At 43.5% G+C, this 230,686-nt stretch carries 170 protein-coding genes, 1 pseudogene and 1 riboswitch (2 of these 172 running past the window's edge); of the genes and pseudogenes, 93 read left to right on the top strand and 78 right to left on the bottom strand.

Translation table 11 applies throughout. From position 1 onward, the window contains the following. On the bottom strand, positions 1-1,354 hold the 5' portion of the coding sequence (locus AC1RM2_RS31930; RefSeq protein WP_492989175.1) for a RagB/SusD family nutrient uptake outer membrane protein. It extends 206 nt beyond the left edge of the window; 1,354 of the gene's 1,560 nt are visible here — the first part of the coding sequence; it begins with the start codon at positions 1,352-1,354; the stop codon falls past the left edge of the window. A gap of 21 nt (positions 1,355-1,375) precedes the next feature. Beyond that, positions 1,376-4,534: a SusC/RagA family TonB-linked outer membrane protein gene (locus AC1RM2_RS31925; protein ID WP_492989174.1), complete on the bottom strand. Its 3,159-nt coding sequence runs from the start codon at positions 4,532-4,534 to the stop codon at positions 1,376-1,378. A gap of 1,129 nt (positions 4,535-5,663) precedes the next feature. Here AC1RM2_RS31925 and AC1RM2_RS31920 point away from each other — a divergent pair. After that, positions 5,664-7,280: a hypothetical protein gene (locus AC1RM2_RS31920; protein ID WP_492989173.1), complete on the top strand. Its 1,617-nt coding sequence runs from the start codon at positions 5,664-5,666 to the stop codon at positions 7,278-7,280. A 98-nt stretch (positions 7,281-7,378) separates the two neighbouring features. Beyond that, the gene (locus AC1RM2_RS31915; protein WP_492989172.1) at positions 7,379-9,403 is read left to right on the top strand and encodes an alginate lyase family protein; all 2,025 of its coding nucleotides are present in this window, start codon (positions 7,379-7,381) and stop codon (positions 9,401-9,403) included. 115 nt (positions 9,404-9,518) lie between these two features. On the opposite strand, the gene AC1RM2_RS31910 is transcribed toward AC1RM2_RS31915, so the two are convergent. Then, entirely contained in the window at positions 9,519-9,911 is a 393-nt protein-coding gene (locus tag AC1RM2_RS31910) for a hypothetical protein (RefSeq protein WP_492989171.1), read from the bottom strand. Positions 9,912-9,965: 54 nt separating this feature from the next. Here AC1RM2_RS31910 and AC1RM2_RS31905 point away from each other — a divergent pair, with 54 nt between their 5' ends. Continuing rightward, entirely contained in the window at positions 9,966-10,349 is a 384-nt protein-coding gene (locus tag AC1RM2_RS31905; protein WP_492989170.1) for a hypothetical protein, read from the top strand. Positions 10,350-10,526: 177 nt separating this feature from the next. Here the strand turns inward: AC1RM2_RS31905 and AC1RM2_RS31900 are convergent, their stop codons facing one another. Both AC1RM2_RS31900 and AC1RM2_RS31895 read right to left on the bottom strand, forming a co-directional pair. Then, positions 10,527-11,858, bottom strand: coding sequence for a HupE/UreJ family protein (locus tag AC1RM2_RS31900; RefSeq protein WP_492989169.1), 1,332 nt, complete (start codon positions 11,856-11,858; stop codon positions 10,527-10,529). A gap of 17 nt (positions 11,859-11,875) precedes the next feature. Then, positions 11,876-13,306, bottom strand: a complete 1,431-nt coding sequence (locus AC1RM2_RS31895) for a DUF3500 domain-containing protein (protein WP_492989168.1) — start codon at positions 13,304-13,306, stop codon at positions 11,876-11,878. Between the two features lie 529 nt (positions 13,307-13,835). Between AC1RM2_RS31895 and AC1RM2_RS31890 the strand changes: the two genes are divergently transcribed. Further along, entirely contained in the window at positions 13,836-15,329 is a 1,494-nt protein-coding gene (locus tag AC1RM2_RS31890) for a glycosyl hydrolase family 28 protein (RefSeq protein WP_492989167.1), read from the top strand. Between the two features lie 6 nt (positions 15,330-15,335). Here the strand turns inward: AC1RM2_RS31890 and AC1RM2_RS31885 are convergent, their stop codons facing one another. Beyond that, on the bottom strand, positions 15,336-18,047 hold the full coding sequence (locus AC1RM2_RS31885; RefSeq protein WP_492989166.1) for a YncE family protein: 2,712 nt from the start codon (positions 18,045-18,047) through the stop codon (positions 15,336-15,338). A gap of 155 nt (positions 18,048-18,202) precedes the next feature. Here AC1RM2_RS31885 and AC1RM2_RS31880 point away from each other — a divergent pair, with 155 nt between their 5' ends. Next, positions 18,203-19,129: a hypothetical protein gene (locus AC1RM2_RS31880; protein ID WP_492989165.1), complete on the top strand. Its 927-nt coding sequence runs from the start codon at positions 18,203-18,205 to the stop codon at positions 19,127-19,129. Positions 19,130-19,154: 25 nt separating this feature from the next. After that, positions 19,155-19,907 (top strand): hypothetical protein, encoded by a 753-nt coding sequence (locus AC1RM2_RS31875; RefSeq protein WP_492989164.1) that lies wholly within the window; start codon positions 19,155-19,157, stop codon positions 19,905-19,907. A 49-nt stretch (positions 19,908-19,956) separates the two neighbouring features. Here AC1RM2_RS31875 and AC1RM2_RS31870 read toward each other — a convergent pair whose 3' ends face one another. After that, on the bottom strand, positions 19,957-20,832 hold the full coding sequence (locus tag AC1RM2_RS31870) for a glycoside hydrolase family 25 protein (RefSeq protein ID WP_492989163.1): 876 nt from the start codon (positions 20,830-20,832) through the stop codon (positions 19,957-19,959). A gap of 49 nt (positions 20,833-20,881) precedes the next feature. Continuing rightward, the gene (locus AC1RM2_RS31865; protein ID WP_492989162.1) at positions 20,882-21,274 is read right to left on the bottom strand and encodes a group III truncated hemoglobin; all 393 of its coding nucleotides are present in this window, start codon (positions 21,272-21,274) and stop codon (positions 20,882-20,884) included. A 174-nt stretch (positions 21,275-21,448) separates the two neighbouring features. Between AC1RM2_RS31865 and AC1RM2_RS31860 the strand changes: the two genes are divergently transcribed. Together AC1RM2_RS31860 and AC1RM2_RS31855 are read left to right on the top strand one after the other, a co-directional pair. After that, on the top strand, positions 21,449-22,309 hold the full coding sequence (locus tag AC1RM2_RS31860) for a YitT family protein (protein ID WP_492989161.1): 861 nt from the start codon (positions 21,449-21,451) through the stop codon (positions 22,307-22,309). A gap of 173 nt (positions 22,310-22,482) precedes the next feature. Then, positions 22,483-22,911 (top strand): VOC family protein, encoded by a 429-nt coding sequence (locus tag AC1RM2_RS31855; protein WP_492989160.1) that lies wholly within the window; start codon positions 22,483-22,485, stop codon positions 22,909-22,911. On the opposite strand, the gene AC1RM2_RS31850 is transcribed toward AC1RM2_RS31855, so the two are convergent. The 6 genes from AC1RM2_RS31850 to AC1RM2_RS31825 all read right to left on the bottom strand — a co-directional run bounded on the left by AC1RM2_RS31850 (position 22,912) and on the right by AC1RM2_RS31825 (position 30,220). Next, positions 22,912-23,682, bottom strand: a complete 771-nt coding sequence (locus AC1RM2_RS31850; RefSeq protein ID WP_492989159.1) for an SGNH/GDSL hydrolase family protein — start codon at positions 23,680-23,682, stop codon at positions 22,912-22,914. 80 nt (positions 23,683-23,762) lie between these two features. Further along, complete coding sequence (locus AC1RM2_RS31845; RefSeq protein WP_492989158.1) at positions 23,763-24,149, bottom strand: acyl-CoA thioesterase; 387 nt, start codon at positions 24,147-24,149, stop codon at positions 23,763-23,765. Positions 24,150-24,247: 98 nt separating this feature from the next. Further along, positions 24,248-25,252, bottom strand: a complete 1,005-nt coding sequence (locus AC1RM2_RS31840; RefSeq protein ID WP_492989157.1) for a beta-ketoacyl-ACP synthase III — start codon at positions 25,250-25,252, stop codon at positions 24,248-24,250. A gap of 58 nt (positions 25,253-25,310) precedes the next feature. After that, positions 25,311-27,617, bottom strand: a complete 2,307-nt coding sequence (gene metE, locus AC1RM2_RS31835; RefSeq protein ID WP_492989156.1) for a 5-methyltetrahydropteroyltriglutamate--homocysteine S-methyltransferase — start codon at positions 27,615-27,617, stop codon at positions 25,311-25,313. Between the two features lie 167 nt (positions 27,618-27,784). Continuing rightward, positions 27,785-27,987, bottom strand: a riboswitch (cobalamin riboswitch). 217 nt (positions 27,988-28,204) lie between these two features. Further along, entirely contained in the window at positions 28,205-29,521 is a 1,317-nt protein-coding gene (locus AC1RM2_RS31830; RefSeq protein WP_492989155.1) for an IPT/TIG domain-containing protein, read from the bottom strand. An 81-nt stretch (positions 29,522-29,602) separates the two neighbouring features. Next, a complete protein-coding gene (locus AC1RM2_RS31825) occupies positions 29,603-30,220 on the bottom strand; it encodes a phosphatase PAP2 family protein (RefSeq protein ID WP_492989154.1) in 618 nt (205 codons plus the stop codon). 184 nt (positions 30,221-30,404) lie between these two features. On the opposite strand from AC1RM2_RS31825, the gene AC1RM2_RS31820 reads away from it, so the two are divergent. Genes AC1RM2_RS31820 through AC1RM2_RS31810 form a run of 3 tightly spaced genes read left to right on the top strand, consistent with a single transcriptional unit; the run spans position 30,405 to position 32,392 of the window. After that, the gene (locus AC1RM2_RS31820) at positions 30,405-31,166 is read left to right on the top strand and encodes a dioxygenase family protein (protein ID WP_492989153.1); all 762 of its coding nucleotides are present in this window, start codon (positions 30,405-30,407) and stop codon (positions 31,164-31,166) included. Between the two features lie 10 nt (positions 31,167-31,176). Continuing rightward, on the top strand, positions 31,177-31,728 hold the full coding sequence (locus AC1RM2_RS31815; protein WP_492989152.1) for a hypothetical protein: 552 nt from the start codon (positions 31,177-31,179) through the stop codon (positions 31,726-31,728). Then, positions 31,691-32,392, top strand: coding sequence for a pirin family protein (locus AC1RM2_RS31810; RefSeq protein WP_492989151.1), 702 nt, complete (start codon positions 31,691-31,693; stop codon positions 32,390-32,392). The genes AC1RM2_RS31815 and AC1RM2_RS31810 overlap by 38 nt, the downstream gene beginning before the upstream one ends. Positions 32,393-32,958: 566 nt before the next feature. On the opposite strand, the gene AC1RM2_RS31805 is transcribed toward AC1RM2_RS31810, so the two are convergent. The 5 genes from AC1RM2_RS31805 to AC1RM2_RS31785 form a co-directional block, all read right to left on the bottom strand. Then, positions 32,959-33,114, bottom strand: coding sequence for a Sec-independent protein translocase subunit TatA/TatB (locus AC1RM2_RS31805; protein WP_147052303.1), 156 nt, complete (start codon positions 33,112-33,114; stop codon positions 32,959-32,961). A 141-nt stretch (positions 33,115-33,255) separates the two neighbouring features. Beyond that, the gene (locus AC1RM2_RS31800; protein ID WP_492989150.1) at positions 33,256-34,512 is read right to left on the bottom strand and encodes an aspartate kinase; all 1,257 of its coding nucleotides are present in this window, start codon (positions 34,510-34,512) and stop codon (positions 33,256-33,258) included. Further along, complete coding sequence (locus tag AC1RM2_RS31795; protein WP_492989149.1) at positions 34,513-35,319, bottom strand: DUF3298 and DUF4163 domain-containing protein; 807 nt, start codon at positions 35,317-35,319, stop codon at positions 34,513-34,515. Positions 35,320-35,575: 256 nt separating this feature from the next. Beyond that, positions 35,576-36,043: a GNAT family N-acetyltransferase gene (locus AC1RM2_RS31790; RefSeq protein WP_492989148.1), complete on the bottom strand. Its 468-nt coding sequence runs from the start codon at positions 36,041-36,043 to the stop codon at positions 35,576-35,578. A gap of 134 nt (positions 36,044-36,177) precedes the next feature. Beyond that, positions 36,178-36,867 (bottom strand): YggS family pyridoxal phosphate-dependent enzyme, encoded by a 690-nt coding sequence (locus tag AC1RM2_RS31785; RefSeq protein WP_492989147.1) that lies wholly within the window; start codon positions 36,865-36,867, stop codon positions 36,178-36,180. A 43-nt stretch (positions 36,868-36,910) separates the two neighbouring features. Between AC1RM2_RS31785 and AC1RM2_RS31780 the strand changes: the two genes are divergently transcribed. From AC1RM2_RS31780 to AC1RM2_RS31740, 9 genes are all read left to right on the top strand, one after another. Continuing rightward, positions 36,911-37,519, top strand: a complete 609-nt coding sequence (locus tag AC1RM2_RS31780) for a DUF4296 domain-containing protein (protein WP_492989146.1) — start codon at positions 36,911-36,913, stop codon at positions 37,517-37,519. Next, positions 37,503-39,866 carry an endonuclease MutS2 gene (locus AC1RM2_RS31775; protein WP_492989145.1) on the top strand — a complete coding sequence of 788 codons (2,364 nt, stop codon included), beginning with the start codon at positions 37,503-37,505 and terminating at the stop codon, positions 39,864-39,866. The genes AC1RM2_RS31780 and AC1RM2_RS31775 overlap by 17 nt, the downstream gene beginning before the upstream one ends. Before the next feature lie 19 nt (positions 39,867-39,885). Beyond that, a complete protein-coding gene (locus tag AC1RM2_RS31770; RefSeq protein WP_492989144.1) occupies positions 39,886-40,404 on the top strand; it encodes a hypothetical protein in 519 nt (172 codons plus the stop codon). 100 nt (positions 40,405-40,504) lie between these two features. After that, positions 40,505-40,867, top strand: a complete 363-nt coding sequence (locus tag AC1RM2_RS31765) for a DUF8817 family protein (protein WP_492989143.1) — start codon at positions 40,505-40,507, stop codon at positions 40,865-40,867. A gap of 238 nt (positions 40,868-41,105) precedes the next feature. Beyond that, the gene (locus tag AC1RM2_RS31760) at positions 41,106-42,191 is read left to right on the top strand and encodes an SGNH/GDSL hydrolase family protein (RefSeq protein ID WP_492989142.1); all 1,086 of its coding nucleotides are present in this window, start codon (positions 41,106-41,108) and stop codon (positions 42,189-42,191) included. A gap of 183 nt (positions 42,192-42,374) precedes the next feature. Continuing rightward, complete coding sequence (locus AC1RM2_RS31755) at positions 42,375-43,070, top strand: CoA transferase subunit A (protein WP_492989141.1); 696 nt, start codon at positions 42,375-42,377, stop codon at positions 43,068-43,070. A gap of 56 nt (positions 43,071-43,126) precedes the next feature. Then, positions 43,127-43,477 (top strand): four helix bundle protein, encoded by a 351-nt coding sequence (locus tag AC1RM2_RS31750; protein WP_492989140.1) that lies wholly within the window; start codon positions 43,127-43,129, stop codon positions 43,475-43,477. 57 nt (positions 43,478-43,534) lie between these two features. After that, the gene (locus AC1RM2_RS31745) at positions 43,535-44,191 is read left to right on the top strand and encodes a 3-oxoacid CoA-transferase subunit B (protein ID WP_090648966.1); all 657 of its coding nucleotides are present in this window, start codon (positions 43,535-43,537) and stop codon (positions 44,189-44,191) included. 93 nt (positions 44,192-44,284) lie between these two features. Then, positions 44,285-44,620: a superinfection immunity protein gene (locus tag AC1RM2_RS31740; RefSeq protein ID WP_090648970.1), complete on the top strand. Its 336-nt coding sequence runs from the start codon at positions 44,285-44,287 to the stop codon at positions 44,618-44,620. A 170-nt stretch (positions 44,621-44,790) separates the two neighbouring features. Here AC1RM2_RS31740 and AC1RM2_RS31735 read toward each other — a convergent pair whose 3' ends face one another. From AC1RM2_RS31735 to AC1RM2_RS31725, 3 genes are read right to left on the bottom strand one after another with little or no spacing between them, the layout of a single operon-like run. Beyond that, positions 44,791-45,423: a uridine kinase family protein gene (locus AC1RM2_RS31735; RefSeq protein ID WP_492989139.1), complete on the bottom strand. Its 633-nt coding sequence runs from the start codon at positions 45,421-45,423 to the stop codon at positions 44,791-44,793. Further along, on the bottom strand, positions 45,416-46,450 hold the full coding sequence (locus AC1RM2_RS31730) for a LysM peptidoglycan-binding domain-containing protein (RefSeq protein WP_492989138.1): 1,035 nt from the start codon (positions 46,448-46,450) through the stop codon (positions 45,416-45,418). The genes AC1RM2_RS31735 and AC1RM2_RS31730 overlap by 8 nt, the downstream gene beginning before the upstream one ends. Positions 46,451-46,456: 6 nt before the next feature. Next, positions 46,457-47,236: a DUF4905 domain-containing protein gene (locus tag AC1RM2_RS31725; protein ID WP_492989137.1), complete on the bottom strand. Its 780-nt coding sequence runs from the start codon at positions 47,234-47,236 to the stop codon at positions 46,457-46,459. 95 nt (positions 47,237-47,331) lie between these two features. Between AC1RM2_RS31725 and AC1RM2_RS31720 the strand changes: the two genes are divergently transcribed. Both AC1RM2_RS31720 and AC1RM2_RS31715 read left to right on the top strand, forming a co-directional pair. Beyond that, positions 47,332-47,811: a Dps family protein gene (locus tag AC1RM2_RS31720; protein ID WP_477364984.1), complete on the top strand. Its 480-nt coding sequence runs from the start codon at positions 47,332-47,334 to the stop codon at positions 47,809-47,811. A 195-nt stretch (positions 47,812-48,006) separates the two neighbouring features. Then, complete coding sequence (locus AC1RM2_RS31715; RefSeq protein WP_492989136.1) at positions 48,007-48,414, top strand: DUF6855 family protein; 408 nt, start codon at positions 48,007-48,009, stop codon at positions 48,412-48,414. 90 nt (positions 48,415-48,504) lie between these two features. On the opposite strand, the gene AC1RM2_RS31710 is transcribed toward AC1RM2_RS31715, so the two are convergent. The 6 genes from AC1RM2_RS31710 to AC1RM2_RS31685 all read right to left on the bottom strand — a co-directional run bounded on the left by AC1RM2_RS31710 (position 48,505) and on the right by AC1RM2_RS31685 (position 51,886). Beyond that, positions 48,505-48,603, bottom strand: coding sequence for a hypothetical protein (locus tag AC1RM2_RS31710; protein WP_492989135.1), 99 nt, complete (start codon positions 48,601-48,603; stop codon positions 48,505-48,507). Between the two features lie 35 nt (positions 48,604-48,638). Beyond that, the gene (locus AC1RM2_RS31705) at positions 48,639-48,914 is read right to left on the bottom strand and encodes a PIN domain-containing protein (RefSeq protein WP_492989134.1); all 276 of its coding nucleotides are present in this window, start codon (positions 48,912-48,914) and stop codon (positions 48,639-48,641) included. Then, complete coding sequence (locus tag AC1RM2_RS31700; protein ID WP_492989133.1) at positions 48,889-49,125, bottom strand: UPF0175 family protein; 237 nt, start codon at positions 49,123-49,125, stop codon at positions 48,889-48,891. Before AC1RM2_RS31700 ends, AC1RM2_RS31705 begins: the two co-directional genes overlap by 26 nt. An 88-nt stretch (positions 49,126-49,213) precedes the next feature. Next, positions 49,214-49,570, bottom strand: a complete 357-nt coding sequence (locus tag AC1RM2_RS31695; RefSeq protein ID WP_492989132.1) for a hypothetical protein — start codon at positions 49,568-49,570, stop codon at positions 49,214-49,216. 80 nt (positions 49,571-49,650) lie between these two features. Continuing rightward, the gene (locus AC1RM2_RS31690; RefSeq protein ID WP_492989131.1) at positions 49,651-50,583 is read right to left on the bottom strand and encodes a helix-turn-helix domain-containing protein; all 933 of its coding nucleotides are present in this window, start codon (positions 50,581-50,583) and stop codon (positions 49,651-49,653) included. A gap of 214 nt (positions 50,584-50,797) precedes the next feature. Further along, complete coding sequence (locus AC1RM2_RS31685) at positions 50,798-51,886, bottom strand: DUF695 domain-containing protein (protein ID WP_492989130.1); 1,089 nt, start codon at positions 51,884-51,886, stop codon at positions 50,798-50,800. A 202-nt stretch (positions 51,887-52,088) separates the two neighbouring features. Between AC1RM2_RS31685 and AC1RM2_RS31680 the strand changes: the two genes are divergently transcribed. The 6 genes from AC1RM2_RS31680 to AC1RM2_RS31655 all read left to right on the top strand — a co-directional run bounded on the left by AC1RM2_RS31680 (position 52,089) and on the right by AC1RM2_RS31655 (position 60,403). Next, positions 52,089-52,517, top strand: coding sequence for an SRPBCC family protein (locus tag AC1RM2_RS31680; RefSeq protein ID WP_492989129.1), 429 nt, complete (start codon positions 52,089-52,091; stop codon positions 52,515-52,517). Between the two features lie 419 nt (positions 52,518-52,936). Further along, positions 52,937-53,521: an RNA polymerase sigma-70 factor gene (locus AC1RM2_RS31675; RefSeq protein ID WP_492989128.1), complete on the top strand. Its 585-nt coding sequence runs from the start codon at positions 52,937-52,939 to the stop codon at positions 53,519-53,521. A gap of 60 nt (positions 53,522-53,581) precedes the next feature. Then, positions 53,582-54,655, top strand: coding sequence for a FecR family protein (locus AC1RM2_RS31670; RefSeq protein ID WP_492989127.1), 1,074 nt, complete (start codon positions 53,582-53,584; stop codon positions 54,653-54,655). A gap of 223 nt (positions 54,656-54,878) precedes the next feature. Then, a complete protein-coding gene (locus AC1RM2_RS31665) occupies positions 54,879-58,226 on the top strand; it encodes a SusC/RagA family TonB-linked outer membrane protein (protein WP_492989126.1) in 3,348 nt (1,115 codons plus the stop codon). A gap of 11 nt (positions 58,227-58,237) precedes the next feature. Next, positions 58,238-59,686 carry a RagB/SusD family nutrient uptake outer membrane protein gene (locus AC1RM2_RS31660; RefSeq protein ID WP_492989125.1) on the top strand — a complete coding sequence of 483 codons (1,449 nt, stop codon included), beginning with the start codon at positions 58,238-58,240 and terminating at the stop codon, positions 59,684-59,686. A 24-nt stretch (positions 59,687-59,710) separates the two neighbouring features. Beyond that, positions 59,711-60,403 carry a fasciclin domain-containing protein gene (locus AC1RM2_RS31655; RefSeq protein WP_492989124.1) on the top strand — a complete coding sequence of 231 codons (693 nt, stop codon included), beginning with the start codon at positions 59,711-59,713 and terminating at the stop codon, positions 60,401-60,403. Between the two features lie 52 nt (positions 60,404-60,455). Here the strand turns inward: AC1RM2_RS31655 and AC1RM2_RS31650 are convergent, their stop codons facing one another. From AC1RM2_RS31650 to AC1RM2_RS31625, 6 genes are all read right to left on the bottom strand, one after another. Next, complete coding sequence (locus tag AC1RM2_RS31650) at positions 60,456-62,279, bottom strand: glycoside hydrolase family 35 protein (protein ID WP_492989123.1); 1,824 nt, start codon at positions 62,277-62,279, stop codon at positions 60,456-60,458. An 83-nt stretch (positions 62,280-62,362) separates the two neighbouring features. Continuing rightward, the gene (locus tag AC1RM2_RS31645) at positions 62,363-63,700 is read right to left on the bottom strand and encodes a vanadium-dependent haloperoxidase (RefSeq protein ID WP_492989122.1); all 1,338 of its coding nucleotides are present in this window, start codon (positions 63,698-63,700) and stop codon (positions 62,363-62,365) included. 4 nt (positions 63,701-63,704) lie between these two features. Beyond that, entirely contained in the window at positions 63,705-67,040 is a 3,336-nt protein-coding gene (locus AC1RM2_RS31640; RefSeq protein ID WP_492989121.1) for a VCBS repeat-containing protein, read from the bottom strand. Between the two features lie 102 nt (positions 67,041-67,142). Further along, positions 67,143-68,990, bottom strand: a complete 1,848-nt coding sequence (locus tag AC1RM2_RS31635; protein WP_492989120.1) for a RagB/SusD family nutrient uptake outer membrane protein — start codon at positions 68,988-68,990, stop codon at positions 67,143-67,145. Between the two features lie 10 nt (positions 68,991-69,000). Beyond that, positions 69,001-72,300, bottom strand: coding sequence for a SusC/RagA family TonB-linked outer membrane protein (locus AC1RM2_RS31630; RefSeq protein ID WP_492989119.1), 3,300 nt, complete (start codon positions 72,298-72,300; stop codon positions 69,001-69,003). A gap of 512 nt (positions 72,301-72,812) precedes the next feature. Beyond that, on the bottom strand, positions 72,813-76,919 hold the full coding sequence (locus AC1RM2_RS31625; RefSeq protein ID WP_492989118.1) for a hybrid sensor histidine kinase/response regulator transcription factor: 4,107 nt from the start codon (positions 76,917-76,919) through the stop codon (positions 72,813-72,815). Positions 76,920-77,360: 441 nt separating this feature from the next. Between AC1RM2_RS31625 and AC1RM2_RS31620 the strand changes: the two genes are divergently transcribed. Further along, entirely contained in the window at positions 77,361-80,522 is a 3,162-nt protein-coding gene (locus AC1RM2_RS31620) for a GH92 family glycosyl hydrolase (RefSeq protein ID WP_492989117.1), read from the top strand. A 511-nt stretch (positions 80,523-81,033) separates the two neighbouring features. Here the strand turns inward: AC1RM2_RS31620 and AC1RM2_RS31615 are convergent. The 4 genes from AC1RM2_RS31615 to AC1RM2_RS31600 form a co-directional block, all read right to left on the bottom strand. Continuing rightward, positions 81,034-83,307 (bottom strand): GH92 family glycosyl hydrolase, encoded by a 2,274-nt coding sequence (locus AC1RM2_RS31615; protein ID WP_492989116.1) that lies wholly within the window; start codon positions 83,305-83,307, stop codon positions 81,034-81,036. Between the two features lie 195 nt (positions 83,308-83,502). Further along, positions 83,503-84,912: a sugar porter family MFS transporter gene (locus AC1RM2_RS31610; protein WP_492989115.1), complete on the bottom strand. Its 1,410-nt coding sequence runs from the start codon at positions 84,910-84,912 to the stop codon at positions 83,503-83,505. A gap of 46 nt (positions 84,913-84,958) precedes the next feature. Continuing rightward, positions 84,959-86,770, bottom strand: a complete 1,812-nt coding sequence (locus AC1RM2_RS31605; protein WP_492989114.1) for a class I mannose-6-phosphate isomerase — start codon at positions 86,768-86,770, stop codon at positions 84,959-84,961. Positions 86,771-86,850: 80 nt separating this feature from the next. After that, positions 86,851-87,585, bottom strand: coding sequence for a GntR family transcriptional regulator (locus AC1RM2_RS31600; protein WP_274209623.1), 735 nt, complete (start codon positions 87,583-87,585; stop codon positions 86,851-86,853). A gap of 290 nt (positions 87,586-87,875) precedes the next feature. Between AC1RM2_RS31600 and AC1RM2_RS31595 the strand changes: the two genes are divergently transcribed. The 31 genes from AC1RM2_RS31595 to AC1RM2_RS31445 all read left to right on the top strand — a co-directional run bounded on the left by AC1RM2_RS31595 (position 87,876) and on the right by AC1RM2_RS31445 (position 145,097). Further along, positions 87,876-89,174 carry a glucosidase family protein gene (locus tag AC1RM2_RS31595; protein ID WP_492989113.1) on the top strand — a complete coding sequence of 433 codons (1,299 nt, stop codon included), beginning with the start codon at positions 87,876-87,878 and terminating at the stop codon, positions 89,172-89,174. A gap of 683 nt (positions 89,175-89,857) precedes the next feature. Then, on the top strand, positions 89,858-93,004 hold the full coding sequence (locus AC1RM2_RS31590; protein ID WP_492989112.1) for a SusC/RagA family TonB-linked outer membrane protein: 3,147 nt from the start codon (positions 89,858-89,860) through the stop codon (positions 93,002-93,004). Between the two features lie 22 nt (positions 93,005-93,026). Next, positions 93,027-94,970, top strand: a complete 1,944-nt coding sequence (locus AC1RM2_RS31585; protein WP_492989111.1) for a RagB/SusD family nutrient uptake outer membrane protein — start codon at positions 93,027-93,029, stop codon at positions 94,968-94,970. A gap of 53 nt (positions 94,971-95,023) precedes the next feature. Further along, the gene (locus AC1RM2_RS31580; protein ID WP_492989110.1) at positions 95,024-96,196 is read left to right on the top strand and encodes a DUF5000 domain-containing lipoprotein; all 1,173 of its coding nucleotides are present in this window, start codon (positions 95,024-95,026) and stop codon (positions 96,194-96,196) included. Between the two features lie 18 nt (positions 96,197-96,214). After that, the gene (locus AC1RM2_RS31575) at positions 96,215-97,426 is read left to right on the top strand and encodes a DUF4998 domain-containing protein (protein WP_492989109.1); all 1,212 of its coding nucleotides are present in this window, start codon (positions 96,215-96,217) and stop codon (positions 97,424-97,426) included. A 529-nt stretch (positions 97,427-97,955) separates the two neighbouring features. Further along, the gene (locus AC1RM2_RS31570) at positions 97,956-100,307 is read left to right on the top strand and encodes a GH92 family glycosyl hydrolase (protein ID WP_492989108.1); all 2,352 of its coding nucleotides are present in this window, start codon (positions 97,956-97,958) and stop codon (positions 100,305-100,307) included. Between the two features lie 107 nt (positions 100,308-100,414). Continuing rightward, positions 100,415-102,112: an RICIN domain-containing protein gene (locus tag AC1RM2_RS31565; RefSeq protein ID WP_492989107.1), complete on the top strand. Its 1,698-nt coding sequence runs from the start codon at positions 100,415-100,417 to the stop codon at positions 102,110-102,112. A 552-nt stretch (positions 102,113-102,664) separates the two neighbouring features. Beyond that, positions 102,665-104,050, top strand: a complete 1,386-nt coding sequence (locus AC1RM2_RS31560; protein WP_492989106.1) for an SGNH/GDSL hydrolase family protein — start codon at positions 102,665-102,667, stop codon at positions 104,048-104,050. Positions 104,051-104,077: 27 nt separating this feature from the next. Further along, positions 104,078-104,899: an alpha/beta hydrolase gene (locus AC1RM2_RS31555; RefSeq protein ID WP_492989105.1), complete on the top strand. Its 822-nt coding sequence runs from the start codon at positions 104,078-104,080 to the stop codon at positions 104,897-104,899. Between the two features lie 310 nt (positions 104,900-105,209). Beyond that, on the top strand, positions 105,210-106,934 hold the full coding sequence (locus tag AC1RM2_RS31550; protein WP_492989104.1) for a RagB/SusD family nutrient uptake outer membrane protein: 1,725 nt from the start codon (positions 105,210-105,212) through the stop codon (positions 106,932-106,934). A 24-nt stretch (positions 106,935-106,958) separates the two neighbouring features. Beyond that, positions 106,959-107,402 carry a DUF5004 domain-containing protein gene (locus AC1RM2_RS31545; protein ID WP_492989103.1) on the top strand — a complete coding sequence of 148 codons (444 nt, stop codon included), beginning with the start codon at positions 106,959-106,961 and terminating at the stop codon, positions 107,400-107,402. A 34-nt stretch (positions 107,403-107,436) separates the two neighbouring features. Beyond that, positions 107,437-108,438 (top strand): DUF4961 domain-containing protein, encoded by a 1,002-nt coding sequence (locus AC1RM2_RS31540; RefSeq protein WP_492989102.1) that lies wholly within the window; start codon positions 107,437-107,439, stop codon positions 108,436-108,438. 108 nt (positions 108,439-108,546) lie between these two features. After that, the gene (locus AC1RM2_RS31535) at positions 108,547-111,642 is read left to right on the top strand and encodes a SusC/RagA family TonB-linked outer membrane protein (protein WP_492989101.1); all 3,096 of its coding nucleotides are present in this window, start codon (positions 108,547-108,549) and stop codon (positions 111,640-111,642) included. Between the two features lie 27 nt (positions 111,643-111,669). After that, the gene (locus AC1RM2_RS31530; protein WP_492989100.1) at positions 111,670-113,379 is read left to right on the top strand and encodes a RagB/SusD family nutrient uptake outer membrane protein; all 1,710 of its coding nucleotides are present in this window, start codon (positions 111,670-111,672) and stop codon (positions 113,377-113,379) included. Positions 113,380-113,415: 36 nt separating this feature from the next. Beyond that, the gene (locus tag AC1RM2_RS31525; RefSeq protein WP_492989099.1) at positions 113,416-116,535 is read left to right on the top strand and encodes a SusC/RagA family TonB-linked outer membrane protein; all 3,120 of its coding nucleotides are present in this window, start codon (positions 113,416-113,418) and stop codon (positions 116,533-116,535) included. 333 nt (positions 116,536-116,868) lie between these two features. Further along, positions 116,869-118,032 carry a prolipoprotein diacylglyceryl transferase gene (locus AC1RM2_RS31520; protein WP_492989098.1) on the top strand — a complete coding sequence of 388 codons (1,164 nt, stop codon included), beginning with the start codon at positions 116,869-116,871 and terminating at the stop codon, positions 118,030-118,032. Positions 118,033-118,061: 29 nt separating this feature from the next. Further along, positions 118,062-119,258 (top strand): DUF5005 domain-containing protein, encoded by a 1,197-nt coding sequence (locus AC1RM2_RS31515; protein ID WP_492989096.1) that lies wholly within the window; start codon positions 118,062-118,064, stop codon positions 119,256-119,258. A 457-nt stretch (positions 119,259-119,715) separates the two neighbouring features. Then, positions 119,716-120,249 carry a hypothetical protein gene (locus AC1RM2_RS31510; RefSeq protein WP_492989095.1) on the top strand — a complete coding sequence of 178 codons (534 nt, stop codon included), beginning with the start codon at positions 119,716-119,718 and terminating at the stop codon, positions 120,247-120,249. A 390-nt stretch (positions 120,250-120,639) separates the two neighbouring features. Beyond that, complete coding sequence (locus AC1RM2_RS31505; RefSeq protein WP_492989093.1) at positions 120,640-121,302, top strand: SGNH/GDSL hydrolase family protein; 663 nt, start codon at positions 120,640-120,642, stop codon at positions 121,300-121,302. A 103-nt stretch (positions 121,303-121,405) separates the two neighbouring features. Continuing rightward, a complete protein-coding gene (locus tag AC1RM2_RS31500) occupies positions 121,406-123,688 on the top strand; it encodes a GH92 family glycosyl hydrolase (protein ID WP_492989092.1) in 2,283 nt (760 codons plus the stop codon). A 709-nt stretch (positions 123,689-124,397) separates the two neighbouring features. Next, positions 124,398-127,325, top strand: a complete 2,928-nt coding sequence (locus AC1RM2_RS31495) for a discoidin domain-containing protein (protein WP_492989091.1) — start codon at positions 124,398-124,400, stop codon at positions 127,323-127,325. 123 nt (positions 127,326-127,448) lie between these two features. After that, entirely contained in the window at positions 127,449-128,684 is a 1,236-nt protein-coding gene (gene fucP / locus AC1RM2_RS31490) for an L-fucose:H+ symporter permease (protein ID WP_492989090.1), read from the top strand. A 137-nt stretch (positions 128,685-128,821) separates the two neighbouring features. Then, on the top strand, positions 128,822-129,850 hold the full coding sequence (locus AC1RM2_RS31485; protein WP_492989089.1) for a LacI family DNA-binding transcriptional regulator: 1,029 nt from the start codon (positions 128,822-128,824) through the stop codon (positions 129,848-129,850). Between the two features lie 203 nt (positions 129,851-130,053). Next, entirely contained in the window at positions 130,054-132,411 is a 2,358-nt protein-coding gene (locus tag AC1RM2_RS31480; RefSeq protein WP_492989088.1) for an alpha-L-rhamnosidase-related protein, read from the top strand. A gap of 286 nt (positions 132,412-132,697) precedes the next feature. After that, the gene (locus AC1RM2_RS31475; RefSeq protein WP_492989087.1) at positions 132,698-133,645 is read left to right on the top strand and encodes a BT_3987 domain-containing protein; all 948 of its coding nucleotides are present in this window, start codon (positions 132,698-132,700) and stop codon (positions 133,643-133,645) included. A gap of 246 nt (positions 133,646-133,891) precedes the next feature. After that, complete coding sequence (locus AC1RM2_RS31470) at positions 133,892-134,464, top strand: RNA polymerase sigma-70 factor (RefSeq protein WP_274212555.1); 573 nt, start codon at positions 133,892-133,894, stop codon at positions 134,462-134,464. A 242-nt stretch (positions 134,465-134,706) separates the two neighbouring features. Further along, complete coding sequence (locus tag AC1RM2_RS31465; RefSeq protein ID WP_492989086.1) at positions 134,707-135,672, top strand: FecR family protein; 966 nt, start codon at positions 134,707-134,709, stop codon at positions 135,670-135,672. A 203-nt stretch (positions 135,673-135,875) separates the two neighbouring features. Next, positions 135,876-139,223: a SusC/RagA family TonB-linked outer membrane protein gene (locus AC1RM2_RS31460; protein ID WP_492989085.1), complete on the top strand. Its 3,348-nt coding sequence runs from the start codon at positions 135,876-135,878 to the stop codon at positions 139,221-139,223. A 30-nt stretch (positions 139,224-139,253) separates the two neighbouring features. Then, a complete protein-coding gene (locus AC1RM2_RS31455; RefSeq protein ID WP_492989084.1) occupies positions 139,254-141,068 on the top strand; it encodes a RagB/SusD family nutrient uptake outer membrane protein in 1,815 nt (604 codons plus the stop codon). A 243-nt stretch (positions 141,069-141,311) separates the two neighbouring features. Then, positions 141,312-142,247: a hypothetical protein gene (locus tag AC1RM2_RS31450; RefSeq protein ID WP_492989083.1), complete on the top strand. Its 936-nt coding sequence runs from the start codon at positions 141,312-141,314 to the stop codon at positions 142,245-142,247. 267 nt (positions 142,248-142,514) lie between these two features. Beyond that, positions 142,515-145,097, top strand: coding sequence for a BamA/TamA family outer membrane protein (locus AC1RM2_RS31445; protein WP_492989081.1), 2,583 nt, complete (start codon positions 142,515-142,517; stop codon positions 145,095-145,097). Between the two features lie 162 nt (positions 145,098-145,259). On the opposite strand, the gene AC1RM2_RS31440 is transcribed toward AC1RM2_RS31445, so the two are convergent. Further along, positions 145,260-146,261, bottom strand: coding sequence for a hypothetical protein (locus AC1RM2_RS31440; protein WP_492989080.1), 1,002 nt, complete (start codon positions 146,259-146,261; stop codon positions 145,260-145,262). A 285-nt stretch (positions 146,262-146,546) separates the two neighbouring features. Here AC1RM2_RS31440 and AC1RM2_RS31435 point away from each other — a divergent pair, with 285 nt between their 5' ends. Beyond that, positions 146,547-147,116, top strand: coding sequence for a hypothetical protein (locus AC1RM2_RS31435; RefSeq protein ID WP_492989079.1), 570 nt, complete (start codon positions 146,547-146,549; stop codon positions 147,114-147,116). A 22-nt stretch (positions 147,117-147,138) separates the two neighbouring features. On the opposite strand, the gene AC1RM2_RS31430 is transcribed toward AC1RM2_RS31435, so the two are convergent. The 10 genes from AC1RM2_RS31430 to AC1RM2_RS31385 all read right to left on the bottom strand — a co-directional run bounded on the left by AC1RM2_RS31430 (position 147,139) and on the right by AC1RM2_RS31385 (position 157,043). Continuing rightward, on the bottom strand, positions 147,139-147,516 hold the full coding sequence (locus AC1RM2_RS31430; protein WP_090649138.1) for a DMT family transporter: 378 nt from the start codon (positions 147,514-147,516) through the stop codon (positions 147,139-147,141). Between the two features lie 2 nt (positions 147,517-147,518). Beyond that, entirely contained in the window at positions 147,519-148,478 is a 960-nt protein-coding gene (locus AC1RM2_RS31425; protein ID WP_492989078.1) for a sterol desaturase family protein, read from the bottom strand. Between the two features lie 3 nt (positions 148,479-148,481). Next, positions 148,482-149,921 (bottom strand): N-acetylneuraminate synthase family protein, encoded by a 1,440-nt coding sequence (locus AC1RM2_RS31420; protein WP_492989077.1) that lies wholly within the window; start codon positions 149,919-149,921, stop codon positions 148,482-148,484. A 14-nt stretch (positions 149,922-149,935) separates the two neighbouring features. After that, positions 149,936-150,742 (bottom strand): SDR family oxidoreductase, encoded by an 807-nt coding sequence (locus AC1RM2_RS31415; RefSeq protein WP_492989076.1) that lies wholly within the window; start codon positions 150,740-150,742, stop codon positions 149,936-149,938. A 56-nt stretch (positions 150,743-150,798) separates the two neighbouring features. Beyond that, positions 150,799-152,145 carry an aminotransferase class III-fold pyridoxal phosphate-dependent enzyme gene (locus AC1RM2_RS31410; RefSeq protein WP_492989075.1) on the bottom strand — a complete coding sequence of 449 codons (1,347 nt, stop codon included), beginning with the start codon at positions 152,143-152,145 and terminating at the stop codon, positions 150,799-150,801. Between the two features lie 12 nt (positions 152,146-152,157). Beyond that, the gene (locus AC1RM2_RS31405; protein WP_492989074.1) at positions 152,158-153,096 is read right to left on the bottom strand and encodes a transketolase family protein; all 939 of its coding nucleotides are present in this window, start codon (positions 153,094-153,096) and stop codon (positions 152,158-152,160) included. A 2-nt stretch (positions 153,097-153,098) separates the two neighbouring features. Further along, complete coding sequence (locus AC1RM2_RS31400; protein ID WP_492989073.1) at positions 153,099-153,968, bottom strand: transketolase; 870 nt, start codon at positions 153,966-153,968, stop codon at positions 153,099-153,101. Then, positions 153,958-154,800, bottom strand: coding sequence for a cytidylyltransferase domain-containing protein (locus AC1RM2_RS31395; protein ID WP_492989072.1), 843 nt, complete (start codon positions 154,798-154,800; stop codon positions 153,958-153,960). Before AC1RM2_RS31395 ends, AC1RM2_RS31400 begins: the two co-directional genes overlap by 11 nt. A gap of 16 nt (positions 154,801-154,816) precedes the next feature. Further along, positions 154,817-155,881, bottom strand: coding sequence for a hypothetical protein (locus AC1RM2_RS31390; protein ID WP_492989071.1), 1,065 nt, complete (start codon positions 155,879-155,881; stop codon positions 154,817-154,819). A 322-nt stretch (positions 155,882-156,203) separates the two neighbouring features. Next, complete coding sequence (locus AC1RM2_RS31385) at positions 156,204-157,043, bottom strand: phosphatidylinositol-specific phospholipase C/glycerophosphodiester phosphodiesterase family protein (protein WP_492989070.1); 840 nt, start codon at positions 157,041-157,043, stop codon at positions 156,204-156,206. 331 nt (positions 157,044-157,374) lie between these two features. On the opposite strand from AC1RM2_RS31385, the gene AC1RM2_RS31380 reads away from it, so the two are divergent. Next, on the top strand, positions 157,375-157,917 hold the full coding sequence (locus AC1RM2_RS31380) for a hypothetical protein (protein ID WP_492989069.1): 543 nt from the start codon (positions 157,375-157,377) through the stop codon (positions 157,915-157,917). A gap of 82 nt (positions 157,918-157,999) precedes the next feature. Here AC1RM2_RS31380 and AC1RM2_RS31375 read toward each other — a convergent pair. From AC1RM2_RS31375 to AC1RM2_RS31335, 9 genes and pseudogenes are all read right to left on the bottom strand, one after another. Continuing rightward, positions 158,000-158,302: pseudogene (locus tag AC1RM2_RS31375) on the bottom strand (PD-(D/E)XK nuclease family transposase); the annotation flags it as partial. Between the two features lie 74 nt (positions 158,303-158,376). Beyond that, positions 158,377-159,285: an Rpn family recombination-promoting nuclease/putative transposase gene (locus AC1RM2_RS31370; RefSeq protein WP_492989068.1), complete on the bottom strand. Its 909-nt coding sequence runs from the start codon at positions 159,283-159,285 to the stop codon at positions 158,377-158,379. Positions 159,286-159,402: 117 nt separating this feature from the next. Then, positions 159,403-159,924, bottom strand: coding sequence for a YceI family protein (locus AC1RM2_RS31365; protein WP_492989067.1), 522 nt, complete (start codon positions 159,922-159,924; stop codon positions 159,403-159,405). A 162-nt stretch (positions 159,925-160,086) separates the two neighbouring features. Beyond that, on the bottom strand, positions 160,087-161,070 hold the full coding sequence (locus AC1RM2_RS31360; RefSeq protein WP_492989066.1) for a hypothetical protein: 984 nt from the start codon (positions 161,068-161,070) through the stop codon (positions 160,087-160,089). Positions 161,071-161,104: 34 nt separating this feature from the next. Then, positions 161,105-161,470: a hypothetical protein gene (locus AC1RM2_RS31355; protein ID WP_492989065.1), complete on the bottom strand. Its 366-nt coding sequence runs from the start codon at positions 161,468-161,470 to the stop codon at positions 161,105-161,107. Between the two features lie 62 nt (positions 161,471-161,532). Further along, positions 161,533-163,692, bottom strand: a complete 2,160-nt coding sequence (locus tag AC1RM2_RS31350) for an LA_2272 family surface repeat-containing protein (RefSeq protein WP_492989064.1) — start codon at positions 163,690-163,692, stop codon at positions 161,533-161,535. 14 nt (positions 163,693-163,706) lie between these two features. Next, entirely contained in the window at positions 163,707-164,681 is a 975-nt protein-coding gene (locus tag AC1RM2_RS31345) for a FecR domain-containing protein (protein WP_492989063.1), read from the bottom strand. After that, positions 164,678-165,259 carry an RNA polymerase sigma-70 factor gene (locus tag AC1RM2_RS31340; RefSeq protein WP_492989062.1) on the bottom strand — a complete coding sequence of 194 codons (582 nt, stop codon included), beginning with the start codon at positions 165,257-165,259 and terminating at the stop codon, positions 164,678-164,680. Before AC1RM2_RS31340 ends, AC1RM2_RS31345 begins: the two co-directional genes overlap by 4 nt. A gap of 138 nt (positions 165,260-165,397) precedes the next feature. Continuing rightward, positions 165,398-166,162: a DUF4262 domain-containing protein gene (locus AC1RM2_RS31335; protein WP_492989061.1), complete on the bottom strand. Its 765-nt coding sequence runs from the start codon at positions 166,160-166,162 to the stop codon at positions 165,398-165,400. Between the two features lie 201 nt (positions 166,163-166,363). Between AC1RM2_RS31335 and AC1RM2_RS31330 the strand changes: the two genes are divergently transcribed. Together AC1RM2_RS31330 and AC1RM2_RS31325 are read left to right on the top strand one after the other, a co-directional pair. Continuing rightward, on the top strand, positions 166,364-167,071 hold the full coding sequence (locus AC1RM2_RS31330; protein WP_492989060.1) for an RNA ligase family protein: 708 nt from the start codon (positions 166,364-166,366) through the stop codon (positions 167,069-167,071). Beyond that, positions 167,043-168,170, top strand: a complete 1,128-nt coding sequence (locus tag AC1RM2_RS31325) for an AAA family ATPase (protein ID WP_492989059.1) — start codon at positions 167,043-167,045, stop codon at positions 168,168-168,170. Before AC1RM2_RS31330 ends, AC1RM2_RS31325 begins: the two co-directional genes overlap by 29 nt. Here AC1RM2_RS31325 and AC1RM2_RS31320 read toward each other — a convergent pair. The 4 genes from AC1RM2_RS31320 to AC1RM2_RS31305 all read right to left on the bottom strand — a co-directional run bounded on the left by AC1RM2_RS31320 (position 168,167) and on the right by AC1RM2_RS31305 (position 174,951). Beyond that, on the bottom strand, positions 168,167-168,967 hold the full coding sequence (locus AC1RM2_RS31320; RefSeq protein ID WP_492989058.1) for a hypothetical protein: 801 nt from the start codon (positions 168,965-168,967) through the stop codon (positions 168,167-168,169). The genes AC1RM2_RS31325 and AC1RM2_RS31320 overlap by 4 nt on opposite strands. A gap of 22 nt (positions 168,968-168,989) precedes the next feature. Next, positions 168,990-169,451: a DUF1569 domain-containing protein gene (locus tag AC1RM2_RS31315; protein WP_492989057.1), complete on the bottom strand. Its 462-nt coding sequence runs from the start codon at positions 169,449-169,451 to the stop codon at positions 168,990-168,992. Between the two features lie 102 nt (positions 169,452-169,553). Continuing rightward, positions 169,554-170,765 (bottom strand): alkaline phosphatase family protein, encoded by a 1,212-nt coding sequence (locus tag AC1RM2_RS31310; RefSeq protein WP_492989056.1) that lies wholly within the window; start codon positions 170,763-170,765, stop codon positions 169,554-169,556. Between the two features lie 112 nt (positions 170,766-170,877). Beyond that, the gene (locus AC1RM2_RS31305; RefSeq protein ID WP_492989055.1) at positions 170,878-174,951 is read right to left on the bottom strand and encodes a hybrid sensor histidine kinase/response regulator; all 4,074 of its coding nucleotides are present in this window, start codon (positions 174,949-174,951) and stop codon (positions 170,878-170,880) included. A gap of 724 nt (positions 174,952-175,675) precedes the next feature. Here AC1RM2_RS31305 and AC1RM2_RS31300 point away from each other — a divergent pair. Together AC1RM2_RS31300 and AC1RM2_RS31295 are read left to right on the top strand one after the other, a co-directional pair. Further along, a complete protein-coding gene (locus tag AC1RM2_RS31300; protein WP_492989054.1) occupies positions 175,676-176,092 on the top strand; it encodes a response regulator in 417 nt (138 codons plus the stop codon). Positions 176,093-176,190: 98 nt separating this feature from the next. Next, positions 176,191-176,757 (top strand): Crp/Fnr family transcriptional regulator, encoded by a 567-nt coding sequence (locus AC1RM2_RS31295; protein WP_492989053.1) that lies wholly within the window; start codon positions 176,191-176,193, stop codon positions 176,755-176,757. On the opposite strand, the gene AC1RM2_RS31290 is transcribed toward AC1RM2_RS31295, so the two are convergent. The 5 genes from AC1RM2_RS31290 to AC1RM2_RS31270 form a co-directional block, all read right to left on the bottom strand. Then, complete coding sequence (locus AC1RM2_RS31290) at positions 176,750-180,973, bottom strand: hybrid sensor histidine kinase/response regulator (protein ID WP_492989052.1); 4,224 nt, start codon at positions 180,971-180,973, stop codon at positions 176,750-176,752. The genes AC1RM2_RS31295 and AC1RM2_RS31290 overlap by 8 nt on opposite strands. A gap of 235 nt (positions 180,974-181,208) precedes the next feature. Continuing rightward, positions 181,209-182,429, bottom strand: a complete 1,221-nt coding sequence (locus AC1RM2_RS31285; protein ID WP_492989051.1) for a family 8 glycosyl hydrolase — start codon at positions 182,427-182,429, stop codon at positions 181,209-181,211. Between the two features lie 70 nt (positions 182,430-182,499). Next, a complete protein-coding gene (locus AC1RM2_RS31280) occupies positions 182,500-184,065 on the bottom strand; it encodes an ArnT family glycosyltransferase (protein ID WP_492989050.1) in 1,566 nt (521 codons plus the stop codon). Positions 184,066-184,230: 165 nt separating this feature from the next. After that, positions 184,231-185,538, bottom strand: a complete 1,308-nt coding sequence (gene murA, locus AC1RM2_RS31275) for a UDP-N-acetylglucosamine 1-carboxyvinyltransferase (RefSeq protein ID WP_090649199.1) — start codon at positions 185,536-185,538, stop codon at positions 184,231-184,233. A 462-nt stretch (positions 185,539-186,000) separates the two neighbouring features. Continuing rightward, entirely contained in the window at positions 186,001-186,753 is a 753-nt protein-coding gene (locus AC1RM2_RS31270; RefSeq protein WP_492989049.1) for a DUF4290 domain-containing protein, read from the bottom strand. Between the two features lie 351 nt (positions 186,754-187,104). On the opposite strand from AC1RM2_RS31270, the gene AC1RM2_RS31265 reads away from it, so the two are divergent. The 7 genes from AC1RM2_RS31265 to AC1RM2_RS31235 all read left to right on the top strand — a co-directional run bounded on the left by AC1RM2_RS31265 (position 187,105) and on the right by AC1RM2_RS31235 (position 195,131). Further along, positions 187,105-188,214, top strand: a complete 1,110-nt coding sequence (locus AC1RM2_RS31265) for a mandelate racemase/muconate lactonizing enzyme family protein (RefSeq protein ID WP_492989048.1) — start codon at positions 187,105-187,107, stop codon at positions 188,212-188,214. A gap of 421 nt (positions 188,215-188,635) precedes the next feature. Further along, complete coding sequence (locus AC1RM2_RS31260; RefSeq protein ID WP_492989046.1) at positions 188,636-189,094, top strand: GNAT family N-acetyltransferase; 459 nt, start codon at positions 188,636-188,638, stop codon at positions 189,092-189,094. A 79-nt stretch (positions 189,095-189,173) separates the two neighbouring features. Then, positions 189,174-189,500: a hypothetical protein gene (locus AC1RM2_RS31255; protein WP_492989044.1), complete on the top strand. Its 327-nt coding sequence runs from the start codon at positions 189,174-189,176 to the stop codon at positions 189,498-189,500. Positions 189,501-189,662: 162 nt separating this feature from the next. Next, positions 189,663-190,799, top strand: a complete 1,137-nt coding sequence (locus AC1RM2_RS31250) for an acyltransferase family protein (protein WP_492989043.1) — start codon at positions 189,663-189,665, stop codon at positions 190,797-190,799. A 287-nt stretch (positions 190,800-191,086) separates the two neighbouring features. Continuing rightward, a complete protein-coding gene (locus AC1RM2_RS31245) occupies positions 191,087-192,838 on the top strand; it encodes a sensor histidine kinase (RefSeq protein ID WP_492989042.1) in 1,752 nt (583 codons plus the stop codon). After that, entirely contained in the window at positions 192,835-193,593 is a 759-nt protein-coding gene (locus AC1RM2_RS31240) for a LytR/AlgR family response regulator transcription factor (RefSeq protein ID WP_492989041.1), read from the top strand. Before AC1RM2_RS31245 ends, AC1RM2_RS31240 begins: the two co-directional genes overlap by 4 nt. A gap of 11 nt (positions 193,594-193,604) precedes the next feature. Next, positions 193,605-195,131, top strand: a complete 1,527-nt coding sequence (locus AC1RM2_RS31235) for a TlpA family protein disulfide reductase (RefSeq protein ID WP_492989040.1) — start codon at positions 193,605-193,607, stop codon at positions 195,129-195,131. Positions 195,132-195,225: 94 nt separating this feature from the next. On the opposite strand, the gene AC1RM2_RS31230 is transcribed toward AC1RM2_RS31235, so the two are convergent. After that, positions 195,226-195,510, bottom strand: coding sequence for a hypothetical protein (locus tag AC1RM2_RS31230; protein ID WP_492989039.1), 285 nt, complete (start codon positions 195,508-195,510; stop codon positions 195,226-195,228). Between the two features lie 69 nt (positions 195,511-195,579). Here AC1RM2_RS31230 and AC1RM2_RS31225 point away from each other — a divergent pair, with 69 nt between their 5' ends. Further along, the gene (locus AC1RM2_RS31225) at positions 195,580-196,602 is read left to right on the top strand and encodes an LLM class flavin-dependent oxidoreductase (protein ID WP_492989294.1); all 1,023 of its coding nucleotides are present in this window, start codon (positions 195,580-195,582) and stop codon (positions 196,600-196,602) included. A 314-nt stretch (positions 196,603-196,916) separates the two neighbouring features. Here AC1RM2_RS31225 and AC1RM2_RS31220 read toward each other — a convergent pair whose 3' ends face one another. Then, positions 196,917-200,474, bottom strand: coding sequence for a sensor histidine kinase (locus AC1RM2_RS31220; RefSeq protein WP_492989038.1), 3,558 nt, complete (start codon positions 200,472-200,474; stop codon positions 196,917-196,919). A 144-nt stretch (positions 200,475-200,618) separates the two neighbouring features. On the opposite strand from AC1RM2_RS31220, the gene AC1RM2_RS31215 reads away from it, so the two are divergent. Beyond that, a complete protein-coding gene (locus AC1RM2_RS31215; RefSeq protein WP_492989037.1) occupies positions 200,619-201,788 on the top strand; it encodes a DUF2911 domain-containing protein in 1,170 nt (389 codons plus the stop codon). Positions 201,789-201,858: 70 nt separating this feature from the next. On the opposite strand, the gene AC1RM2_RS31210 is transcribed toward AC1RM2_RS31215, so the two are convergent. Beyond that, the gene (locus AC1RM2_RS31210) at positions 201,859-202,494 is read right to left on the bottom strand and encodes an SMI1/KNR4 family protein (protein ID WP_492989035.1); all 636 of its coding nucleotides are present in this window, start codon (positions 202,492-202,494) and stop codon (positions 201,859-201,861) included. A 205-nt stretch (positions 202,495-202,699) separates the two neighbouring features. Between AC1RM2_RS31210 and AC1RM2_RS31205 the strand changes: the two genes are divergently transcribed. Further along, positions 202,700-203,344: a hypothetical protein gene (locus AC1RM2_RS31205; protein WP_492989033.1), complete on the top strand. Its 645-nt coding sequence runs from the start codon at positions 202,700-202,702 to the stop codon at positions 203,342-203,344. A 193-nt stretch (positions 203,345-203,537) separates the two neighbouring features. Next, entirely contained in the window at positions 203,538-204,557 is a 1,020-nt protein-coding gene (locus tag AC1RM2_RS31200) for an LLM class flavin-dependent oxidoreductase (protein ID WP_492989032.1), read from the top strand. Between the two features lie 332 nt (positions 204,558-204,889). On the opposite strand, the gene AC1RM2_RS31195 is transcribed toward AC1RM2_RS31200, so the two are convergent. The 4 genes from AC1RM2_RS31195 to AC1RM2_RS31180 all read right to left on the bottom strand — a co-directional run bounded on the left by AC1RM2_RS31195 (position 204,890) and on the right by AC1RM2_RS31180 (position 208,196). Beyond that, positions 204,890-205,288, bottom strand: a complete 399-nt coding sequence (locus AC1RM2_RS31195) for a protease inhibitor I42 family protein (protein WP_492989031.1) — start codon at positions 205,286-205,288, stop codon at positions 204,890-204,892. A 124-nt stretch (positions 205,289-205,412) separates the two neighbouring features. Next, the gene (locus AC1RM2_RS31190; protein ID WP_492989030.1) at positions 205,413-206,216 is read right to left on the bottom strand and encodes a helix-turn-helix domain-containing protein; all 804 of its coding nucleotides are present in this window, start codon (positions 206,214-206,216) and stop codon (positions 205,413-205,415) included. 382 nt (positions 206,217-206,598) lie between these two features. Next, positions 206,599-207,570 carry an aldo/keto reductase gene (locus AC1RM2_RS31185; protein WP_492989029.1) on the bottom strand — a complete coding sequence of 324 codons (972 nt, stop codon included), beginning with the start codon at positions 207,568-207,570 and terminating at the stop codon, positions 206,599-206,601. 176 nt (positions 207,571-207,746) lie between these two features. Continuing rightward, a complete protein-coding gene (locus tag AC1RM2_RS31180; protein WP_492989028.1) occupies positions 207,747-208,196 on the bottom strand; it encodes a hypothetical protein in 450 nt (149 codons plus the stop codon). A 275-nt stretch (positions 208,197-208,471) separates the two neighbouring features. Here AC1RM2_RS31180 and AC1RM2_RS31175 point away from each other — a divergent pair, with 275 nt between their 5' ends. Further along, complete coding sequence (locus tag AC1RM2_RS31175) at positions 208,472-208,903, top strand: DUF1801 domain-containing protein (RefSeq protein WP_492989027.1); 432 nt, start codon at positions 208,472-208,474, stop codon at positions 208,901-208,903. A gap of 206 nt (positions 208,904-209,109) precedes the next feature. Here the strand turns inward: AC1RM2_RS31175 and AC1RM2_RS31170 are convergent, their stop codons facing one another. After that, positions 209,110-209,457, bottom strand: a complete 348-nt coding sequence (locus AC1RM2_RS31170; protein ID WP_492989026.1) for a winged helix-turn-helix transcriptional regulator — start codon at positions 209,455-209,457, stop codon at positions 209,110-209,112. A gap of 106 nt (positions 209,458-209,563) precedes the next feature. Between AC1RM2_RS31170 and AC1RM2_RS31165 the strand changes: the two genes are divergently transcribed. Next, positions 209,564-210,160, top strand: a complete 597-nt coding sequence (locus AC1RM2_RS31165; protein WP_492989025.1) for a short chain dehydrogenase — start codon at positions 209,564-209,566, stop codon at positions 210,158-210,160. Positions 210,161-210,357: 197 nt separating this feature from the next. Continuing rightward, positions 210,358-211,416 (top strand): acetylxylan esterase, encoded by a 1,059-nt coding sequence (locus AC1RM2_RS31160; protein WP_492989024.1) that lies wholly within the window; start codon positions 210,358-210,360, stop codon positions 211,414-211,416. A 189-nt stretch (positions 211,417-211,605) separates the two neighbouring features. Here AC1RM2_RS31160 and AC1RM2_RS31155 read toward each other — a convergent pair whose 3' ends face one another. Beyond that, complete coding sequence (locus AC1RM2_RS31155) at positions 211,606-212,493, bottom strand: dienelactone hydrolase family protein (RefSeq protein WP_492989023.1); 888 nt, start codon at positions 212,491-212,493, stop codon at positions 211,606-211,608. Between the two features lie 296 nt (positions 212,494-212,789). After that, complete coding sequence (locus AC1RM2_RS31150; RefSeq protein WP_492989022.1) at positions 212,790-212,918, bottom strand: hypothetical protein; 129 nt, start codon at positions 212,916-212,918, stop codon at positions 212,790-212,792. Between the two features lie 394 nt (positions 212,919-213,312). On the opposite strand from AC1RM2_RS31150, the gene AC1RM2_RS31145 reads away from it, so the two are divergent. The 3 genes from AC1RM2_RS31145 to AC1RM2_RS31135 all read left to right on the top strand — a co-directional run bounded on the left by AC1RM2_RS31145 (position 213,313) and on the right by AC1RM2_RS31135 (position 216,668). Continuing rightward, complete coding sequence (locus tag AC1RM2_RS31145; RefSeq protein WP_147052188.1) at positions 213,313-215,613, top strand: ATP-dependent helicase; 2,301 nt, start codon at positions 213,313-213,315, stop codon at positions 215,611-215,613. Positions 215,614-215,764: 151 nt separating this feature from the next. Then, on the top strand, positions 215,765-216,133 hold the full coding sequence (locus AC1RM2_RS31140) for a helix-turn-helix domain-containing protein (protein ID WP_492989021.1): 369 nt from the start codon (positions 215,765-215,767) through the stop codon (positions 216,131-216,133). Between the two features lie 232 nt (positions 216,134-216,365). Beyond that, positions 216,366-216,668, top strand: coding sequence for a hypothetical protein (locus tag AC1RM2_RS31135; RefSeq protein WP_147052186.1), 303 nt, complete (start codon positions 216,366-216,368; stop codon positions 216,666-216,668). A 158-nt stretch (positions 216,669-216,826) separates the two neighbouring features. On the opposite strand, the gene AC1RM2_RS31130 is transcribed toward AC1RM2_RS31135, so the two are convergent. Continuing rightward, positions 216,827-218,257, bottom strand: coding sequence for a tetratricopeptide repeat protein (locus AC1RM2_RS31130; RefSeq protein ID WP_492989020.1), 1,431 nt, complete (start codon positions 218,255-218,257; stop codon positions 216,827-216,829). A 564-nt stretch (positions 218,258-218,821) separates the two neighbouring features. Between AC1RM2_RS31130 and AC1RM2_RS31125 the strand changes: the two genes are divergently transcribed. From AC1RM2_RS31125 to AC1RM2_RS31080, 10 genes are all read left to right on the top strand, one after another. After that, the gene (locus AC1RM2_RS31125) at positions 218,822-218,968 is read left to right on the top strand and encodes a hypothetical protein (RefSeq protein WP_492989019.1); all 147 of its coding nucleotides are present in this window, start codon (positions 218,822-218,824) and stop codon (positions 218,966-218,968) included. Between the two features lie 65 nt (positions 218,969-219,033). Next, positions 219,034-219,177, top strand: coding sequence for a hypothetical protein (locus tag AC1RM2_RS31120; RefSeq protein ID WP_492989018.1), 144 nt, complete (start codon positions 219,034-219,036; stop codon positions 219,175-219,177). A gap of 52 nt (positions 219,178-219,229) precedes the next feature. Beyond that, positions 219,230-219,385, top strand: a complete 156-nt coding sequence (locus AC1RM2_RS31115) for a hypothetical protein (protein WP_477386940.1) — start codon at positions 219,230-219,232, stop codon at positions 219,383-219,385. Positions 219,386-219,448: 63 nt separating this feature from the next. Next, a complete protein-coding gene (locus AC1RM2_RS31110; protein WP_492989017.1) occupies positions 219,449-220,435 on the top strand; it encodes a hypothetical protein in 987 nt (328 codons plus the stop codon). Between the two features lie 48 nt (positions 220,436-220,483). After that, positions 220,484-220,654: a hypothetical protein gene (locus AC1RM2_RS31105; RefSeq protein WP_477368632.1), complete on the top strand. Its 171-nt coding sequence runs from the start codon at positions 220,484-220,486 to the stop codon at positions 220,652-220,654. Positions 220,655-220,918: 264 nt separating this feature from the next. Beyond that, entirely contained in the window at positions 220,919-222,292 is a 1,374-nt protein-coding gene (locus AC1RM2_RS31100; RefSeq protein ID WP_492989016.1) for a dipeptidase, read from the top strand. 148 nt (positions 222,293-222,440) lie between these two features. Beyond that, on the top strand, positions 222,441-223,394 hold the full coding sequence (locus tag AC1RM2_RS31095) for a hypothetical protein (protein ID WP_492989015.1): 954 nt from the start codon (positions 222,441-222,443) through the stop codon (positions 223,392-223,394). A gap of 155 nt (positions 223,395-223,549) precedes the next feature. Next, on the top strand, positions 223,550-225,367 hold the full coding sequence (locus tag AC1RM2_RS31090; protein WP_492989014.1) for a glycoside hydrolase family 2 protein: 1,818 nt from the start codon (positions 223,550-223,552) through the stop codon (positions 225,365-225,367). A 313-nt stretch (positions 225,368-225,680) separates the two neighbouring features. Beyond that, complete coding sequence (locus AC1RM2_RS31085; protein WP_492989013.1) at positions 225,681-228,170, top strand: hypothetical protein; 2,490 nt, start codon at positions 225,681-225,683, stop codon at positions 228,168-228,170. Between the two features lie 473 nt (positions 228,171-228,643). After that, a protein-coding gene (locus AC1RM2_RS31080) for a transferrin receptor-like dimerization domain-containing protein (protein ID WP_492989012.1) crosses the window boundary here: on the top strand, positions 228,644-230,686 show its 5' portion. It continues 174 nt past the right edge of the window; 2,043 of the gene's 2,217 nt are visible here — the first part of the coding sequence; it begins with the start codon at positions 228,644-228,646; its stop codon lies off the right edge, out of view.

Here is a 230,686-nt window from a genome sequence, read left to right as displayed (position 1 = left end):
TCACGTCGCTTTTTGTAGTAACCGGAAATTGAGCCGTTGGATAAGGAGGCATAGCAACGTCCTGTCTTGCGCGCACCATATTAAGATAGGTTACAGCTCCGGGGATATCACCCAGCTCAATATTGCATTCGGCAAGATTAAGCAGAATTTCCGAATAACGTATAATACGCTGATTGTTTCCGGCAGGGTGAAAGCCTGCCGTAGCAGAACTTTCCTGGTAGATAATCATAAATTTACGCCAGCTGATTTTTTTGGTAACGCCGTTAACCACGGAAGAATTACCGTTTTGATCTCCATCAGTTAATACGCTTTGGCCATTGTTATAAGTATCGCCGCTCTGGTAAACGCTGTATGAAAAACGCGGGTCTGTTTTGGCTGCGCCTGTTGCTGTGTTTTCAAATTCATTCAAATATTTGTTTGAAGGAATGAGGTTTCTCCAGGCAACAGGGCAGTATTCCTGGTTTCTGACTGTAGATTGTGGTTCAGTCGCGCTTTCGCCACCCCAGTTGTAATTATTATCGCCTTTGTCTACAAATACAACTTCGAAAATTGATTCTGAATTAAACTCGGTCGCTAACTCAAAATTATCCAGGTAACGTGCGGTTAAAGAATATCCATCTGCTCCTGAAGTTGGAATTTTAAGAAACGCTGCTTTGGCTCCGGCATAATCGCCTTGTTGCATCAATACCCTGCCCAGCATAGCATTGGCGGCGGAAGCGGTGGCCCGCCCCTTATCGGTAGCCGATTTTCCGGGCAATACTGCCGCGGCATCTTTCAAATCCTGAACAATTTGCGCGTACACTTCACTAACAGATGCACGTGGCTTATAATCGTTTGGACTTTTTGGCACTGTAGTTACCAGTGGAACACCTCCCCACATGCTAACCAGGTCAAAATAAGCCCAGGCGCGAAGAAACTTTGCCTCGCCAATTGATTGATTCTTATCTGCAACATTGTCAGTAACATTGGGCGCATTGTCGGTTACCACGTTGGCGCGGAATATTACTGTGTACCAGCCATTCCAAACCGAGTTCATAACCGAGTTGGTAGGGTCATCGGTATTTTCATACAGTTGTCTGCGCGGAATTTCCAGTTGGCCACCGCCAGGGAACACTTCATCGCTCCTGGTGTCATGCAAATAATACCACTCGCGCGATACGAGGTTGTTTTGATGCATAACAGCGTAGATGGCGTTAACTCCCGCCTTTAGTTGCGCTGCGGTTTTATAATAGTTACCTGTAGTAAGATTATTGGGGTCGGATGTATTTAGCGCTGTTTTTTTACAGGACAATACAATCACCGTTATCGTTAATAAGATAATGGTTGACAATAAATAAATTTTTCTATGTTTCATAATATATCAATTTAATGATTGTTAAAATGTTGCCTGTAAGCCTGCCTGGAACGCTCTTGGCGAAGGATATTGGCCGTAGTCTATACCATTTGTAAGTGTTCCGTTTTTGGAGCCAACCTCAGGATCAAGCCCGGTGTATTTTGTAATCGTGAACAGGTTTGTGGATGATAAATAAAACCTCACTTTGCTTACATGACCGTCAGTGGCCGATTTAAGCCAGGCTGTAGGCAAATTGTAGCCAAGCTGAAGGTTTTTTAAACGAAGGTATGAGCCGTTTTCTACCCAGCGCGACGAAGGCCTTACGTTGCCGTTAGGGTCGCCGGAAATAGCCCTCGGGATAGTAGTATTGGTATTGTTGGGTGTCCAGGCCTTAAGCACGTTAACTCCGGAGTTAAATAACCTTGGCATACCTTCAAGAATGATTTTTTCGGCATTAAATATTTTATTGCCGTAAACACCCTGGAAAAACAAAGCAAGGTCGAAATTTTTATAATTCGCCGAATAATTTAACGAATAGGTAAACTTAGGGAGGTAACTGCCCAGGTTAACCCGGTCATTGGCATCTATTTTACCGTCGTTATTGATATCCTTAAATTTAATATCGCCTGGCGCTGCATTGGTTTGAGTTGCGTGACCGCTTACATCAGCTGCATTTTGGAATATGCCTTCTACAACATAACCATAAAAATACTGGATAGATTGACCAACTACGGTGTTAGTAATCGGCCCGCCGCCACCGAAATCCGCATCGCCGCCTGCCACTATCGAACCGTTTGCGGTTCCTGTCAATGAGGTAACTTTATTTTTGTCTAAACCAAACACACCGGTTATATCAAATTTAAAGTCTCCGCTTGATTTATGGTAACCTGCGGTAAATTCAATACCTGTGTTTTGCATAGAGCCAACATTTGCAACCGGTGCACCAACGCCATCGCTTGGCGGTACAGGTACGGTTAAGATCAGGTTATTGGTCCTTCTCTTATAAACTTCCGCCGATAACGTAAACGTGTTTTGAAGTAAGCCAAGGTCAAGACCAATGTTTGTTGATTTGGTTATTTCCCAGTGAAGAAAATAATTACTTAATGCACTATAATAAGATCCGTTACCAGAGTTAGCACCAGTTGCCAAATTGCCAAAAGGGTACGTTGTGCCACCCGCAGAAACATTTGATACGTAAGGATAATTCCCCAACACAGTTCCATTTATCCCGGTAACGCCGTAACCGGCCCGTAGTTTTAATTCGCTGATTGTTTTAGAATTCTTCATGAAATCTTCCTGGTCAACCTTCCAGCCTACTGAAGCCGCAGGGAAGTTTTCATATTTGTGACCGGGGGCCCAAACTGACAAGCCATCGCGACGTATTGAACCGGAAATTAAATATTTCCCTTCAAAATCATAACCCACCCGGCCTACTAATGAATGCAGCACGTTGGTGCCATAAGTATAATTGGTGGTGATGTTGGTGGCGTTGTTAAGTGTGCGTATAATGTTGTTATTTTGATTACCAAAAGAGTTTTGGCTGTCACTACGGTTGGTTTGCACTTCGTAAACTGCCACAGCCGAAACGTGGTGTTTGGCGAAGGTCTTGTCGAAAGTTAATTGCTGAGTATAAAGCGTAGTAGTGCTGGTGCCGGTATTTTCGGTTATTGACGCAAGCGGGCTGCTTGAAGTACCCCCGTCGTTATATATAGGAGTGTATTGTTCCTGCCTGTTTGTTCCGTAATCAATCCCGTAAGTAGAATTGAATTTTAACCATGGAGTAAACTTTACGGTTAAATAAGCGTTGCCACGTATTCCGAAACCAAAATTACGGTTCTCGTTAATTAAAGCCTGTTCAATCGGGTTAACCGGGTCGGCGCCGTCAAAACTGTTTTGAGGGCCAAAAAAACCGCCAGGATTGTTTGGATTGTAAATAGGTATGTATGGCTGCATCCTTACCACATTGGTAATAGGCGTTCTGTTGCCCGGGGGGATTCCAAAACGTTGACGGGTTACCGAAACATTGAATGTTTCGCCGATGGTAATAAATTTATTCACATTATGATCAGAATTCATACGGTAGTTTTTCCGGCTGAAACTTGTACCTACGGTAATGCCATCCTGATTAAAATAACCGGCGGATGTAAAAAAATGTGAGTTCTCATTGCCACCGGTTAACGAGACATTATGCTGTTGCAAAACTCCTTTTTGGAAATAAGCGCTCTGCCAGTCTGTGTTGGTTTGGGCGAATGTTTGCGAAGAACCCGCATAAATAGGCAGATTAAAGTTTGCCGGTTGCAAACGTGGCGGTACTCCAATATTGGCAGCTCCGTCTAAAGCTCTTTCGTATTGGACATATTGGTTGGTGTTAAGGAGGTCATATCGTTTAACAACTTCCTGAAATCCCGCGTACGAATCAAAGTTTAACTGAACCTTACCACTGGAACCTTTCCTGGTTGTAATGATGATAACACCGTTAGTTCCTCTTGAACCGTAAATCGCCGCAGCGCTCGCATCCTTAAGTACATCAACTGATTGAATATCTCTTGGATCAAGAGCTCCGATAGAACCCGGAAAGCCGTCAATAATATACAAGGGATCGGATCCATAACCAACAGAACTCACGCCGCGTATCTGTACAATTGGAGCAGTACCTGGCGAGCCATTGTTGGTAACCGTTAAACCGGCTACCCGGCCTTGTAAAGCCTGATCGACACCGCCAACAGGTAAAGCTGATATTGTTTTGCCGCTTACTGACGAAACAGCGCCGGTTACACTGGCGCGCTTTTGTGTTCCGTAGCCAACAACAACAACTTCACTTAATGATCTGGAATCACTCCTTAACGATACATTAATTACCGATTTGTCGGAAACGGTAACTTCCTTCGAGACATAACCTACAAAACTAAAAACAAGCACCGCCTGGTCATTAGGTACTTCAATACGGAATACGCCATTGACATCGGATCCGACTGCAGTAGTGGTGCCTTTTAAGGTAACGGTTACGCCTGGTAATGCTAAGCCGGTTTCATCGGTTACCTTACCGGTTATAACCTTGCTCACGTTGGCTTTTATCACATCCGTATATGGCAGATTGGCCGGGCCATTAGCCGCAAACGCGGAACTTATAATAGTAATGCTTATAAATACTATTACAACCGTCATTCTCATGAAAGTACTTAGTAAATATTTTTTTTTCATATTTTGGTTTGTTAATTGAAAACATTGGTTTAGAAATTGGTAAGATTTAGCGCTTTTATCAAACATGTTCAGGTATTACATATGGTAGCTTATGGATGGATTACCCTTATTCATAGTTATAGATCATTTGGTTTGATAAAAGATCGGTTTACTTATATTATTGGCTTAACCGGTAGCTGTATCAGGATTGGATTTCTTGGTTACAAGGTAGATAACATGGATGCCGGTGTAGTTTAATGCGGGTCGCAATCTGCAACCGGCAAAACAAGATTTTTGATTTATTTTCTCATAAATATCCCTCATAAAAGGTTCGCAATCGATTGTGAAGCCGGGCCTGTTTGTATAATTCCTGGATACAACTAATTGTAATATACAGGCCGATCAAGATTTATAACTTAATCGAAACATTAACAGAACTTGCCGGTCGGCTTTATTGGTTTATAATTCAGCAGCTATTTAATTAGAATTGTAGCAGCTGTGCAGGAGTAAAATTACTTTTGAAGCAGGTTCACGTAACCAATTTTTTAACATAAAAACACAACATTTGTCAACTTATACCACAATTCTACCATACATACCACAAGTTTTGATTCTGTTGCGTCGTGGAAAGTATCTTTTGTTTAAGTTGATTAGCATACAATTACATTATAATTCATCGCCACCAGATAACAATACAAAGTTCAGTTGCAAAAATTGTGTTGGATTGGGTGGATAACGGATGGCTGGTAGGGCACCCATTTGCCAAATTTTAAAAAATATTGCTGAATTCTTAGTCAAACTCACTTCTTCTCCCCCTTATTTGACCTGTTGCTCCCCCTTGTGAATCTTTACTTAACACTACTTTCGAACTACATTTGGCTAATTTGTTATAAGCTATGAACAATAAGATAGTGTTTTTTTTGTTGGCCTATTGAGCGTTATATCGGTTACCTACAATGCGATAGCACAAATAGATCCTATCTCCAAAGTATGGGTATCAGATCAGCGAAACGGGACTTATAAGAACCCTGTTCTTTATGCAGATTATTCTGTATCAGCAAGCCTGATGTACGCATAGGAGGTTACGCCGATTTTGACTGGCTCAGGATAACGCCATAAATAATAAATAATAGAAATTAATTGTTTCTCCATGATCCATAAGATCACCCTTTTGTTGCTGACTGTTTTTGTTCTGGTTAGTAATTGTAAAGCTCAGTACAGACCTGAAGATCATGTTTACCAGTACAGTGTAAAGGTTGGTACCCGGAATGCTTATTTATGGATACCACCAAATTGCAAACAGGTTAACGGTATAATTATATCCCTGGCTAATTTGCTGGAACGTAACTGGTTGGAGGATTCGCTCATCCGGCGCACGGCTGCGGAGATAGGTTTGGGTATCATTTGGATTGGGTCTGCACAAAGGGGGGATCAGTCTTTAACTGCTGATATGAGACCCGGGATGGAAAAAGTATTTCAGCAAATGATGGATGACCTGGCCATGGAATCGGGTTATCAGGAATTAAAAACGGCCCCGGTTATACCCATGGGGCACTCGGCTAACGGGCATTTTGGCTGGACCTTTGCTAATGCTTTGCCAGGACGTACCATTGCATGCATCCCTGTTAAAACCATGCCGCTTCCAGATTCCCTAAAATTTAAAGGTATCCCGCTTTGTTATGTAGTGGGAGAAACCACCGAGTGGCCGCAATACCGTGTGCCCGACCCCACAACGAAACCCGGAGATCGTGACTTTTACTGGCCCGTGGTAAAGCAAGGCGCTTTAGCCTTGCGCAGCCAGGATGCAGATAATTTGGTTAGCGTAGTAACTGATCCGGGTGGAGGGCATTTTGACTGGTCAGCACACCTGGCAAGATTCATCGCGCTATATATCCGTAAAGCATGTCAGTACCGTTTGCCGCCACCCGGACAGTCGGCTTTAAAACCTATTGAAAGATTATCGGGATGGTTAACAGGTACAGGCGGTATGCAAAAGGATGAGTTTTTACCTGCCCCTTATAAATCATTTAAGGGTAATAGCGCCTATGGATATTGGTTTTTTGACCGGGAAATGGCCATGGCAGCTATGAGATTTGAAGGCGACCGTGTAAAGCGCAAAAGGCAAATGCTTACTTTTATACAAGATGGTCAGTTATTGCCGGTTGCTAAATTGGGTTTTGCGGCCATGAAGTTTGAACCAGGACAAAACGGTGTTTCATTTCAGCTAAAAGGAGGTTTTTTATCGGAAATGCCGCCAGAACTTATTGGTGGTGGCCAAAAATTGGGGCATGCGGCAGGCCCCATTAGTTTTAGGGTAATCACTGGTCCGGCAATACAAACAGGCCCCTCTTCATTCAGATTACAATTTGACCGGTCGGGTATGGGAGGTGATCTTTGGATACAGGAAGAAAATGCAGGCGATGACGAATATCGGCATGCGGTACAACCTGGTAAGATGACTATCCCTGCTAAATTAACAACTGGTAAGCCTCAGGAAATAACATTCCAAAAAATACAAGATGTTAAATATGGTACCAAAGAACTTGCTTTACATGCCACGTCAGATTCGACATTACCTGTGGATTATTATATTATTTCGGGACCTGCATATGTGGAAAATAGTGTCGTTAAATTTACACCTATCCCTGTCAAAAGTAAATACCCCGTAAAGATTAAAGTCGTAGCTTATCAATGGGGGAGGGTAACAGAACCTTTATATCAATCTGCGGAACCGGTTGAACAAACTTTTTATGTAACCAGGCGATGAACCTTATTGGTATATCGGGAAGCACAAGGCAAAAAGTTTTTAGCTATTACAATCATTTAAAATGAACATCTTATAAATTACAATACCATAAATAAATCATGAATTATATAAAAGGAATATGTTTACTTCTATACTGCTTTTTATTACTGTGCTTTGCTGATTTTGCAAAGGCGCAGTTGTTTACACATCCCGGATTATTGCAAAACTCGGAGGATATAGCACGGATGAAAACAGCAATAAAAGAAAAACTGGAACCTATATACAGCGGGTTCCTGGTTCTCCAGGTGCATCCGCAATCGCAAAGCACTTATCACATGCAGGGGCCGATGGAAATGGTAGGCCGGAATCCGACTATTGGGCAGGGTATTTATGATGCAGATGCTAATGCTGCTTATCAAAATGCATTGATGTGGGCGCTTACCGGTCAACAGGCTTATGCTGATAAAGCTATAGCAATTGTTAATGCATGGTCATCAGCATTAAAATCAATTACCGGGCGCGATGCTGTATTAATGGCCGGGCTTGGCCCATTTAAAATGGTGAATGCTGCCGAGATCCTGCGCTATACCCATTCGGGTTGGTCCGCATCAGACATTCAAAATACAGAGAAGCATTTTCGCGAAGTGATATACCCTGTTATCAAAAATTTTGCTCCGTTTGCCAACGGTAATTGGGATGCGGCTGCCATGAAAACCATGATGGCAATAGGTGTTTTTTGCAACGACCGCCCCATATTTGAACGGGCTTTACACTATTATATTGATGGCGCAGGTGATGGAAGTCTGGTTAATTATATTATTAATGACGCTGGTCAATGCCAGGAAAGCGGCCGGGATCAAAGTCATACGCAACTGGGCATCGCCCATTTAGGCGATTGCGCGGAAATGGGCTGGCACCAGGGATTAAACTTATATGCTTATGCAGATAGCCGTTTACTAAAGGGATTTGAATATACCGCCAGATATAACCTTGGGCAGGATGTGCCTTATGCACCCGCAATGGACAAAACGGGTAAATATTTGCATCAGCAGCTATCGTCAGAAGGCAGGGGGAGGCTACGGGCGGTGTACGAACAGATTTATAATCACTACGTAAACCGGATGGGTTTAGCAGCCCCCTATACCCGGCAGGCTGCCGAAAAGATCAGGCCGGAACAGCAGGGGCTACCGGGGGCCGATCATGTGGGTTTTGGAACGCTGCTTTATTCCAGAACGGCATCGGTAAACGGGAAATATGATGTCAATACCATTCCGGCAGCACCGGCGGGTCTGTTAGCTAAAACCTCATTAAACGGTAATACTGTAACCTGGATAGCCGCTGTAGGCGCGGATTATTATACTGTTAAAAGAGCAGGAAATAGAAATGGACCTTATTTGGTTATAGCCAGCCATATCACTCATGCGTTATACCAGGATAATAAAGTGTCAAAAGGGAAAACCTATTATTATATAGTTTCTGCGGCTAATAAATGGGGCAGGGGCGCAACTGCTTATCCGGTTAGCATCACAACGGGTTTCCGGGCAAATTGGGAACAGGCAGATATTGGAGATAACGAAGAACAAAAAAATACCGCGGTTTTTGATGGACAGCAATTTACTATAACAGCAAAAGGGATGGGTATCGACAGCTTACATAATCAGTTTAAATTTATTTACACTGCTTTAAACCGCGATGGGGCCATCACATGCCGGTACGTTCCCCAGGTCAGTTCACAGTTTACTGGTTTTGGCCTGGTTATCCGCGAAGGGTTAACGGTTAATGCGCTGCAGATAGCTTTGATAGTAAAACCTGAACCATCGGGTCAGGCGGAGGCGCCACGCTGGTACACCAGTCTGCTTTCCCGGGAGTTAGCAGGGAATGAAACAAAAACTGTTACATCAAACCAGTTGCTTACCGAGCCGGCAGTTACTTTCAGCCGCCTCACGGGGTATTATTGGCTCTGTTTACAGCGAAAGGGGGAGGTATTCTCCGGCTTCTCTTCAGTTGATGGAAAAAACTGGACAAAAATTGGTTCGGTGACCAGCCAAACAAAGAAATCGTTATTAGCAGGCCTGGCCGTTTCTTCCGGCTCAATAGCAACGCCCACTACCATTAGCTTTGATCAGGTAACTTTGGAGAAATAATCCCATTACTAATTGACCATGACCATGTTTATAATCATTTATAGGTCCAGCGCATAAACTAAGCAGTCATCCGAACATGCCCTCAAATTTGGGACGAGTGCATTTTATTGGCCGGCTATTTTCTTTTTCGTTTTTCCAGCATGTCTGCAATACTTATACCCGAACAGGCAGCGATCAGCGTGGTCAAGGCCGCGGCAGACATTTCGGATTCATCTTTAAAATTGATGCAACCCTTCTGGAATTTAGCATCCGGCAGCAGCTTTTCAAATTGCTGGTGCAGCGAGGGGTTCATGTACATGGGCAGGCAGTGTAACGACATGTAAGCCTTTGCACTGGCCAGCCCGTATTTCATAACGCCGCGTTCCTCGTATAAAATCATTTCTTTGCCCATCATTAGTTTGATGACAGGGATAATTGTTGGGTCGTTCGCTATGATCGCTTCATGCAGTGTAGTCAAAAAGGCCTGCCTTTCTGCGGGTGCATCGCTAATAAATTCCGTAATGCTCATATACTAAGATAAGCAAAACCAATTGATTATATTTAATGAACAAAATACTGCCCAATGAAAAAAGCAATGCCTTTTGACTTCCTGCTGGATTACCTGCCTTCCGGCGTTATCGTTAAGCCGGCTGTGGGGATGTTTTATCTTTATTTCGACGGAAAGATCGTACTGATCTTCCGGGAGACCGAAAAAAATCCGCAGCATAACGGCATCTGGGTATGCACAAAACGGGATGATCACGCCAGTTTGAAGGCGGAAATTGCGGCGATCACCAATTTTTCTTTTGATGAGGGCGAGTCATTTGATACAGCCTGGTTGCTGCTCAGCAACAGCCACGATGATTTTGAAAGTGCCGCCATACAGCTTTGTGAACTGGTATCGCGCAAAGACAAAAGGATAGGCAAAGTGACACCTAAAAGCGTGACTTTATTTAAAGGCTTTTAAAGCACGGTTTTTTGCTTGCGGCACGTTGATTCTTTCCTTGGTCAGCCGGTTAACAACGCCACAATTGATGTTTTATTTAGCCAGGCCAATCACCTTCCCCAAAAAACTGCAGTGTAATCTGGAACACAGTGTCGCCCCCACTTCCAATAATGTCGCCAACCTGCGGTACCTGTTTCATCATGAACAGGCAACACGCCTTTTTAACACGAAGCTTGCCAATGCCAAAATTGCTAACAGTAGTATGGCCCACATGGCTTGTTGCGCTGCTTTATTTACAAAAGCCGAAACAAAATTAGGCGTTTGTGTGGCACGCTCCAGCATCCATGCGATGGCAATTATACCCGAGATAACGGCGCCGCCAACCCGCACGTACTTATAAATTGACGTTTGGCTTAGTAAAATTAACCACGGAATAGTAATTAAAACAACAAACAGCTGCATTACCTCTATACCCAAATTAAAGCCTAAAATACTTAGGGCCATAGTACCTGCGCCCAGGTTAAGGTTAGCTAATATGGATGCAAACGCCAAGCCGTGTATTAAACCAAAGCCCGCTGCTACAAACATTTCTTTCCCCGGAAAAATGGGCTTTATGGCATGGACCGCGGAAACTAAAATGGAAAATGCAATCGCTATTTCTACCGGTTGCGCAGGCAGTTTTAACCAACCTAAGGCGCCAATGAGCAACGTAACAGAGTGGCCAATTGTAAACGAGGTGACAATTTTCAATAACCTCAGGATACTGTATTTTGTGCCGCCAAACTTGCCCCATTGCTTGTTTTTTGTCAATAATGCTGCAGGTAACAGCAAAACTATCAAAAACAGCAAATGATCGGTCCCCTCTTTAATATGCTGCATACCTAAGGCGAACATGCTTTTGAAACCCTTAAACCAGCTTCCCTGTTGCAAATTTATTTCCAATGGGTATATCACATTATCTTTGGTATTCCAGCTGATAACCATGGCATCAGCCGAGGGAGCATTTAAGTTTCCTGTCTCCCAATCGCTGCGGATGGAAAGAAGGGCTGCATGGTTTACAACCTGGTGCATAATAACGTCATAGTCGAGCATAAATTTCCGGGTACTTTCGCCCGGTTGCGGGATGATAATCACGTTGGCAACTACTTCCCAATAATCGATGCCATTTTCAATGTATTTCCCTTTATCCATTCTCAAAGCTACTATTTCAACATTCCAGGGAGCGGTCTTCTTCAAATAAGCGTGTATATGCGCTTTGAGGTATTCTGTTAACCGGGTGCCGAATTTATCAATAAGTGTTTCGGGATTTTTAGAGATGTTGTTGCCAAAAGCAAGTTCCAGTTCTGATAAGGGCATTTGGAGTTCCAGGGCAACCCTGTTCGGGCTTGCATCTAAAAAAACAAGCGTATTGGGCGTTTGATGGGCGCTTGAAATGGTTGGCCTTAATGCTGTAACAGCAAAAACGGATACAAAAATAAACAGCCGCCAACTGTTTTTATGGCGACTGTTTATCGAAAAGATGTTTTGCATAATTTCTATGATTCTTTTTATAAACCTATGTAATCACGGGTATGGTCTCTCATTACAGTGTGGTAGTGAATTCCCGAAAGCACCACACCTGTCTGGCAAATAAATTCTATCCAAACGCTTGGCCCGTCTATCCTCACATAATCGGTATTTGTTGTTAAAAATGAACTGGCGGTACCGGCAACAGCAGATGTATTGCTGGCATAGGTAACGTAAGTACTTGCAAGCTCATTTTGATAAATGGTTGTAAATGCGGCGGCAGCAGTAGCATCCACGTCGTTGATCCATGGCATCATGGCTGCCAGTACTTTTGCCTGTGCAGCAGTGCTAAGCGTGCTAACTTTAATTCCCTGTTTAGTGGTTGGGAAAGTGTTAGTAGTAGAGCCAGGTACCATCAGGCAGTCTGAAAAAGTACTGGATATTTTTGCCGAAGCCAATTCGGTACTTGTGAAAGAACCAAGCATATCCTGCATTGCGGTATGTTCTGATTCCAGCGGGCCGCTATAAGTAGTTCCGCTTAAAGTAAATGAACCTTTAGGCTCTACTCCCTGGTGTAAAGGTGTGATACTGGTAACGACACCCGCATCGTAGGTGATATTTTGTGCGTAATGGTGCCCGCCAATCTGTAACATCCATTTTCCTGTTGTACTTGGGGTGCCCAAAAATGCGATAATATAGTTACCGGAAGAATAGCCGGAAGCAGTTTGCCCCAGGTAATCATCGGCAGCCATAATTTGTGAAAACTCGTCATAACCTTCGCCGGTTGTTGTTCCAAAAGCTGCCGCTGCAACCGCTTTAGCTGCTGCTAATTGTGTGCTGCTTAAGCTGCTAAACGCCAATCCGTTTCTGCATGAAACCCCGCATGGCAGGTTCGACCATCTTTTTGCATTGGTGAGGTTAAGTGTAAGTACAACAGATGATTGCTGCGACGTGCTAAGCGTTGCTAAAAAAGCGTTGGCTAAGCATACTACTTTTGATGCAATGGTGCTTGAAGTAGAGCAACCCGTTGTAGATGTACTTGCTGCATTTACAGTGACTGTGAAACTACAGGTTTGCCCGCCAAAGGTAATTGAAAAAGAAGCGGTACCTGTTGATGTTGGTGTACCGGCAATGGCATATGTGATATTGCCCGCCCCGCTGGCCAGGGTGCCCGCAGCTAAAGTTGCCGTTAGGCCTGTAACACCGGTTGAAGAGATTGCGCTACCTGCGGTATAAGTAGCGCCGTTACCACCAGTATATGGTATGGTGGCACTACCGCTAAATACGGTATTAACAGTTGCAGTTGATGATACCACTGCCGAACCGCAGGTTAAAGCCGAAACTGAAGCGGTTGTGGTTGTTGTGGTGGTAGTTGTTGTTGTTCCATCAGTTGAGCTGCTTTTCTTACAAGCTACCAGGATGCAGACCGTCAGTAGCAAGCCCGACCCTACAGAAAGTATTAACTTTTTCATGATTTAATTAATTTAATATTTTGTTATCGTTTACTTATCCGAAAGTATTGCCAATATTTTGGGGACGATAGATGTTATCGATAAACGGGGCTATTGTGGTGATGAAAGGGCGGCAAGCGGCGATGTTTTATACAAAATATACAACAAGGGATTTGTTTAATCTGAAAAAATAAGCCCGGGAATTGGAGCTGCAACGATAGTTTGGTTAATCAAAAAAGTAAGCATTAAGTAATAACTAATACTTATGTTTTACGGACGCGTTATGTTTAAATATGAACAGATAGCTCATTTTTGCTTGTTTTTAACGGTGATGCGCTAAAAATACCCCCTGTATTTGGCCTGACTACCGCCTTCTTCTTCTTCTTTTTCGGGCGATTTTTATAAAATCTTCAATCGGTAACCATTACCAACCCATTTGCTTCTCTGGATACATCACCGGGGGCTACTTGAAGTTAGGTGTAGGTTGATTCGATGCGAAGATTTGTGCCGACGGGAGGTATGCGCCGGGAGTTTTAACTATTTATATTTAATGAAAAAAAGAATTATCACCCTGTTTTTATTGTTGTTATGTATTACTAACCTTGTAAAAGCCCAACTTATAACCTATAAGGCTCCTGACGGAGCAGCTTTAACAACCGATTTTACTGTAAGAATAAGGCAAAATGGAAAGGAATGGAAAACCGTGCCTACCTATATGGCCAAGGTTGCTAACGTTGTAAATACAAAAAGCGAATATCAGCTTAGCTCTTTTGCTTATTTTGATTTTTCTGGTGTAGTGGAGGTTGCCGTTACTTATAACAGAGGCACTGTGAAGCAAGCCCGGGTGAGGCCGTTGAGTTTTGGCATATCGCCGAAAATACAATCAAATGAAGTTAGCTTTTTTTTGGATAAACCCCGGAATCTTTCCATCGAGATAAACGGCGATATATTTCATAACCTGCAGTTGTTTGCCAATCCGCTTGAAACTTTCCACCCATCGTGGGCCGATACCAGTGTAACCTATTTTGGTCCGGGGATACATCGCATCGGGCTTTTAAAAGCCCGGTCGAACCAAACTATCTATTTAGCAGGTGGTGCCATTGTACAAGGGCAGATACTTATTGATAAAGTAGAGAACGTACGGATCCTGGGCCGTGGAATTTTGACTCAATTGCCCGTTTTACAAAAAACAGACATCAAGAAAATCAGCCCCGCCGCTATACCCGGTTCCCGTAACGACCAGCTGACCATCACGTTTTCAAAAAACGTTGAAGTAAGCGGAATCATTGTTTTGCCACATAAGTACAGTGTGCTTATCGGCCAGTCGGCAGGGGTGAAGATCAGTAATTTTAAGTCGTTTAGCTTTGAAGGAAATGCTGATGGGATTGATGTTTTTTGTAGCTCGGATGTTGCCATCAGCGATATTTTTATGCGAAATTCAGACGATTGTATCGCCATTTATGGCCACAGGTGGAATTATTATGGCAACACCAAAAACATAACTGTTACCAACGCAACGCTTTGGGCAGATGTTGCCCACCCGATATTAATTGGTACCCACGGAGACACCAACAACCCGGATACGCTTGAAAATATGACGTTTAAAAATATAGATATCTTGGAGCAGCACGAGCATCAGATTGATTACCAGGGTTGTATTGCGCTAAATGCGGGTGATAGCAATCTGCTAAACCAATTTAGTTTTGAAAATATCCGGGTAGAAGATTTCAGGGAGGGGCAGCTTGTTAATATCAGGGTAATGTTTAATCACTATTACAATACTTCGCCGGGCAGGGGGATACAAAATATTTATTTTAAAGACATTGATTTCCATGGCCGTCATTCCAATATCTCGGTGATTGCGGGGTATGATAATGACCGCCGTATAAAAAATGTTGTATTTGAAAATTTAAAGATTAACGGTATTGGCATTGCCGATGATATGCCCGGAAAGCCGCCCTATTACAAAACGGCAGATATGGCGAATATCCTCATTGGCGAACATACTGATGGTATACGGTTTATCTCGTCAAAAAATAAATAGCCCTGTTTAATCATCATCATCTTTGTCGGCTTTGCCGGTTAATTTTGCGGGGTAAGTTTTTTTACCTTTTGCGGCGTACCATAAAATGCGGTTCAGCATGTCGTCGTTGCCGCCATCGATGTGGTCAAACTCCGGTTTTGATGATGCTTTGGCAAAATACAAAGCCTGCCCTTTAAGCGCGGCAAGTTTAGGGTTGATGTTATTTAGCGGGATGCGGTTTGGCACAGCGTTGTAAGTGTAGGCAGTTGGCCTGTCGCTAAAGCAGCTGAACATGGGCAGGGCGGTTGCATCAATAATATTCATCGGCGGAATGCCCAATATTTGCTCTATCGACCGTACAACGCAAGTTTGGTTATAGTTGGTTGATACTGTTTTTTGCAGCTGGCTGTACGGACTTACCACAAAGCCTGTTGTACGGTAAGCAGATACGTGGTCCCACCCGGCTTGCGAGTCATCCTCGGTAATAAATATCACGGTGTTTTTCCAGAAACGGCTTTTGGATAAGGCTTCAATAATGCGGCCAAGGGCAAGATCGTTATCGGCCACCATAGCTTCCGGTTTAGGAAGGCCTGGCCGTGTACCTTGCGTGTGGTCGGTTGATAGGGCCATTACCACCAGTTCGGGCAATTCATCGCCGGCTTGTTTTTCATAACCTTTTAGCTCATCAATAAAGGCTGAGGCCCGTATCTGGTCGGTTATTTTCAACTCGTCCGATCCGGGGTAGTTTTGCGATAGCATGGGCCTCACCCTTGATATAGTACTGGTGTTATAAAATTTAAGCGGGATGCCGGCTTTATAATTATTGTACATATCCGTCCAGCTAAGTTTTTCATCATAATGCGGTGCCGAAGCCTCGCCGTAAATCCTTACTTTTTTACCATGGTCGGCGGCATTGTTCCATATAAAGCCTTTCTTATCGTACACCAATGCGTCTTCCTGCACATGGGGGTAGCTGCGGAACCAGGCGCGTACGTTTTTTTCTACATAGTCAGTCACCATGGCGGCATCAGTCCATTGATGCCCTTCGGCCGAGCATTTGCCCGATGCATAGTAGTTATCAAGCAACACAAAATCTTTGGCCAGTTTATGCTGATTTGGGGTGACGCTATCGCCATAAATACACAACGAGGGCATGCCTTTGCCTTGCGGCAAATCGCCTAAAACCTGGTCATAAGTGCGGTTTTCTTTGATGATATACAGTACGTGTTTAAATACCGATGGTTCGCCGATACGATCAGGCATTGGCTTTGGGGCTATGTTTTTGCGCGGCACCAGTTGTGCTATATCCTGCCTGAAGGTTAGGTTAAGCGTTTTAACACGGTTGGTATATGTTTTTAATAACTCATCATCAGGCAATGGAATGATAGATACCGTAGCCTTTTCGTGGTGCGAGTTATAAGCGGTAACATCATCAGGTACCTGCGGCCCGGCTTTAAACTCTTTGGTGCTTACCCTTGATCCTTCGCCTTCCAGGTTGGTTACAAAAAGGGTATTATCAACAACCAGTAAGCCGCCGGGATAAGCCTCGGTAGGGATAAAGCCTTTAACAACTGTTTTGCCCCTGCCATTGGCTGATGAAGTTGAGCCAAGCCGAACTACCGCAACCGCGTTATCAAGCCCGTTGGCAACGTACAATGTATAACCATCGTTGCCGAGGGCCAAAGCGTTTGGCGAATCGCCTATATAGCCGTTTTTATCCTGCATCAACCGTACAGGGATAGTTTCAATCACCTTAAAAGTTGCAGCGTTTATTACGGATACGTTATCGCTGTTGGCATTGGCAACATATAAAAAACGGTTGCTTTTATCGGCTATGATAACATTGGGGTGCAGGCCAACGGAAATTTCTTTCAGCGCATTGCCGCTTGCAATATCAAATACCTGTACGCTCCCGGAACTTGTCGCGCCGGTTTTTGGGTCGATGTAGGTTTTGCCATAAGGCACGCCCGCGGTTTCCCTGCCGGTTGTATCAGTTGGCTCGGCCCCGCCCCAGTTGGTGATGAACAGGCGCTGCCCAACAAGGGCAAGGCCATAGGGCGCTACCCCGGTTGGTTTAGTATAAACAGTTTGGCCGGTGCTTAGATTGATTTTTACAAGCTGGTTGTTGCCGTTTAAAGCCACATATAAATAATCGGTACCTGCTTCATTGTTAATAACCAGTTCATTGGGTAATGCCAATGGTGATGGCGAAGCTGGTTTAAATTCAAATGCGTTTTTAATACTGATATCTTGTCCGTTCCATATGGCTTGCATCACAAATGATTTATGCGAATCGCCATTGGCGGCGCTCCAGAAAATCTGTATTTCTGTGCCATTTTTATGGACTTTTAATCCCGAGTAAGTGCTCATCAGGCCGCCGTATTGTTTATCCTTGTTATAAGTCCATTGTGCTATAACCTTGCTGCCAACCGAATCTATGAGGGTAATGCCGTACCGGTCTTCAACGGCTAAAACCGAGGTTCCGGGGATCAGTTTGATATCAAGGCTATGGTTTTCAAAATTGGGATCGCCAAAGCGCACCACTTTGCCGGCAGGGTCAATCAGCCGGTTATAAGGCATCATAACAGGCAATATCTTATTGTTTAAGGTGCTATCGTCATACGTGCTGTGCATATTGGTTTGTTCCTGGTTGCCGCTGGCGCCATCGGTTATAACCGAATGACAGGCAGAAAACATCGCGATCAATAAAGCACAAAAAGATAATGTAGATATTTTCATAGTAAAAGATGTTCTGGATGATAGAGGCCTTTCAGCGCTAAAGATTTTGATATATTATGCACTTCCGAGGCATGTAGCGGAGTCATCGACTTATCGGTGCGCTTTCTGTTTCCAAACAAATTGCTCATATTTATGCAAGATACTTCCATTCTGCCATGAAAAACTGTGTACTCCTGTGTATGTGTTTAATTGTGTTGTGCGCTTGTTCACATAAAAAGCAACCTTCGGCAGAAACGAAACATGCTGTTAAGGCTAATAAGCCGGCAAAAACTTCAACCATCAATAAGCCGCAATATACAAACCCCTTGTTTAATCAGTATGTGGTATTTATTAAATCTTTAAATTTTACCGATCCTGAAAATGCCATGAAGGCCGCGAGAAGGTATGCAGATTTATTTAAAGGACAAGCACCTGCCTCTTGCGATACCGCTTTTTTGATTTTTAGCGCATACTATGATAAGCTGGATAATAGCCTGGATGATACCCATTTTAACCGTGCCGACCGAAGCGATACTATACTCATCAATAAAGTAAAGCCAGGTAAACTGCCGGTAAAAGTTGCAAAATACCTGAAGCAATTAAACGATAACGGTTTTACAATTATTATGGAAGAAGGGGATACCTATGTGGGGCAAGACAGGGATTTTATAGCCAGGTGGTTTTATGATTCCGTTTCGCCGGTCATGAAGGTGTACCTGGAGCAATTGAATAAGGAGAATAAGGCTATTTACGTGGAGGATGCTTCGATAATTATAAGCGCAAAGCAGTTGGTAGACAGGGAAATATGGTGGGAGCAATTTGTTAAGGACAACCCCGGTTTTATAAGTATTGCCGATGCTGCCATTAACCAAAAAAGTTATTTGCAGGCACTGCTCCAGGGAACCGATAACACCTGGGTTATGGATGATAAAAACAATTTAAGCGATTATTTTAAAGACGCTTACAGCTATCTGCTGGATAAATACCCCTCATCAGCTGCCGCTAAACTCGTAGCGCCATACTATACCTTTTTAAAGGAGGGACATAGGTACCGGGCCGATAGCTTGATGAATGTTTATAAGAAAGAAGGGGTAACGGGGTGATTTTTTAATTGTAAGTTTAATCCATATGAAGTTTTATGACCGTTATATAAATGGTGAAGACGGGCGCGCTGTTTATACCGATATCCATAGCTTAGGAAAAGATGCTTTTACCGTCGCGCATTTTGAAGATATTCAAAACGTTCTAATCGAAACATTCAACAGAGTCGTCTTTAACCTGAATGTTATTTTTTCGGAACTAAAGAAGCTCAACTATGCCTTTAAATCTGAATTTCAATGTAATTCAGATCGCCCATTGTTGGATCCGCTACCAAATACACACAAGTTATTAATTGAACTGGAAGAAGCTGTTAAGGATTTCGGATATATTCCTCTTTCTTTGAGGCTGTTTTATGAGATTGTTGGATCAGTTGATTTTGGATGGGGCTATGAGAATAAACCAGAGCTATTATGGTCATGTGCCGATCCTATACAAATTAACAGTCTTGATGATCTCGTTTCTTATGTTGCCGATGGTGATTGGGCGACATATATGGAGGAAGGTCTTGATGCCGGAGATTCTTTAGATGCGTATTTGGAAGTAGCGGCGGATTATTTACACAAAGATAATATTAGTGGTGGCCCGCCTTATTCAATTCAAATCACAAGGGAGCCAAGCATTGATAGCTTGTTTTTAAACGAGGGAAACGAAACTACGTTTATCGGTTATTTGAGAATTTGCATGGAAAATTGTGGTTTCCCCGGAATTGCCAAGCCTGAATTTAAGAACGACTATAAGGCATTTTTTGAACGGACAAGGCCACGGTTAAAAAATATATAAAAGAGAAAATCGATAATAAACTGTTAATATAAAATATCAGACCTCAACATTACTTCACCAGCAATTTTTCAAAAGCAGTAGTATCGCCTTTAAAAATACTCATATCAACTCTTTCGTTAATGCCATTGATATGGGCCCTGTCGGAGTGTTGCCAAAACTGCCAGTTGGTATTGCTGCTTACCTTTAACTGGGGTTGGTAATAGTGGGCTATCCACAGCGGGTACTCGTCAAAATAGCCTTGCAGGTTGTCCCGGTAAAAACTTAGGTTGGTGTAAATAATGGGTTTTACACCGGTTTTAGTTTCTATTTGGTGAATGAACAGCTTAAGCTGGATACGCATTTTTTCGGGCGTAGTACGGTATAGTCTTTCTACGTCAACAACCATCGGCAGGTCGCCTTTTTCAATTTTTACCGTTTGCAGCATGAATTTAGCCTGCCATAAGCCGCTTTTTTGAGGCAGAAAAAAATGATACGCACCACAAATGAGGCCGGCCTTCGGGGCTTCGCGCCAGTTGCGCTGAAAATAGGGATCAGTCATTAAAACGCCTTCGGTTGCCTTAATAAAAGCGAACTTGATGTGTACGCCATCCTCGTTCATTTGCTTTACCTTTTGCCAGTTTATTTTACCCTGGTACGATGACACATCAATGCCGTGCACCGTATAATTGGCCGGTATGCGCACGCCAAAACTTTTGTAAGTACGGTAATTGGTGGGTTCGCCGGCATCCAGGATCCATCGCCAGGTTGCGGTTGCCGTTTTTAAAACATAGCCATAATAAAAAGGAGAAAGCACTATGAGTAGTAAGCCAATAGCAGCAAATATCCATCCTGTAGGAACTGCGGACGATGTTTTTTTCTTCGCGGCAGCTTTCCGTTTTACCGGAACTGTGGTTTTGGCAGGTGTTTTTTTAACAGGTGGTGGCACAAGGCAAAATTACTAAAATGCACCCGCATATTGCCCGGTAAACAGATAGCTAAACAATATTAAGCGGATTATTTTTAAAATAGGCTATTTTATATTGGAACATTTCGGCCATTTTACCGGCACGCCATTTGGCTTCATCGGCCTTTTCGCCGGCAAAAAGACTGTCAACCGTAGCTGTAAATAAATTCAGCCATTCATTAAAATGCTTTTCGTCAATAGGCAAGCGCGCATGAGGCGGAAACGGGGCGCCGTTATACGTATGTTCCTGCAAGAGCAGGGTTTGCCAAAAGGTATACATTTTTTTAAGGTGCGGCAACCAGCTATCACCCAAACGTTCGTTAAAAACTGGGCCAAGCAGGGTATCTTCGGCAACTTTGGTGTAAAAGGCGTCGACTAACAGCTTGATATCATCTAATGAAGTTATATCATGTTTATTATCCATTGTCGAATCAAATTTAGATAGTAACTAATCAAAAATCGAACAAATCCGAAATTCTGACTCCCGAATCTCAAATAAGGGCAGGTTATGACTTTGAACAGATAAAATAACCAGTCCTTTTCTTGGTTATCTTCTTTATTAAAACCCATTTTAGCGCCGGATAAATTATATTTGGGCATGAAGGTAATGAAGATCATCAAAGAATCAATATCTATCGGGTTGGGTATTCTGGCAGCCGGTTTTGGTCTTAAGGGGTTCCTGTTATCGAGCCATTTTATTGATGGAGGTGTAACAGGTGTATCAATGCTGGTTGCAGATATCTCGGCCATACCCATTTCTTTACTTATTTTTTTAATTAATGTGCCTTTTTTGTGGCTGGGTTATAAAAAGCTTGGGCTGTGGTTTGCCATAAAAAGCACTATTGCCATTGGTTTGCTATCGGTAAGCCTGGTAGTTATCCATTTTCCGGATGTAACACATGATAAGTTGCTTACGGCGGTTTTTGGCGGCGTTTTTATAGGTACGGGTAGCGGCCTGGCCATGCGGGGCGGCGCCGTGCTTGATGGTACCGAGATAGCTGCCGTACTCATTAGCAAACGAACCCAGCTGTTAAAAGTGAGCGATTTTATTTTGCTGCTGAATGTATTGATATTCGGGCTCGCTGCTTTCCTTTTGGGCGTTGAGCCGGCCATGTATTCCATATTAACTTATATGTCTGCGGCAAAAATGATAGATTTTATTTTGAATGGTATTGAGCAGTATTCGGGCATCACGGTAGTATCTACCCATAGCGAAGCTATCCGCAGGGCAATTACGCATACACTTGGCAGGGGGGTAACCATTTACCAGGGCAAAAGCGGTTACGGTAAGGACGGGCACGTAAACGATCCACGGGATATTATTTTTACCGTTGCCACCCGGTTGGAGATTCCGTCGTTAAAACAAACCATCCTGCGGATAGATCCTAAGGCATTTATTGTACAGCAAAGCGTGGATGATACCACCGGGGGATTGTTAAAACGTAAAGGATTACATTGAGGAAGTCCTTAGTCGATAGTCTTAAGTTCTAAGTCAAGAAACAATATATATGATGGCACTAATTATAAGTGGAATTTTAAGTCATAAGTCAAGGAAGAATAGATTTTGATAGTAAAGTTATAAGTTTTTCTTTTTTGACTTAAGACTTTTGACTCAAGACTTTATACATAATTATGAGTAAAATAACACCTTTCCACGTTGCTGTGCCGGTTTATGACCTGGACGAAGCCCGCAAATTTTACCGCGAAGTTTTAGGTTGCGGTGAGGGCCGCAGCGATACTAACTGGACAGACTTTAACTTATATGGTCACCAGTTTGTTATCCATTTGAAACCTAAACCGGTTGATGATGCCAAACATCATTTTAACCCGGTTGATGGTCACGATGTACCGGTGCCCCATTTTGGTGTGGTACTGGAATGGAATGACTGGGTTGCGCTTGAGGCTAAATTAAAAAGCCTGAACGTGAAATTTGTTATTGAACCCTACATTCGTTTTAAAGGCCTGCCCGGCGAACAGGCCACCATGTTTTTCCTTGATCCATCCGGAAACGCATTGGAGTTTAAGGCTTTTAAGGATATGGGGCAACTGTTTGCAGTTTAACTAAGCCGGGAAACCGTAATTCTTTTTTGCTGCCTTAATCCATTCACGGGCTATCAATTCGTGCCCTGCCGGCATAGGGTGCACTCCATCCCAGATCCAGAATTCGGCTGGCGCTTTTTTGAGTGCCGCATTAAATATGGCCTGCAGCGGTATAAAAACGGCATTGTATTTTTGCGCCAGTTGTTTAGCCACTAATTGTCGCGGCGTTAATTCGTCCTGCCAGCGTTTTAAATCAGCATTTACCTGGCCAATCGGCAAAATAAATGGTTCGCAAATCAACAATTTTATATCGGGGAGCGCGGTTTTAGTTTGATTAAGCAGGGCATCATAATCGTCCCTGAACTGATCAACCGTTGTGGGATTGTTATTGTGGATTACATGGTGTACATCGTTTACACCAATCAGAATATTCAGGATGTCGGGCTTCAAATCTAAAGTATCCTTTTGCCAGCGCACCTGCAGGTCGCGCACGGTATGACCACTAATGCCACGGTTTAAAAACATCATTTGCTGGTCGGGATGATCAAACCAAAGCCTGCCTGCTACCAGGTACGGGAAACTTTGGCCCATAATATGGTTCCAATCTTTATCGTATGATCGCCCGCCGTCGGTTATGGAATCGCCCTGGAAGAGGATGGTTTTGGGTGAAACGTCCGCTTTAACAGTTTTTTGAGGAGATGCAAACACATAAGGCGTGGCCAGGGTGCCAATTGCACCTAAGCCAATTTTCCTGATAAAGTCTCGTCTTTTATTGGTGTTGTTTGTGCCCATTGCCAGAATATAACCTGTGTTGATTTTTACTAACGGGTATAAATATAGGCGTTTTAGTTAAAGCAGAGATTTTAATTACGTTAATCCACAACCTTTACCGGGTGTTTATGCTCGTCGATAGCCACAAAGGTAAATGTACCGGTAATGGCCTTTTCGCGTACAAAAGAGTACATCTCTTCTATGAAAATCTCGACCAAAACTTTCATACTGGTATTGCCAATGTGTGATACCGAGCCTACCAGTTCGATAATGGTACCCGCCGGGATCGGTTTATTAAAATCAATCCTGTCGGATGATACAGTAACCATTCTTTTTCGGGTGAAACGGGTGGCGGTTATAAACGCTACCTCATCCATCATGGCCATAGCCGAGCCGCCAAACAGCGTATCGTAATGGTTGGTATTATTAGGGAACACGGTTTTAAAAATGCGCGTTTCGGATGCTTTTATTCTTTTTTCGATGGTCATTTAGCCCCCTCTAAATCTCCCCCGGTAGGGGAGACTTGAATTAAATGTGTGTAAAATTTATAAAGCCCTCCCTTCCGGGGAGGGTTGGGTGGGGCTGCTTACGCTTTCCTCAAGGTGCCCCATTTTAACAGGGTTGCGCCCCATGAAAAGCCGGCGCCAAAGGCGGTAAAAATAACGTTGTCGTTGTGTTTGAAATCGTTCTGGAAATCCCAAAGGCAAAGTGGTATGGTGGCAGCTGTGGTGTTGCCATATCTGTCGATATTTACCTTAACACGATCTTCGGGTAAGCCCAGGTTTTCGCCAACGGCATGGATAATGCGGTAATTGGCCTGGTGAGGTATCAGCCAGTTTACATCATCTATCGTCATATCGTTGCGTTTTAATACCTCGGTACAGGTTTCTGTCATGCCTTTAATAGCTGCTTTAAAAACAATTCTGCCTTCCTGGCGAATGTAATGCTGATTCGCCTCAACAGAATCAACAGTAGCCGGAATTTTTGAACCACCACCAGGTACCAGCAGGTATTCGCGGCCATGGCCATCTGTTTTAAAAACGCTGTCAATTAAACCTATATCCTCGGTGGTAGGCTCCAGTAAAACAGCGCCGGCGCCATCGCCAAAAAGGATACAGGTATTACGGTCTTTATAATTAATGATAGCGCTGTTTTGGTCGGCGCCAATTACAATTACTTTTTTGTAGCGGTTGCTTTCCACCAGGCTTGCACCAAGCGTGTATGCATATAAAAAACCACTGCAGGCAGCGTTAACATCGGTAGCCCAGGCGTTGCTTAAACCAACCTTATCGCACACGATGCTGGCGGTTGATAAAAGCAGGTGATCGGGGGTAGACGTAGCTATAATAAGGCAATCAATTTCTTCTGCGGAAACACCTGTATTTTCTAACAAATTTTTCACAGCAGCAACGGCCATATCTGAGGTGGCAAGTGTAGGGTCGGTTAAAATCCTTCTTTCCTTAATTCCTGTACGTGATACAATCCAATCGCTGTTTGTGTCAACCATCTTCTCTAAATCACTGTTACTTAATATATTATCCGGAACAAAACCCCCAACCCCTGTAATAACCGCGTTACTTTTTAATCTCATAAAATGCCAAAAATCTGAAAAAACAGGCAAGTATACGCAAATTGCCTGTTTTTACCCGTCAGGATGCTATTGTTTCTACAACTAACTGACGAAGATGTTTCGCAGCGGCCACCATATTTATGAGCGCCACCTGGGTTTCCGGCCATTTACGGGTCTTCAATCCGCAGTCGGGATTAACCCATAAATTGCCGGCCGGGAGTAATTCAGATGCCTTTTCCAGCAGGCTTACCATTTCATCAACGGTGGGTACGCGCGGCGAATGGATATCATAAACACCGGGGCCAATTTCGTTTGGATATTTAAAATCGGCGAAGGCAGCTAACAGCTCCATTTGCGAGCGCGATGTTTCAATGGTGATCACGTCGGCGTCCATATCGGCAATGTTGCCAATAATGTCGTTAAACTCGCTGTAGCACATGTGCGTATGGATCTGTGTTTCGTCGCGAACGCCGCTGGCCGAAATACGGAATGCTTTTACCGCCCAGTTCAGGTAATTTTGCCAGTCTTTTTTACGCAATGGTAAACCTTCACGAATAGCAGGCTCATCAATCTGGATTACTTTAATGCCGGCTGCCTCCAGGGCCACAACTTCATCGCGGATGGCCAACGCTATCTGGTTGGTAGTTTCGGACCGCGGCTGATCATCCCGAACAAACGACCATTGCAGTATAGTTACCGGGCCGGTTAGCATGCCTTTCATCAGTCTATCGGTGTTTTGCTGCGCGAAGCTGCTCCACCTTACCGTCATATCCGCCGGGCGGCTTACATCGCCATAAATAACCGGTGGCTTAACACAGCGGCTACCGTAGCTTTGCACCCAGCCATTTTTGGTGAACAGGAAACCATCCAAACGTTCGCCAAAGTATTCAACCATATCGTTACGTTCAAATTCGCCGTGTACTAACACGTCCAGGCCTATCTCTTCCTGCCAGCGGATGGCGTCAATGGTGGCTTTTTCTATCTCGGCATCATATTGAGCTTCGGTTAGCTCTCCTTTTTTAAGCCTTGCTCTTAACGAGCGGATATCATCAGTTTGCGGGAACGATCCTATGGTAGTTGTAGGGTACAGTGGTAATTTAAAGCGTTGCTGCTGGATTTTTTGGCGGGTAATGAATCCGCTTTCTCGCTGCGCATCGGCATCGGTAATGGCTGCCACGCGTTGTTTAATGTCCTGCTTATGAATGAGTTTTGAAAGGTTGCGGCTGGTAAGGGCACGCAGGTTATTTTGTAGCAATTCGTTATTGCCGCCGATGATCTGCGCCAGCTCGCTTATTTCGTTCAGTTTCTGTTTGGCAAAAGCCATCCAGTTTTTTATCTCGGGGATGATGGCGGTTTCCAGCTCCAGATCGAACGGCGTATGCAGCAACGAGCAGCTTGGGGCTATCATCACCCTATCGGTGCCCAATACGGCAATAGCTTTTTTTACGTGGGTTAACGAGCGTACGTAATCGTTTTTCCAGATGTTACGGCCATCAACTACACCTAATGATAAACTCAGGCTATCGGGCAATACGGTGAGTACTTTGTACAACTGATCGGGAGCGCGAACAAGATCTACATGAATGGCGCTTACCGGCAAGGTTACGGCCAGTTCGGTGTTTTCGTGCAGGCTTTCGAAATAGGTAGTAAGCAATACTTTTATACCGGGGCATTGTTTGCTTATTTCCATATAGGCGTAAGCATAAGCTGCCTTTTCTTTGTCGGTAAGGTCAAGCGACAGGAAGGGCTCATCAAGTTGTACCCAAACAGCGCCATAACTTGCTAATCTTTTTAACACCTCGACGTAAACGGGCACCAGTTTTTTGATCAGGTCTATCTTATCAAAACCGGGTTGTTTTTCTTTGCCTAATAAAAGGTAGGTTACCGGGCCAATCAATACGGGTTTTGGTATGCTGCCGGTATGTTGTTTGGCCAGTATAAACTCGTCAAAAATCTTTTCGCTAAACAGTTTAAATTGCTGGTTTTGTACAAACTCCGGCACAATGTAGTGGTAGTTGGTATCAAACCATTTGGTCATTTCCATGGCTGTAACGTCCAGTCCATCCTTTTGATAGCCGCGGGCCATGGCAAAATACAGGTCGATTTCGGTATTGGACTTGTTTTGAGTTAATACGGGTGTGTAACGTTCGGGGATGTTGCCCAGCATGAGCGAGGTATCCAATACCTGGTCGTAAAAGCTGAAATCGTTACAGGGGATCAGATCGATACCGGCATCAACCTGGGTTTGCCAGTTTTGCAGGCGAATTTGCCTTGCGGCGGCAAACAGGTCTTCACGGCTAATTTTACCGGCCCAGTACTGTTCACTGGCTTTTTTGAGTTCACGGTGGGCACCTACACGTGGGTACCCGAGATTGTTTTTGAGCATACGCTAAAACGTTTTTGGTTAAACATTAAGTTGACTTAATGCTCCTTACGGTTTTCGGTATGCTTTCGGAGTAAATGGTAATAAAAGACAAAAGCGTAACATACAGGCACGTAACTACCATGCAGGTCATTCTTTTTTCTTCGACTACTGCTTCATTGCGCGAAAGCATTGTCTTTTACATAGGGGCAAGTATCCTGGCTTATAACATTGTTGCCGTCCTTCTCATTCGCGCGGGGGCGAACAATGGACTTTGTTAAAGGCAACAACCTTTTTGTGTTACTTACAGTTGCGCGACAGCCCGTGATTTACACACGGTTCCTTATTAATCCCTGTGTTTTAAACACCGGGAACCACTCTGCAGAAAAAAAGTAAAGAACTTTATTGGGGACAAAGATGGGAAAAAATGTGCAGATTTTTGATGTGCAGATTTCAGATTACAGATGTGCAGATGATTTTTGAATTCGTGGGTTGGAACTTGAAATTTTAAATAGGCTCCTGCCCAGCTTTAATTACATAGCGCCTATATGATAAAAATGCCCGGTTGTTGCCGGGCATTTTGTGATGTTTTGATGCGATAATATTAGGGATTATTCAAATGCAATTTTCCGGATTACGTTATTTTGAGTATCGGCCACAAAAACATTTCCGGATTTATCTACTGCTATTCCGGTCGGGTGATTAAATGTCGCAATACTTGCAGGGCCGTCAGTTGATCCAACGGTAGTTTCAATTCCGGCAAGCGTAGTTACCTGACCTGATGGCGTAATTTTCCGAATTAAGTTACTGTCTGTTACGTATATATATCCGTCTTTATCACTTGCCAGTAAAAACATTTCGTAAAAGCTTGCACTGCCAGCTGCTCCGTCATTGGTTCCTCTAATGCCGCTACCTGCAAAAACGGAAACAACACCACCCGGAGTTATTTTTTGAACTTTAAAACTGTAGGTGGTTGCATATAAATTATTGTCTTTGTCAAAGGTAATACCAAATGGAAAATTAAAAACATTACTGCCAACAGGTGATTTTATACTTACAAAGGTACTTACAAGACCATTTACAGTTATTTTCCTGATTGCTTCGTTGGTGAAGTCTGAAACATAAAGAGAACCCGAAGCATCGATTTTAATATCTGTTGGGCCATCAAAGCTTGCCGCTGTGCCTTGTCCATTACTAAAGCCGATACCTCTTTGGCCGGCGAAAGTCGTCACATTATTTAACGGATCTATTTTTCTTATCAGGTTGTTGGCATAGTCTGCCACAAAAATATTCCCAGTGTTGTCAATTGCTAATCCAGCAGGGTTCCAAAAACTTGCAGATGCTCCGTTTCCATTATCATTGCCCTGAGTTCGGTTGCCGGCAATTGTACTGACAAGTCCATCCGGTGTGATCTTCCTGATATCATCGTTTCCTTCTTCAGAAACAAATAAGTTTCCCGATCCGTCGAAAGCCAGTCCCGTTGGGAAATTAAATTCGGCTGTCGTTCTGGTGCCGTCTTTATAACTTTTTGCGCCGGTGCCCGCAAAAGTGCTTACCACCCATGATTGCTGATAAGTAAAAGTGGGGCCGGTAACCTCGGCGCTACCACTAACCTTCACACTTACCGGGCCCGTACCTGCAGCTAAAGGAACTTTTACGGTAAGCTTTGTTGCCGTTGCAGCAGTTATAGTTGCTGCTTTGCCATTGAAAAATACTTGATTGTTTGCTGCCGCGGTACTAAAGTTATTGCCAGTTATAATTACTTCGGTATTATATATACCAGTTGTTACGCTTAGCGCTGTAACTTTTGGAGTGTTATCAACAGGTGGCGTTGGGTCCGATCCTTTTTTTGAACAGCTTACGATAACCAGTGATAAAAAAAACAAGAATAAATAAGCAGGTTTTAGTTTTGCTAAAGAGAATGTCATGATAAGATTCAGTAATATTTTATCCTAAAATAACAAATATCTTGTAATGACGGATGATTAAATTAAAAATAGCCTAAAACACTACTTTTTCAAAAACAACATCGGCAAAGCGCTCGCAGCTCCCAGTCCTGCACCCGTTGCTACATCTGTAGGGTAATGTACCCCCAGGTACATCCTGGAATACGCGGTTGAGCCTGCCCATAAATACGCGGGAACTATTACATACCATTTGGGATAAGCGGCCGATAAAGCAGTTGCTGTGGCAAATGATGATGAGCTATGCCCCGATGGAAAAGAATAGCTTCCGGGGCGGTAAACAGGTGTAATGTGGATGTTTTGTACAAATGGCCGCGGCCGCTTTACCAGCACTTTGATCAGTTGGGTTAACCCGGCAGAAATGGCCGTGCTGCTGGCGACGTACAGGGCATTTTGCCGCATCTCCTTATTATTACCGATGATACCGCCAACCAGCAAGCCCGCAGGTACGCCAATATTGCCATATTCCAAGTTATTGCTCATGAACAGGAAAAAGCAGGTTTGCGCAGGGCTGCGGTGTTCCTGTAAATCTATCATGATAGCATCATCAAACCGTGGGGTGCGCAACTGGGCGGCAGCGGTGTTAATATGCAGGCATAAAAGCAGTTGCCATGGAAGCGCGATGACTAAAAATCTGAAACATGAATACCTGCGCACTGCCATTTTTAGTTTTAAGGATTTGTATTGCCCCAATATAGGGCTATTTACAACGAATTGTTCAGCTGGCTTATCTTTTCATCGACACAAAACTCTCGCTTACCGACACATGGTATGTCACTTTCCTGATACATTTTACTTTTGAATCGTTAACCAGCATCACAAAATATAAACTAAAAAGATTAAAATCATGGAACGTAAAAATTTCTTAAAAAGCCTGATGATAGGCGCAGTGTCTACATCGGTATTGGTTGAAGCCTGCAAAAAAGATTCGGTAACAACTACTACAAGCAGCACAACAGATACCAGCTCGTCGTCAGGTAGTACTTCCGGGTCGAGCAGTTCTTCCGGGTCAAGTTCCAGCTCAGGCACCTGCAGTGTTATTGAAACCGAAACAGAGGGGCCTTACCCAACCCATTCGCCGGCATCATACGTGCGCAGCGATATTACCAGCGACCGTACCGGCTACAAGTTGACTGTTAATATTACCGTTAACAACAGCAATAACAGTTGCAATGCCTTATCGGGCGCGCTGGTTGATATCTGGCATTGCGATGCCGAGGGTAATTATTCGGAGTATGGCGGCAGCGGCTCACAATCTACCAATTACACTTCGGTACATTTTTTACGTGGCAGGCAAACTACCGATTCCAACGGCCTGGTTTCTTTTACCTCTATCTTCCCGGGCTGGTATACCGGCCGTGCCACACATATTCATGTGCATATATACAACTCGGCAGGTACATCATTAAAAGTTACACAAATAGCTTTTCCTGAAGGAACGGGTACGGCTTTAGCTACTGTGGCAGGCTATAGTAAGGGAATGAGCGGTTATACCTATAACGCTACCGACGGCGTGTTCAGCGATGGTGATACCCTTGAGCTGGCTACCATTACCGGCAGTAAAACAGCCGGCTTTGTACTATCAATCAGCATGAGCGTACCTGCTTAACCGTATTAACATGGACACCCGCGTAATTACACTTTGCTACCGAAAAATTATCGACATAAACGCAACCAAACAATGGGATAAGGTGGTGTTTGAGGCATCGTACATGGAGTTTAAAATGCAGGCCCAAAACTACAGCCACGGTACCGCTTTTACCAGCTATGCCGACCTGCTAAAACACGCGCCAAACGCCAAAAGGCTTGCCGGTATGGTTACCCCGGCCATAACCGGGTATTTGCAGCAGTTAGGTGGTATAGTGCCCGATGTGCTTAATAACGTGGGTAAGCGTTTTTTAAAGTTCAATAAATTTCAGCTCGAGATCATCAACTCTGATATCAACGATAAAGCCCGGCACCAGGTGGCTGTTAATTTTTATACAGAGGCACTGGCCTGGCACGATACCATTGCCGATTTTTTGCTGGTAGCCGATTACCGGCCCGAAGCAACCGGCGGTGAAGAAGTGTTGAGCAACCTGTTTAAGCTGCCGCCATACGTAAATATTCATTCACTCCAAAAATTGCAACAACATGGAAAAGACCTCACCCGGGCAGATTCACCTTGCTGATCAGCGGGTAATTACCGAAAATAATACCTTCAGGCGGTGCAGCACTTTTAATTACGACGGGCATTTTAATGAGCACCGTAAGGCTTTTGGCCCCCTGCGTGTATTTAACGACGAGATTTTGGCTGCCGGTAAATCAATTTCCATACAGGTACAAAACGCCTGCTATTTTGTAGCGGTGCCGGTAACCGGCGCCCTGCTTGTTGAGGATGCCGAAGGGAAAAGTACGGTAGTTGATGTAGGCGAGGTGTATATTAATTACGCAAACAGCGGCGATATTTTAACTTTAAATAACCCCTACCCAAATGATTGGGTTAACTTTTTGCAGCTGCAGATAGACGCTGATACCGAAGTGTTCCCGTTTTTTAAGCAAACCTTCGGCTTTGACTTCGAGGGCAGGCAAAATGAATTGATAAGTATTATCCCCACTTTATTCAGGCTGCCTTTTAACCTGCACATCGGCCGGTTTGATGGACGTGCCGATGCGCTTTATCACCTGAAAACCCCTGGCTCGTTGTTTTATGCCTTTGTAATTGCCGGCGCCTTTGAACTGCAAGGCCGCCTGATGCACGAACGAGACGGCCTTGCTTTGTGGGGCCTGCAAGAAGCTGATATGGAAGCTTTGAGCAATAGTGCGGTGATGCTGGTTTTGGAGATGGAGGGATAAAAGGCGTTGCCGGGTAGAAAATATCCGAAATCTATTGCCCACCTCAAGGCCTTATGCCAATGCTATTAAAGTTAAGGAATTAAGGTCGATTTAAATATCGAACACTGAACGCCCAATAACGAATAATGAAGGGGAAACTTCGGTGTTGGACATTCATTATTCGATATTATTATATCCGTGTTTTTGTTTACTTAATGGCATAAGCAGGGAAATCGCGTTTAAGATTTCGGCGGCGATTTCTATAGCCTAATTGCACAACATCGGATTTGATATTAAGTCGGTTATTTTTTTCTCGCGCAAAGACGCCAAGAAGCTAAGAAAAATAAGCAAAACTCTTTGCGCCTTTGCTTCTTACCGTCTTTGCGTGAAATAAGCTATCCTTTTTACTCTCTTTTTTATTTGAGATGTTTAAAAGCGATTTGCCTGATAGCATAAGGCCTGTTAATGTTTATACGTATAACATTTATTGATGGTAATGCCTTAAAAGTTTGGCCGGGCTTTATAACCAAAAAAGGCGCATCGAGATAACTCATGCACCTTTTTTGGTTTTCCTTTTTTAAGTTAAATTATTCTTTAATGGCTGCGTCTTTTTCGGTTTTACCATCGTTAAATGCCTTTAAGCCCTGGCCCATGCCGCGCATCAGCTCAGGGATTTTTTTGCCGCCAAACAATAACAATACTGCGATGATGATGAGTATTATTTCAGGTGCTCCTAATCCCATAATTTTAAGTTTTTTTGATGAATGTTTTAATTACTAACCCTTTATTAACCTAAAAGTACCAAGGCACCATATTATACAGGGCATTGTATCGGCGAGGCGCTAATTTGTGCCGATGAATTGGTTGCCGCCCCCAAAAATACCTTACCGCACCACCATCTGTGCCGTATTCCTGCTGATTTGTTCAAGTAGTATTGTCTTTCCTGCCGTTAATTCCTTAAGCGAATTTTCATCGTAATGCCTGGTGGTAATCAGTGTTAAACCACTATTATACTTTACTTTAAACTCCGGCTTAAGATTGCTCAGTAGTTTTTCAAAACGCTCTTCATAAAAATCAAAACAAACCGTAAAACTAAGGGCCGAGGTTTGCATTACGTTTACCTTTACCTGGTTTTGGGCAAACAAGCCAAAAATGCCGCTCAGGTGATCTTCGGATATAAATGAATAATCAATTGGCGAAATGGAAAGTAATACCTGGTTTTGTTTCAGGATAATAACCGGCTTTTCAAACTTGTTGAAGCCATCTTCTTTAATCACGGTGCCGGGAGCATCGGGATGCGTGAAGGGTTTCACCAGCAAGGGTATTTTGGCGTTTTGTAAAGGCTTTATTGTTTTTGGGTGGATGACGCTGGCGCCGTAATAAGTCATCTCGATGGCTTCGGTATAAGATAGTTCATCAAATTTTACGGTATCGGCGAAATATTTGGGGTCGGCATTCAGGATGCCTGGAACATCTTTCCAGGTGGTAACCGATTCGGCACCCAGGCAGGAGGCGAAGATAGATGCGGTGTAATCGGATCCTTCGCGGCCTAAGGTAGTGGTAAAGTTTTCGGATGTACCACCTAAAAACCCCTGTGTTACCACCGCGCCTTTTTGCAGCATAGCAGGAATATCCTTGCTAATACTTGCCCGTGTTTTATCCCATTGCACAATGCCCTCGCGGTAGCTGTTATCGGTGTGGATATAGCCGCGCACATCAAGCCATTGGCTTTTTATGCCGGCTTTGTTAAGGTAAGCAGATACAATGCGGGTTGATACCAGTTCGCCAATGGATACAACCTGGTCGTAAATAAAGTCGTAGCTATCATGAGGCTCATCTTCAATGGCCCAGTCAATCTCCACAATAGTATTGGCCACATCATCAAAAACAGGATCATTGGCATCAAACAACTCATGCAAAATATCAAAGTGATATTGTTTAATACTGTCGAAGATGCTATGCATATCCTCAGTTTGATCTACATAAGCTTTGGTGAGCTTCTCCAGCGCGTTGGTGGTTTTGCCCATGGCCGATACCACGATGAGTAATTGTTGGCCATCGTATTGTTTAACAACACTGGCTAAATTGATAATACCATCGGCATCCTTAACTGATGCCCCTCCGAATTTAAATACAAGCATTTATTTAATGAATTTACCCACAACCGAATTTGGCCGAAGTAATGATTTAATTTGTGAATAGGGGATAAATAACCCGGTTATCCCCGCAGCATAAGGCTTAATTTCATATTGGTTATAGATGAATTTAAGCCCTATAGGTGTAACCGAAAAATTATCGTTCAGCGCGAATTTATTATCCTTAAAAAAATAGTCGCGCGCCAGGGATGCTGTGTCGCTTAGCTTTTCTTCCTTACGGAAAATTCCCTCGGCAATGGCCTTTAGTTTATCGGCATAACCGTCAATAAAAAGATCATTTAAGGTGATGCTTTTATTGGCTTTGGTATTCCAGTTGATAAAATATGTTCCCGATGATCCGTGTGCGCCACCCTGGTAGGTATAACCACCAACTTCGAGAGTGGTAATGCTGGAATCCTGCATGAGTACTTTGGCATGGCTGTCGAGGGTATAAAAAATGGCCGATTTTGGGTCGCTGTTCCTGAAATCGGTATATGACCTCAGAAAGTTCCGGGTCATTTGCTCAACAGTGCTGTCAGCCTTCTTATCTATCTGGAATAAGTTGGCAAGTTTAATGGTGATGAAATTGTTTAATGTTTTGGCACTATCAAAAACCGGGTAACTGATTTTTACCACGGTACAACTACTGTCGGGCTTGTTGCCACAATCGGCCGCCCGCTCATGAATAGTTTTATAAGTATAGGCAAGCGTATCTTTTACGGTTTGTTTATCTTCTTTTGGTTTAACACTCCATTGACATGATGCAAATGCAAATCCAACTAAAATAAAACAAAGCCTGCTGACGGTTTTCATGTTAGATGTTGTTTTAGTAGTTATAGCTTAATACACCAATAGCTTATTTGGTTTTACAAGGGCATTGTTTTGAACGCTGGTCACGACTCACCCCGGCTACGCTACGCTGGCCGACCCTCTCTCCGGCTTACGCCGCATAGAGGGTGAACTCCAATTTTTATTTTTTTATCGCCCCTCTATGCGACGCAGTCGGAGAGAGGGGTGACGGGCGCAGCCTCGTCGGGGTGAGTCTTCGCCGCTATGCAACGCCAGCTTGCTAATACTTCTCCAACTGCTCTTTCGACAACGACACATTAAGCCATCCGGCCTCAATATTAGCCTCGTATTTTTTGTAAAAGTTAATAGCCGGTTCGTTCCAGTCAAGCACTTGCCAAACCATGCCGCTAAAGCCAAGTTCTTTGGCTTCCACAATTAACCTTTCAATCAAAAGCTTGCCGATTTTTTGGCCGCGATAGGCCTCGGTAACAATTAAATCTTCAAGGTACAAGCGGCAGCCTTTCCAGGTTGAGTAGCGGATATAATAAAGCGCGAAACCCACTATCAGTCCGTCAACTTCGGCCACGTAAGCCTTCCAAACAGGTTTGGCGCCAAAACCGGCATCAATAAATTCATCTAAAGTAACGGTTACTTCCTCCGGCGCCCGCTCAAACAAGGCCAGCTCATGTACCAGTTCCAACAGCCGCGGGCAATCTTCAACAGTGGCAACTTTTATTTTTATGTTCATTAGTTCACTTGTTCATTAGTTCATTGGTACTGTCAGCGGCTCCCTGGCAAAATCAATCTGTTTTACATTAATCAATTATTTTAACTAAGGGCAACATTTTCAAATTTTCAAATTCTCAAATCTTCAAATCAACTTCAGTTATTCTTCCAATGTTTCACCACCCTTGTGCCAAAAATAGTGCTGCCCAGGCGTACCATGTTGCTGCCTTGCTCAATAGCTATTTTATAGTCGGACGACATGCCCATCGATAAAATGTTAAAACTATCATCTTTTCTGAAATAGCTCACTTTTATTCCGTCAAAAAAGGTTTTCAGTTCGTAATATTCGTCTTTTATTTGCTTTTCGTTATCGGTATTGGTGGCAATGCCCATTAACCCGCGGATGCGGATGTTTTTACAAGCTGCAAATTCATCAGATCGTAACAGCTCTATCGCTTCATCAAAACCCAGTCCGAATTTTGTTTCCTCGTCGGCAATATAAATTTGCAGCAGGCAATCAATTACCCTATCTGCTTTTTGGGCATGTTTGTTTATTTCCTGTAGCAGCTTTATACTATCAACAGATTGTATCATGCTCACAAAAGGTGCTATGTACTTTACTTTATTGGTTTGCAGGTGGCCAATCAGGTGCCATTCAATATCTTTGGGCAATTGCTCCTGTTTTTCAACCAGTTCCTGTACCTGGTTTTCGCCAAATAAACGCTGCCCGGCATCATATGCTTCCTGTACTTCGGCAGCGGGTTTTGTTTTTGATACGGCTAACAATATTACCTTGTCGGCCTCCGTTTCTTTTTTTAAGCTTTTGATATTATCTGCAATGCTCATTTATCCGTAAATTTGCTTAATTAATCAGCCGCTAAATTACAGAATGTATAAATACTTGACCTTGTTTTTTTCAGTAACACTTTTTTTGTGCGGTTGCAAAAGCGATAGTGTCCCCTCAAAATTTATCCAGCCCAAACAAATGACTGGCTTATTGATACAGATACACCTCATAGACGGTTCGTTATATAACGGTTTGCAGGGGGGCGATAGCCTGTACAAATATGGCATGGGTAAATATTTAGATGCTTTCAGGAAATTTGATACCGATTCGGCCCAGTTCAGGAAAAGCATGCAGTATTACGCCAGCGAACCCGACAAACTGTTTAAAATATATGATTCTGTTGAGGTTAGGATAAAAACCATGTCAGATTCTGTTAACCTGGCTCAAAACAAACAACGGGCAACTACCCAAAAGGCCGATTCGCTGAAAGCCGATTCGGTACGGAAAGCGTTGCTTAAACCGAAAACACCAGCCCAAAAAGCCGATTCGGTTAAGCAGGCAAAAATAAGGGAAAGGGTTATGGCCCGGAAGGCCGATTCGCTAAAAAACGATTTAGCTAAACAAGCAAAAACTAAAAGAGCGATGAAATCAAAAATCGACTCGGCAAAAAAATTAAAACATAGAAAAAAACTTAATGCTGTACCCAATTAATAGTGTAGATAAGCTTGGGTTTACCGAAGTAAAGGAATTAATAAAAGCTCATTGCCTGAGCGAGATGGGCCAGCAAATGGTTGATAAGATACAGGTGATGAGCAATTACGACCAGATTGCCAAGTTTTTAAGCCAGGCCAACGAGTTCAAAAACATCCTGGTAAACGATGCCGCACTACCCATTCACCATTTTTTTGATATTAAATCCCTGGCCAATAAAGCCCGTATAGAAGGTGTTTTTTTGAACGAGGAAGAATTTTACCAGGTTCAGGCTTCCCTGCAAACCGTATTTGCCGTTATAGCCTATTTTAGCGAACGGGAAGGCCTTTACCCCAACCTGGAGGCGCTTTTTGAGCACCTGCCTATTGAGAAAGCCATCCTGAAAAAGATTGACGCGGTTATTGACCCTAAAGGAAAAATACGCCCCAATGCATCGCGCGAGTTACAGGAAATAACATCGGGCATAGCCAAAGCCGAGCAGGAAGCCCGCAAAAAGATTGACCAGATATTTAAAAATGCGTCATCAAGCGGCTGGACGGCCGATGGATCGCTCACGGTACGCGATGGCAGGCTGTGTATCCCGCTGCTGGCCGAAAACAAGCGTAAGCTAAAAGGTTTTATCCACGACGAATCGGCCTCGGGCCAAACCGTTTATATGGAACCCGAAGAGGTTTTTACCCTCAACAACCGTGTACGCGACCTGGAATTTGAGCGTCGCCGCGAGATTGTAAAGATATTGACAGCGTTAACAACCGAGTTAAGGCCTTATGCGCCGCTTTTATTATCATACCACAGCCTGTTAACCAAGCTTGATTTTGTACGCGCCAAGGCCCTGTTTGCCATTGACATTGAAGGCGAAATGCCCCAGGTGGTGAACGAGCCGAAACTAAAATTATTTAATGCCCGTCACCCGCTGCTGTTCCTGAATTTTAAAAAGGAGCAAAAAACGGTGGTGCCTTTAAACGTACAGATTGATGAAGGTACACGCATTATTGTAGTATCGGGCCCTAATGCGGGCGGTAAATCTGTTTGTATGAAAACGGTTGGACTGCTGCAAATGATGGTTCAGGCGGGCTTGCTGATACCGGCTGCCGAAGCCAGTGTAATAGGTGTGTTTAAGCAGATGTTTGTTGATATAGGTGACGATCAATCTATCGAGAGCGATTTGAGTACCTATAGCGCCCACTTATCCAAAATGAAAAATTTTGTGGAGCAGGCTAATGGTAAAACCCTGATACTGATAGATGAGTTTGGTACCGGTACCGACCCGCAATTTGGCGGCCCCATTGCCGAGGCCGTGCTGGAATCGCTTAACCATAAAAAGGTAAGGGGGATGGTAACTACGCACTACAGCAACCTCAAGATCTTCGCCAGCAATACCGAGGGCATAGAAAATGCATCGATGCTGTTTAATAACGTAGAGATGAAGCCGCTTTACCGGCTGGAAGTTGGCAAGCCCGGCAGCTCATACGCTTTTGAGATAGCCCAAAAAATAGGCCTGCCGCCAAACGTACTTAACTTGGCACGGAATAAAATAAGCGAAGGCCAGAAAAAGGTAGACACCCTGTTGGTTGACCTGGAGCGCGAAAAACGCGAGATATTTGAAACCAAACAAAAACTGGACAAGCAGCAGCGTAAAGTAAACGAGTTACAGGCCGAGAACGAAAAGCTGAAAAGCTACCTGGACGAAAATAAAAAAGTACTGATACGCGAGGCTAAAGACCAGGCTAAAAACATCATCCTGAACGCCAACAAGCTGGTTGAAAACACCATATCCGAAATTAAAAGCAGCAATGCCGATAAGGAAAAAACACGCACCCTACGCGAAAACCTGAATATCGAGCTTAAAAAGAACACGGTAAAGGTTGAGCCTGTAAAACCAAGCCCGGCTGCTGAGGAAGAACTGAAACCTGGCGACTGGGTAAAACTAACCGATTCGGAAACTACCGGGCAGGTGATAGAGATTATCCGCGATAACGTGGTAATTGCCATTGGCGATTTGCGCACCGTAGCTAAAAAGAAAAAGGTGGAGCGGGTGAGCAAATCGTCGGTACCCAAAGAGGTGAGGCGTACCATGAACTCGCACACCAGCGATTTCGCTAATTTTAGTCCGGAGATTGACGTACGCGGCCAGCGCACCGAGGATGCCCTGCACAATATCGAAAAACTGTTTGACCGCGCCCTGATGATGGGTTTTGGTAACCTAAAAATCATCCACGGCAAAGGTGATGGCATTTTGCGCAAAATGATACGCCAATACCTCAAAAAATACGACCAGGTTGACAGATTGGAAGATGAGCACGCCGATAGGGGTGGCGATGGGATAACTTATGTATATTTGAAATAAAAGTCATTATTGATTTAGAATGAGATATTGGTTTGTCTTTTTTCTTTTAATAAATTTATCAGCAAAAGCACAAAGTGTCATTAAGCCTGATATATTAAGGAGTGACACCACGCTTAGTATCCGGGGTGAAAATTATTCTGGTTACGTATTCCCTGCTAAAAGTAAGGTTGATATAGATGCAGAACAAAAGGGAAGATTTACCCCTACGATTGATGATATTAAGGAGGCGGAACTGGCTTTAACTCACATTTCCAAACATCCACAAATAATAGATGGAAAAAAATTGTATGGACGAAAAGTTTTATCAGATGTTACGCCTGGCTTTAGTAATTACAAAAGGCAGTATGTGGGCTACATAAATGTCGAAAATCAGAAAGTATTGCTTATTAATATTTTGAATTTCAAGAATCGGACTGAAGCCAAGGAATATTTCAAAAATTGGGAACATCATTTTATTATGGGTTTTGATGGCTTTTATGAATATGACTACACCGGTTTTAGGTTTAATTTATCAACAAAAAAGATGGAGGATAATTAAACTGGTGAGTAACATGCTGTAAAAATTCCTCATCCCGGTTTAAGGAGTAACTTGTGTTTATTTGAAATAAGTTAGTATATTTTCCAAATATTATAAACCAATGGGCCTAAAAACTATCACTCCAATGTTATACACCCGGCAGGTACGGGAAACGGTAGATTATTACATTAGTAACCTGGGCTTTACATGTGTTGGATATGATGAGCGCTGGGGGTGGGCAACGGTTAGCCGGGACGATATCGAGATTATGTTTGCGTTACCCAATGAGCATGAACCATTCGGGATGCCCAAGTTTACCGGATCGCTATACATTCGTACCGATAAGGTTGACGAGTTGTGGAAGGAGTTGAAAGAACATGCCATTATTTGCTACCCGATAGAAACCTTTGATTTTGGCATGCGCGAATTTGCTATTTACGATTACAACGGTTACCTGTTGCAATTTGGTACACCGGTTGATTAGGGCTTCGCGTTATTGGTCATTAGTCATTTCGCTGCGCTGTCATTGGTCATTTTGCTTCGCGTCATTGGTCATTAGTTTGTGGGTGTTTCAATGGTGCTTGTAAGGGCATTCAAAGGTGCGGGGTTGGTGTTTAAAAGAGTATTGCAAGGTGTGCGAACGGTGCATGGCAGGAGGGGTATTTGCAGGCTTGTTTTACGTCGGCAAATTGCATAAATTAGGCCTGTAAACCGGCAAGAAAATGCGTAAACTTTACTTTGTAATCCTGTTCCTGGTATCGTCAGGATCCCTATCAACTTGCCAGGCGCAAAGCCTGGTGCTCAAAAGCAAGGATACCCATATCCGCTATACCGGCCGCATTAACATGACCGATGAGGCTGCGGAATTTTACTGGACGGGATCATCGGCCGTAATTAACTTTAAAGGTACCGGCGTATCGGCCGTGTTACAGGACGAGCGAGGCGAAAACTATTTTACAATTATTGTAGATGGTAAGGTAACCAACACCTTACACCTGGAAAATGCTCAAAAAACATACACCCTTGCCGAAGGCCTTCCCGACGGTAACCATAGCCTTGAACTATTCAAACGCACCGAATGGGATAAGGGTAAAACCACTTTTGTGCAGTTTATATTGGATAAAGGGGCATCAATATTGCCCCCACCGCCGGTTAAAAAACGCAAAATTGAATTTTTTGGTAATTCCATCACCTGTGGCTATGCTGTTGAAGATACTACAGGGCAGGATAGAGGGAGCGCCCCTTACGAGAACGGCTATATTAGCTATGCCGCTATAACGGCACGCCATTATGATGCCGCCTATGTGGCTACGGCTAAAAGCGGCATAGGCGTACTGGTAAGCTGGTTCCCGCTTATCATGCCCGAAATGTATAACCGCCTTGACCCAACCGACCCGACAAGCCTTTGGGATTTTACAAAATATACCCCCGATGTAGTGGTAATCAACCTGTTTCAAAACGATTCGTGGATAGTTAAAATGCCTGATAATCCACAATTTAAAGAGCGTTTCGGCACAAAGCCACCCGAGGCTGATCAAATCGTCAAAGCCTACCGGGAGATGGTAAAAAATATCCGCAAAAAATATCCCAAAGCTCAAATCCTTTGCATCCTGGGCAGTATGGATGCCACTAAAGAAGGTTCGCCATGGCCCGGATATATCGAAAAAGCAGTCGCTGGCTTAAATGACAAAGGTATTTACACCCATATGATTCCCTATAAAAATACGCCGGGGCACCCAAGCGCCAAAGAGCAGCAGGCAATGGCCGATGACCTGATAGCGTTTATGGATAAAACGGTTAAATGGTGACACGATTGACAGGATTTTGCAGGACGAACAGGATTTGTAGCCTATTGGATTGTCTTAAAAAGTGCAAATTTTTTGAGGTCGATGCTTAGCCTTTTGCTAACTCAGTTCGGGATAAAAAATCTTGATTCCTGGCTCTTGATTCTTGACTCTTATCAGTAGTTTTGAATTAACCAATTATAAAACATGAACAAAGTAGTAAGTGATGCCGATGAGGCCATCCGCGACATCCGGGACGGTATGACCCTGATGTTGGGTGGTTTTGGTTTATGCGGATTACCCGAAAAATGTATAGCCGCCCTGGTAAAAAAAGGGGTAAAACAGCTTACCTGTATCAGCAATAATGCCGGCGTTGATGACTTTGGCATCGGACTGATGCTGCAACAACGCCAGGTAAAAAAAATGATTTCATCGTACGTTGGCGAAAACGCCGAATTTGAACGCCAACTGTTAAGCGGCGAACTGGAGGTAGAATTGATACCCCAGGGCACACTTGCAACACGGTGTATGGCAGCTGGCTACGGCATGCCCGCCATTTTTACCCCAGCTGGTGTTGGTACCGAAGTAGCGATAGGCAAAGAAGTCCGCAATTTTAATGGTAAAGATTACCTGATGGAAATGGCCTTTGATGCCGATTTTGCCATTGTAAAAGCCTGGAAAGGCGATACCATGGGTAACCTCATCTATAAATCAACCGCCCGGAATTTTAACCCTGTTATGGCTATGGCCGGAAAAATAACCATTGCCGAGGTAGAGGAGCTTGTTGAACCGGGACAACTGGACCCTGATCATATCCATACGCCGGGAATTTATGTACATCGAATTTTCCAAGGCGGGGGTTACGAAAAACGAATCGAACACCGTACGGTGAGAGTAATTTGAAAATTTGAAAATTTGAAGATTTGAAAATGAATAAAAATTGGTAGAATATTATTTTAATGAGAGACGATAAAGAAAACCTGATTGTTAAATTGACTTTTGAGTTTGCACTCGATATAATTGAGTTTTCGGAAGAACTGGAATCGAATAGAAAATATGCTATTGCAAGACAGATTATCAGATCGGGTACTTCAATTGGGGCGAATGTTCGTGAAGCCCAAAACGCCGAAAGTAAAAATGACTTTATACATAAATTTAAGATAGCTGCCAAGGAAGCTGACGAGACTGAATACTTCCTGTTGCTTTGCCAGTTTTCGAAGGGCTATCCGTTTAGTGAGTCACTAATTGAAAAGTTGAAGGTGATCAAAAAATATTATCAAAAAATTATAGCGAGTGCAAAAAGTGGATAGTATGAAAATTAAATTCATCTTCAAATCCTCAAATTTTCAAATCCTCAAATTAATTTTATGTTAGATAAAAACGGCATCGCTAAACGCATCGCCAAAGAAATAAAAGACGGTTACTATGTTAACCTTGGTATAGGCATCCCAACATTGGTGGCCAATTACATCCCCGAAACTATGGATGTTGTTTTACAATCAGAGAACGGCTTGTTGGGGATGGGGCCATTTCCGTTTGAAGGAGAGGAAGACCCGGATGTAATTAATGCCGGTAAGCAAACCATAACCATGCTGCCTGGTTCGTCAATATTCGATTCGGCTATGAGTTTTGGGATGATCAGGGCCAGGAAAGTTAACCTGACTATCCTGGGCGCCATGGAAGTATCCGAAAACGGGGATATAGCCAACTGGAAAATTCCTGGCAAAATGGTGAAGGGCATGGGTGGCGCTATGGACCTCGTGGCATCGGCAGAAAATATTATTGTAGCCATGCAGCACGTAAACAAAGCGGGCGAATCGAAGTTATTACCTAAGTGCACCTTGCCTTTAACCGGCGTGCACTGTGTGAAAAAAATAGTAACTGAACTGGGCGTATTTGACGTTTTGCCGCAGGGCGGCTTTAAATTACTGGAGCGAGCCCCTGGCGTAACAGTAGAAGAGATAATAAAAGCGACTGCCGGAGAGTTAATAATAGAAGGGGAGGTGCCCGAAATTGTGCTTTAAAAAAATATCTGTAATGAGGTATAGCATTAATTAAAAAATATTTGCATCTTACAGATAAGTTATTGCGTATAAATGACAATATTAAATTAAGTTATGATAGATTATCCAGAACTGATACTAATATTCATTTTGTTATCCATTACAATGCCTGTTTATCTGCTGCCATCTATAATGGCCAGGGAAAAAAATAACTTCTTATCAGTGTTACTGTTGAACGTACTTTTAGGCTGGACTGTGATAGCCTGGATAATTTCGTTAGTTTGGGCGCTCCGCACAGATAAAGACCCGCTCCGCTCTTATAAACTTAATACCCACAATTGCTGCCCCAAAATCGAGGCTGAACTTACGAAGCTGAGAAATTTGTTCAGGGCCGGTGTAATTACAAAAACCGATTACCACAACGAAACCAGGAAAATTATAGGAAACTAATTATAATTTGAGGATTTGAAAATTTGAAGATTTGAAAATGCCTGATTAATTTGAAAATTTGAAGATTTGAAAATTCCGAGAATATCTTACTTGGTAAATGATGTTTGTTAATCATTTTCAAATTCTCAAACGGCGAAGCCCTCAACGAAGTTAATCTTCAAATTCTCAAATTAAAACAATTTTGTTCTTAAATCAGCTGATATTTCTTCTGTTACCGCGATGATATCGTCGGCAACGTGTGTGTTGTTGGTTATCACCTTATCGCATTCGTCTTTGTAAGGCAACAGGAACTCTTTATAGGCTGGTACCACATGGTTTACCCATTTGTACATCACATCATCGTGTGAGTAGCCACGTTCCTGCAAATCGCGTTTAAGGCGGCGCTGTAAGGCTATGTCATCTTCGGCCTCGATGAAAATTTTCATATCCAGCATGCCGGCAATCTCTTTAAAGTGCAATATAAATAAGCCTTCTACAATCAGGATAGGCGCAGGCTTTATTTCCAGTACTTTTGGGATGGCATCGGGGTTATTGAAGGTATACTCATGTTTAATGACAGGTTCTTTATTTAAAAGCTTACCAATATCATCATGAAAATGCCGGTCATCTATAGTCGAGGGCAAATCAAAGTTGTACAACTTATTCTCCTCCTTGGTCATATTATGCGCCACAGGGATGTAGTAGTCATCCTGCGATACCAGGGATACTTCATCGGCAGTAAAATGCTCCAGGAAACACTTCAAAAAAAAAGTTTTGCCAGATCCGCTTCCACCGGCAATTCCAATAATATAAGGTTTATTCATTCGGGCTTCCGTAGCTGATATTTACGTTAATGCGTTTATCTAAGGCGCCTAAAGCATCGGCAGTGTTCTTGGTCATTACAATAAGTACATTTTTTGTTGCCTCGCTATCGGTAAAACGGCCCACTACTTTTGCGTAAGTAGTATGGTTATTCATGGGGTTGGTAATTTTTATAACCGTGCCTATTGGCGCAGTACGGTGTAAAACCAATTCTTTTTTGGAATCGAGGCCGGTGTCATCGTTCCAGATAGCGACGCCACGTTCATTTTTTTCGTACAGGCCAAAACGGTTGGCTTTGAATTTTGCGTCGGCACTATCAATTGGCATGTTTGCCGAATCGGGTTTCAATACATCCTGCTTGGCAACCGTACGTTCTTCCGGCGGCATACCGGTGCGAACTTTGATGATCTGGTCGGCTTTTAGATCATCCGAACTTAGGTTGTTTAAATTCCTGATATCCTCAACTGAAGTATTAAATCTTTTGGCAATGGAGTAAATTGTCTCGCCGGCCGATACCTTGTACTGTTGTACGTTATCCATGTTTACCGCTGTAGCTGCTGGCTGCGTTGTTGCCGGCGCCGGTGTAGCTGGTTTTGGCGCTGCTGCCGCAGGTTGCTGTACTACAGGTGCCGGCTGTGGCTGTGCTACCGGTTGTTGTACTACAGGTGGCGTTTTGGAAACGGGGGGCTGAACCTGGGGCTTTTGCTGTACTACCGCTGGTTGCACCACTGGTTTTGTTGGCTGCGCTGTAGTAGCCGCTTGCGTTTCATCAAATGGCAGGTCGGTAGGTACTTTAATAGTACCGCCAATTTTTAGCGGGGCGTTGTTATTAAACTGGATGATAGTCTTTGGGCTTACTTTATAACGCCTGCCTATGGAATAGTAATTGTCTTTAGGATCTAATTTGTGGAGGATGATTTTTTTGCCATTCTGGTTTTCAACACCGATAGAATCTTTAGCAGTACTTGCAAAAACGGAGACAGAAATGGTGAGTAAGGGAGCGATCAATAAAAGGATCTTTAATTTCATAATATGTTATAATACAGTATTTTGTAAATTTAAAACTATTAACACCGACCTGTTTTTAAGGTAGATCAGTTTATTATTATGTACTACAAACGCCTCGGGCTGCAATTTTTGTATATCGGTTTGCAACAAATCATGATAAACCGTATCACCTTTATCGTCAAAAATATAAAGGACTTGTTTCAGTTGCCCGTCCAAAAACGTGTGCAAAGATACAATTCTAAAATTATTGTGTTCAAGGTAATCCACGGTATTTCCGTAGGCCTCAACCCCGTCCTGCAAACTTTTAAATGCTCGCGCCGGTAACAACTGTGGGCTTAAAATATGGTTGTTTAAACCCACATCAATAACAGGCTGATAGGTTCTTAATGTTGCCCCGGTTTTAATATCGGCCAGAACCGGCCTTTTAGGCTGGATTTGGGTATTGTAAACCACCGGGCCATTTACCGACAGATAATCAAATGCCAGGGTGTAATTGCTCCATAGGGTTTTTCCCGATAAACCGTCAATAGCCGTTAATCCCTTGTGGGCGGGCCCTTTTTCTGATTGATAATTATGCAGAACAAGTACCCCGTCAAATGCTGTCTCGATTCCTGTAAGCCATCGCTCAGGAGTTGTAAGGCCTTCAAAATTTACGATGCCACTATCCAGGCTGATTGATGTAAATGACACCAACTTGTCCGCGCTGTTGCGCACTTCCAGGAATATAATATTACTCAACTCGTCAATCTCCATACGCCACACTGGCCATGTACATTGATCTTGGATGAATGGTAGCAACTTTGTCATAAAGTGTGTAAAGATGCTTAATATCTTCAAAACAGTGGTAATTTTACAAAACATTGCCTTTGCGGCAGTGTTAAATGCACTAAATCACCACTACTATGAATGCTGAACAAATTAGCTTAGAAGAAACAAAAGTAAAGCCCGTTGTAGATCATTTGAACGATCTTTTGGCAAACTACCACATCCATTATCAAAAACTACGCGGATGCCACTGGAATGTAAAAGGGGCAAGTTTTTTTACATTGCACCTTAAATTTGAGGAGTTGTATACCGCTGCGTTATTAACCATTGATGAACTGGCCGAAAGGATCCTGTCGTTAGGTAAACCGCCATATAGTACGTTTAAAGACTATATTGAAACCGCGCAAATCAAGGAGATTCAAACCATTGGATTAAAAGATACTTTAATGGTTAAAGCCATTATTGATGACCTGGCTGCTCTGATAGCCAAAGAGCGGGAGATATTAGATATCACTGCCAAAGCCGGCGATGATGGTACCAACGATATGGTAAACCGCTTTATGCAATTTAATGAAAAAAACACCTGGATGCTGCGTTCATTTGTGAACGAGGATTAAGGCTTGAATAGCAGAGAATCAAGAATTAAGAGTCAAGAAAGAAAGCCGCTTGCATAGTAAGCGGTTTTTTTTAGAGATTTTTTTGCTGATGAATCATAGCAAAACTTACTGGTGTATCTGATTATCTCCTAACTTTAAAGTCAATAAACCAATTGATAAAATATTCAGACAGACCTTTAATTTAGCTTTGACAAAATGAAAGAACAAATTGGCACTAAAGAAAGCCCCTTAGCCCTTAAAACACCGCCATTGTCCTCAGAATATATCATGCACGCCGATGTAAAAGATGGTAAAGAAGTTTTGGTGTGCACCGTTGGCAAGACGGTGTTACTGTATGATTACCGTTGCCTTGAAGATTTGCACACAATGCTTAAGCAGCACGGCGACTGGATGGAACTGGGGAGTGCCGACGAGCAAAAGCCGGCCAAAGAAGGCACCGTTGAAGCATGGGGACGCTCTCCGGAAAATCCAGTTGGCGGCTGGTACGGGCTCAAGAAAGGTTTACGTGGCCGTTTTGGCATGTACATTCCGCCCCTAATGGAAGCATTGGGGCTTGCCGACGTAACGCATGAGGCAAAAGGGAATAAAATGCGGGCCAAATAAGGAGAGTTTGATAAGCCGAATTATAATTTAGCTGTCGTATTTGTCCAGTATTTCCTGCAATAACTCCGCAGGAATTCGGAAGTCAGTAGACTATATTTTTGCGAAAAGTACCTTTAATGAAGGGATGACACCATGTTTTTTGGCCAAAATGAGTACGCCAATAGTGCCTGTGTAAGCAATATTTAACATTTTGGCAAGTTTACGTCCTTTAAGGTCATCAAGAATTAATGATGGGAAACAACTTCCTGGGCTAAAGCGATTGCACTGGCTTCGCCCAGGTCAACGGTCTCGGCATAAGTATAAAGTAGCTCTTTGTTTTTTACAGTTTGAACAATTACCCACACTGGTAGTTGTTTGCCATACTCAGCGGCAATTTCGGGAGTTGTGAATACTTGCCCGTAAAGGTCATTGAGGATTGTAAAACAGTCAATTTTATCAAGCAAAATAAAACAGCTTGCATCGGTAATGATGGTATTAGCCTTTTGAAATTCTTTCAACATCAGCAATCACATCTTCTGCAGTATACTGGAAATAAGCCACATTAAATTTAGTTAGAATAGCGGGGAAATCCCACTTTTTTACTCCGCACATTTCGGCTGCCTGGCCTAAAGATAATTTATGGGCTTCATATAATTTTGCGGCTATCAACTGTACTGTTTCGTCGTGTTCTTTTTCAAGAGCATCCGGAATCTGGAGTGTTAGTGTAGTCATCTTGTTAAGATAAACATCTAAAGATACAGATTTTCTTTAAAAAAGTGTATGATCAAATTCAAATGTCAATCTGTTTTTAAATACTTTTTTACCCCAGAGGATATCTCAAATATATCAACACTAATGGGATAAGCAAAAAAGGTATCTCAATTAAAGCGGCTTTGAATTCACGTACATAAAAAAACATCACCATCAGAAAAAATATCAGGGCGGCGTTTAAAATGTTGCCTGCTACAAAAGTTTGCGGCATAAGGATAAGTATTCCACTTAACAGTGTCAAAACCGACAGCACTTTTAAAGTGGCCTGGCTTAAATTTAATTTGCCAAATAATTTTGCTTCGGGGCCAGTGGTATCTGGCTTCATAGTTAATCCCTGCCAGCCGTGTTTTATGCTCATAAAGGCTGCAAATAGGATAAGGGCACCACTAATTAATTTGAGAGTCATGATGTTACGCTGTTATAGGGCTAAGCTACGTTCCGTTGTTTATAACATGTTTGCAAGCATCAATCAGCTATTTATCAATTTCAAACAATTTTTGCGCGAATTTCAATTGGTGATAGCGACGTTTGTTTTTTAAAGAAGTTTGAAAAGTGCGATAGCTGTTCAAATCCAAGGCTGTACGCAATTTCTGATATGTTCCAATCGGTTTGTTTGAGCAGGATTTTGGCTTCCTGGATAAGCCGGTTTGTAATATGCTCGGTTGTGGTTTTGCCGGTATTTTCTTTTAAAACTTTATTAAGATGGTTACTGTGCACGGCCAGGCGGTCAGCATAATCGCGTGCAGTTCGCAAGGTTATTTTTTGGTGTGGAGATGCTATCGGGAATTGCCTTTCCAACAATTCGATAAACAAGGATGATACCCTGGCCGATGCATTATGCGCACTGTTATAGGTGGTTAAGGGCTCCAGCTTTTGGCCGTAATGAATTACCTCCATTACATAATTGCGGATAAGATCGTACTTAAATAAATAATTGGAGCTTATTTCCTGCTGCATTTTTTTAAACATCAGTTCCAGTTCGTTTGCCTGCGCATCGGTAACCTGGAAAACCGGGTAGCCGCCCGGGCGAAAGATAGGGAGCTCATCTAATACAGCCCCGCTTTTTGATTGTATTAAAAAATCGCTGGTAAAAATGCAGAAGTAGCCGGCCTGATCCATATCCTGTGGCACCCAGTTATATGGTATTTTAGGAGTAGCAAAAAGCAAAGCATTTTTGTCGATGTTGATCACCTTATCGGCATACTCCGCAATGTTTTTACCCCTCACCAGGCTTATTTTATAGTAAGCCCGCCTGTTGTAGGGCATATGCCCCGGGTCGTCTTTAAATCGGGGAATCAGTTCTTCCAGGTTGAATATATTAAAATGTCCTATTTCTTTATTGATGCCGGCTGGCAACAGCGATTCTACATCGTCTTTACCTACCTGTTTATAAAATTCGTCGATGGTGATGGCTTGCATAGCTGGTTGTTAAATACTAAGATAAAGGTATTAATTACCACACAATTAAACTGATAGTGATTTGAATATGATAAATATATGATGCTTTATTTCTTGATTTATATCCCCAATACTATGATTTTAAAACACAACACATTTGAATATAGTAAACAATGATTTTACTGGTAGCCCATCGATACTACATTAATTAATAGCTGTTCACCGCATGCCAAAATTATCTAAACCGCTCGAATGATTGCCAGTATTTATCTTTATAAACATCATACGTTATGTCAACCTGGCCGGAATACTTTTGTACAATACCATAAGCTACAATGGATGGTTTTCTGAAATCTTTACAGGCAAAATATATATCCCGGGTGTTTTCGGCAGTTTGGCGGCCGATGTTCAGGTAGCCGTCGAAGTCTTTTAATTCACGAAGTATATCCTTTTCAATATTATCCAACAGCTGATAGGTTTTGTTGTCGGGCATGCCGTTACTACCTGTACCCCCATATTTAATTTCAATACTCATAATCCAGGGGTGAGATGCCTTGCTGTCCCAGTCAAGTAAATCTGTGTTAATGATAGCCACCACAGGGTTGCCGCTGTTCAGGGTTGCTTCAAGCCCCGAATAAGTGTCATTTTCTGTGTTGTGCCTTACGCCTTCGTACTTTTCGATAAATTCTTTTTCGCGCCAGGTTAAAAAATCTTTTAGTTTCGCTATTGGTACTAATTCGTTTTCAGCCTCGCTTTTACCTATAACATTCACATTATCTATGGTTGTAGCAAAATTTAGTTCGCCAATGAAATTGTCAAGAAAAATGTATATCCCATTGATGATGGTATCTTTATTTTGTTGTGTAAGGTCGTCATGTAAAACGGTGATATCTATTTCATCAGGGAATTCATTCGAAGTGTTTGCATAAAAGTGGATATTTTCGTCGCCAAATTTATAGCCCGCCATTTCGATGTATACGTTTGTAATATCTAAAGCAGGTTTCAGTGCAGTAAACTTCCAACCATTTATTTGGGGGGCGGCTTTAACAAGGTCTTCTACAAAGGGAATGTTTTTGATAGCGCCATCGGCAGTCAAAACAAGTTCGACGGTATGCTCATCAAATATGCCGGTTAAAAAATAAAATCCATCTTTAAGCTCGTTAAGCTTTGGCGAAAGTTTGTCGAAAAAATCTTTGTGGATATCTCCTTTTTCTTTTACTACTCTGAAAAAAGCCTGTTCATTTTTTTGAAACCAAGTCCAAAAATCTGCGTAGGACCTAACAGGTTGTTCACCACCTTTAAATATATTTTTTAGAAAACTCATGGGCTATAGTTGTTTTTTTAATGATAGGGTAGGGTTATTGTGATAAAAGACGCTTGTTGTTGCACCAAATATAAAAACACAATTAATTATATTAAACATTTCTACCTGCAATTCACACCCGACAAATGTCGCATTTAGCCATATTCCGTTTTAAAATATTCTGCTAATTTTATCAAAAGGAAATCAACCAAAAAAATATAAGATGGAAACAGCAGCTAAAACGGCTATTACAGTAGAGGCAACGGTAAACGCACCCATAGAAAAAGTTTGGGAATCATGGACTAAACCGGAGCATATTACCCAATGGTGCCATGCATCAGACGATTGGCACGCGCCCTATGCCGATAATGACGCGCAAACGGGCGGCAAGTTTAAAACAACCATGGCTGCAAAAGATGGAAGTTTCAGTTTTGATTTTGAAGGTGTTTACAGTAATGTAGTGCAATATAGCGTGATAGAATATGGGCTTGGTGATGGCCGGAAAGTAAGAATTGAGTTTGTTAGCGATGGCAACACCACTAAGGTAACGGAAACATTTGACCCCGAAACACAAAACCCTATAGAAATGCAAAGGGGAGGCTGGCAGGCTATTCTGGATAATTTCAAAAAATATACTGAAACCAGCCTGTAACTATTTTTTGCTAAATATAGCCATACGTGTTATATTTGCACACCAGGCAGGTGTAAATCTGCTTGATTGTTATTTTCCTATGGTGTAATGGTAGCACTTCTGATTCTGGTTCAGACAATCGTGGTTCGAGTCCATGTGGGAAAACCTTGAGCGGACATAGACGGATTTTCGTCTTTGTCCGCTTTTTTTTGATACCATCGTTATAGCCGGAACGTATTTTATCAGGCGTAGAAACTTCCTGACCTTCTCTCCATATTAGCTTCAAGGCGCGGCTCAACAAGCGCTATTTGCACAATTGTAAAAGCAGATTAGTAATAAGCCATTATAGTTTACTTCTGCCTTGTTTTTCTCACCTAAATTTAGCGTAACCAATTATATGCATTTCCCCCTGCAAATGCGCTTACAAAACCTGCTTAACAATGTTGAACATTGATATCAAAGATCTGTTATTAAAAGTTGCGCGTGACAGTGACCTGGCATCTTTTAAAAAGATCTACTTTTTATATTACGAGAGGTTGTTAAAGTTGGCTTGCTCTTATGTGAAGTTAACCGAAGTGGGTGAGGAGATTGTTGATGATGTTTTTGTAAAAATATGGTCTAACCGGTCCGGATTGACAGAAGTGAACAATTTAACGGTTTATTTATATGTAGCTGTAAAAAACAGGGCTATAAATCATAATTTGTCAAATCGGATAACTTGTGTTGATATAGAGTCGGTTAGTTTTGAGCTTAAAGATGCCAAGGGCACTGTTGAAGATATATTTATTACCGATGAACTTGCAAAAACTATCAATTATACCATACAGCGGCTGCCTGATGAATGTAAAATAGTATTTAAACTGGTTAAAGAGGATGGCCTGAAATACCGGAAGGTGGCGGAGATATTGAATATCTCTGTTAAAACCGTTGAGTACCATATGAAGAACGCATTGAAAGCTATAGCTGCCGCAGTTTCCGCGTCGCCAAGCCATAAAAGAACAATTAAAAAAGCATCCTCAAATTAAATTTCATTTTTTCACTGGGGTATTTTCGTTTTCTCCTGTCCTTGTTTCTGAAACAAAAAAATGGATCAGGACACTATTTGGACACTTGTTGGGAAAAAACTTAATAACGAGGCTACTCCGGAAGAGCTTCGTCAGCTGCGTCATTTGCTCAGGCAACCATGGGCCGATGTTTATTCCATACAGATATTAGAGGCCATGTGGCGGCAAAATCCCAATAAGCCGCCACGTTTTATTCCACATAAACTTCAGCAAAAATGGGACAAACTCGAGAGCAAGCTCGAAACCGACAGTCCCCGAACTGATACCTTCCAGGGCCCGGCGAATGAGGCTGTTCCCCGGCTTAAAAACAAGAGGCATAGACTCATTTGGGCAGTAGCTACAGCGGCTTGTTTGGTTTTGGGCTTATTGGTTTTTTTTTACCGGAAAAGATATTCAGATACTGATAATGTTAAAACTTACCAGGTTGTAGCGGCAGGAGGTAACATCAGCAAGATTGTATTGCCCGATGGTACTAAGGTTTGGCTTAATGCAGGCAGCGAAATTTTTTATAAAACAAATTATGGCAGCAAATACAGGGAAGTACGCCTCACCGGCGAGGCGTTTTTTGACGTTGTGAAGGATGCCGAACATCCGTTTATTGTACATACGGCTACTATACGTATAAAAGTGTTGGGTACAGCTTTTAATGTAAGGTCATATGCAAACGATAATGTTTCTGAAACATCACTGATTAGGGGTAGAATTGAGTTGACTACCACTATGGGCCCAAGACAACGAATTATATTGAAACCCACCGAGAAATTAACAATTGTTAAGCGGAAAGGACCTCAAGACAATAAAGGCGAAGACCTTATTATCTTAAGTACGTTGCATACCGCAAAAACCGACTCATTGCCATCAGAAGCGCAATGGCTTGAAAATAAACTGGTATTTGATAACGAATATTTTGACGAGGTAACAAAAAAAATGGAAAGATGGTACGGTGTTTCTATTTCATTTAAAAATGACCGGCTAAAGGAAAAACGATTTAGCGCAAAATTCACAACAGAGTCGCTAAGTACAGCATTGGAAGCGCTTAAGGCAACCAGTAATTTTAACTTTTTAATAGATAAACAAAAGGTGATTATTTACTAACCAATAATGTTATAACCTAAAAAAATGCCTATGATAAAATTTGATCCTTAAAACTATTAAACCAAAAAAGCGGAGAATGTTGACGCATCCCCCGCAATACTTGGTACCGCAACTACGAGTGTTCTAAAACCAATAATTAAAGTAACCTAAATACTAAATTATGAAAAAAAATGCTTGCCGCATAAGTAATATGCGGTTGCAATGCCTATTAAAAATATTACTCATGACAAAGTGTACCCTAATCCTGATAATTATATCTGCATGTCAGGTTTTTGCCAAAGGCTACGCCCAGGATAAAATCAGTATTAACCTTCATGACGTTTCTATAAAAAAAGCGCTTACCGAAATTGAAAAAACAAGCAATTACCGTTTTGTTTATAATGACGACGCACTAAACGAAAAGCATATCGGCAATATAATCCTTAATAATGCCTCGATAAACCAGGTGATGGATGTGTTGCTGACCCAAACAGACCTCATATATAAGCTGGGCAATAACAACCTGGTTATCATTTCTGATAAAGCATTGCAGGCAGTGGCCCAACCCATTACAGGGCGGGTAACAGACGATAAAGGCGGCCCGTTGCCTGGCGTAAGCGTAAGGGTAAAAGGGGCGCAAACAGGCGTTGTTACTGATGTTGATGGAAAATTTACAATCAATGTGCCGGATAACAATGCAGTATTGACATTTTCGTTCATAGGCTTCACTTCAACCGAAGTAACAGTTGGTGATCGTAAAAACATCAACATAACACTGAAGGGATCATCAACCGATTTAAGTGAGGTGGTGGTAACCGGATATGGCCAATCGGTTGCAAAGCGCGATTTGACCGGTGCTATATCAACCGTAACTGCCAAACAGATAGAAGAACGCCATCCCATCAACCTTATCGATGCTTTACAATCGCAGGCATCGGGCGTATTGGTAATAAATGATTCGGGTGAACCGGGGGCAACCGGCTCCATTCAAATACGCGGTGGTTCTACCTTCTCAACTGCAGGCAACTCGCCTTTGTTTGTAATTGATGGTATTTTAAGCCAGAGCGCCGATAACGTGAACCCAAATGACATTCAATCAATTGAAGTATTAAAAGATGCTGCATCGGCAGCTATTTATGGGTCGCAGGCTGCCAACGGCGTTATATTAATTACCACTAAGCGTGGCCAGGCCGGTAAGCCACTTATTAACGCGCAGTACGCCCGTATTTTTGGTGTGATGGCCCACAAGCTGGAGCAGCCAAATTCAAAAGACCTGCGCGTTGAAAGAAATTTATACAACGGTAACAGCCCTGATAAACCAACCACCACCAACGATTCATTAAATGTGGTTTTTAACTCGGATAACGATAACCAAAGCGTAATTACACAACTGGCCAAAAAAGATATACTTGATTTTGGCGTGAGCGGTGGCGAAAAAAGTGTGCAATACTACTCCAGCATCAGGTATATTAATGATCAGGGCCTGATAGTTAACAGCTACTCAAAAACACTGCAGGTTAGGTTTAATTTGGATTACCAGGTGTCGCCAAAGTTTAAATATAGTAACCGTTTATCTTTTGGTTACAATACCAACAATAACATTAACGAGGGTAATACCATTAACCAGGCATTTCAGCGACCATCGAATTTAGCTTTGTATTATCCCGATGGCACCTTAACCGGCTACATTAGCGGGCGGCGTAACCAGTTGTCAGTTGCATTGCTGGAGGTTAACGTGACCAATACGTATACCGGCGATTTGTTTAACCAGGTTGATTATAGCATCACCAAGGACCTGCGCTTAACCAATAACTTCGATTTTGGTTTATCAACTCCTCATAATACTTTCTTTGATCCTAAATTACTGAGCAGCGCCAACCCACTGGTAAATTCGGGCAGGGAGAGTTTTGCCGTTAACACCAACTGGGCTTATCAGGGATTTTTAAATTACAATAAAACATTTGGCCAAAACCATTCCATATCTGCTGTAGCAGGTATAAGCGCCGAAAAAACGCAGAATAACAGCTTTAAAATAGCGGGTACAAACTATGCTAACGAAAGCATATATACCTCAAATGTTGCCGGAACTATAGATCTGACCAATACTGGTACTGACGCCGGGTCAACCAGTCGCGAATCATTTTACGCGCGTGCAGGTTACAACTACAAAAGCCGGTACATTATCAGCGCGGTTTATCGCCGGGACGGATCGTCAAAATTTGGTTCATCCAATCAGTTTGGTAATTTTTATGGCTCATCTGCAGCATGGCGTTTCTCCGACGAATCGTTCATGAGCTGGTCTAAAAAATTCCTGGGCGATGCCAAGTTGAGGGTAAGTTATGGGCAGGTGGGTAACGATCGTATTCCCGCCAACTCCAACCTGCTGATTTATACTTTTGGCTCGTCCTTTTATAATGCTGTCAATGGCGTAGTTTTAAGCAACCAGTTTGGCAATGCACAATTAAAATGGGAAAGTAACATTCAGAAAAACATTGGTTTAGATCTGCAATTCTTTAATTCCCGGCTTAATATAACAGCCGATTATTATCAAAAGGTAACAAAAAACCTGCTCTATCAGCGCAATATTCCGGTAGAGACGGGTTTCACCAACGTATATGTAAATGTTGGCGATATTTCAAATAACGGCTGGGAGTTTGCTGTAAACGCAACACCGGTTGCAGCAAAAAACTTTATCTGGAATATTAACGCAAGTTTATCTATCGAGCGCAACAAAATCAGGAGCCTGTATAATCATCAACCATTTTTGGCCACGGCGGGAGGTGCCACCTATCTGGTTCAGGAGGGCGGAAAAATCGGCGATTTTTACGGATACAAGGGCCTGGGCGTTTACCGGTATGATGTCTCAAATGCCTATGATGGTAATTGGAATAGGTTAACACCGGTAGGTGTTTCTGCTGATGGTAAAACTGCTACGGGCTATGAGCTGAATGGTAATACTTATACAGGTACCGTGCACCATATGTACGCCGGTGGTGCTTTATTGCTGGGTGGCGATATGATATTTGATAACGTTAAAAAGGATAGTGTGATTGATGCTAATGACAGGCAGATAATAGGCAACGCACAACCATCGTTTTATGGGGCCATCATCAATACGTTTACTTATAAGCAATTTAGTTTGTCGTTTACGCTCAATACCAACTGGGGTGGCGAGGCCTATGACAGCCCAAGGCAAACCTTAGATAACCTGGCAACATCGGGCATTGTGGCCGATAATAATACCACTTATAATTCGTGGAAAAACCAGGGCGATATTACCAATATACCTTATATGGGCCGTAAGAATTCAACAGCGAACTTCCCGGGCACGCAAACCAGGTTCCTGGAAAACACTTCGTTTATAAGGCTCAGTTATGCAAAGTTTACCTATAACCTGCCGGCAAATGTGGCCTCGCGTATTAAACTTAAAAATATCGGCGCATATGTATATGGGGCAAACCTGCTCACGTGGACTAACTATTCCTGGTACGACCCTGAGTTTTCTTCAAGTTCGGCATTAACGCCGGGGAATGATAGTGGACGGTATCCGCGAAGGCGCGAATATGGTTTTGGAATAAACGTTAATTTTTAATGAATTTAGTCATGAAAAAAATATTACACATTACTTTTTTGATGCTTTCCATTGCGTTGTTTAGCTGTAAAAAGCTGTTGGATCAGCCTCCTAAAAGCCAGTTGGCCAGCAGTAAATTTTGGAAAACAGCTGATGATGCCAAGGCCGGTATAGCCGGGATATACGATGGTATTCAGGATATGTTTAGTACCCAGTATATTTATTGGGGGGATGGACGGAGCGATAATCTCACTTTCCACCCCACTTATAATGATGGCCTGCCGCTTGCATTAAACGTCTTGACACCTACCACCACCGGTGCCGATTGGACGCTGATATATGCAGCTATAAGCCGGGCTAATTTTGCCATAAAATATATCCCTACTATTGATGGTATCGACCCTGTTTTGTCAAAAGATTTACTGGCGCAGGCCTTGGGTATAAGGGCCTACTGTTATTTCTGGCTGATACGGCTTTGGGGAAATGTGCCGGTATGGACAGAGCCTTATGAAGATTTAAGCACCGACCCGTACAAAAGTGTAACACCGGCAGCTGATATTGTAAAAAACGTTATCCTGCCCGATTTGCTTAAAGCCTATGACCTGTCTGACCACACCACTGCGGTAGTATGGAATTTGAATTCCGGGGGCATTGCTGCCATGTTAATGGATGTTTATATGTATAATCATGATTATACCAACGCCTTATTGTGGTGCGATAACCTGTTTAAATTAAACCGTTATAGCCTGGAAGCTACTGCCAACTGGAAAAATAATTTTATTGCGCCGACAAATACCAAAGAGAATATCTGGAGTTTAAACTGGGATTTTACCGTTGATGGAGGTAACAAAACATCCCAGGAGATTGGAGCTGGCGATACCAACAGTGATTTTGCTGTTGACCCGGGATTGTGGACCTATTATACTACAACAACTGCCGATATCAGGGGGCCGCAGAGTGTTGATTTTAAGGTGAGTAATCACGATAAAATATTAAAGTATTATGCCCCAAACCTGGATAAGAACGGTAACCAGATTTATCCAAACTCGCCGCAGGCCAATTTGTATTTTCCATTATACCGGCTGGCTGATATTTACCTATTAAGGGCCGAAGCTTTGAACCGAACAGGCGACCTGGCCAACGCGTTGGTTTATCTGAATAAAGTACATACCCGGGCAGGCTTGCCCGCCTACCAGGCAAGCGATTTTGCCGATGCTGATGCCATGCTATACGGGAATCCGGTAAACGCCAATGGTATTTTGCGCGAGAGACAGCTGGAATTATTTTGCGAGGCCAAACGCTGGTTCGATTTGCAAAGAAATAACATCATCATCAGCACGATGGATCCGGTGATCAGGAACAGGCAATTGGCCAAGGGATTTCCTGCCACCGGTTTTGGCGACCCGAGAAAGGTGCTATGGCCCATCAATCAAAATGTATTAAACGCTAATACTAAACTAACTCAAAATCCACCTTATTAATCATAGCATTTAAAACAATATCAAATGAAAAAGATAAAACAAGCATGTTTATGGTTTGCTTTTGCAGGGCTTTTAATAAGCATGGCCGGCTGTAATGTAGCCGGATTAAAGTTGCAGGAAAATGCCGACTATCACCCCTATGTGCTCGATCCGCATATTGATAAAACCACCTGGCAATACATTAAGGACCGCAGCTACAATTTTGCCGGTAAGGATACCATTTTTAAACTGATGCGGCAGGCTATTGAATATTCGGGGATAGATACAAACCTGTACATTAAAACCAATTGTACATTTATATTATTGCATAACGATGCTATTTACAGAACAACCCTGGTAAATAAAGTGCCCACAATTACCGCCGATTGTTACTGGGGGAAATACCTGGTGAATGGTGTTCCTGGTAAAAAGTGGAGCGATTACCCTAAAGAGCAGGTTAAAAACTACCTGTTGTATTTAATTGTGCAAGGAGCATATTCATTTAACAACCTATCGCCGGGCAACGTGATAGCCACCACGCTTGAGCCGTTAAATTACGATCCGTTAAACCCTACCTCGGTGATGACGCTGCGTGTTAACGACGATCAGAATTTTACCATGCGGTTAAATGATTTCTCCAATTCTGTAGGCTATGTAAGCGTACGAACAAGCAATATTTTGCCTGTAAACGGAGCCATACAGGTAATTGACAGGGTACTTTTCTATCAAACTAAATAATACCTAATCTTTATTACTCCTGCCGCGGCAAATTTTTGCCGCGGCAGGTTATTTAATTTTGCAACTGATCTAATACCGGTTTACTCAATCCGGATAATTGATCTTGTTGTGGCTTCAATAGCTCCAGCACAATAATGTGGTTATGTCCTTTTTTCAGCCATTCTGAAGGCAGGTATAGGGTTTGCTGCGGGCCGATATTCCAATACCGTCCCAGGTTGTGTCCGTTTACCCAAACTACGCCTTTGCCCCAGCTACTCAGGTCAAGGTAGGTATCAGCAACCTTGCTGAGGTTAAAGCTTCCCCTCTTAATTAACGGCGACCGGGAATGATGTGCCGTTGTAGCAAACTTTACTTTCTTTAAATTATTAAAGGGTAACGAATACATTTTCCAATGCTGCACCTCGCTGCCGGCAAAAAGCACCTTTTGGGTAATGCCCTTTTTGTTTTGCAGCAGGTATTTGCCAAAGTTGATGCGGCCAAGGTTTTCTACCAGGATATCCAGGGTTATTTTACCGGCTGGTAGTGTAAGGGCCAAACTATCCTGGTTTAAACGGCGGTCGAGTGTGCCAACGGTTTTGCCATTAATCATTACTAAAGCATAATCTCTTAATTCTTTAAGTTTAAGCACACCCGCTTTGCCTCCGGCGATTGTGCTTCGGTATAAAACAAAACCATAATCCTGGTGCAGGTCTTCAAAAGTAAGTGGGGCAATGCTTGTTTTGGGGGCTGGTAAAGCGTTCAACAAGCTTACCGACTGAGCGAATTTAATTGCCGGTATAGCCATAGCAGGTTTTGCTATAGGAACAGCAGGCAGTGTTACCCCGGCGGGCAGGTGTTTTTGTATCACTTCCCTGAATTTCATAAACTTTGGCGTGGCGTTACCTGCCTCATCCAATGGCGCATCATAATCATAACTGCTGATTTGGGGCTCGTAAGGGGTTCCGTCTTTATAATTGGCGCCGTTCATGAATCCGCGTGTTGTACCGCCATGGAACATGTACATATTGATAGATATACCTGCTGCCAATACAGAATCAAGGTGGCCTGCGTACTGTTCGGCTGGTACGGTATGGTGTTTGGTGCCCCACCAGTCAAACCAGGCCGGATACCATTCGGCAATATAGTATGGCCCTTTGCCATCATGATTGTCGTTGATTATCTTTTTCACTTTAGCAGGATCGTCAAGCCCGTTAACGGCCGGCAGCAGGCCCGGCAAATGGCCTTTTACCAAATCGGGTGCCGGATCGCAGGTGTACAGTAAGCCATCAAAACCGGCTTCTTTAAAGAATTTTTGATTGATGGAGAGATATTCCTTATCGCTGCCATAAGATCCGTATTCATTCTCTATTTGCACCATTAATATATTACCACCATGGTTTATTTGCAATGGCGCCAATTGTTTGCCTATTTCTTTAATATAACTTTCATATTCTTTAAGGTACCGGGGTTCTTTACTGCGCACTTCCAATCCTTTTTCGTTTTGCAGCCAATACGGATAGCCACCAAATTCCCATTCGGCACATACATATGGGCTTGGCCGTAATATTACCCACAGCCCTTCTTCCCGGGCTATCCTGACAAACTCGGCAACATCATTATTTCCGCTGAAATCGAATTTTCCCTTTTGCGGCTCGTGCAGGTTCCAAAACACATAGGTTCCTATCGTGTTCAGTCCCATCGCTTTGGCCATTTTCATGCGTGCGCGCCAGGCCTGGCGGGGTACGCGGGGGTAGTGCATCTCGCCTGATATCATCTGGAAGGGTTTGCCATCTAACAAAAACGCTTCATTCCCCAGGGTAAACGTATGGGTTTGAGCAATTGTATTAATGACATTTAAAAGGATTATTGTAGAAAGGATAAGGTGTTTTAATTTCATTTCGGTGTTATTAAAGCTGTTTATATTTTATAACAGTGCAGTTTAAGTTATAATTGATTTGGAGAGGTCAAAAAGCATATCATTTAATGATGTGGCGTCTGACCGTTGTGCTTGGCCAATACCCATTGCCCAACTTTAACACCCTGTATTATACCATTGTCAATTGCATCTTTAAAGTGAATCCCTCCCCAAAACCGGGACATACCGGCCTCGGTAGCGGCTTGTGTAAATGAATTAAAACTACGGGGGGTAAGGCCATATTTTTCTTCCACGTTATCTGTATAATGAAAATTGTCGCCAAAATAATGCGTAAGTATTACCGCAGATGCTGACGATATCACAGAATGACCGCTAATGTATTCGGGGAATGGAGGGGTTTGTAGCAGCGGCTTCCAGTTAACATCAATATATTTACGAATTGCAGTTTCGGGGCGTACCCTGTTAGTGCGGTACTTGTCGTCCCAGCAGCATATAAAACCATCCAGCAATCCGGTTGCCACCATGGTATGAATTTCCATGGCTTTTGAAAACCCTGTTTTTGCCTGACGGCAAGCTATGCCGGTAATTCCCATCCAATGTGCCCCTGGCGAAATCTTTTTCAGGCCTATCAGCATGTGCCCGTTATCCTGAACGGCAAATGGATTGCAATCCCAAAAGCCTGCTATTGTTCGCTGTTCGGTGGTTAATCCTTCTGCACTGGCTTTATAGTTCATCATCATGAATTTATAAAAGGCGCTGTTTTTTTCTTTGGAGAAAGGTATCGGAGGTGCTGGCAGAAACTGCGAGGCCGAATCAAGTGTAAGCGGCCGGATGGTATTAAAATAAGGTTCAACCGGGGCCATATAAGCCGGTGGGGTAGGGTCCCAGGTGCCATCTTTGCCAAGTGGGGTATACCTCGTATAATTGCTGATCCTGTTGTATTTGTCTTTTTTGGCATAAGCCAGTATTTGTTTACTTATAGCCTGCGCATAATGTTTCGAGCTGTCAATAACCTCGTCAGTAAAACCTATTTTTTTGCACGAATCCAAAAAGCTCTGTTCATACTTGATCAATAAACTGCCCGATGGCTGCATCTTGCCGGCGGTTTCCATCATGGCTATTAACGCGCTTAATTGGTAGGCATATCCTTTAGCGTAAGCCGGTTTTTTAATAACGGGGTATTCATTCAAAATGCCATGCATGCTTTTAACACTTTTGTCATTTTCTGAGACAACTTCATACCCGGCAAGGCAGGTGTAAGAAAAGAAACGGGCTGCCAACGGGGGATTGGTTACATCATGGATCATAATAAGCGTCATATGATCAATCACTTTGGTAATATCGGCACTTGTTAATGCCGGCTGCGCCTGCTTTTTGCTACAGCCAGTATATAAAATGGCTGCTGCTAAAAGCATGGTTAAAAAAAAAGCCTTCCTGCTCATATAATTAAAATTCTTTATAGGCTTTTACCCCTTGTTGATTAATTCCGAAATATAAGATGTGGTTAATTTCTATCACGCTTCTTACATCGCCCCATAATTTAAAACCCGACTGAAGTTGAGGGACGTACTCAAAATGCCCTTTGCCATCGCCTTTTAACAGTATACCATAATTAGCGTCGTATTTGCCTAAGCGCAGCCGGGCCCTGTTAATGTTGCCGCATAATAGCAAGTCCTGGTTACCATCATGATCGTAGTCAAGACCGGTTATTGTAAAAACGGGTGAATACTGAACCTGTAAGGGCAACGGCGATGAATGCAGCTTGCCTTTGCTATCACTTAAGAAAAGAGTAGTAGCCAGGTTATTGGCCTGTAAATGGCCAGCTCCTTTTAACTCTAAAGCTGTAAATATATCCGTAAGCGTGGCGTCAGCATAGCTTTTATAATCAGGAAAACGCGGGCGCATGATGCTGAGTTGTTCTAACAGCTCGTCCCTTGAAACGTATGGATAACTTTGATGCTGAATATAAAAACAAAAGATAGGGTCAACGGCGCCATTGTCATCAAAATCTTTATAGTACATTTCTGCTGGTTCGTTGTCGCTGGCTTTGCATTGGGTATTTAATCCCTGGTTGCCAACTATCAGGTCGGGATGTCCGTCGTGGTTAAAATCTTGTACCAGGAGTTTGTTCCACCAGCCGCTGTTAGGGTTATCAAAATAGACTTTTGTGTTATTTACAAGCTTCCCGCCTTCATTAATCAATACTGTTACCGGCATCCATTCTCCAACTAAAACCAAATCGAGCTTTTTATCTCCGTTCATATCTACCCAGGCGGCATCAGTTACCATACCTATATCCTGCAGGGCCGTGTTATATTTTGCGGTCTCATTGGTAAAATGCCCTTTGCCATCATTTATCAGGATATAACTTTGAGGCGTTTCGGGATACCTGCCGGGTATTACCCTGCCACCTACAAATAAGTCGGGGTGCCCATCACCATTAATATCAGCTACTCTTACGCAGCTTTTACTACTGCGCATTGTGGGTAACGCACCTTTCGCCTTTGTAAAATTGCCTTTTCCATCATTTAAATAAAGCCTGTCCTGTAATAAAGGATCATCAGCTGTATAATTATCATAGCCTCCGGAAGCCACATATAAATCTGGTTTGCCATCGCCATTAGCATCAAAGAATACGGCATCCGCATCGTTGCTTTTTTTGTCGGCTTCAAAAGCTGACTGTGATTTTATGGCAAATTTACCATCAGCCTGTTGTATATATATGGTGCCCGGTTTCCCGTTACCGCCACCTACATACACATCCTCCAGTCCATCGGCATTTACATCGCCTTTTATCATACACGGGTTTGTGAATGATAATGGGTTTACCATTAGCGGCTGCCGTTTAAAATCGTTGAGAGCGTTTTTTTCCTGTTTATTATTTACTGGTGAGGCCACCTCGGCGAAAATAGGCTTTACAACCTTAGCTAACAGCGAAGTGTTAACCGCATTTTTTTCTTCCAGCGTTAGTAGCTGATTGGCTTTTATATTTTTTAAAACCTGCTCTTTTCCTTGTTGCCAAACTATTCGCAACGAATCAACTTCATGATCCTTACCCAGCCCAAAATGCAATATTGGCGAAACGCTTGACTGAAAGCCCCGGCTTGGCATTTGCTCAAGGTATTGCTTTTTGTTTTTTATATAAATGGTAACTTTCGCCCCCACGCCCTGGGTGTTTTTAGCCGCACCGTTGAGTTTAAGTTGCAGGTAGTGGTTGTTTACTTGTTTGTCTGATTCATTTTGATAAATAAATGCCGGTTGATTAATATTGTTGGTTACAAGGTCCAAATCGCCGTCATTATCAAGGTCGGCATAAACTGCGCCGTTACTATTTGATGATTGTGTAATACCCCAGGCAGCGCTGGTGTTGGTAAAAGTTAAATTGCCATTATTTTTAAAAAGATAGCTTTTTACTTGCGAAGATGGCATTTGCTGTACCAGGGTATATATATCCTTACGCATCAATCTTTTGTCTTTCAGAAAATCACCCATATATTTAACAAAATCCATGTTGGTGAAATCGCGGGTATAGCCGTTGGTTACAAACAGATCTTTCCAACCGTCGTTATCATAATCGGCAAATAGGGGGGCCCAGCTCCAGTCGGTATTTGAGATACCCGATAATTGCCCTATTTCGCTGAAGGTGCCGTTCCCATTGTTCACTTGCAGCATATTGCGCATGTACTGGTAATAGAACCCGGTACGAAGGGTTAATCCAAATTTTTCGTAATTATCTGGTGCAAATAATAGCTTTTGCCTGTGATTATCTTCAGGGAGCATATCCAGCGTGAAAATATCGGGCAAGGCATCGTTGTTAATATCAGAAACATTATTTCCCATCGAAAACTGGGATGTATGCCCTACAGATGTTTGTAGTTTATTGGTGAAGGTACCATCGCCATTGTTGATGTACAAAAAATCGGGGATGGTGTAATCATTAGATATATAAATGTCCGGCCATCCATCGCCATTGATATCGGCTATTCCTGCCCCAAGGCCGTAGGTTAAATCAGAACTGCTTATACCAGCCTGTTGCGTTACATTTTTAAAAATATTATTGTCGTTTTTATACAGTCGCACTCCATTTGGCGAATCTGATTTTTTTAAAATAGCGGTTGTGTTTACTTCATCTAAAACAGGCAACTGAATGGGGCTGTGGTTTAATAAAAACATATCCAGGTCGCCATCCCTGTCGTAATCAAAAAAAACGGCCTGTGTACTATAACCGGCATCTGCTAATCCGTATTGTTGTGCCTGTTCTGTAAAATGCGGAACGCCGTCTTTGTCATTTCCGCCATTAATAAACAGTTGATTTTGTCTTTTTTCGGCCCTTACATTTCCCGAATAGCAAACGTAAATATCCAGCTTACCATCGCCGTTTACATCGGCCATGGTAACCCCTGTTTTCCATGGACCTGGCCGGCCGGCTACATCGGCTACGGTTGTAATATCGGTAAACTGCATATGGCCTTTGTTCAGGTACAATTTATTATCGGTCATGTTGCCGGTAAAATACATATCCAGTAAGCCATCACCGTTTAAATCGCCGGTTGCTACTCCGCCTCCGTTGTAAAAGTATTCATACATCAACACGTTGGTATTTAAGCCTTCGGTTAAGGTATTACTGAAATCTACATGGGTTTGCTCCGGGGAGAGCAATGTAAATAAAGGGGTGCTATTGTTTCCATCGGTACCTTTATCTTCGGTTGGACGTTTGCAACTTGTTAATGCAATAATTCCGATAAAAAGTAATTGTGGGAATAATTTAATGTATGTGTTCACCAAGCGCCGTTTAAATTAATGGTCTAAAATTTTAAAAGAATGCCGGTATTTTACCACCGGCATTCTTCACAATAAATATATAAGAATTTTCTATCCCTTTAGTTAATATCCAGGGTTTTGAACTAACTTCTTATTTTTGTTAATCTCATCGCGGCTAATAGGCGGGAAATAAATTTTATCATCCCAGCTACGGTTTTCAACTCCCGGATCAAGTTCCTGAACTGTGTAGGTGTAATTGTAATTACCAGTGTTGTATCTGTAAACATTTACAGTTTTACCCGTCTTTAAAGTCCCCGTAATTTTTATAATCTTTACTTTATTGCCCAGCGTTGTTGGCGCAATCATCCAGCGGCGGGCATCGTAAAACCGTTGTTCTTCAAACATCAGTTCCACGTTTCGTTCGTTCCTGTACCGTTGTAACAGTGCGCCGCCGGCATCTGTAATTGCCGGCATTCCTGAGCGGAAGCGGATTTTATTAAGCCATGTTCTGGCCTCATCTTCCTTATTTAACTCAAGACATGCCTCTATAAAGTTAAATACAACTTCGGTATACCTGATTAAAGGCGATGGCACTTCCGAACGGGTATTTTGATCAACAATAGATGGATTAGGATCCATAAATTTCCTGATAGCGTATCCTGTACGGGTACCATTCCAGTTTTCGATAGGGCCATTCCTGGTATCCAGGCCAAAATAAGTTACCGGAGACCCCGTTTTTGTGTCGGTAACCTGGTAGGTTCCCATTTGAATTTCGTTATATGGATCGATACCCGCACCATCTGCAGTACGTGGTTTCCATGGCGCGCCATCATATAAAATGGAAGCATAAAAACGCGGGTCCCTGTTTGTATAAGGGGCGGCCTTCTCATCAGCGTTGTTCCAATCAAATTTCGATCCATCCATCATTTCATAGTCATCAACCATGTTTTGAGTAGGCTCGCTTGATGTCCAGCCATGATATCCGTTGGTACAATTGTTTCTGCCATACCAGGCGCCCCACTCGTCTTTGCTATTGCTGAAATAACGGGCAAAAACTATCTCTTTTTCACCGCCATTTCTTGACAAATAAGAATTTTGATAATTTGTAAATCCATCGGCAGCACTGGCAGGAGCAGATAAATCAAGTGCATAACCATATCCACCTTTAGCCATAAAGGCCTTTGCCAAATCATACACTTTTTGCATGTTAGCAGCACGAGTATCGGTTGTGTAACCCAAAAGCTCGGGATTTTTAAAAGAACCTAAGCTTTTTAATGATGCCACTCCAGTAGGAGTATGCAGCTTGCTGCCTGCGTATAGCAGCACCCTAATTTTTAAAGCCACGGCTGCATCTGCGGTAGCACGCCCTTTTGCCTGGCTAAGGCCGGTTAACGCTGTGTTGGCCGCATCCAGCTCGCTCACTATAAAATCAACACATTCGGCATAAGTGTTCCTGGCGACAGTATAGTCAGGAGAAGTAAGCGTATAGGTAGTCTTTACAATTGGCACACCGCCATAATAACGTAGCAGTTGGTTGTAAAAATAAGCGCGCATAAAATGGGCTTCGCCCATAAGCCTGGTAACTAATGCCTTATCCAGTTTAGATACAGTCAGCTGCTCTAAAGCAAGGTTAGCCGATCTTATCCGGGCATACATTTCATTCCACTCGTAGGTATTATTTACCCATCCTAAATGCGAAGGACTTATATTGGCCTCCATAATATCCTGCTTACCAAAATTATAGAGTGCATTGTCGGTGATACAGTCCATGCTTTCCTGGTTAAGCTCGGCATCGTGCAAGCCGTTATAAAGCTCGGTCACAAAGGCCTCAGAAAGGTTTGGATCTGACCATGTGAGATCTGACGGCGCCTGATTCGATGGCGTGGTACTTAAAAACTCCTTCTTACACGAAGCAAGCAGCACTACTAACAGTATCGCGATTGGTGAAATATTTCTTATAAATGTTTTCATATCGTTCAAATTAAAATTTTACACTTACGCCCATATTCATGACTCTTGCCTGCGGATAATACTGACCATTTGAATTGCTTGATTCAGGATCGTAAATTTTCTCTTTAGAGAATGTAAGCAGGTTAAGACCATTAACATATATGCGCAAATTGCTTATACCAATTTTTGAAGTTAAGGCTACCGGGACAGTGTAACCCAATTCGGCATTTTTAAGCCTGATATAATTTGTATTAAGCAACCAATAAGTATTCCCGCCAGAAAAATATTGGTTATTTCTGTCAACTGTACGCGGGTCTTTTGTACTTGGGTTATCAACTGTCCAACGGTGATCATAGCTGTATTGAAGGAAATTACCAATAGTACCAGATTCGGTTTGCAAAAAAAGTTGTCCACCTGTTGCACCCTGGAATAAAACAGTAAGATCGAAATTTTTATACTGAACCCCAAAATTGAAACCTCCCTGAAAAGTGGGCTGATTTGTTTTATCGTTCCTCACCTGGTCGTCCCCGTTAATTTTACCATCATTGTTTACATCTTCATATATCATGTCGCCGGGGCGAAGAACACTGGCTCCAACACCATCATACTTAACTGTATTGGCGTTAATTTGGGCTTGGGTAGAAAATATCCCCTTATATATGTAATAAAGCTGGGAATTGATAGGATGCCCGGTTGATTTTTGCCAGGCTGGTGCTCCGGGGGCCTCGTCCCATTGGTCAATTCTGTTTTTTGAATATCCTCCGTTTACACCCACGTTATACCTAACCTCACCAATCTTGTCATGGTAATTGAATTGAAACTCCCATCCTTTATTGGTCACTTTTCCATAATTTACCGGCGGTAGCAACGCATATGGTATTGCTGTTGAAGGTACCGAGGCTGTAGAGGGCCATAATATCTGGGTACGTTTGTTTAAAAATGCTTCCAGGGTAAAATCCAGTTTCCCGTTTAGGGTAGTTCCTTCTAACGCTACATCGCTATTGTTGGCCACTTCCCAGGTAAAATTGGGGTTCGGCACCCCGTTTTCGGATAATGCTTGAGCCGGCGCACCATTAATTATATATGAACCAACATTGTTTAACGCCAGGTAAGCATATTCTGCTAATATGTTGGTGCCAGGTTTAACAACATAGTCGTTACCCATTTGGCCCCATGATCCGCGCAGTTTCAAATTTTGAATAAATTTTACGTTGTTTTTAAAGAAATCTTCTTCGGAGATTCTCCAACCAGCCGATATACCAGGGAAAAAGCCGAAACGATGACTTTCCGGAAACATATAAGAACCATCTACCCGCCATAAAAACTCGGCCAGGTATTTTTCTTTATAATTATATCCAACCCTGCCAAAATAATTTAAACGTGCCTTTTGCCAGGCGCTGCCAAAATTGTCTTTCTCGGAGCCGCCACCCCAGTTTAACTGATCGATAGCAACCGAGTTGAAATATTTACGTGATGCACCAAATTGGCTGTCGTTTGATTTTTCTTTGGTTACACCGGCCAGCAATACAATGTTATGGTTGCCAAAGCTGTGAGTATAACTCACAATTCCCTCAAGTAAACTGCTTAGCTGATCATCAGATCCCTGGTTAAGGGTTGCCTGGGCTGGCCCGCGGGCTACTTTGGTAAGTACCGGCGTGCCGCTTGCATCTTTGGTAACATTGTCCCAACTGTACACATACCACGGCATTTGCCAGTCTTTGGTTTGTTTCATATATTTATTTAAGGCAACATTACCGGTAATTTTTAACCCTTCTACTCCGGGAATTGATATCTCAATTTTACCATTGGTTTGTACATAATATCTTACATCCTTACCATAACCGGTTTGGTTTGTAGTTATTAATACAGGCTGCTGTCCATTTTCAATATCTGGTCCGGGCAATCCATTTGGCCAATAGGCAGGTCTGTATGGGTAACCGCGCATTATCATCCTGAATATATCATTGGCGCCGGTTCCGGTTGAAAAGAAATTGGTATTGCTTCCGTTTGGAGATAAACGGTTTTCCTGGCGGCCAGATACGCCAATAAAAGTACTCACATACTTATTAACCTTGGCATCAACATTTACACGAAAATCATATTGCTTATAACCTGAAGCCGAGTTTTTGTAGTAGCCCTCCTGGTTTTGGTAGCCTATCGAGGTAAGGTATTTGATGTTTTCGGACCCGCCTGATAACTGAATGGTTTGACGTGTTTGAGGCGACCAGTCTTTTAATGTTGCTTTAAACCAGTCGGTGTTAGGGTGTCCCCAGGGATCAGATCCATCTGCAAATTTCGTAAAATCAGCCGGTTGAAAAGTGGCCGTTGTTGTAGCACCATTATCCGGCCGGGTAAATTTCCCCGTTGTTTTAAATGCTGCTGCAGCATCACTCCAATAGTTTGAAGGCAAACCATATAGGTCTATTTCATTTACCATGGTAGCATATTCAGTTGAATTTGCCATTTTGGGGATAGTAGTTGGCTGGCCCCATCCTTTATTATAAGTGTATGAAAGGTCGGGTTTACCCAATTTACCACGCTTGGTGGTAATCAGAATAACACCATTTGCCGCCCTGGCGCCGTAAATAGCTGCAGATGCATCTTTTAATACCGAGATACTTTCAATATCTGCAGGATTTAACCTGTCAATGCTGGTTTGCCCTGCAGGTGATGGTACCCCGTCTAAAACAATTAATGCATCGTTATTACCCAGCGTATTAGAACCGCGGATACGAATGGTTGAGCCGTCGTTACCAGGTTCGCCGCTTGCATTCACAGCAATAACACCCGGCATACGCCCGGCTATGGAGTTGGAAAGGTTAACGGCTGGCGATTTTACCAATTCATCCCCTTTAACAGACGTTACAGAACCGGTAACGGTTACCTTCTTTTGTACGCCGTAACCAACTACAACAACTTCGTTCAAACCTTTGGATGAGGATTGTAGTTTGATGTTAAGCAAAGGTTTACCGTCTACAGGTACCTCTTGGGTGGTATAGCCAATATATGATACTACTAATACCGCATTTTCGGCAGCTGTAACCGTAAACTTACCGTTTACATCGGTTACAGCCCCTACGTTTGTACCTTTAATCAATATTGATACGCCAACCAGCGTTTCACCGGTGGCTTGGTCGGTAACCTTCCCTGTAACTTTAATCGGGGCGTTTTCTTTGATCCCCTCTCCGTTTGTTTTTGTAAATTTTGTTTTTTCGATTTTTGCTACGCCGGCGTATGACAAACCAACAAATACTAATGCTATCAATATTTGACTCAGCGCAATTTTAAAGACCCTTAACAAGTTTACAGTCTTATGTAAATTGTATTCCATATTAGCTTATTTAAGTTAATTAACATTTAATGCACGCTATAAAAGCGGGGTAATAGGATAGGGGGGGTAAATTAATTCCATAATCTATCTCCCGTGTTGTGGGTGATGAGGTTATTTGTCTTCCATAGAGATTATTTAGGTTTATATTAAATTAAAAATTGGTTCTGTTTGGTAACGGTTTACTATAGGTAAATAAGGATAGCTTTACTCATTGATGTAATAAATAAATTATACTATCGGCTTGTTATCTTATATATAAGCTATATAGCTGGGCAAACCTTTGTAACATTTTTATTCCTAAAATAATATGGTCGGTAAACCTGCGTTTATCAACCTGATACTACTTGATAGACACTTGTTTCAATAAAATTAAATGTGGTTGGTACATTTATAGTTGGCAGTACTAAGATGGGTAAAATAAACACCGGCTAAGAGAGGTAAATTCATTCAACTTGAGGGGGTAATTGGTAAAAAAGTGCTTAATATTTAAATTTTTGCTACTTTTTAAGAAATTAATTTTTGTTAATTTTAACCTTTACTATATTCCTGGTGATATTGGCATGAAACGGAACCCGGAATTTTTTTATGTAGTCAGAAGGGTTGAGCCCAAATAATTTGCTAAACTGTTCGCGAAAGTACTTAGGGTCATTAATACCAACCTTGTAGGCAGCTTCAGAAACGGTACAATCCGTACTAAGGAACAACTCGGCAGCTTTTCGCAGGCGTATAAATCGTATAAACCCATTGGCGGATTGCCCCGAAATAGCCCTGATTCTTTTATAAAGGTTGGAATGGCTCATTCCTACCTCATCGGCAAGGGTTTTTATGCAAAAATCACCGTCGCTTAAGTTGTCTTCTACAACTTTTATACATGTTGCCAAAAACTCCTTATAATCAGGCGGCACCTTAAGGTCATTTGATTTTAAGGTGATTTCATTATAAAAATACTTTTGAAGGCTATTTTTGCTTTTAAGAATACCTTCAACGCGCGCTAAAAGTAATTCGCGCTCAAATGGCTTGCTAATGTAATCGTCGGCGCCACCTTCAATTCCCTTAAGTTTAATTTCGGGCGATGAACTTGCAGTTAGTAACAAAACCGGAATATGGCTTAGGGTAGCATCTTCTTTAACCTTGCTGCATAACTCAATGCCGCTTAATCCTTGCATCATCACATCACTAATAATAATATCCGGTAAAAACTGGTGCACCTTATCTAAGCCGTCGGCACCATTCGCGGCTTCAAAAATTTCGAACTTTGGCGAGAAAATCTGTCTTAAGTACTGCCTCATTTGTTCATTATCATCCACAATCAGCATCGATTTTGATTCGAAATCAAACGGATCGTTTTTCCTGTTTTTAACAGTACCTGGATCCTTACTCAGCCCTGGCACTTCCTCATAACTTTCAATAAGTTCATCCAAAAAAACGGAGGTTTCTATAACATCTTCAAAAATAAGATTTGGGCTTAAATGCTCTTTGCCTTTTAACAGGCAAACCTTAAATATGGTGCCCGCTCCGTTTAAACTGGTATAACTAATGTTTCCTTTATGGCTTTCAATAAACTTTTTTACCAGGTAAAGGCCAATACCAAAGCCACCGTTAAATGACGACTCATTTTGTACCTGGTAAAATTTATCAAACAATTGTTCGCCTATGTTCCCGGCTATTCCACACCCAGTATCTTTAATTTCTATGTTTACAAAAGTTTCCGTTTGAGAAATAAAGCAATTTACCATACCATGATCCGGGGTAAATTTTAAGGCATTTGATATTAAATTGAATAAAACTATCTCTATCTTTTCCCTATCGGCAAAAACATCTATCGTATCCGTTTCCGAAACAAAATCAAACAATATGTTTTTGCTTTTGGCCTGGTGGCTAAAACATAAAAAAACCTCTTTGCATAAGTTTACAATATTCAGCCTTACAATTTTAAGACTGTCGGTTTCACTCTCTGCTTTTCTGAATAGCAATAGCTGGTCAACCAAACTTAATAGTCTGCGTGCATTGCGGAAAACTATACTTAAGTTGGCAGTTTCGTTTTCTCGTGCCCCCGGGTTAAATAATAATTCTTTAACAGGGTTTATAATTAAGGTGAGCGGTGTCCTGAACTCATGCGAAATATTGGTAAAAAAAGATAATTTCCGTTCGTTTAGTTCCTTTTCTTTTTCGGCAGATATCTGCGCTATTTTTACTTCGTACTTTAACCGGGCCGCGTTGCTTCGGTAGCTTAAATAGTAATAAATAAGTGTGGCTATTATTATTAAATAGCTTAAATACGCCCACCATGTTTGATACCATGGAGGCAGAATTTTTATTTTAAATGTTGCATAGTTTTCAAACCAGATACCGTCCTGGTTGGCCGCTTTAACTTTAAATACATAGTCGCCAGCCGGCAGATAGCGATAGGTAACTGACTTTTGATTTTTTACATAATTCCAGTTTTTTTCTAATCCAGCCAGTTGATAGGCAAATTCACTTTTTTCGGCATAGGCATAGTTTAATGCCACGTATTGTATCGAGAAAACCGGCTGGTCGGGGTTTAGGGTAATTTGGGTCGATTCGTTAATACCTGTGTTTAATATACTATCTTTTTCACCCACTTCAACCTCTTTACCAAATAGCTGCAGCCCTGTAATCAACACTTTAGGCTTAAATGAGTTTTGCCTAACCTCTGTAGGATAAAATACATTGTAACCCTCGGTACCGCCAAATACCATAAACTTTTTAGTACTGCTGTACATTGACGAGCCCGGATTAAACTGCCCGGCTTGCAACCCTTCAGAGCTATCGTAATTAATAATCTTGTCTGTTTGCAGGTCAATTCGCGATAATCCTCTGTTGGTACTTATCCAAATGCCGCCGGCCTCATCTTTTTGTATTGCATTTACTGTATTATCGGCTAATCCACTTTTTTCGGTATATCTTTTAAATTTTTTGTTTTTTATATCATATACAACAAGCCCATCTCCTTCGGTACCTATATAAAGATTTTTGTTTTCATCTAAATACAAAGCATAAATAAAATGGCTGGGCAAAAATTTTTCTGCTTCGTTGTCGCTAAAATAGTTAACAAACTTATTTTGATTTTTTATATAATATTTAAGGCCGGATGCCGATGTCCCTATAAAAAGGTTGCCATTGCCATCTTCAGCAAGTGCCCGTATATAATCTGATCCAATGCCACTATTTTGTGGGTTGTAGTTAATAAACTTATCACTGCCAGCCGGTAATAAACTCAAACCTCCTCCGTTGGTGCCAACCCATAAATTGTTTTTTGAATCATCAATGATCGACCTGATATCGTTTAAACAAATACTTGCGGGATCGTTTGCTTTATGGAAAAAATTAGTAAAGGAATCAGTTGTTTTATTGTATCTGAATAATCCGTGCGAGTACGACCCAAACCACAATGTGTTGGAGTGATCTTTATATGCGCAGAGTATATTATTACTGGTTAAGGAGCCTTTTTGTCCGTCGGCCCTGTAATATTTTACAACCTCGCCACTCAGTTTTTTCTTGTATATCCCGTCGCCATCGGTACCCATCCACAGGTACCCCTCATCATCCATACACATTCCATAATATCTTAAAAAGCTACTGCCGTAATTATCTTTCAGCTCACTCTGGAATTTTTGAAATTTTTCCGGAACATTGCTCAATAAATAAATGCCATCGCCATAAGTGCCAACCCAGATATTTTTATCCCGATCCTGGAATAAGGTTTCGATGGTACGGGCGGTAATGCTATAATTGTCTTCCGACCTTACCGGATCAATGGTTATATCTTTATAGGATGACTTTGCCGCCTTGTCGAGATTTATAGTATACAGGCCTCCATCCAACAGACCAACAAGCAGATTTTTATGTTCATCCTCCAAAAGCGAAAAAAAATAGTTGCTTCGTAATTTATAGGTTGAACCTAAAAAAAGGTGGAAGGTGTTTTCTTTTCTGTTGTAAAGTACCAAGCCTTTACTGGTTGCTATCCATATGTTATGATTATGATCTTCATAGATACAGGTAATGAGGCCTTGCGGAATAAGTTTAAGTGGAAACTGACTGTTTAGGTTTTTTGAAACCACTCCATTACCGGTATTAAAAACATTAAGCCCGCCATCTCTTGTTCCCACCCATAATAGCCCGTAAGTATCTTCAATAACATTAGTAACTGATAAATCGCCTAATAAACCGGGCAGCTGTTTTTTTGTATAATTTTTAAACTGATGGGATTTTATATTGTAGGAGGAGAACCCCGATGCACCACAAGAGAACCATAACTGACTATTTTTATTTTCGAAAATGCTGTTTACATTGTTTAAATAGTTTGAGGGAAAACCAGGCGGGGTAAATTTTATAAAACGCTCTTTGCTGGTATCAAAATTGTAAATCCCCCTCCTTGATGATATCCAAATATCGCCCTGGGTATCTTTAAATATACTTTGAACATAATTACTTGGCAGGCTATAAGGGTTATTAGGTTCAAATTTAAACACCTTGAAGTTTGTGCCGTCAAACCGGTTTAAGCCATCTCCGGTTGCAAACCAGATAAAGCCTTTGTTATCCTGTGTTATCCCGTTGATTATACCAAATGAAAGACCATCTTTCAATGAGTATTTCATTGTTTTTTTTGTAAATAAATTTTGAGAAAAACATACGGAAAGGGCAGATACTCCCACCAGGGTAAATAATAATCTTCTCATTAAGTGTTTTTAACAGGTTTCGTGTAAAGGCAGGTGTTCTGCAAAGAGCCACCCTATTCAAATGTAGTTTATTTAAAATAAAAAAAAATAAATAATACATCAATAGCAATAAAATTTAACTCATTGCGTTCGGCCCACTTTATATTAACCAAATTAACTATTGGACACATTTATTGCCTGGTTTCCATATTTTCAGCATTCGTCAATAGGTGCTTTGGCTATAAATTTATTGGTCGTATTGTATAAAAATTTGCACATTGAAATATTTTATGTATTTATGTACATACATTATTAATTGTAATTCATTTTGCAATTATGAATGTGCCAGCAATAATTTATGTATAAATCAATTTTGAATATATGGTTATAACAGTTAATAGGAAAAGTTTGCTTTTAATGGCCGCCTTGTGCTTTACACTAAGCCGGAGTTTTGCTCAACATGGCTCAATCTGGCAAATAGGCAAAGCCGACCGCAGCAGCTCGGGGACGGCCTTGGCTCCTGCAGCATACCAGCATTTTTTAGACCATGATTTTGGATGGGAAGACCGTTCTTTCCTGGTTGGTCTATCTAAACCCGAAACTGACTGGCCATATGTATTACCTGGCCCAAATGATGGCTGGGGCGGCACGGGCGGCACTTCGGGCATCCATTCGCAGGTGCTGAATATTTTGTTTGGTGTGAAAATTTTGCCGGTTAATGGGGTTTATAGTTTTACCATAAACATGGTTGGCTATAATGCGGCCGCGCCGCCATTGGTAAAGGTGGTTATCAACGGTAAATCGTTTGAAACCCGGCTTCCAAAAGGTAAAGACAATAAGGTTGTTGAAGGTGACCTTAGTGAGGCCAATCCTTATGCGCTAACCATCCCCATAAAAAACGGCCTGTTGCACAAGGGCGGCAACGAAATACAAATTACCTCCATAGATGGCTCATGGTTGGTATTTGACCAGGTTAAACTGGATGGACCAAAGGAATTGCAGCTAACCGCCCCCAAAAATATCTTTTTGCGCAGCGTTAAACCTGCGGCATACGAAATTGAACAAGACAAAAAAAGATATCAGCCGCTACTTGTTGACGCACAACATCTGAATGGCAAGCCTAAGTTGCAGGTTAAGCTGGATGGCAAGATAATTTTTGCTGATAAACTCGATTCGGCAAGGTATGTGTTTGAGGCGCTTATGCCTGCTGTTTCAACCGCAAAAAAAAGCAGCTACGAGGTTTTTTGCAACGACACTTTGCTTGAAAAAGGGATAGTGCTGCGGCTGCCTAACAAACTACAAACGCCTGCAGATTATGTGGATACACGCCTGGGATCGGCACACTCCAGGTGGATGATTGCGCCAGGGCCGTGGATGCCTTTTGGGATGGTTAAGCTAAGCCCCGATAACCAAAACGGGGGCTGGATGGGTGGGTACGATCCCACTTTTGAAAGTATAGGTACATTTAGCCACATTCATGAATGGACGATGGCCGGCCTGGGTATGATGCCAACCAGCGGCCCGCTGCAAACCCGCATTGGTGACGAGCGCAAACGCGAAGGCGGCTACCGCTCGCAGATTGATAAATCGAGCGAGGAGGCGCCTTTAGGATATTATAAAGTAATGCTGACCGATTACCATATTAAAGCGGAGCTTACGGCAACAACGCGTTGTGGTTTTGAGCGTTATACCTATCCTAAAACCGAAAATGCAAGGGTAATGATAGACTTGAAAATCCCTGCGGAATATGGTTATAACCTGAAGGATGTTACGTTAAAAAAGGTTAGCGATACGCGGATAGAAGGATCAAGCAAACAATTTACAAGGGATGCATGGTCGGGCGGGGTCGATCAAAACTATACTGTTTATTTTGTGATTGAGTTTGATCGCCCTATACGCAAATTTGGCACCTGGGTAAATAATAAAGTAGGGGATGGTGATATTGTTGGGGCTATTGACCCTAAAAATGCAGGCGCTTATGTGGAGTTTGATACCCGCGAAAACCAGGTTGTACAAACCCGTAGTGGCATATCACTGGTAAGCCTTGATAATGCAGCGCAGAATTTATCAGAAGAAATTACCAAACCATATAACTGGAGTTTTGAAAAGGTACGTGATGGACAAAAGGAAACCTGGAATAAGCTATTGGGACGCCTGGAGATAAGCACCAACGATAGCCGCGAGAAAATGCGGTTTTATAGCAACATGTTCCGTGCCCTGGCCAGCCGCAATACCTGGAGCGATGTAAACGGGCAATGGATTGATGCCTCAAAAAAACTGCAGCAATTAAAAGACCCCAAATCGCCGGCGATGGGTTGCGATGCGTTTTGGAATACCTTTTGGAACCTTAACCAGTTTTGGAACCTGGCAACGCCCGAATGGTCGTCAAATTGGGTAAAATCCCAGCTGGCCATGTACGATGCTGATGGCTGGCTTGCAAAAGGCCCCGCCGGGATGAATTATGTTCCGGTGATGGTGGCCGAACATGAAATACCGCTGATGGTGGGCGCATACCAGATGGGCATCCGCGATTATGATTCAAAAAAGGTGCTTGAAGCTGTGGTAAAAATGCAGACTACGCCTGCACAGAAAGTAGGAAAAGCCGGTTTTGCGGGGAATGAAGATCTGGAGGCCTATTTAAAATACAAATATGTGCCGTATGATAAAGGCCGGTTTTCAAACACAATGGAGTATGCTTATGACGATTGGACAGTTTCGCAGCTGGCAAAATCATTAGGCCGGAATGATATTTACGACACCTTTAAAACCAGGTCGGGCTATTGGAAAAATGCGATGGATACAACTATTGGGTATTCGCGGATGAAAAATTCAGATGGTACCTGGTATCCAAATTTTGATCCTTTCCGGTCAGGCGCTAATGAACATTATGTAGAAGGAAATGCCTGGCAGCTCACGTTTTTTGTACCCCAGGATGTACCTGGCCTTATACAGAAGATAGGCCAGGATAAGTTTATTGACCGCTTGAGCTGGGGCTTTAAAGAAAGCTACAAGCTGAGGTTTAATGCCCCCGGCGATCAGTATTGGGACTACCCGGTGATACAGGGTAACCAGCAAAGCATGCAGTTTGCGTTCCTGTTTAACTGGGGCAAACACCCCTGGCTTACCCAAAAATGGAGCCGCTCGGTGGTCGACCGTTTTTATGGCTTTGGTGTGGCCAATGCCTACCTGGGCGATGAAGACCAGGGACAAATGAGTTCGTGGTTTATCATGAATGCATTAGGGCTTTTCCAAACAGATGGCGGCGCCAGTGCACACCCGATATACGAAATAGGAAGCCCTATTTTCCCTAAAGTAACTATTCACCTTAACGGCGCGTACGGCAGGGGGCAAAGCTTTACCATCGAGGCTAAAAACGTATCAAGAGATAATAAATATGTACAAAGCGCTACGCTTAACGGTAAAGAACTGCAATCCTTTTGGTTTCCCGCTTCTGAATTGTTAAAAGGAGGGGAGCTAAAGCTGGAAATGGGGCCTGAGCCTAATAAGAGCTGGGGTATTAAGGATTTGCCGGCTGCTCAGTAGGTAATTGTAGCTCCAGTAATTTGCCTGGGACTAAACTTGCAAGTTTCAAACACTTGCAAGTTTTTTTTGTCAGCGGAATATCTGTCACCCATCAATAGGAGGACTTTAATTAAGCCAAACACGATTTGCGTTAGGGGGAGTAGCGGATACAGGCCATGAGCCTAATGCCTGTGCTGTATGAGCGGATAACCCGGGCCGCAGGCAACGCCATGATTTATAGGAAACAATCGGTGTTTTTTTGTAGAGACGCAATACTTTGCGTCTCCCACATGCAAATCAAGCCATGCAAATCCTGAATTTCTTTGATTTCTTTATGATGTAGAAACGCAATATTTTGCGTCGACCGTACGGCATTCAAAATAAAAAGGCCGATTATAAATGCAAGCTTGATTTGCACATAGGCGACATAGCCTCAGCCCTTGCAAATTGGACCTAAACGCGGGAGACGCAATTATGCGTCTCTACAAAAATGCAAAAATGGCTTACTCCGTTAGATATTTGGCATCTGAAATTAATTAGCCGTGGCGCTCATATACAACTCCAGCTTGCCGCCGTTTACAATATCTTTAAAGCTGATATGATTATCCTTTAAAACTTTGCCGTTTAACTTTGCCGTGCGGATGTAGATGTTTTTGGCCGAATTATTATATGCCTTAATCTCGAAGGTTTTTCCCTTGAAATAGGATGGATTCAAATTGATTTTAATATTGCTAAAAAGTGGGCTGGTAATATCAATCCTTAAATCGGGCGATGTACCGCCGTTCATTTCAAATAAACCCATCGAGCTTAGTACAAACCAGGCACCCATCTGGCCTTCGTCTTCATCGCCATTCCAGCCAACATAGGGCGAGGCATCATAAAAAGTGTTCAGGATCTTCCTGGTATAATATTGGGTAAGAGATGGCTTGCCTGCATAATTAAAGAGGAAAGCAGCCTGCATATTTACCTCGTTGCCCTGGTTAATATAATATTCGGCCGATTGCCCCATGGTACGGTCAAGTGCGTGTGCTGCAAATTTGTGTACCTCTGATTTTTGAAAGCCGATGGTTAGCCGCTTTAAAAATTCATCCTTATGGATATAACTGATCAAACCCGGAACATCATGCGGTACATATAACGAATATTGCCAGGAGTTGCCCTCCACAAAATGGCTCACCGAAAAAAGGTCAAAATCAGGGATAAATGAGCCATCTGCTTTCCTTGGCGTAACGTAGTGGCTTGCCGGGTTAAAAACGTTTTTCCAGCTTGCAGATCGCTTTAAAAAGAAGTTATAGTCATCATCTTTATGCAGCAATTTGGCCATCTGGGCTACGCACCAATCGTCGTAGGCATAATCTAATGCTTTTGAAGTGGCACCTTTTTCAACAGGTACAAAGCCAAATTTGGCATAATCAGTTATCTGTGGATTGCCCGGATTGCCTCCGCAGGTTGGGCCGGGTTCAACCTCCATAGTCTTTTTCATGGCGCGGTAAGCTATCTCGGCATCTTTGGTTAATATGCCTTTTAAATAAGCGCTGGTGATTAATGCCATTTCATGCGAGCCTTCCATAATGCCCGAGTACTCAACTCCCGCGGGACCTTTGGACAGCCAGCCTGTTTTTTCATACATTTCCAGCTGCGTATCTACCAGTTGCTGCACCATATCGGGCGATGTTAGGGTCCACAGCAGGTTTAAATTCCAAAAGGTATTCCAGTAAGCATCGCCACCTATCATTGCGGTGCGGCCGGCTGGTAATTGCTGTACGTTTTCGCAGGCATCGGTATATTTTCCGTTGGCATCGCTCATGATCATCTTGGCCGTGAAACAGCGGTAAAAATTGGTGTAAAATTTCTTCTTATCGGTTTCGCTGCCGCCTGTTACTGCAATGCTTTTTAGGGTATTGTTCCAAATTGTTCGGTTATGCTTTACCAGGGCATCAAAATTCCAGTCGAAACCTTTTAATTCTGTTTTAAGATTGAGCCGGGCCTGGTCCATGTTAACAAATGAAATGCCGGTTCTGAGTATTACCTGTTCGTTTTTCGAGGTTGGGTAGGTAACGTATGCGCCCAGCTCGCCCGATCCTTTGATCTCTTTATTGCTTTTAACTGCCGACTGGTTTCCATATCCCTCAAAATCATGAAAGGGTTTGCTAAACTGCATCACAAAATACAAGGTATAGTCATTAAAGTTGGCCGATGCGGTTTTGGCATAACCCTGTATCTCGGAGTTGGATACTTTGGTAATAACGGCATCTTTCAGGTCATAACCATACTCCGCCGGGATGTTAAGCTGGATCATGATCCGGTTCGAGCTGTCTTTGGCAAAAGTATAGCGCTGCACACCGGTCCGTTCGGTTGCAGTCAGTTCCACCTTAACCTGCGGATCCATCAGGAAAACAGAATAATACCCTGGCGAGGCCTTTTCATCCTCGTGCCTGAACCTGGAGTGGTAACCCGCCCCCGCCCCTTTAAACGGCTCATCGGCCGCGCCCGGTGATGTCGACAGATCGCCGTTGGCAGGCATAGTCAACAAACCCGCCATTGTCCAGCCATGTAAAAAACTAAAGCCGTGGATACTCCCTACGGCATACTCATAGCCACCCTGCCAAACCCCTCTTTGGTTATCGGGGCTAAGCTTAACCATCCCGTTGGGCATTGTAGCGCCCGGGAACAGCATCCACCGGGAATTTGATGTGCCGATGAACGGGTCAACGTAATCAACCGGCTGCTTTGTTTGCGCGCCGCCGCTTAAATAGGCGCATGAAATTGCCAGGAACAATGCAACGATTTTGCGTATCCTTATCATATTGCTTTTTTATATATCGTTAAGAGCCTCACCTAAATCCTCTCCAAAGGAGAGGATTTAAAAAACATGCAAATCAAAAACCCTCTCCAAAGAAGCAGTCTTACCTAAATCCTCTCCAAACGAGAGGACCTAAAAAACATGCAAATCAAGAACCCTCTCCTTTGGAGAGGGCAGGGTGAGGCTGTTTGGACAGGCTCAATGCCCTGCCCAAATCTCCTGCACCTCTTCAAGCGATTTACCTTTAGTTTCAGGCACCATTTTATATACTACCCAGAATGATAGCAGGCAGCAAGCCGAGAAAAACCAAAAGGTAGCTGCCGGCCCAACCGATCCTAAAAACATGGGGGTAAGCTGGCCCACAATAGTATCGGCAATCCACATGACCATTATACTTAAAGCCAAAGCCCTGCCGCGTATTTTGGTAGGGAAAATTTCTGAAGCGATAACAAATTTAAGCGGCCCGATAGAGAATGCGAAACAGGCCAGGAATAATATAATGCTGATAACCAAAGCAATGCTATTGGTTGTACCGGTGTAAAAACAAATGCCGGTAAAAGCAAGGCACACCGTAGCACCCAACGAGCCTACAATGTATAATGGCCTGCGCCCCATTTTATCTACCTTCCAGATGGCTATAATGGTAAACAGGAAATTGGCTATGCCGAAAATGATTTGCCCAAGTAAGGCATTGGTAATGTTGATGCCCGCATCACTTAAAATACGCGGCCCGTAATATATCACCGCGTTAATACCGCTAAATTGGGAAAACAAGGGTAGCAATAAGCCGATAAGCAGGGGCTTGCGCATGGCCGGCGAAAACACTTCTTTATATGATCCTTTCTCCTGGCTTTTGGTGTTTTGAATGAGTATGGCATCTTTTTGAGCCGAAGCCATATTGGTGATTTTTGCCAAAATAGCTATGCCTTCATCATTTTTACCTTGTTGGATAAGCCAGCGCGGGCTTTCGGGTACAAAGCATAAACCCGTAAAAAATAGCAGGGCTGGTACTGTACCTAAACCCAACATGCCGCGCCAAACTTCCTTAACCAGTACCAGGTTTAAAATATCGCCCAATCCGCTGCCTTTATAGTTTAACGAAAAACTTAGTAAGCCCGCGTTGGTTAAATAGGCCACCAGTATCCCCGCGGTAATAGCCAGCTGGTAAAAGGTAACCAGGCGGCCCCTTACGTTTGCGGGGGCAATTTCTGAGATATACAAAGGTGCTACAATTGATGCCACCCCAACGCCCATACCACCAAGCATGCGTGCCAGTATAAGTAAGGTAAAGCCCGATGATAACGCCGAACCAATAGCCGAAAGCAGGAACAATACAGCCGCTAACATCAACATCTTTTTACGACCTATCCGGTCACTTAAATCGCCCGAAAAGGATACGCCGATAATACAGCCAACTAATGCCGATGATACAAACCAACCTTCGGTAGCAGACGATAACGAGAACTGGCTTTTTACAAAAGGCAGCACGCCCGAAATTACGGCCATATCGAAACCGAAAAGTAAACCGCCCAATGTTGCTACCAAAGTAATGGCCACCAAAAATAGGGTAGACCTGCTTTGTACAGACTTTGAATTTTGCTGGTTCATGAATTGGTAATTTAGGTAATGGTTTATTTTTATTTTAGGTTGTTAACTAACAGCATTCGTCCTTAACAAAGGCTTTCACCACTTTTGCCCTGCCGTTGCCGGTATTGGTCATGGTGTAGCTTAGCGCATTGGCCGGTACAATAAAAGTTTCGGCATAATGGATAACTTGCGTTAATCCATTGGTGGTAACTTTTATGCTTTCGCCTTCTACCAGGCTTAATACATGGCATTGGTTGTTGGTACTTTCTTCAACAACTGTGTCAAATTCAAAACGCTCAATAGCGTAAAAATGCTCTGGATGCGTGGTAAGGTTAATTACCAGCCAATCTTTACCATGTTTTACTACGCTTTGTTTTGATATTAAGGTGTCGGTAACCACATCGCCTTTCCTGTCGAAGTTTAGATTTTCAAATGCCCTGTCGATATTCAGTGTGCGCGGGTTTCCATTCAGGTCCGGGCGAAGCCAATCGTACATTTTAAAGGTAAAAATATACGGCGTTGCACTTATTTCAAGCACCATATTGTTTTTGCCCGAGCAATGTACTGTACCGTTCGGAATCAAAAACAGGTCGTGTTTTTTTGCCGGGAAAGTTTGTACAAAGCCCTTTATTTCAACGGGTTGGTTGTTTTGAAAACTATCTTCCAGTACTGTTTTAAATTCCTCTCTGTCGATATTATCCTGGAAACCCAGGTATACCTCGGCACCAGGTTCGGCATCAAGGATGTAATAGGTTTCGTCCTGCGTAAAATCTTCGCCAAAATTGGCTTTGGTATAAGCTACCGTAGGATGGCATTGCAATGAAAGGTTGCCGCCATCAAAAGTATCCAGGAAATCAAACCTGATGGGGAAGGCATCACCAAACCTGGCAGCCGCTTTACCTAAAATAGCCTTGTTGTTGTATAAAAAAAGGGTATCTAATGATACTTCCAGCATAAGGTCATCATATTGAAGTATTATGCCATTTTCGGGTGCTATCAGCTCAAACGACCAGGCATAGTTTACCACGTCGTCGTTTAATCCATTAATGTTATCTTTTATCCAGCGGCCACCCCATACGCCTGGCTCAAACCATGGCCGCGCCCTGAACATATGGCCAGACAGCTGTTTTAATGCGTTCCTCAGGGTGTCGCCGGTCGCCCAACTGATATCATCAATCCTTTGCTCGTCAACAATAATATCAACAGCAGGCAATAGTTGCTTTTTATGTTTATTAAGTATCGGCCAGTCAACAAAATAGAACCGTTTGTACTGTAATTTAGGGTCTGCAGGCTGATGATCGCCAAGGTTGCAGATCTTGTTTGCCCTCGACCTGAACTGGATTTCGTTTTTGGGAACATCAAGGTAAATAAGCGACGCCTGCCAGCCACTGAGTGCCGCGCCGCAGCCATATATAATATTCAGGCAGTTGCATACCGGCTTTAATTCGCTCAACACATCGCTGTCAAAAAAATCTGCCAGGGTGCCTTCGTAAATCTTCCCAAACAAAGGGTCGTTGCCACCCATAAATGGTGCTATTGTGGCATGGATAACCAATTCAGGCTTAAGGGCCTCATTAATGTTTATCCAGTTTACGTTTGCTCCTTTATCAACAAGCTCGGCATTAAGGTGTTGTACAAAAATATCCCAGTACACGCCAGAGTATCCATCAATAATGACGTTTTGTTGCTGCGCTATTATCCAGCCTGCCAGCTTTCCAAATCCGCTAAAAATAGGTCCGTCAATTTTAAATGTGGGGTAGATATCGTATTCAGATTTTTGTGCCGATTGCTTTTCAGCCGGAATGAGGAACTGGCTGGTCGACCTCAGTTCTTGAATATCTGGTTTGACGTCATTTTTTAAAACGGGACCTCTGTTCATATAATCGTTATATGTTATAATGTGCAAACATATTAGATTTCATTTAAATTCCAAACAAGTAATCAATATTTAGTTTCGGCTTAACTTGTCCTTCGGCTTTCTACTGTATACTCAAAACTTTCGGCTTTGTAGTAACCCAGGTTATACTCCATTGGCCGGTCGCCCTGGTCAAATACAAAACGCTTTCTGAAAAGTACGGGGCTGCCAATATCTATCTCCAGTTTTCCGGCAATAAATTTATCGGCCGCCTTGGCGCTAATTTCTTCTTTTGACAGGTCGGCAACTACAGAATGCTCATTTTCAAGCATTTCGTATAGTGGTTTCTTGAAATCCTCATCGCCGGTAAGGCCAATCCTGGGGTGAAAATAAGATACAAAATAAACAAAAGCTTCGTCGGCATTTCCTCTTAAGCGTTCCAGTTTCAGTATCTTTTTTTCGGTTTTTATATCAAAAAAGTTGGCTATGTAATCGTCGGGGTACACCCAGCTCACATGCAGTTCGTAATTTTTAATGATAATACCGCGTGCCTGCATTTCCTGGGTAAAACTCAGCCAGTTCATAGCTTTTGAGCTCATTTTGGGCTGAGCCACTTTTGTTCCCAGCTTTTTCTTCCTGATCAGGAGTTCCTCATAAACCAGTTTATTGATAGCCTGGCGCAAGGTGGTCCTGGAGATGGCCAGTTTTTTTGCCAAATCTACTTCGTTGGGTAAAAGCTTACCTGCCTGGTATTCAGGGTCTTTTATCAGTTCTCTTAGCAGGTTCTCGGCCTGTATATGAAGCGGAACGCCGCTTTTATGATCTATTGAAAATTTCATGTTGGTATTTATCCAGGTTTTATGAACAGTATAGTGCAAATTAAATAATTAGTTAACAACTGCCACTGTTTTATTAATATGTTTATCCCTTATGTGTTAAATAAATCATCCGGCTGTTTTCACAGGAATTGTCTGGAACTTAAAGATAGCTTTATATTTTCCGTAAATAAAACGCAGAATAAATTTGGATTGAATTTTAATGTTTTTATGTTTGTACATATTTATTATCTGTGCCAGATAACAACGTTATTATATCCTAAAATTGCTTTCATTTATAAAATAAACTCTGCATGAAAATACTTTTGCCTTTTTTTATTACGCTTTCTACGTTTACCGGCTTATCTGCCAACGCTCAAACAACAGGTAAGGCGGCGCTTGCCAAAGCTATCGTGGCCGATGAACGGTTAGATACTATCCAGGCGAGGGCTTTAAAATTACTTTCGGGCTTTTCTGCAGGCACATCCTACAACGAGGTTTGGATTCGCGATTTTAATACTTTTATTAAGGGATCGCTCCAGGTGCATCCTAAGGATGAGGTTAAAACAAAGATACTACTATTTTTTAAGATTCAGGGTGACGATGGTAACATAGTTGATGGTGTCGTAGATAGCGCCAAAGCTAACGTGGGCTACAAATACCGCTACTCGCCTTTATTGCGTGGCTGGGCGGCCCATAAAAATACGGTGGAGACCGACCAGGAATCATCCCTGGTGCAGGCTGTAAAAAAATATATTGATGTTACCGGCGATAAATCCATTTTGAATGAAGTGATAGGTGGCAAAACGGTTTTGCAGCGTATGGAGGATGCTTTTACATACCTGCAAAAAGACCGCTGGTCGGCAAAGTATGGCCTGGTAACCGGGGCTACCACCATTGATTGGGGCGATGTGCAGGCCGATGGCGGCTGGGGTGTGGCCATTAACGATAAAACCAAATGGGCTATTGATATATATGATAACGCCATGTTTGTGATAGCCCTGCACAATTTTGTGGCCATGCAGCCTAAAGGATACAAAGCCAAACAAAACTGGGCGCTGGTAGCGGCTAATGTTACCAAAAACGTGCGTAAATACCTGTGGGATAGTAAAGAGCAAAAGTATATCCCGCACCTGTACCTGAATGGCAGTCCCTTTGCGGCCGATTTTAATGAAAAAGAGATATTGTATTTAGGCGGATCGATATGCGCTATACAGGCTGGTTTTAATACCCCGGCCGAGGTTAAAGAAATAAACCGCCAGATGGTAGCTGCGGCAGCTAAAGAAAAGCATGCAACTATCGGCATTACCGTTTACCCGCCATACCCAACAGAGCGCTTCCCGAATATGCACTCCTATGATTACCAGAATGGCGGCGACTGGACATGGTTTGGCGGCCGCATGATAGCTCCCTTACTATCATACGGTTACGCCAGTGATGCTTATGCCGAGCTATCGCCGATGCTGGATAGGGTAATTGCCAACAAAGGTTTTTTTGAGTGGTACGATGTACGAAGCGGCGCCCCAAAAGGCTCGGGCGATTTCAGGGGCGAGGCCGGGGTGCTTTACGACGCCATTGCCGTTTTAAAACAGTGGGCTTCTAAAAATAAATAAGTGTCTGATTGCCAATATAGAACTACCGTCATTGCGAGGCACGAAGCAATCCCCGACATGCTAAGTCCCACATAGTTCGGGATTGCTTCGTTCCTCGCAATGACGATACTTTGGTAAATTGATTTAGCTTTATTTCGTTGCACCTCATCTCTATTTTTTTTAGGTTTTATCTGATAGATACTTACAATGACGCGCGGGTATGTGCTCATTAGAAGTATAAAAAAATGATTGACAGGCCGCCTTTACGCCCTGTTTTGCGTTATGCCTTTTTTTGCCCCGTCAGCTGTGAAAACCCATCATTTATGCTACACTTTTATGTCATTAATTTGAACTTTTCATCAAAAAAAGTTACAAAAAACATACACAAAAGCTACAAAAAATTACACTATCTGTTTTGTGCCTTTTAATACCGGTTTCTCCGGGCCAATCAACCCATTTTGAACCAGACTTTTTAAAATATTTTATAATGTATCAACATTTAGTAAATATGTTCGAATGTTTGTTATTTAAATTGATCTTATGATCGCCTAAATCATTAGAATACAGAATAAAAGGAGTGTTTTAAGCACTCATTCACAACTTATTTAAATTTTATCGTGAAAAATTTTGTTTTTGTTATTTTAATATGTAATTATGTACATACAAATACCAAATTATAGTTTCAACCTTTACACAAACCCATCATGAATGAAAGAATTTTTACCTATTTGAAGGTGAAGTACCTTTGTTGCTTACTGTTTTTATTGATCCTGGGGAAGGTATCCCTGGCGCAAACGGCATTTACTGTAAGTGGCAAGGTAACCGACAACAAAGGACTGGTAATGCCCGGCGTAAGTGTTGCCATAAAACATACCAAAAGCGGTACCATTACCACAGTCAGCGGCGATTATACCATCAAGGTACCCAAAGCTACCGATACCCTTGTGTTTTCGTTTCTGGGCTATGCCAAACAGGAGGTAGCCGTAAACCAGCGGCACACTATTAATGTGGTTTTGCTTGACGATAAAAACGACCTGAACGAGGTTGTGGTAGTAGCGTACGGTACCCAGAAAAAGGAAAGCATGGTTAGCTCTATCACTACCATTAACCCCAAAGAGTTAAAAGGGCCAACCAGTAACTTAACCACCATGCTTGCCGGCCGTATTGCCGGTTTAATATCGTACCAGCGCAGCGGCGAACCGGGGGCCGATAATGCCTCATTCTTTATCCGGGGAATAACCTCATTTGGCTCGGGCAAAATCGATCCGCTGATATTGATTGATGGTATGGAATCAACCACCAACACGCTGGCCCGCCTTCAGCCCGATGATATTGCCGGGTTTTCTATCCTGAAGGATGCGGCAGCTTCATCATTATACGGTGCCCGTGGCGCCAATGGCGTTATATTGGTTACTACCAAATCGGGCAAAGTGGGCGATACCAAAATGAATGTGCGGTTTGAAAACTCAACCTCATCAAACACGCAAAACTTTGCCCTGGCCGATAACATCACTTATATGAAATTATCAAACGAAGCGGCCCTTACCCGTAACCCGCTGTCGCCCTTGCCGTATACCCAAAACAAAATTGACCATACCATGGCCGGGGATAATCCGCTGCTTTACCCGAGTAATGACTGGATTGGCTCATTAATTAAAAACTACACCAATAACCAAAGGCTTAATTTAAACATCAGCGGCGGCGTTAACCGGGCGCAATATTATATATCGGCATCGGCCAATAAGGATAATGGCGTGTTAAAGGCGCAAACAGGCAACAATTTCAACAACAACGTAAGCCTTAAAAGCTACGAGATCCGGTCGAACGTAAATGTAAAACTTACCTCAACTACCGAGGCTATCGTACGCACATCAGGCGATTTTGATGATTATAACGGGCCTATAGGCGGTGGCGGCGCCGTTTTTGGCAGCGCGCTAAATGCCAACCCGGTGTTGTTCCCTGCAACTTTCCCCGCATCTGATTTGCCTTTGGTGAAGCACCCTTTATTTGGTAACGCGCCAAGAGGATCAAATGGCGAAGTTTATGATAACCCTTTTGCCGATATGGTATCGGGATTTCAGCAGTACAGCACATCAACGTTGAATGTACAGCTGGAAATTAAACAGGACCTGAAATTTATTACCGAAGGCCTCTCGGCAAGGGCCATGGCTTATACCCAGCGCTATGCGTACTTTAACCTGAGCAGGCAGTATACGCCGTTTTATTACGCGGCCAGCCCCTCGGCTACCGACTCTAAGGGTTATACTTTATCGTTATTAAACGAAAAATCGGCTACCGAATACCTTAACTTCAACCAGGGCAATAAAATTGTAAACAGTACCAACTATGCCGAGGTTGCTTTAAACTATAACCGCACTTTTAATAAATTGCATAATATAAGCGGCTTGCTCATTGGTATACAGCGTAACTATGTTACCGGTAATGCCGGCGATTTGCAATCGTCGCTCCCTTTTCGTAACCAGGGTGTTAGCGGCAGGCTAACCTATGGGTATGATAACCGTTACCTGTTTGAAACCAACTTTGGCTACAACGGATCGGAGCGTTTTGCACGCAACAACCGTTTTGGTTTTTTTCCGTCGGTAGGCGTTGCCTGGAATGTTAATAACGAAAAGTTTTTTGAACCCTTAGTCCACACCATCACCAAGTTAAAGTTCCGTGCTACTTATGGTTTGGTTGGTAACGACCAGATTGGTAACGCCAACGACAGGTTTTTTTACCTATCCAACGTAAACCTTAACGACGGTAATTTCGGGTCGTACTTTGGCGAAAATTATGCCTACAACCGCCCGGGCGTTTCTATCTCCAGGTATGCCAATGATGGTATCACCTGGGAAAAATCAAAGAAAACCAATATCGGGATGGATTTGGGTTTGTTTGATGCCCTTAACATAACCATAGATGCCTATCATGAACGCCGCAGCAATATTTTAATGCAGCGGGAATACATTCCCACCACCATGGGCCTTACCGCCCCTGTGAGCGCCAACGTAGGCGTAGCCGAAGGCAAGGGTATCGATGTGGCTATGGATTATAATAAAAACTTTGGCAGCGCCTGGCTGCAAATGCGGGGCACATTTACTTATGCCGCCAGTAAGCTGCTGGTGAATGAAGAGCCTGCGTACCCGGCAAATGAACAATACCTGTCGCGCGTGGGGCAATCACTGGGCGAAGTGTACGGCCTTGTTGCCGAACGTTTGTTTGTTGATGACGAAGATGTAAAAAACTCGCCCAAGCAAAACTTCGGCGAAGTTAGGGGAGGCGATATCAAATACCGCGATTTAAACGGCGACGGCCAAATTACCGCCCTTGATATGATTAACGGCCTTGGTTACCCAACCACGCCCGAAATTATTTACGGTTTCGGCTTCTCGTTCGGCTATAAAAACTTTGATATCAGTACATTTTTCCAGGGATCGGCCCGGTCGTCATTTTTTATCGATCCTACTGCTATTTCTCCCTTTGTGGCCAACGGCGCTTATCAGCATGGTTTGCTTAATGTGGTGGCTAATGATCATTGGTCTGAAGATAATCGGAACTTATATGCTTTTTGGCCAAGGCTTGGTTTAACACAAAATACCAACAATAACCAGCCATCCAACTGGTGGATGCGCAACGGAGCTTTCCTGCGCATGAAAACTGCCGAATTGGGGTATAGTATTAAAGATAAAACCTTAAAAAGGTTCCATATATCGGGCTTAAGGATTTATGCCAACGGTACCAACCTGTTCCTCATCAGCGGCTTTAAGCTTTGGGATCCTGAGCAAGGGAGTAACGGGCTTGGTTACCCGGTTCAAAAAGTGTTTAACGTGGGGATAAATGTTCAACTGTAAATCCTGCTAAAATTTAATCGAGATGAAATTGTTAACTATATACACCCGATATTCAGGCCTTTTAGGTCGAAAATCTATGGGCCTTGCCTTGTTGCTGCTCATAGTGGCAGGCATGCCGTCCTGTAAAAAAAGTTACCTTGATGTAGTGCCCGATAACGTGGCAACCATTGATAATGCCTTTGCCAACCGCAACGAGGCCGAAAAATATTTGTTTACCCTGTACTCGTACCTGCCGCAGGAAGGGCATCCCGATAAAAACCCCGCTTTCAGCGGCGGCGATGAAGCCTGGACCTACTGGCCCATGACCGAAGATTTCTTTTACCTTGACCCCTATAACATTGCCCGCGGTAACCAAAACCGGGCCGATCCTTATATGAACTACTGGGATGGCTATGATGGTAAATCGTTATGGCAGGGGATAAGGGCCTGTAATACCTTTTTAGATAATTTGGATAAAGTAACCGATTTGCAACCCTATGTTAAAGTACGCTGGGTGGCCGAGGCCAAATTTTTAAAAGCATATTTTCACTGGTACCTGTTCAGGATGTATGGGCCTATACCTATCATGGATAAAAATATATCCATAACCGCGCCGCCCGAAGATGTTAAAGTATACCGCCAGCCGGCCGATTCGGTTGTGAATTACATTGCCCGGCTGCTTGACGATGCTGCCGCAGGCGATGATAACACCGGCTTGCCAAGCGTAATTACCAGTGCATCAACCGAGCTTGGGCGGGTTACCAAGGTAGCGGCACTTGCTATTAAGGCCCGTGTGCTGGTTACCGGCGCCAGCCCTTTATTTAACGGTAATAATGATTTTGCAGGCCTGAAGGCCAATAATGGCAAGCTGCTTTTTAACCCGCAGTATGATGCCACCAAATGGGCAAGGGCTGCTGCCGCCTGTAAAGTTGCCATTGATGCCGCAGCGGCAGCGGGGTTAAAGCTGTATTATTTTACACCGGGTATTACCGCTGTTGATAATGTAACCAAGGTAGAAATGGACATCCGCAATTCGGTTTGCGAAAAGTGGAACAGCGAACTGATCTGGGGCTTAACATCAAGCGGGAACCCAACCTTCTGGTTACAGGAGTTTGCCATTCCGCAGCTTGATCCTAACAACATCAACCTTGATTTAAAAGGCAAGCTTGCGCCACCGTTAAAAATGGCCGAACTGTTTTACACCAAAAATGGCGTACCCATTGAAGAAGATAAAACCTGGGATTATGCCAACCGCTTTAAACTGCGTACCACCACAAGCGCCGATGCCGGTATGCAAAACGGCTATCAAACCGTGGGGCTGCATTTTGACAGGGAGCGCCGCTTTTATGCCGATATGGCTTTTGATGGCTCAACCTGGTTTATGAAAAACGGCACCTATAATGTGCAAAGCAAACTGGAGCAATACTCGGGTAAAAAGCAAAGCCGCTTATATTCCATTACCGGCTACTACACCAAAAAAATTGTGAACTGGAACCTGGTGTTCTCGTCAACTAACGTAACGCTCGAATCGTACCCATGGCCGGTTATGCGCCTGAGCGATTTGTACCTGTTATATGCCGAAGCTTTAAATGAATCGGGTAATTCGGCAGCTGCTTTGCCTTACCTAAACCAGATCAGGACAAGGGCAGGCCTGCAATCGGTAGAGAGCTCATGGACCAATTTTTCAACCAATCCGGCTAAGTATACCAGTGTGAGCGGCCTGCGCGACATCATCCGCCAGGAGCGTGGTATCGAGATGGCGTTTGAAGGCAGCCGCTTTTGGGACCTTCGCCGCTGGAAAACCGCACCGCAGGTGTTAAGCGCGCCAATTTACGGCTGGGATATTTTACAAAGCACTTATGAAGATTATAACCGCCGCGTGCTGCTGTACAGCCCCAGGTTTGTTGCCCCGCGCGATTATTTCTGGCCAATTAAAGAGTACAATTTGCAGGTTAATCCAAACCTGGTTCAAAACTCGGGATGGTGATTAAAATGTAAATGATGTCGGAAAAAAATTATATCCATCTAAAATATAAGATAATGAAAAAGATATTATTAATGTGCTTTATGAGTTTGGCCATGCTGGCCATTAACTCCTGTAAGCAGGATAAGCTTGAACCCGTTACCAAAGATGGGGTTGCGCCGGGGCCGGTAACGGGCGTAAGCGTCGAAAACCTGCATGGCTCGGCAAAAATAAGCTATGCCCTGCCTAACGATGCCGATTTGTTATACATCAGGGCCGTGTACACCACCAAACAGGGTGCCGTGCGCGAAACCAAGGTGAGCCGCTATAACAGTAATTTAACGGTAGTTGGCTTTGGCGATACCGATGCTTACCAGGTTACGTTGTATGCGGTTGATAAAAGCGAGAACGTATCGGCCCCAACCGTTGTAACGGTGCATCCTTTAACGCCTTCGGTGAGCCTGGTGCGCGATAGCCTGGTGGTATCGCCCGATTTTGGCGGCATCAACGTAAAATTTGTAAACGCTACCGAAGAAAGCCTGGCTATTGTTGTGCTTGCTAACGATTCGCTTAAACAATTTGTGCCCATCAACACCGATTATACCAGCCTTAAAAAAGGCGATTTTTCAACAAGGGGCCTCCCGGCAACGCCTACCAAATTTGGCATTTTTGTGCGCGACAGGTGGGGCAACCTTTCAGATACCTTGATGGTAACGGTAACCCCATTGTTTGAGCAATTGCTCGACCGTACAAAAATGAAGGGCATAGTTTTACCTACCGATGCTCCGCTTGGTTATGGCGGCAATATAGCAGGCCTTTTTGATGGCAACGTAAACGACGGTTTTTACCATACGGGCGATGCATCACGGATGCCGCAGCAATTTACTTTTGATATGGGGGTAACCGCCAAGCTAAGCCGCCTGGTGTGGTTTATGCGCCCAAGTTTCTTTTATACGCTGCACAACCCAAGGGTGGTTGAAATATGGGGATCAAACAACCCTAATCCCGATGGTAGCTATGACAGCAGCTGGACGTTGCTGGTTTCGCATACACAAATTAAACCGTCAGGCTTGCCCGAAGGGCAGCTTTCGCAGGCTGATATAGATGCGGCGCTTGCGGGCGAAACCGTAACCTTCCCGCTCAATACACCCAAAGTACGTTACATCAGGTTCAAGACATTAAAAAATTGGTCAAACGGGTCGTACGTCAATTTTTATGAGCTGATGATGTATGGAGATGCAACTAATTAATGATCAAAAAAAGAATTTATGAAGACGATAAAATATTTTGCCCTCCTGTATGTGCTTGGCCTTATTGCCGGGTTAAGCTCCTGCACAAAAACAACGGGCGATGCGTATAAAAAATTTGAAAAAGGCGGAGAGATCACCTATCCCGGCCGGGCAGATACCATACTGGTGCAGGCAGGTTACAACCGGGTACAATTGGCGGTAGTTTTAGGCAACGATCCGCTGGTTACCAAAATCAGGGTATACTGGAATAACCAGGTCGACTCTACCGATGTGGCTGTAACGCATTCGGGCGGCAAGGATACCGTTAAAGTGATTGTTCCTAACCTTACCGAAGGCAACTATAATTTTACGGTATACACGTTTGATAGCCAAAACCATAAGTCGGTGGTTATTAACGGATCGGGTATAGTTTATGGCCCAAGCTACCTTACATCATTAACCAACAGAACGTTAAAATCGCTAACTGAAAGTGCCGATGGCAATAAGATAGAACTGAGCTGGGGCGAACCTGCCGGCGGAGAATTAGGGGTGGAAATTAACTATACCGGGCAAAACGGCGCGGCCCGCAAAATAGTGATACCGCCAACCGAAACCAGTACCGAACTGCCCGATTATAAAGAAAGCACGCAGCTTACCTACAAATCATTATACAAGCCCGATTCAACCGCGTTTGAAACGTTTTCGCCCCCGGCGTCAACAGTTACTTTGCCAAAGTTTGAAAGGCAGCTTGATAAATCAAAATTCGCTCTGGTTACCTTACCTACCGATGTAGATGAAGGTGGTTTCGGCTGGCTGCAAAGCTACCTGTGGGACGAAAATTATAACCCTCCGGGTTTTGCCACGCAATCCATCATCCCATGCTGGTTTACATTTGATAGCGGCGCATCAGCATCCATAAGCCGCTTTAAAGTTTGGCAGGCCAATGACAGGCTGTATAACCTGGAGAGCGTGAAAACCTTTGAGCTGTACGGCAGCAACAACCCATCGGCAGATGGTAGCTTTTCCAGCTGGACAAAAATAGGCTCCTACACCTCGGTAAAACCATCGGGCTTACCACCCGGACAAAACACAGCCGCCGATGTAGCCTTTGCATTGGCCGGCGAAGAATTTACCGTGACCAATGGTACGCCCAAATTCAGGTACTACAGGTTTAAACTGCTCACCAACTGGGGCGGCGGCAATTTCATGACCATGGAGGAGATTGCGTTTTATACGCATGACCGGTTGTAGTTTGATACAATAAATATAAGAACTAAACAAATAGCCATTCAGCATTCGTTGGGTGGCTATTTGCTTATAACGAAGACTGCTGTTTGTAATAAAATCAGTTGTCATTTCAAGCGACCCAGGGTTGGAATGCGTGCCGGGGCTACCGTGTACCCACATCTTTTAATAAAAGAAAATTGTCATTTCGATGGAGCAAGGGGAGGCATAGAGCGGGAGCGCGAAAGAGAAATCTTGTACTCTCTGCATCACCACAAGCTCTCGGAATGCAAGGCGTACAAGATTTCTCACCCTTTCCCCCACACGTTCCCGCCCTTCAAGGGATTCGAAATGACAACTGGTTTTATTAATTGATGAAATCCGTAAGATAGAAACAGTGCCAAAAAAGCCCTGTCACCATAAACCGCAGCAGCTTAAAAAAACTTTGTAAAAATTATCATACAAAATTTTGCTAAATCGTTTTTATTAGATAATTTGGTCGATAATTACCAATTATAAATAGAGTTTCTAAAATATATTTCCGGGGATAAAAAAGATGACCAATAATAAACGGGCTGTTTTTGTGGCTTTGTCGGCCAAAAAAAGTTTTACTGTGCTGTTAACCGCTGCGTTAACTCTCGGGGTGGCAGTGTTAAACGCTCAAACGCCGGCTGCTTACGTAAATCCTTTTATTGGTGCAACTACCAACGCAGATGAAGCCGGAGTTTACCACGGCCTTGGTAAAACGTTTCCAGGGGCTACTACACCTTACGGTATGGTACAGATAAGTCCAAACACCATAACGGGAGGCGATAATGGCCCGGGTTACAGCTTTGAGCATACCAGTATTGAAGGTTTTGCCATGACCCAAATGAGCGGTATAGGCTGGTACGGCGACCTGGGCAATTTCCTGGTGATGCCAACCGCCGGCAAAATGTACACCATAGCCGGTAAAATGGATGGATCAATGAAGGGCTATCGCTCGCAATACGATAAAAAAAGTGAAAAAGCATCGGCCGGTTATTACAGTGCCTTGTTGACCGATCATCATATTAAGGCCGAAATGACGGCTGCCCCGCACAGCGGCATGCTGCGTTTTACCTTTCCGCAAGGCCGCGATTCGCGTATCCAAATTGATTTGGCGCGCAGGGTAGGGGGCACTTCAACGCTGCAATACGTAAAAGTTGTTAATGACCATACTATTGAAGGCTGGATGAAATGCACGCCAGATGGCGGCGGCTGGGGCAATGGCGATGGCCATGCCGATTACACCGTCTATTTTTATGCCGAGTTTAGCAAGCCACTAAAGGATTTTGGTGTTTGGAGTGCCAATATCCCCGATGACTGGAGCCGTAAGCTGGACGATGTAACCGGAAAAAGATATTTAGATAGGGTTGCCGAAGCCGAAGTATTAAAAGGCGCAACAGAAAAACAAGGCAAACACCTGGGTTTTTACACGCAATTTGCCACGCAGGCCAATGAGCAGGTAATGCTTAAAACAGGCATATCCTTTGTAAGCATAGCGGGAGCAAAAAATAATTTAAATGCCGAGGTTAAGGATTGGAATTTTGATGCCCTGCATCAAAAAGCCATTGCTTTATGGAATAAAGCGTTGTCAAAAGCAAGTGTACAGGGCGGCACGCCAGATCAAAAAACGGTATTTTATACAGCACTTTACCATACCATGATAGATCCCCGGATTATAAGCGATGTGGATGGCAAGTATCCGGGCGGCGACGGCAAGGCGCATCATGCGGTTAATTTTAACAAGCGGACTATTTTTAGCGGGTGGGATGTATTCCGCAGCCAGATGCCCCTGCAAACCATCATCAACCCCGGCCTGGTGAACGATGAGATCAACTCGCTGGTGACATTAGCGCAGGAAAAGAAAATGGATTACCTGGAACGCTGGGAGATCATGAACGCTTACAGCGGTTGTATGATTGGTAACCCGGCTGTATCGGTAATTGCCGATGCTTACGCCAAAGGCATCCGCAATTATAACGTGCCCGAGGCTTATCGCCTTGCGGTGGGCTCAGTTGAAAAATTTGGCAATGGTGAAAAAGGTTTTAGTGGCGGCGATATAAGCTTATCCTTAACTTTAGAATACGCTTATACCGATTGGTGTGTGGGGCAGCTGGCTAAATGGCTGGGAAAAACTGCTGATGCCACAAAATACACCCAACGGGGGCAGGCCTACAAAAACGTGTTCGATACCGAAAAAGGCTGGTACAGGCCAAAAGACGATAACGGCAACTGGAAAGCCTGGCCCGATTCGGCACGCACCAAACAATGGTATGGCACTATTGAAAGCAACCCGTATCAACAAGGCTGGTTTGTACCACAGGACGTAAAAGGCATGGCCCAAATGATGGGTGGCAACGCCAAAACCATTGCCGACCTCAACAACTTTTTTGAAAAAGCCCCAAATAACATGATGTGGAATGATTATTACAACCATTCCAACGAGCCGGTACACCACGTGCCATTTTTGTATAATCGTTTAGGCGCGCCCTGGCTTACACAAAAATGGACCAGGGAAATATGTCGCCGTGCGTACCTTAACTCGGTTGATGGCCTGGTTGGGAACGAAGATGTGGGTCAGATGTCGGCCTGGTATGTGTTGGCCGCCAGTGGGTTACACCCTGTTTGCCCCGGCGATACCCGGCAGGAAATTACCAGCCCCGTATTTAATAAAGTAGTTTTAAGACTCGACCCGAAATATGCAAAAGGCAAAACATTTACCATTATGGCGCTCAAAAATTCGGCGGCCAATGTTTATATCCAAAGCGCAAAGTTAAATGGCAGGGCTTACAACAAGTGTTACCTCGACTTTAGAGACATAGCCGCGGGCGGCACACTGGAACTTACCATGGGCAGCAAGCCAAATAAAAACTGGGGAATTTAATATAAGTAATGTTTTAATTAAGAGTGGTTGAATTGTGAAGATATGCTAAATCGATTTATAAAAACCAATAATAAATTATATATCTATCAATTAATCAAAACCAAATTATGAAAACCAAATTATTTACCCTGCTTATTGCCGGCACTACTTTAGTTGCTGCCTGCAAGCGCGAAAAATCGGCTAAACCCGAGCCCCCTGTAACGAATCCCGGAGGTGCCAAAATTCCGTTGTCCGGGTCGCCTGTATCCGCATATGGCACTTTTTATATTAGTAATGTATCCAGCAGTAAAATCATCGAAATAAATGGTGTGGGTATGTTAAACGATGCCAATGCTGCCCAGCAATACCAATATTTTGGCAGCGGTACGGCAACAAACCCTAATCAAAAATGGTACATTATTCAGCAAGGTACCGGCGCTATTACCAGCAGCACCAAATTTAAACTCATGAATGTTGCCAGCGGCAAATACCTTGAAGTGCCCCTGGCATCTACCACGCCGGGCGTAGGCTTATGGCAGGATAAAGCCAATACTAACAACGCGCAGCAATGGTACATCCAATCGGTAGGTACCAATGTGTACAAAATTATTAACGTAGGCAATGGGCTGGCTGTAACCAACGAGGGCGCTTCAACCAGCAATGGTACTGCCATAACGCAGGAGCCTTTTGTATCTGGCAACACCTCCCAGCAATGGGTGTTAAACAGCATCACCGCCGAATCATATCGGGATGATGATGTGGTAAACTTTTTTCACCGGGCAAACGGTACCGTTGCTTTTGATGAAGGTAAAAGTATTGCCCTTACCTATGGAGCCAATAGCGGAAAGGTACTTTGGATAACCGAGGATGCGTACGCGGCAGATCAGCTACAATCAAACGGACAATTGTATTGCCAATTTTTTAAATACCATAATTCGGCTTTATTACAGCCGGCAAGTCATAGCTGGGATCAATCATTAACGCCCAATATGACTACTACAAATTCGCCCATTAGCAACCTGGAGATCATTGAAAGCCCAGGTGACCATAACAGTACTTATCGCTGGCCGGGCATTGGGATTGAGGCAGGCAGCAAGGTTTTGTTGTATACTTATGAATCTGCAAACGGATCGACCCCTGCAAACCAGGCCGTTTACTCCATTAACCAAAACACAGCTGGTTTAAACTGGGGTGCGGCAACAAGGCTTACGCCTAACGGTATGTCGGGCCAAACTGATGTCGGTTTTTCCAACGGGATGGTAAAAAATCCGGCGGGAGATACGGTTTATGTATATGGCAGTAAAAGCGTCTATTTCAATTCATCAAATGTATTCCTGGCGCGGTTTGCGGTGAGCAACCCAACCAGTTGGACATTCTGGACAGGCACAAGCTGGTCGGCCAGCCTGCAATCTGCATCAACAGCTGCAATTACCGTTGGTTCGGGCAATACAACGCAGCAAAACGTAATCATATCAAGAGTGAACGGCAAATATGTAATGATGCAAATGGATCTGGGCTACTTCTGCGATCCGGGCAACCACAACATTTACATATCTACAGCAAGCAGTCCGAAGGGGCCGTTTACCGCACCGCAATTGGTATTTACCATTAATGATATGTACAATGGGCACCTGGCTAAATATTACACGCCGGCAATACATCCCGAGTTTAATAATGGGCATAACGAGCTTTTGGTTACCTATTGCCTAAACTATAATGCCGATGGTGGCAGCTGCTCAACCCAAACCTGTTTTAATAATAACCAGGACCCTAATTATTACCAGGTGAAAGGGGTAAGGATACCATATTCGCTGGTGGGTTTGTAGGTGGAAAAGAGCTGGAAAAGGGCGATTCTCAGCTTGAGAGGGGATTTAACAAGAAAAGAGCGGGGGCGCGTGCGATTCCCCGCTTGAGAAAGGGGGGGAGGGGTGTGTTTATATGATCGGCTAATGAACGTCGGCCAAACACACCCCTGCCACCACTCAGTCTTTCGCGCCCCTCTCGAGAGGGGAATTGAAAAAAAGCGGGGGGGAATGTGCGATTCCCCTCTTGAGAGGGGTGGAGGGGTGTGTTTATACGAGTGGCTAATGAACGCTGGTTAACACACCCCTGCCGCCACTCAGTCTTTCGCGCCCCCTCTCGAGAGGGGAATTGAAAAAAAAGCGGGGGAACGTGCGATTCCCCTCTTGAGAGGGTGGAGGGGTGTGTTTATACGAGTGGCTAATGAACGCTGGTTAACACACCCCTGCCACCGCCCGGTCTTTCGCGTCCCTCTCGAGCGGGGATTTAACAAGAAAAGAGCGGGGGTAAGCTTGATTCCCTTCTGAGAGGGGGATGGTAACAGGGAGCAGAGAAGAATTTAATTTGATTAACATACAATGAAGAGAACATTTTTACTATTAGCCGGCATTAGCCTTTCCATCTGGGCCAGCGCGCAAAAAATCGCGCCGTTTAAGGCGGGCGACAGGGTGGCATTTGTGGGCAACAGCATTACCGATGGCGGACATTACCACTCGTACATATGGCTGTATTACATGACCCATTACCCCAACGCACGGATAACCTGTTTTAACGCAGGTATTGGCGGCGACGTTATAGGCCAGATTTATGATAGGTTTGATGATGATGTGCTTGATAAAAAGCCTAACGTGTTAACCCTCACCTGGGGCATGAATGATAGTGGCTATTTTGAGTGGTACCGTGCCGACGCACAGGATGTGATGGATAAAAGGATCCAGGGGAGCTATAAATACTATGGCATGCTGGAGGATAAGCTGAAACAATTGCCGGCTATTAAAAAGATATTCATTTTGGGTTCTCCGTATGATGAAACCTCTAAGTTTACCACCAAAAATATCTATCCTAAAAAAAGTATAGCCTTTTCAAAGATTATCGATTTTCAGCAGGAGGCGGCTAAAAGAAACGGCTACGGTTATGTAGATTTTTATCACCCTATGGCAGCCATCAATCAGCGCGAACAGGCAAAAGATTCCACTTTTAGCCTTACGCCTAATGATAGGGTACACCCCGATAACGATGGCCACCTGGTGATGGCTTACCTGTTTTTAAAAGCCCAGGGGCTGGATAATCAGTATGTTGCCGATTTAAGCATCAATGCCCAAAATAAAAAAGTGTTAAAGGCTGTAAACTGCCGCATCAGTAATATAACAGCCGGTGCAGATTCGGTTGCGTTTAATTACCTGGCCAATTCGCTGCCTTATCCTATTGATACCATTCCGCGTGGCTGGGGCAATCGTAAAAAGCAGGCAGATGCCCTAAAAGTAGTGCCGTTTACCAAAGAGTTTAACCAGGAATTGTTGAGCGTTAAAGGCCTTAAGGACGGCGATTACAAGGTGATGATTGACGGCGAGCAGATAGGCAGTTGGTCGGCCCGGCAACTGGCCGATGGCGTTAATATGGCCGAAATTACCACAACTCCCCAATACCAGCAGGCCATCCAGGTTCGCGAACTGAACGAAGAGCGCTGGGATATTGAGCGCCGTACAAGAATGTATGTTTGGATGCAGTATGATTTTTTAAAGGGCAAAGGTTTGCTGCACAACGATAGCAACGCCGCTATGGATACCGTAAAAAAATACGCTGTAAAAGACATTTTTGTGAATGGCAATAAAGATAACTATAGCCGCGCCCGCTACAAAAGCCTGCGCGATGCCTGGCAAAAAGAAACGGATGTATTAACAGACCAGATTTATGCCATTAACAAGCCCAAAAATCACCGCATTACTATCGTAGCCGCCAAATAACCCTAACCGGAAAATACTTATACCCATATGAATAAAAGAACAATAATAGCCCTTATAGCCTTTTTTATAAGCTTTATAAAGGTTGATGCAGCTACGGTAGATACCGTTTTAACGCACAGTAACGCCATGCGCCAGGATATTAAGGCGGTAGTAATAAGGCCCGCCGGTTACCAGGCCGGCAAAAAGTTTCCGGTACTGTACCTGTTGCATGGTTTTAGCGGCAATTACAGCGATTGGATTTTAAAAGTACCCGCTATTGCCAAACTGGCCGACGAGTATCAAATGATGATTGTATGCCCCGATGGCAATTTTGCAGGTTGGTATTTTGATAGCCCTATGAATAAGGATTGGCAATACGAAACTTATGTTGGAACCGAACTGGTGAACTGGGTTGATAAACACTACGCTACAATTGCCGATAGGGGCGGGAGGGCCATCACCGGCTTAAGTATGGGTGGGCACGGTGCCATGTACATTGCCTTTAAGCACCAGGATACTTTTGGCGCGGCGGGCAGCATGAGCGGCGCGCTGGATATCAGGCCCTTTTCGGACGCGTTTGGTATTGAACAGGTGTTGGGAAAATACAGTCAATACCCCGAACGGTGGGAAAAAAACAGCGTTATCAATATGATATACCTGTTAAAACCAAACTCGCTGCTTATTACGTTGGATTGCGGTTATGATGACTTTTTATACCCGGCGAATGTTGCTTTTCATAATGAGCTTTTAATGCGTAAGATTCCGCATGATTTTACGGTAAGGCCGGGAGCGCATACCTGGGAATTTTGGAGCAACTCGGTGGTTTACCAGGCGCTGTTTTTTAACCGTTACTTTAACAAAATAAAGTAGGGGATAGTGTTACGAATTTAATTACCGGGCTTATAATATTTAGCCCGGTTTTTAACCACTTTTCTAATTTTTAGCGACTTTTAGTGCAAACAAAATAAATTAAAAAAAAGTGTTCGAAAAATTTGCTAAATCGTTTTTATGATTTAAATTAGCACTCAGATTAACCATCTGTTATAAACCAACTAACACCAATATACTTTTTTTTAGGGCAATCTGCGTAAAGTTGCCAAATTTAGCTAAATCGATTTTTTGATTTAATTTAAATGGACTTGTAGTGTTAAAAATATGCTATTGTAAATAAACCTGTAATATGAAAAAAATTTACTTCAAGGTTCTTACTTTTTCGATGTTCGGGCTTGCGCTTTGGGGCATGTCATCCTGTAAAAAGGATGGTTTCCTGGGGCAAACCACTACATCAAACTTAACCCAAAGCACGGTATTTGCCGATAGCGCCAATACGGTGGCGTTTTTAGCAAACATCTACAGTAATGTGGGTTTCAGCTTTAGTCCCGGGCGCTTTGGATACGGCGGGCTTGATGCGTCGTCAGACGAAGCCGAGGTTTACACATCGGCCGGTTCTACCGCTTTGGCTTTTGAAACAGGCACAATCAACGCGGCTGTAGTTACCGATGATGCTTATAGAAACAGCTATACAAACATCCGCTCGGTAAACCAGCTGCTGGCCAATTTGCCAAAATCGCCTATAAATAATTTTACCAAAACGCAAATGCGTGCCGAGGCCCATTTTTTAAGGGCATGGTACTACGCTATATTGCTGAAACACTACGGCGGCGTGCATATAGTTAATGATAAGATTTACAACTATACAGATGCCATCCCCGCAAAACGGAATACCTACGCCGAAACGGTAAACTATATTTTGGCCGATTGCGATACCGCCGCGCTGGAGTTGCCAACCGTTCAAAGCGGCTTAAACTATGGCCGTGCTTCAAAGGGCGCCTGCCTGGCCTTAAAATCAAGGGTTTTGCTGTATGCTGCAAGTCCGTTATTTAACGGGCAATCGATAGGTGATGGCGCTACAAAAGAACTGGTAGGCTATGCTACTTACGATAAAGAACGTTGGAAACTGGCCGAAGATGCCGCAATTGCTGTAATTGGTACAGGAGCCTATAAACTCAACGTTGATAATGGTACCGCACCCGGCTATGGCTTTCAGCACCTGTTTACCTTGCCCCTTAACACCGAATATATTTTTCAGCTAATGCGCGGCAATAATGCCGATTTTGAGAGCCTGTGGCAGCCACCATCACGTACGGGCAAAAATGGCGCCCTGCCTTTGCAAGGTTTGGTTGATACATTCCCAATGAACACGGGCAAAGCCATCACCGACCCAACATCCGGCTACGATCCGCAAAACCCTTATGCCAACCGCGATCCGCGTTTAGATTATACGGTTATACGCGATCAAACGCTTATCCAAAACAGGCTGTCGTCGGGCAAATCGCCTATTAATATTTTTACCGGTACGTACAACGGTCAAACTACCGGCCCTGATGCGGTTAATGTAGGCACCCGTACAGGCTACTATACCAATAAAATGCTCGATCCGGATGCCGTTTCGCAGGATTTTACACATCCAACCAAAAGATGCTGGCCATTAATACGCTATGCCGAAATCCTGCTTAACTACGCCGAGGCCGCCAACGAATATGAAGGCCCAACCACACAGGTTTACCAGGCTGTTGAAGCTATCCGCCAGCGGGCAGGGCTAAACCCGTACCAGTTGCCAACCGGGTTAAGCCAGGCCGATATGCGTAAAGCCATTCAGACCGAACGCCGTATCGAGCTTGCTTTTGAGGAGCACCGCTTTTGGGATGTGCGCCGCTGGAAAATAGCCGACCAGACCGACAATATCCAAACCTACGGTATGGAGGTTGACCGCAATAATACATCGGTTACTTATAAAACCTTCCCGGTGCGCAAGCGCAACTTCCGCACGGCTATGTACCTGTGGCCTTTCCCGCAAACGGAGGTGGCCAAATCGCCTGAGATGTTACAAAATCCGGGGTATTGATCATCATTATAACCTAAAAAGCAAATGAAACAGAATAATATAATGCAACAGTGCGGCTTTTTGCTGGTAGCGATAGCGGCTGTTTTGATGGCATCATGCAAAGCCGAAAAGGTATTGCCGGTAAAAGAATCCATCAAAGATATCACGGGCAGCTGGCAGGTGATCAGGGCAACACGCAACGGTACCGAGCTTACCACCCTTATCGATTTTACCAAATTTAGGGTGAATTTTAAAGATGGTGGCTATACCATTGAAAACCCGCTGCCATTTTTGGTAAACGCCAACGGCAAATTCTCGCTCGACGATCCGGAATATCCGTTTAAAATAACGTTTACGGCAACAGGTGGCACAGCTGTATCAACACCGTTCAATTATCCAATTGTGAATGGTAAAAGGCAGCTGAGCATCACTTTTAGCCCGGGGTGCCCAAACAACAGCTATGTGTACGTACTGCAAAAAGTTAACTAACCATAAACCATAACCTACTAATAAAACAGATTTTATGAGATCATATTTACATATAAAAGGTAAAGGTTTATGGAAGTTTTGCGCCTTAACTGCCCTGGCTATTGTACTGGCCTGCTGCGGCGAGGTGATAACCAGCGTTGACCAGCCTGCAACTGCAACAGCGGGGTCTACAATGACTGTAACCGTTCACCTATCTATACCAACGGCGGCAGATGGCGGCCCCGATTACCTGGTGTTTGGCTTTTTGGTACCCAAGGGATGGAAAGCAGCACAAAACACCGTTGTAACCTACTCCGGCGCGCAGGGCAGCGGCAACATGACGCTGATACCCGAAGGAACCTTAGGTAAAAACGGAAACGGCCTAACCTGGACAGCCTACATGAAAAAAACTTTCCAGATTGGCGGTAACCTTATTGACGATATGGAATGGGTGGCTTATCAGTCAGATAAAGCATATTCACACACCGGCGGGGTTGAATTTAAGGGAGATATCACCATTAAAACAAAGGTTGCTGCCGATAATAACAACTACCTGGTAAAATTAGGCTACACCATTACCGATACCGGCCACGGGTTTACCAGCGATCAGTTTGGTACCTATTACAGCGAAGTGGTAACACCCTGCTTTGAAGTTACAGGCGGCACCGGCGACCTGATTGATTTTTGTAATCCGCAGCTTACCACAGTTAACCCGCCAAAATCGTTAGATAATGACATCATTACGTTAACCTTTGATGGCACGGTTGTTAACACGCCGCTAAACAACGCTACCGAAACTTACCTGTGCGCTACCGCCTATACCAGTGATGGTAAAACCATTAGTGTTTGCGAGCAAACTGATAAAACCAAAATGATACAAGCGGTGCCAAACAGTAAAAAGTACCAGTTAACGTTTTGGCCCAAGTCGTTTTTTAATACTACGGCCGCGCAAACTATCACAAAAATAGAGTACTTCATTACCGATAAAACAGGCACTGCAAAGGTCGGCTATGGTAACACACTGGCGCCGTTTGTTTACACTTTTAAGTGCTCGTAACCAATTATAATACAAAAGGATGCTGAATTAACCTTGTTTTTAAAATCACAGGTTGAGGTAGCTGCTAAAACGATATTTAATTATTGCCAACAATTTAAATCTTATACTATGGCTTATTGCTACTTAAAGAAATGCTTTACAGGTTTCGTCATATTGATGCTTATGCTGGTAAAAACCGGGTACGCAGCTATGCAGGATACCACAGGCAGGGGTAGTACCCATCCTGGTTGGGTAAGCGGGGTTGTACTTGATGAATATGCCAACCCTTTAAACGGGGTTAAGGTAATGGTAAAAGGTAAAACCGATGCCAGCTTTACTGATAAAGACGGTCGCTTCGAGATTAACGCTGTCAGCGGCGATAAGCTGGTATTTACGATGCTTAACTATTACACCAGCGAAGTAAAGATCAGCAGCAAAAGCCCTGTCACCATAAAATTGCTTGATACCTATTTGAAAGCGCCCGAAACGATAAACGTATTATACGGCACTAAAAAGGCAGCTGCAAACCTCGGATCGGTTGCTACCATTTATACCAACCAGCTTACAACCACACCGGCATCGTTGTATACCCATGCATTGCCGGGGCAGCTGCCGGGCTTGTATACGCAGCAGTACAGTGGCTTTGCCAGCCCGCAAACCAGCACCCAAACCGTGGCCGATTTTATTGGCAACGTGGTGCAGCACAACAACTACTCGGCAAATGATAATACCGAAATAGGTTTATCGCTGCGCGGACAAACGCCTATAACCATCATAGATGGGGTACAGCGCGAAATCTCTTCTATCGATCCGGAAAGTATCGAATCGGTATCGGTTTTAAAGGATGCCTTATCAAATATATTGCTGGGTATCAACAGCTCGCGCGGTGTTTTACTTATCACTACCAAACATGGCCAGGCAGGCGCGCCCCGCATTTCATTTACGGCCGAAGTAGGTTCGCAGCACCCGCTGGATCTGCCGAAACCGCTGCCGGCCTACCAGTATGCTTATTTATATAACGAGGCGCTGCAAAACGATGGCAAGCCAACTATTTACACCGCCGATGACTTTAACGCCTACCGCAACCATACCGATCCTGCTCATCACCCGGATGTAAATTGGTTTAATACCTTGCTGCGCAACAGTTCGCCAATAAGCAGCTACAAACTGAATGTAAACGGCGGCAGCAGCGTAGCGCAATACAGTGTGTCATTAAACTATATGGATCAGCAGGGCATGTTTAAAACCTCGCCGGCTGCAACTTATAATACCAATAACGAACTTAGCCGCTACATTATCAATTCAGATCTGAGTGTAAACGTTACCAAAAAGTTTACGGTTGATTTGCAATTGTTTGGCCGTATTCAACAGGCTACCCAGCCGGGAACAGGCTACTCGGGCATCCTGAACACACTGTACAATACGCCAAACAACGCCTACCCTGTTTATAACCCTAACGGATCATTCGGCGGTACTACCTTGTTTACCAATAACCTGTTATCGCAATCGCAGTTTTCGGGCTACCAGCGCACCAACAGTAACGATGTAATGGCCAACCTCGATCTTAATTACGATTTAAGCAGCGTAACAAAAGGCCTCTCCGTAAAACTAAAGGGCAACCTGGCCTTTGAATCGCAGGGCCTGGTAAACCGCTCGTTGCAAAACAATACCTATTTGCTTAACAAAGATAGTTCATACTCGGCTGTGGGTACTCCAATATCGCAGTCAAACGGCTTTGCCACGGTATCAAGCGCCCGTTATTCTTTTGCGCAGGCCGCTTTAAATTACGAGAGGCAGTTTGGAAAAGGCACGGTAAGCGGTATGTTGTTGTATGATACCCGCTCGGTTGTATTAAACTATGACTTATCTGGCGTTACCACCAACAGGGCAGCCAAATTGGGCTACAACTACGATGGCAAATACTTTATTGAAGCATCGGCCAACAGCAGCGGCTACAACAGGTATCCGCCTGGTAACCAGTATGGCATGTTTTATGCCGTTGGCTTAGGCTGGCAAATGGGGCAGGAGCGTTTTATAAAAGATATTAGCTGGATAAGCTCATGGAAATGGCGCGCCACTTATGGTAAAACCGGGAATGCCAATGTTGATAATTTTGGTTACTACAACTTTTTGCAAACATACGGTACGTCAATTGGCTATCCTTATACATTGGGTACTGCCCGCAGCGTAATTCAAAGCTATAATGAAAATACCCTGGCTAACCCTTACATCCGTTGGGAAAACGCCAAAAAGCTGGATATTGGTACCGATATATCCCTGTTTAAAGATCACTTTAAAATTACTGCCGATTACTTTCATGACAGGTACTATGACCTGTTACAAACCCGCGGCAATAGCATAGCCTTGTTAGGAACTACCTACTCGGCCGAGAATATTGGCGTGAAGCTGTATAAAGGTACCGAACTTACCTTAACCTACCAGGACCACGCCGGTAATTTAAACTACTTTTTAACGGCTAATACAACGCGCCAAACATCAACCAATGTATTCAGCGATGAAGAGCCCGCGCCGTATCCATGGTTAAGGCACACCGGCTTATCAAACGACGTAATATTTGGCTATACTGCTTTAGGTTTCTTTAAAAACGCGCAGGATGCAGCCACCAGCGCCACCACGGTTGGTTACACGCCACAGGCCGGAGATGTGAAATATAAAGACCTTAACGGCGACCACGTGATTAACCAGTTTGATCAATCGGCCATAGCCAATACCAAACCTTTAATTTATTACGGCTTATCATTTGGTGTTAACTATAAAGGTTTCAGTGTAAGCGTAATTATGCAGGGTGTTACCAACCACCAGATTATCTATAACAATAACCTGGTAAATGGCTTTGCCGGCCTTGGTCAGTTTGGCAACATTTACCAGGGCCAGGGCTATGATGCCCTAACCGGAAGATGGACACCAGAAACAGCCGATATAGCTACCCTGCCGCGCTTATCATCAACCGGCAATGTTAACAATGGTTTGCTATCAACACTGTACATCCGGTCGGCAAATTACATGAGGCTTAAAAATGCCGAAGTAGGTTACAGCCTGCCGCTGGAGTGGGCACGCAAACTAAGATTATCGGGCATCAGGGTATTTGCCAATGGCGAAAACCTATACACATTTTACGGCTACAAAGGCGTGGATCCGGAAGTGTATGGTTTGGCATACCCTATACAGCGCGTGTTTAATGCAGGTATAAACATTAAGCTTTAATTATTGGCCAACATTAAAATTATGATCATGAAGAGAATTAAAAATATACACATAGCGGCCGTACTCATTTTGGTAATACTGGCAGGCTGTAAAAAATATGAGCAATTTCCGGTTGATAAGGTAGGCATTCAATATGTGTTTGACCCTAAGGATTCCTTAGGCAGCAGCGCGCAGGAATTTTTGTATGGCATTTACCCGGTGATGAAAAGCGGCCATAACCGTGTAGGCGGCGATTACCTGGATGCTGCATCTGATGACGCCATGTCATCGGCATCGGGGCCAACAAATCAGGTAACCATTTTGGGTACAGCCGCATACAACTCCTACACCATTCCTGCCGATGAAAACCTTTGGGCTTACTATTATGCAGGCATCCGCAAGGCCAATATTTTTGTGAATAACATTGGCGTGGTGCCGGTGATGGCTAAATACAAAGGCTACTCGCAAAAGTATGTTTGGAAAAGCGAGGCCCGTTTTTTAAGGGCGCTGTTTTACTTTGAACTGGTAAAACGCTATGGCGGTGTGCCATTGCTTGGCGATAAAGTATTTACCATAAGCGATAACGTATCGCTGCCCCGTAACTCATTTGCCGATTGCATTAAATACATTACAAGCGAGTGTGATGCCATTAAAGATACATTACTAACCGCCCCGGTTGATAACCCCAATGCCGATGCGCACAGGGTAACCAAGGGCGCGGCGCTGGCTTTAAAAGCAAGAGTATTATTATACGCCGCAAGCCCCTTATTTAACGGCGGTAACATTGATGCCGCAAACCCGCTTACCGGTTATACCGATAATAGTTTGGCCCGCTGGGCAGCTGCATCGGCGGCGGCAAAGGATGTTATGAACCTGGGCGCATACTCGTTACCGAACGATTTTAAGGGTGTGTTTTTGAACCAGAATAACGGCGAAATGATCCTGATAAGGCAAACGGGTTCTGATAACGGGATTGAAACTGCCAACGCACCGATAGGTTTCCCGGGCGCGGCTGCCAAAGGCCAAACCAGCCCAAGCCAGCAACTGGTAGATGCTTTCCCGATGAGTAACGGCCTGGCTATTACCGACCCTGCATCGGGCTACGATAGCAATAACCCCTACGCTAACCGCGATCCGCGCCTTACTTATACGGTGTTTTATAATGGCGCCCGCTGGCTTAACAGCGACCTGCAGCTGTATGAGGGCGGCCAAAGCAAGCCAAATACCAGCCTGCAGCAAACCAAAACAGGTTACTACATGCGCAAATTTATGGGTAACGAAGAAAATGCGAACAGTTTTCAGGGCCACAACGCCGATTGGCTGGTGATACGCTATGCCGATGTGATATTAGGGCATGCCGAGGCTGAAAACGAAGTGAACGGCGCTACCAGCGATGTTTATAACGATATGATCAGTATTCGCAAACGGGCAGGCATAGCAGCAGGTGGCAATGGCTTATACGGGTTAAAAGCAGGTATGACCAAAGATGAGATGCGCGATGCCATCCACAACGAACGCCGGATAGAATTTGCCTTTGAAGAGAGCCGCTATTGGGATATCCGCCGCTGGAAAACCGCCAATGTGGTCATGAACCAGCCATTGCAGGGTATGTCTATCAATAAAATAGGATCGAGCTTAACCTACAATATAGTTACAGCGCTGGATACCAAATTTAACCAGCCGGCTATGTACCTGTACCCTATACCCTACGATGAAGTGTTAAAGAACCCGAATATGAAACAAAATCCCGGATGGTAATCCTTCAATCAATTTAACCAAATTAATTAAGCAGTTATGAGAAAATTCATACTTTTCTTTCAAATAATAATAGCCATGCTCCCGGTGGTGGTATTTGCGCAAAACAAAACCGTAACCGGTACCGTGCGCGACCTTACCGGCGCTTTGCCGGGCGCATCAGTGGTTGAAAAAGGATTGCCAACCAACGGTGTAATTACCAACGGAAACGGTAAATTCAGCCTTACACTTAAAGGGCAGTCAAACGCTATCATTGTTAAATTCATAGGTTATATACCGCAAACCTATACGTTTAAGGATGGCAACACAGCCGATATTATCCTGCAAACCAACAGCAACGGTTTAGATGAGGTTGCAGTAGTAGGGTATGGCAAAAGATCAAGGCCTACCAATACAGGCGCTGTAAGTTCCATTTCGGCGGCTGATATACGTACTGTGCCAACGGCCAACGTGCAGAATGCTTTAACCGGCAAATTGCCGGGCTTTTTCTCGCAGCAGGCATCGGGCCAGCCGGGTAAGGATGCATCCGACTTTTATATCCGTGGCGTAAGTTCATTAAACCCCGCAGGTAACCAGCCGCTAATTATTGTTGATGATATTCAGTATAGTTATGACCAGCTGCAGCAGATCAACGTAAACGAAATAGAAAGTATATCGATATTAAAAGATGCCTCGACCACGGCTATTTACGGTATTAAAGGAGCCAATGGTGTATTGGTAGTAACCACCCGTCGCGGTAAAAGCGGCGCGCCAAAAGTTAATTTAAGGGTAGAGACCGGCTTGCAGGCGCCAACCAAAACGCCAACCTTTTTAAATTCATACAACTCGGCAGTGTTAATCAACGAGGCCTACGGTAACGATGGGCTCAACAAGCCATTCACGCAGGCAGATATTGACCATTTCAAGGCCGGCGACGATCCTTACGGGCACCCGGATGTTGATTGGTATAACAAGATATTCAAGAAAAACACCTACCAGGCCAATACCAACCTGGATATATCGGGCGGTAACAACGCGCTTAAGTATTTTATATCAGGCGGTATCCTGAAACAAAATGGATTGGTGCGTGACTTTGCCGATCCGCAAAGTCTGGTAAACACCAACTATTATTTCAACAGGTACAACTTCCGCTCCAATCTCGATTTAAAAGCTAACAAAACGTTAGACCTTCGTTTGGATGTAACTACCCGTTTTTCTGACTTAAATCAGCCTTATAATGAAAACGCCGTGGGCGAGATATATAATTTTACCAAGGAGACGCCATTTACCGCACCCTACATCAACCCAAATGGCTCGTACTCTTATGCTTACTCGCCGTTTAACCCCGAGCATTTGCCAACGCTGAATGCCAGGCTGGCAACCGGTGGCTACCAGCACTCGCGCCGTACCGACTTTAATTTCCTGTTTGGTGCTACCCAGAAACTGGATGCGTTAACCGAAGGCTTATCACTAACCGGCAGGGTTGCTTACTCCAGCATTGAGCAGTTTACCAAACAGATTTTTAATGGCGGTATCCCGGCTTATCACTTTGATCCAACAACCAATCAATATGCCTTAAGGCCGGGTGCTACTTATGTGTATACACCCTACGCGCTTACGGGTAATACCGATATCAACAGCAACAACTACGATGTACAGCTATATGCCAACTACGATCATAATTTTAGCAACTCGCACCATGTAACCGGCTTGTTGTTGTTTAACCAAACGTCGCAAACCTACAATGCACAGTCGCTGCTGGATGCCTCGCTGGTTGCGGTTCCGCAAAAATTCCAGGGGATATCCGGTAAGTTAGGGTACGATTATAAGCAGAAATACCTGTTGGAGTTTAATATTGCTTACAACGGTACCGATAGGTTTGCTGCCAATCACCGGTTTGGATATTTCCCGGCGATAAGCGTAGGATATAACCTGGTGAAAGAGAAGTTTTTTACTGAAAAGTTCCCGGTGTTCAGCCTGTTCAAAATAAGGGGCAGCTACGGCCTGGTAGGGTCAGATGCGGCGCCAGGTAACCGGTACGTGTACAACCAGGTTTATAAACAAGGCGGCGGCTATTATTTTAACGAAACGCCGCAAGGCTATGGCACCATTTACGAAGATGCACTGAGTAATGCCAATGTAGTTTGGGAGCGTGCTAAAAAAACCGATGTTGGTTTGGACATGAACTTGTTTAACGATAAGATATCGGCCACTATCGACTTTTTCCACGATATCCGTTACGATCAATTGATTGTTCCGGGCAGTGTACCCGAAATTATTGGCGTGGCTTTACCTGCGGTAAACATAGGTAAAACCCGCAACCAGGGTTTTGACGGGCAGATATCATACCACAGCACTTTAGGAAAGGTACAATACAATGTGGGCCTGGTATTTTCATACGCCAAAAACAAAATCCTTTTCCAGGATGAGGCATCGCCCGCCTATCCGTGGCTGGCTTCAACAGGCAAACCAATAGGGCAGCAGTTTGGCTACCATTACCTGGGTTATTACACGGCTAATGATATATCGGCTATTAACGCCTACCAGGCTGCTCACGGCGGATCAAACGCGGGTAACCCTATAGCAGTGCCCGATAACGGCTTGCCACTGCAACCCGGCGACCTGCGTTACCAGGATTTGAACGGCGATGGTATCATCAATGTATTTGATAAACGCGCAATTGGCAATCCTAATTTGCCTAATACCTCGCTGGGCTTGTCGCTGCAGGCCGTGTACAAAGGTTTCAGCATCAGTGCACTGTTTGCCGGTTCGTTTAACTATAGCTTCGCGGTGCTGGGCACCGGTATCGAGCCGTTTCAAAGCCAGTTTCAGCCCATCCACCAGGAACGCTGGACACCCGCAACAGCTGGTACTGCCAATTTCCCGCGGTTAACCACCAACCCTACATCGGTTAACAGCCCTACATCTTATTTCTCAGATTACTGGCTTATCAACGCGCATTATATCCGTTTAAAAACTATTGATGTAGGTTACCAGCTGCCTACCAAAATGCTGCCATTTAAAATTAATAATGCCCGTATTTACTTAAGCGCATACAACCTGTTTACCTGGACAAACTTTAAAAAATACCAGCAGGATCCTGAGGTAGCCACCAATACCGCAGGCGATGCATACATTAACCAGCGCGTGCTTAATATTGGCATCCAGGCCGGGTTTTGATAATGAGGGGAAAGCGCGTAGTACCCATCAGCTAAACTGGAAAAATAGTAATGACAGGGTGGCAAATGGGGCTGTTGTGAACGCAATAATATTTTGTGTATCCCCTAAAAAAAGCGGGGGAAAAGTGCGATTCCCCTCTCGAGAGGGGTGGAGGGGTGTGTTTGTACGCGCGCAATAAAACGCGGAAAAACACACCCCTGCCAACGCGCTTCCCATCCCGCCCCCTCTCGAGAGGGGAATAAAACGTAGCCGGGGTGAGTAGTGGCCAGCGTTCAATCCGCTGCCATTACATATTGTTTAGTTATGGAATCATTTAATAATTAAATTAGTGCAATGTTTCCAACTATAGGCCACCTCATTTATTACCTGTTCGGTATTAATTTTACGTTTCCTGTTCAAACGCTGGGCTTGTTTGTGGCATTGTCTTTTTTGTTCTCGTATATTGTATTTAGCTCGGAGTTTAAGCGGTATGAAGCTTTAGGTAAAATTAAAGCGTTTACCCGTAACGTAGTGGTAGGGGAGAGGGCGTCGGTTGCCGAAATCAGTATCAACTCCATTCTTGGCTTTTTATTAGGCTTCAAGGCCTTTGGGGCCATGTTTAACTATACCGTGTTCAGCGCCAATCCACAAGGGTACCTGTTGTCGCTTAAAGGCAACCTGGTAATGGCCATACTCACCGGTGCAGTATTTGGTTTATGGGTTTATGCGGATAAAAATGAAAAGGAGCTGGAACAGCCTAAGGCCGAGGTGCAAACGGTTCATCCTTACCAGCTGATGGGGCTTATTGTTTTTTCGGTAGGTTTTTTTGGCTTTATTGGGGCCAAGTTATTTGACACGGTAGAACACTGGAATAATTTCAGGTACGACCCCATGGGCACTTTATTCAACGTTCGCGGTTTTTCGTACTACGGGGGATTGATATTTGGCGCTTTAACTTACCTGTACATCGGCCATAAAAAAGGGATGAAGCTGGTGCATTTGGCCGATATCGGTTCGCCGGGCATGATGTTGGCTTATGGCATTGGCCGTATAGGTTGCCAGCTTGCGGGTGACGGCGATTGGGGTATTATCAATAACCACCCTAAGCCGGGTTTTATACCGGGGTGGATGTGGTCGTTCACTTATCCGCACAACGCCATTAACGCGGGCCTTCCGATACCCGGTTGCGAGGGCAATTATTGCAACGAGCTGTTACATGGAGTGTACCCCACACCCTTTTACGAGGCCGCTATTTGCCTGCTGTTTTTTACGCTGATGTGGGTGTTCAGGAATAAGATTATCATACCTGGTTTCATGTTTTTTTTATACCTGGTGCTTAACGGCGGCGAAAGGTTTTTGATCGAACTGATCCGCATTAACCCCAAATATCAAATTTTTGGAATGAACTTTACCCAGGCCGGCTATATTGGTTTATTAATGGTAGTTGGCGGCCTGGTTGGCTTTGTATGTTTAATTATAAAAACTAAAAAAACGGGAAAGCTACAACCCGTAACGTAGGTTGTACGCCCTATTAATTGAAATACTCTATGAAAAAATTTGCAGTCATCACCTTGTTTTTTTGCATTGCAGCAAATCTGCATACCATGGCACAAACCGATGGTAAAAAGGTAAATCTTACGGATCTTAATTTCACTGTCGAGGCGGCCCCCGAATGGAGCAGCCTGTTAAAGCGCGAAACCGGCTGGTTTGGAGGCGACGGGATTTATACTATCCCGTTAAACGGAGTAGAAAACAAGCAGGCGAAAGCCAGCGATAAAATCCTGTTTATTTTCAGCGATTCGATGATTGGCAAAATAGAAAACGGCACGATGGTGCCGGGCTTTAAAATGATCCATAATTCGGTTGCCGTACTCCATGGTAACCAGCCTGCAGATGCCGAAATGAAGTTTGCCTGGGATACAGATAAGGCAGGCGCCGCCGAATCCTTGTTCATTCCACACACTGCCCAAACCGCTGCCGGCGATTACTATTGGCTTGGCGATGGCTTTGTAAACCAGGAATTGAATAATGCCATTTATATTTTTGGTTACAGGGTTCGGAATGTGGGCACCGGCGCCTTCGGGTTCAGGGAGGTTGGTAACACGCTGATAAAAATTCCCGCAGGATCGCAGCCGCCGTACAAAGACCTTAAGCAAATGGATACGCCCTTTTACCTCACGGATGCAAAAGGCGATATTGGATCGTTCGGGGCCGGTATTTATGTGAATACCACAAAAGCCGGCGCACCTAAACCCGACGGTTACATTTACGTTTACGGGGTGCGCGGCATAGGCAAAAATTTGATGGTTGCCCGTGTTTTACCAAAAGATTTTGAAAAGTTTGACAGGTGGACTTTTTACGATGACACCAACTGGATAAAAGACATGAACAAGGTAGCCGACGTTACCAATAGTGTATCCAATGAACTAAGCCTTACCGCGCTGCCTGATGGCCGTTATGCCCTCATTTTCCAGGTAGGAGGCATGAGCACCAATGTGGGTATGCGCATAGGGGCGACACCCTACGGCCCATTTGGCCCGGTAATAAAGATATGGGATTGCAAACCCGACCTGGAAGAGAAAACCTTTGTAGTTTACAACGCCAAAGCGCACCCAAGCCTATCCGCCCCCGGTGAACTGCTGATTAGCTATAACATTAACTCCATTGATTTTATCCCCGATTTGATGAAGAAGCCTAACCTGTACAGGCCAAGGTTTATCAGGATGAAGATTGGAGGGAAGTAGTTTTTTTAAGATGGCCGGAGCGTTCGCAAACATGGTTAGCAAAGGTTAACATAATTTTGATTTATTTTAACTTAAGTATCTTGTAATTAGTGAGTTAACTAAGAATATAGTTAACATGTGTTAACCGTGTTTTACTGTCGCCTCAGGATCTCGCCGGTGCTATTAAGTTAAGCGTTTTCAACCCCGTAGGGGTATAACATTTGTAGAGAAAAATAGAAAAATAATGCTCCGTGCCGTACGGAACTTATGTGGCGTACCGCGGCACGCAAAAATGTTAAATTACAAGTTACTACAAATGTTTTGCTCCGATGGAGCAACCTGTCAATCCCTTAACTAAATAGCATTGGAGATACCTCGCGGGGACGGAAGTAGTAAATAGTCAGTATCAAGATTGGATTCTAATTATTCATCATTGTAATAACATCGGGATTTAACTAACTTACTGCCGTTTGTAAGTATGAAAAAAGTAGTAAGTCTGTTGTTGTTTATCTTGATGGCGATGGTGGGTAAAACGCAGCCTAATCCCAAAGTTTGGACACCAAAATATGAAAGAGGGCTTTACAATTATCTTGATTCGACTATGAGAATTACAATGGCCGATTCTCAAAAAAGAGTGAGGTATATAGCATTTTTTATTATGCGTGCAAAGCAGGAAATTCCAAATGGGCTAAGGTCGGTGTCAAAAGATAGCTTACAAAATTTAAACATCAGAATTGGCCGGGAATATGCGTTCAAATTGCATGAGGCAGGTAATGTTGATTTAGGAATGCGGCGGTATTATGAAGCTTGGACACCCAAGATAGATAAAACCTTCAGAGATGCATATGCAGCCCTGTTCAAACAAAAAGGTCAAAAGAACAGCGATAAATTTTGCGATTGCGTTATTGAAAAATTAAAGGCCATCTACCCGGATTCCCTGTTAGTACCCGTGCCTAATGATATCATGATCAAAGCATCGATGGAATGCAAAAAGACAATTGATGTAAACTGAAAGCGCAAATGAAACTACGGTGCCCTAAATGCAAAAGTGATTTTATAAAAAGCTACAGCCGAACGAAATATTTTGTCAAATCTGTAGTATGCTTCATCATGATCTTGCCTTGTTATTTATTTTACAAAGCCATGCTTAAAGAGCAAGATGTTGATCCGGTTATAATTTTAGGCTTGGTGGGTGGTATAACAGGACCTGTAGTTTTTTCGATTACCGGTATCTACTGTTTTACCCGCGGAGTTTTGACAAAAGAAATCAGATACAAATGTCAGTTTTGTAAAAATAGGTTCACAACGCCTTATTTGGTTTAAAAGTTAAAATCCTGATACGATATTCTTGATACTTGCAACTCAAAATTATATATTCGCTAAATCAATTTAGCTAACCAAAATGAAAAAATTCTTATTGTTTGCCGGCATGATCATGCTGTGCAGTTTTCAAACCAAAAAGCCAACTAAAGTGGTGTTCTTTGGTGATTCTATTACCGAGTATGCGGTGCAGCCCAACGGCTTTATCACGCTGATTCAGCAGCGCCTTAAAACCGAAAAAAAGGAGCAGGATTATGAAGTGGCCGGGGCAGGCATTGGCGGTAATAAAATATATGATTTATACCTCCGCTATGAAGATGATGTGTTAACCAAAAACCCGGACGTAGTGGTGATTTGGGTGGGGGTGAACGATGTATGGCACAAGCGCATGTTTGGTACAGGCACCGATTGGGATAAGTTTAGCCGCTTTTACACCGCGCTTATCAAAAAATTACAGGCAAAAAATATCAAAGTACTTGTATGTACGCCAGCCAGCGTGGGCGAGAAAACCGATTACAGCAACGAGCTTGATGGCGACCTGAACAAATATTCCAACTCCATCCGCGACCTGGCCAAACAAAACAATTGCGACCTTTTTGATTTCCGCACCCTGTTTCATGAATATAACGTTAAAAATAACCCCACCAACAAAGGCGAAGGCATCCTGACCAAAGATGGTGTGCACCTGAACGACGAGGGGAATAAATTTGTGGCCGATGTGTTTTATAAAACCTTGTTCAAATAGAATAAGGTTTTTAATTAATCTTTTGCTAAATCGATTTATTAATTATATTTGCTTATCAGATGCCGATATCCATCATCGGTATAAACCACATTATATACGCCAAATGAAAATACGGTTACTTACATGCGTTCCGGCGCTTTTATGGGCCAGTGCGCTGTTTGCACAAAACGACAACCTGGTGAAATACGTAAACACCCGGCAGGGCACCAATACCAAATATGAGTTTAGCTATGGTAACACCTACCCGGCCACCGCGCTGCCTTTTGGCATGAACACCTGGACGGCCCAAACCGGTAAAAACGGCGACGGCTGGAAGTACCAGTATTTTGAACATACCATCCGGGGTTTCCAGCAATCGCACCAGTGCAGTTCATGGGTTAATGATTATGCTGTGTTTTCGCTGATGCCGGTAACCGGCAATTTGGTGGTTAATGAGGATAAAAGAGCTGCCGGCTTCAGGTACGAAAACGAAACTGCCCAACCCAGCTACTACAAAGTAAAGCTGGATAACAATATTACCACCGAAATGACGCCTACTGAGCGTGGTGCACATTTACGCTTCAGCTTCCCCAAGGGGCAGGGTGCTTACCTGGTGCTGGATGGCTACACCAAAATGAGCATGGTAAAGATAATCCCGGGCGAACGTAAGATCATAGGCTGGGTTAACAATTGCCGTTGGGCGCCGCAGGGTTTTAAAAATTACTTTGTAATCACCTTTGATAAACCCTTTGCTGCTTATGGTACCTGGGAAAACAAAAAAGATCAGCTATCGCCCAAAAACTTAGCTGCCGAAGGTGATGGCGTTGGCGCCTACCTCAAATTTAAAGATGGCGAAACCGTGCAGGCCAAAGTAGCATCCAGCTATATCGGCCCAGAACAAGCCGAACTTACCCTGCAAACAGAATTAGGTAAATACAAAAACTTCGCCGATACCCGCAAAGCGGCAGATGCGGTTTGGAACACGCTGCTTGGCCGCATGAAAATTGAAGGCGCTACCGAGGATGATAAGGCCACCTTTTATAGCTGTTTGTACCATGCCAACCTGTTCTCGCACCAGTTTTTTGAGTACGGTAAAGATGGTAAACCTTATTATTACAGTCCTTACGATGGTAAAATGCATGATGGGTATATGTATACCGATAATGGCTTTTGGGATACCTTTAGGGCGCAGTTTCCGCTGAATACCATTATTCATCCTAAAATGCAGGGGCAGTATGTGCAGGCCCTGTTAGATGCCCAGCAGCAATGCGGCTGGCTGCCGGCCTGGTCGTTCCCGGCCGAAACAGGGGGGATGCTGGGTAACCACTCTATTTCCCTGTTAACGGATGCCTGGGTTAAGGGTATCCGCACCTTCGATCCAAAGCAGGCACTGGCCGCTTACTACCACGAGGCTACCAACAAAGGTCCATGGGGCAGCGCCAACGGCAGGCCCGGCTGGAAAGAGTATTTTGCCGATGGGTACGTCCCCTTTACACCTCAAACACAAGGCTCAACCGCCTGGACACTGGAGTTTGCCTACGACGATTTTTGCGGTTACCAGCTGGCCAAACAAACAGGAAATGCCTACTATGAAAACGTATTTGGCAGGCAGATGTACAACTACAAAAACCTGTTCGACCCCAAAACACGCTTCATGCGGGCCAAAGACGCCAAAGGCAACTGGATAGAGCCCTTTGACCCGATGGATTGGGGCGGCCCCTATACCGAGGGCAATGCCTGGCACTGGACCTGGTCGGTTTTCCAGGATGTGCAGGGCTTGATTAACCTGATGAGTGGCAATAAAAATTTTACTGATAAGATCGATTCCGTATTTACCGAGCCGGGTACCATTAAAGTTGGAGGCTACGGCCAGGTAATTCACGAGATGACCGAAATGGCTGCCTTTAAAATGGGCCAGTACGCGCAGGGAAACGAGCCTATTCATCACCTGTTATACCTATATAACTATGCCGGCCAGCCCTGGAAAGCACAGCAGCACTTACGCGAGGTGATGGATAAAATGTACAACGCCGGCGAAAACGGCTACCCCGGCGATGAGGATGAAGGCCAGATGTCGTCATGGTATGTGCTAAGCGCGGCGGGTATTTACAGCGTTTGCCCCGGCACTGATGAATATGTAATAGGCAGCCCGGCCTTCAAAAAAATGACCATCAGTTTAGAGAATGGTAATAAGTTCATTATCGAAGCCAATAACAACAGCAAGCAAAACGTATATATCCAATCGGCTACGCTCAATGGCAAGCCTTATACGCACAATTTTATTAAACACGGCGATATTATGGCCGGCTGTATCCTCCGTTTTGAAATGGGGGATAAGCCTAACATGAATCGTGGTTTGGCTGCTGAGGATAAACCGTTTTCGCTTTCAAAAAACACATCAAATTAAAAAAAATGAACGTTATTACTTCGTGCTTATTAATTACTTTTTGTGTTTTTGAGGTGGGTAGGCCGGTCAGTCTGAGCCTGTCGAAGACTCGCGCGCAGAGGCCTTTGCCCGCGTACTTCGATAAGTTACCCATGACATGTTATGTTTTTGAGCCGGACGGGCCTGTCACCCTGAGCCTGTCGAAGGGTCGCGTGGAGAGGCCTTTGCCCACGATGCTTCGACAGGCTACCCATGACATGTTGAAAAACGGAAGTCATCCCGAACTTGTTTCGGGATCCCACAGGACAAGTAGCCCGCATGATGTATACTTAGCATGTGGGGTGCTGAAACAAGTTCAGCATGACATCGGGGGTAAATGCGCTTGTCATTTCCCCTTCAGAATCCACGGATTTTACCACTACCCATGACATGTTGAAAAACGGAAGTCATCCCGAACTTGTTTCGGGATCCCACAGGACAAGTAGCCCGCATGATGTATACTTAGCATGTGGGGTGCTGAAACAAGTTCAGCATGACATCGGGGGTAAATGCGCTTGTCATTTCCCCTTCAGAATCCGCGGATTTTACCACTCAGCATGACAGCGCTCTTTAGTATGTCATTACGCCCTTCAGAACCCCGGATTTTAAAACCCGAATAACGTTTCTTTCTTTTTAAACTAAACATCACCCCATAATGCCTTTTAATTTTCCCCCATTTTTAAAGCGATCAATGTTCTTGATCTGTGTTGCCGCCTGTACTGGGGCATCGGCGCAGGATATCGTTTACCTCGGTAGCGCCAACCCGCAAACCAGCTGGAAAGTAAAAGCGCAGGCCGAAGTAGGTGCCGATAGCGCTAATATTTACAAACCCGGTTATGACGCGGGCGGCTGGGTTAAAGGCGTGGTACCGGGTACGGTTTTTAATGCCTACGTGGTAGCCGGTCTGGAGAAAGACCCCAACTTTGGCGATAATATTTACAAGGTTGATAAAGCCAAATACGACCGCAACTTTTGGTATCGTACCGAATTTAAGATCCCGGAAAATTATACCAAAGAAAAAATCTGGCTAAACTTTAAGGGCATCAACCGCAAAGCCGAGATTTACCTCAATGGCAAACAAATTGGTGTTTTGGATGGCTTTATGCAGCGCGGTAATTTTGATGTTACGGGTTTAGTTAGCAAAAGTAGCTCAAACGTTTTAGCCGTATTGGTGTACTGCCCGGTTAATCCATTGGTTAATTATGCAAGCCCAACCTATATCCCATCAGCCAGTTGGGATTGGATGCCTTATGTTCCGGGATTAAATTCGGGCATAACCGATAAGGTGTATTTGAGCAATACGAGCAGTATTACCTTACAGGATCCCTGGATTCGCACCGAATTGCCAACCAATGCAAGGGCCGATGTATCGATAGCGGTAGGTGTAAAAAACAGCACGTCTAAATTTCAAACCGGGGTATTAACAGGCACTATTCAGCCGGGTAATATTGAGTTTTCGCAAAAGGTGTTTGTGGGGGCCAATACCACCTCAGAAATTAAACTGGATAAAAAACGCTTTGAACAGTTAGCCATCAACAGCCCCAAACTATGGTGGCCAAACGGCTACGGCGAGCCCAATTTATACACCTGCAAGCTAAGCCTTAAACTGGGCGATGAGGTATCTGATAGCCAGACCATCAAATTCGGCATCAAAAAATATAGTTATGATACCGTGGGCAATGTACTGCATGTTTTTGTGAACGGAACCAAAGTGTTTTTAAAAGGCGGCAACTGGGGCATGGCCGAGTACATGCTGCGCTGCCGCGACAACGAGTACGATACCAAGCTTAAACTGCACCGGGAAATGAACTTCAACATCGTGCGCAACTGGATAGGATCGACCACCGACGATGAATTTTATGATGCCTGCGATAAATACGGCATGATGATCTGGGACGATTTTTGGCTCAACTCTATCCCCAACCTGCCCAATGATGTCAATAATTTTAACGCCAACGCGATAGAAAAAATTAAACGTTTCCGCAATCACCCGTCCATAGCCATATGGTGCGGCGATAACGAGGGCACTCCCATGCCGCCATTAAACGGCTGGCTGGCCGAAGATATCAGCAACTACGATGGGGGCGACAGGCGCTATCAACCCAACTCGCATGCCGGCAGCTTAACCGGCAGCGGCCCCTGGACTAACTTTGATCCCCGCTGGTATTTTACCCGGTTCCCAAATGGCTTTGGCGGATCGCCGGGCTGGGGTCTGCGCAGCGAGATTGGTACTGCTGTTTTTACCAATTACGACAGCTTTAAAAAATTTATCCCTAAGGATAAGCTATGGCCCCGTAACGAGATGTGGAACCTGCATTTTTTTGGTCCATCGGCAGGCAATGCGGGTCCGGACAGGTATGATGAAGGTATTAACAAACGCTATGGCACAGCAACAGGCATCCGGGATTATTGTCGCAAAGCGCAGCTACTCAACATCGAAACCAATAAGGCGATGTACGAGGGCTGGGAAGATAACATGTGGGAAGATGCATCGGGCATCATGACCTGGATGTGCCAATCGGCCTACCCGTCGCTGGTATGGCAAACCTACGATTACTATTACGACCTTACCGGGGCCTATTGGGGCGCCAAAAAAGCCTGTGAGCCATTACACATTCAATGGAACCCGGTAAACAACTCGGTTAAGGTTATTAATACGACAGGCAGCAATGTAAACGATCTGACAGCCGAGGTGGCGGTTTACAACACCGACGGTAAACCTGTAAACGATTACCATCAAACCAAACAGGTAGATGCTATTGCCAACGCGGCTGTAATTTGCTTTACCATCAATTTTAAAGAAGAACACACCAATTTAGTTTTGAACAAACCTACGGTAGCATCCTCGTTTGAAAACATGGAGGCCGCTTTGGCAACCGACGGCAACAGCGGCAGCCGCTGGGCCAGCAGGCAAAACGATAATGAGTGGATTTATGTTGACCTGGGCAGTGAGCAGGTAGTGAACGGCGTAAAACTAAACTGGGAAGAAGCCTACGGTAAAGCCTTTAAAATCCAGGTATCAAACGATGCCAAACAATGGCGCGATGTATATGATACCGGGGACGGCCACACCGGCGTACAGCAGCTTACCTTCGACGAAACCAAAGCCCGTTATGTTAAAATGCAGGGCATACATCGCGGCTCGGGCTGGGGTTATTCGCTGTGGGATTTTGAAGTATACGGCGGCGAACCCAAAAGCAACGGCTTAAGCGAGGTGCATTTTATCAAACTAAAACTAACCGATAAAGCAGGCAAACTGGTATCTGATAACTTTTACTGGCGGGGCAACAAGCGTACCGATTTTACTGCGCTCAACAGCCTGCCCAAAGTAAACCTGAAAGTAACCTCGAAAATAACCAGGGCTGATGGCAAATACTATATCAATGCCACCATTACCAACCCGGCGTCATCCCCGGCGGCGGCATTTGCCATAAGGGCGCAGGCGGTTAAGAAAAGCAATGGTGAACAGGTATTACCTGCCTTGATGAATGATAACTATTTTAGTTTGATGCGGGGCGAGTCGAAAAGTATTAAAATAGAGTTTGATGCCGATGTATTGGGTAACGATACCCCGGTTTTATTGGTACAGCCTTATAATGATCCTGTTAAAGCAGAGTAATGTTAGCATACTTTCAATTTCGTTAAAAATAAGATTTAAAAATAAATCGATTTACTACCCTATATTTTCAAACATTTCAATTAATTTACGGCCACCAATCGAAAAACTGATTAAACCTGAATAATGAGCATTCCAGCAAAATTTACCGAACGCAAGTACCTTGTAGTTTTAATATTCGTAACCTCGCTATTTTTGATGTGGGGCATATCCATGACGCTTGGCGATACACTGAATAAGCACTTTCAGAACGTATTGCATATCTCCAAATCGCGGTCGGCTTATGTACAGTTATCCTTATTTGGGGCATACTTTGTAATGGGTGTCCCTGCCGGTTTATTTATGAAAAGGTTTGGCTATAAAAATGGGGTTTTAATGGGGTTAACACTTTACGCAGCTGGAGCTTTCCTGTTTGTACCAGCGGCCAATACCGAATCGTTTACCTTTTTCAGAATAGCCTTGTTTGTGTTGGCCTGCGGTATGGCTACTTTAGAAACTGTAGCGCACCCCTTTGTAGCGGCCCTTGGCGACCAGCGCACAAGCGACCAGCGGATCAACTTTGCTCAGGCGTTTAATGGGGTAGGTGGGGTGGTTGGTCCCTTTGTTGGCAGTGTTTTGATACTGCAGAAAGGCATGGAACACTCTAATGATCTTGTATCGGTAAAACATCTTTATATTATTATAGGCTGTGTTGTGGCCTCGGTTGCCTTCTTTTTCTCTTTTATCAAAATACCGCCTATAACAGACCCGCATGTTATTGCCGACGATGCTTATGCCGTTGCGGGGGCCGAGGAAGCGGATGTTAAACTGTTCAAACAAAAACACTTTCTTTTTGCTGTGATAGCGCAGTTGTTCAACGTTGCGGCGCAGGGTGGTACCTGGGCGTTTTTTATCAACTACGGGGCCGAAGTAATGCACTTTTCGGATTCAAAGTCTGCATTGTTTTTCTCGGGGAGTATGGTAATGATGATGATTGGTCGCTTTGCAGGCACTGCCTTAATGCGCTTTATTAAGCCTTATAAGCTTTTAGCGATATTTGCTGCTTGTAATGTTATCATGTGTATCATCGTGGCACAGGGTTTTGGCTGGCCGTCGTTCATCGCGTTGTTATTCATCAACTTCTTTTTTAGCATTATGTTCCCAACTATATTTAGTTTGGGCTTAAAAGACCTGGGCCCTAAAACACAGCAAGGGTCATCATTTATTGTGATGGGCGTTGTTGGCGGTGGCTTGTTCCCGCTGGCGATGGGTTTAATAGCCAACCATAACGTGGCTACTTCATATTATTTGCCTATTATTTGTTACCTTGTTATATTTGCGTTTGGTTTTAGCTATCCAAAATTAAATAAGCGGTCGGCATAGAGGCCAATTTCATTTGTACTTTTCGGGCAAATCTTTTTCAGTTAATCGATTTACTAACAAAATAAATCGATTAACTTTTGGCTATACTCATATAATTTAATATATTCCCCGATATTTGAAATAACTAATATAAACGGGTGAAAAAGAAATTATCTATCGTTGATATCGCGAACGCGTTAAACGTATCAAAAACTACGATATCATTTATTTTAAACGGCCGGGCCCAGGAAAAACGTATTGGTGCCGACCTGGTTGAAAAAGTGATGAAATATGTGGCCGAAGTAGGGTATAAGCCAAACTCCCTGGCCAAAAGTTTAAGAACCGGTAAATCAAATACCATTGGGTTGATGGTGGAAGATATCTCCAACCCCTTCTTTGCAAGTATAGCGCGCCTGATTGAAGACCGTGCTTACAAAAACGGCTACAAAATTATTTATTGCAGTACCGATAATGATACCAGCAAAACCCAGGATCTGATCAACATGTTTCGCGACCGGCATGTAGATGGTTACATCATGGCCCCTCCTGAGGGGATAGAAGAAGATATTGAATCGCTGATAAAAGATGGGATGCCCGTGGTTCTGTTCGACAGGCACCTGCCCGGCGTTAAAACTGATTTTATTGAGGTTGATAATCTTTTCAGCACCTACAACGCTACCAAACATTTAAAGGAACAAGGCTTCAAGAACATAGCATTTGTAACCTTCGCATCGCACCAAACTCAAATGATGGATAGGGTAAAAGGTTACCAGGATGCCATGAAAAGCGACGGACTGAAGCCCACCATCGTGAAAGAGGTTGTCTTTAACCAGGATGAAGAGCGGATCATGGGGCCGCTTCGCGATTTTTTTAAAGGAAATCCCGATGTAGATGCCATCCTTTTCGGTACCAACCACATCGGCACCTGCGGATTAAAGGTAATGCACGAAATGGGCCTTAAGGCACCCACCGATATCGCTGTTATCTCCTTTGATGATTACGATGTGTTTAAACTTCACTCGCCGCCTATAACAGCCATAGCGCAACCCGTTGAGGAAATTGCTGATAATGTTATAACGGTATTATTAGACAAGTTGAACGACCACTCATCATCCCCTAAGCTACAATCGATTATCCTGAAAACGGATTTGAAAATCAGGAACTCGTCGCTAAAAAACGCCGTCTGAATTTTACCGGCTCACCAACACAAAGGTTTTCATTTAAAGCCTTTGTGTTGGCTTTACGCCTGATTTAAACCGGTGCCGGGTATATTACCCGTTGTGTCATGCAGTGGTTTTTCTTCCAAAAATATAATTTTATGCTAAAACGATTTATTTTGCTTTTTGTGCAGTAAATGTATATTATTGTTCAATCAATCAGATAAACCATAATGAAACTTTTCTTTATTACCATAGTATTTGTACTTGGCTTATTGCCGGCAAAGTACACCGTTGCCCAATCGTCGGATAACAATGCCGCCCCAAGGCAATGGAATGCAGGCTGGATAGCTTTGCCTGGCGACAACGGCGTAAACTACGGCATTTATTACTTTCGTAAAATCATAGATATTGCCGGTAAGCCTGCAACTTTCATCGTGCACATATCGGCAGATAACCGTTACAAATTGTATGTTAACGGCAAGCTGGTATCATTGGGCCCGGCAAGGGGCGATACCTATTATTGGAATTATGAAACGGTTGATCTGGCACCGTATCTGTCGGCAGGGAAAAACACCATAGCTGCGCTTGTTTGGAACGAGGCCCAATACAGCCCTGCGGCGCAAATAAGCGTACGCACAGGTTTTATTTTACAGGGTAATTCGGCAAAGGAAGAGATATTAAACACCAACAATACCTGGAAGTGCATGCGCGATATTGGGCATCAGCCTGTACCAGGGTATTTTTTTGCTGCCAGCAGGGGGGAGATGGTAGATATGCGGCAGGCCGTAAAAGGCGACTGGACGGCCACCGGTTACGATGACAGCGCCTGGTTTGCCGCCGGTAAAGTGGCCGACGGAAGGCTAAAGGGCACAGCCTGGGGCATAGAATGGGCCTTGGTGCCATCATCCCTGCCCCCAAGGGAGATGACCTACCAGCGCCTTGTTCGATTACGAAGAGCGGATGGTGTAACCGTTGCGCCAGGCTTTCCGGAAAAAAAGACTCCCTTAACCATCCCCGCAAATACTACGGCCACGCTGGTGCTCGATCAAACTTTTGAAACAAATGCCTATGTAACGTTAAATTTTAGCGGTGGCAAAGATGCAGGCATATCGCTTGGCTACGCCGAATCGCTTTATGCAAAAGGCAGCAAGGGCGTTATTAAAGGTAACCGGAATGATGTGGAGGGCAAGGAGTTTGTAGCCAGGATAGACAGCCTGGTTGGCGATGGCAGCCAGGGGCAATCATTCACCACCCTGAATTTTCGCACGTATCGTTATATCAGGCTCATTGTGCAAACTAAAAACGACCCGCTGGTTGTTGATGACCTGTACGGCACTTTCACGGGTTATCCTTTTAAACGCGCATCGGTATTGAATACGGATAATACCGAAATGAAGCAAATGCTGGATATTGGCTGGCGCACCGTAAGGCTTAATGCCTGGGAAACTTATACCGACTGCCCGTATTACGAGCAGTTGCAATACATTGGCGATACGCGTATCCAGGCCATGATATCGTACTACAACACCAGCGATAACCGGCTGGCGCGCAATGCACTTAACCAGATGGATCATTCGCGCCTACCCGAAGGTGTAACCGCCAGTTGCTATCCATCAAGAGGTACGCAGGTGATATCCACATTTTCGCTGTGGTATATCTGTATGCTGCATGATTACTGGATGTACCGTGGCGATAACGATTTTATTAAGAATAAGCTGCAGGGCGAAAGAGGCGTACTTGATTTTTTTAGTAAATACCAACAGGCCGATGGCTCGTTAAAAGATACCCCGTACTGGGCCTTTGTAGACTGGGCCGGTAACATGTGGGGCGAGGTAAAAGGCAAAGATGGCAGCGCCGCAATTTATGACCTGCAACTACTATGGGCATACCAATGGGCGGCAGAAATGGAAGCCAAAATAGGGTTACATGACTATGCCGTTTTATACAATAAAAAAGCCGCCCAGCTAAAGGCTACTATACAGCGTAAATACTGGGACGCCGGCAGGAGATTGTATGCCGATACGAAGGAAAGAAAAGGCTTTTCGCAGCATGTTAATGCTTTGGCCATACTTACCGGCACGGTGAGCAATGCCTACATGCCTGCGGTGGCCAACGGGATGCTTAAGGATACCAGCTTAACCCAATGCTCGGTTTACTTTAAATATTACCTAAACCAGGCGCTGGTAAAGGCAGGTTTGGGTAACGATTATATGAACTGGCTGGGTATTTATCGGCAAAATATAGCCATGGGCCTTACTACCTGGGCCGAGTATTCTGATGTTAACACTACCCGTTCAGATTGTCATGCCTGGGGGGCAAGCCCTAATATTGAGTTTTTTAGAACGGTTTTAGGTATTGATAGCTACGCGCCGGGTTTTGCCAAAATAAAGATAGAACCCCATTTAGGCACTTTGAAGGATATCAGCGGTGAAATACCCCATCCAAACGGTAAGGTTTTTGCCGGCTATAAATTTGAAAAGGGCCATTGGCAAATAAATGTCAATTTGCCCCGTACAACTACCGGCATGTTGGTGTGGAAAGCAAAGCAATATGTGTTAAAGGCGGGTAACAATTTTTTTGTTATTTAAAGATAGGTGAGAAGGGCCCCAAATTTGGGGCCCTTCTTATTCAAATATTTGCAGTACGCGCCCGCGAACTTAGCGAGTTTTTATATTGCAAGCTTTAATTTCCGGCGTCCCACTATAGCCGTGTTCTTCGGCCGTCCGGCCATCCTTTTTACGTGCCGGGTTCGAATTTTCGATCCCGATAAATTATTTACGGCTTTTTGTTCAGGTAACTAAGGGTATATGCCTGTTTAATGTACTCCCCTATAAATAAGGCAAATCACAAATCCATAAAATTTACAGTTAACCCATGAAAAAAAACTTTACTAAACTTTCTTTGGCCATTATGGTGCTTACGGTACTTTTAAATTCCTGCTCAAAAGTTGCAGATAATTACGATTATAAAAAGATGGCTACCTCGATAGAATTACCTATTGCCGCCCATGCCGGTCCTGCGTCATTCGAAAACGGTGGTTTTAAATATAATATTTCGCAGTTCATCAGTTCAACACCGCAGCCATTGGCTACTACCGTATTGGTATCGGCAGTAAAGCCTTTAACCAGCGCGGTAACAGTTACTATGGCGGTTGATAATTCGGTTGTAACGCAGTTAAATACGTTACACAGGTCGCTTTATATTGCCGATAGTACTGCGGCAGTAGCAAATGCCGGCAGCCTTCCCGATCCGTCTGAATCAAAATACGATACTTATGTACCACTACCCGCCGCCGACTTTACCATACCCAGTAACACGGTTAACATCCCGGCGGGGCAACTAACAGCCAGCTATGTAATTAATATTACCACTGCAAACCTGGTACTGGGCACAAAATACATGTTGCCTGTGGCCATAAAAGATGCCCAGGGCCAGGCCCTCAACTATTATAAAGCGGTATATTATATAATAAATGTAGCCAGCAAGTACCAGGGCGATTACACAGCCAACGGCTCAATTGCATTCCCCAACCCGGCCAGCGACAGAACATGGAGCGCACGTGCCAAATCATTAACTACCATTGATGGCAATACCGTACGTTGCGAAGCTGCCGATTTGGGCGGCAGCAATTATTTTATGAATTTGAAAGTCAACAGCGATAATACAGTTACAGTAACATCCGCAGCCGGTGCGGCAAATCAAACCATCCAAAATAACGGCGTTTGCGTTTATGATCCTGCCACCAAAACGTTTACCTTAAACTATAAATATGTTGGCGGAACCGGCGACAGGCGCATTGCCGAAACCATTGCTTTAAACTAAACCAGTTAATAATAAGTTAATAGGCTGCCTTGTGGTATACAAGGTGGCTTTTTTACTTTATAGCCAATTATCAGTTTGTAACTGCGTTGGTATCAACATAAAAAAACAGGCAAATAAAAGAGGCGGGGAATTTTTCGCAAATATTAAATGTTAAGCTTTTCGCGGTCAAGCTATTGGAAAAACAAAAAATATGCTGTATTCTTAACAAATTATTAATAATTTAGGCAATAAGTTTGGTAATACGTAATGAACTCGACCGTAGGTTTTGCTGATAATGAGTTGCTCAATCTTCTTGCCGAAGGTAAAGAGTTTGCATTTACTGAAATTTATAACCGCTATTGGAAAAGATTGGTTGCCCTGGCGTATAGTTATACTAAAGATAAATATGCCGCTGAAGAAATTGTACAGGAGGTTTTTTTTAGTTTATGGAACCGCAAGGGCACCCTTAAAATAGAAACCTTAAGCTCGTACCTGGCCACGGCAATCAAATTTTCGGTTTTTAAAAGTGTGTATACCAGGAACAGGCAAGCCCAGATTATTGAAGGGATAGCCAAAACGGTAATGGCCGATTTGCCCGAAGATTTGGTACATGCCAAATTTTTAGAAGAGTACGTTAATGGCATTGTTGAGCAATTGCCCGAAAAATGCCGGCAGGTATATAAATATAGCCGCCAGCAAGGCCTATCGGCCCAGGAAATAGCCGCCGAGATGAATATTGCCGAAAAAACGGTAGAAGCCCACCTTACAAAAGCCCTTAAGGTGCTGCGCCTAAATTTAAAGGAAATTATGCTGCTCATTATTTTCCTTAAGCACCATTAGTGTTAAGTTAATAGTACTAAGTCTTGAGTCAAAAGCCCAATTTATTCTTTTTGACTTAGAACTTAAAACTTTCGACTTAGGACTATCTGCCATCGCCTAATCACAGTCATTTCAATTTACCTTATGCGTTTGCGCTGATTAGCCGCTGCTTTTTTTATTAAAAATCGCTTTTTATCACTTTTTTTTAAATGCACTAAGGGTAAATGCCTTTTTAGTGTACTCCCTTTTAATTGCTGCTTAATATGGACGAGCTTTATCAGAAGTACTTAATTAAAAAATACCTTGACGGCACGGCTACACCAGCCGAGCGGGACGAATTGTTGTTGTGGTACCGGGCCAAAGGCGAGGAAGATTTTGAGTGGCCATATGAAAACCAGCTGGAAGAGGATGAAGCCAAAGCACGGATATTTGATGGTTTACAGCAACGCATAAAAGCCGCCGAAGCTGCGGAACCAACAACAAGAAACTACTTTTATAAAATAGCTGCCGCTGCTTCCGTTATACTGGCCGTTTGCATTGGGTTGCTATGGAATAACAACAGCAAACCAGTAAAGCCGCAAAGCAACACTGTATTTACCAGGCCGGGCGAACGTAAAATAATTAACCTGGTAGATGGATCGGTGATTTGGTTGGGTTCAGGTAGCTCGGTTACTTATCCTGTGGCCTTTGTTGGTACAACCAGGGAAATCAGCTTTGAGGGCGAGGCGTTTTTTGATATCGCCAAAGATAAGCACCATCCGTTTATAGTACACACAGGCACAACCAGCACCAGGGTTTTGGGTACCACCTTTAATATCTCGTCATTTAAATCGCATAAAGAAATTGTTGTTGCATTGGTAACAGGTAAGGTTTCATTTACCGATGGCGGATCGGGTGTTTTATTATCGCCGACAAACATGGTGGTGTATAATAAACTCAAAAAAACAACCAAAGTATTGCCAATTCCTGATTTAGCCGCGGTAATGGGCAGGCGCAACGGGTATTACGAATACCGCAATGTATTGGTGAAGGATATTGCCGAAGATGTGAGCAGAAACTTTAACATGAAAATACAGGTAGTTGGCGATGTGAGGAACACGCTGTTTTTTGGGCGGATAAAGCCGGGTGAAAGCCCTGTGCAGTTTTTAAAGAAAATGGCGCTGGTGGTTCACGCATCGCTCATCAGTAAAGATAATTTATGGATCATTAAAGGAGGAGGAGGCATTTGAGTTAAAATTCTTACGCTCTATATATCAGTAATGCCCCGGGCAAGGGGGCATTGTACTGATAATCAAAAAACGTCATAGTCAAAAGCAATACCCCAATGGATTGGAAGCCCCGGAGGTACCTGCTGTTTTTTTAACATTTTTATTGAAGTGAATATATGAAAATTAATGTATCCCGCAATAGGGGACACAAGTATATGCTTTTTATGAGGATTAGCACAGTAATTATAGCGGTTTTGTGCAGCACAAGTTTATCAATGGCGGCAAGTTTTGCAAATGGCCAGGATGTACTGAAGAAGCACGTAAGCGTCAATTTAAAAAATATTACATTAAGCAAAGCGCTTGATAATATTTCTGCTGCATCTGGTGTAAAGTTTACTTACAACGGTACAGTGGCTAACAGTAAAATAAAAATATCGGCAAAGGTATCTAACCAGGAGCTGGGCAAAGTGCTGGATAATGCATTAAAGCAAACACCCTATAAATACACGGTGCTTGATGATGAGATATTGATACGGTACGTGGAAATAGTCCCCGAACCTATCCAGGTAGTACAGCGTATTTTAACAGGTAAGGTTGTTGACGAAAAAGGCGAGGCATTGCCCGGCGTAACCGTAAGGATTAAAGGGACAGATCGTGGCGGTATTACCGATAACAGCGGTAAATACCAGATACAGGTTAATAATGATGCCGAAATTGTAGTGTTTGCATTTATTGGCTATCAAAACCAGGAAATAACGGCGAAGGACAGCAAAGTTATTGACGTTAAAATGGTGCCTATGCCGCAAAACGAGTTAAAGGAAGTTGCGGTGGTTGCCTATGGTACACAGCGCAAGGTGAGCTTGGTCGGCGCGCAATCAACCGTCGATGTGGGCGAACTGAAACAACCGGTTGCTGATATCAGCACGATGCTGGCCGGCCGTTTATCAGGTATAGTTGGTGTTCAGCGCTCAGGCGAACCGGGCAGTAACCAGGCTGATATCTGGATTCGCGGTATATCTACATTTACCAATAACAATACTGGTCCGCTGGTATTGGTTGATGGTGTTACCCGGTCAATCAACAACCTCGATCCGCAGGATATTCAGTCATTTACCATCCTGAAAGATGCCTCGGCAACAGCTGTCTACGGTGTGCGTGGTGCAAACGGTGTTATTTTGGTGCAAACCAAAAGGGGCAAAGTTGGCAAGCCGAAGATAGATGCCGACTATTATGAAGGCTTTACCTCATTTACCCGCAAGCCCGAAATGGCCGATGGTATTACTTACATGAATGCTGTAAATGAAGCTAACATCACCAGGGGTGGCGTTGCCAAATACTCGCAGCAGTATATCCAAAACACGCAAAATAATGTAGACCCGTTGCTTTATCCCAATATAAACTGGATTGATGCTGTATTTAAAAACACCAGCCGCAACAGGCGGGCCAATGTGAACATGACAGGTGGCGGGCCAAATTCAAGGTATTACATATCTGCAAGTTATTACAACGAGGGCGGGCTTTTAAAAACAGATAAGCTATCTACCTATAATTCAAATATCGATTACAGCCGGTATAACTTTACCAGTAACGTTGATGTTGATATCACCAAAACCACCAAAGTGGCATTAGGCGTTCAGGGTTATGTAGGTAAGGGCAATTATCCTGCAATATCTGCAAGCGATATTTTTGGCCAGGCCATGATCGTATCGCCGGTGGTATTCCCTATTGAGTATCCGGGCGGCTACGTTCCGGGTGTAAACCCCAACGGCGACCAGCGTAACCCTTATGCCGATTTAACCAGGCGCGGATACAGCACAACATTTACCAACCAGTTGTACTCCAACATCAGGCTTACACAGGATTTTGGCTTTTGGCTGCCGGGTTTATCATTCAATACCTTATTTGCGTTTGATGCCAGCAACAGCAACAGTATTTTACGCCAAAAACGCGAAGATACCTGGTACCCCGACCAAAATACACCCTATAATGCCGATGGTACTTTAAACCTTGTACGCACGTATACAGGTAACGGAAATTACCTGAGTTATAACGCGTCCAGCGGCGGATCAAATAAAATTTATACCGAGTCGTCGTTTAACTATGATCACGCCTTTGGCAAACATCGCGTAGGCGGGTTATTGTTATTTAACCAGGAAGACAGGTCCGATTTTCCTGCCGGTAGTTTTGCCACCTCTATACCTTACCGCATCCGCAGCTTGGCGGCAAGGGTAACCTATTCATTTGCCGACAGGTATTTTGCCGAATTTAATGTTGGGTACAACGGATCGGAAAACTTTGCTCCCGAAAAACGCTATGGGTACTTCCCCGCATTTGGTGTGGGATGGCTTGTATCTGAAGAACACTTTTTCGAGCCTTTAAAGGATGCTATATCGTTCTTCAAATTCCGTTACAGCAATGGTATTGTGGGTAGTGGCGATATTGGTTTAGGGCGGCGTTTCGGTTATCTTACATTGTTATCTGATGGCTCATCGGGTTTCACTTATGGTTTGGGCAATACCAACGGTATAAGCGGTATCAGCATAACCGATTATGGGGTTGATGTAAGCTGGTCGCGTTCCCATAAACAAGATCTTGGTTTGGATATCCGCGCCCTGCACGATTCGTTTTCACTTACCTTCGATTTGTTTAAGGAGCACCGTACAGGAATCTTCTTACAAAGGGCAGCGGTACCCGGGTATGTTGGCTTGTCATCGTCACCCTACGCCAACCTTGGTATAGTTAATAATAAAGGCTTTGATGCAACCATCGAGCAGCGTATTAATGTAGGTAAGGTTGTATTAAACTTACGTGGCAATATCACCTATAATAAAGATGTTGTAATTGAAAACGATCAGCCTACCCCTAAATATCCATGGAATGATCAGCGCGGTCATAACGTACTGGCAGATTTTGGCTACATAGCCGAGGGGTTGTTTACCACCCAGCAGGAGATAAACAGCAGCGCTACCCCAGGCGCAAAAGCGAGCATTAAACCAGGCGACATCAAATACAAAGATTTAAATAACGATGGTATCATTAATGCTTACGATAAAACAGAAATAAGCAAAGGCGATGTGCCTTTCCTGACCTATGGTTTAGGCTTTAACGTAGCTTACAAAGGCTTTAACCTGGGCGCGTTCTTTGTTGGAACCGGGCATGCATCGCGGTATATATCGGGTAATGCTATCCAGCCATTTTCAACCAATGGCGGTATCAGCAACGCTTATGCCAACATTACCGACAGGTGGACAGAAGCAAGCCCACGCCAGGATGTATTTTATCCCCGCTTAGCTTATGGCGATGGCGACAATACCAACAACACGCAGCATAGTTCATGGTGGGTAAAAGATGTACAGTTTATCCGCCTTAAAACGCTTGATTTTGGTTACACCTTCTCCAAAGCTTCGTTGAGTAAAATTGGCATGAGCAACCCGCGTATTTATATTATGGGTTACAACCTGCTTACCTTCAGTAAGTTTAAACTTTGGGACCCCGAGTTGAATACCGGCAATGGTACTGCATACCCAAATGTTAAAACCATATCATTAGGCCTGAGCGCTCAATTTAATTAACAGAAGTAACATTTAATTCAAGATAATAAAATGAAACGAATTATAGTAGCCTTAACGCTGGCATGTATGTTAACTGTTAGCTCATCATGCAAAAAAGGCTTTTTAGACCAGGTACCCGATGACAGGCTTACCCTTGATGAAACCTTTAAAAACCGTAACACAGCCGAGAAGTTTTTAGCCAACGTATACTCTGCCATACCCGATGAAGCATCACAACGTTTCCCCGGATCAGATAACAGCATTGGTGAATGGACAGGCGGATCTGACGAAGCAGAGTACGATTGGGGTTTTGTGGCCACCCAAAACATCAACAACGGTAATTACGATGCATCCAGCGGTTTTATAAGCGGTTTTTGGACAACCTACTACCGCGGTATCCGCTCGGCCGGTATCTTTATGGATAATGTGGATAAGGTTTCTGATATGCCTGCCTCGCTAAAAACGCAATACAAAGCCGAAGCAAGGGCGCTAAGGGCTATCTATTACTTTTGGCTGATGCGTATTTATGGCCCGGTAGTTATCACCGGCGATAAAGCAATTGCCCCTGATGCTTCATTTGCCGATGTGCAATTACCCCGCAACTCGTTTGATGAGTGCGTAACCTATGTTACCACCGAGCTTGACGCTGCCATTGCCAATTTGCCTTTGAAAGCCGCAAATAACAATAACCTTGGCCGTATTAACAAAGCTTTTGCAACAGCAGTAAAATCGCAGGTGTTGTTGTATGCTGCAAGCCCGTTGTTTAATGGCAATACAGACTATGCCGGTATGGTAAATGCGGATGGTAAAAAGCTCATTAACCAAACTTACGATGCCACCAAATGGCAAAAAGCAGCCGATGCTGCAAAGGCTTTCCTTGATCAGTTTGTACCGGGCACCTTTGATTTGTACCGCGAAAACGATGCTTCGGGTAACTTTAGCCCTTACCTGTCATGCCGTGATGTAATGCTGGTTGATTGGAACAAGGAGATTATTTACGCCAGGATTGATGCCGGCGTAACCAACAGGCAATATGAAACCACACCTTACCACTCCGGATATGCCGATGAGGTGAGGGGCAGCGGTGGCTTAGGCGCTACGCAAACCATGGTTGATGCCTATTTTATGGCAAACGGCCGTTCAATAACCGATAATGCATCGGGTTACGTTGCTACGGGTTTCTCCAATTTTCAGGCACCCTATGATAGCCAGGCCAGGAGTACCTATAACCAGTGGACAAACCGCGAGCCACGCTTTTATGTAGGCATTACCTATAACGGCAGCAAATGGCTAAACACCAATAGCGGTGAGGTTATTACGCAAACCTATAACACCGGTAACTCGGGCAAGCAAACAGGTGGTAATGATTATTCGCCAACGGGTTACATAGTGCGCAAAAACGAGCCGATTGGCGATTGGCGCACAGGCGGCCGCTCATGGGTAATGTTAAGGCTGGCCGAAATTTATTTGAACTACGCCGAGGCATTAAATGAAGCGTCACCAGGCAATGCCGATATTTTAAAATATGTTAACCTTATCAGAAACCGTGCAGGCATCCCCGAATACGGTAGCCCAACGCTGCCGGCACCGGTAGGGCAGGCTGCCGTTAGGGAGGCCATCAGGAAAGAGCGCCGCGTGGAGCTTGCTTTTGAAAATACCCGTTTCTTTGATACCCGTCGTTGGAAAATAGCCGAAACAACTGATAACGGCCCGTTTAAAGCATTAAACATCAGCACCAATCCGCCTGAGTTTTATAATGTGGTAACTTTTGAAAACCGCGTGTTTGAAAAAAGGAACTACTTTTACCCAATACCCCAAAATGATGTGGATAGCGATAAGCAACTGGTACAAAATACCGGTTGGTAACCGCGCCTAAGATTTTTTCTATACCTATGAATCCGGGGCCGGCTGTAATGGCTGGTCCCATTTTTTAATCCTTGTATCTGCCTTTATATAAGGCCTATGTGTTCATAAAGTTCTTGTGCTTCTCAATCTCTTGTAAACATTAGCTACTGTTAATTTAATAATACTAAGTCTTAAGGTAAATTTATTCTCTTCTGACTTAGAACTAAAGACTTTCGACTAAAGACTACCCTTCATTACACTACTATGAAATTTAAAAAAATAATACTGCTATGCACGTTAATAACAGCAGCCACGGTGCATAATTCATGCGGTAAATCAAAAAACAACGTTGCCCCTGCGCCGGTAACTGTTATTAAACCCGATACCAATAAAATAGGTGTACCCCCTAAAACATGGCAGGAACATTGGTTTGAGCATAAGCTTTTGCTGCACCTGGTTTATTATGATAAAAATACTGCCGTTTATTATGACGATAACATGGAAACTTCAGTTACATGGCCATATAAAACCATGTCGGCCGTTTGGGCTTATGCCAAAAAAACTTACGGCTTGTTTGGCGATTCTACAAAGCTATACTGCGTTTTTCATAAAGGCACCTATGGCGGTGGCCATCCCGCTTCGTATTTTGACGATAGCCACGATTACCGGAATACCATAGATTGCGGCCTTGACGATTGGACAGCGCCCAACGGCCAGCAAATAGGGATGCCCATTCACGAAACCGGGCATATTGTTAGTGGCGCAAGCCACGGCGTTAAAGGCTCACCATCTGACGCGCTTTGGGGCGACAGTAAATTTATGGAGATTTACAACTACGATGTGCTCATGAACATCGGCATGAAAGATGAAGCAGGCCGGGTGTATGAACAAATGCAATCGCAGTATGATGATTTCCCTGCGCCTCGTGTGCAATGGTTCAAAAACTGGTTCTATCCAATCTATTCCAAATATGGCAAGGCCCAATTGCTGAACAAATATTTCGACCTGCTTGCCAAATACTATCCTAAAAACGGTAAGGAGTATGCTCATGATCTTAACTGGGGAGAGTTTATCCATTTTTGGAGCGGGGCTGCCGGTGCCAATCTGAAAGCGCAGGCAACAATTGCCTTCGGCTGGAAAGACGAATGGGAAACCCAGTTTAAACAGGCCCAGATAGATTTTCCGAACCTGAAATATTAAACTGCCTGCGCTGTCTGTGTTTTAAACGAGGCGTATAAGCAGCCTCGGTACTTATCCTTTATCGAAATAAAAATAATAGTTTAATCAATTGGCGAAATATCGTTACGTATATTTCGCCAATTTTTTTTAATTTATTGATTTTTAGTAACTTATGATTGGGCCCGGATTTTGTAGTTTTGCTATAACAAACTACCTCCAGTTTTTTTTCCGGATTGTTGAGTTCAATTCGTAACTTAAACGGAGATTGGCAACAATACATACACTACCATGTTGAAAAAACTACTATTGATCCTATTATTAGTTGCGGGCTCCTTAGCATGTAATGCACAAATAACCAGCAGCGCACGCGCAGATAAAGACCGGATGACCGGCGATAGCATAACCATAAGTGCACATCCGGAGTATGACAATGTAACCGGGATCCACCGCTGGCTGTTTGGCGAAAATTTCCGTAAAGATTGGGCCCAACCGGTAAAGCTGCCCATTATCCGGCTATCAAAATTTAAAGGTGGGCTTTCGCCGTTAAAACAGGGTGGCGGTATGGAATCAAAATCGCTGCGGCTGGAAGATAAAGATGGTAAAGAGTGGGTGCTTCGCAGTGTAGAGAAGGCCCCGGATAAACTGCTGCCCGAAAATCTGCAGGGAACTTTTGCTGTTGATTGGATAGGAGATGAGTTTAGTGGCCAGCACCCTTATTCGGCGCTGATTGTGCCGCCGCTGGCCGAAGCTGCTCATGTGCCGCACGCCAACCCTGTAATAGGCGTAGTTGCAGATGATGTTGCCCTGGGCCAGTACAGCAAAGTTTTTACCGGCCTGATATGTTTGCTGGAAGAGCGCGAGCCTGTCGGCTCGTCAGACAATACCCTTAAGATGGAGCGGGCGCTCAATAAAAGTTATGACAGCAGGATAGATGGCGAAATGTTTTTGCGTGCCCGGATGCTCGATCTGTTGATAGGCGACTGGGACCGTCATGAAGATCAATGGCGATGGGCCGGCGATATCAGCGGTAAACAAAAAGCTTATATACCGGTACCCCGGGATAGGGACCAGGTGTTTCACGTTAACCAGGGCTTGTTGCCATCAATTGCCGCGCTACCCTGGATAGATCCTGTTTTGGGTAATTTTACAGCCGATATCCCCAACGTAAAATATTCTATCTTCAAAACAAAATTTTTGAATGCCACACCCGAAGTGCAGTTTACGCATGCACAATGGATGAATATTGTTAATGATTTTGTTAAGGCCGAAACAGACGACGTTTTGGAGGCTGGCCTAAAATTGCTCCCTAAAGAAAATTACCGGTTGCGGCATGCCGAGCTGCTGGCGATACTAAAAAAACGCAGGGATAACATTCCGGCGGCCATGAGCCAGTATTTTTATTTTATAAACCGGATTGTTGATATTCATGTAACCAATAAAGACGAATTGCTCACTATCACCGGTGCTCCGGATAAAACCCTGCGGGTTAAAATTGATAAGCTTAATAAAAGCGACGATGTAAAAGGATCATATATGGATATAGCCTATGATCCGGCCGTCACTGAAGAGATCAGGATTTACGTTTCGGGAGGGGACGATCATATTGTGGTGGATAACAGTACATCGCCTATAAAATTAAGGTTTGTTGATAGCACCGGGCATAAAACTTACGATATCAAAAACTCGGTAAATACCATACCTGTTTACGGCTCAAAAGATAGTATTACTTTCGCCGGCAAAACCAATCGTTTAAGCAACCGCCTGTCGGCCGATACCAATGCCACCAGGTTTAGGCCAACTAATTTATATAACGTTTGGATGCCGCTGGCAACAGCCGCTATAAACGCCGATGATGGTTTTCTGTTGGGGCTGGGCTTTAAGTATACGGGGTATGATGGTTTCCGTAAGCTGCCTTATGCTACCCGGCAACAGTTACTGATTAGCCACGCATTTGCAACCAACGCGTTTAGGGCTAATTACAGCGGCGAATGGTCGCAGGTTGTTGGCAAAGCCGATTTTGTAATGAAAGCCAATATCCTGGCGCCCGATAATACCACCAACTTTTTTGGCCGTGGAAATGAAACCATATTGGTTAAAAACGAGGGGTATCGTAAATATTACAGGGCAAGATTTAATACCCTTGAATTTGACGCCGCCTTGCGCTGGCAAACGGGAAAGGGAAGTTTTTTAAGCGCAGGCCCATCAGTTCAGTTTTATCACTACAGTCCGGACGATAACACAGGCAGGTTTATTTCGCAGCCCGCGCTCATCAACTCCTATGATAGTGCCAGTGTAAATAAAAATAAATTCCACCTGGGTTTGATGCTGAACTTTACCAGCAATAAACGCAATAACAACGTGTTGCCATTTAAAGGGTATTATTTTGAAGTTACTTTGGCGGGCTATGAAGGACTTAACACCTATTCAAAAGCCTTTGTACAAATTAAACCCGAGTTTACATACTATCTGCCACTGGATGACAAAGGAAATATCGTAATATCCGACCGCGTAGGCGGGGGCATCAGTGTTGGCAAACCTGCGTTTTATCAATCCATGTTCCTGGGTGGCCAGGGGAACCTTTTGGGCTACCTGCAAAACAGGTTTGCCGGGCAAAATATGTTTTTTAATAACCTGCAGGGCCGGGTAAAAATTGCCGATATAGCCAGTTATATTTTACCAGGTCAATTGGGCATCACCGGTTTTTACGATACCGGCCGGGTATGGATCAGTGGCGAACATTCTGATAAATGGCACACAGGCGCAGGCGGTGGTCTCTATTTTGCACCCGCAAGCCTAACAGTATTGCAGCTGCTTGCCGGCCATTCAGACGAAGGCTGGTACCCTTATATATCGCTTAATTTCAGGTTGTGATCTGGCGTTAGTTATAAGTCTTTAGTTCTGAGTCGCTGGTTAAATGTGATTTAGATTATTTATGTATTAAGCAGAAAGCATTGCCGTTGGCTTAGCCAACGGCAATGAATAAACTTCATTTTTAAACAGATCTAAGAAATAACTCTCTCTATGATTGTTGCATTACGGAGTGCAAATCGTTTTTAGTTTTTTGCTATAATCTGCATTTAGCGGCTCGTTGGTTTGGGCAAGCCGCTGTGATCCTACGTTGGCAGGGCAGGCAATGCCTTTAGGGCCGTCATAAACCAGGTCGGGTTTGGTATTAATCAATTCTTTAGGTACATATATCTGTACGTTGGTAACCGAATATCCCCTCGGAAAATAACGGATATAATAACCATCCGGGTGTGACGACCATATGCCCGATGGCACTTCCGGATCAGGTTGCGGAGCTATGCCGGCCAACATGGCATACTTTTCCATTTCTTCATATGATGCGTTGCCTGATGCAGCCAGCTGGCGGATGTTATTCTCGGCCTCAAAAACGCTTTGGGCGGCAGGCGGCAACTGGTCTTTGGCTTTTGCTATCAGGCCTGCCGGAAGTACGCCCAATGCGCCACCCTCCAGCATAAGCAGTTCCTGCGGAGATAATAGGGTGGTTGCGGTTAGTTTGATATCTGTGCCAAAATCGGCAAAACGGGTACGGGCCACTATTGCCCAAAGTAATACCTGTATACTGCGCTGTTTTACTTCGGGATGTTTTTCTGCATTTTTAAGTATCAGTATCACAACATCAGCCTTGGGCCCCAATACCGGCGCCAGCATATAGCCGTCGCCTGTACTTGGGCCATGTGTACCGGCATGCAGGCAATAACTTTTATTGGTCATTTCAAAAAAGCCGGCGCAAAGTTTAAAACCGCCACCGGGCGCTTTGGGTAAAAGATACAACGGATCGGGTTGCTGTCCTTCAATAAATGATGGTGGTTTAGAACCTGTTTTGTTAACATCTTTAAAACTGGTTGTAATGGCCTGTGGCTGTTTCAGGATTTTGCTTAAACCACCACCCGAGGCCATCTCGGTGCCTTTATCCAATATTTTTTTACCAAGCCCTCCAAATTGGGCCTGGGCAGCAGCAACGTAAATCATAAATGCGACGAGTGCGGTAATCTTTTTTTGTATTTTCATAAGTAGCAGAATGTTTAGATACCGCTAAATTAACTAAAACAATATTAATCTAATGCTACAATTAAGTCTGTTTTTTTTCAACTTTAAAAGTAAAATCAGAGTTGCAGCCATTGCCGCATATTCGCGATAATGCTAAAAAACGAAAAAGATCAACTTTAAACTTCCGGCTTACTACTGTTGCTTTAATCGGGCGTATTCTATCTGGTTATATTGCGTTGTCAGTTCATTTTTTCTGAATTTTTCTAAATAAAACCCGATATTATTGTAATACTTTAGCAGAACAGCATGACACTTAAACTGGCCTTAATTTTACTCGCTTTTATCGGATATGGTAGCAAAAGCTTTTCGCAGCAAAAAAACGGCGATGCCACCGATACTCTTGGGGTGAAAATATCGAGTATTGAATATAGGGTTAAAGCGATGCCCAAAGATACCAGTGTTTTTTTTACCGGAATTATACCCTGGGTAAACCTCGACAACCCGGGCAAGGAGCTAAATAGGCTTGTGGATTCTGATGAAGTAGTTTTAGCCTTTGCAAAAGTTACGCTCATCATTGATTATCCGCTTACCAAACCTGCATCTTTTATATTGGAATCAAAATCAACGAGCTTTTCCCGTAAAGAATTGATTAAGGCCATCAGCGAAAAATATCACGAAATTTACGCGGAAGAAGAAAAATCCACAAAAACGGAAATCGTACCGAAGGATAAAAGGGAAGGCGTGATCAACAGGAATGAAACTAACGGAAAATATGGAATTTGTTGCCATGATCTGTCCGACCTGGATTTAAGTTCAATAGATGTTTTTAAAAACGATGAAGGTAAAATATTTCTTGTCCTTAATGTAGAATCTTAAAGTACTTCAAACGGTCGATTTGTTATTTCACTTCCGCTCCGAAAAACTTCAGTCCTAATATTCCGCTCATAATCAGTGTCATAAAAAACACCTCCATCCAGGATAGTTTCTGGTGAAAGATAGCCATTTCGGCAATTTTGATAAGTACAAGTGTAATGGCTGTCCACACGGCATAAGCAACTGCGGTGGGTACCAGTTTAATGGCCAGCGAGAAGAAATAGATATTGCCTATCCCGAAGAGCACGTACCCGGCAAAAGGCAGCCAAACCGGTAAGCCGTATTGTAAGCTTAAAGCCGAATGCCAGCGCAGGGCTTTCAGGTCGCTGAATTTCATGAACTTGAGCGAAAATGTCCAGGCAGCTTCAAATGCTGCGGCTATGATAAGATAGATCCAGGCCAATGTTAGTTTTGTTGTATGAGGTTATCTTCGGTGGATACTTGTTTTATTGGTAGGGGCGTTGGTTGTAAATCAATCACCGGTTCATTGTATTTAACCGGTAGCCTTTTTTTAAGCCAGCTAATTGCCCTCGGGCGCAGGGTATAATACCATTTAAACCAGGGATATTTTAAAAGTTTTGACTCGTCGAAACGTTTTACGCTGAAGGCATGCTGTAAAAAGTAATCCTTTGGATAATCATAATAAAGCCCCCAGTTTTCGGGATTGTTGCCTGGCGTATGCCCAGGATCATACACGGTACCAAACAGGTGATCCCACACAGATAGCTTTGTAGCGAAATTGGCATGAAAAACCTCCTGGTAATTGGCATGGTGCCACAAATGAAGCTCGGGGGTGTTAAAGATGTACTTCCACCTGCCGAATTTTACTTTAATGTTGGCATGAATAAACATGCCGTACATCGCATCTATCAGCGCCTTGATGGGTATTACCATGGGGTTTGCGCCAAGCAATATGATAGGGGCAAACTCGATGGTTTGGTTAATCACTATCTCCATGAAATGCGAGCGTGAGCCTGCTAAAAAATCAACCTCTTTACCGGAATGGTGCGCTTCATGAATGCGCCAGAACACTTTATTGGAGTGCTGAAAACGGTGGAAAAGGTAGATGTATAAGTCATGCGTTACCACAAAAAATAATACCTGGACGGCCAGCGGCCAGCTGCCAACAGCACTCCAACCCGATAGATCGAAATGCTGTTGTAGCGGCGCAATGATATAGCTGAAGATCAGGATCTTCAAAAAATAGCTCTGAATCAAAGTATACCAAACCAAATCAACCCAAAATCCTTCCCTGAAAAATGCGAGGCCTTTGCGATAAGGTGAAATCCGTTCCCAGGCGATAATGAAAACCACCCAGCAGGCAAGGATAATGGTTGTTATGGTGTATACTTTGTCCAGCGGCATTATTTATACTAATGGTTTTTCTTTGTATTCATCGCTGATGTTTACCCTTAACCTTTTCATAGGGGCCAGCTCAGATTCATAAACTCTTTTTTCGCCGTCGCCGGTGGCGGTTTCCACATCGCGGATATCGCGTACCAGGCGTTGCAGGCCTTGTGGCTCAACAGACGCGGCATGGTCCGATCCCCACATGGCCCTATCGAGCGTAAAATGGCGCTCAACAAAAGTTGCACCTAATGATACAGCGGCAACCGTAGTAGCCAAGCCGGTTTCGTGGCCCGAATAACCGATTGGTACACCCGGATATTTTGCCTCCAATGTCTGGATCATTTTAAGGTTTAATTCCTGCGGGCTGCAAGGGTAGGCCGAGGTAGAGTGTGCGATAAACAGCGGGTAGTTTTCATCAAAGGCATTCACAAAATCCATGGTGGCCTCAATCTCTTTCATTGTCGACATGCCTGTTGATAACATCAGCGGCTTGCCGGTTTCAAGGATACGCTGGATCAGGTCGAAATCTGTTAACGATGCAGATGCCAGTTTGTATAAAATGGTATCAAAGCGCTCCATGAAATCAACCGATGGAACGTCCCAGGCAGATACAAACCAATCGATTCCCAGCTTTTTGCAATAATGGTCGATTGTGGCGTATTCGGCTATTCCGAATTCGGTTTTACGTTTGTAATCAATGTAAGTAATGCGGCCCCATGGGGTATCGCGCATAATTTCCCATTGGTCTTTAGGTACGCAAATTTCGGGTGTGCGTTTCTGGAATTTAACAGCATCGGCTTTGGCGGCAACCGCCTCGTCAATCAGCTTTTTGCAGGTTTCCAGCGATCCGTTATGGTTAATACCAATTTCGGCGATAATATAGCTTGGTTGGCCCTTGCCAATTACGCGGCCATTTTGCAGGGTAATGGTGCCATTGCGGGTACCGGCTGATAAATTAGTATTACCTTTTGCATCGATAATAAATTCTGCAACCTCGCGGAAACAGCCTTCGCCGCCATTTAGGGTGCTTACAAAATCAGCTTTTGTTTTTATCAAAGGCAAAGCATCGGCGGGGCAGGCGGTTAAGCCAGCCAGTTTCATTACTTCCAGGTCGTTATAATCATCGCCTATGTAGGCAACTTCGTTTAATGACAGGTTTAAGCGGCTGCAGATTTCTTTTAAAACAGCAACCTTGTCTTTAATCCCTACATGCAGTTCAACTATCTGCAGTTTGGCAGCCCTTTTTATAAGGGAAGGTGAGTGTTCGCCGGTGATGATGCCGGTATCTACGCCTGCAAATTTTCGCAGTCGTTCTACACCCATGCCGTCGCGCATGTTGAATTTTTTAAGCAGTTCGCCATCGGTGTTATAGTAAACACCGGCATCTGTTAGTACACCATCGTTGTCGGTTAGCAAAAGTTTGATGCCCGCCGCTTTTTGTTTTAAAATTTCATTCATGTTTTATGTGTGAATTAAATTGCTGTCCATCCTCCATCAACTACCAGGTTTGCACCCGTCATGTACGCCGAAGCCTCGCTGGCCAGGAATACAAGGGCGCCCTGGTAATCAGATGCTTTGGCCATACGGCCCAATAAAGTTTTTGCTGAATAATTGCCTATAAAATCTTCCGTTTGGCCGTTCTCAACCCCGCCCGGCGATAGGGTATTTACCCTTACACCGGTATGCCCCCAGTAAGCAGCCAAAAAACGGGTAAAGTTGATGATAGCCCCCTTGGTTACCGGGTAAGCCGCCGATTTATAAAATGTTTGTTCGCCCGCAGCGTTACGGTATATCGTTTGGTCGGGACCTACCATGCCGTAGGTGCTGGCAATATTGATGATACTGCCACTGCCCTGTAGGGCCATATGGGTACCCAATATCTGCGAGCTTAAAAACACCCCGGTTACGTTTACATTTAATGACCGCTGGAAAGCCTCTAACGGATAGTTTTCAAATGCCGAAAGCTCTTTGGCCATTGCGGGATCTTCAAACTTATCGTTGATGGCCGCGTTGTTCACCAGGATGTCCAGGCCGTCGTATTTATTCAGTATGGTATTAAGCGCGTCAATTAACGATTGTTTGCTGGTTACATCTAAGCCTATCCCAATATGGTTTTGACCTAATTGCTGCGCAAAGGCTTGTGCGGCTTCGGCGTCAATATCGGCTACTACCACATTGGCGCCGGCCGTTGCCAGCGCTTCGCAGTGTTTTTTTCCTATAAGGCCAAGCGCGCCTGTTACTACTGCCGTTTTTTGTGTTAATGAAAATAAACCCGTCATCTAAATTTCTATATGATTTGTGCTACTGACCTGCGACTAAAGACTTATGACTTTAATCACCCGGCAATAACGCTTTTAGGTTTAATGTTATAGTTGCTCACCTTACGGAAAACAGCCTCCAGTACTTCGCCTTTTAAGTAATTTTTGATATTGCCACTTTCAATTGCATCTTTTACCAGGGGCAATACATCGCGGTATGCTAACAAAATGTAGTCGATATCTTCGGTAGTATGGCTGTAACACATATTATGGAAGCCAGCCCAAAGTACACCGCGTTTTATCATCTCCTGTTGCATCAGGGTTTTAACCTCTAAGGCGTTGCCTGCTTCGGGAGTAAAAGTTACCATACTGCGGCAGTTAAAACCTACGCAACGGGTGTATTTATCCATGCCGGTTTCAATTGCAACAAGGTTGTATCCGTCTTTTAATAGCGCGCCGTGTGTATCTAAATACAGCGGCACATTTTTATTACGCAGCTCGTTAATGGTTGCGATACAAGCTGCTAATGATAGTGCCTCGCCGCCAAAGGTGGTGTAGCTAAATACTTCGGAATTAAATAGTTCCATTACATCGGCTCGGCCGGTTAATAAGGCTATGGGCATTCCGTTTGCACAGGCTTTTGAAAACACGGCAAGGTCGGCTTTAACGCCAAAATATTCCTGTGCGCCGCCAACAGCCACCCGGAAACCGGTCCACATTTCGTCAAATATCAGCAGGGTGCCATTTGCTTTGCATACCTCGGCGAGCCGCTGCAGGTAGCCGGGTTTGGGGGCTTCAAAAATAAAGGGCTCCAATATTACGGCGGCCACGGTTTCATCCAGGGCGGCTTTTACCGATTCAATGTCGTTATATTCAAAAGTGTATGTTAAATCCTGTATGGCATCGGGTACGCCCGCGTTGCGACTGGTAATGCCTATATACCAATCGTGCCAGCCGTGGTAGCCACAGCAAAATATTTTATCGCGGCCTGTAAAAGCACGGGCTACGCGTACAGCTGCCGAACACACATCAGCACCGGTTTTGCTTATTTTAACCGCTTCGGCGTTAGGCACAACCTGCTGTACCAACTCGCTCAATTCAACCTCCAGGGGGTGCATCAACGAAAAGGTGATGCCATCTTCCAGTTGCCTGCGGATAGCTTCGTCAACAGCAGGGTAAGCGTAGCCCAATGAGATAGGGCCTATGGCCGAATTAAGATCGATATACTCGTTACCATCTGCATCCCAAACGTGCGATCCTTTGCCTTTTACGATGTACTTAGGGGCCACGCCATTGGTAAACTGGCCGGGACCTTTGGCCAGGGTTTGTGTAACGGGTTTTTGTACTTTTAAAGCTCGCTGGTATAGGCTATCAGACTGGCTGATATCAGGGAAATTATTGTCGGGCGCTATTTTATTAGCCATAATGCTGTTTTTTTATTCTGAAAATTCAGGTGTTAAAATCTCTGGTTGGTGGTGGGCAGTTTGGTAGCCCAAAATCTGCTCGGCAATTTGCTTGCCTGTAAAGCCTTCGTGCTGCAAAACATCAGGCAGCAATGCCGGCCTGAACCATTTATTGTTCAGGGCTATGGGCAGTACTTTTGCGGTGGTTTGGTGTTTTAACAATACCTCGGCCACAATGCTGTACAAGCCGCCGGTTACAAAATGATCTTCCAGCGTAACTACCAGGCTGCTTTGGGCGCATGCTTGCAGTATTGCTTGCTCATCAACAGGTTTAAGGCTACGCATATTCACCAGGCCTACAGAAAGGCCTTCGCTGCGCAACATGTCAACCGCAATAAGCGCCTGCTCAAACAATAAGCCGTAGGTTAATATGGTTACGTCGCTGCCCTGGGCTATTACTTCAGCCTTGCCTAAAACAAAGGGCGCGTGATTGTATGAGGTTTTACGGGTGTTAATTCGGGTATAAGTAGGGTATGCGCCGCTCCAGATCTGCGGCAGCATTTTTACCAGGTCATCCTCATCGGCCGGGGCAAATACGGTTACGTTGGGAATGCCGCGCATAATTGATATATCCTCAATAGCCTGGTGGGTAGGGCCGTTGCCATCTGATAAAAGGCCGGGAATAAAACCACTCAGCTTAACCGGCAGGTTAGGGATCCCCAGATCGGTACGTACAAATTCAAAGGCGCGCATGGTTAAAAACGCGGCAAGCGCATGCACTACCGGGATACGGCCACGCAAAGCCAAACCCGCAGCGGCGCCTATCATGGTTTGCTCGGTAATGCCCGTATCAATAAAACGCTTGTCCAATATGCCGGGCAGGTTGCGCACCAACGCGCGGTTTTCGGCAGTCATCACAATGATCTGCTCGTTGGCAAGGGCTGTTTCTGTTAATAATTCTTCGTAGGTCATATTTATCTCACTACTAAAGTTTCTGATGTTAATAAGGTGTTTTGATCGCCGTGGAGCTCCAATAACAGCTGGGCAATTTCATCTGCATTAAAATTGCAAAACCAGCGGTCGGCGCGCTCTTCAATGCTGGGCAATCCTTTGCCGCGCACGGTATCTGCAATCACTACGTTTAGTTTTCCTTCTTCAAAAGGGTAGGCGCTGAAAGCGTGGTGCAAATCAATAAAGTTATGCCCGTCTATACGTTTTACGGCAGCGCCAAACGCCCTGAATTTATCAGCAAGTGGTTCAAGCGGAATCAGGTCTTCGGTGCGTACATTGGCCTGGAATTGATTACGGTCGACCACGAATATCAAATTATCCAGTTTGTAGGCATTGGCTACCAATACGGCTTCCCAGCAGGTGCCTTCGTTTAGTTCGCCATCGCCTAAAATGCATACTACCTTGTTATTGCCTCCGCTTATTTTAAGATCGAGCGCAACGCCTATAGCTACCGAAGGCAAATGGCCCAACGAGCCGGAATGAAACTCGATACCCGGGATATGGGTATTGGGGTGCCAGTAAATATGATCGTTAAGGGATAGGTGATTTTTAAGCCGTTCTTTATCCAACAAGCCCAACTCGGCAAAGGTGCCATATAAGGCAGGCACATCATGCCCTTTTGAAAGGAACAGGTAATCCCTGTCGGGATGGTTAAGATTATCCTTGTTGATATTTAAAAACCGGCTATATAAGTAAACTATCAAATCAACGGCCGACAGCGATGCTCCTGTAAAGCACCCGCCATCTGTCGACATGCGTACAATGTGTTCGCGCACGTTTAAGGCAATCGCCGTTAACTCCTGCTCGTTTATGTTTGGTGTGTTATGCTTCACTTTGTTCAAATTGTTGTGAGTTTTCCTTCGGTGCTTTTTTGGTTTGATCGGGCAAAATGGTTTGCAGCTCATCAAGGTGATGGCGGTACCAGTTTACGCCCGCGTACTGCGTATTGATTTGCATTATTTCGGGCTTACGGCTAAGCAGGTTAAGAATATCCTGGCAGGAGAACTGGTGGCATATAGGATATAGCTCGCTGTATACTTTTTCAATAAAGTAATAATCTTCAGGGTAATCAATGGTAAACCTGTGTGTCATGGAATAATCCAATCCCGTTTTCCAGCTTACATTGCCGATGCTGAAAATGAGCGGGTTTTCCCAGATGTATGGCGTGGTATGTTCCAGTTCAAGGGGGCGGCCGGCGTTTTCCCAGGCTTGTTTAAGGCAGGCCATGGTCATTACCTCTACATCGTTACCATCGGGCCAGGTGGCCGGATGCAGGTTGCTTATATAATCGTATTTGCCACGGTTGGCAAAAAAATATTCAAGCACCTGGTCTATAATACGTGGGTCTATCAGCGGGCAGTCAGATGGAATCTTCAAAACAATGTCGGCTTTAAACCGGCGTGCGGCCTGATAGTGCCTATCCAGTAAATTGCCAAGGCTACCACGATAGCTGGGTATATTCATTTCCAAAGCTTCCCTCACGATGATATCGTCCTCCTCATTCTCGGATGTAGCGATGATGATATCGGCTTTATGCTGCATCATTTGCAGCCGCTCAATCATGCGGGCCAAAAGGCTTTTGCCCAATATGGGCAGCATTACTTTGCCCGGCAAACGGCTTGATGCCATGCGGGCTTGTACTATGATTACAATTTTTTCTGTCATGGTATATTTATATTTATTACCAGTTTGCTATCAGTTGGTTGGTTAACTCCGGCTGCTGCCTGCTAACCAGGTGTTTATAAATGGCCAGCTGCGGATCGAAACTTTTTTTATTCCCTTTGTGGTTTAAGTATTCGCGGCAAAGCGCGGCAATGGTTTCGGCCGATGTTCCTTCGTTTTGCAACGGCGCAAGCTCCTGCAGTTCGTTAATATCAAACCAGGAGTGTACCTTTTTGCCCAGCGCTATACCTGTATATACTACCGTTGAGTACTGTGTTATCAATTCGCAGCAATTGGCTATCATATGGGCGGTATTACCCTCTTTATAAATCATGGCGTCTGCCGGCGCATGTTTACGGATCTCACTTTCGGCCCTGGCAAAATTCTCGTTAGGATGAAGTTTGAAAAGCAGCGGCCTGCCTGCCGCTATTTTAACGGCGTTTTTGATAAATGCTACCCTGTTCTCTATCCGGAAGGTTTCGCGCATATCGGATGTAGCCACCATCACATAATCGCTGTGCGGGAAATCATTATTTAAATGCTGCTGCTGGTTGTCATAGTTGGGCATACCGGTTACAACTATCTTGTTAATATCGGTGCCTTTGTTGGCAAACTGCTGCTTATAGCCTTCAGATGCTGCGCAATAAACATCGCATATATTGGATGCCCCGTTTAGCGATGTATTACCGCACATGGTTGATGGTAGCCGCAGGGTACGTACAATTTTGCTCCAGGTGGTATAGCGGTCTATCATACCCTCCTGCACCCATATGGTTTTAAATTTACGCATGCGCCTGGGCACAATCATATCGGTGCAATACACTACCAGGTCGTACTGTTTTTTTTGGGCCATAAAATCAACCTGTAAGGAGTTTTGATATAAATACCTTTCAGATTTTAGCCTGAATTTGCGCGATAACACCGTGCCGTTAAAAATGGGGGTTTTGGCAAGCAGGTAGTTTAAGAGTGTGTTATCTGTAAATAGCTGACTAAACCAGCAATCAAATTCGGGCAACTCATTTGCAATCTGGTGCATCTGGGTTGTTTGGTTAATTGAACCAGTAATGAATAATATTTTCTTCATTCCTTTACTTTCAATTAAAGTGTGTAATTTAAATTCAAGGGTTGAATGCTTTACTTGTTATTTAACTATAAAGCATTGCTGATGCCTGGCTTTATAATTTGTTAAAAGTAACCGCACTACTTTTAGATAAAGCGAAGCCAGCGTTATGAAATTATTAAGAGGTGGTTTTTAGGAGAGGAATTTATTAACAATGCTGACGAATATTCAAGAATCAAGAAAAAATGTTAATAAGTTGATTTGTAGTTGTTTTTATGAAGAAAAGATTTGTAAATCGAAAGCGGTTAAGATTATTGAAGTTTATCCTGGCTCTTGATTCGTCTTCTCAATCAACTTTTGCATAGCTTTTGGGGCCTGCCTGCAAAAAGTTTTTAAGTTCAACCAGTCTATCGGTATTAATCAGGTCTACTCCGCAGTTCAGTAATTCGCGCCATACCACTTCGTTTTCGGGCGAGGCCCAAAGCCTTACCTTTTTGCCAAACTTGTGGGCCAGCAACACATACATACGCAGGCGCTGCCTTTCAAAGGGCGAGAAATCGCCTTTGCCATCCCATTTTAATAGATGAGAGTATTTGCAGCTTGCAGTTTGATATAAATTTCTTGAAACAGTATCCTGCCTTACCCGCATCAGGTCTTCATCAATAAAAGCCAGCCTGCTGTTTTGAGCTTTAATCAAGCCGTACGGGCGGTGGCCGGTAATTACAACGGTTACTTGCCGCTGGGTGTAAATACCGTTTTCGTAGCCCGAAAGGATAGGCTTATACTTTTCAAGTAACAGCTGTAATGCTTCGTAAGTTTTGGCGCCATCTGATTTTATGTCAATCATCAGCGTTAGCGGATACGTAGGGCATTTGATCTCTTTATTGGTGCCATTGATGCATTCCAGCAGGGGGGCCAGGTACAGGCGCTCCAGGGTTCTTTGTTTTTTTAAAAAAGGGAAGATGTGTGCTACAATAAGTTTGTTGTTCCTTAAATATACGTCGGCTTCAATGTTTGTAAAGCCGTTGTCCAAAGCATCATACAAAGGTCGTTTATGCCAGTAATCATTGTGGGCAAAGCCGTTGGAGATGGTGGGGATTTGGGGGTAGGCGTTATGGCCGATAAATATCAGCAGGCTCAGGAACAATAACTTAAGGTGCTTAGGGCAAAAAATTGCTGTTCGCATCGATAATTTTTTTGTTTCCCCAAATGTACCTGTCCAATGTTGCATAAATGTTACCTTATTATGATGATAGTTTTTTAACGCGACAAGGGTTTGATACTGGGTTTTTATACGGCAATAGTGGATATATTGTTATTGACGGTTAATATATTTTCTTATTTACTTCATGAATTATTCATGCTTCCGCTTGCTTGTAATGGGTGTAAGGCTTAGTAAAAAGGCTTTTTGCTTGATACGGATTAGGTTGCATAAAGAAAAAATAACGGGCTCAGGCAACGAATTTGTAAAAGTGGCAGTAATACATGTAAATGATTATTTACTAAAACCACGTCAGATGAAAGTTCTATCAAAATTAATAGCCGTTTCAATTGTTGCCTCAGCTATATTTTTTACAACAAACGCGCAGGCACAAACAGTTGCAGCTAAACAATTTACATTTAGCCTGGGTGCCGAAACAGGTTTACCCACAGGTGTTGCCCGCTTGGGTACAAACTTTGTACTTGGTGCAACCGGGCAGTTTCAATACGGTATTACCAATAATTTTGCGGTAACATTTGCTGCGGGCGGATACCACTTTTTTCCGAAGAAGAACCCCACTACCGGCGAAAGATATGGCAGCTATGGCGAAATTCCGATTAAAATAGGCGTTAAACAATTTTTTATACCCAACGTTTACATTGGCGTTGAAGGCGGCTTAGCATGGGAAAAATTAGAAGATGGACAGGGATGGGCGCCATTTCACAGGCGCGACCTTGCCGGACGAATAGGGTACGCAAACAAACACTGGGACCTGAGTGCGCGGTATGAGGATTTTTACATGAAGGATTATCACACAGGCCTGGTGGCTTTGCGTTTAGCTTATGGCTTTGGATTGTAAGCTAAAAGCTTAAGGCTTAAAGCAGAAAGCTAAACTAAAAGGGGAGCGATGATTTTGTCGCTCCCCTTTTTTAAGTGGATATTTAAAGTTGCCCTATTTCTTCAACGGAAAGCTTGGTGAATTTTGAAATTTGGGCAAGTGGCAGACCGTCTTTTTTCATTTCACGGGCAATGGCCAGGGCCTTATTATGTTCGCCCTTTTCAATACCCTCTGCTTTTGCAGTTGAAACTGCATAATCCATCACATTTTTATTATCCCATTTGTATTTTAAACTGCTATCGTACATTGTTTTTTCCTCCTTAGTAAGGTTAATATATGCTGCAATATTGAATAGTTTTTCAAATATGGGTTTACGCAGGTACACCGGGAGCCGGTACATTCCTGAGGTTCTTCAGAAAATGAACCTTAAAACATGAGTTCCGTAGTCGTTTGCTGCTCATCTTAAAAGGCGGTGTTCGACTATAGCTTTTCTATTTCTTCGATAGAAAGTTTAGTGAATTTTGAGATTTGGGCAAGTGGCAGGCCGTCTTTTTTCATTTCACGGGCAATATCTAAGGATTTTTTATATTCACCTTTCTCCATACCCTTTTCCATACCTTTCGCCTCGCCTCTGGCCTCAGCGGTCGATACAGCATAGTCCATCACATTTTTATTATCCCATTTGTATTTTAAGCTGCTATCGTACATTGTTTTTTCCTCCTTAGTAAGGTTAATATATGCTGCAATATTGAATAGTTTTTCAAATATCGGTTTACGTAGGTATACCGGTATTTTATCTAGTTGGCTCATATTCTTTAACACATAAAGCCATCTGTCCAAATCAGTATCTAACTCATTACCCGTTTTAACAAATTTACTTAATTCTATATAAGTATACCCCAGTTTATCGTAAAATATTTCGCCGGTATCCCTGTTACAAAGGCAAATATCGTGCAGGTATCTATCTTCTGGCGTGTCATCTAAAGTGAAATCTTCCAGCAGGGCGATAAAATATACCTCGGCAATGTTGTAGCCCCATGCGTTACGCTTACCCTTGGGTGCCTGATTGCTTATTAGCCTACTGGTATAAAACAGCGCGCGTTCTTTAAAATATCCTTGTTTTGCCCGCTGAATCTCAATCAGAAATTGTTCACCCCTGTCGCCGGTACAAAGCAGGTCGAATATGGCTGCGCCTTCGTCCTTTAAATCGCCGTGGTGCTCATTTTTATTGTACACTAAATCAACAATATGCTTCCTACCCCTGAATACTTCATTTAAAAAAGCGATCAGCAAATCTTTATTAGGCTCACTGCCGAAGATTTTTTTAAAGGCAAAGTCAACTAAAGGATCGATGTATCTCCCTGGAATAGGCGGCTTATTGTTTGGCATAGTCAAATATAAAAGTTTATTCCTTATTCAACTCTGCAACAAATGTAGCCGGTGCAAAACAAAAAGCGCCATGCTATAACTGAATATAACGTGGCGCTTTTGCTGTGTACTCGCTATTTAGCCCTTAGTAACAGGCACTGTTAAACTAATGGTTAGTTCATCCGGCGATCCGTTGCGGGTGATATTAAAATCCTTTGGCTTTACTTTAAAGCTGCCTTTAAATAAACCCTCATTGCCTTTTTCATCAAAAGTAAAATGGATGGTAACAGGTTTGGTAACGCCCTTCATATTCAGGTTACCTACAGCCTGGTACGCGTTACCACTTTTGCTAACCGCCGTTGATGTAAACGTGATGGTGGGATGATTGTCAGCATCCAGGGCATCTTTGGCGTGGTTGTTTTTGATAAAGAAACCGGTAGCAATGCTTTCCACATCAATAGATGCCGAAATTTTTGATTGACCGGGATCGGCTTTATCAAATTGGATATTGGCTTTCAGCGTTTCAAATTTGCCGCTGATACGGCCACCTGCAAAGCTAACTTCATAAGGGCTTTTAACTTTATAAGTAACAAGCGATAGGGCAAATGCCGAAAGGTTGATGACCAGCAGGATGATTAACGAATACGTGATCTTTTTCATAGTGTAGTTTTTTCTGTTATCCATAGCCCCGTGTTATTTCAGGGCCTTTATATGAAAACGAACATGTTGGTTAAGAGGTTGCCTGTAAAACCAAAGTTAATACATAATAAAAAAGGGCAGGTGATTTTTATCTGCCTTTGGTATACTTAAGCGATGGCGTTTTTATTTAAAATGATAGCCCACTTTTACAGCCAGCACATTATCAATATTGTAATTACTGTAGTTATCATACTTAACACCTACATCAATACCGTTTCTGAATTTAAAACCCATTGATGGGGTGTACACAAAGGAGGTAACACTGCCCGTTGTAAACGCCACACCTGCCTCGCCGCCCAGGTAAAACATATCGCCTAAATATACACGCAGGCCGGCTTTTACAGGTATTATGTTACTTTGGGTTTCATAAATATGGCCTATTGATGGGTATAATGAGCTAACCGTGCTAAAATATTGTTGTTTGTGAGAGGCATGCGCGTATCCAACAGAAAAAGTAGCTTCAACGTTACTGCTTATGGCTTTGCTTACGTTACCTTCTACGCCAAATACATGCCCTTCAAACGCGCTGGTGGTTAAGCCCTGGCTCAGGCTTAGGCTCCATTGAAGGCTGGTAGCTGGTTCAATATGCCGTTTATGCGGCGCAATTTTGCGGGTGCCAAAGCCATAAGCCAGGCGAAGGGCGATATCTTTAGTTGCCCTGTCCCGGGTATAGTCTTGATATTTTATGCTGATATCCATCCCGTTTTTAAAGGCCAATCCAACGGACGGCGACCAGAGGAACGAGGTACCCCACTGTTCAAAGGCAAAGCCTGCGCCAGCCTCGCCGCCCAGGTAAAGGTTATCACCCACAAAATACTTAAGCCCCAATTTTACAGGGATAACATTGTATGGGCTGCCGTATTGATTATAAGATGCAAAGTGATCTTTTTCGAAAAAATGAGTAAATCCAGTGGTTATTGTTCCGGAAAGGCGTTCGTTAAAATTCTTTTGTACACGAATATCGCCGCCAAGGGCATATTTAAATGCATCGCCGGTGGCAATGCCTGAGTTTATACCAAAACCTATGCGCCAGTTGTTTTCGGTTTGAGCCTGGGTTATGCCGGATAAAAATAAAAAAATGGTTAGGAATGAAAATAGGTGTTTCATGTGTTAATTATTTATAGATAAAAGGGAAAAGCGGTTAATAAGCAGGCAGATATTTTAATGCTTTTTTGAGGGTTAGCAAGCCAAGCGCGAAAGCTGCCCAGGCGGCTACCTGCTGGTTTTTAAGCAGGTATGATGTGTATATGATCACCAGGAAAATACTACAGATACTTAACAATATTAACTTAAGCAAACGGGCATCGTTATCAGTTAAAGGGGCAGACGTTTGAAGCTGTTTAGCTTTAATAACTAAGCCTCTGAGCAGTGCCAGCGCAAAAAGCAAAGCCAGGCCCAGCACTCTCGGAAATACATACCACATAAGCAGGCTATATACAATGATGAGTACACCGGCAATTAAAAATAGCAGCAGTAAAACAATGGTGGTTTCGCAAATTCGTTGCATTATTGTCTGTTTTTGCGGATGTGACAACAATGGGCAGGTTTACCCCTATGATAGTACTAACTTTATTTGCTTAGCTTAATGCGATAGCCCAGGCGCAAGGCAAATTGTTTAAAAATATAGCCGTAATCATCAAACTTAACCCCGGTTTCCAGGCCGTTTTTAAAACTAAAACCGGCAGAAACACCATACATTGAACTTCGGTAGGGGCCATCAACCCAATTACGGCCGGGTATAAAAATATTGGGGTCATGATAGGTTTCAAATAAGCCAAAAGCTTCGCCCAACTCGCAGCCTATATAAAATGGGCCACCGGTTTTTAAGCGTACCCCAACTTTTGCCGGTATAAATTGCCGCGGCGATGAACTACCTGGTAATTTAACCTGGTGGGTAGCATCAACTGTTTCGTAATAATAATCGTTATGGACCGTAAAATAGGTATACCCGGCAGATAGTGTACCGGTAAGGTGATTGCCCAGATCGCGCATTGCTATCAGTTCGGTACCGTGAACAAAGCCTCCGTAAGGATAATCCCAGCCTACACCGGTTGTTGCCGCTGCCCCCAAATACCAGGCATTGGAATCGTCAAATACTTTTTTGGCGGGTTTAAAAACCGAATTAAATGCCAGCCCGGCTTCCCAGCCCAGCCAGCTCCGTACCTGGTGGCCATACACGTTGCCTGGATAGGAGGGCGCTTGTGCCGGATTTTTATATCCCGGTATTGAAAATGAATTACTATAATTATAGCTGTTAAAAACCGGACCGGCCATGATGCTGATGTGTTTGGATAGCTGCACATTTAACAGCAGTTTAGCCTGTATCAGCCTATCGTCCCAGCTGCCTGCGTTGGCAATAAGATAATGGGTTTCGGCAGCTACAAATACGTTATTGCTTAACATAAAATCGTGCCCGATACCCAGGCCAAAAGCATAAAGCTTATTGCCTGGTGATATATTTGCTCCTAATGAGAATTTGCTGTAAAAGCTATGCGTGCCGGTTGTTAATGACGCATTGGTGTTCATCAGGTCGCTTGTTGATAAGCCTATTTTATAAAAGCCGTTGCCTATAATGTTAACCAGGCCGATGCTTGCCCCTTGCGAGGTATCGGCAGTGTTAACCAGCCCAATTTGCAGTCCCTTTAGTTTACGGGCGCTATTGTTAAATAGCGAGAACTGTACACCCGCAACATCGCTTTCGGCTTTATTAACAAAAAACGCCAGCTGCGCGCCTTTTACCGTGTCCAAAGCCTGGTTATTGATGCCGGCAAACTGTAAACCGGTTACCGTGCCGCCTACCAGGTTAAACACCCCTGCCAATTGCAGGTACCGCGAGTTCATTTTATTGATATTGAATAAACCGGCTACTTCAATACCGTTTACACCTGCCGTATAACCGCCAATAAGGTTTATCGAAAAATTATTAACTACCTGCGAACTAAACATGCCATGCGAGCTTAAGCCGGGTGTAAGGGATACCTGGAAGGGCCGGGTAGCAAAAAAATCAGGGATGTTTAAGCTTTGGATGCGCTGCCTTGCCGAGATTAAAAAGCGCCCCATACCAGTTTTTTCAACCTGCCGGCGTTTGCCGGCTTTGTCGTAGTTTTCTTTTAGCGCCCGAGTGCTTATGGATACGCTTTGCAAAAAATTAATGGAGGTGTCTCTATAATCAAGTTTACTGGCTGTAAGACTGATTTGCTGTGGGTTATCGGCCCTGAACTTGAGCCGGAAATAACCATGTTCATCTGTGAGTGCCGAAATCAGCAGTTGCTTTAGGTAAACCGATGCATTCATTAGCCGTTCGCCGGTGTGTTCGTTAACAACTAAGCCACTGATGCTATAAGAGTTATAATCATTGGTTATATCGATATTAGCGAGTGCAAGTCGGGGTACAGGTTTGGTTAAAATGATATAATCATTGTATTCGGCTACCTGGTATTTATCCTTAAAAAGTAAGCCAAGTATCACCGCGATTTTTTGATCGGTCGCGTTAATGGTAACCAGGCTATCCTGCGGCAATAATTTAGCGTCATATGAAAAATAGCAATTCCCTTTTTTTTCTATTTGCTTTAATACCTCGCCCAGGGGCGCCTGGTTAAAACTGACAGATACCTGCCGGTTAAGCAGGCTTTGGGCGTGTGCATTATTAAAAAGGAAGGGCAGTATTAGTAGCGCCGAAATAATTATCAGTTTGCGGGTATTTATAGTTTGCAGGCGGGTAATGATCATTAAAAAACAAAAGTTTATTTAAGTACGATCTGATTTTGTTTTTTCTCAACCTCAATTTTTAAGGTTAAGCTTATCAAATTCAGTACTTCATTCAGCGAAAGATTGGTTTTTAAAACAGCAACTATTCTTTTGTCGTTTAAATCTTTACGGCCTATTACAATGTGGCTGTCATAAGCTTCGTTTAACACTTTAACCAGTTTAGATAGCGGCACATTGTTGGCTACAAACTCCCTGCTATAGTAATAATTATACAGATTATCATTGTTGCTTTGTTTTAGTAAAATAGCGCTGCCTTTTTGTACCGATACCATTTCGCCTGGTTTAAGTGACACCGTTTTGCCATTCAGGCTCACCTGCACTATCCCGGTTTCAACAATCACTTCAATATTGCCATTTTTAAAATTCACATTAAATGATGTACCCACCACCCTGATCGTGGCTTTACCGGCTGTAATAATAAAAGGTTTGGCTTTATCGGGCGCTACTTTAAAAAATGCCTCGCCTTTAATTAACTCAACATCGCGTTGCTTGCCGCTAAACTTTTTGGGGTGGCTCAGTAACGCATATTTATTTAAGGTGATGATGGAGCCATCGGGCAAGGTATCGGTTTTAACCGCCGTGCGCGTTTCAAATTGCATCTGCGGGTTTGCAAACCGGTTAAAATATAACCATGCGCATCCTGCAAAAAACAGTATAGCGGCGGCCATTTTAAGCCAGCGGTAGTCGGCCCGCATGTTTACCACTTTTTGTCGTTTTTTTTGTTCTGCCGCCCTTTGTTTTACTTTTTCCAAGGATGCCTGCGCATCTATACCTGTATCTGCCCTAAAGTTTTTGCTGCTATCCCATATCAGCCTGAATTGCTCAAGCCGGCGCTCGTTGGCGGTATCGGCGGCGCGCCATTCCGTTACCAGCCGGGCCTGTTCGGTGGTTACCTCATCCAGCAGGTAGCTTATCAGTAATTCGTCATTCACTTGTATCGGTGTTTTCATGACAGTATTTTAATTAATATCCATATCATCAGCGGCAGGTAATCTGCCAGTTGTAACCTTAACCGTTTTAGCGCTTTGCCCATCTGGTTATCTACTGTTTTTATGCTGATGCCCAGCTGCGATGCTATTTGGGCATATTTCAAGTCTTCAAACCTGCTCAACTGAAAAATAGTGCGGCATTGCTCAGGTAAATCATTAATCGCCCTTTTTAGCTGCTGCTCAAACTCACGGAACTGCAGCTGGTTCAGCGGGCTTTCGGTATGTTTATCCATCTCATAATAAGTGTGCGACTGGTATTTTTGCTGTACCTTGTGGTGCTTAAAATAATTCATACACTCGTTATATACCGAACGGTACAAATAAGCTTTAAGCGAAGTATGGATAGCGATTGGCTCCTGCCGTTCCAGTATCTTTAAAAATACATCCTGGATCATTTCATCGGCTAATGCCGTGTCATCAAGCATGGTGAACGCGTAGTGGTGCAGCGCGGCATAATGCTCCAGGTAAATACGGTCAAAGTCTTCTCCATCTGCATTTAAATGCAGATTATAAGGTATATGCGTTTGTTCTGTATCCAACTGATAGGGTTAAAAGTACTACTTTAAACAATAATCTGTTTTGCAGACAACAAGATGAGTGTTTACCCCTATGGCGGATAAAAAAAAATGTATGATTAATGAAAGGAAAGTACCCGTCGATTATTTTTCTACAGCTTGTCAGTTCTCATGTTGTTCATCTTCACTTTCGGCATACTGCCAATCCTCATCAACGCTGCTTCTCCATGCGCTCCAACCATATTGCAGGTGATATATTTCGTTAATACTGGGATCAAGTTTGGTAATCTCTTCAAGGCAAACCAGCAGTGAATCAGTTATATCAGGGTGATCGCTGGTATGAAACTGCCAGTCGCCGTCTTCGTTATGATAAACATACAATATGGGCTCTCCTTCAAATGCCTGTTTTGTGGTATATACGCCCAGGTTTTTTTCCTCATAAAATTTAAAACCAGTATCCCTGTCTAAAAGTGGCTGTTTGAATCTCCACGCCGGATTGAAAGCTTCATCCCACGGGAATAACTGCTGTTTATCGGGCCAAACTAATTGCAAAACGGGGTAATCATGGCTATAGCCGTAAAACCAACTTGCATAGCCGAGGTAATTAGGATAAAAGGCCTTATCAACTTTAATAAACTGAACCTGGTAACCCTGTAAATAGCCGGGATATAATATGTTAGGAACGATGGTACCGCCATCTTTTGCTATATCCCGAACATGATTTAAAATACTGGCCATAACGTTGGTATTCAACCCGAAACACATAATTTCAGGATGCCCGTAGTTTTTAAATAAACCAATAGTGTAAACAAAACCAGGTAGGTAGTTATCCGGCTCTATCAGCGCCAAATGGCATCCATATTTTTCAACATCGTTAATGATGACTGCTTTGGCTTCGGCATCGTGTTGGCTATGATCTTCATCCATGATAAAAGAATTTGGCAGAAATATACAAAGTTTTTGCCTGCCCTTAATTCAAAATATCTTTCTACATTTGCCGCAGATAAAATCATTCTGTCAACACTTTGAGCCATGTAATCTCATTAGCATAAAAAATGTTTAATGATCTTCCCCAATATCCACGGGGAGGAAACAGGTTTACTATTTCCATTTCTTAAATTTTACAACATGGCTATTTCACAAAAATATGGTCGTACGTATCATTACCCGTTTTCGCCCGGTACTACCAGCGACGACAGGATACAACACGACTACTGGGCGCATCTGCAGCAGATTCCCCAGTTGATACATACCGAAAAACTGGATGGCGAAAATAATTGCCTATCGAAACATGGTGTTTTTGCCCGTTCGCACGCAGCGCCAACGGTTTCGCCCTGGACAGAGAGCATTCGCCGCTTTTGGCAACTGGTTAAAAATGACCTGGGCGACCTGGAGATTTTTTTGGAGAACCTTTACGCCGTACACTCCATCGAATACCATAACCTGGACAGCCATTTTTATGTATTCGGCATCCGCGAGCATGACCGCTGGTTAAGCTGGGACGAAACCCGGTTTTATGCCGCAATGATAGGTTTGCCAACCGTGCCCGAGCTTGCCGTTATAGCAACACCGGCAAGCCAGCAGGTTTTTGAAAAAGATGTACTGGCTTTAACCGCGGGAAGGGGTGCGCTGGATCCGCACGATATTATTACCGGCGAGCCAACAACCATCGAGGGTATTGTTACCCGTAACGGCAACGGTTATTCGGTTGATGATTTTGCCCATAATGTATTTAAATACGTACGCAAAGGGCACGTAAAAACTGACGAACACTGGACGCGCAGCTGGAAACGCGCCCGCTTAAAAAATGAAGGAGGGACCTATGTGGGCCATTAATGAACATAAAGACTGGGATAGCCTGGCAACCCGTTTTGAATGGGTAAGCAGGATGGAAGGGGTGCAGCAAGACCCCATTTACCATGCGGAAGGTAACGTAGCTATCCATACCCAAATGGTGCTGGCGGCTTTGGTGGGGCAACCGGCTTACCGGCAACTGCCGGCACAGGAGCAGGAGATACTATGGGCCGCCGCACTGCTGCACGATGTTGAAAAATACAGTACCACGGTGGTTGAGCCAGATGGGCGCATTACATCAAACGGCCATGCGCGTAAAGGCGCCATGACGGCCAGGCAAATTTTGTACAGGGATGTGCCTGCCCCGTTTGCCATTAGGGAGCAGGTGGTGGGTTTGGTGCGCTACCATGGCCTGCCGCTTTGGGTATTTGAAAAACCTGATCCGGCAAAAGCACTGATTATGGCGAGCATGGAAGTTAATACCCAATGGCTGACTTTGCTGGCCCGTGCCGACGTTTTAGGGCGTGCCTGTGCCGACCAGGAGGAAATGCTTTTTAAAGTAGACTGTTTTGAAGCCTTTTGCCGCGAGCAGAGCTGCTGGGGAACTGCACGCAATTTTGTCAATGACGATGCCATGATGTACTACCTGCAGCATGACGATGCCTACGCAGATTATGTGCCCTTTGAGCGGGCCGCCTTTGAAGTAATACTGATGAGTGGCTTGCCGGGTGCCGGTAAAAACACGTTTATCCAAAAGCATTATCCGGATATGCCGGTGGTGTGTTTAGATGATATCAGGACCGCGCGGGGAATTTCGCCAACGGATAAGTCGGGTAATGGCCAGGTAGTACAGGAGGCTAAGGAGCTGGCCAGGGTTTACCTGCGTAAGCAAACCGGTTTTATATGGAACGCCACCAACACTACCCGCCAGATGCGGCAGCAACTGGTTGATTTGTTTACCACCTATAAAGCCAGGGTAAAGATAGTTTATGTAGAGGTGCCCTATACCCACCTGCACCGCCAAAACAAAAGCCGCGAGGCCGCCGTGCCAGATGCCGTACTGAACAGATTGATTGATAAGCTGGAAGTACCCGCGCTTTGGGAAGCCCACCAGGTTGAATATAATCTCGTCCCTTTTTAATAAAGGGGCGGGGTTTGAGGGGATAGATGATCGGGTAGCTGATCAAATGGTATTATTTTTTCGGCTGTAAGCTTTTTTAAAAGTTTATCGGCATACTTGTGCGCGTAGCTTTCTTTCTGCTTTTTCGGAATTTTGTGATACAGGTCATCGCGTTTGCTCCATACTTCGTAATCTTCTTCATCCTTTCCGGGGCGCTCAACTATTTCTAAATAGTGTACATAATGTCCAAATTCATGTGGCAGGGTACGGTATAATTGGGTGTTTCTGACATTAACTATATCTAACATAACTGTGTAGTTTGTTTTACCTTCTAAAAACAGGTGGCCATCAGCTTTCAGGCGATCAAGCTCCTGCCTATCATCTGGGATTAAACTCTTACTCCAGGTGATTTTTTTTCCGCAATTAGCAGCTTCAATTATGATAGCAGGATGATAGTCGCCCTCAAACTCATACGAGTAAATTAGCCTGCCCCATACCGGCGAAATTATTTCCTCTTTTCTTTTGGGCTGCCTGAATATGATCAGCTTTAATTTCCCATAATCAAAAACAGGAATATGCTCAATGATTTTTTCTATGTCGATTATAGAACAAGCGTGTCTGCAGGGTTCTCTTGTTGCCTCAACCACAAAAATAAATTCGTGCCCATTTATTAACCTGGTCACTTTGGTATAGGTATCCAGCCGTTCAAAAAAACTTTTTGATACTGAGCATGGATAGGGGATTTTTAATTTATTGTTGCTACCGTGCCCTTGTTTTTTGGTACCTATATTTCTGTTTCTTCGGATAGGGTTAAACATTGGTGCTTCATCAGTTTTTTATTTAACTCCCAAACTGGGTTAAGTGATGGTTTACATGTTTATAAAACATATTATTCCATTCCTCAACCTTTAGCGGCCCAAATGAATGTGACATTTTTCCGTCGAACTCCTTTTCGCCAAGTTGCTGTGTTTTTTGGATGTAGCCAATCAGCCTTGCTTTTTCGGTCTCAAAATCCCTTTCGGTAGTGATGATGAAGGCCGGGGCGGTAGGGCCGTTATGCTTGTAGGGTATTTCGCTTACTACTTTGTTTTTTACCAGTAGCTTTAGGATCAGCTTCATAAAACCATTTGGTTTTGGGTGTTTTTCCTGCTCGTAAACCATTTCGTACGACACACAGCAATGTGCAAGCATTTGCGATACTTTCATTTTACCCCATTGCGGAGTGGTGGTTGGCGTAAGGGTATTAATCCTTTGGATAATACCATCAGCAACAGGCTGCGAAAAAATATTGGGTAAGGCCATAATGGTTGTTTTATGTTGATTTATTGAATTTTAAGCTACGACGATGCTGTAACTCAATATGGGACAAAAGTTAAAACTTTTTTTTATTATCCTATAATTTGATTACCAGTACTTTTTATCCATCAACCAGGCAGCCAGGTCTTTATTATAGTTAAAGAATGATGAGGGCGGGAGCTTCTTAGCATTGAGGATAATAAGTGGTACGTTGATCTCATAAACCGATCCATGGCTGCGGTATGTTGCCGGCAAATCCTCAGTAGCATGGTTTTCCAGGTCGCCAAAAACGGTAGTGGAATCACCTAAAACTATAAGGTCGCCAATACGATTAGGGGGCAGATGAAATTTTTGGGCAGCTTCGGTACGGGTTAGTACCTGTTGTATTCCTTTTAATTGATTTAGCGTCGTTTTTACCGTTTGTAAATCGTTAGCATTGTTTAGGTAAACGTATGATGCCCCGCCAAAGCCACGATGATGTTTAAAGTACTTATCCTTTTCGGGGCTTAGCGCTAATTTTATGCCGACGTGCTGTTCAAGCAGCGCTTTTTGAATATCGATACATCGACTTTTATGGTTTACATCATGATCGGCCGTGATCAGGATGGTGGCATCCGGTGCGGCCTCATTAATCTGGCGGATATAGTTATCTATATTTTGCAGGTGTTTGATAGAATTGCTGTCCGTTGGTGCCCAGGTGTGCATGGGATAATCGGTGGTGTGAATGTAAATGCAGCCAATATCCTTGCGTTTTTTTAACAGGTAGATGGCCGCTTTCATCGACCAGTAATTTACCCCGGCGCTATAAATACTGTCGGGTTTGCCAATTTTATTTATCCATGAAGTATCGGCAGTTTCGGGCGATACCACGATATCGGCACCCTCGGAAAGCAGGGTGGTGCTTTTCTTTTTGCTTGATATCAGTGCCGATTTAACGTTGTATTTTTTAAGTTTTTGAAAAATAGTAAGGGCAAGTACCAGGTGTTTATCTTCCATAAATTCCTCCTGGCCTTTGTCGTTCAAAAAAAAGTTGCCGCTTATGCCGTTAACATCCGGAAAAGTGCTGGTGCATATCGATGTGTTGTTGGCGTTGGTAACCGTAGGCATCAAGGCGTTTACCGGTTTAAAAAAGCCTTTTTGAATCATGCTTTTTAAATAAGGCATGGGGGCGTTGTTGAAATAACTCATCCCAAAGCCATCAAACATAATAATAATCACCCGCTTGCCACCATTGAATTTTACGTTTTGGGTTTGCGCGCTGGCATACAGGCATGTTAGTATAAATGCAATAACTATCAATGGGCGCTGTATAAATTTCATGGCTATTTTTGCCCGAAATTATTAAGGAATATTTAGTTGGATTGATTAGGGGAGTTATTTAACAGAAAGGTAATGTTAGGGTAATGATAAAACTGATTTTGTTTAGTCACACTCATACATTCACCTGTTTTCCATATTTCTCCAGCATACCAATAATCTCGGTAAGCTTCATGGGCTTGCTCAGGTAATCGTCCATGCCGGCTTGCAGGCAGGCTTCCTTGTCTTCTACCATTGCATTGGCTGTCATGGCGATAATTATTGGCTGAATGGCTACGTTTTTCCTGATGTAACGGGTTGCTTCCAGTCCGTCCATTTCGGGCATCTGGATATCCATCAGGATAACATCATACTGCTTTGCTGCCACTGCATCAATGGCTTCCCGGCCGTTTATAGCAATATCGGGCTGATAACCCATTTTATTGAGTATCTGCCTGGCTACCTTTTGGTTTATCAAATTGTCTTCGGCTATTAAAATAGTCAAAGGATATTTGATAGCCAGGTCTTTTGATAGCGCGTCTTTTACAGTTTTTTGATCGGTTGTTACAGTTTTATCACTCTTTAACTGATCTATAATGTGTTTAAGCAATATATTGTGCTTGGCCGGTTTGGTTAATATTACGTTAAACTGGTCAAATTCGCGTTTGGTTTGCCTATCAACAGAACTTAGTAAAATCAGGGGCAGGGTAGGATGCGTAGCTTTTATTTTATATGCCAGTTGGGCGCCGTCCATCTGCGGCATATACATATCGGTAATTACCAGGTCAATATGGTTGCCGGCAGTTAAAATGGCTAAAGCCTCGTCGCCGGATTTGGCTATCAAGGGAACAAATTTCCAGTGCTTTAACTGGGTCTCCATTATATTGCGATTGGTGGCATTATCATCAACTACCAGCACCTGTTTGTTTTCGAGGCCTGCTGTATCCAGGTTAAAATTGCTGGAATTGGTTTTTATGCCAACCCTGGTTTTTATGTTGAAACTAAATGTGGTGCCATGTGCAACCTGGCTACTTACTTTAATTTGGCCGCCCATCAAATGAATCAGTTTTTCGCTGATGACCAAGCCGAGGCCCGTACCGCCATATTTGCGTGTTGTGCTTGAATCTACCTGTGAAAAGGCCTTAAAAAGGCGGGATAATTTATCTTCGGGTATCCCGATACCCGTGTCGCGCACGGTGAATGACAAGGTAAAATCGTTATCATTTCCCGAAAGTCTGTCTACATCAATGAATATTTCGCCTTCGGTGGTAAACTTAATCGCGTTGCCTACCAGGTTTATCAGTACCTGCCTCAGGCGCATCGAATCGGCGATGATATGCTCTGGTACACCAGGCTCTATCTGGTAAATAAGGTCGATGTTTAATTTTGATGCTTTATCAGCAAAAAGATCGAGGACACTTTCTACACAATCCCTGATGTTAAAGTCATGCTCTTCCAGTTCCATGTTGCCCGATTCAATCTTGGAAAAATCGAGGATATCGTTAATCACTGTCAACAGGGCATCGCCCGAGTGTTTAATCGTTTCTGTGTATTCGGCCTGTTCGGCGGTAAGGTCGGTATTAGCCAATAAGGTAGCCATTCCTATCACACCATTCATTGGTGTGCGAATTTCGTGGCTCATGGTGGCTAAAAATATGCTTTTGGCTTTATTGGCATTTTCAGCCTCCTCGCGTGCTTTTTCGGCCGCTTCGCGGGATTGCCTTTCTTCAATAGTAAGCTGTGTGATGCTTTCTGTGCGTTCTTTTACCTGTATTTCAAGCTGTTCTTTTTGTTGCCTTACAGCGCGCATCCGGTATTTGAAAAAGCCATAAATTAAGCCGGCAAAAGCTAAAACACCAAGGGTATCAAACCACCACGTAAGCCAGAATGGTGGAATAATAGTTATCTGAAGCGGAGTTGTTACCGGCGACCACAATCCTTGGCTATTGCGGTATTTTAACCGCACATGGTAAGTGCCCGGCGCAAGGTTGGTATATAATGCTGTGTTATGGCTACCAATATAATTCCATTCCTTATCAAAACCGTCTAAATAGTAAGCATACTGCTTTCTGTCAGTTGATGCGTAGTCAAGAGCCGCAAATTCAAAGGAGAACACCGATTGTTTATACGATAATGTGAGGTTGCGGGTATCGGTAATATCATTTTTTAACGGCGACGGGTCCAGGGCGTTCACCGCGATGGTAAGTGGTTTATTAAATAATAGAAAAGATGTGATAACCAGGGGCGCAAAGCCGGCTTTTTTCAGCACTTTATCAGGCGAAAAACAGTTAAAGCCATTAATACCACCAAAATAAATAGTTTTATCAGTTGTTTTTAAGGCAGAATGAGGCTTGTATTCGTCGCCTTGCAGGCCATCTTCTGTGGTGTAGTTATAAAAGGTTTTGTTTTCAGGATCAAATTTGGATAACCCACCGTTGCTGCTTATCCAGAGTTTGCCGGCATCATCGGCCCTTATGGCATAAATGATATCGCTGGGTAGGCCGTCTTTTTTTGTAAATGTAGTAAAGTGTTTGCTTGATGGATCAAAAAGGTTGAAGCCCGATAGTGTAGCCAGCCAAAGCCGGTCTCTGCTGTCTTCAAAAATATCGGTTACGCCATTGTTACTTATGCTGTTTGTTTTTTCGTCATGAACAAAGCGTGTGAAAGTGTTTGTCTTGCTGTTGAAAAGGTTTAACCCTCCGTCCGACGTGCCTATCCAAATGTTGCCTTTTTTGTCTTCAAATATTACATAAGGCCTTGGGCTGCTAATACCTTTTGAGTTGTTTACGTCAAAATGATAATGGGTAAATACTTTGGTGTCGTGATCATAGCAGTCTAATCCATCGTTAAAGGTAGCCAGCCATGTCTTCCGGTTACGGGCATGTAAAATGTAATAAATATTGTTGCCGCCAATCCCTTGTAGTTTGCTGGCATCGTGCTTGTAATTGGTAAAAATATTTGTTTTAGGATCAAATACGCTTAGCCCATCGCCCCAGGTACCTATCCAAAGTTTGCCATTAGCATCGGGCTTTACTGTCAGTACATAATTACCGGTTATGCTGTTTTTTCCATCGGGCGTTTGTTTATAGTTCTTAAACGTTTTAGTTACCGGATCAAACTTGTTTAAGCCACCGCCATCAGTGCCAATCCAAATTTTATGGTCTTTATCCTCAGCCAGGTCAAGTACGTAGTTATTGGAAAGGCTTTCGGGGTGACTGTTATGCCGGTATAAGGTAAAACTCGATGCCGTTTTTTTTGACAGGTTGATGCCTCCACCAAAAGCACCAACCCACATATTGCCACTCCGGTCGCGACAAATGCCATACACCGAATTACCATTGATACTGTTGTTATCTACTTCATCGTGCTCATAAACGGTAAATTTACCGGTTTGATTGTTTAATATACAAAGGCCGCCGTTTTCGGTGCCTATCCATAAGTTGCCATCTACATCATTGTTTAAAGCATAAATAGTGTTGGATGAAATGCTGCCTGCCCCGTTTTTGTCGTGCTCAAAACGCTTAAAAGTTTTGTTGGTGCTATCAAACAAAAAAAGACCATCTCCCTGGCTTCCAATCCATAACCGATTAAATTTATCTTCAAATATGCAAGGAATAATTTTACCCTGCACCGTTTTTGTTGTAGGATCATAATAAGGAAAATGGCTGAAATTGTTTGTTTTAGGATTATAAAGGTTTAAACCACCGCCACCTGTTCCTATCCAAAGGCGTTGCCCCAGATCTTTGTAAACCGTGCGCACATTATTGTCGCTTAAACTGCCGGCATCTTTATCATTGTGCTGAAAGTGGTGAAAAGTATTGCTTTTTAAGTTGTACCTGTCGAGCCCGCTGTTTTGGGTGGAAATCCAAAGGTTACCGTTTTCAAAAAGCAAACGGTTGATAATGTTATCAGCGATGCTTTTGGGGTTGCTATTGTCATGCAGATGCCTAATGAAATGGCCGGTTGAACGCTGGTACATATTTAGGCCGCCTTGTGTTGCCAGCCACATATTGCCGTTATTGTCTTCGGCAATATCAGTTACCGTGTTGTTGCTTAGTGAGGTACTGTCCTTATCATCGTATCTGTAAGTGGTAAAACGATAACCATCATATTTGTTAAGGCCGTTTCGGGTAGCTATCCACATAAAGCCCCGGCTATCCTGAAAAATGCAGTTAACATTTATTTGGGATAATCCTTCGGCTGTGCCCACGTGCAAAAATTTAAGACTTTGGTTTTGGGCATAGCCGTTAAACGGTATTATAATGCAACTTATTAGTAAAGTGCGGACAATATGTTTAAACTTATGGCATTGCCTGTACATAAACGGATATTAATGTGCTGTGTTGAATTACGAAAGCTACCCCGGGGCAACGGGTTTATAAATAAAATTTGTATACGTTGGTGTTAATAATTGGTTGCCCCAAAGGTTAAAATCTTCGCAAATTTGAACGGTATTTTAGAAATGCAACTTGGGAAAGTATTGACAATATGCCAATTCAAAGCCCTTGATTAACAAACACTTTAACCTGAAGCTAACTGACGATAAATATAAGGCGTATTGATAAATTGAACATATATTTTTTTGAATTTAATGAAGCCTGTAGCGGGCGACTGTTTTTAATAAAAACAATAAGTATTTTTAATATTAAACATTATATTTAAAGTATATCATTAGCCTTATCATGATTCCCGGTTTTATATCAAAAGGCGGCAGAAAGTGGCTTAAATTACTTAGAAGCTATCAAATTGCAGATGTCATAGCAGCTGATTGACTTTTAAACTATCCGTTAACTTTTAGTAAGTTACCTTATTTTACATTATTGATAACTTATATGAAACCTTAAGGCGCAAAAAATAAATATACCTGGTAGCGGGAATTGAGTCTGCGAATAAAAAAAACGTCAAACAATTTTGTTTTAATTTGTTGTAATTGAATGGATTATAATCAAAACACCAATGTGCTGATCATTGATGACGATGCGGTTAATAATTTTATTGCCGAAACCTTGATAAAAAAGGCTGCTAAAGACGCAGAAATCACTGTTTGTTTAAATGGCCATGAGGCCATAAAAAAGTTGTTAAGCATCAAAGAAAATACGGGCAAGATACCTGAATTTATATTTTTAGATATCATGATGCCGGTTATGGACGGCTGGCAATTTCTTGACGAATACCACCGTTTAAATATAGGTGATGGAAGCAATAGTGAAATTATCATGGTTTCTTCATCTCTTTTCAGGAAAGATATAGACCGGGCTAAGCGGCACGCTATTGTAAAAGAGTATGTTAATAAGCCACTTAATATGGAATTGATAAAGAGAATATTAAGAGTAGATCATCAGGTTAATTGATGATGATTTGCTGCATCAATTTTCCCCGGTAATAATTTATCAGGCAACAGTTAATTCTATGGCAGAATTGCTGAACTTTGATTAATTTTATTTTGAATATGAGCACCGGGCTGAAAAACTTTATCAGTAACTATGTAAGGCTGGATGATATTGAATTGGATGATATTGTTGGTCGGTTTAAAAAAAGGCAGGTAAATAAAAACGAGTTTTTGTTAAAGGAAGGTGATACCTGCAGTGATCTTGTTTTTGTTCAGGAGGGATGTTTACGATTGTTCTACCTTACAGGCGATGTGGAGATATCGGTATGGTTTGCCTTTAAAAACTCATCGGCTATTGATATTTATAGCTTTATCAGTGAAAAGGCCTCGGTGTACTTTTTACAGGCAATTGAAGATAGCGAGGTGATGTACCTGCCTAAGGCCGAGTTGTTAAAACTATACCAAACGCATCCTAAAACGCAGGAAATGATGCGTAACTTTTGGGAAGATGCGGTGCTTAATCTTATTGACAGGTTTACAGCATTGCAAAGAGATTCGGCAGAAGAACGTTACCTTCAGTTGCTGTCAAAGCCACCATATATTCAAAAAATCCCACAAAAATACCTGGCTTCTTTTATAGGCGTCACGCCAACATCGCTAAGCCGTATTCGCAAAAATATCAAGTAATTTTAGCGTAAGCATCTTTTAAAGCAGCCAATAAAAGTTCAATGTTAATGGGTTTGGATAGATAACCGTCCATCCCGGCAGTAAAGCAATTGTCCTTATCCTCGCTAAGCGCGTTGGCGGTAAGGGCAATTATAATAGGTTTGGCGCCATATTTCTTTCGGATAAGCCTTGTAGCTTCAAGCCCATCAATATTAGGCATCTGGATATCCATTAATATAATTTCGTAGGGATTTTGCTCCATCATTTGCAATACTTCTTTGCCATCATTTGCCAAATCAGGCTGGTAGCCCAATTTGTTCAAAACGCGGATGATGAGTTTTTGGTTCATTAGGTTGTCTTCGGCAACAAGCATCTTAAAAGGGTAGTCTGATGCGAATTTTTCTGATAACAAACTTGTTTTCTTTTCGGCGCCTGCCACCGTTTCGTTTTTTAATACTGTTTCAACAATATTGTAAAAGTGCTGTTGTTTAACCGGCTTTGTAAGTATTGATGTAAACAGGTGAGGGTGAGTTTTTTTGCTGTCGTTGCCAATAGAACTTAATAATATTACGGGACATGAAACTGGCAGGGCTTTTATCCGGGTACTCAGGGTGATACCATCCATGTCAGGCATTTGCATATCGGTTATAATCAGGTCGATATGTTTTATGTTTGATAACACCGATAAAGCCTCCTGTCCTGATGATACTGCTATAACTTCAGTTTTCCATTTTTCAAGCAGTGTTTTTAATATCCCTAAATTGGTTTCATTGTCATCAACAACCAGCACTTTTTTTCCCTCCGCTGCTTTGCCATCTGGCAGTGGCATCACCTGGTGCTGTTGCTTACCTTTTGTACAGTTAATGCTGAAAGTAAAAGTACTACCAAGTCCTCTTTTACTTTGTACAGTGATCTGGCCCCCCATTAATTTAGCCAAACGTTCGCTAATAACCAGGCCAAGCCCGCTGCCACCATATTTACGCGTTACAGTTGAGTCTATCTGGTTAAATGCTTTAAATAAATTGCCAAGCTGGTCTTCGGATATTCCTATACCGGTGTCCCTTATCGCGAAGGTTAACTTTAGGGTATCGTCATTTGTTGTTTGTGAGGTTACATATACAAATACATCGCCTTTGTGGGTGAATTTTATGGCGTTGCCCACCAGGTTTATTAAAATTTGCCGTAAGCGCAATCCATCCGCGAAAATGTCGGGCGGTACCTGATCTTCAATTTGATAAATCAGGTCGATGCCGGTCTGGGTAGTTTTTGAAGCAAACAGGTCAAATACATCTTCAATACATTTTCTAAGGTTAAAGTTATGCGGATCGAGCTCCAAGTTACCCGATTCAATTTTTGAGAAATCAAGAATATCATTAATAACGGTTAACAGCGATTCGCCGCTATTTAATATAGCTTCCGTATACTCCCGTTGTTCGGTATCCAGCTTTGTATCTGTAAGTAACGATGCCATGCCCAGCACACCATTCATTGGTGTGCGGATTTCATGGCTCATGGTGGCCAGAAATGTGCTTTTGGCCATGTTGGCCTTCTCTGCCTCTTCGCGGGCTTTTTGTTCCTTCTCGCGTTGCTCAATTAATTCTTCTGATTGCGACTGCAATTCCTCCGATTGCGTCAGGTACTGTTGGGCCTGTATCTGTAGTTCTCGGTTTAAGATTTTTAAATCGCTGGTTTGCTTGCTTATTTGCGTGGTACGTTCATCAACTAATTTTTCCAGTTCGCGTTTTTGTGCATTTAAAAATTTAATCCGCAACTTGTAAATTACATATACGCCCGCCAAAATAAGTATCGCCGCCAGTGTACGGAACCACCATGTTTTCCAGAATGGAGGTACAATTATTACCTTAACAGATGTTGCATTGTTGTTCCATACGCCATCGTTATTTGATGCTTTAACTAAAAAAGTGTACGTTCCAGGGTCAAGATTGGTGTAAGTAACCGCATGCTTGTTTCCTATATATCGCCATTCGGAGTCAAAGCCCTCCAGCTTGTAAGCGTACTTATTTTCCTGTGGAATTGTATAATCAAGCGCCGCGAATTCAAAAGTGAATACTGATTGAAAATACCTGAGCCTGATTTGGCCGGCGGAGAAACTATTTTGCTTTAAAGCAGGATTTAAAATTGGTAAAGGAGCCGGCTTATTAAATAAATTAAAGCCCGTTATCCTTACAACCGGAACGTTATTGTTAAAACTTAACTTCGAAGGATCAATTACATTAAAACCATTTATACTGCCAACAGCAATTCGCCCATCAGCGAGCCTGGTACCGCTTGACAAGCCAAACTCCAGACTTTTGATGCCGTTATGTTCGCCAAAATCCCTGAAAGTTTTATTCACCGGATCAAACCGTGTAATACCCTTTAATGTAGTAACCCATATCAAACCTTTGTCATCGGCCGTTATGTAATTTATTGTGTTATTTATCAGTTCGTTATCTTCGGTGTATGCAGTTATTTTCTTCGTTTTAAAATCGTAGCAATTTAAACCACCCTCCATTGTGCCTATCCACATGTGCCCGGTATCTTCATAAAAACAACTTATTACATTGCTGGTAAGCTTGCTGTTTTCAATATTCAGCCTTGAAAACTTGCCCGTGGCAGGGTCATATATGCTTATCCCGTTTGAATAACCACCTACCCAAATACGGCCGTCGTGGCTTTCGTATAATGCCTGTATCGAGTTGTCGGCAATCGAATTTGGATCTTTTGGGTCATTAATCCATTTTTTTATTGTTTTGGTTTTTGGATCATAAGTATTTACGCCTCCCTGGTATGTGCCCATCCAAATGTTGCCCCTTCTGTCTTCAAGCAGGGCATAAACAGCGGTGCTGTTTATATCGGTTGGCTTGCTCCCCATTGTAAAGTGGGCAAATACTTTCGATTTAAGATCGTACCGGTCTGCACCATTGCTGTAAGTACCCACCCATACCGCATCATGCGCTTTAGTCATTAAAATACACGAGGTATAATTACTTATCAGGCTGTTTTTTGCCGAACTGTCATGGGAGTAGGTAATTCCGGTGCCTGTTGCCAGGTTGAAATAAACCAAACCCGCATCCGTAGCTAAATAAAGCTGCCCTTTATTATCCGGCGCTAAACCCCGGATAATATTTTTTGCTGATGGCGTATTGGTTGGTGAGGATTTAAACGAAGGGAAAATATTAAGGTTTTTGTCGTACTTTAAAACGCCCTCGCTTGAAGTGCCTATCCAAAGCGCATGTTGCTGATCGGCAAAAAGAGAATAGATACCATCATTGGGCATGTTTTCATTTTCGGGAGAAGGTTGATTTATAGGTATAAATACTTTTCTATCCACGTTTAGCAGCTGTAATGTAGTGTTGGTGCCAACCCAAAGTTTTCCCGCTTTATCGGCCGATAAACTATAAATGGGGTTATTGCCGGTGGCGCTGTAACGATCTGCCTCGTTAGCATAGTGGGTAAATGTCAGGCTGCTTCTGTTAACTAAGTTCAAGCCGTTGTTTGTTCCTATCCAAACGTTGTGGTGCTCATCTTCGGCAATGGCATTTATGGAATTGTCGCTGATGCTTTCGCTGTTTTTGGGATCGTGCGTAAACCGTTTAAAGTCACCCGTTTTTTCGTTGTATAAATTCAGGCCATTATCTGTACCTACCCATAACTGGTGGTAACCATCCTCGCAAATGGAATACACAGACGCGCTGCTAAGGCTGTTGGTATCTCTGGTGTTATGAATAAAGCGTTTAAAGCTGTTTTTGCCATTTGCAAGCAGATTTAAACCGCTATCGGTACCTATCCAAAGGTTGTTCTTAGCATCATTAAAAAGACTGATGATATTATTATTGCTTAATGCCGACAGTTTTTTAGGGTCGGCTTTAAAATTTACGAATTCATCTTTTTCTCTATCGTATTTACTAAGCCCACCCATACGGGTGCCAACCCAGATATTACCTTTTTTATCTTCGCAAATAGTTAAAATATTGTTGGCTTGTAAACTTTTGCTGTTTTTTGACTGATGTTTATACACCGTAAACTGGTACCCATCAAACTTGTTAAGGCCATCCTGGGTACCAAACCACATAAAGCCATAACTGTCTTTTAGTATGCTTGATATCGAATTTTGTGAGATACTGTTTGAGCTGTTAACCCGGCTCATTTTTAAACCGATGTCCTGTGAAAAAACCTTGCTGTTTAGCAAGGGCAGCAAGAACAGGAGAAATGTTAACAGGGGTTTATTGAACATTATACAGGGATATTCAGCACGTGGTTTATACGCTAATTTTCATTCAAATGTTTAATGGCTTAAATTAAGGTAAAATTTTTATAATTGAGGCAGGCAGTATACTTGAAACATCATTTTAGTGTTAACCATGAATAAGTATTAAATATTTTATTATCAGTTGCTTGTATTGTTTTGTGCCTGAAATGTGTTAAGCTATGTTAACCCAATTTAGCTGCGTTTGCCCTGAGGCAAATAGCTAAACCTTCCAATAATTACCGCTGAGTATAATCATGTTTAACATTTTAATGCTATTGTCGTAATAATCGTAATCTTTTAGTTTAAAGTGCAGCAGGTAATCCCAGGTGTTGTTTAGCCATTGCTGGTTTTTGTTATTTGTCATCGCAGCAACGGCAAATGGAGCAATGAAGCTTAAAGCTTCGAAATGACGGGTGGGCAAGTCATTTCCGGCCAGGGTGTAGCCGGCAGATATATTATCAGGATTATCGCTGCTTGTCGACCTGATCCAGCGGTTGATTTTGATTGTTATCATTTTAGCTCTTTCATCGCCATTTAACAAATAGTCGGCGGCTATGCGCCAGGGTACCCGGCAGGCATTATAGTTATAATAGCCATCATATTTCGATTCCAGGTACATAGGCTTTGCCGGATGTGGCTTTTTGTTTACCTGTTGGATAAAATCGGGCACCAGGCCGGCATCCGGGCTGTATTTTTGCTGTATGCGGGCGAAAAGGCGATAGGTGTTATCGGTTACTTTGTCCCAACGCGTATCGCCGGTAGCCGCCCTAAAAGCTTTAAAATGCGATGGCATAAAATCTGATGTGCGGGTGTCAAAATAATCCTTACTATCGGCTTCAACATCATTGCCGAGCAGAATGGTAAACTGCCGCTGGTTAATTTCATACTTCATGATATCGGCTATCAGCAATTTGGCTGCCTTTAAATAGTTAATATTGCCCTGGCTACCCCATTGCTTATTGGCTAATAATAAGGAATAGGCAATGTCCATATCGCCGTCGGTTGCCGAGGAGCGGTCGGTACTATTGCCTTTTTTATCCTGTGCCCAGGCCATCAGGTATTGCCCCTTCCGCGCAGGATGCAATTGATAATATCTGAACAATGCATCATAAACTTTTTTTGCAGATTGATCGGCCCCGGCCATTAGGGCAACTATGATCATGCCATAGCCCTGTCCTTCGGATACACATTGTTTATTGCCCGGCCTTTCAAACCAGATGTAGCTTTGGCTTTTATCAGCCGCCTGTTTTACGTAGCGGTTTTTCCATTGCCAATAAAAGTTAAGTGTGCCGTTGTCAAGGCCTTTTTGGCTCAGGTGATTGGGCAGGATGGTACCTTTTGTATAACTTGTATGCTGTGGGAAGGGCTTTGATGTAGTTTGCGCCCTTAAACCATTGCAGGTAAGTAATATCAGCAGTAATGTATTTCCCGTTTTTAGCATAGCCTGTAGTAAAGATACCTATCAATGTTGGGTGTGCCGGGACCAGGTAAAAAACCTTTCGCCTAAGTGGCTATTCCATTCTCTTCCGGATCAACTCCTTACGGTACCTTTCCTTCAGCGGGAACTTGATATCTGTAAGCAGGTAAATACCAGTGCCTTTTTCGCGGGCAAGGTAGTATTCCACTTCGCCTATTTTTTTGTAGGAGCCTATCATGTTACCAGCCACAAATTGGCGAATGTTTTCGCCATCGTTGTCATCTACGTAAATCATGTATTTACAGTTAAGCGTATCCGGCGCCCAAAGGGTAAAACTGCTGTTAAGGGATACTACATCCGGGTAGTTGTATTGTTTACGGTAGTGGTGCAATGCGCCGGCCTCGCCATAGTTATCAGCATATACAATGGTTTGTTTTTGTTGTTCAGGCGTAAGGCTGTTGTATGCAACGCCAACTTTTTGGGCCATTTCGTCCCAGCCAAGCATATCAGCATAATCCTGTGTGGTAGCATGTAACTTTTGATCTTCCCAGGTCATGGCAAACCTAAACGGAGGCAGGTTTTTGCCGGTAAACCTAAAAAACGCCAGTGTTTGCTGCAACGGTAAAATGGGCAGCACCAAAGGCAGCAACAGCATATTTGGAATGGTAAAGCAGGCAATAGTTAAAGTACGCAAAGCATAGCCGCTTGTTTTTAACCACCGTTCAAACCCAAAACCACCCGCGGCAAACAGCATTGGGTAGGCACCGAACAGGTAGTAGTTTTTACCATCCATTTCCAGTAGAAAAATGAATATCAGTACGTAAGCAATGGCCAAAAACTGGAAATTGCGCAGCTTGAACGAAAAGATTAAAAACACAAACCCGGTGAACCAGACAAACAAAGCAATGCCGTGAACCGTGAGTTGCTGTTTAATGAAGTCGCCGGTAGTAATATAGTCAAGTTGTTCCTCGCGCAGGGCTTTCATGTGGGTAACCACCGGGAAATGGTGCGTTACCTGCCATATAAAATTGGGCAGAAATATGAGCATGGCCAAAGCCATAGCGCCTAATATATGCCGGTTAAATAATAGTTTACGCTGTTTGCTGATGAGCACTCCTATGATAAGGGCCACGGTAAAAAACAACATGGTATACTTGGTAAGCATACCAAAACCAACAGCCATACCCAGCCAGTATAAATACCTTACATCGGTTGTGTTGAGGTATTTAATAAACAGCCAAACCGTTAAAACCCACCAGAATTGATCAAATACTACCGGCTGAAAAAGGTAATCGCTTGCAGCAAATGCCGGCGAAAATATCAGGGTGAGGCAGGCCAGGGTAATGGCAAACCTGCGGCCCCCAAATTCAACTACAATACGGCCTGTAAACCAGATAATGAGCCCTGCAAATACGGTGGGGAAAATGCGTGCGGCAAAAACCGAATTGCCAAATAAGGTGATGGTTAGCTTGGCCAGCAGCGCGATAAATGGCGGTACTTCCTTATAACCCCAATCCAAATGATCGGCCAGTACAAGGTGCAGAAACTCGTCGCGGTGAAAGCCGAAATGCCCAATGGCAAACAGATTTAAAACGACCTTTATAAATACAAAAATCAATATGAAATAAACGTACGTCGACTTCCGGTTTCTGTAGGGCATGTTTTAGGTAGCTTAAGGCTGAATGCAGCAAGCTGAAAGCCTGATGCTGGAGGGTAAAGATAATTCTTTACCGGTAAAAAGCAAAAGGGGGCAAGGGGAGGTAAAAGGCGAAAGGTGGGAAACTCTTTGCAGCTGCCTTTAACCTTTCGCCTTTTACTTTTTACCTCATATCCGGGTTATATCGGCTCCTAAAGCCTTTAAACGGGTATCAATGTGCTGATAACCACGCTCAATTTGCTCGATGTTGTAAATGGTTGATTTACCTTGTGCTGATAATGCCGCTATCAGCAGCGATACTCCCGCGCGGATATCAGGCGAGGTCATGCTGATGCCGCGTAACTGAACCTGCTTATCCAGGCCAATAACCGTGGCACGGTGCGGATCGCAAAGGATAATCTGGGCGCCCATATCCAATAGTTTATCTACAAAGAACAAACGGCTCTCGAACATCTTCTGGTGGATTAAAACAGATCCTTTGGCCTGTATTGCCACTACTAATACAATGCTCAGCAGATCGGGGGTAAAGCCGGGCCATGGAGCATCGGCAATGGTCATGATAGAGCCATCGATGAAGGTTTCAATTTCATAATGATCCTGTGCAGGAATGTAAATATCGTCGCCACGCAACTCTAACTTGATACCCAGGCGTTTAAATACATCCGGGATCATGCCTAACTCTTTGTAGTGTACATCCTTGATCGTAATCTCAGATCCCGTCATTGCAGCCAGGCCGATAAATGAGCCAATCTCGATCATATCCGGCAGCAAGCGGTGCTCGGTACCGCCTAATTTGGTAACACCCTCGATAGTAAGCAGGTTTGAGCCTATACCGCTGATTTTTGCACCCATGCGGTTAAGCATTTTGCAAAGCTGCTGCAGGTAGGGTTCGCAGGCAGCGTTGTAAATGGTGGTGGTACCTTTGGCAAGCACGGCAGTCATCACAATGTTGGCGGTGCCGGTTACAGATGCCTCATCCAGCAGGATATAGGTACCTTGCAGGTTGGATGCATCTACATTAAAAAAGCCATCCTCGGGGTTGTAATCAAAGCGGGCACCCAGTTTCTCGAAGCCCAGAAAGTGCGTATCCAGCCTCCTGCGGCCTATTTTATCGCCGCCGGGTTTGGGGATGGATGCCTTGCCGAAACGCGCCAGCAGCGGCCCCACAATCATAATAGAGCCCCTTAAGCCGCCCCCCTTGGTTTTAAAAGCCTCCGACTGGAAAAAATCCTGGTCGATATCTTTGGCTATAAAGGTATAAGTTGATTCGTCAGTTTTTTCGGTGATAACACCCATATCGCCCAGTAGCTCAATGAGTTTGTTAACATCCTTAATGTCGGGTATGTTGCTGATGGTAACTTTCTCTTCGGTAAGCAGCACTGCCGAAATTACCTGCAGGGCTTCGTTTTTGGCCCCTTGAGGGGTAATTTCACCTTTTAGCGGTTTTCCGCCGTTTATCACAAATGCGTTAGTCATGGGTGTTTATAATTGATAGGTCAAATGCTTCAAATGTTGTGAACACCCGAAAGTGTTAAATGTGTTTTTATATCCGGCAAAGATTATAATTTTTCCTGATTGTTTGTTCATTAGTTCACTGGTTCATTAGTTCATTGGTCTTGTGTAGCGGATTTGGGGCTTTGTTGGTGCGAAACTTTTTAAATAGGCCTTTTTACTTCTAAAAACACCATAAATGCTCAAAAAACAACCAATAATACACCATTAATGAGCCCAAAATTTGCACAAATAGTACAAAAAAATGCAACTTTTTTAAGTTTAAAAAGTTATCGAAACAAACAACCCCGTTCTTTATTTCAAAGAACAGGGTTGTAGTATTTATCGCAATAATTAACCGGTGCATCAACCACCGGCTTGTATGTAAAAATCATCCACCAAAAAAATCCACCAGACAAGACCAATGAACTAATGAACCAACCGGAACTAATATTTCTTAGCGCCCTGGTTTCGGTTACGGTTGTTTTGGTTATTGTTGCGCGGGCCGTTGTTATTTTGGTTATTGTTGGTACGGCCACCGCCACCACCGCCGCGGTTGTTGTTATTGTTGTTTTGCTGGTTGTTACGGCCGCGGTTGTTATTGTTGGTGCTTTGCTGGTTATTGTTAGGCCTAAACTCAACACGGTTAAGGTTAACGTTTTCATCCAGTTTTAGGGTGCCGCCAGATAAGGCGTACAAATCGGCAATAATGCTTTCGTCGGTAACAGAATCTTTGTTCCATTGTACGTAGGCCATTTTCATGAAATTGGCTATGGCCTGTACCATGTGGCGTTTGCGTTCCGGCTCCTCAATGGCTTTGGCCTTTTCAATCATCAGCTCAATGGTTTTGCCATAGTGCTTGTATTTAATGCGCTGGTGCGGGTAACGCAGTGGCTGGGGCTTCAGGTGGATAGCCTCGGGTGTTGGTTTGGGGTAGGGGGCATCTACATCAATCTGGTAGTCAGATATAATGTGCAGGTGATCCCAAAGTTTGTGTTTAAAATCGGCTACATCGCGCAGGTGCGGGTTTAAAAACCCCATCAGGTCAATTACCACCTGTGCGTAGCGGTTACGTTCTTCTTTAGTGGGCAGCGCAATAATGTACTTAACCATGTTTTGTACATTGCGGCCATATTCTGTCAGGATTAATTTATTCCTGGTTGAATTATAGTCAAATATAGGCGTGTTGTCTTGTGCCATGCAATTAATAATGTTTTTAAGAAAGTTTTAAGTTAGCCATGCGTCTTTTCCCTGTGTAACAAGGGCCCAGGAGGCTAAAATTGAATTGTATTTGAATAGTAGTAGCGCAAATATAACATTATAGTTATATAGTGCAAATAAAAAAAAGCAGACAGGCCAAACCTTCCAGCCTCACCCAAACCCTCTCCAAAGGAGAGGGCTTAAAAAAAAGAGTTTGGCCTCGACTAAATCCTTTCCTTTGGAGAGGACTTAAAAACATTGAAATTATATAAGATTAGTATATTGCGTTTAATTCACCATGCAAATCAAAAGCCCTCTCCTTTGGAAGGGGTTGGGTGAGGCTCTTATTATATGCAACACAAACTACCCATTACTCATATCGACGTTTATCGTTTTAGCATCCCCATGGAACCCTTTACCATTGCCACAGGCACCATGGATCATGCACAGAATGTGTTTATCCGGGTGAATACCGATGCCGGGTTTTACGGGGTGGGCGAGTGCTCGGCCTTCCCGATGATTGTGGGCGAAACGCAGGATACCTGCCTGGTGATGGCTAAAGATTTTGCCCGGCTTTGGATTGGTAAAGATGCGCTTGACATCCCCGCGCGCATGCAGCAGTTGCATGCCGCCGCCGCCGGTAATACCACCATTAAAAGCGCATTTGACATTGCCCTGCACGATTTAGCCGCCAAAAATGCCGGCTTGCCCTTGTTCCGGTTTTTGGGCGGGGCGAAACGTGTGGTCGAGTCGGATATTACCATTGGTATTGATAGCCCGCCAACTATGGCCATGAAGGCTTTGTACTTTAAAGCCTCGGGGGCAAATATCCTGAAGGTGAAACTGGGCAAGAGCGCTGTTGCCGATGTGGAACGGGTTAAACAGATTCGCGAAGCGGTTGGCCCCGAAATGCGCATCCGTATTGATGCCAACCAGGGCTGGAGCTTTGACGATGCCGTTTTTGCCCTGCAGGCGATGGGCGAGTACGATGTTGAGTTTTGCGAACAGCCCATGCGCACCTGGTACGATGACCGCCTGCCCGCACTGATGCAGCTATCGCCCGTAAAAATTATGGCCGACGAAAGCGTATACAACCACCACGACGCCCGCAAACAGATCAACAGCGGCAGTTGTCACTATATCAACATTAAAATGGCCAAATCGGGCGGACTGCTGGAGGCTAAAGCTATCCATGATGAAGCCGCATCCAAAGGCATTGCCTGCATGATGGGCGGGATGCTGGAAAGCCGCATAGCCCTGAGCGCCAAACTACATTTTGTATACGCCAGCCCCAATATTAAATTTTATGATATGGACACCTGCATGCTGGGCCACCTGGTTGACCCCTGCATTGGCGGCGTTACTTATGACGGCTATAAATTGAATATTGACGACGCTATTGGCATTGGCGCCGATGCTGATGACGGGTTTTTGAAAGGGTGTGAGCACTTTAGGGTGTAGATTTTTTTTTCGCGCAAAGACGCAAAGAAAGAAGAACCCTGAAAAAAAATCGTTATTGCGTGCAACGAAATATAGTTAAACCAATGTCCTAAACTACCGTCATTGCGAGTATCCACCAGCCTATGCTTGAAAAAACAGTAATGACATAATTGTAAACGGGGCTTTTGTAGAGACGCAACATTTTGCGTCTCCCGCATGCAAATCACACATGCAAATTGAGCTGTAAATTTTGAATGTCTTGGGGGAGACGCAAAGTATTGCGTCTCTACATTAAAAAACAAATCTGATAATCAATAGCTTACAATCATGTCATTATAAGGTACGAAGCAATCCCGAACTATGTGGGACTTAGCATGTCGGGGATTGCTTCGTGCCTCGCAATGACGATCTATATTAAATACATTAACCAACCATCCCACCCATGCAAATCCGCCCAGCCACCCTCAACGATATCCCAACCCTGTTGCAATTTGAGCAGGGCGTTATAACCGCCGAGCGCCCTTTCGACCCAACACTGGTGCCCGGCTCTATCAAATATTACGACCTGGAAATGTTTATCACCTCGCCCGATGTTGAACTTTTAGTGGCCGAGCTTGACGGCCAACTAATTGGCAGCGGCTACGCCCGCATTAAACAAAGCGAAAAGGTTTATTTCGATTTTGAACGCTTTGCTTACCTTGGCTTTATGTACGTTTCGCCGCAACACAGGGGCAAGGGAATTAATAAATTGATTATCGACAGGTTAAAAGAATGGGCCAAGGGACAGGGACTTACCGAGTTGCGGCTACAGGTTTATGCTGATAATGAAGGCGCCGTGAGGGCTTATGAAAAGGTAGGGTTTGAGAAGCATATGGTAGAGATGCGGATGGGGTTGGAGTGAAGTTTTTGAATGACAGTAACAAACCTCGTTTACTGTAGTCGAAACTACAAATAGCAGGTGTAATTAAAATATTATGATTTTGAGTAGCCGCATAGGCTGGTATAAGTATAGTTTAATCGTCTTCATCGTTCTGATACTTGCCAGCCAATATTATCAGTCGTACTCTGGTCCTCGCAATGCGCTTAAAGTGCAATTTAAGGGAAGGGTGGATAGTGTTTATTACGATGCAAAAGGAAATCCGTCTGTATATGTAAACCGTAAAAAACAGGATATTTACTGGATGACATGGCACCGGGACTATATAATTCACAAAGGCGATACTTTGATTAAAAATAAGGGTGATCTTCGCCTTAAATTAATTCCGGCGAATCAAAGAGATACCATACTTTTCAGTGATTCGCAGTAATAAAGATTCAGCCTGATAACACCCGCTGTTCGAAGTCTCTGACTTCGAACGCCTATGCCTGTAGTTTGCAATTACAGTAACCACATCTTATATTTATTACAAAAAATATCATTTTCAAAAAAGGCGCCTCGGCTAACTACACATAAAGAATAAAAAGCTTTTATGATACCACAACGATATTACAAGCCGGAGTTGGACGTACTTAGACTTTGTGCCTTTTTATTTGTATTCTTCACGCACCGGATGGATCTTGCACCAATTGATCCGGCACAATATTATTGGGGGTACCATATAAGTTTAACAGGGGTTTTTGGCGTGCCGCTTTTCTTTTTCCTTAGCGCCTTTTTAATAACAGAATTGCTTTCCAAAGAACAAGAGTATTCGGGGAAAATTAACGTGAAATCTTTCTACACAAGAAGAATACTTCGTATTTGGCCATTGTACTTCACCTTCTTTTTTGGGATGGTGTTAGTAACGCACCTTTCAAATAAATTTGGGTACATTTCGCCAGGTACACAACTTGCATTCAGTTTGTTTTCCGGTAACTGGTATATTACTTTCAATGACTGGCTTCCGTCATATCCCATTAATCCGCTCTGGAGCATTTCTGTTGAAGAACAGCTTTATATTTTACTCCCATTGATGGTATTTTATACCGGTAAACGAGGGTTAAAGCTATTTTCATTTCTTGCACTTTTGGCAGCTTATGCAACCATTTTATATTATGCACAAAACCCCACGAAAGGATTTAGCGGTGAATGGACAAACAGTTTTGTGCAATTTCAATTTTTCGCGGCAGGTATCCTTTTATCCGTTTATTTAAAAGGCTGGCAGCCCCAATGGCACGTAGTTACCCGGGTTGCCGTATTTATAGCAGGGCTGATATGTTGGCTGTTTGCCTCAATGGCATGCGAAGTTCATGCAGACGCTCCACACCTTGCAACCGTTCCACAAGCAATAGCTGGCTGGCTATTGATGCTTACCGGCGTTATACTGTTCTTCTTTTCTTTATATGGGAGCCGACCAAAAAACATGCCGGCCCCGTTAGTGTATCTGGGTCGAATATCTTATGGTATGTATGTGTTTCATATCACTGTTTTTTGGTTGGTGTATCAAATATTTAAGGATGAACTGGCCGCATTTAGCACCATGATCGGTTTGTACGAATGGAAAAACGATGTTGGCTTCGTTATTGCTTTTCTGGTCACGGTTATTATATCGATCTTGTCTTATACTTTTTTCGAAAAGCCGTTTCTACGTTTAAAAACGAGATTTACGATCATTCCATCAAGGGATTAGTCTTCAGACTACAGGATATTTAAAACAATCATTTTCGCGAATACAGAGCGCAATGCTATGCGCGTTTATGGCAGTTATAAATTATAAGTGTAGGGGGTAGAAATCGAACAGCGGAACACTACAGACAGCAGGGCAATTCAAAAATACCTATCGAAAAATCCCCATCAACTACAAATAACAAGCCGCAAAACCGCTCCATACTACCCAATTCAAAATAACACCTGCCATATTCAAATCAGCGTATCTTAACCAGGGTTTAAAAGCTTTACTTTGTTGTATAAAATCAAATGGAGCTGATGCGCGGTATCATCATATTTATATTTTGTGCTTTCCTGGGGCTTTGCTGCCAGGCGCAAAAGCCGGTAATGTACCTGGACAGTATCAACCCGGTCATCCGGTACGATAGCCATGGCGACTCTATCCGGAAGTATTTTTCCATGACATTTTTTAATTACCAAAGCTTTCACCCTAAAAATAAAAAAGTGCTGCTTACCGCATTTTACTCCAATAAACTGGCGGTAAACTATCGGCAGGCTGTACAAAAAATACCCAGGTTAAAGGAATATGGCAACTCCGGGTCACAATCATATATTCAAATGTTTGATGGCTATGCGGGCAGATACGCTATCCCTATTTTTGATTCGTCGGGAATAGTCATAACCGTTAATGGCATCAACCCGCAAAACGTAAACCAATTTCAATTCAGGGTTATAGAGGATAAGCAGAAAGTGGTATTACCATGGACAAAGCCAAAGTTGTTTTGCAAAGCCTACCTGATGACTCAAATTGCCGAAGTCGGTAAGATAGATGAGCTATCTGCATATTTAGGCCAATTTAAAGAGGCCTATGGCAAAGCGCTTACCTTCCAGGTACGCAAGATTAATATGCCCGATAGTATTGAATCCTCGATCTCGGCGTATTGGGTAAAATGGCAGCCAAGGGTTGTGGGCGTATTCACGTTTTCGCAGCTCCCCGAATTTTTAAGCCTTTTTAAAAAGCAATGGAGAAGCCCATTGGAAGACCCAAGCCAAAGCGATTGGAGTAAGGACACGGCTTTGTTGAAGTTGAGAAAAGACTTCCGGTACAACGAAAATAACCTGATTTTTTATTTGGATGATATTATTAAGTCGCGAAGTATTATTGAATATAACCTGGTGAACGGAAAAGACAGCACCGGCTGGACGGTTAATGATTTTGATTTTAACTTAGTGTGGCTCAAAAATCTGTCGCCTGGGCATTATCAGTTAAAAATACGTTACAGTGTACAGCGTAATAATATTTGCAGCTATGCATTTACTGTAAAAGCAGCCTGGTATCAAACGGTATGGGCAAAAGTAGCCTTAAGTATGCTTGTTGTGTTTGCAGTCGGGTTTGTACTGTTACTCTGGCGATCAAGGAAGCAGGCAGCAAAACTTAGAGAAGAAAGTACCTTAAAGCAATTGGTACAAACCGAGCTCAGATCCATCCGGTCGCAATTTAACCCGCATTTTGTGTTTAATGCCCTTAGCTCCATACAAGGGCTCATCACCAAAAACGATTCGCAGAACGCATCGAAATATTTAATTGAGTTTAGCAATCTAATGCGCGATTCACTGAAAGCCAGTGATAAGGAATTTGTAAACATTTTTACCGAAATAAAGATATTGGAGAACTATCTGGCACTCGAAAAACTGCGGTTTGGTTTCGATTATCAAATTAAAGTGAGCGGAGAAATAGATGCCAGCGCCATTGAAATACCCGCTTTATTTTTACAACCCCTGGTGGAGAATGCGGTAAAACATGGTATATCGGCCCTGCAGGAAAACGGGCAACTAATTGTACTGTTTGAGAAATTGAATAACGACATGGTGGTTAGTGTAAATGACAATGGCAAAGGCTTTAACCCCAATGATAACGCTAACGGCTTTGGCCTTCAGCTAACCAAAGAGCGAATAAAATTATTGAACCAGACATTGAACGGGCAACACATAGAATTTTTGGTGAAAAGGACGGATAATGTAACCCAGGTAATTATCCATTTTAAAAATTGGCTGTTATGATACGAGCGGTAATTATTGACGACGAAAAAAACAATATCGAAAATATTGTACACCTGTTAAAAAAGCATGAGCTGCCGGTAACAGTTGTGGGCACAGCCACCAATGCCGATGACGGGGTTAGTTTAATTACAGCAAGCAATCCCGATTTGTTGTTCTTAGATATCCAGATGCCGGATAAGAATGGCTTTGAAGTGCTTAAAGCTTTGCCACACCACCAGTTTGAGGTTGTTTTTGTTACCGCGTTTGACAACTACGGGATACAGGCCGTTAAATTTTCGGCGATAGATTATTTGCTGAAGCCGATAGATCCGGAAGAGTTAAATGCATCGGTAAGCAAAGTGGAGGCTAAACTGATGCAAAAGAAGGCCAACCTGCAGCTTGAAAACTTAATGGAATTTATAAAGGATAAGGACGCGAAAAAGGATCACAAATTGGCCCTGTCCTCAACTAAAGAGATCAGGTTTGTGCACACCGGGGATATCATCCGTTGCGAATCATCAAACGCTTACACACAGTTCTTTTTATCGGACGGAACAAGTATCATGGCATCAAAACCAATTTTTGAATATGACGAATTATTAAGCAGCTACGATTTTATCAGGTGTCATCAATCGCACCTGGTGAACATAAAGTTTATTAAAAGCTTACTCAAGGAAGATTCGGGCTATTTATTAATGGACGATAACACCCGCATCCCCATCTCCAGGAACAAAAAAGAGAACGTAATAAAACGCTTACACACTATAAAAAAATAAAAAAATCATATATGAAAAACCTATTACTGGCAGCATTAATGTGCTGCAGCAGCTACTTAAGTGCCCAAAATTTACCTGCTATTGCCATCGAGGATAAAAAAATGGACGCCTATCTGATGAATAGGAAGCCCGCAACATTAACCGTGCAAATAAAAAACCTGCCGGATAGTGTCAAAAAAGTAAATATCAAATATACCCTTGTACAACTCGGCGGAACTATCCAGGCTACTAAATATGCAGAAACAGATGCCACCGGCCTGGTAAAAATAATTCTTGATGAGAATTTGCCTTACCAACAAATATGGTTAGACGCAGGCAACTACTTATATACAGGGATATATGTGGATAAAGGGCTTACTGTTACCGTAGACGCGCGGAAAGTACCTAAAGATGGCGCGTATATGATAGGCGAGGGGGTAGCCTATTCTGGTAACGATGGGGAGTTAAACACGGTGATGAACAAAAAAGCGTTGTTTAAAAAGAAAGATAGGGAGAGTTTGGTTAATGATCTTCGGGCCGTATGTAATTCGAGAAAAAAATATACCGCAGATGCCTTCACTTTTAAAACCGATTCCGTTTTAAAGCTATTGAAAAATATAGATAGCGAATTTATCAGTGGTTATCCTAAATATGGATGGGCTGTTAACAATGAAACCTTATCGGAGTTTTACGGCGAAATTTGCATAGCCTATTGGAATGACACTATGCCCGGCCAGCTTATTAAGCAGATAAACGCGCATCAGCCAATGTTTACAAGTAACGATGGTGTGATGTTTTACAAATACCTGGGCATTTATACAATGGCCAAAAAGCGCTTTAAAAAAGAATTGGCGCTCAACGGTACCATGATGCTATATGATAGTTTATATACGCAGCAGCGATCAGATCTTTTGAAACTATTCCTTTTAGAATCGGAGAAAGATAATTATGCCCGCAGTTACCCTATTATCATCAATAGTATCAAAACAGCCTGGTGCAAAAAAATTGCTGCCGATGAAATGATTAAGGTTGATGCTAACCAAAAAAGAATAGACAGCGTTTTAGCTTTATCAACAAAATTAGAAAAGGCTGATATTGGTACCCCGGTAATGCAGTTACCTTTTGACGCCAGCTTATATCGGTTAGATACCGTTGCAAATATTGATAGCTTTATATTAAACCTAAAGTCAAAATTTCCCAACAAGGCACTTATTATTGATTTTTGGGCTACCTGGTGTGCTCCCTGCATAGCCGATATGCCGTTCAGCAAAAGTTTGCACGAAAAAAATAAAGATCTGCCCGTTGAATACATTTATCTATGTACTACCAGTAGTTCAAGTATTGATATATGGAAAAACAGAATAGGAGAGATGCAGATACCCGGTACTCATATTTACGTGAATGATAAAATCATCGCCAGGCTAAAAACTGTGCTTAATGCGGAAGGGGGATTCCCAACTTATGTGGTTACTGACGTTAATGGAAAAGTAAACAAGTCAAAAATTACCAGGATGGAGGCTTTGGACAGGGAAAGTTTAAAAAAGACTGTGGGACTTTAGCAGAATGCAGGTTAAAAACGCTGTATAAACCTTAGCCACGCCGTCTTACTTCGCCCCCCTTTGGCGCAGTGTTGTGTGGCTGCATGGGGGAGAATCACTTGTGAATTTTTTTAATAATACACTCATAGAACAGGCCCGCCACTCCATTTAGCGCTTGTGCAACTGCATGCGCGAGGATCACTTGTGATTTTTGCAAACCAATCACATCGTAAGCACAGGTCCGCCATTGCATAACCCATAATACAAGAGCTGCGCTAAAAAGAGGACAGGTCAGCCAATGTCCAAGCCACGAGACAATACCTGCGCTAAAAATGACACCACAGCAACGCTGATCTGCCACAACCAGTGCCATAATATCTAACCATTCCAACCAAATCATTATTACCACCCCGTGACCTCCGCACACTGCCCGGATGCTTACATTTGCAGGTAAATAATCGAATTAATGATGAAGAAAATAGGATTTTTATCATTCGGGCATTGGTCCAACCATCCTGCGTACCAGGCCCGTACTGCGGGTGATACCTTGCTGCAGTCTATCGACCTGGCTGTTGCTGCGGAAGAAATTGGGCTGGACGGTGCTTATTTCCGGGTTCATCATTTTGCGAGGCAGCTGGCATCGCCGTTTCCGCTGCTTTCGGCTATTGGGGCAAAAACCAGCAAGATAGAGATTGGGACGGGTGTTATCGATATGCGTTATGAAAACCCCATGTATATGGTAGAAGATGCCGGCGCTGCCGACCTGATCTCGGGCGGGCGCTTGCAATTGGGTATCAGCCGGGGTTCGCCCGAGCAGGTGATTGAGGGGTGGCGTTATTTTGGCTATGAACCCGCTGCCGGAGAAAACGACGCAGATATGGGACGAAAAAAGGCCCTGGACTTTTTGGATAAACTAAAAGGTACCGGGTTTGCTCAGCCTAACCCTTACCCGATGTTCCCAAACCCGCCGGGCTTGTTACGCCTGGAGCCGCATTCGGAAGGATTGCGGGAACGCATCTGGTGGGGAGCTGCCTCTAACGCGACCGCCGTTTGGGCGGCCGAACAAGGCATGCACCTGCAAAGTTCGACCCTGAAATTTGACGAAAGCGGCAAACCTTTTCATATCCAGCAGGCCGAACAAATCAGGTTATATAAAGAAGCCTGGAAAAACGCCGGGCACCAGCGCGAGGCGAGGGTTTCGGTAAGCCGGTCGATTTTTGCACTGGTAACCGAGCAGGACAGGCTTTACTTTGGCCAGCAGGGAAAAGGCGCCGACAGCTTTGGTTACATCGAAGCCGATAAACGGGCGGTTTTCGGCAAAAGCTACGCAGCCGAGCCCGATCAGCTCATCAAAGAACTGGCCCAGGACGAAGCGATACAAGAAGCGGATACGTTACTACTTACCATACCAAACACGCTGGGCGTTGAATACAATATTCATGTGCTATCGGCCATTTTAGAGCACGTTGCCCCGGCGCTGGGCTGGCGATGAAGAGAGTTATGAGTATTTGTAGGAAAAAGCAGAGCAATATGCGATTCCTTCCCTGGGGAAGCTACCGTGTACCCACATATTTTTAGTTAAATAAAAATGTCATTTCGAACGAGCCAGTGGTGGAATTGGGCGGGCGGGGCGAGGAGAAATCTTAGGCGCTTTTCATCACAACGGGCTTTTCGAACCGCAGGGTGTAGAAGATTTCTCCTCGTTCCTCGTTCGAAATGACAAAAGTGCTATTCTATAATAGAAAGAAAAGATGTGTACACACAGTCGCCCTTGGGGAAGGGAATTAAAAAAAATCTGCCGAATACCTATCGAGGCAACTCAATTATAAACTCTGTAAATTCCCCTTCCTGCGTTTGTATATTAATTTTACCGCTATGCCCTTTTACAACAATATCATAGCTTAATGATAAGCCCAGGCCGGTACCTTCGCCTGTTGGCTTTGTAGTGAAAAACGGCTGCATAATTTTGTCCTTCAGCTGCTCGGGGATGCCTATGCCATTATCTTTTACGATAATTACAACAGTACCATCTTTTTTCATGGTGATTAAGTCAAGCGTTGGCTTGTAGTTCGCATCCGCCTTCTTTTGCTTTTGCTGCAGTGCGTAAAAAGCATTGTTGATGATGTTAAGCAGTACGCGTCCGATATCCTGCGGGATGATGGTTATTTTAGCCAGGCTTTTATCAAAACTGGTTACCAGGGTGGCATTAAATGATTTATCCTTGGCGCGCAAACCATGGTAAGCCAAACGCAGGTATTCATCGGCAAGGGCATTGATATCCGTGAGCTGTTTATCGCCCGAGTTATTGCGCGAGTGTTGCAGCATGTTTTTTACAATAGCATCGGCACGCTTGCCATGATGTAGTATTTTTTGCAGGTTTTGTTCAATATCACCTGCAAGCGCCGCGGCATCGTCTGTATTCCCGGCTTCAAGTTCCTCCCTCATTTCGGCAGATAGTTCGATACTTACCTCACTAAAATTATTTACAAAGTTGAGCGGGTTCTGAATTTCATGGGCTATACCGGCGGTAAGTTCGCCCAACGAAGCCAGCTTTTCCGACTGGATGAGCTGCTGCTGGGTGGTTTTTAATTCGGTAACAGTATCGGCCAGCTGATCGCGCTGAACTGTTATTTCTTCGCTCTGTTCGCCTAATGCCTGGTTGGCCTGGCTCAGTTCGCGGGTTCGTTCATTTATTTTTTCTTCAAGTACCCGGTTCTCTTCTTTTAAATGCTTTTGGCGATAGTTAATATAACTATAACCTGCAAGCACCAATGCAACACTATAAAGCACCCAGGCCCACCAGGTTGACCACCACGGCGGCGAAATGACAATCCCGATACCGTCGCCTGCATTATTCCATACGCCATCGCTATTAGCGGCTTTTACATGGAAAGTATAACTGCCGGCGGGCAAATTGGTGTAAGTAACATTGCGTTGTGTGCCGGCATAAATCCATTGTTTATCATAACCATCCAGCTTGTAGGCATAGGTGTTTTTTGCCGGATCATCGTACTGCAGGGCCACATAGTTAAACTGTACCCTGTTTTCGTTATAAGCCAGCCTAATTGTTTTACGCCCGTAACACACTACCTGGGTTGCCATTTTTTCGTCGGCAAGCGGGTCGTTATAGGTGATGCTTTCCAGGTGTACCATTGGCGGGTAGGGGCTGTCGTCCAGGTCGTTCGGATTAAAAACTGCGTAGCCGTTACGCAGCATGAAACCAAAACGGCCGCCCGGCAGCCTGGTTAAAATAGATAAGCCCCTGCTTGCATCGTTATTGGCCAGTACATTACTAATGTCAAAATTCCTGATGCTCCAGTTTTTGGGGTCGATGCGCGAAAGGCCTCTTTCTGACAACATCCAGATCCGGCCTTTATCATCTTCATTGATACCCACTTCGGAGTTAAATAACAAACCCGAGCTTTCATCAAAATGCTTTGTCCAGGTTCCTTTATCCCTGTCAAATACAAACAGGCCGGTTAAATAAGTAGCCACCCAAAGCCGCCCGGCCTTATCTTCAAAAATATCATCCACACAATAAATCTTGCGGTTGCCGGAATTAAAATACGAAGTAAATTTTTGAGTTTTACGGTCAAACCTGTTTAGCCCGCCATTATTGGTACCCACCCACACAACACCTTTGCTATCCTCAAATATCGAGAGCACATGGTCGTCATCAAGCTTGCCATCGTTGTTACCCGTTGTGTACGATTGGCTTTTGCGGTGGGGGTACTGCTTAAACTTTTTTGTTTTAGGATCAAACGAAGTTACGCCACCATTATAGCTGTTACCTAACCAGATAAGGCCGGTATGATCCTGGTAAGAGGCCGTTATTTGGTTATCGGCAAGGGAGTTTGTATCGGCGGGGTTATGCCCATAGGTTTCTTGTTTACCCGTTTTGGTATCAAAAATCATTAAACCACTGGTTGAGCCGGCATATAACAAGCCATCCCTGCCGGCTTTGGCCATATGATTAAAGCTGCCGCCGGCATCGGGCGAATAAAGTTTTATAAATTGATCTTTTTGGTGGTCCCATTTATAGATGCCATGCTCGCCGGTTGCCCAGCTAAACTCATTGGTTCCTGGCGACACACTCAAATTTTCGGGATATTGGTTTGGCTTGGCGGGGTCATATTTATATACTTTGAACGCGCTCCTGGCATAATTCAGCCTGTCGGCCCCTGCCGATCTGAAACCAACCCATAATACACCCGTATGATCAACCAGGCCCGATATGGCATAATTGGAAGCCAAAGCGCCCGGATTGGCATTGCTGGCCGCATATCTTTTAAACTGTTTTGTTGTAGTATCAAAATATAACATGCCCAACTGCGACGAGATCCAAAAATTACCGTTCCTGGTTTCATAAAAAGACACAAGGTTATTTGCAGCTTGCGTTTTTGGTTCATCGCCCGTTACATAACTGCTAAACTTGCCCGTTTTTCTGTCAAGCTTAATTAAGCCCTGCTCGGTAGCAATCCATAGCTGCTGTTGCTTATCTTCTTTAATGGCGTTTATACGGGCATTTGACAGGCTATCCGGCAGTTTAGATGGCACATATTCTTTCAACGAGTTATTGCGCATATCAAAACGCGAGAGGCGTAAATCGATGTTATGCCCATGAAATGTATTCATCCATAAAATCCCGGGCTGCGATGGGGCCTCGTATATGGGGTTGGCGCCGCGCTGCTTCGCGGTATCCGTTTGGGTCATGTAACCCTTTAATGGCTTATTGGGGCCATTATACCGGTAAAAACCATTGGTGGTAGCAAACCAAACATCTCCCCAGGCAGTTTTCAGGATCTGTGAAGGATAGTCGGCATTTAAATAATGTATTCCCTTTTCCTTATTGCCAAAAAACTCAAATTTATTTTCTTTAACAGCATATTTAACCACCATCGACCGTCCATCGTACGTAAACGCGCGGCCCCAGATGTTATCCTGATCGTCGGCTACAGCAATTACCAGGTTGAAAACGTGTTTATCCGCCGGTAAAATAAACTGTTTAAAAGTATCCGAATACCTGTTGTACCTGAATAAGCCATTGTTAATAGCCGTTGCCCAGATGGTATTATTTTTATCGATAACCATGCTTTCGATATTGGTTACAGGGTCTTTATTCAGCTTGGCCGATCCGAGGTAGTAAATTTTCGACCGGTAACCATCATAACGTACCAGTCCGTTTTGTGTGCCAATCCAAATATAGCCCAGGTTATCTTCCAGTATCACCCTGGCTTGTCCTTCGGGTAAACCTTTTTTTACATCAAAATGGTCGAAATAGATATCGGGCTTTTGGGCATAAAGCGTTGTAGCCGCATGGAGCGTAAAAAAAATCAGGATAAATTTCAGGTAGCTGTTTTTCATGCAATCAAAGAATCGTTCATTTAAAGGCCCGGTTGCTGTAGTATGCTGCTATAAAAATAATGAAGTTTTAATTGCTGGCCGGTTTATTAAGGCACAAATTATAATTAAAAATCTATATTAACATTAAATTAGCCCAAACAATTTATGCGTATAAAAATATTTTTCGTGGGGCTATTGCTTCATTTGTGTATATCGGCAAGGGCCCAGCAACCACAGCGGTTTAAAGGAAGCTTAACTTATACCCTGGGGCCGGATACCACGGCAACAGGCAATTTTGAACTAAACGGAAACGAATTTGCGCTGACGGTAGTTTCCATGAGCCCGAACGTGAATGTGAGTAAACTAAAAGGAACGTTTTTCTCCGATGGCCAGCTCATGCGCCTGGAGGGCCTTAATTATGAGCCGGCAAAGGGCCAGGATTCATTGATTTATGCTTGCAAATTAAACTACACCAGCGATACTACCTTTATTGAAACAAAAAGCGCAACCAGGGGCGGCGTACGTAAATATCCTGTAAAAATTATGGAAGCCAATGCATTCGGTGGCGATGTGCTTGTTTTTATGCCTGCCTTGCTGGCCCATTTTGCCCCCAAAAAGGTAGGCGACAGTGTGTTGAGCAGTCATATTGTTTTTAATAGTGCCAGGAAGTTTATGATCAAAAAAACGGGCAGCCAAAAACTGCAGATTGGGAGTGCTGTAATGGGCATGTTTACTATACTTTTGGATAAAAATGGCAGTATACAAGCAGTAGACGGCATTGGCACATCATTTAATATTAAAGGTAAGGCGGGTGCGTATTTAAATATCGATTCTGTAATTGCTGCAAACGTTAACCATCAGCGGTTGCATCCACGGTTGGCTATTATCAACAAGCCCGATTCGGTAAAAGCAACGATTAATGGCGGTGACATTAAAATCGAATATTCCCGTCCGTCGGTAAGGGGCAGGGTTATTTTTGGCGAAGTTGTGCCATGGAACCGTATTTGGCGCACAGGGGCTGATGCGGCAACAAAAATTTACTTAAGCAAGCCGCTTTATTTTAATGGAAAGGAGCTTCCGGCGGGTGCCTACTCTATATTTACCATACCAACTCCAACCGGTTTTACGTTGATATTTAACAAGCAGGCCAATATATGGGGAACAGAACATAACGCGGATTATGATTTTTTAAAGATCCCGATGCAAATGCAAACCTTAAATCACCCTGCAGAACTGTTGACATTTGAAATAGTTACTGCCGGTAGCAAGGGTGGCGCCATAAGCTTTAGCTGGGATAAGTTGAAGGCTTCGGTTGCTTTTACTACACAGCCTTAGCAAAAGAATACTCAAAAAAAGTTTTGCCGCCTGGTGGCGTTTTTCCATTAATTGTATTGTTGGGCTAATCCTATCCTTTATCAAGCCAAAACTCAACTTTTGGTTGCGAAAGCGTTAGTTTTTGATAATCTTTTGAGTTTATTTCATGCTTAAAAACATCTTTTATCAGCAGCTTGCTGACGTTATCAGCCCAATAAATAATATCGTCGCCCCACATCGAGAGTGTGGGGTTCCCCGGCACATCTATCAGCATAAACCGATGTGCAAAAACCGGGAATATTCTGCTTATACCTGATTTTATAATTTCATTGCGGCTGATTTTGTTTCTTTTGTATATCCACTCAATCATCTCTGCAATTAAATCCAAATCATCAGGAAAAGAGTAAAATTTGGATTCGAATGCTGGGTTATCGCCTGAAATATCAATGCCTGGCCTATCAAGACCGTTCATCACTTTATAGAAATTTTTTAGCGGCACGGGAAATGAAAAGCCCATGATACTTTCAAACTTTTTCAGGTCGTTATCACTTAAGCCTTCTTTCCATTTTGAACATGGCTGTATCTGATATCCATAAATCTCTTTTTCAAGGGTTACCGTTTCCCAGTAAAACTCGCTTGCACGTTTAAAATCCTCAAAGAAAGAAAGGCTATCATCCGGCGGTAGAAGATTTATAGAATTCGGTTTATTAGGCTTACTAAACAACATGACTTAAATATCGGTTGTTTTAGCTCAATTTAGAGGATAAATCTTTTTTATCCTCTAAAATTTCGACAAGATACGCCAGCAGACACATACCACAAGCTTTACAGCACCCTCATTAAACCCTTTTCCTATCCTATAAAAAGGTGTTTTTTACCCTGCGGTGTAAAATGACGACATGCTATTTTGCAGCAACTTAAAACATCAGATTATGACAACAGCAACAATTAAATTATTGCCGGACCCGCCGGCCCCCAACGGAATTAATGACTTTCCGCTTCCGCCGCCGGCAAAAGTAATTATGAAAGTACCCTTGCCTGATCAAACCATAATTATAAAGGAAATCCAGATGGTGGGCTTTAAGGTTATCTGGGAAAAGCGGCTTACCAATCAGCAATTAGAGTTCAAGCAACAATGGGTACGTGTAAACAGTTGCACCATTACGCCCGATACACCTTTTTCGCAGGAAGAGTCGGTAAGCATTGGTGTGGCGTTAAGTGTTGGCGCCCGCGAGGAATTTTCGGCCTCGCTTGGTTTAAAGGTGGGATCGTTTATGGATATAGGTGCAAAACTGACCCTGGAGCTTTCGGCGGAAGTGACACTTGCCGAGGTGATTACTAAAAAGAAAACCTTTAATGCCAAAACGCAGGTGCCGCGGGCATCCTTTATGTGGTGGCAACTCAAAAGTACCTATACGGTTACCGGGCATCGTACTGTGGTTATAAAAATAGATGGAAATGAGCAGATTGCTGAAAATGCCGACTTTACAAATCCGCTGGTATGCGACGAAGATGTTAGTATAAGTACCCAGTTTCCTGCTTCGGTAAAAGCAGAATTTACGGTTTCTGATATGTAAATAACTCCCGCGCGTTATATATCGTTGCGGTGAGATGGTAAACGATAAAGCCTTTGATCTTTCAGTCAAAAGTTTTATCGTCCCAAACTTATGTCATAAATCAGACACTTAATAGCTATTGCTCACTTGCTTAAAAGCAAATTACTTCCGACCTTTGAATTGGATGTTTAAACATTTAATTCAATATAAAACAATGGAAATTGGAATAGATAGCTTCGCCTCGGCGATGTATGGCAGTAACGAGTTGAGCAGCGTTGACGCGATGGCGCAATTGCTTGATCGTATTGCATTTGCCGATGAGGTGGGGCTGGACGTTTTTGGCATTGGCGAACACCATAAAAAGGAATTCCTGGATTCAGCCACTGCGGTGATCCTGGCTGCCGCCGCCGCGCGCACCAAACGCATTAAACTTACAAGCGCGGTTACCGTACTAAGCGCCGCCGATCCGGTACGCGTGTACCAGAGCTTTGCCACGCTGGATCTGATCTCGAAGGGCCGTGCCGAAATGGTGGTTGGTCGCGGGTCGTCTGTTGAAGCCTATCCTTTGTTCGGTTTCAGCCTGAATGACTATGACGCATTATTTAAGGAGAAACTTGATTTGCTGCTAAAAGTCAGGGATAGTGAATTTGTGACCTGGTCGGGCAGGTTTCGTGCTCCATTGGCCGATTTGCCGGTTTACCCGAGGGCTTTACAACAAAAGCTGCCGGTATGGTTAGGTGTGGGTGGTACGCCAGAGTCATTTGCACGGGCAGGTACTTTAGGATTGCCATTGATGGTTGCCGTTATTGGCGGCGAAACGCACCGGTTTAGGCCCCTGGTAGATCATTACCGCGAGGCAGGCCGCAGGGCAGGTTTCAGCCCGGAACAATTAAAAGTGGGCTTGCATTCGCCAGGTTATGTGGCCGCCACCAATGAACAAGCCATTGCCGATTATTACCCTGGTTATGTGGAACTTTGGACTAAACTGGGTAAAGAGCGCGGATGGCCGCCTGTAACCAAGGCGCAGTTTGACAGTGTATCGGGCCCGAAAGGTGTGTTAGTGTTGGGCGACCCGGAAACGGTGGCCGAAAAACTGCTACGCCATAGTGAAGCATTGGGTGGGGTAGATAGGTTTACCTTCCAGATGGATAATGCCGGATTAACGCATGCGCAGTTAATGAGTTCTATTGAATTGATTGGCAAAAAGGTTATTCCGCTGGTTAATGGCAATTAATTTAATTGCAATACGCTGATAATAGGCAATTAAAATACCCGCATGAGGGATAGCAGTGAAAAACCCACAGCATGCGCAGGCCATTGAGTGCGGGCCTGCGAGGATTTGTAACGGATAGCCCGGCCCCGTTTCTACCAACGGGGACATGCCCCGATAAGGCTCCGCGTAGTTAAAAATAGAAGAATAAATAATATCGAACACTGAATTTCGAATGTCCAACACCGAAATTTTTCCTTCATTATTCGATATTGGACGTTCGATATTAAATAGACCGTAATTTCTTAACTTTAATGGTATTAGTTAGGATACCACCATTATTGTTATGACAGTTTTTATTTTACTACAATTTGGTTTGAGAACATTGATATAATCTCGGTACTGCCGCGGTGGGCGGTTACTTCGAGCGTAGTTGTACCGCTTCCTTTTGCGGTAAACGTCCAGATGTCTTTGCCAAAATCGCCAATCATGCCAGGGTGTACGCCTACATTTTCCTTATGGCTCACCAATGTTAAAACCGAAGTGTTGTACTTAGGGTCGTTAAACTGGTAGCCACCATCGCCGGGATTGCCTAAGGTTAAAGAAATGGTTTGGCCCATACTAACCGAGGTTGTGCTGCCCGAATCAGTTGTGGTTAGTTGCTTATCGGCACTATCTCCGGTGTTTTTATCTTTATGGCAACTCATGATGGCCAGGCAAGCTATGATACATGTACACTTGTAAATTAACTTCATGATAAGTTTAGTTTATTGATTTATAAATATAAGGCATTTATTATATAACCGCTATGTATTATATAACGTGGCTGCGTTGTTAAACGCTACAACTAAATTAAAAAAACAGTGTCGAAAATCCAGACTACGCCGTAGGCGCCTTGCCAAACTTTTTCTTAAAGGAATGCGAGAAGTGCGAGAGGCTTTCAAAACCCAGGTCGAGGTAGATGGCAGATGGCCTTTTGTTTTTTGTTTCGATGAGATGGCGGGCTTCCGTCAGCCTTTTTTCCTGCAGCCAGTGACGGGGCGCCATGCCAAAAGTTTTCTGGAAATCGCGCTTGAACCCGGCAAGGCTTCGCCCGGTGAGCTGCGCAAATTTTTCGACAGGAAGGTTAAAATGAAAATTGCTGAGCATGAATTTTTCCAGGTCGATCTTATAGGGTTCGGAGAAGTCGAACAGAAAGTTCCTGAGCTCGGGCATGATATGCAGCAGCAGCTTTACCCCCTCATTTACTTTTAAAATTCCCAACTCGGTCGTCAATTTTTCTGCCGGATTCCGTACATAGGGTATTACCGATTGGAAATAGCCATGCAGAAAATCGTTTGCCGGGATAAGAATGTTGGGTGGGCCGGTATATTTATGCTGTATTTCTATCTGCTCCTCAAGGGCTATTTTTCGGAGTAACTCTTCCTGTAGCGAAATTACAATAGTTTCATAATCCTCATCGGGCAGCGGGGTCTTGGTAATCTGGCCCAGCTGATTTTTGCCTATCAGCAACATTTGGCCCCCCTTCATCGAAATTTTTTGTTCGGCTGTTTCCAGGGTAAACTGCCCTGAAATCTGCAATACCAGGGTGTTGTGCGACATAAAGCCCACCCGATGCTTTTGCCTGGTAGAGAGGTAGGAGTAAAAGAGAACTCCTGGTATTATTTCGGTTGGATTTGTCATTATATAAAGATATAAAACAGGTGGGGCTTATAACAAAGCGAAGTGAGCAAAAAATAATATCGAACACTGAATTTCGAATGTCCAACACCGAAGTTTTCCTTCATTATTCGATATTGGACATTCGGTGCCAACTTGTTAAGCAAAAAAAGAAGTACAAGTAATATCGAACACTGAATTTCGAATGTCCAACACCGAAGTTTTTCCTTCATTATTCGATATTGGACATTCGGTGCCAACTTGTTAAGCAAAAAAAGAAGTACAAGTAATATCGAACACTGAATTTCGAATGTCCAACACCGAAGTTTTTTCTTCATTATTCGATATTGGATGTTCGGTGTTCGATATTTCAATCTTCCATCTCAACTTATTGCGCAGCCACGCCTTATCGTTGTAGGTATGTGCCGCCAAGAATAGCGCCCGGCGAAAATTGGGTATTAAGGGTGTCCATCTCCGCGGGAGTAAATTCAATCTCCATGGCTTGCATGTTCTCTGGCAGGCGGGTTCTGCGGCTCATGCTTACCAGCGGCATAATATCGTCGCCCTGTGCATTTACCCAGGCTATGGCCAATTGGGTAGGGGTGACCCCTTTTTCCCTGGCCATTGTTTTCAATACTTCCACCTTCTCCAGGTTTTTTACCAGGTTATCTCCCTGGAAACGCGAGAAGTGATTGTGGTAATCATTGGCTGCAAGCGGTGCCTTCATTTCGCCGGTAAGCAAGCCTTCGGCAGTGTTGGCGAAGGCTACTATGCCAATGCCCAGTTCTTTGGCTGTGGGCAGCAAGTCGGTTTCTATCTGGCGGTCGGCCAATGAATAGCCTATTTCCAGCGCTGTTACCGGGTGTACACTGTTGGCCTTACGCAGCTGATCGGCAGTTATTTCCGAAACGCCAAGGTAGCGCACCTTGCCTTCTTTAATCATGTCGGCAACGGTGCCTATGATATCTTCTACCGGAACGCTGTTGTCAAGCCTGCATGGCTGATATAGGTCGATGGTATCGATGCCTAAACGCACCAGCGAATAGTTGATGAAGTTTTTGATAGCTGCGGGGCGCAGATCTAACCCTATCCATTGGCCGTTATAGAAAATAGCGCCAAATTTAACACTGATAAAGGCATCGTCCCTTCGTCCTTTGATGGCTTTACCCACCAATAGCTCGTTATGGCCGCTGCCGTAAAAATCGCCTGTATTCAGGAAATTAATCCCGTTATCTAATGCCGACTGAATGGTTGCAATACTTTCACCTTCGTCATTAACGGGTCCGCCCCAAACTGATGACATGCGCATGCAGCCTAAGCCGAGTTTAGAAACAAGTGGCCCATTGTTGCCGAGGTTTATTTTTGTTATGTTTTTCATAGCTGATATTTTATCTTTTAACAATACAAATATCAGCTTAATATCCCAGGGCCTATGTCTTTTACGGCTCAATTTACTTGCCTGTACGGCTCAAGGCGTCGAGGTATCTATATTAGTGATTTAGCCAGAACATAGCGCCCTATGCGTGGTTAGCGGTTCAGTAATTATAAAAGCCATCAGTAAACACCATTATAAAAACTCTTTTTAAACCTTAATTGCATAATAGCATGCATCAGTAATTGAATGCCGATATAAAAAAGGCCAAACATCCACCACCGACCCATCTGTACTGTTTTGGGCGAAAATAAATCAGCAATTAAATTCGCTGCAAAAAATAGGGGCACAGCACATACAAACCAGTAAACAATTCTTATAAAATACAGCGATAGCATATTTTGGGGTAAGGAGAATTTTATGCGGTTAATAAATAACAATTCCAGCCAATGGCCGCCAAAAACAATACAAAACACTACCGACCAAATCATTTCAAACAGCACAAGTTTGCTTTTTCCGCCTGATGGAAATACGTGCACCCAGTTTAAAATGATGGCAATTACAGTTGTAGTAATAATGGTGCGGATAACTGTTTGAATAAATGACTCCGTATTTTTTTCGGGATTTTTCATCTGTTAAGCTTAGATTTGGTTTATAGGGGCTTGATAAATCTGTTAACGCAATTTAAGCTATTTAACCTTTTTAGTCTGCCTAAATAAATGAAAGTTTTAAAAAAAATAAGGCTTGTAAGCTGGTAGTTTTTACCAATTTGAAATTTGGATGTTGAACCAAAGCAAAGAGGAAGGTACTTTCGAAGAAACGTAAAAGAAGCGAATTGATGAATGACCAAAAATAAAGCGAGCCTTTTGAAAAACTGAATTAATCAACCCATAATTCAATATTTTATATGAACGTACAAGAACAAATCAAAACGTATATCGCCAGCCAGCCCGAACCAAAACGGAGCGAAATGCAAGAGTTGCATGAGTTCATACTACGGGTATTACCAGGATGCAAACTATGGTTTCTTGATGGTAAAGACAGTGAAAATAAAACTGTTTCAAATCCTAATATAGGATATGGATATTACACCATAAAATATGCCGATGGCAAAACCAGGGAGTTTTATCAGATTGGTTTGAGCGCAAACACAACCGGAATCTCTGTTTATATTCTCGGCATTAAGGATAAGACATACTTAGCCCAAACATATGGAAAAACATTGGGCAAGGCCAGCGTGACCGGTTATTGTATTAAGTTTAAAACGATAAAAGATATAAACCTTGATATACTTGAAGCAGCAATACGATATGGCGTTGAAGCTACAAGTGAAAGCTAACTTCAAACCGGGATATTACCTGTAAGCCTGGTGCTTGGCTATTCATTCCTGACTTTTGGGTAAATAAGGCGGCTAACTGTTCCATTTTACGGCTATTTGTGGATTGATTAAAAGGTAAGTTTAATTTTTGCGGCATTAACATCCTGCCAACTATCATACTTTGTGTTAATGATGGCTGTAATATGGTGCGAATTTCATCAACGGGTTTATCCCGCCACCACAATGTTTTTGCGGCCCCAATCGGCCAGCAACTGCATTACATCGTTTAGCGACTGCCCTTTTTCGGTAAGCGTGTATTCCACCTTCGGTGGTACCTGGGCATATACTTTTCGGCTTATAATGCCATCGACTTCCAATTCTTTTAAATGCCTCGATAAAACTTTTAACGCTATGCCGGGTATTGTTTTATGTAGCTCGCCAAACCGCTTCGGCCCGGTTATCAAAATCCAGATGATAACGGGTTTCCATTTGCCGCCAACAATGCCAATGGCTGCTGTTATGGGGCAATCGCAAACCGGGTCGATATATTTTTTATTTATTTCTGCTGCTAACATATTGGTATTTAACATTAGTGACAGAATTGTCAATACTTGACAAAAGTGCCATTACTTGACAAAAGTAAAGTATTGGCTTAATATTGTTAAAAAAAAGAAAGCTATTATGAAAATAATTATTGTAGGTGCCACCGGCACAATTGGAAAACACATTACCGAAGCATTACAAAAGGACAATGAAGTGATAAAGGCCGGATCAAAAAGCGGCGACCTGCAGGTAGATATCTCTTCGCCCGAATCGATTGAAAACCTTTACAAGCAGGCAGGCAAGTTTGATGCCCTGGTTTGCGCAAGCGGCGATGGCCATTTTGGGCCATTGGGCAGTATGAAGGATGCCGACTTCAGGATAGGAGTTAACAGCAAACTGATGGGGCAGGTTAACCTGGTATTGATAGGCCAGCACTACATCAACCCAAAAGGGTCATTCACTTTAACTTCGGGTTCATTGGCCGAGGATCCGATTGTGCTGGGAGCTAATTTAAGCGCGATGAACGGGGCCATTAATGGTTTTGTGCGCGGCGCAGCGGTTGAATTGGATAACAGCATACGCATAAACGCTGTCGCACCCGATGTGGTGGAGGAATCCCCGGCCTATTTTCCATATTTTCATGGGCATATCCCGGTTAGCATGCACCGGGTAACGCAGGCCTATATTAAAAGCGTGCTGGGCAGCCAAACCGGGCAGGTTTATAAGGTATTGTAATATCAGCAGTTGAACTGTTTATAAGTTAATGTGTTGTTCGTCCTGCGCCTGGTTGAAAATACTAATCGCGGGCCGAACACATTTGAATAAATAACAATTACCTGTTGCCGCTATTAACCTGGTATAAGCACTTATTAGTATTGTTACAATAACTAAGCGCTATGTTTTGTACATTGTACCAATAAATCTGTCTCGATATGGTATTTAAGATCAAGGTACTTTGCGCCGCGATGGTGTTATCGCTGTGCTCGCGGGTTTCACTTGCGCAACAAATAAACTATCCACCTGTTGATAAGGTTGCTACCGATTTCAAAAAGCTGCTGGAAAGGCCGAGCTTTCCGTTAAACCCCTCTTTTGAGGTAACCAAAACCGATTCGGTTATTATAGAGCATGGTTTTATTTACAGCGAAAAAAATGAAAGGGTACCCATGCTTATTTACAAGCCGGTTACCGGAACCAGGCCGTACCCGGCGGTTATTTTTTTACATGGCACCGGCGGCCGCAAAGAGGATAACAAGAAAATATTGTACCAGTTGGCCAAACGTGGCATCATGGGCGTGGCCATTGATGCCCGTTTTCACGGCGAACGCATAGCCGGCGGCGCACATGGCTCAACAGAATATGTAGCAGCCGCTACCGCCGCCTGGGAAAATAAGGACAAGGCCCACCAAACCCACCCATTTTTGTTTGATACCGCTTTTGATTTGTGGCGGGTAACCGACTACTTGGTAAGCAGGCCGGACGTAGATGCGAACCGTATTGGCATGGGCGGTATATCTATGGGCGGTATCGAAACCTGGCTTGCGGCATCGGCCGATAGGCGGATAAAAGTAATTGTGCTGGATATTTCGGTACAAAGCTTCAAATGGTCGTTAGATAATGATAAGTGGCAGGCGCGGGCTGGTACTATCCAGGGCGCTCACTTACAAGCCGCAAAAGACCTTGGCGATTCGGTTTTAAATAAACGCAACGTGAAAGCCGTATGGGATAAATTACTGCCCAATATTACCGGCGAATTTGACTGCCCATCCATGCTTCGGCTGATGGCGCCGCGGGCGCTGTTGGTTGTTGGTACCGAGAACGATCCGAATTGCCCCTTGCCCGGCGCAAACATTGCCTATGCATCGGCCATACAGGCATATGCCTCCAAAAAAGCTACAGATAAAATTAGCCGCGATGTAACACCGAAGCTTTTTCATACATCGACACCGGAACATTTTAAAATGACATTGGATTGGTTTAGTAAATGGTTGTAGGTTTGCATGAGCTATTTTATGAGATAAACCTAATCCGCTGTTCTATTTCTCCGACTTCGGACGCCTATGCCTGTAGTTTGTAACTACAGTAACCATTTCACAAATCTCAAAAATACCCTGTAGTCTGGAGACTACAGGTATAATGGTTCGAAGTCGGAGACAGCCGCAGATGAGCCTTTGTACAGCTTATTATTTCAACTGCTCACCAAAAAAATCAATCGTACGTTTCCAGGCCAGTTCGGCGGCGGCTTTATCATACCGGGGTGTGGTGTCGTTATGAAAACCATGGTTTACGTTTTGGTAAATAAATGCCTGGTACTTTTTGCCATTCTCTTTTAGCGCCGCCTCGTAGGCTGGCCAGCCCTCGGTAATCCGGGTATCCAGTGAGGCATAATGCAGCATCAGCGGGGCATTAATTTTAAGTACGTCTGCTGCAGCGGGCTGGGCACCGTAAAAAGGAACGGCAGCTGCCAAATCGGGCACGCGTACGGCCATGGTATTGGCTATGCCGCCGCCGAAACAAAAACCTACCACGCCAACTTTACCATTGCAATCTTTATGGTTTTTAAGGTAATTGAAGGCAGCAATAAAATCTTCTTCCATTTCGCCTTTATCGCGTTTGCTTTGGAGGGCACGGCCTGCATCGTCATTACCCGGATAGCCGCCCAGTGGAGTAAGTGCATCGGGCGCCAGCGAAATAAAGCCTGCCAGGGCGGCCCTTCGGCCTACATCTTCAATATAAGGGTTTAGGCCGCGGTTTTCATGAACTACGATAATCCCCCCAAGCTTATTCTTAGCCTCAGCCGGTTTTGATAGCAACCCTTTAATTGTTCCGCCGCCTTTTGGTGATGGATAATTGATGTATCCTGACGTTAAGCGCGGATCATCGGGCTTAATTTGCACGTTACCCTGGTAATCGGGCATCAGGAAACTCATCAGGGCGGTTACAGTTAAGCCACCAACGGCATAAAGCGATAGTTTTTGCACAAAATCGCGCCGGTTAAGCCGGTTGTGTGCATAATCATCATACAGGTCAAACACTTCTTGTTTAATGTCGTCTTTGTTGATCTGGCTCATAAAAAAGGTTTTATTCAAAAATAGTAATTCGGGGTAATGGTTTGTTATTCAATTGGTAACAGCTTTGCTACGTGTAGTGTTTTTAATTATTTTGATATTGCTTGTGCGAATACAAGTAGTACCAAAAAATAAAGTTTAGCGAGATGCTGAATGGGACGAGGGGAGCATATAAATTGTTGCGGCGAATGTTGCTTATGCAGTATATAATCGTCCGCTAAAATAGGGGTAAGCAAAGTTAAATTAAAAACACAAAAAGCCTGTTGGCTTAAGTTCAACAGGCTTTTTGCGTGGCGCGTTTACAGCAAAGGCTTTTTCTTGTACCTTTTGGCAATAATTTTCGCTGCGTCGATTTTTTCCTGTTTAATAGTTTTAGGGTCGCGCATTTCTTTAGTGGCTTCGTTCTTTTCTTTCTCCCTGGTTTCCATAGTAGCAGTGTTTTAATTGTTATTTGGATAAGTTGCTTTTAGGTTAATTTGTTTTTATTTTTTGATATTATAACGTCATTTTAATATCAAAAATAGAAACGTTTTTAATTTATTAGGATGTTTTTTTGCTTCAGTCTATGTATTACACGAATGTATTAAATATATAGTTAATAAAGAAGAGAAAAATAAAAAAAAATCAGGTTAACTAATTATGGATGTGCAGATTGCAGATGTGCAAATGCTGTCTGAAGACAACATCGGGCAACATCTGCACATCTGTAATCTGAAATCTGCACATATCAAATCCCATTGTTAGTATTTCTCTACTAATCTTACTTTCCCCTTTCGGCACAAAACCTTAATTTCGCTGCTTTAAGAAAAAGAGGAAAAGATTTTGGATTATTTACAGGGTTTAAACCCCGAACAAAGGGCAGCGGTAGAACAAACCGACGGACCGGTGATGATTATCGCGGGCGCCGGATCGGGCAAAACAAGGGTGATCACTTACAGGGTAGCACACCTTATCCGTAAGGGTGTCGACTCATTTAACATATTGGTTTTAACATTTACCAACAAAGCCGCCCGCGAAATGCGCGAGCGTATTACGCATGTAGTTGGCCCCGAGGCCAAAAACATCTGGATGGGTACCTTTCACTCGGTATTTGCCAAAATTTTACGCGTAGAGGCCGAGAAGATTGGTTACCCCAGCAACTTTACCATTTACGATACCGACGATAGTAAAAGCGTATTACGTGCTATTATCAAGGAACTTAACCTTGATGATAAGCTGTACGCGGTAAACTTTGTGCTTAACCGTATTTCGGCATCAAAAAACAACCTGATATCTTTCAGAGAGTATAATAAGAACGAACAGATACAGGCCGACGATACAGCTACAGGGCGTGGGCAGCTGGGCAAAATTTACGAACTGTATGCTACCCGGTGCTTCCGCGCAGGGGCCATGGATTTTGACGATTTACTTTACAAAACCAACGAACTACTCAAACTGCACCCGGATGTATTGAATAAATACCAGCACAAGTTTAAATACCTGATGGTGGATGAGTACCAGGATACCAACTTTTCGCAATACCTGATTGTGAAAAAACTGGCTGCTGTTAACGAGAATTTATGCGTTGTGGGTGACGACGCACAAAGTATTTACGCTTTCCGTGGGGCAAATATTCAAAACATCCTGAATTTTGAAAAGGATTACCCTGACTTGAAGGTATTTAAGCTGGAGCAAAATTACCGGTCGACCCAAAATATTGTGAATGTTGCCAACAGCATCATCAGCAATAACAAAGAGCAGCTTAAAAAAAATGTTTTTAGCGAGAAGGAAGCCGGCGATAAAATAAAGATCATGCGTGCCTTCAGCGACAACGAAGAGGGTAAAATGGTGGCCGAGTCGATTATGGAAGACCGGAGCCGCCTGGGCAAAAATTGGAACAACTTTGCCATTTTGTACCGTACCAACGCGCAGTCGCGCTCGATGGAGGAGGCCTTGCGCAAACTGGGTATCCCGTATAAAATTTATGGAGGGCTGTCATTTTATCAGCGTAAAGAGATCAAGGATTTGATTTCCTATTTCCGCCTTACGTTTAATCCTAACGACGAGGAGGCGCTGAAACGTGTTATCAACTACCCCAAACGCGGGATAGGCGATACCAGTGTTGATAGGATTATTGTAAGCGCTGATGCCCACCAGGTAACCCCCTGGGAGGTAATTGCCGAACCGGCTAAATATTATGATGGTAAACCACCATCAACCCTGGCTGCCTTTGCAACTATGATTCAAAGCTTCCAGGTGCTGGCTAAAACAAAATCGGCCTATGAGTCGGCTTTGTATATTGCACAGCACTCGGGCCTGTTAAAAGACCTCTATGAGGATAAATCTGTAGAGGGTCTTAACCGGTACGAAAATATACAGGAGTTGCTGAACGGGATTAAAGAGTTTAGCGAGCGGGAAGATATAGAAGAGAAAGGCCTGGATATTTTTATGCAGGATATTGCCTTGCTTACCAATGATGACAAGGATAAAGACAAGGATGCCGATACGGTGTCATTGATGACTATACACTCATCAAAAGGGCTTGAGTTTTCGCAGGTAAACGTGGTTGGGCTCGAGGAAAACCTTTTCCCTTCGCAAATGTCGCTCAACTCGCGCAGCGATCTGGAAGAAGAACGCCGCCTGTTTTACGTAGCCGTAACCCGCGCCGAAAGCAAGCTTACGATCAGCTACGCCACATCGCGTTTTAAGTTTGGAACGCTTATTAGCTGCGAACCAAGCCGCTTTTTAGATGAAATAGATGCCAAATACCTGGAGCTTGACTATAGTGCCAAAACAACTACCAGCAACAATCCGTTTTTTGACGATGAGCGCAAGGCCTGGACCGGCGGTGGCAATAAGCAGGCCGACGCATTCTCGAAACCCAAGCCGGCAACATCGGCACCGATAAAAACAACATCGATACTGGCTAAGGCACATGTGGTATCGGCAGGCTTTAAACCATCTGATACATCAAACCTGCAGGTGGGTATGGAGGTTGAGCACGAGCGCTTTGGATTTGGCAAAGTGCTTAGCCTGGAAGGTAACAAACCCGATGTTAAAGCAACCATCTTTTTTAAGGAAATTGGCCAAAAACAGCTGTTGCTTAAATTTGCTAAACTGTATATAATTAACAATATAAACTAACAGTTAATCCCACGTTTTGTGGAATTGTTTCCCCGATCTTGCACTTATCCCCAATCGATTGTGTTGAATTGAGGGATATTTTAAGGTAAATTAACAATGGCATAACGTTTGGGTGTGTTATTAATACTTAATTTATTATTGATACCCCAAAATGAGCGAGATCACAAAAAAGAAGACAAATAAGTTTGTCGGAAAAAACATTCGTACCCTACGCCACCAGCACGGCTGGAGCCAGGAAGACGTGGCAAACCGGTTAGGTATTTCTATCCCAGCGTTTTCAAAAATTGAAACAGGCGTCACGGATATCAACTTATCGCGCCTTGAACAAATTGCAAACATATTTGAGCTGAATGTAGTGAACCTGCTTGCGCTTGATGCCGAAGAAATTGACCTGACTCCATCAAACCTGAGCGTTGCCCAGAAAAAACTTGTTGATCGTGAAGCAGAAATTGCCAACCTGCAACGTAAGGTAATTTTGCTTTATGAGGAACTACGTAATAAAAGCGCTATAGCCGTATAATTTAATAGTTGTGCTGTAAACCTAACACATTCGGGTTTATCATATAGTAATTGCTACACTTTACTTATAACGAGTTTTTTGATATTGAATATGGATTAATAATATTTAATAAAAGGAAACTTTTGTAAAATTTATAGGCGGTATAAACATAAAAGGTTTATACCGCTTTGTTATTTTGTTTTTTGGAGTAAAAATTGTGGCATGTTTTTTACCCTGAAAACAGTATACTGATATGTCCAACTACCTGATATCCATTTCAAAAAACGAAGCTTTAAAAGACGGCACCATTCATGATCCGAATAGCAAGCTAAAAGTTAAAGCATTTGATATGCTAAGGTCAACCTTTAAACCCAGCAAGGGCGAAGTAAGGTTTTTTGTTACTGCCGGCAATGATACCATTGCGTTTGAAACGCAGGGCTACAAAAGGCACCGCCAGTTGCTTATACTGCAAATGATATCCTGGTACTGCATTTACCTGGGGCTTTTTGAAGCCCAGATACACAGTACGCTGCCAATGGCTTTTAATTTTAATTAACGCAGCCGTTTTCTTATTGGAGGATGGGGAGGGTACAATTTGAAGCTGCCTCAGCATAGCTTTATCATGCGGCTACGAAGGTAGATCCCGTTTTTAGCAGGCTACAATTTACCGGCCCCGGATTTAATTTTGACTTTTGAATTTTTAATTTTGACTTATCAGGTCCTTGCCGGTCCATGCAGCATATCGCTCATTTCGATGATCTTTTCATCAATTTCCGATACACATTTGTCCATCATGGTTATACATTCCTTTTCGTCAACAAGCCCTTCTCTTTCCAGGTTGATCAATCCACGTAAAGTTGCTATGGGGCCGCGGATTTGGTGAGATAGGTAAGATGAATGTTCGGATAGCTTTCGGTTTTTTATCTGGAGGTCTTTCGTGCGCTCGTCAATGATCTCTTCAAGGTGGTGGTTTATGCGGTCAAGGTTATCCTTCTGCCGGGATACTTCACCGTTAAGCAGGGTAAGTTGGGCATTTGTTTTGGCTTTCCGTTTTACGTTACCAAACAGTAGCCCAATAACAACCAGTAAAAGGCCGGCAACAATGGTTACGGCCCAAAATTTGGTACGGTCGTATGCTTGTCGTTCGGCAATACGTTCGTTCTCCTTTACTTGTTCCTCCTGCTTTCGGGTGGCCTCAATCAGTTTCATTTGTACCGATGTATTGGTTTTAAAAGTGGCGCTATCAACTTTATAAATTTCGCGCAGGTAAAACATGGCCTTGGCGTAATCTTTACGGTTATACTCCAGCTCATAACTTGTATGTTTGTAATCGTACTCCAGTTTAGGGTCTTTTACCAGCCTGGTATAGTTTATTCCTTCGTTAACTATCTTTTCGGCTTCATCAAATTTTTTCTGGTTCATGTACAACGATGCCAATGTTAAATCGATACTGGCAATTGATTCGTTCAAATCCTGCCGTTTGGCGTTTGCGTTGGCCTCCAGCAGCATGGCCAACGCCTTATCAAATTGGCCGAGTTTAAAGTAAACTACGCCAATATTCTGAGCGCATTGTACCAGGTTTACCGAGTCTTTTAGCGACTTGAAAATTGACTGGCTGTTGTTATAATATTTTAGTGCCTGGCTATAGCTGTTTTTGCGGGTATAAACGTTACCTAAATTGAGGTTTAATGAAGCAATTAAATCTACGTTGTTTATTTTGTTGGCAATGGCCAGGGATTTAAAAAAATAATCGAGCGATTTGTTAGCATCATGATCGCGGTAAAGGTTGCCCATGTTATTGTACACCTTGGCTTCGCCGCCCAGGTTACCGGCTTTGGAAAAAAAAGTAACGGCGCTTAAATAATTTTCGAATGATTTTTCGGGTTGGTCAAGGTAATAATTGGCCAGGCCCAAAACGCGGTATGCCTCGGCTATACCATTGTTGTAATTTAATTTACGGGCCAGGTCCATTGCCTTTGAAGCATCAATAACTGTTTGCTCCGGATCGGTTAAGCGATTGGCCAGCGCTTGTTTATTTATGCGGATAATTTCAGTGGTATCCGCCTTTGCATCCCCATCAAGATCCTTTGCGTATAAGGCAAATGCGGTAAAAAAAAGTAAAAGAAATACGATGGTTCTTTTCATTAAAGGGCTGTTACGATGTATTGAAAGTGAAAGTTATAAATTATGCTGAAATATATTAGCAATCCTTAAGAAAAAGATGTTGATAATTATTTTATGGATTTTTCTTGAAAATTAAAAAACATATCTATATTTGCCTTGTTAATTGATTGATATACAGTTGATTAATTTGTATTGTAATGCGCATTTAATAGTATTTTTGAGCATAAAAATTGTGCTTCATGCTGCTTTTGGACAGTGAAAAATATTGAAAAACGTTATATGGCTATTAATACGCTACCTGTTGCTTAAATATAATTGATAAAGTATAAAGTTGCTTTATTGATAACCGTAGGTTATCGTGTTTAAATTTAATAATTTATTTTATAAAATATGTAAAAACAATGGCAAAAATGCAAGGCTTTTTAAAAGTATTGTAAAATGTTGCCGAACAAAAGAGAATAAAATATAGCTAAAGCTTTTTTACAGGCTATCAAAAAAAGCCTTTACAAATTGTTGGATCTGTAGTATTAATTAATACTTAAAATAATAGAATTTTAATATAAAATATTTATAAATATGAAAAAAATGGCACTCTTAACATTGCTTGTAGCAAGCACAGGAGTTTTATCATCAGCTGTTTTGATGTCGCAAAAAAAAGCGGAGCAACCACAGGCCGCCGGTTTCATAAAAGTGGATTCGGGCTTTAAAAAAGATCTGGCAAATGCCGATTGATTATCAGGACAGTAAAACAGGCATTCGGAATTAGATTATTACAAGTACACAAAAATATAACGATCATGAAAAAATTTATCACTATTACCCTGGCAATTTTGTTCACCGGAGGCATCTTTTCTTGTAAAAGAGAAACAATAACCCATGAAACAGCTTCGCTGCACTCCTTCGAAAACAGCGCACGCCGGGATCTTGGCAGTGCCGACTAAATTTCAAATGATCAATAAAAACATTTAAAAAACTCAAAAAATTAAAAACAACATGAAAAAGTTTATCATCATAACCATCGTAAGCTTAACCGCAGCAACCGGCATTTTATCATCACAAACTACTGTTAAAAAATCTGCAACGCCAGAAGCCGTAGCTCTTGCGCCGTCAACCTCTGGTTTCAGAAAAGACTTAGGTCAGGCCGACTAATTACGTACAGCAATAACATTTATTAACAAACAAAATATTATACCCCATCCTTCAAATAAAATCATGAAAAAGCAATCAATCATAGCAGCATTAGCACTAAGCACTATTCTTACATCATTTGTAAACGCAGATAAAAAAACAGAAATCTTATCTAACCAAACAGCTTTCACCGGCGGCCCAAAAAGAGACTTGGGTAATGCAGATTTCACAGGTGGTCCGAAAAGAGATTTAGGTAATGCTGACTTTGCTTTCACCGGCGGCCCTAAAAGAGACTTAGGTAATGCAGATTTCACCGGTGGTCCGAAAAGGGATTTAGGCAATGCCGACTTTGCTTTCACCGGCGGTCCAAAAAGAGACTTAGGCAATGCAGATTTCACAGGTGGTCCGAAAAGGGATTTAGGCAATGCCGACTTTGCTTTCACCGGCGGTCCAAAAAGAGACTTAGGCAATGCAGATTTCACAGGTGGTCCGAAAAGGGATTTAGGCAATGCAGATTTCACCGGCGGCCCTAAAAGGGATTTAGGCAATGCTGACTTCGCTTTCACTGGCGGTCCAAAAAGAGACTTGGGTAACGCAGATTTCACCGGCGGCCCTAAAAGGGATTTAGGCAATGCTGACTTCGCTTTCACTGGCGGTCCAAAAAGAGACTTGGGTAACGCAGATTTCACAGGTGGTCCAAAAAGAGACTTAGGCAATGCAGATTTTACAGGTGGTCCAAAAAGGGATTTAGGTAATGCAGATTTTGCTTTCACAGGTGGTCCAAAAAGAGACTTAGGCAATGCAGATTTTACAGGTGGTCCAAAAAGGGATTTAGGTAATGCAGATTTTGCTTTCACAGGTGGTCCAAAAAGAGACTTAGGCAATGCAGATTTTACAGGTGGTCCAAAAAGGGATTTAGGTAATGCAGATTTTGCTTTCACAGGTGGTCCAAAAAGAGACTTAGGTAATGCAGATTTCACAGGTGGTCCAAAAAGGGATTTAGGTAATGCAGACTTTGCTTTCACAGGTGGTCCAAAAAGAGACTTGGGTAATGCTGATTTTGCTGCCTAATCGATTGCTTTGTAAACCGTTTTTTATAAACATCCAACACTCAACATCATGAAAAAGATTATCATCGCGATAGCCATCATATTAACATCAGGCATCACAGCCTACTCATTAAGTACAAAGGAAACCAAATCGGCGCCTGTTACAACAAAAACCGAAGCCGCATCGTTCACAGCCAAGGCTGGACATGGCCCTAAAGCCGACTTGGCGACCGCCGATTAAATTTACTTTAACCGATGCAGGTTGATGTGTTCTTCAACCTTTTTTAATGCATCTGGTATATTTTATTGAAAGCACTTTTGTATTCCCTGGACGTTTCGGGGAATTTGTGTTTAATAGGAGGGGCGATAGTCATATTATTATAGTTTGCGGAATATAGCTTGCTAAATACTTACCCCGGCCACTCCTCAAACTTTCCTTGCCGCCGCCGGTGCATCGTTCGCCCAAATCAATAAACATCAATATATTTGCGCCAAATTAAATACCATGCAGCACATAAAGCAATATGTTGATGAGCACAGGCAACGTTTACTCGACGAATTATTTGCCCTTTTGCGTTTCCCTTCGGTTAGTGCCGATCCAAAATATAAAACTGATGTTTTAAATACTGCCGACCATGTAGCCCAAAAGCTGCGCGATGCCGGTGCCGATAATGTAGAAGTATGCCAAACCGCAGGTTATCCGATTGTTTACGGCGAAAAGATGATTGATGCCGCTAAGCCAACCGTATTGGTTTACGGGCATTATGATGTACAACCAGCCGATCCTATCGAGCTATGGCACACGCCTCCGTTTGAGCCCACCGTGCGCGATGGTAAAATTTATGCCCGTGGTGCCTGTGATGATAAAGGCCAGTTTTACATGCACGTTAAAGCATTTGAACTGATGATGCAAACAGATACCCTGCCCTGCAATATTAAGTTTATGATTGAGGGCGAGGAGGAAGTTGGCTCATCAAACCTATCCATATTTGTTAAGGCCAATAAAGAAAAACTGAAAGCCGATGTGGTGCTGATATCGGATACGTCGATGATCAGCATGGAGCATCCGTCATTAGAGACCGGCCTGCGCGGCTTATCCTACGTAGAGGTGGAAGTTACCGGCCCTAACCGCGATTTGCACTCCGGCGTTTATGGTGGCGCAGTGGCCAATCCTATTACTATTTTAAGTAAAATGATTGCCGCTATGCATGATGAAAATAACCATATCGCTATCCCCGGTTTTTACGACGAGGTAATTGATCTTACCCCGGCCGAGCGTACTGCCCTTAATAACGCACCTTATGATGAGGCCGAGTACAAGAAAGATCTTGATGTTGTTGAACTTTGGGGCGAAAAAGGTTACTCAACATTTGAACGCACCGGTACACGCCCAACTTTAGAGGTTAACGGTATTTGGGGTGGCTACATTGGCGAGGGTGCCAAAACGGTATTGCCATCAAAGGCGCACGCCAAAATATCCATGCGCCTGGTACCTAACCAAACATTTGAGCAGATTACCGAACTATTTACCAAACATTTCCTGAGCATAGCCCCGACCAACGTTAAAGTAAAAATAACGCCCCACCATGGCGGCGAGCCTGCGGTAACGCCAACCGATAGCATTGCCTACAAAGCCGCTCAAAAAGCCATCGCTGAGTCATTTGGCAAAGAACCTATACCTACACGCGGCGGCGGCAGTATTCCTATTGTAGCCCTGTTTGAAGCCGAGCTTGGCCTTAAAACAGTGTTGATGGGCTTTGGTTTGGATAGCGATGCCTTGCACTCACCCAACGAGAAATACGATATTTTTAACTACTATAAAGGGATTGAAACTATCCCGTTGTTCCATAAGTACTTTGCCGAGTTGAGCGGTTTTTAGAACCGGATGACTTTTGGAAAAATAAAGAACACAACAGCCGGCGGATCATTTTGCCGGCTGTTGTGTTATAATAACATTTTAAGTCGGGAACAATATTGCAGATGCAGCGTGCGATCGCTACTTTCGCGGCAAAAAGACTTTTAACTTTATGACATTTAATTGCGCCAGGCCACTATTATTTAGCCTTTTATTACTCATTTGCTTTTCGCACCCGGCCAAAGCACAACTCGAAACTTTTTATAGCAGGGGCATCCTCGACCGTATTAAAAACGGTAATACCCACGTACTTGTTAACGACACCTCATTTCCAAGGGCTGCAGAATTTTTAGACGTATTTAAAAAGAACTGGACTATCACTAAAAGTGTAAGCTTTTTAAAAAAACAGGATTTGAATGAAAACGTGATAGCGAACGATACCTACTTTATACTTGAGCCGTATAAGATAGATGCGGGGCATAGCACGGTGGTAATATTTACACTTAATCTTTTTACCCCTAAAGACAGGGCAACCAAACAAGGCAGGAAATTTAGAGCTCATGATGAAGATTGGTTAGCTCAAATACAACTTGGTATAGATAGAACTTTAATAGGAGAAGTTTATGTAGACACGGATATGGGACAGTCCTTTCCGTTTGATTTTAATGGCAACAAACATATTTTCAACTGGAGCCCTGGTTTTTTAAAAAGCTACCTGCAAATAATTTCGGCGGCAATAACAGCCGACAAAAAAATTAGCCTAACCCATGAGCAGACTAATAAAGATCAGGTAGCAAAACTAAAAAATCAAACTATTTATATTAATGCAGATGACTATCGTGACGGGGGAATATTCACACGCGACGGGCATAGCTTAGATACCTTAAAGCTATTTAAAGATGTTACATTTAAATACAAACTTATTAGCAATGAGGAATTGGATAAAAAAATCCTCGACGACAAAGCACCAACGTTTTATCTTTTATCGGTTTTAACAGGGGGCTGTAAAATGGTTAGCGTAATTAACTCCCAAACCGGCGAGCAAATCTATCTTAGGTTTACCGGCGCAACATGGAATTTAAAGCCCGGAGATTTGAAAGATCTTTCCAAACAAATTGAAAAGTAAGGAAGACCGATTGGGTTAATGTATGGTATGGCCGGTGGATAATTTCGCCGGCCTTTTTTATTTTGGTATGCCTAAGAAAACGCCGAACAGATCGGGACAGCTAATCGAATAAATTGTTTTAAGTTTGGCTTAACATCAAAGTAAACCTATCAACCATGACGAAAAACCAAAGTAAACGGCTATTGCTATCCTTGCTTTTTACCTTTATTTGTTGTTCTGTTTTATTTGCCCAGGAGGCTTTATTACCCACAGCCTGGACAAAAATGGCTATGGATGCCCCTGTTCCATTTCCCGAATATCCAAGGCCGCAGTTGCAGCGCGGCGACTGGATGTGCCTGAACGGCAATTGGGATTACCAGGGCGGGAAAAATGTACAGGATGCGCTTGCTCCCGAAAAGCCATTATCCTTTGCAGCCAAAGTAAATAAAATTCGTGTTCCTTACTGCCCGGAATCCGTACTGTCTGGCATTCAGCGTAAGCAGGAAATTAATATGTGGTACCGCCGTAGTTTTGAGGTGCCTGCCGGCTGGAAAAATAAACAGGTGATCATTCATTTTGATGCAGTAGCCCACCATACCACCTTATTTATAAACGGGCACAAAGCGGGAGTACACGCCGGTAGCTACGATGCTTTCAGCTTTAATATTACACCCTTTTTAACAACGGGCAACAATACTGTGGTTGTAGCGGCGTATGATTTAAACGATGGCCGTGTGCCATCAGGAAAAAGCGGGCCGCGTGGCGATTACACCTTCTGCTCGGGCATTTGGCAAACCGTTTGGCTGGAGCCGGTTAACAAAACCTACATTGATAACATCCGTTTACTGCCCGACCTGGCAAATAACCGGCTAAAAGTGCAGGTAAATACACAGGGTAGCGGAAAATTAACTGCTGTGGCGCTTGATGGCGGCAAAGTAGTTTCGCAAGCAGAATCAGCCGGTGATACTTACTTTTACCTGCCCATTAAAGCGCCTAAACTGTGGTCGCCCGACGATCCTTTTCTGTATGACCTGAAGATCAGCCTAAAAAATGCCGATGGCAGCGTTGCCGACGAAGTTAAAAGCTACTTCGGGATGCGCGATATTAAATTGGGTAAGATTAATGGCGTTATCCGTCCTTTAGTAAACGGTAAGTTTATTATGCAACTTGGCTTGCTCGATCAGGGTTATTGGCCCGACGGTATTTTGACGGCACCTACAGATGAGGCGCTTAAATTTGATATCAGTTTTACCAAAAATGCAGGTTTCAACCTTATCCGCAAGCACATGAAAACCGAGCCGCAACGTTTTTATTACTGGGCCGATAAAATGGGCTTGTTTGTTTGGCAGGATATGCCAGCCATCTGGTATCAAAATGAAGATACCCTTAAAACACGCAAGGAATTCCGGAAGGAATTGAAAGCGATTATGGACGATCATTATAATTCTCCGTCCATTATTACCTGGGTGCCGTTTAATGAAAACTGGGGCGCGTTTGATGTTAAAAATATAACCAACTGGGTTAAGCAGTACGACCCATCCCGGCTGGTTAATGGCAATTCGGGCTTTAATAATAACCCCTCGTATCAAAAAGCTTACGGCGACCCCGGCAATGGCGATTATGTAGATACCCATATCTATGTAGGTCCATACGATGCCTCGGTGCCCGACGACCATCGCGCGGCATCTTTGGGCGAATTTGGTGGCGTTGGTCTGTTTGTTCGTAACCATATGTGGCCGGTAGAAAATAATGCCTATGATTATGAGCCAACAAAGGCACGCCTTACCGATAGGTATGTGTTTTTACTGGATGAGGTAGAACAGTTGATGAAATACAAGGGTTTAAGTGTTGCCATCTATACCCAAACCACCGATGTTGAACATGAAGTAAATGGCATGTTAACCTACGATCGCGCGGTTGAAAAGATGGAGTTAAATAGGGTAAAAGCCGTAAATGAAGCTGTTATTAAGGAGGGTTATAAAATTACTCCATAACCTGTTTGTCATTGGTCATTGACGCTTCGCTTGTCATTAGTCATTGTCGCTGCACTTGTCATTAGTCATTGTCGCTGCGCTTGTCATTGGTCATTAGTCGGATTTATTTGAGATTTTTAAAACAATCGTCAGCCAATCAAACTTGGCCCTAAATGCCCAATGCCCAATGCCCAATGCCCAATGCCCAATGCCCAATGCCCAATGCCCAATGCCCAATGCCCAATGCCCAATGCCCAATGCCCAATGCCCAATGCCCAATGCCCAATGCCCAATAATAATTGTATTTTTAAAAAATATATAATTATTACTGCTTATGATGGATTGGCTAAAGCGTAACGGGATACATTTTGCTGTTGCGGGTGTTTTTTTAGTATTGTGCTTTTTATATTTTTCGCCTGCATTTCAGGGAAAAACGCTGGGGCAGGGGGATGTGCTGGGAGCGCAATCAACCCAAAAGGAGATCATGGATTACCGCGCCCGCGATACCACCATTTTGTGGACGAACCAGATATTCGGCGGCATGCCCGCATACCAGATCTGGGCACCTTATAAAGCCAATATTGCCACACATATTATAGCAGTGATAGGTTACGCCGTACCCAACCCGGTTGGCATGGTGCTGGTATTTTTGTTTGGTACCTACTTTTTATTCAATGTGTTAAAGCTTAGCCCCTGGCTGGCGGCTGCCGGTGCAGTGGCCTTTACGTTTACCAGCTATAATATGATATTGCTGGCGGCCGGTCATACTAACCAGGCTTTTGCCATCGCTTTTTTCGCGCCTATAATAGCCAGTATTATGCTGGCATTACGGGGGCGGTATTTGTTGGGCACATCTTTGCTGGCTTTATTCCTGTCTGTCGAAATTAAGGTGAACCACCTGCAAATGACCTATTATTTAATGCTGGCCATTTTGATTTTGGTGGGTATCGAGCTTTATCACGCTATTAAAAATAAAACTACAACATCTTTCCTCAAATCATTAGGCTATTTGTTGGCCGCATCACTGTTGGCCTTCGCGGTAAATGCATCAACCCTGTGGAGTACTTATGAATACGGCAAGGATAGCTACCGTGGTAAATCAAATTTAACCACCAGTACCAAAGAACCGCAAAATGGCCTGGCTAAGGATTATATTTATCAATACAGCCAGGGCGTAGCCGAGTGCATTACCTTTTTGGTGCCGAATGCATCGGGTGGTGCATCGGGCCCGGAACTGATTGATCAAAATTCAGAAACCGTTAAAGTATTTACAGATAAAGGCGAGCAGCCAGAGCAGGCTTTAAATTACGCCCAGCAAATTTCTTCGTTTCCCGGTTTGTCACTTTATTGGGGCGAAAAGCGGCCCGGCACCAGCGGTCCGTATTATTTTGGTGCGAGTATTTGCCTGCTTTTTGTATTTGGTCTTATCATTGTTAAAAGCCGCTTAAAATGGTGGCTGCAGGGTACAGTGGTATTAACTATGCTACTGTCATTTGGGGGCAACTGGCCATATTTATCCGATGTGTTTTTAAAGTACTTTCCGCTATACAATAAGTTCCGCGCGGTTGAATCTATTTTGGCTGTGGCCGGGCTTTGCTTCCCTGTGCTGGCCTTTCTGGCCATACAGGAGGTTATTGTTGCTGCCGATAAAAAGTTGTTGGTTAAAAAACTATTGCTTGCCTTGTATATAACCGGTGGGCTGGTGCTGATATTGATCCTGGTGCCCGAATTACTGCTGAGTTTCAGGCCGAGCGACCAGCTAAGCGGCGTTGCCAGTTTAACACAAGCGTTAAAGGGTGACGCAGCAATGGCCAATGCTTTTGCCAATGCAGTAGTTAAAGACCGGGCCAGTCTTGAGCGTGCCGATGCGATTCGTTCGCTGGTATTTGTGCTGATTACTTTTGGTATTGTTTGGGCGCTTATAAAACAAAAACTAAGCCTCACAACAGTTTCTATGTTGCTATTTGCCGTAGTATTAGTTGATCTTTGGCAGGTAGATAAGCGCTATTTAAAGGATACCAATTTTACCGACAAACAGGAGTCGGCAGTTCCGCAAAGGCCTGTTGATCTGGAGATAGCTAAAGATACGGATCCTGATTTTAGGGTATACGACGCCACCGCAGCTATAAAACAAGATGTACAGAACCCGTTTTTCCACAAAACTTTAGGTGGATACTCCGCTGCGCGAATGAAGCGATATGACGAACTGATAGATAATCAATTTACCCGGGGAGCAAACCCGGCTGTACTGAACATGCTGAATGCCAAATACGTCATCGTGCCCGATTCATCCAAACAAGGGCAAACGGTATTACCCAACCCCGATGCTTGCGGTAATGCCTGGTTTATAAAAAGCATAAAATATGTGGACGGTGCCGACGCAGAAATGAAGGCACTTAGCAGCTTTTCGCCAAAAAACGAGGCTGTGGCTGATAAAAGCTATCAAAGCGTTGCCGGCGATTTACAGGCAGGCGATACTACTTCCGTTATCAAACTGGTAAGCTATAATCCCGACCATATGGTGTATAAATCAGCCTCGAAAGCAGGTGGGATAGCTGTTTTCTCCGAAATATACTACGATAAAGGCTGGAAGTTGCTGATAGATGGGATAGAGAAGCCATATTTCCGTGCCGATTACCTGCTCAGGGCCGCGCAGATCCCGGCAGGTGAACATAAGGTGGAGTTTGTGTTTCATCCGGCATCGTATTATGTTGGGGAGGATATTTCCTTGGCTGGCTCTGTGTTGCTGGTGCTGGTGCTGGGCGGTGCTGTTTTTGGGGATGAGATAAAGAAAATGGCAGGGAAGAAAAGCGTGGATAAATAATTTTGATTTATTTAGAGATGCCGGTAGTTTGTCTGAACTCGGATTAAGCAGATTTTTCGGATTTGATTTGCATGCGGTCATATCGGATTAGTAAACATCGTTATCAACCGAGACAATCAAAAAAAATCCCGGTAATCCTCTAATCCGATGAATCGCGGTTCAGACAAAAAAGCGTTAGGGATTGCAGCGGAAAGCCCGGAGCGAGGGGGTAGGGTGCGATGGCCTGCGAGGACTTGCAGCGGAAAGCCCGCCCGAAGGGAACGCCCAAATCGTTCATTGGTTCACTTGTTCATTAGTTCATTGGTCTTTTCTGGTGGGATTGCCAGGTAGATAGGAGATATTCGGCCGAAAATCCATTTGCCCGCCATGAACCATGAACCATGAACCATGAACCATGAACCATGAACCATGAACCATGAACCATGAACCATGAACAAATTTTATTATCTTCACGGATCACCATATACACTGTCATGAAGAAAACCCTTACCCTTGGCTTATTGGCGCTGTCGTCGGCAAGTTTCGCGCAGCAAAAAACATTAATTGGCTTTACACCGGCATCGTCGGTAAAACAACTGGAAACCGAAAAAACGTTTGATGCAGGTTTAAGTCCGCAACGCATTGGCGAAACCATTAAAACACTTTCTGCATTTCCGCATAACATCGGTTCGCCGGGCAGTAAGGCTGTGGCCGAAAAGATATTGGCCATGTACAAAAGCTATGGGTTGGATGCGCACATAGAAACCTACACCGTACTTTTCCCAACGCCTAAAACGCGGGTGCTTGAGCTTACCGCGCCAACAACTTATACAGCGGTGTTAAAAGAGCAGGCCGTGCCTGAAGATGCTACATCGGGCCAGCCCAATCAGCTGCCAACTTACAACGCCTGGAGTGCCGATGGCGATGTGAGCGGCCCATTGGTATTTGTAAATTATGGTTTGCCCGACGATTATATTAAGCTGGCTGCTATGGGCATTGATGTTAAAGGTAAAATAGTAATTGCTAAATACGGCCGCTCGTGGCGTGGCATAAAGCCCAAAGTAGCCTATGAGCACGGTGCCATAGGATGCATTATTTACTCTGATCCTGCTGATGACGGCTATTCTGCCGGCGATGTATACCCCAAAGGGGCGTACAAGAATGAATTTGGCGTGCAGCGCGGCTCGGTAATGGATATGGTGATTTACCCTGGTGATCCGCTTACGCCCGGCGTTGGCGCAACAAAAGATGCCAAACGCCTGGATAGAAAAGATGCAACCACGATATTAAAAATACCGGTGCTGCCTATAAGCTATCATGACGCCCAGCCTTTATTGGCCGCGCTTGATGGCCCTGTTGCACCCGGCGGGTGGGCAGGTTCGTTGCCTATAACTTATCACATAGGCGGTGGTGCCGCGGTTGTACACCTTAAAATGGAGTTTAACTGGGACATGGTGCCCGCTTATGATGTAATTGCCAAAATAAAAGGATCAACCTACCCGGATGAGTGGGTGATGCGTGGTAACCACCATGATGCCTGGGTAAACGGCGCTAACGACCCCATAAGCGGCCAGGCAGCCATGATTGAAGAAACCAAAGCTCTTGGCGACCTGCTAAAAACCGGCTGGAAACCCAAGCGCAGCATTATATATTGCTCATGGGACGGAGAAGAACCGGGACTGTTAGGATCAACCGAATATGCCGAGGCGCACGACAAAGAATTGCAGCAAAAAACGGTGGTATACATCAACTCGGATAGTAATGGCCGCGGCTTTTTAGGTGCTGGCGGTTCGCAGGCGCTGGAAAGCTTTATTGACGAGATAACGAATGGCATAACCGACCCGCAGACTAAGGTAAGCGTGTTCGACAGGAAAAAGGCAATGCAACTGGTTAATGCCAAATCAACCGGCGACAAGAAAGAAATATTGGAACGCAAAGGCGAAAAGCTGGAGGCGCTGGGTTCAGGATCTGATTTTTCTTCGTTCCTGCAGCATTTAGGTATCGCTACGCTTGATTTTGGTTTTGGCGGCGAAGACGGCGGCGGCGAATATCATTCTATTTATGATTCGTTTGATGATTACAAACGTTTTAAAGATCCGGACTTTGCTTACGGCGTTGCCCTGGCCCAAACTGCGGGTCACTCGGTATTGCGCATGGCCGATGCGGAAGTATTGCCCTTTGATTTCAGGAGCCTTCAGGCCACCATTGCTAAATATGCTACCGAACTTACCAAGCTGGCCGATGACACCCGCGAAGCCACCAAAATTGATAACCAACTGATAAAAGCCAATAACTATACACTGGCAGCCGATCCAACCCGCCTATATAAAGCGCCCGTTGCCAAAGATACGGTACCCCCAATTGATTTTAAACCATTAACCGCCTCGTTGGATTCGCTAAAGAAAAGCGCCGATAAACTTGCCATCTACTGGAACGCCGCCGCCCTAAAAGATGGTGACCACGATAAACTAAACAAACTCCTGTACCAGGCCGAGCAGCAATTGCTTGCCGCCGAAGGCCTGCCGCGCCGCGGCTGG

Source organism: Mucilaginibacter sp. GW822-FHT03E02 (assembly GCF_058801545.1).
Note: the sequence above shows the minus strand (reverse complement) of the source record. Positions and strands in the feature narration are given on the sequence as shown.

Coding starts and splice junctions, on each gene's coding strand:
- AC1RM2_RS31265 (WP_492989048.1), top strand. CDS start 187,105: ATGCAACACAAACTACCCATTACTCATATCGACGTTTATCGTTTTAGC.
- AC1RM2_RS31575 (WP_492989109.1), top strand. CDS start 96,215: ATGAAGACGATAAAATATTTTGCCCTCCTGTATGTGCTTGGCCTTATT.
- AC1RM2_RS31225 (WP_492989294.1), top strand. CDS start 195,580: ATGAAGAAAATAGGATTTTTATCATTCGGGCATTGGTCCAACCATCCT.
- AC1RM2_RS31570 (WP_492989108.1), top strand. CDS start 97,956: ATGACCAATAATAAACGGGCTGTTTTTGTGGCTTTGTCGGCCAAAAAA.
- AC1RM2_RS31530 (WP_492989100.1), top strand. CDS start 111,670: ATGAAGAGAATTAAAAATATACACATAGCGGCCGTACTCATTTTGGTA.
- AC1RM2_RS31360 (WP_492989066.1), bottom strand. CDS start 161,070: ATGAAACACCTATTTTCATTCCTAACCATTTTTTTATTTTTATCCGGC.
- AC1RM2_RS31130 (WP_492989020.1), bottom strand. CDS start 218,257: ATGAAAAGAACCATCGTATTTCTTTTACTTTTTTTTACCGCATTTGCC.
- AC1RM2_RS31165 (WP_492989025.1), top strand. CDS start 209,564: ATGAAAATAATTATTGTAGGTGCCACCGGCACAATTGGAAAACACATT.
- AC1RM2_RS31815 (WP_492989152.1), top strand. CDS start 31,177: ATGGACACCCGCGTAATTACACTTTGCTACCGAAAAATTATCGACATA.
- AC1RM2_RS31300 (WP_492989054.1), top strand. CDS start 175,676: ATGGATTATAATCAAAACACCAATGTGCTGATCATTGATGACGATGCG.
- AC1RM2_RS31590 (WP_492989112.1), top strand. CDS start 89,858: ATGAATGAAAGAATTTTTACCTATTTGAAGGTGAAGTACCTTTGTTGC.
- AC1RM2_RS31730 (WP_492989138.1), bottom strand. CDS start 46,450: ATGAAATTAAAGATCCTTTTATTGATCGCTCCCTTACTCACCATTTCT.
- AC1RM2_RS31525 (WP_492989099.1), top strand. CDS start 113,416: ATGAGAAAATTCATACTTTTCTTTCAAATAATAATAGCCATGCTCCCG.
- AC1RM2_RS31895 (WP_492989168.1), bottom strand. CDS start 13,306: ATGAAAAAGTTAATACTTTCTGTAGGGTCGGGCTTGCTACTGACGGTC.
- AC1RM2_RS31790 (WP_492989148.1), bottom strand. CDS start 36,043: ATGAACATAAAAATAAAAGTTGCCACTGTTGAAGATTGCCCGCGGCTG.
- AC1RM2_RS31890 (WP_492989167.1), top strand. CDS start 13,836: ATGAAAAAAAGAATTATCACCCTGTTTTTATTGTTGTTATGTATTACT.
- AC1RM2_RS31565 (WP_492989107.1), top strand. CDS start 100,415: ATGAAAACCAAATTATTTACCCTGCTTATTGCCGGCACTACTTTAGTT.
- AC1RM2_RS31875 (WP_492989164.1), top strand. CDS start 19,155: ATGAAGTTTTATGACCGTTATATAAATGGTGAAGACGGGCGCGCTGTT.
- AC1RM2_RS31245 (WP_492989042.1), top strand. CDS start 191,087: ATGGAGCTGATGCGCGGTATCATCATATTTATATTTTGTGCTTTCCTG.
- AC1RM2_RS31505 (WP_492989093.1), top strand. CDS start 120,640: ATGAAAAAATTCTTATTGTTTGCCGGCATGATCATGCTGTGCAGTTTT.
- AC1RM2_RS31185 (WP_492989029.1), bottom strand. CDS start 207,570: ATGAAAAACATAACAAAAATAAACCTCGGCAACAATGGGCCACTTGTT.
- AC1RM2_RS31880 (WP_492989165.1), top strand. CDS start 18,203: ATGAAAAACTGTGTACTCCTGTGTATGTGTTTAATTGTGTTGTGCGCT.
- AC1RM2_RS31600 (WP_274209623.1), bottom strand. CDS start 87,585: ATGAAATTTTCAATAGATCATAAAAGCGGCGTTCCGCTTCATATACAG.
- AC1RM2_RS31620 (WP_492989117.1), top strand. CDS start 77,361: ATGGTTATAACAGTTAATAGGAAAAGTTTGCTTTTAATGGCCGCCTTG.
- AC1RM2_RS31235 (WP_492989040.1), top strand. CDS start 193,605: ATGAAAAACCTATTACTGGCAGCATTAATGTGCTGCAGCAGCTACTTA.
- AC1RM2_RS31495 (WP_492989091.1), top strand. CDS start 124,398: ATGTTCTTGATCTGTGTTGCCGCCTGTACTGGGGCATCGGCGCAGGAT.
- AC1RM2_RS31385 (WP_492989070.1), bottom strand. CDS start 157,043: ATGCGAACAGCAATTTTTTGCCCTAAGCACCTTAAGTTATTGTTCCTG.
- AC1RM2_RS31270 (WP_492989049.1), bottom strand. CDS start 186,753: ATGGCACAAGACAACACGCCTATATTTGACTATAATTCAACCAGGAAT.
- AC1RM2_RS31805 (WP_147052303.1), bottom strand. CDS start 33,114: ATGGGATTAGGAGCACCTGAAATAATACTCATCATCATCGCAGTATTG.
- AC1RM2_RS31350 (WP_492989064.1), bottom strand. CDS start 163,692: ATGATCATTACCCGCCTGCAAACTATAAATACCCGCAAACTGATAATT.
- AC1RM2_RS31480 (WP_492989088.1), top strand. CDS start 130,054: ATGAAACTTTTCTTTATTACCATAGTATTTGTACTTGGCTTATTGCCG.
- AC1RM2_RS31585 (WP_492989111.1), top strand. CDS start 93,027: ATGAAATTGTTAACTATATACACCCGATATTCAGGCCTTTTAGGTCGA.
- AC1RM2_RS31100 (WP_492989016.1), top strand. CDS start 220,919: ATGCAGCACATAAAGCAATATGTTGATGAGCACAGGCAACGTTTACTC.
- AC1RM2_RS31550 (WP_492989104.1), top strand. CDS start 105,210: ATGAAAAAAATTTACTTCAAGGTTCTTACTTTTTCGATGTTCGGGCTT.
- AC1RM2_RS31705 (WP_492989134.1), bottom strand. CDS start 48,914: ATGTTGAAAGAATTTCAAAAGGCTAATACCATCATTACCGATGCAAGC.
- AC1RM2_RS31650 (WP_492989123.1), bottom strand. CDS start 62,279: ATGAAATTAAAACACCTTATCCTTTCTACAATAATCCTTTTAAATGTC.
- AC1RM2_RS31500 (WP_492989092.1), top strand. CDS start 121,406: ATGAAAATACGGTTACTTACATGCGTTCCGGCGCTTTTATGGGCCAGT.
- AC1RM2_RS31150 (WP_492989022.1), bottom strand. CDS start 212,918: ATGGAAACCAGGGAGAAAGAAAAGAACGAAGCCACTAAAGAAATGCGC.
- AC1RM2_RS31390 (WP_492989071.1), bottom strand. CDS start 155,881: ATGAAGAAAATATTATTCATTACTGGTTCAATTAACCAAACAACCCAG.
- AC1RM2_RS31195 (WP_492989031.1), bottom strand. CDS start 205,288: ATGAAGTTAATTTACAAGTGTACATGTATCATAGCTTGCCTGGCCATC.
- AC1RM2_RS31905 (WP_492989170.1), top strand. CDS start 9,966: ATGAAAAAAGCAATGCCTTTTGACTTCCTGCTGGATTACCTGCCTTCC.
- AC1RM2_RS31320 (WP_492989058.1), bottom strand. CDS start 168,967: ATGTTTAACCCTATCCGAAGAAACAGAAATATAGGTACCAAAAAACAA.
- AC1RM2_RS31885 (WP_492989166.1), bottom strand. CDS start 18,047: ATGAAAATATCTACATTATCTTTTTGTGCTTTATTGATCGCGATGTTT.
- AC1RM2_RS31860 (WP_492989161.1), top strand. CDS start 21,449: ATGAAGGTAATGAAGATCATCAAAGAATCAATATCTATCGGGTTGGGT.
- AC1RM2_RS31810 (WP_492989151.1), top strand. CDS start 31,691: ATGGAAAAGACCTCACCCGGGCAGATTCACCTTGCTGATCAGCGGGTA.
- AC1RM2_RS31865 (WP_492989162.1), bottom strand. CDS start 21,274: ATGGATAATAAACATGATATAACTTCATTAGATGATATCAAGCTGTTA.
- AC1RM2_RS31715 (WP_492989136.1), top strand. CDS start 48,007: ATGAAAGAACAAATTGGCACTAAAGAAAGCCCCTTAGCCCTTAAAACA.
- AC1RM2_RS31180 (WP_492989028.1), bottom strand. CDS start 208,196: ATGAAAAATCCCGAAAAAAATACGGAGTCATTTATTCAAACAGTTATC.
- AC1RM2_RS31710 (WP_492989135.1), bottom strand. CDS start 48,603: ATGTTAAATATTGCTTACACAGGCACTATTGGCGTACTCATTTTGGCC.
- AC1RM2_RS31645 (WP_492989122.1), bottom strand. CDS start 63,700: ATGAGCAGGAAGGCTTTTTTTTTAACCATGCTTTTAGCAGCAGCCATT.
- AC1RM2_RS31680 (WP_492989129.1), top strand. CDS start 52,089: ATGGAAACAGCAGCTAAAACGGCTATTACAGTAGAGGCAACGGTAAAC.
- AC1RM2_RS31410 (WP_492989075.1), bottom strand. CDS start 152,145: ATGGCTAATAAAATAGCGCCCGACAATAATTTCCCTGATATCAGCCAG.
- AC1RM2_RS31910 (WP_492989171.1), bottom strand. CDS start 9,911: ATGAGCATTACGGAATTTATTAGCGATGCACCCGCAGAAAGGCAGGCC.
- AC1RM2_RS31310 (WP_492989056.1), bottom strand. CDS start 170,765: ATGAAATTTATACAGCGCCCATTGATAGTTATTGCATTTATACTAACA.
- fucP (WP_492989090.1), top strand. CDS start 127,449: ATGAGCATTCCAGCAAAATTTACCGAACGCAAGTACCTTGTAGTTTTA.
- AC1RM2_RS31345 (WP_492989063.1), bottom strand. CDS start 164,681: ATGAAAACACCGATACAAGTGAATGACGAATTACTGATAAGCTACCTG.
- AC1RM2_RS31510 (WP_492989095.1), top strand. CDS start 119,716: ATGAAAAAAGTAGTAAGTCTGTTGTTGTTTATCTTGATGGCGATGGTG.
- AC1RM2_RS31850 (WP_492989159.1), bottom strand. CDS start 23,682: ATGGGCACAAACAACACCAATAAAAGACGAGACTTTATCAGGAAAATT.
- AC1RM2_RS31425 (WP_492989078.1), bottom strand. CDS start 148,478: ATGCCGCTGGACAAAGTATACACCATAACAACCATTATCCTTGCCTGC.
- AC1RM2_RS31520 (WP_492989098.1), top strand. CDS start 116,869: ATGTTTCCAACTATAGGCCACCTCATTTATTACCTGTTCGGTATTAAT.
- AC1RM2_RS31190 (WP_492989030.1), bottom strand. CDS start 206,216: ATGACAAATCCAACCGAAATAATACCAGGAGTTCTCTTTTACTCCTAC.
- AC1RM2_RS31440 (WP_492989080.1), bottom strand. CDS start 146,261: ATGAAAATACAAAAAAAGATTACCGCACTCGTCGCATTTATGATTTAC.
- AC1RM2_RS31725 (WP_492989137.1), bottom strand. CDS start 47,236: ATGACAAAGTTGCTACCATTCATCCAAGATCAATGTACATGGCCAGTG.
- AC1RM2_RS31920 (WP_492989173.1), top strand. CDS start 5,664: ATGATCCATAAGATCACCCTTTTGTTGCTGACTGTTTTTGTTCTGGTT.
- AC1RM2_RS31685 (WP_492989130.1), bottom strand. CDS start 51,886: ATGAGTTTTCTAAAAAATATATTTAAAGGTGGTGAACAACCTGTTAGG.
- AC1RM2_RS31315 (WP_492989057.1), bottom strand. CDS start 169,451: ATGGCCTTACCCAATATTTTTTCGCAGCCTGTTGCTGATGGTATTATC.
- AC1RM2_RS31555 (WP_492989105.1), top strand. CDS start 104,078: ATGAATAAAAGAACAATAATAGCCCTTATAGCCTTTTTTATAAGCTTT.
- AC1RM2_RS31595 (WP_492989113.1), top strand. CDS start 87,876: ATGAAAATACTTTTGCCTTTTTTTATTACGCTTTCTACGTTTACCGGC.
- AC1RM2_RS31250 (WP_492989043.1), top strand. CDS start 189,663: ATGATACCACAACGATATTACAAGCCGGAGTTGGACGTACTTAGACTT.
- AC1RM2_RS31605 (WP_492989114.1), bottom strand. CDS start 86,770: ATGAACAGAGGTCCCGTTTTAAAAAATGACGTCAAACCAGATATTCAA.
- AC1RM2_RS31295 (WP_492989053.1), top strand. CDS start 176,191: ATGAGCACCGGGCTGAAAAACTTTATCAGTAACTATGTAAGGCTGGAT.
- AC1RM2_RS31200 (WP_492989032.1), top strand. CDS start 203,538: ATGGAAATTGGAATAGATAGCTTCGCCTCGGCGATGTATGGCAGTAAC.
- AC1RM2_RS31700 (WP_492989133.1), bottom strand. CDS start 49,125: ATGACTACACTAACACTCCAGATTCCGGATGCTCTTGAAAAAGAACAC.
- AC1RM2_RS31545 (WP_492989103.1), top strand. CDS start 106,959: ATGAAACAGAATAATATAATGCAACAGTGCGGCTTTTTGCTGGTAGCG.
- AC1RM2_RS31610 (WP_492989115.1), bottom strand. CDS start 84,912: ATGAACCAGCAAAATTCAAAGTCTGTACAAAGCAGGTCTACCCTATTT.
- AC1RM2_RS31215 (WP_492989037.1), top strand. CDS start 200,619: ATGCGTATAAAAATATTTTTCGTGGGGCTATTGCTTCATTTGTGTATA.
- AC1RM2_RS31560 (WP_492989106.1), top strand. CDS start 102,665: ATGAAGAGAACATTTTTACTATTAGCCGGCATTAGCCTTTCCATCTGG.
- AC1RM2_RS31285 (WP_492989051.1), bottom strand. CDS start 182,429: ATGCTAAAAACGGGAAATACATTACTGCTGATATTACTTACCTGCAAT.
- AC1RM2_RS31840 (WP_492989157.1), bottom strand. CDS start 25,252: ATGAGATTAAAAAGTAACGCGGTTATTACAGGGGTTGGGGGTTTTGTT.
- AC1RM2_RS31455 (WP_492989084.1), top strand. CDS start 139,254: ATGAAACGAATTATAGTAGCCTTAACGCTGGCATGTATGTTAACTGTT.
- AC1RM2_RS31615 (WP_492989116.1), bottom strand. CDS start 83,307: ATGATAAGGATACGCAAAATCGTTGCATTGTTCCTGGCAATTTCATGC.
- AC1RM2_RS31415 (WP_492989076.1), bottom strand. CDS start 150,742: ATGACGGGTTTATTTTCATTAACACAAAAAACGGCAGTAGTAACAGGC.
- AC1RM2_RS31765 (WP_492989143.1), top strand. CDS start 40,505: ATGGGCCTAAAAACTATCACTCCAATGTTATACACCCGGCAGGTACGG.
- AC1RM2_RS31365 (WP_492989067.1), bottom strand. CDS start 159,924: ATGAAAAAGATCACGTATTCGTTAATCATCCTGCTGGTCATCAACCTT.
- AC1RM2_RS31635 (WP_492989120.1), bottom strand. CDS start 68,990: ATGAAAACATTTATAAGAAATATTTCACCAATCGCGATACTGTTAGTA.
- AC1RM2_RS31420 (WP_492989077.1), bottom strand. CDS start 149,921: ATGAATGAAATTTTAAAACAAAAAGCGGCGGGCATCAAACTTTTGCTA.
- AC1RM2_RS31775 (WP_492989145.1), top strand. CDS start 37,503: ATGCTGTACCCAATTAATAGTGTAGATAAGCTTGGGTTTACCGAAGTA.
- AC1RM2_RS31210 (WP_492989035.1), bottom strand. CDS start 202,494: ATGTTGTTTAGTAAGCCTAATAAACCGAATTCTATAAATCTTCTACCG.
- AC1RM2_RS31110 (WP_492989017.1), top strand. CDS start 219,449: ATGAAAAAGCAATCAATCATAGCAGCATTAGCACTAAGCACTATTCTT.
- AC1RM2_RS31695 (WP_492989132.1), bottom strand. CDS start 49,570: ATGACTCTCAAATTAATTAGTGGTGCCCTTATCCTATTTGCAGCCTTT.
- AC1RM2_RS31630 (WP_492989119.1), bottom strand. CDS start 72,300: ATGGAATACAATTTACATAAGACTGTAAACTTGTTAAGGGTCTTTAAA.
- AC1RM2_RS31470 (WP_274212555.1), top strand. CDS start 133,892: ATGAACTCGACCGTAGGTTTTGCTGATAATGAGTTGCTCAATCTTCTT.
- AC1RM2_RS31675 (WP_492989128.1), top strand. CDS start 52,937: ATGTTGAACATTGATATCAAAGATCTGTTATTAAAAGTTGCGCGTGAC.
- AC1RM2_RS31655 (WP_492989124.1), top strand. CDS start 59,711: ATGAAAAAGATAAAACAAGCATGTTTATGGTTTGCTTTTGCAGGGCTT.
- murA (WP_090649199.1), bottom strand. CDS start 185,538: ATGACTAACGCATTTGTGATAAACGGCGGAAAACCGCTAAAAGGTGAA.
- AC1RM2_RS31355 (WP_492989065.1), bottom strand. CDS start 161,470: ATGCAACGAATTTGCGAAACCACCATTGTTTTACTGCTGCTATTTTTA.
- AC1RM2_RS31830 (WP_492989155.1), bottom strand. CDS start 29,521: ATGACATTCTCTTTAGCAAAACTAAAACCTGCTTATTTATTCTTGTTT.
- AC1RM2_RS31925 (WP_492989174.1), bottom strand. CDS start 4,534: ATGAAAAAAAAATATTTACTAAGTACTTTCATGAGAATGACGGTTGTA.
- metE (WP_492989156.1), bottom strand. CDS start 27,617: ATGCTCAAAAACAATCTCGGGTACCCACGTGTAGGTGCCCACCGTGAA.
- AC1RM2_RS31380 (WP_492989069.1), top strand. CDS start 157,375: ATGAAAGTTCTATCAAAATTAATAGCCGTTTCAATTGTTGCCTCAGCT.
- AC1RM2_RS31720 (WP_477364984.1), top strand. CDS start 47,332: ATGAATGCTGAACAAATTAGCTTAGAAGAAACAAAAGTAAAGCCCGTT.
- AC1RM2_RS31475 (WP_492989087.1), top strand. CDS start 132,698: ATGAAAAAAAACTTTACTAAACTTTCTTTGGCCATTATGGTGCTTACG.
- AC1RM2_RS31205 (WP_492989033.1), top strand. CDS start 202,700: ATGACAACAGCAACAATTAAATTATTGCCGGACCCGCCGGCCCCCAAC.
- AC1RM2_RS31140 (WP_492989021.1), top strand. CDS start 215,765: ATGAGCGAGATCACAAAAAAGAAGACAAATAAGTTTGTCGGAAAAAAC.
- AC1RM2_RS31260 (WP_492989046.1), top strand. CDS start 188,636: ATGCAAATCCGCCCAGCCACCCTCAACGATATCCCAACCCTGTTGCAA.
- AC1RM2_RS31290 (WP_492989052.1), bottom strand. CDS start 180,973: ATGTTCAATAAACCCCTGTTAACATTTCTCCTGTTCTTGCTGCCCTTG.
- AC1RM2_RS31540 (WP_492989102.1), top strand. CDS start 107,437: ATGAGATCATATTTACATATAAAAGGTAAAGGTTTATGGAAGTTTTGC.
- AC1RM2_RS31845 (WP_492989158.1), bottom strand. CDS start 24,149: ATGACCATCGAAAAAAGAATAAAAGCATCCGAAACGCGCATTTTTAAA.
- AC1RM2_RS31330 (WP_492989060.1), top strand. CDS start 166,364: ATGGCTATTTCACAAAAATATGGTCGTACGTATCATTACCCGTTTTCG.
- AC1RM2_RS31800 (WP_492989150.1), bottom strand. CDS start 34,512: ATGCTTGTATTTAAATTCGGAGGGGCATCAGTTAAGGATGCCGATGGT.
- AC1RM2_RS31125 (WP_492989019.1), top strand. CDS start 218,822: ATGGCACTCTTAACATTGCTTGTAGCAAGCACAGGAGTTTTATCATCA.
- AC1RM2_RS31095 (WP_492989015.1), top strand. CDS start 222,441: ATGACATTTAATTGCGCCAGGCCACTATTATTTAGCCTTTTATTACTC.
- AC1RM2_RS31580 (WP_492989110.1), top strand. CDS start 95,024: ATGAAAAAGATATTATTAATGTGCTTTATGAGTTTGGCCATGCTGGCC.
- AC1RM2_RS31325 (WP_492989059.1), top strand. CDS start 167,043: ATGAAGGAGGGACCTATGTGGGCCATTAATGAACATAAAGACTGGGAT.
- AC1RM2_RS31170 (WP_492989026.1), bottom strand. CDS start 209,457: ATGTTAGCAGCAGAAATAAATAAAAAATATATCGACCCGGTTTGCGAT.
- AC1RM2_RS31740 (WP_090648970.1), top strand. CDS start 44,285: ATGATAGATTATCCAGAACTGATACTAATATTCATTTTGTTATCCATT.
- AC1RM2_RS31445 (WP_492989081.1), top strand. CDS start 142,515: ATGTTGAAAAAACTACTATTGATCCTATTATTAGTTGCGGGCTCCTTA.
- AC1RM2_RS31770 (WP_492989144.1), top strand. CDS start 39,886: ATGAGATATTGGTTTGTCTTTTTTCTTTTAATAAATTTATCAGCAAAA.
- AC1RM2_RS31160 (WP_492989024.1), top strand. CDS start 210,358: ATGGTATTTAAGATCAAGGTACTTTGCGCCGCGATGGTGTTATCGCTG.
- AC1RM2_RS31670 (WP_492989127.1), top strand. CDS start 53,582: ATGGATCAGGACACTATTTGGACACTTGTTGGGAAAAAACTTAATAAC.
- AC1RM2_RS31450 (WP_492989083.1), top strand. CDS start 141,312: ATGAAATTTAAAAAAATAATACTGCTATGCACGTTAATAACAGCAGCC.
- AC1RM2_RS31915 (WP_492989172.1), top strand. CDS start 7,379: ATGAATTATATAAAAGGAATATGTTTACTTCTATACTGCTTTTTATTA.
- AC1RM2_RS31515 (WP_492989096.1), top strand. CDS start 118,062: ATGAAAAAATTTGCAGTCATCACCTTGTTTTTTTGCATTGCAGCAAAT.
- AC1RM2_RS31115 (WP_477386940.1), top strand. CDS start 219,230: ATGAAAAAGTTTATCATCATAACCATCGTAAGCTTAACCGCAGCAACC.
- AC1RM2_RS31735 (WP_492989139.1), bottom strand. CDS start 45,423: ATGAATAAACCTTATATTATTGGAATTGCCGGTGGAAGCGGATCTGGC.
- AC1RM2_RS31335 (WP_492989061.1), bottom strand. CDS start 166,162: ATGGATGAAGATCATAGCCAACACGATGCCGAAGCCAAAGCAGTCATC.
- AC1RM2_RS31750 (WP_492989140.1), top strand. CDS start 43,127: ATGAGAGACGATAAAGAAAACCTGATTGTTAAATTGACTTTTGAGTTT.
- AC1RM2_RS31120 (WP_492989018.1), top strand. CDS start 219,034: ATGAAAAAATTTATCACTATTACCCTGGCAATTTTGTTCACCGGAGGC.
- AC1RM2_RS31105 (WP_477368632.1), top strand. CDS start 220,484: ATGAAAAAGATTATCATCGCGATAGCCATCATATTAACATCAGGCATC.
- AC1RM2_RS31405 (WP_492989074.1), bottom strand. CDS start 153,096: ATGACCTACGAAGAATTATTAACAGAAACAGCCCTTGCCAACGAGCAG.
- AC1RM2_RS31460 (WP_492989085.1), top strand. CDS start 135,876: ATGAGGATTAGCACAGTAATTATAGCGGTTTTGTGCAGCACAAGTTTA.
- AC1RM2_RS31820 (WP_492989153.1), top strand. CDS start 30,405: ATGGAACGTAAAAATTTCTTAAAAAGCCTGATGATAGGCGCAGTGTCT.
- AC1RM2_RS31855 (WP_492989160.1), top strand. CDS start 22,483: ATGAGTAAAATAACACCTTTCCACGTTGCTGTGCCGGTTTATGACCTG.
- AC1RM2_RS31760 (WP_492989142.1), top strand. CDS start 41,106: ATGCGTAAACTTTACTTTGTAATCCTGTTCCTGGTATCGTCAGGATCC.
- AC1RM2_RS31625 (WP_492989118.1), bottom strand. CDS start 76,919: ATGAAATACTCATTGAAAGATGGTCTTTCATTTGGTATAATCAACGGG.
- AC1RM2_RS31240 (WP_492989041.1), top strand. CDS start 192,835: ATGATACGAGCGGTAATTATTGACGACGAAAAAAACAATATCGAAAAT.
- AC1RM2_RS31660 (WP_492989125.1), top strand. CDS start 58,238: ATGAAAAAAATATTACACATTACTTTTTTGATGCTTTCCATTGCGTTG.
- AC1RM2_RS31755 (WP_492989141.1), top strand. CDS start 42,375: ATGAACAAAGTAGTAAGTGATGCCGATGAGGCCATCCGCGACATCCGG.
- AC1RM2_RS31825 (WP_492989154.1), bottom strand. CDS start 30,220: ATGGCAGTGCGCAGGTATTCATGTTTCAGATTTTTAGTCATCGCGCTT.
- AC1RM2_RS31535 (WP_492989101.1), top strand. CDS start 108,547: ATGGCTTATTGCTACTTAAAGAAATGCTTTACAGGTTTCGTCATATTG.
- AC1RM2_RS31155 (WP_492989023.1), bottom strand. CDS start 212,493: ATGAGCCAGATCAACAAAGACGACATTAAACAAGAAGTGTTTGACCTG.
- AC1RM2_RS31795 (WP_492989149.1), bottom strand. CDS start 35,319: ATGAAAACCGTCAGCAGGCTTTGTTTTATTTTAGTTGGATTTGCATTT.
- AC1RM2_RS31090 (WP_492989014.1), top strand. CDS start 223,550: ATGACGAAAAACCAAAGTAAACGGCTATTGCTATCCTTGCTTTTTACC.
- AC1RM2_RS31745 (WP_090648966.1), top strand. CDS start 43,535: ATGTTAGATAAAAACGGCATCGCTAAACGCATCGCCAAAGAAATAAAA.
- AC1RM2_RS31135 (WP_147052186.1), top strand. CDS start 216,366: ATGTCCAACTACCTGATATCCATTTCAAAAAACGAAGCTTTAAAAGAC.
- AC1RM2_RS31780 (WP_492989146.1), top strand. CDS start 36,911: ATGTATAAATACTTGACCTTGTTTTTTTCAGTAACACTTTTTTTGTGC.
- AC1RM2_RS31370 (WP_492989068.1), bottom strand. CDS start 159,285: ATGCCAAACAATAAGCCGCCTATTCCAGGGAGATACATCGATCCTTTA.
- AC1RM2_RS31230 (WP_492989039.1), bottom strand. CDS start 195,510: ATGATTTGGTTGGAATGGTTAGATATTATGGCACTGGTTGTGGCAGAT.
- AC1RM2_RS31220 (WP_492989038.1), bottom strand. CDS start 200,474: ATGAAAAACAGCTACCTGAAATTTATCCTGATTTTTTTTACGCTCCAT.
- AC1RM2_RS31465 (WP_492989086.1), top strand. CDS start 134,707: ATGGACGAGCTTTATCAGAAGTACTTAATTAAAAAATACCTTGACGGC.
- AC1RM2_RS31280 (WP_492989050.1), bottom strand. CDS start 184,065: ATGCCCTACAGAAACCGGAAGTCGACGTACGTTTATTTCATATTGATT.
- AC1RM2_RS31785 (WP_492989147.1), bottom strand. CDS start 36,867: ATGAGCATTGCAGATAATATCAAAAGCTTAAAAAAAGAAACGGAGGCC.
- AC1RM2_RS31435 (WP_492989079.1), top strand. CDS start 146,547: ATGACACTTAAACTGGCCTTAATTTTACTCGCTTTTATCGGATATGGT.
- AC1RM2_RS31900 (WP_492989169.1), bottom strand. CDS start 11,858: ATGCAAAACATCTTTTCGATAAACAGTCGCCATAAAAACAGTTGGCGG.
- AC1RM2_RS31175 (WP_492989027.1), top strand. CDS start 208,472: ATGAACGTACAAGAACAAATCAAAACGTATATCGCCAGCCAGCCCGAA.
- AC1RM2_RS31395 (WP_492989072.1), bottom strand. CDS start 154,800: ATGACAGAAAAAATTGTAATCATAGTACAAGCCCGCATGGCATCAAGC.
- AC1RM2_RS31085 (WP_492989013.1), top strand. CDS start 225,681: ATGATGGATTGGCTAAAGCGTAACGGGATACATTTTGCTGTTGCGGGT.
- AC1RM2_RS31690 (WP_492989131.1), bottom strand. CDS start 50,583: ATGCAAGCCATCACCATCGACGAATTTTATAAACAGGTAGGTAAAGAC.
- AC1RM2_RS31665 (WP_492989126.1), top strand. CDS start 54,879: ATGACAAAGTGTACCCTAATCCTGATAATTATATCTGCATGTCAGGTT.